This window comes from Arthrobacter sp. SLBN-100 (assembly GCF_006715305.1).
Taxonomy (GTDB): Bacteria; Actinomycetota; Actinomycetes; order Actinomycetales; family Micrococcaceae; genus Arthrobacter.
In genome coordinates this window covers 115,344-325,900 of record NZ_VFMY01000002.1, presented here as the reverse complement: position 1 = coordinate 325,900, position 210,557 = coordinate 115,344, and the positions used below count along the sequence as shown (strand labels likewise).

183 protein-coding genes and 19 pseudogenes are annotated in these 210,557 nt (G+C 61.4%); 102 read left to right on the top strand and 100 right to left on the bottom strand.

All coding sequences use genetic code 11. The annotated features are described in order from the left end of the window. The 3 genes from FBY31_RS22725 to FBY31_RS22715 all read right to left on the bottom strand — a co-directional run. Positions 1-1,962, bottom strand: a 1,962-nt coding sequence (locus tag FBY31_RS22725; RefSeq protein WP_142046129.1) for a 3-hydroxyacyl-CoA dehydrogenase NAD-binding domain-containing protein, incomplete at its 3' end; no start/stop codon positions are given. Positions 1,963-1,969: 7 nt separating this feature from the next. Further along, complete coding sequence (locus FBY31_RS22720; protein WP_142046128.1) at positions 1,970-3,178, bottom strand: acetyl-CoA C-acetyltransferase; 1,209 nt, start codon at positions 3,176-3,178, stop codon at positions 1,970-1,972. 153 nt (positions 3,179-3,331) lie between these two features. Then, entirely contained in the window at positions 3,332-3,619 is a 288-nt protein-coding gene (locus FBY31_RS22715) for a 2Fe-2S iron-sulfur cluster-binding protein (RefSeq protein ID WP_142046125.1), read from the bottom strand. A 995-nt stretch (positions 3,620-4,614) separates the two neighbouring features. Here FBY31_RS22715 and FBY31_RS22710 point away from each other — a divergent pair. Next, the gene (locus FBY31_RS22710; RefSeq protein ID WP_142046123.1) at positions 4,615-5,007 is read left to right on the top strand and encodes a nuclear transport factor 2 family protein; all 393 of its coding nucleotides are present in this window, start codon (positions 4,615-4,617) and stop codon (positions 5,005-5,007) included. Positions 5,008-5,272: 265 nt separating this feature from the next. After that, positions 5,273-5,868, top strand: a pseudogene (locus tag FBY31_RS23910) (hypothetical protein). A 40-nt stretch (positions 5,869-5,908) separates the two neighbouring features. On the opposite strand, the gene FBY31_RS22700 reads toward FBY31_RS23910, so the two are convergent. Then, positions 5,909-7,597 (bottom strand): hypothetical protein, encoded by a 1,689-nt coding sequence (locus FBY31_RS22700; protein ID WP_235013256.1) that lies wholly within the window; start codon positions 7,595-7,597, stop codon positions 5,909-5,911. 107 nt (positions 7,598-7,704) lie between these two features. Here FBY31_RS22700 and FBY31_RS22695 point away from each other — a divergent pair. Beyond that, positions 7,705-7,902 (top strand): annotated as a pseudogene (locus FBY31_RS22695) (IS5/IS1182 family transposase); the annotation flags it as partial. 37 nt (positions 7,903-7,939) lie between these two features. Further along, positions 7,940-8,137, top strand: a complete 198-nt coding sequence (locus FBY31_RS22690) for a DUF1330 domain-containing protein (RefSeq protein WP_160142527.1) — start codon at positions 7,940-7,942, stop codon at positions 8,135-8,137. A 197-nt stretch (positions 8,138-8,334) separates the two neighbouring features. Here the strand turns inward: FBY31_RS22690 and FBY31_RS22685 are convergent, their stop codons facing one another. Together FBY31_RS22685 and FBY31_RS22680 are read right to left on the bottom strand one after the other, a co-directional pair. After that, positions 8,335-9,384 carry a zinc-dependent alcohol dehydrogenase gene (locus FBY31_RS22685; RefSeq protein ID WP_142046117.1) on the bottom strand — a complete coding sequence of 350 codons (1,050 nt, stop codon included), beginning with the start codon at positions 9,382-9,384 and terminating at the stop codon, positions 8,335-8,337. A 73-nt stretch (positions 9,385-9,457) separates the two neighbouring features. Next, positions 9,458-10,420, bottom strand: a complete 963-nt coding sequence (locus FBY31_RS22680; protein WP_160142526.1) for an alpha/beta fold hydrolase — start codon at positions 10,418-10,420, stop codon at positions 9,458-9,460. Positions 10,421-10,617: 197 nt separating this feature from the next. Between FBY31_RS22680 and FBY31_RS22675 the strand changes: the two genes are divergently transcribed. The 3 genes from FBY31_RS22675 (at position 10,618) to FBY31_RS22665 (ending at position 12,942) form a co-directional block, all read left to right on the top strand. Beyond that, the gene (locus FBY31_RS22675) at positions 10,618-11,151 is read left to right on the top strand and encodes a VOC family protein (RefSeq protein WP_160142525.1); all 534 of its coding nucleotides are present in this window, start codon (positions 10,618-10,620) and stop codon (positions 11,149-11,151) included. 87 nt (positions 11,152-11,238) lie between these two features. Further along, positions 11,239-11,601, top strand: a complete 363-nt coding sequence (locus FBY31_RS22670; RefSeq protein ID WP_200833506.1) for an oxidoreductase — start codon at positions 11,239-11,241, stop codon at positions 11,599-11,601. A gap of 573 nt (positions 11,602-12,174) precedes the next feature. Continuing rightward, complete coding sequence (locus FBY31_RS22665) at positions 12,175-12,942, top strand: hypothetical protein (protein WP_142046109.1); 768 nt, start codon at positions 12,175-12,177, stop codon at positions 12,940-12,942. Positions 12,943-12,995: 53 nt separating this feature from the next. On the opposite strand, the pseudogene FBY31_RS22660 reads toward FBY31_RS22665, so the two are convergent. Next, a pseudogene (locus FBY31_RS22660) lies at positions 12,996-13,247 on the bottom strand (transposase); the annotation flags it as partial. A 67-nt stretch (positions 13,248-13,314) separates the two neighbouring features. Between FBY31_RS22660 and FBY31_RS22655 the strand changes: the two are divergent. After that, on the top strand, positions 13,315-13,860 hold the full coding sequence (locus FBY31_RS22655) for a MarR family winged helix-turn-helix transcriptional regulator (RefSeq protein ID WP_160142524.1): 546 nt from the start codon (positions 13,315-13,317) through the stop codon (positions 13,858-13,860). Between the two features lie 225 nt (positions 13,861-14,085). Beyond that, on the top strand, positions 14,086-15,126 hold the full coding sequence (locus FBY31_RS22650) for a PucR family transcriptional regulator (protein ID WP_142046105.1): 1,041 nt from the start codon (positions 14,086-14,088) through the stop codon (positions 15,124-15,126). On the opposite strand, the gene FBY31_RS22645 is transcribed toward FBY31_RS22650, so the two are convergent. Continuing rightward, the gene (locus tag FBY31_RS22645; protein ID WP_142046103.1) at positions 15,098-15,388 is read right to left on the bottom strand and encodes a hypothetical protein; all 291 of its coding nucleotides are present in this window, start codon (positions 15,386-15,388) and stop codon (positions 15,098-15,100) included. The two genes, FBY31_RS22650 and FBY31_RS22645, sit on opposite strands and share 29 nt — an antisense overlap. Before the next feature lie 1,039 nt (positions 15,389-16,427). On the opposite strand from FBY31_RS22645, the gene FBY31_RS22640 reads away from it, so the two are divergent. The 13 genes from FBY31_RS22640 (at position 16,428) to FBY31_RS23630 (ending at position 30,107) form a co-directional block, all read left to right on the top strand. Then, a complete protein-coding gene (locus tag FBY31_RS22640) occupies positions 16,428-17,204 on the top strand; it encodes an SDR family NAD(P)-dependent oxidoreductase (protein ID WP_142046101.1) in 777 nt (258 codons plus the stop codon). After that, on the top strand, positions 17,173-17,565 hold the full coding sequence (locus tag FBY31_RS23905; protein WP_142046099.1) for a 2Fe-2S iron-sulfur cluster-binding protein: 393 nt from the start codon (positions 17,173-17,175) through the stop codon (positions 17,563-17,565). Before FBY31_RS22640 ends, FBY31_RS23905 begins: the two co-directional genes overlap by 32 nt. Positions 17,566-17,579: 14 nt before the next feature. Continuing rightward, the gene (locus FBY31_RS22630; protein ID WP_142046097.1) at positions 17,580-18,506 is read left to right on the top strand and encodes a VOC family protein; all 927 of its coding nucleotides are present in this window, start codon (positions 17,580-17,582) and stop codon (positions 18,504-18,506) included. Between the two features lie 12 nt (positions 18,507-18,518). Then, positions 18,519-19,475, top strand: coding sequence for a VOC family protein (locus FBY31_RS22625; RefSeq protein ID WP_142046095.1), 957 nt, complete (start codon positions 18,519-18,521; stop codon positions 19,473-19,475). A 36-nt stretch (positions 19,476-19,511) separates the two neighbouring features. Continuing rightward, a complete protein-coding gene (locus FBY31_RS22620; RefSeq protein WP_200833505.1) occupies positions 19,512-20,633 on the top strand; it encodes a thiamine pyrophosphate-dependent enzyme in 1,122 nt (373 codons plus the stop codon). Beyond that, positions 20,630-21,610, top strand: a complete 981-nt coding sequence (locus FBY31_RS22615) for an alpha-ketoacid dehydrogenase subunit beta (RefSeq protein WP_142046093.1) — start codon at positions 20,630-20,632, stop codon at positions 21,608-21,610. Before FBY31_RS22620 ends, FBY31_RS22615 begins: the two co-directional genes overlap by 4 nt. After that, positions 21,607-22,959: a dihydrolipoamide acetyltransferase family protein gene (locus FBY31_RS22610; protein ID WP_142046091.1), complete on the top strand. Its 1,353-nt coding sequence runs from the start codon at positions 21,607-21,609 to the stop codon at positions 22,957-22,959. The genes FBY31_RS22615 and FBY31_RS22610 overlap by 4 nt, the downstream gene beginning before the upstream one ends. Then, the gene (lpdA, locus tag FBY31_RS22605; protein ID WP_142046089.1) at positions 22,946-24,328 is read left to right on the top strand and encodes a dihydrolipoyl dehydrogenase; all 1,383 of its coding nucleotides are present in this window, start codon (positions 22,946-22,948) and stop codon (positions 24,326-24,328) included. The genes FBY31_RS22610 and lpdA overlap by 14 nt, the downstream gene beginning before the upstream one ends. Before the next feature lie 34 nt (positions 24,329-24,362). Then, positions 24,363-25,172: a serine hydrolase domain-containing protein gene (locus FBY31_RS22600; RefSeq protein WP_142046087.1), complete on the top strand. Its 810-nt coding sequence runs from the start codon at positions 24,363-24,365 to the stop codon at positions 25,170-25,172. 76 nt (positions 25,173-25,248) lie between these two features. Beyond that, on the top strand, positions 25,249-25,914 hold the full coding sequence (locus FBY31_RS22595; RefSeq protein WP_142046085.1) for a fumarylacetoacetate hydrolase family protein: 666 nt from the start codon (positions 25,249-25,251) through the stop codon (positions 25,912-25,914). Between the two features lie 124 nt (positions 25,915-26,038). Continuing rightward, the gene (locus tag FBY31_RS22590) at positions 26,039-26,473 is read left to right on the top strand and encodes a hypothetical protein (RefSeq protein ID WP_142046083.1); all 435 of its coding nucleotides are present in this window, start codon (positions 26,039-26,041) and stop codon (positions 26,471-26,473) included. Between the two features lie 791 nt (positions 26,474-27,264). Further along, complete coding sequence (locus tag FBY31_RS22585) at positions 27,265-28,917, top strand: FAD-dependent oxidoreductase (protein ID WP_142046081.1); 1,653 nt, start codon at positions 27,265-27,267, stop codon at positions 28,915-28,917. 1,061 nt (positions 28,918-29,978) lie between these two features. Continuing rightward, positions 29,979-30,107: a hypothetical protein gene (locus tag FBY31_RS23630; protein ID WP_268815666.1), complete on the top strand. Its 129-nt coding sequence runs from the start codon at positions 29,979-29,981 to the stop codon at positions 30,105-30,107. A 69-nt stretch (positions 30,108-30,176) separates the two neighbouring features. Here FBY31_RS23630 and FBY31_RS22580 read toward each other — a convergent pair whose 3' ends face one another. After that, positions 30,177-30,692 carry a MarR family winged helix-turn-helix transcriptional regulator gene (locus tag FBY31_RS22580; protein ID WP_142046079.1) on the bottom strand — a complete coding sequence of 172 codons (516 nt, stop codon included), beginning with the start codon at positions 30,690-30,692 and terminating at the stop codon, positions 30,177-30,179. A gap of 475 nt (positions 30,693-31,167) precedes the next feature. After that, complete coding sequence (locus FBY31_RS22575; RefSeq protein ID WP_235013255.1) at positions 31,168-31,533, bottom strand: zinc-binding dehydrogenase; 366 nt, start codon at positions 31,531-31,533, stop codon at positions 31,168-31,170. Between the two features lies 1 nt (position 31,534). Between FBY31_RS22575 and FBY31_RS22930 the strand changes: the two genes are divergently transcribed. Continuing rightward, entirely contained in the window at positions 31,535-31,981 is a 447-nt protein-coding gene (locus tag FBY31_RS22930; protein ID WP_160142521.1) for a hypothetical protein, read from the top strand. 484 nt (positions 31,982-32,465) lie between these two features. On the opposite strand, the gene FBY31_RS22570 is transcribed toward FBY31_RS22930, so the two are convergent. From FBY31_RS22570 to FBY31_RS23515, 3 genes and pseudogenes are all read right to left on the bottom strand, one after another. Next, complete coding sequence (locus FBY31_RS22570; protein WP_142046075.1) at positions 32,466-32,666, bottom strand: hypothetical protein; 201 nt, start codon at positions 32,664-32,666, stop codon at positions 32,466-32,468. A 139-nt stretch (positions 32,667-32,805) separates the two neighbouring features. Beyond that, complete coding sequence (locus tag FBY31_RS22565; RefSeq protein WP_142046072.1) at positions 32,806-33,846, bottom strand: LLM class flavin-dependent oxidoreductase; 1,041 nt, start codon at positions 33,844-33,846, stop codon at positions 32,806-32,808. A 214-nt stretch (positions 33,847-34,060) separates the two neighbouring features. Then, positions 34,061-34,141, bottom strand: a pseudogene (locus FBY31_RS23515) (hypothetical protein); the annotation flags it as partial. Between the two features lie 143 nt (positions 34,142-34,284). On the opposite strand from FBY31_RS23515, the gene FBY31_RS22555 reads away from it, so the two are divergent. Both FBY31_RS22555 and FBY31_RS22550 read left to right on the top strand, forming a co-directional pair. Beyond that, a complete protein-coding gene (locus tag FBY31_RS22555; protein ID WP_142046068.1) occupies positions 34,285-34,791 on the top strand; it encodes a MarR family winged helix-turn-helix transcriptional regulator in 507 nt (168 codons plus the stop codon). Between the two features lie 461 nt (positions 34,792-35,252). After that, positions 35,253-35,756 carry a MarR family winged helix-turn-helix transcriptional regulator gene (locus FBY31_RS22550; protein ID WP_142046154.1) on the top strand — a complete coding sequence of 168 codons (504 nt, stop codon included), beginning with the start codon at positions 35,253-35,255 and terminating at the stop codon, positions 35,754-35,756. Here FBY31_RS22550 and FBY31_RS22545 read toward each other — a convergent pair whose 3' ends face one another. The 17 genes and pseudogenes from FBY31_RS22545 to FBY31_RS22465 form a co-directional block, all read right to left on the bottom strand. Next, positions 35,757-36,566, bottom strand: a complete 810-nt coding sequence (locus FBY31_RS22545; RefSeq protein WP_200833504.1) for an enoyl-CoA hydratase/isomerase family protein — start codon at positions 36,564-36,566, stop codon at positions 35,757-35,759. Then, entirely contained in the window at positions 36,563-37,810 is a 1,248-nt protein-coding gene (locus FBY31_RS22540; RefSeq protein ID WP_142046066.1) for a CaiB/BaiF CoA transferase family protein, read from the bottom strand. The genes FBY31_RS22545 and FBY31_RS22540 overlap by 4 nt, the downstream gene beginning before the upstream one ends. Positions 37,811-37,812: 2 nt before the next feature. After that, a complete protein-coding gene (locus FBY31_RS22535; RefSeq protein ID WP_142046065.1) occupies positions 37,813-39,312 on the bottom strand; it encodes an aldehyde dehydrogenase family protein in 1,500 nt (499 codons plus the stop codon). A 73-nt stretch (positions 39,313-39,385) separates the two neighbouring features. Further along, entirely contained in the window at positions 39,386-40,162 is a 777-nt protein-coding gene (locus FBY31_RS22530; RefSeq protein WP_142046063.1) for an enoyl-CoA hydratase, read from the bottom strand. After that, positions 40,159-41,070 carry a 3-hydroxyisobutyrate dehydrogenase gene (mmsB, locus tag FBY31_RS22525; protein ID WP_142046061.1) on the bottom strand — a complete coding sequence of 304 codons (912 nt, stop codon included), beginning with the start codon at positions 41,068-41,070 and terminating at the stop codon, positions 40,159-40,161. The genes FBY31_RS22530 and mmsB (FBY31_RS22525) overlap by 4 nt, the downstream gene beginning before the upstream one ends. Before the next feature lie 51 nt (positions 41,071-41,121). Then, the gene (locus FBY31_RS22520; RefSeq protein ID WP_142046059.1) at positions 41,122-42,183 is read right to left on the bottom strand and encodes an enoyl-CoA hydratase/isomerase family protein; all 1,062 of its coding nucleotides are present in this window, start codon (positions 42,181-42,183) and stop codon (positions 41,122-41,124) included. Between the two features lie 2 nt (positions 42,184-42,185). Next, positions 42,186-43,322 (bottom strand): acyl-CoA dehydrogenase family protein, encoded by a 1,137-nt coding sequence (locus tag FBY31_RS22515; protein ID WP_142046057.1) that lies wholly within the window; start codon positions 43,320-43,322, stop codon positions 42,186-42,188. Positions 43,323-43,425: 103 nt separating this feature from the next. Then, positions 43,426-44,361, bottom strand: a complete 936-nt coding sequence (locus FBY31_RS22510) for a cytochrome b/b6 domain-containing protein (RefSeq protein WP_142046055.1) — start codon at positions 44,359-44,361, stop codon at positions 43,426-43,428. A gap of 33 nt (positions 44,362-44,394) precedes the next feature. Next, the gene (locus FBY31_RS22505; RefSeq protein ID WP_142046053.1) at positions 44,395-45,372 is read right to left on the bottom strand and encodes an electron transfer flavoprotein subunit alpha/FixB family protein; all 978 of its coding nucleotides are present in this window, start codon (positions 45,370-45,372) and stop codon (positions 44,395-44,397) included. Between the two features lie 13 nt (positions 45,373-45,385). After that, positions 45,386-46,159 (bottom strand): electron transfer flavoprotein subunit beta/FixA family protein, encoded by a 774-nt coding sequence (locus FBY31_RS22500; protein WP_142046051.1) that lies wholly within the window; start codon positions 46,157-46,159, stop codon positions 45,386-45,388. 561 nt (positions 46,160-46,720) lie between these two features. After that, positions 46,721-47,316: pseudogene (locus tag FBY31_RS22495) on the bottom strand (NAD(P)(+) transhydrogenase (Re/Si-specific) subunit beta); the annotation flags it as partial. Between the two features lie 437 nt (positions 47,317-47,753). Further along, entirely contained in the window at positions 47,754-48,179 is a 426-nt protein-coding gene (panD, locus tag FBY31_RS22490; protein WP_200833503.1) for an aspartate 1-decarboxylase, read from the bottom strand. A gap of 135 nt (positions 48,180-48,314) precedes the next feature. After that, entirely contained in the window at positions 48,315-48,536 is a 222-nt protein-coding gene (locus tag FBY31_RS22485; RefSeq protein WP_142046049.1) for a hypothetical protein, read from the bottom strand. Positions 48,537-48,685: 149 nt separating this feature from the next. Beyond that, a complete protein-coding gene (locus FBY31_RS22480; RefSeq protein ID WP_142046047.1) occupies positions 48,686-49,822 on the bottom strand; it encodes a bifunctional 2-methylcitrate synthase/citrate synthase in 1,137 nt (378 codons plus the stop codon). Between the two features lie 28 nt (positions 49,823-49,850). After that, positions 49,851-50,756, bottom strand: a complete 906-nt coding sequence (gene prpB / locus FBY31_RS22475; protein ID WP_142046045.1) for a methylisocitrate lyase — start codon at positions 50,754-50,756, stop codon at positions 49,851-49,853. Positions 50,757-50,784: 28 nt separating this feature from the next. Continuing rightward, positions 50,785-52,305 carry an MmgE/PrpD family protein gene (locus tag FBY31_RS22470; RefSeq protein WP_142046043.1) on the bottom strand — a complete coding sequence of 507 codons (1,521 nt, stop codon included), beginning with the start codon at positions 52,303-52,305 and terminating at the stop codon, positions 50,785-50,787. Between the two features lie 15 nt (positions 52,306-52,320). Next, positions 52,321-52,962: a GntR family transcriptional regulator gene (locus tag FBY31_RS22465; RefSeq protein WP_142046041.1), complete on the bottom strand. Its 642-nt coding sequence runs from the start codon at positions 52,960-52,962 to the stop codon at positions 52,321-52,323. Between the two features lie 458 nt (positions 52,963-53,420). Between FBY31_RS22465 and panB the strand changes: the two are divergent. After that, a pseudogene (panB, locus tag FBY31_RS22460) lies at positions 53,421-54,268 on the top strand (3-methyl-2-oxobutanoate hydroxymethyltransferase). Positions 54,269-54,474: 206 nt separating this feature from the next. Here the strand turns inward: panB and FBY31_RS22455 are convergent. Further along, positions 54,475-54,745 (bottom strand): annotated as a pseudogene (locus FBY31_RS22455) (recombinase family protein); the annotation flags it as partial. Here FBY31_RS22455 and FBY31_RS22450 point away from each other — a divergent pair. Both FBY31_RS22450 and FBY31_RS23900 read left to right on the top strand, forming a co-directional pair. After that, positions 54,736-55,923, top strand: a pseudogene (locus tag FBY31_RS22450) (AMP-binding protein); the annotation flags it as partial. The pseudogenes FBY31_RS22455 and FBY31_RS22450 overlap by 10 nt on opposite strands. Before the next feature lie 25 nt (positions 55,924-55,948). Beyond that, positions 55,949-56,514 (top strand): annotated as a pseudogene (locus FBY31_RS23900) (transposase). Positions 56,515-56,632: 118 nt separating this feature from the next. Here FBY31_RS23900 and mftG (FBY31_RS22440) read toward each other — a convergent pair. Continuing rightward, positions 56,633-58,228, bottom strand: coding sequence for a mycofactocin dehydrogenase MftG (gene mftG, locus FBY31_RS22440; protein ID WP_142046039.1), 1,596 nt, complete (start codon positions 58,226-58,228; stop codon positions 56,633-56,635). Positions 58,229-58,373: 145 nt separating this feature from the next. Next, positions 58,374-59,348, bottom strand: coding sequence for a mycofactocin biosynthesis glycosyltransferase MftF (gene mftF, locus FBY31_RS23895; RefSeq protein ID WP_142046037.1), 975 nt, complete (start codon positions 59,346-59,348; stop codon positions 58,374-58,376). A 482-nt stretch (positions 59,349-59,830) separates the two neighbouring features. Between mftF and FBY31_RS22430 the strand changes: the two genes are divergently transcribed. Together FBY31_RS22430 and FBY31_RS22425 are read left to right on the top strand one after the other, a co-directional pair. Next, positions 59,831-60,790, top strand: coding sequence for a VOC family protein (locus tag FBY31_RS22430; protein ID WP_142046035.1), 960 nt, complete (start codon positions 59,831-59,833; stop codon positions 60,788-60,790). 291 nt (positions 60,791-61,081) lie between these two features. After that, a pseudogene (locus FBY31_RS22425) lies at positions 61,082-61,900 on the top strand (mycofactocin-coupled SDR family oxidoreductase); the annotation flags it as partial. Between the two features lie 248 nt (positions 61,901-62,148). Here FBY31_RS22425 and FBY31_RS22925 read toward each other — a convergent pair. Then, the gene (locus tag FBY31_RS22925; protein ID WP_160142520.1) at positions 62,149-62,292 is read right to left on the bottom strand and encodes a hypothetical protein; all 144 of its coding nucleotides are present in this window, start codon (positions 62,290-62,292) and stop codon (positions 62,149-62,151) included. A 294-nt stretch (positions 62,293-62,586) separates the two neighbouring features. Here FBY31_RS22925 and FBY31_RS23510 point away from each other — a divergent pair, with 294 nt between their 5' ends. Both FBY31_RS23510 and FBY31_RS22415 read left to right on the top strand, forming a co-directional pair. After that, positions 62,587-62,922 (top strand): plasmid pRiA4b ORF-3 family protein, encoded by a 336-nt coding sequence (locus tag FBY31_RS23510; protein WP_327436944.1) that lies wholly within the window; start codon positions 62,587-62,589, stop codon positions 62,920-62,922. Between the two features lie 357 nt (positions 62,923-63,279). Further along, positions 63,280-64,164 carry a ParB family protein gene (locus FBY31_RS22415; RefSeq protein ID WP_142046033.1) on the top strand — a complete coding sequence of 295 codons (885 nt, stop codon included), beginning with the start codon at positions 63,280-63,282 and terminating at the stop codon, positions 64,162-64,164. Between the two features lie 84 nt (positions 64,165-64,248). Here FBY31_RS22415 and FBY31_RS22410 read toward each other — a convergent pair whose 3' ends face one another. Continuing rightward, complete coding sequence (locus FBY31_RS22410) at positions 64,249-64,551, bottom strand: DUF4193 domain-containing protein (RefSeq protein WP_142046031.1); 303 nt, start codon at positions 64,549-64,551, stop codon at positions 64,249-64,251. Between the two features lie 358 nt (positions 64,552-64,909). On the opposite strand from FBY31_RS22410, the gene FBY31_RS22920 reads away from it, so the two are divergent. After that, positions 64,910-65,050 carry a hypothetical protein gene (locus tag FBY31_RS22920; RefSeq protein ID WP_160142519.1) on the top strand — a complete coding sequence of 47 codons (141 nt, stop codon included), beginning with the start codon at positions 64,910-64,912 and terminating at the stop codon, positions 65,048-65,050. 738 nt (positions 65,051-65,788) lie between these two features. Here FBY31_RS22920 and cspE read toward each other — a convergent pair. After that, positions 65,789-65,992 (bottom strand): transcription antiterminator/RNA stability regulator CspE, encoded by a 204-nt coding sequence (gene cspE, locus FBY31_RS22400; RefSeq protein ID WP_104046164.1) that lies wholly within the window; start codon positions 65,990-65,992, stop codon positions 65,789-65,791. Between the two features lie 578 nt (positions 65,993-66,570). Here cspE and FBY31_RS22395 point away from each other — a divergent pair. Next, the gene (locus FBY31_RS22395) at positions 66,571-67,914 is read left to right on the top strand and encodes a plasmid pRiA4b ORF-3 family protein (protein ID WP_235013254.1); all 1,344 of its coding nucleotides are present in this window, start codon (positions 66,571-66,573) and stop codon (positions 67,912-67,914) included. 145 nt (positions 67,915-68,059) lie between these two features. On the opposite strand, the gene FBY31_RS22390 is transcribed toward FBY31_RS22395, so the two are convergent. Next, positions 68,060-68,401: a YegP family protein gene (locus FBY31_RS22390; RefSeq protein WP_142046025.1), complete on the bottom strand. Its 342-nt coding sequence runs from the start codon at positions 68,399-68,401 to the stop codon at positions 68,060-68,062. A 385-nt stretch (positions 68,402-68,786) separates the two neighbouring features. On the opposite strand from FBY31_RS22390, the gene FBY31_RS22385 reads away from it, so the two are divergent. The 4 genes and pseudogenes from FBY31_RS22385 to FBY31_RS22370 all read left to right on the top strand — a co-directional run. Continuing rightward, on the top strand, positions 68,787-69,836 hold the full coding sequence (locus FBY31_RS22385; RefSeq protein ID WP_142046023.1) for a DUF4238 domain-containing protein: 1,050 nt from the start codon (positions 68,787-68,789) through the stop codon (positions 69,834-69,836). Between the two features lie 361 nt (positions 69,837-70,197). Then, a complete protein-coding gene (locus tag FBY31_RS22380; protein WP_142046021.1) occupies positions 70,198-70,800 on the top strand; it encodes a recombinase family protein in 603 nt (200 codons plus the stop codon). Between the two features lie 456 nt (positions 70,801-71,256). Next, positions 71,257-71,571 (top strand): hypothetical protein, encoded by a 315-nt coding sequence (locus FBY31_RS22375; RefSeq protein ID WP_142046019.1) that lies wholly within the window; start codon positions 71,257-71,259, stop codon positions 71,569-71,571. A 235-nt stretch (positions 71,572-71,806) separates the two neighbouring features. After that, positions 71,807-72,291, top strand: a pseudogene (locus tag FBY31_RS22370) (recombinase family protein); the annotation flags it as partial. A 538-nt stretch (positions 72,292-72,829) separates the two neighbouring features. On the opposite strand, the gene FBY31_RS22365 reads toward FBY31_RS22370, so the two are convergent. Both FBY31_RS22365 and FBY31_RS22360 read right to left on the bottom strand, forming a co-directional pair. Beyond that, positions 72,830-73,015 (bottom strand): hypothetical protein, encoded by a 186-nt coding sequence (locus tag FBY31_RS22365; protein WP_142046017.1) that lies wholly within the window; start codon positions 73,013-73,015, stop codon positions 72,830-72,832. 292 nt (positions 73,016-73,307) lie between these two features. After that, positions 73,308-74,376: pseudogene (locus tag FBY31_RS22360) on the bottom strand (IS110 family transposase). Between the two features lie 376 nt (positions 74,377-74,752). On the opposite strand from FBY31_RS22360, the gene FBY31_RS23620 reads away from it, so the two are divergent. Together FBY31_RS23620 and FBY31_RS22355 are read left to right on the top strand one after the other, a co-directional pair. Further along, positions 74,753-74,881 (top strand): hypothetical protein, encoded by a 129-nt coding sequence (locus tag FBY31_RS23620; RefSeq protein ID WP_268815665.1) that lies wholly within the window; start codon positions 74,753-74,755, stop codon positions 74,879-74,881. A gap of 15 nt (positions 74,882-74,896) precedes the next feature. Then, a complete protein-coding gene (locus tag FBY31_RS22355; RefSeq protein WP_235013261.1) occupies positions 74,897-75,103 on the top strand; it encodes an aldehyde dehydrogenase family protein in 207 nt (68 codons plus the stop codon). A 158-nt stretch (positions 75,104-75,261) separates the two neighbouring features. On the opposite strand, the gene FBY31_RS22350 is transcribed toward FBY31_RS22355, so the two are convergent. The 5 genes from FBY31_RS22350 to FBY31_RS22330 all read right to left on the bottom strand — a co-directional run bounded on the left by FBY31_RS22350 (position 75,262) and on the right by FBY31_RS22330 (position 84,949). Next, positions 75,262-78,003, bottom strand: a complete 2,742-nt coding sequence (locus FBY31_RS22350) for a branched-chain amino acid ABC transporter permease/ATP-binding protein (RefSeq protein ID WP_142046015.1) — start codon at positions 78,001-78,003, stop codon at positions 75,262-75,264. Positions 78,004-78,063: 60 nt separating this feature from the next. Further along, positions 78,064-78,798, bottom strand: a complete 735-nt coding sequence (locus tag FBY31_RS22345) for an ABC transporter ATP-binding protein (RefSeq protein WP_200833502.1) — start codon at positions 78,796-78,798, stop codon at positions 78,064-78,066. Positions 78,799-78,853: 55 nt separating this feature from the next. Then, complete coding sequence (locus FBY31_RS22340) at positions 78,854-80,131, bottom strand: ABC transporter substrate-binding protein (RefSeq protein WP_142046013.1); 1,278 nt, start codon at positions 80,129-80,131, stop codon at positions 78,854-78,856. Positions 80,132-80,486: 355 nt separating this feature from the next. Continuing rightward, on the bottom strand, positions 80,487-82,253 hold the full coding sequence (locus FBY31_RS22335) for an AMP-binding protein (RefSeq protein ID WP_142046011.1): 1,767 nt from the start codon (positions 82,251-82,253) through the stop codon (positions 80,487-80,489). Between the two features lie 590 nt (positions 82,254-82,843). Then, a complete protein-coding gene (locus FBY31_RS22330; protein ID WP_142045961.1) occupies positions 82,844-84,949 on the bottom strand; it encodes a thiamine pyrophosphate-binding protein in 2,106 nt (701 codons plus the stop codon). A 440-nt stretch (positions 84,950-85,389) separates the two neighbouring features. Here FBY31_RS22330 and mftG (FBY31_RS22325) point away from each other — a divergent pair, with 440 nt between their 5' ends. Further along, positions 85,390-86,955: a mycofactocin dehydrogenase MftG gene (gene mftG / locus FBY31_RS22325; RefSeq protein ID WP_160142518.1), complete on the top strand. Its 1,566-nt coding sequence runs from the start codon at positions 85,390-85,392 to the stop codon at positions 86,953-86,955. 135 nt (positions 86,956-87,090) lie between these two features. Then, positions 87,091-87,867 (top strand): SDR family NAD(P)-dependent oxidoreductase, encoded by a 777-nt coding sequence (locus FBY31_RS22320; RefSeq protein ID WP_142046007.1) that lies wholly within the window; start codon positions 87,091-87,093, stop codon positions 87,865-87,867. A gap of 516 nt (positions 87,868-88,383) precedes the next feature. Here the strand turns inward: FBY31_RS22320 and FBY31_RS23890 are convergent. Both FBY31_RS23890 and FBY31_RS22305 read right to left on the bottom strand, forming a co-directional pair. Beyond that, positions 88,384-88,632: a Mu transposase domain-containing protein gene (locus FBY31_RS23890; protein ID WP_442858225.1), complete on the bottom strand. Its 249-nt coding sequence runs from the start codon at positions 88,630-88,632 to the stop codon at positions 88,384-88,386. A 1,147-nt stretch (positions 88,633-89,779) separates the two neighbouring features. Further along, positions 89,780-90,430: a TetR/AcrR family transcriptional regulator gene (locus FBY31_RS22305; protein ID WP_142046002.1), complete on the bottom strand. Its 651-nt coding sequence runs from the start codon at positions 90,428-90,430 to the stop codon at positions 89,780-89,782. 1,154 nt (positions 90,431-91,584) lie between these two features. Between FBY31_RS22305 and FBY31_RS22300 the strand changes: the two genes are divergently transcribed. The 12 genes from FBY31_RS22300 to FBY31_RS22240 all read left to right on the top strand — a co-directional run bounded on the left by FBY31_RS22300 (position 91,585) and on the right by FBY31_RS22240 (position 105,565). Continuing rightward, entirely contained in the window at positions 91,585-93,375 is a 1,791-nt protein-coding gene (locus tag FBY31_RS22300; protein ID WP_142046000.1) for a thiamine pyrophosphate-binding protein, read from the top strand. A gap of 170 nt (positions 93,376-93,545) precedes the next feature. Then, positions 93,546-94,352, top strand: coding sequence for a sugar phosphate isomerase/epimerase family protein (locus FBY31_RS22295; protein ID WP_160142517.1), 807 nt, complete (start codon positions 93,546-93,548; stop codon positions 94,350-94,352). 294 nt (positions 94,353-94,646) lie between these two features. Beyond that, complete coding sequence (locus tag FBY31_RS22290) at positions 94,647-95,411, top strand: SDR family NAD(P)-dependent oxidoreductase (protein WP_142045996.1); 765 nt, start codon at positions 94,647-94,649, stop codon at positions 95,409-95,411. A gap of 225 nt (positions 95,412-95,636) precedes the next feature. Then, positions 95,637-95,831: a ferredoxin gene (locus tag FBY31_RS22285; RefSeq protein WP_142045994.1), complete on the top strand. Its 195-nt coding sequence runs from the start codon at positions 95,637-95,639 to the stop codon at positions 95,829-95,831. Next, a complete protein-coding gene (locus FBY31_RS22280) occupies positions 95,831-97,042 on the top strand; it encodes an NAD(P)/FAD-dependent oxidoreductase (protein WP_160142516.1) in 1,212 nt (403 codons plus the stop codon). The genes FBY31_RS22285 and FBY31_RS22280 overlap by 1 nt, the downstream gene beginning before the upstream one ends. A gap of 32 nt (positions 97,043-97,074) precedes the next feature. Beyond that, positions 97,075-98,442, top strand: a complete 1,368-nt coding sequence (locus tag FBY31_RS22275; protein ID WP_142045990.1) for an aromatic ring-hydroxylating oxygenase subunit alpha — start codon at positions 97,075-97,077, stop codon at positions 98,440-98,442. 16 nt (positions 98,443-98,458) lie between these two features. Continuing rightward, a complete protein-coding gene (locus FBY31_RS22270; protein ID WP_142045988.1) occupies positions 98,459-98,983 on the top strand; it encodes an aromatic-ring-hydroxylating dioxygenase subunit beta in 525 nt (174 codons plus the stop codon). After that, a complete protein-coding gene (locus FBY31_RS22265) occupies positions 98,980-99,228 on the top strand; it encodes a dihydrodiol dehydrogenase (RefSeq protein WP_200833501.1) in 249 nt (82 codons plus the stop codon). Before FBY31_RS22270 ends, FBY31_RS22265 begins: the two co-directional genes overlap by 4 nt. A gap of 1,648 nt (positions 99,229-100,876) precedes the next feature. Then, positions 100,877-101,788, top strand: a complete 912-nt coding sequence (locus tag FBY31_RS22255) for a LysR family transcriptional regulator (RefSeq protein ID WP_142045986.1) — start codon at positions 100,877-100,879, stop codon at positions 101,786-101,788. Between the two features lie 369 nt (positions 101,789-102,157). Beyond that, complete coding sequence (locus tag FBY31_RS22250) at positions 102,158-103,045, top strand: fumarylacetoacetate hydrolase family protein (RefSeq protein ID WP_142045984.1); 888 nt, start codon at positions 102,158-102,160, stop codon at positions 103,043-103,045. Between the two features lie 218 nt (positions 103,046-103,263). After that, entirely contained in the window at positions 103,264-104,397 is a 1,134-nt protein-coding gene (locus tag FBY31_RS22245) for a cupin domain-containing protein (protein WP_142045982.1), read from the top strand. A gap of 127 nt (positions 104,398-104,524) precedes the next feature. Next, entirely contained in the window at positions 104,525-105,565 is a 1,041-nt protein-coding gene (locus FBY31_RS22240; RefSeq protein WP_142045980.1) for an NAD(P)-dependent alcohol dehydrogenase, read from the top strand. A 915-nt stretch (positions 105,566-106,480) separates the two neighbouring features. Here the strand turns inward: FBY31_RS22240 and FBY31_RS22235 are convergent. From FBY31_RS22235 to FBY31_RS22185, 10 genes are all read right to left on the bottom strand, one after another. Further along, entirely contained in the window at positions 106,481-107,239 is a 759-nt protein-coding gene (locus tag FBY31_RS22235; RefSeq protein WP_142045978.1) for a maleylpyruvate isomerase family mycothiol-dependent enzyme, read from the bottom strand. 130 nt (positions 107,240-107,369) lie between these two features. Then, positions 107,370-108,206, bottom strand: coding sequence for a fumarylacetoacetate hydrolase family protein (locus FBY31_RS22230; protein ID WP_142045976.1), 837 nt, complete (start codon positions 108,204-108,206; stop codon positions 107,370-107,372). Between the two features lie 255 nt (positions 108,207-108,461). After that, positions 108,462-109,337 (bottom strand): alpha/beta fold hydrolase, encoded by an 876-nt coding sequence (locus tag FBY31_RS22225; protein ID WP_142045975.1) that lies wholly within the window; start codon positions 109,335-109,337, stop codon positions 108,462-108,464. Continuing rightward, on the bottom strand, positions 109,334-111,316 hold the full coding sequence (locus FBY31_RS22220; protein ID WP_142045973.1) for a flavin-containing monooxygenase: 1,983 nt from the start codon (positions 111,314-111,316) through the stop codon (positions 109,334-109,336). The genes FBY31_RS22225 and FBY31_RS22220 overlap by 4 nt, the downstream gene beginning before the upstream one ends. Before the next feature lie 232 nt (positions 111,317-111,548). Further along, positions 111,549-112,460 carry a LysR family transcriptional regulator gene (locus tag FBY31_RS22215; RefSeq protein ID WP_142045971.1) on the bottom strand — a complete coding sequence of 304 codons (912 nt, stop codon included), beginning with the start codon at positions 112,458-112,460 and terminating at the stop codon, positions 111,549-111,551. 937 nt (positions 112,461-113,397) lie between these two features. Then, positions 113,398-114,456: an MFS transporter gene (locus FBY31_RS22210; RefSeq protein ID WP_142045969.1), complete on the bottom strand. Its 1,059-nt coding sequence runs from the start codon at positions 114,454-114,456 to the stop codon at positions 113,398-113,400. Further along, the gene (locus FBY31_RS23615; RefSeq protein ID WP_160142515.1) at positions 114,456-114,740 is read right to left on the bottom strand and encodes an MFS transporter; all 285 of its coding nucleotides are present in this window, start codon (positions 114,738-114,740) and stop codon (positions 114,456-114,458) included. The genes FBY31_RS22210 and FBY31_RS23615 overlap by 1 nt, the downstream gene beginning before the upstream one ends. A 603-nt stretch (positions 114,741-115,343) precedes the next feature. After that, positions 115,344-115,556, bottom strand: coding sequence for a hypothetical protein (locus FBY31_RS22200; protein WP_235013253.1), 213 nt, complete (start codon positions 115,554-115,556; stop codon positions 115,344-115,346). Between the two features lie 712 nt (positions 115,557-116,268). Further along, complete coding sequence (locus FBY31_RS22190) at positions 116,269-117,027, bottom strand: SDR family NAD(P)-dependent oxidoreductase (RefSeq protein WP_142045963.1); 759 nt, start codon at positions 117,025-117,027, stop codon at positions 116,269-116,271. A 475-nt stretch (positions 117,028-117,502) separates the two neighbouring features. Next, on the bottom strand, positions 117,503-119,608 hold the full coding sequence (locus FBY31_RS22185) for a thiamine pyrophosphate-binding protein (protein WP_142045961.1): 2,106 nt from the start codon (positions 119,606-119,608) through the stop codon (positions 117,503-117,505). 559 nt (positions 119,609-120,167) lie between these two features. On the opposite strand from FBY31_RS22185, the gene FBY31_RS22180 reads away from it, so the two are divergent. The 6 genes from FBY31_RS22180 to FBY31_RS22155 all read left to right on the top strand — a co-directional run bounded on the left by FBY31_RS22180 (position 120,168) and on the right by FBY31_RS22155 (position 125,886). Then, on the top strand, positions 120,168-121,118 hold the full coding sequence (locus FBY31_RS22180; protein ID WP_142045959.1) for an oxygenase MpaB family protein: 951 nt from the start codon (positions 120,168-120,170) through the stop codon (positions 121,116-121,118). 177 nt (positions 121,119-121,295) lie between these two features. Then, a complete protein-coding gene (locus FBY31_RS22175) occupies positions 121,296-121,862 on the top strand; it encodes a recombinase family protein (protein ID WP_142045957.1) in 567 nt (188 codons plus the stop codon). Positions 121,863-122,431: 569 nt separating this feature from the next. Continuing rightward, complete coding sequence (locus FBY31_RS23885; protein WP_142045955.1) at positions 122,432-123,247, top strand: IclR family transcriptional regulator; 816 nt, start codon at positions 122,432-122,434, stop codon at positions 123,245-123,247. Between the two features lie 310 nt (positions 123,248-123,557). Further along, the gene (locus tag FBY31_RS22165) at positions 123,558-123,872 is read left to right on the top strand and encodes an MFS transporter (protein ID WP_142045953.1); all 315 of its coding nucleotides are present in this window, start codon (positions 123,558-123,560) and stop codon (positions 123,870-123,872) included. Then, positions 123,872-125,389 carry a linalool dehydratase/isomerase domain-containing protein gene (locus FBY31_RS22160; protein ID WP_142045951.1) on the top strand — a complete coding sequence of 506 codons (1,518 nt, stop codon included), beginning with the start codon at positions 123,872-123,874 and terminating at the stop codon, positions 125,387-125,389. The genes FBY31_RS22165 and FBY31_RS22160 overlap by 1 nt, the downstream gene beginning before the upstream one ends. After that, on the top strand, positions 125,386-125,886 hold the full coding sequence (locus FBY31_RS22155) for an SCO family protein (protein ID WP_142045949.1): 501 nt from the start codon (positions 125,386-125,388) through the stop codon (positions 125,884-125,886). Before FBY31_RS22160 ends, FBY31_RS22155 begins: the two co-directional genes overlap by 4 nt. Positions 125,887-126,732: 846 nt before the next feature. Here FBY31_RS22155 and FBY31_RS22150 read toward each other — a convergent pair. From FBY31_RS22150 to FBY31_RS23880, 8 genes and pseudogenes are all read right to left on the bottom strand, one after another. Beyond that, on the bottom strand, positions 126,733-127,233 hold the full coding sequence (locus FBY31_RS22150; protein WP_142045947.1) for a hypothetical protein: 501 nt from the start codon (positions 127,231-127,233) through the stop codon (positions 126,733-126,735). A 55-nt stretch (positions 127,234-127,288) separates the two neighbouring features. Continuing rightward, entirely contained in the window at positions 127,289-127,549 is a 261-nt protein-coding gene (locus tag FBY31_RS23610) for an aldo/keto reductase (protein WP_268815664.1), read from the bottom strand. After that, positions 127,546-127,794 carry an aldo/keto reductase gene (locus FBY31_RS23605; protein ID WP_268815663.1) on the bottom strand — a complete coding sequence of 83 codons (249 nt, stop codon included), beginning with the start codon at positions 127,792-127,794 and terminating at the stop codon, positions 127,546-127,548. Before FBY31_RS23605 ends, FBY31_RS23610 begins: the two co-directional genes overlap by 4 nt. Further along, positions 127,781-128,206 (bottom strand): aldo/keto reductase, encoded by a 426-nt coding sequence (locus tag FBY31_RS23600; protein WP_268815662.1) that lies wholly within the window; start codon positions 128,204-128,206, stop codon positions 127,781-127,783. The genes FBY31_RS23605 and FBY31_RS23600 overlap by 14 nt, the downstream gene beginning before the upstream one ends. Continuing rightward, positions 128,206-129,396 (bottom strand): annotated as a pseudogene (locus tag FBY31_RS22140) (IS256 family transposase). Before FBY31_RS22140 ends, FBY31_RS23600 begins: the two are co-directional and overlap by 1 nt. 335 nt (positions 129,397-129,731) lie before the next feature. Then, positions 129,732-130,922, bottom strand: a complete 1,191-nt coding sequence (locus FBY31_RS22135; RefSeq protein ID WP_142045945.1) for a 4-hydroxybenzoate 3-monooxygenase — start codon at positions 130,920-130,922, stop codon at positions 129,732-129,734. 116 nt (positions 130,923-131,038) lie between these two features. Beyond that, on the bottom strand, positions 131,039-131,782 hold the full coding sequence (locus FBY31_RS22130) for an IclR family transcriptional regulator (RefSeq protein WP_142045944.1): 744 nt from the start codon (positions 131,780-131,782) through the stop codon (positions 131,039-131,041). Positions 131,783-131,858: 76 nt separating this feature from the next. Beyond that, entirely contained in the window at positions 131,859-132,593 is a 735-nt protein-coding gene (locus tag FBY31_RS23880; protein ID WP_442858224.1) for an IclR family transcriptional regulator, read from the bottom strand. A 178-nt stretch (positions 132,594-132,771) separates the two neighbouring features. Between FBY31_RS23880 and FBY31_RS22120 the strand changes: the two genes are divergently transcribed. The 10 genes from FBY31_RS22120 (at position 132,772) to FBY31_RS22075 (ending at position 142,784) form a co-directional block, all read left to right on the top strand. Continuing rightward, positions 132,772-133,761: a zinc-dependent alcohol dehydrogenase gene (locus tag FBY31_RS22120; RefSeq protein WP_160142513.1), complete on the top strand. Its 990-nt coding sequence runs from the start codon at positions 132,772-132,774 to the stop codon at positions 133,759-133,761. Then, the gene (locus FBY31_RS22115; RefSeq protein ID WP_142045938.1) at positions 133,758-135,476 is read left to right on the top strand and encodes a thiamine pyrophosphate-binding protein; all 1,719 of its coding nucleotides are present in this window, start codon (positions 133,758-133,760) and stop codon (positions 135,474-135,476) included. Before FBY31_RS22120 ends, FBY31_RS22115 begins: the two co-directional genes overlap by 4 nt. A gap of 2 nt (positions 135,477-135,478) precedes the next feature. After that, on the top strand, positions 135,479-136,258 hold the full coding sequence (locus FBY31_RS22110) for an SDR family NAD(P)-dependent oxidoreductase (protein ID WP_142045936.1): 780 nt from the start codon (positions 135,479-135,481) through the stop codon (positions 136,256-136,258). Between the two features lie 167 nt (positions 136,259-136,425). Next, complete coding sequence (locus FBY31_RS22105; RefSeq protein WP_160142512.1) at positions 136,426-137,295, top strand: ABC transporter substrate-binding protein; 870 nt, start codon at positions 136,426-136,428, stop codon at positions 137,293-137,295. Positions 137,296-137,427: 132 nt separating this feature from the next. Continuing rightward, complete coding sequence (locus FBY31_RS22100) at positions 137,428-138,165, top strand: ABC transporter permease (protein ID WP_160142511.1); 738 nt, start codon at positions 137,428-137,430, stop codon at positions 138,163-138,165. Further along, a complete protein-coding gene (locus FBY31_RS22095) occupies positions 138,162-139,013 on the top strand; it encodes an ABC transporter permease (protein ID WP_142045930.1) in 852 nt (283 codons plus the stop codon). The genes FBY31_RS22100 and FBY31_RS22095 overlap by 4 nt, the downstream gene beginning before the upstream one ends. A gap of 55 nt (positions 139,014-139,068) precedes the next feature. Beyond that, entirely contained in the window at positions 139,069-139,869 is an 801-nt protein-coding gene (locus FBY31_RS22090; RefSeq protein WP_142045928.1) for an ABC transporter ATP-binding protein, read from the top strand. Between the two features lie 1,083 nt (positions 139,870-140,952). Continuing rightward, positions 140,953-141,567: a helix-turn-helix domain-containing protein gene (locus FBY31_RS22085; protein ID WP_142045926.1), complete on the top strand. Its 615-nt coding sequence runs from the start codon at positions 140,953-140,955 to the stop codon at positions 141,565-141,567. Continuing rightward, complete coding sequence (locus FBY31_RS22080) at positions 141,564-142,112, top strand: DUF6036 family nucleotidyltransferase (RefSeq protein WP_142045924.1); 549 nt, start codon at positions 141,564-141,566, stop codon at positions 142,110-142,112. Before FBY31_RS22085 ends, FBY31_RS22080 begins: the two co-directional genes overlap by 4 nt. Before the next feature lie 81 nt (positions 142,113-142,193). Further along, entirely contained in the window at positions 142,194-142,784 is a 591-nt protein-coding gene (locus FBY31_RS22075) for a recombinase family protein (RefSeq protein WP_142045922.1), read from the top strand. 233 nt (positions 142,785-143,017) lie between these two features. Here FBY31_RS22075 and FBY31_RS22070 read toward each other — a convergent pair whose 3' ends face one another. From FBY31_RS22070 to FBY31_RS22055, 4 genes are all read right to left on the bottom strand, one after another. Continuing rightward, positions 143,018-143,242 (bottom strand): plasmid pRiA4b ORF-3 family protein, encoded by a 225-nt coding sequence (locus FBY31_RS22070; RefSeq protein WP_235013252.1) that lies wholly within the window; start codon positions 143,240-143,242, stop codon positions 143,018-143,020. A 220-nt stretch (positions 143,243-143,462) separates the two neighbouring features. Continuing rightward, complete coding sequence (locus tag FBY31_RS22065) at positions 143,463-144,104, bottom strand: plasmid pRiA4b ORF-3 family protein (RefSeq protein WP_235013251.1); 642 nt, start codon at positions 144,102-144,104, stop codon at positions 143,463-143,465. A 600-nt stretch (positions 144,105-144,704) separates the two neighbouring features. Continuing rightward, entirely contained in the window at positions 144,705-146,129 is a 1,425-nt protein-coding gene (gene pntB / locus FBY31_RS22060; protein WP_142045916.1) for a Re/Si-specific NAD(P)(+) transhydrogenase subunit beta, read from the bottom strand. A gap of 44 nt (positions 146,130-146,173) precedes the next feature. Continuing rightward, the gene (locus FBY31_RS22055) at positions 146,174-147,727 is read right to left on the bottom strand and encodes a Re/Si-specific NAD(P)(+) transhydrogenase subunit alpha (RefSeq protein ID WP_142045914.1); all 1,554 of its coding nucleotides are present in this window, start codon (positions 147,725-147,727) and stop codon (positions 146,174-146,176) included. A gap of 486 nt (positions 147,728-148,213) precedes the next feature. Between FBY31_RS22055 and FBY31_RS22050 the strand changes: the two genes are divergently transcribed. The 6 genes from FBY31_RS22050 (at position 148,214) to FBY31_RS22025 (ending at position 153,576) form a co-directional block, all read left to right on the top strand. Then, the gene (locus FBY31_RS22050) at positions 148,214-148,873 is read left to right on the top strand and encodes a GntR family transcriptional regulator (RefSeq protein WP_142045912.1); all 660 of its coding nucleotides are present in this window, start codon (positions 148,214-148,216) and stop codon (positions 148,871-148,873) included. Next, positions 148,866-150,386 carry an MmgE/PrpD family protein gene (locus FBY31_RS22045; RefSeq protein ID WP_142045910.1) on the top strand — a complete coding sequence of 507 codons (1,521 nt, stop codon included), beginning with the start codon at positions 148,866-148,868 and terminating at the stop codon, positions 150,384-150,386. The genes FBY31_RS22050 and FBY31_RS22045 overlap by 8 nt, the downstream gene beginning before the upstream one ends. Next, the gene (gene prpB / locus FBY31_RS22040; RefSeq protein WP_142045908.1) at positions 150,386-151,291 is read left to right on the top strand and encodes a methylisocitrate lyase; all 906 of its coding nucleotides are present in this window, start codon (positions 150,386-150,388) and stop codon (positions 151,289-151,291) included. The genes FBY31_RS22045 and prpB (FBY31_RS22040) overlap by 1 nt, the downstream gene beginning before the upstream one ends. A 27-nt stretch (positions 151,292-151,318) precedes the next feature. Continuing rightward, positions 151,319-152,455: a bifunctional 2-methylcitrate synthase/citrate synthase gene (locus FBY31_RS22035; RefSeq protein ID WP_142045906.1), complete on the top strand. Its 1,137-nt coding sequence runs from the start codon at positions 151,319-151,321 to the stop codon at positions 152,453-152,455. Positions 152,456-152,573: 118 nt separating this feature from the next. Continuing rightward, the gene (locus FBY31_RS22030; RefSeq protein ID WP_142045904.1) at positions 152,574-152,831 is read left to right on the top strand and encodes a hypothetical protein; all 258 of its coding nucleotides are present in this window, start codon (positions 152,574-152,576) and stop codon (positions 152,829-152,831) included. Between the two features lie 211 nt (positions 152,832-153,042). After that, the gene (locus FBY31_RS22025; RefSeq protein ID WP_235013250.1) at positions 153,043-153,576 is read left to right on the top strand and encodes a MarR family winged helix-turn-helix transcriptional regulator; all 534 of its coding nucleotides are present in this window, start codon (positions 153,043-153,045) and stop codon (positions 153,574-153,576) included. Between the two features lie 39 nt (positions 153,577-153,615). Here FBY31_RS22025 and FBY31_RS22020 read toward each other — a convergent pair. The 20 genes and pseudogenes from FBY31_RS22020 to FBY31_RS21930 all read right to left on the bottom strand — a co-directional run bounded on the left by FBY31_RS22020 (position 153,616) and on the right by FBY31_RS21930 (position 171,820). Then, positions 153,616-154,446, bottom strand: a pseudogene (locus FBY31_RS22020) (enoyl-CoA hydratase/isomerase family protein). Positions 154,447-154,779: 333 nt separating this feature from the next. Next, a complete protein-coding gene (locus tag FBY31_RS22010) occupies positions 154,780-155,832 on the bottom strand; it encodes an MBL fold metallo-hydrolase (RefSeq protein ID WP_235013249.1) in 1,053 nt (350 codons plus the stop codon). A 253-nt stretch (positions 155,833-156,085) separates the two neighbouring features. Further along, positions 156,086-156,454, bottom strand: a complete 369-nt coding sequence (locus tag FBY31_RS22005) for a hypothetical protein (RefSeq protein ID WP_142045898.1) — start codon at positions 156,452-156,454, stop codon at positions 156,086-156,088. A gap of 273 nt (positions 156,455-156,727) precedes the next feature. Next, complete coding sequence (locus FBY31_RS22000; RefSeq protein ID WP_200833500.1) at positions 156,728-157,549, bottom strand: enoyl-CoA hydratase/isomerase family protein; 822 nt, start codon at positions 157,547-157,549, stop codon at positions 156,728-156,730. Next, positions 157,546-158,808, bottom strand: a complete 1,263-nt coding sequence (locus FBY31_RS21995) for a CaiB/BaiF CoA transferase family protein (protein WP_142045896.1) — start codon at positions 158,806-158,808, stop codon at positions 157,546-157,548. Before FBY31_RS21995 ends, FBY31_RS22000 begins: the two co-directional genes overlap by 4 nt. Positions 158,809-158,810: 2 nt before the next feature. Beyond that, the gene (locus tag FBY31_RS21990; protein ID WP_142045894.1) at positions 158,811-160,310 is read right to left on the bottom strand and encodes an aldehyde dehydrogenase family protein; all 1,500 of its coding nucleotides are present in this window, start codon (positions 160,308-160,310) and stop codon (positions 158,811-158,813) included. A 67-nt stretch (positions 160,311-160,377) separates the two neighbouring features. Then, a complete protein-coding gene (locus FBY31_RS21985) occupies positions 160,378-161,154 on the bottom strand; it encodes an enoyl-CoA hydratase (protein WP_142045892.1) in 777 nt (258 codons plus the stop codon). Continuing rightward, the gene (gene mmsB, locus FBY31_RS21980) at positions 161,151-162,062 is read right to left on the bottom strand and encodes a 3-hydroxyisobutyrate dehydrogenase (RefSeq protein WP_142045890.1); all 912 of its coding nucleotides are present in this window, start codon (positions 162,060-162,062) and stop codon (positions 161,151-161,153) included. The genes FBY31_RS21985 and mmsB (FBY31_RS21980) overlap by 4 nt, the downstream gene beginning before the upstream one ends. A gap of 60 nt (positions 162,063-162,122) precedes the next feature. Then, a complete protein-coding gene (locus tag FBY31_RS21975; protein WP_142045888.1) occupies positions 162,123-163,187 on the bottom strand; it encodes an enoyl-CoA hydratase/isomerase family protein in 1,065 nt (354 codons plus the stop codon). 2 nt (positions 163,188-163,189) lie between these two features. Continuing rightward, positions 163,190-164,326: an acyl-CoA dehydrogenase family protein gene (locus FBY31_RS21970; protein WP_142045886.1), complete on the bottom strand. Its 1,137-nt coding sequence runs from the start codon at positions 164,324-164,326 to the stop codon at positions 163,190-163,192. Between the two features lie 116 nt (positions 164,327-164,442). Further along, on the bottom strand, positions 164,443-165,378 hold the full coding sequence (locus FBY31_RS21965; protein WP_142045884.1) for a cytochrome b/b6 domain-containing protein: 936 nt from the start codon (positions 165,376-165,378) through the stop codon (positions 164,443-164,445). A gap of 76 nt (positions 165,379-165,454) precedes the next feature. Continuing rightward, positions 165,455-166,426, bottom strand: a complete 972-nt coding sequence (locus tag FBY31_RS21960; protein ID WP_142045882.1) for an electron transfer flavoprotein subunit alpha/FixB family protein — start codon at positions 166,424-166,426, stop codon at positions 165,455-165,457. Positions 166,427-166,441: 15 nt separating this feature from the next. Next, positions 166,442-167,215 (bottom strand): electron transfer flavoprotein subunit beta/FixA family protein, encoded by a 774-nt coding sequence (locus FBY31_RS21955; protein ID WP_142045880.1) that lies wholly within the window; start codon positions 167,213-167,215, stop codon positions 166,442-166,444. A gap of 186 nt (positions 167,216-167,401) precedes the next feature. Further along, on the bottom strand, positions 167,402-168,184 hold the full coding sequence (locus FBY31_RS21950) for an enoyl-CoA hydratase/isomerase family protein (RefSeq protein WP_142045878.1): 783 nt from the start codon (positions 168,182-168,184) through the stop codon (positions 167,402-167,404). Between the two features lie 27 nt (positions 168,185-168,211). Beyond that, positions 168,212-168,973 (bottom strand): 3-hydroxyacyl-CoA dehydrogenase, encoded by a 762-nt coding sequence (locus tag FBY31_RS21945; RefSeq protein ID WP_142045876.1) that lies wholly within the window; start codon positions 168,971-168,973, stop codon positions 168,212-168,214. Positions 168,974-169,108: 135 nt separating this feature from the next. Beyond that, positions 169,109-169,492 (bottom strand): annotated as a pseudogene (locus FBY31_RS23505) (hypothetical protein). Between the two features lie 51 nt (positions 169,493-169,543). After that, entirely contained in the window at positions 169,544-169,723 is a 180-nt protein-coding gene (locus FBY31_RS23595) for a hypothetical protein (protein ID WP_268815667.1), read from the bottom strand. A 127-nt stretch (positions 169,724-169,850) separates the two neighbouring features. Beyond that, positions 169,851-170,414, bottom strand: a pseudogene (locus FBY31_RS23590) (beta-ketoacyl synthase N-terminal-like domain-containing protein); the annotation flags it as partial. 160 nt (positions 170,415-170,574) lie between these two features. Then, entirely contained in the window at positions 170,575-170,916 is a 342-nt protein-coding gene (locus FBY31_RS21935; protein ID WP_142045874.1) for a DUF4913 domain-containing protein, read from the bottom strand. A gap of 214 nt (positions 170,917-171,130) precedes the next feature. Further along, positions 171,131-171,820, bottom strand: a complete 690-nt coding sequence (locus FBY31_RS21930) for a GntR family transcriptional regulator (protein WP_160142510.1) — start codon at positions 171,818-171,820, stop codon at positions 171,131-171,133. A gap of 132 nt (positions 171,821-171,952) precedes the next feature. Here FBY31_RS21930 and FBY31_RS23875 point away from each other — a divergent pair, with 132 nt between their 5' ends. The 5 genes from FBY31_RS23875 to FBY31_RS21910 all read left to right on the top strand — a co-directional run bounded on the left by FBY31_RS23875 (position 171,953) and on the right by FBY31_RS21910 (position 176,148). Next, complete coding sequence (locus FBY31_RS23875) at positions 171,953-172,054, top strand: FAD-dependent monooxygenase (RefSeq protein ID WP_200833499.1); 102 nt, start codon at positions 171,953-171,955, stop codon at positions 172,052-172,054. Between the two features lie 103 nt (positions 172,055-172,157). Beyond that, a complete protein-coding gene (locus FBY31_RS22915) occupies positions 172,158-172,319 on the top strand; it encodes an aromatic-ring hydroxylase C-terminal domain-containing protein (protein WP_160142509.1) in 162 nt (53 codons plus the stop codon). A gap of 54 nt (positions 172,320-172,373) precedes the next feature. After that, on the top strand, positions 172,374-173,093 hold the full coding sequence (locus tag FBY31_RS21920; protein WP_142045833.1) for a VOC family protein: 720 nt from the start codon (positions 172,374-172,376) through the stop codon (positions 173,091-173,093). A gap of 86 nt (positions 173,094-173,179) precedes the next feature. Continuing rightward, a complete protein-coding gene (locus FBY31_RS21915; RefSeq protein WP_142045831.1) occupies positions 173,180-174,037 on the top strand; it encodes a fumarylacetoacetate hydrolase family protein in 858 nt (285 codons plus the stop codon). Positions 174,038-174,090: 53 nt separating this feature from the next. Then, entirely contained in the window at positions 174,091-176,148 is a 2,058-nt protein-coding gene (locus FBY31_RS21910; protein WP_142046145.1) for an acetoacetate--CoA ligase, read from the top strand. Between the two features lie 663 nt (positions 176,149-176,811). Here FBY31_RS21910 and FBY31_RS21905 read toward each other — a convergent pair. Together FBY31_RS21905 and FBY31_RS21900 are read right to left on the bottom strand one after the other, a co-directional pair. Continuing rightward, a complete protein-coding gene (locus tag FBY31_RS21905) occupies positions 176,812-177,282 on the bottom strand; it encodes a nuclear transport factor 2 family protein (protein ID WP_142045869.1) in 471 nt (156 codons plus the stop codon). 90 nt (positions 177,283-177,372) lie between these two features. Next, positions 177,373-178,035 carry a GntR family transcriptional regulator gene (locus FBY31_RS21900; RefSeq protein ID WP_200833498.1) on the bottom strand — a complete coding sequence of 221 codons (663 nt, stop codon included), beginning with the start codon at positions 178,033-178,035 and terminating at the stop codon, positions 177,373-177,375. A gap of 126 nt (positions 178,036-178,161) precedes the next feature. Between FBY31_RS21900 and FBY31_RS21895 the strand changes: the two genes are divergently transcribed. The 6 genes from FBY31_RS21895 to cofC all read left to right on the top strand — a co-directional run bounded on the left by FBY31_RS21895 (position 178,162) and on the right by cofC (position 183,727). Then, positions 178,162-179,202, top strand: coding sequence for an LLM class flavin-dependent oxidoreductase (locus FBY31_RS21895; protein WP_142045865.1), 1,041 nt, complete (start codon positions 178,162-178,164; stop codon positions 179,200-179,202). A 40-nt stretch (positions 179,203-179,242) separates the two neighbouring features. Next, positions 179,243-179,641, top strand: a complete 399-nt coding sequence (locus FBY31_RS21890; protein WP_142045863.1) for a nuclear transport factor 2 family protein — start codon at positions 179,243-179,245, stop codon at positions 179,639-179,641. Between the two features lie 392 nt (positions 179,642-180,033). Further along, a complete protein-coding gene (locus FBY31_RS21885; RefSeq protein ID WP_142045861.1) occupies positions 180,034-181,842 on the top strand; it encodes an FAD-dependent monooxygenase in 1,809 nt (602 codons plus the stop codon). Continuing rightward, positions 181,820-182,959 carry a fumarylacetoacetate hydrolase family protein gene (locus FBY31_RS21880; protein WP_268815661.1) on the top strand — a complete coding sequence of 380 codons (1,140 nt, stop codon included), beginning with the start codon at positions 181,820-181,822 and terminating at the stop codon, positions 182,957-182,959. Before FBY31_RS21885 ends, FBY31_RS21880 begins: the two co-directional genes overlap by 23 nt. A 34-nt stretch (positions 182,960-182,993) precedes the next feature. Continuing rightward, positions 182,994-183,143, top strand: coding sequence for a hypothetical protein (locus FBY31_RS22910; RefSeq protein WP_160142508.1), 150 nt, complete (start codon positions 182,994-182,996; stop codon positions 183,141-183,143). Further along, a complete protein-coding gene (cofC, locus tag FBY31_RS21875) occupies positions 183,140-183,727 on the top strand; it encodes a 2-phospho-L-lactate guanylyltransferase (RefSeq protein WP_142045859.1) in 588 nt (195 codons plus the stop codon). Before FBY31_RS22910 ends, cofC begins: the two co-directional genes overlap by 4 nt. On the opposite strand, the gene FBY31_RS21870 is transcribed toward cofC, so the two are convergent. From FBY31_RS21870 to npdG, 5 genes are read right to left on the bottom strand one after another with little or no spacing between them, the layout of a single operon-like run. Continuing rightward, positions 183,708-185,264, bottom strand: a complete 1,557-nt coding sequence (locus FBY31_RS21870; protein WP_235013247.1) for a flavin-containing monooxygenase — start codon at positions 185,262-185,264, stop codon at positions 183,708-183,710. The genes cofC and FBY31_RS21870 overlap by 20 nt on opposite strands. Continuing rightward, a complete protein-coding gene (locus FBY31_RS21865) occupies positions 185,261-185,746 on the bottom strand; it encodes a hypothetical protein (RefSeq protein ID WP_142045856.1) in 486 nt (161 codons plus the stop codon). The genes FBY31_RS21870 and FBY31_RS21865 overlap by 4 nt, the downstream gene beginning before the upstream one ends. Next, a complete protein-coding gene (gene cofG / locus FBY31_RS21860; RefSeq protein WP_142045853.1) occupies positions 185,743-188,121 on the bottom strand; it encodes a 7,8-didemethyl-8-hydroxy-5-deazariboflavin synthase CofG in 2,379 nt (792 codons plus the stop codon). Before cofG ends, FBY31_RS21865 begins: the two co-directional genes overlap by 4 nt. Further along, on the bottom strand, positions 188,114-188,377 hold the full coding sequence (locus FBY31_RS21855; protein WP_142045851.1) for a hypothetical protein: 264 nt from the start codon (positions 188,375-188,377) through the stop codon (positions 188,114-188,116). Before FBY31_RS21855 ends, cofG begins: the two co-directional genes overlap by 8 nt. A 10-nt stretch (positions 188,378-188,387) precedes the next feature. After that, positions 188,388-189,065: an NADPH-dependent F420 reductase gene (npdG, locus tag FBY31_RS21850; protein WP_142045849.1), complete on the bottom strand. Its 678-nt coding sequence runs from the start codon at positions 189,063-189,065 to the stop codon at positions 188,388-188,390. Positions 189,066-190,082: 1,017 nt separating this feature from the next. On the opposite strand from npdG, the gene FBY31_RS23140 reads away from it, so the two are divergent. After that, positions 190,083-190,589: a hypothetical protein gene (locus tag FBY31_RS23140; protein ID WP_200833496.1), complete on the top strand. Its 507-nt coding sequence runs from the start codon at positions 190,083-190,085 to the stop codon at positions 190,587-190,589. Positions 190,590-191,231: 642 nt separating this feature from the next. Here FBY31_RS23140 and cofD read toward each other — a convergent pair. The 4 genes from cofD to FBY31_RS21825 all read right to left on the bottom strand — a co-directional run bounded on the left by cofD (position 191,232) and on the right by FBY31_RS21825 (position 195,520). Then, on the bottom strand, positions 191,232-192,248 hold the full coding sequence (cofD, locus tag FBY31_RS21840; protein WP_142045847.1) for a 2-phospho-L-lactate transferase: 1,017 nt from the start codon (positions 192,246-192,248) through the stop codon (positions 191,232-191,234). Then, entirely contained in the window at positions 192,245-193,105 is an 861-nt protein-coding gene (gene cofE / locus FBY31_RS21835; RefSeq protein WP_142045845.1) for a coenzyme F420-0:L-glutamate ligase, read from the bottom strand. The genes cofD and cofE overlap by 4 nt, the downstream gene beginning before the upstream one ends. A gap of 56 nt (positions 193,106-193,161) precedes the next feature. Continuing rightward, on the bottom strand, positions 193,162-194,310 hold the full coding sequence (locus FBY31_RS21830; RefSeq protein WP_142045843.1) for an acetyl-CoA C-acetyltransferase: 1,149 nt from the start codon (positions 194,308-194,310) through the stop codon (positions 193,162-193,164). Between the two features lie 244 nt (positions 194,311-194,554). Next, on the bottom strand, positions 194,555-195,520 hold the full coding sequence (locus FBY31_RS21825) for a helix-turn-helix domain-containing protein (protein ID WP_160142507.1): 966 nt from the start codon (positions 195,518-195,520) through the stop codon (positions 194,555-194,557). Between the two features lie 178 nt (positions 195,521-195,698). Between FBY31_RS21825 and FBY31_RS21820 the strand changes: the two genes are divergently transcribed. The 13 genes and pseudogenes from FBY31_RS21820 to FBY31_RS21760 all read left to right on the top strand — a co-directional run. Continuing rightward, positions 195,699-196,904, top strand: a complete 1,206-nt coding sequence (locus FBY31_RS21820) for an acyl-CoA dehydrogenase family protein (RefSeq protein WP_142045839.1) — start codon at positions 195,699-195,701, stop codon at positions 196,902-196,904. Then, positions 196,901-197,461, top strand: coding sequence for a flavin reductase family protein (locus FBY31_RS21815; RefSeq protein ID WP_235013246.1), 561 nt, complete (start codon positions 196,901-196,903; stop codon positions 197,459-197,461). Before FBY31_RS21820 ends, FBY31_RS21815 begins: the two co-directional genes overlap by 4 nt. A 10-nt stretch (positions 197,462-197,471) precedes the next feature. Continuing rightward, complete coding sequence (locus tag FBY31_RS21810; RefSeq protein ID WP_142045837.1) at positions 197,472-198,461, top strand: alpha/beta hydrolase; 990 nt, start codon at positions 197,472-197,474, stop codon at positions 198,459-198,461. Positions 198,462-198,487: 26 nt separating this feature from the next. After that, positions 198,488-200,260 (top strand): FAD-dependent monooxygenase, encoded by a 1,773-nt coding sequence (locus FBY31_RS21805; protein WP_142045835.1) that lies wholly within the window; start codon positions 198,488-198,490, stop codon positions 200,258-200,260. Between the two features lie 54 nt (positions 200,261-200,314). After that, on the top strand, positions 200,315-201,034 hold the full coding sequence (locus FBY31_RS21800; RefSeq protein WP_142045833.1) for a VOC family protein: 720 nt from the start codon (positions 200,315-200,317) through the stop codon (positions 201,032-201,034). An 86-nt stretch (positions 201,035-201,120) separates the two neighbouring features. Beyond that, entirely contained in the window at positions 201,121-201,978 is an 858-nt protein-coding gene (locus tag FBY31_RS21795) for a fumarylacetoacetate hydrolase family protein (RefSeq protein ID WP_142045831.1), read from the top strand. 373 nt (positions 201,979-202,351) lie between these two features. Next, on the top strand, positions 202,352-203,719 hold the full coding sequence (locus FBY31_RS21790) for an MFS transporter (protein ID WP_142045829.1): 1,368 nt from the start codon (positions 202,352-202,354) through the stop codon (positions 203,717-203,719). A 724-nt stretch (positions 203,720-204,443) separates the two neighbouring features. Continuing rightward, positions 204,444-205,442: an acyl-CoA dehydrogenase family protein gene (locus FBY31_RS21785; RefSeq protein WP_327436943.1), complete on the top strand. Its 999-nt coding sequence runs from the start codon at positions 204,444-204,446 to the stop codon at positions 205,440-205,442. Continuing rightward, positions 205,439-206,530: a phosphotransferase family protein gene (locus FBY31_RS21780; RefSeq protein WP_142045825.1), complete on the top strand. Its 1,092-nt coding sequence runs from the start codon at positions 205,439-205,441 to the stop codon at positions 206,528-206,530. Before FBY31_RS21785 ends, FBY31_RS21780 begins: the two co-directional genes overlap by 4 nt. Then, on the top strand, positions 206,523-207,050 hold the full coding sequence (locus tag FBY31_RS21775) for an AMP-binding protein (RefSeq protein WP_160142506.1): 528 nt from the start codon (positions 206,523-206,525) through the stop codon (positions 207,048-207,050). The genes FBY31_RS21780 and FBY31_RS21775 overlap by 8 nt, the downstream gene beginning before the upstream one ends. Further along, positions 207,047-208,066, top strand: coding sequence for an NADP-dependent oxidoreductase (locus FBY31_RS21770; protein WP_142045821.1), 1,020 nt, complete (start codon positions 207,047-207,049; stop codon positions 208,064-208,066). Before FBY31_RS21775 ends, FBY31_RS21770 begins: the two co-directional genes overlap by 4 nt. A gap of 270 nt (positions 208,067-208,336) precedes the next feature. Further along, positions 208,337-208,527: pseudogene (locus tag FBY31_RS21765) on the top strand (citrate/2-methylcitrate synthase); the annotation flags it as partial. A gap of 473 nt (positions 208,528-209,000) precedes the next feature. Beyond that, positions 209,001-209,117 (top strand): annotated as a pseudogene (locus tag FBY31_RS21760) (aspartate 1-decarboxylase); the annotation flags it as partial. Between the two features lie 182 nt (positions 209,118-209,299). On the opposite strand, the gene FBY31_RS21755 reads toward FBY31_RS21760, so the two are convergent. Beyond that, on the bottom strand, positions 209,300-209,845 hold the full coding sequence (locus tag FBY31_RS21755) for a YceI family protein (protein ID WP_142045819.1): 546 nt from the start codon (positions 209,843-209,845) through the stop codon (positions 209,300-209,302). Between the two features lie 314 nt (positions 209,846-210,159). Between FBY31_RS21755 and FBY31_RS21750 the strand changes: the two are divergent. Then, a pseudogene (locus tag FBY31_RS21750) lies at positions 210,160-210,276 on the top strand (helix-turn-helix domain-containing protein); the annotation flags it as partial. Positions 210,277-210,557 lie beyond the last annotated feature (281 nt).

Genomic DNA, 210,557 nt, shown 5'->3' with positions numbered 1-210,557 from the left:
CGTCGCGGTGGAGCGCAGGAGACCGCTTTCGAGGCATCGCGCTGTGTCCAGTGCCTCGGAGAACAGCAGGCGTTCGCGCAACTCGCCCAGATCTTCTGGCGGAGCAGAGGGGCCGAACGCATCTTCGAGTCCTGCCCAGAGTCCGTGGCGTCGACCGTCGTGGTACTCATAAAAGCCGCTTCCAGCGGAGCGACTTGGGCGGTTCTTGTCCTCAATCATGGTGGCGAGAACAGCCGCTCCTGGATGAACGGGCATGCCCTTCCCCGTCGATCGCGCTTCCTCACGGAACTGCTCGTATATGCCGTAGGGCAGCGTGAGCGTCAGCTCGTCTAGAAGTGCAAGGGTGCCCAGTGGGTAGCCTGCTTGCACCGAAGCCTGTTCGATGGATGCGGGGGAGATGCCCTCTCCGACCATTGCCGCCGCCTCAAGCAGTCGGTTGAGGATCACGCGGCTTGTGAAGAAACCCCGTCCATCGCCGACGACGATGGGTGTCTTACCGAATTGCCGGACGAGGTCGAAGGCTCGCGCGAGGCTGGCCTCGCTGGTCTGCTCGCCGACGATGATTTCCACGAGCTCCATGCGCTCCACGGGAGAGAAGAAATGCAGGCCGATGAAGTCTTCGGGCCTGTCGACGGCGTGAGCGAGGCCGCTGATCGGAAGAGTCGAGGTGTTGGTGCAGACGAGCGTGTCTGCAGTCAGCACGCGTGCCACGTCACTGAATACGGCCTTTTTCAGGTCCGGGTTCTCGAATACCGCCTCGATCAGGACATCGACGGCAGCCAGATCATCGATTTTTTCGGTGACTCGGATTCTCGTGAGGACGGCTTGTGCTTGGTCCTCGGTCCGCTTGCCGCGGGCGACTTCTTTGGCGAGGTAGCGTTCCGCGTAATTTTTCCCACGTATTGCCGATGCCAGGTCGACATCTTTGAGTATGACGTCGATATCTGCCAGCGCGGCGGACAGTGCGATGCCGGCCCCCATCAGGCCTGCGCCGATTACCGCGATTGAACTGGTCGTGCGGGTGGGGTAACCGGCGGGTCGACTTGCACCGGTTGCAACTGTGCGACGGTCGAAATAGGTGCCCTGAATGATGTTCTTTGAGACTTGACCGGTGGCGAGTTCGACAAAATACCGAGTTTCGATCGCGGAAGCGCTCTCGAAATCGACTTGGGTCCCCTCCACGGCCGCGGAAAGGATCGCCGCCGGCGCCGGCATGGGGGCACCTTTGTGCTGGGCCCGCAGAGCCGCTGTGCGTATGGCGAGGGTTGCCTCGACGGCCGGATCATAGGCGGTACCACCGGGAATGGGGGAACCGTCATCCCAGGGCTGTCGAGAGCCGGGGTGAGTGATGATCCAGGTCTTGGCGTGGACGGCCAACTCTTCGGGGGTGTTTACCAGCTCATGCACGAGCCCGAGTTCTTGTGCCTGCCCGGGCGTATATGTCTTGCCGGTAAGCAGGAGTTTATCGAGTGCGGTGTCGAGTCCGAGGAGTCTGACGGAGCGCACGACACCGCCACCACCGGGTAGAAGGCCAAGCGTCACCTCAGGGAGCCCCAATCGAACGCGGGGATCGTTGAGGCAAATGCGGTGGTGTGCCGCTAACGCAAGTTCAAGCCCGCCGCCTAATGCACTGCCGTTGATTGCCGCGACCACGGGAATCCCGAGCGTCTCCAGCCGACGCAGCTGTGACTTGGCGTGCGCCGTGAAATCAGTTAGCACCTCCGCTTCTTCGATGCGCGCGGCGAAGAGTTCCCGGAGATCGCCGCCCGCGAAGAACGATTTCTTGGCGGAGGTCAGTATTACGCCGACCAACTGTTCACGCTCTGTTTCCAGGCGATTGAGGACCGCGTTCATCGACGCGAGGTAGTTCTCGCTCATCGTGTTGACGGACTGCGTGGGATCGTTAAAGCAGAGGGTGACGATGCCGCCGTCCTCAGACCACGTGATGGTGTTTTCGCTCATGCTGTCCTCAAATCCGTTCGATGATTGTTGCGATGCCCATACCGCCGCCCACACAAAGGGTTACCAAACCACGGTGCAGATCACGACGCTCGAGTTCGTCGAGGATTGTCCCGACGAGCATCGCCCCGGTGGCGCCCAATGGATGGCCGAGCGCGATAGCGCCCCCGTTGACGTTGACCTGCTCATGGGAGATATCCATGTCTTGCATGAACCTAAGTGCAACCGATGCAAAGGCCTCGTTGATCTCCCACAGGTCGATGTCCTCCGGACGAAGAGCTGCCGCGGCGAGGGCCTTGCGGCTGGCGGGTGCGGGACCGGTTAGCATGAGCGTGGGATCCGACCCGGTAACGGCGGTGGAGACGATCCGGCCGCGCGGGCGCAAACCTAGCTCTCGAGCGATGGAGTCGTTGCCCAATACCACGAGTGCAGCACCGTCGACGATGCCCGACGAGTTGCCGCCTGTGTGCATGTGGTCGATATTTTCGAGCCAGTGGTACTTCTGAAGGGCCACGGCATCGAATCCGGCCGCGCCCATATTGGCGAAGGCAGGTTTGAGACGTGCGAGATCGTCTATCGTCGTGTCCGGTCGCATGTGCTCGTCCTTGTCGAGAATGACGACCCCGTTGCGGTCGCGCACAGGGACGATGCTCTTGTTGAACGCGCTGTCGGCCCACGCCTTGGCGGCTCTCGTCTGTGATTCGACGGCGAATGCGTCGACATCATGCCTGCCCCATCCGGCGAGGGTGGCGATGAGGTCGGCGCCGATTCCCTGCGGGACGAATCCGGTGGCCAGATTGGTCTCGGGATCGTTGGCCCATGCGCCTCCGTCCGAGCTCATCGGGACGCGGGTCATGCTCTCTACGCCGCCCGCCAGCACCAGAGACTCCCATCCTGAGGCGATTTTCTGTGCCGCGGTGTTGACAGCTTCGAGGCCTGATGCGCAGAAGCGGTTCATCTGTACCCCGGCAATCGTCTCCGGCAGACCTGCAGCCAGTACTGCAGTTCGAGCGATGTCGGCGCCTTGATCCCTCAGCGGGCTGACGCACCCCAGGATCAGATCGTCGATGCGGGTCGGGTCGAGTTGCGGGTTCCGACTCAATGTCGCATCCAGCAGGCCAGTGGTCAGTGTTACCGGCTTGACCGAATGGAGTGAGCCGTTGCGGGCGCGACCACGTGGTGTGCGCAAGGCGTCGAAAATGAGGACATCGTGAGGCATAGTATGACTTTCTTCATGTCGTGGGCACCGGAGTCGGGGCCGAACGCGGGTGCAGCCGTCTGATTCAGGAGCGTCGGTGGGGCTGGGTTCGGTGCACTAACGCACTTAGCAGTCGAGGACCAGGCGGTCGGAAACTGTGCGCGACGCAAATCATCAGGATGTCGCCGCTCTCTTGTTCTTCGGGGTCAGGGAATCGTTGTCATGGGGGGTACCTGAGAGGGCCCGCGTTTTACAGCTTCCGCAGATGCCCTCATTGCAGGCGAACAGGAGCGCGAGGCCCGCGTCGTGGAGAGTGCGAGGATCGATTTGTCGGCCGGAACGGCGACGGTGTCGCCGCCTCGGATGAAGGAGTCGTCGCCCGACCAGCCGCACAGCGTCGTCGAAACTCTGCTGGTCGAGGTCCGATTTCTTCGCGTTGTGTACTTCGATATCGGTAGACATGTGTATTGATCCTTACTGTGGCCAGACTGCACCCAGATGTTGATGTCACGACGGCGTGGGCCACATCGCCCTGTCGTTGCTCGGAGGGTCGAAAACCGCTGTTGCACAGTAGGTTAGGCCGGGAAGGCCCGGACTCGGCGAATTCCGAGTTCGGGCTCATCGTGCGGCGAAACCGCTGGATCTATCGTGACTCGATTAGAGGGCAATCGCTATGGGCTGTGACCTAATACCTGCCCTGCGGACTGTGCTGACGTACCAGCTCCGCCCATGAGGGCTGGCACCCCAATGGTTCTACTGGTCCGATCAGTCGATGATCGTGAGTGCCGCCTGAATGTGCAGCGTGGGAGCTGTCGCGTTCTGCGCGAGCGAGTCGAAAGGCCTGTTGGACTCGGTATGTCTCCGTATTCCGCGAAATATTGCTCCTCCGCCGCTTGGGTCACACTGCGCTCATGGGTGAGGTAGCTACGCAGAGTGCCGCGCAGGAGCGCCATCCGCGCTTCGGCGGATGCGAACTCTCCGAGGTGTCGCTGGGCAAAGCCGCGGGGAGATTTGATCAGCCAACAAGAGGGTTGCCAGATTGGAGGTCTTCGTGTACTGCTATTCCAGGGCGTGCGACGGGCCGTCTACTCATCAGCGCCCCCACGGCTGCGAAAGTACCTTTCGATGACCGAGGAGAGTCCGTCCACATAGGGCCACTTGATTGAGAAGCATAATGTCCCCAGTGGTTTTCGGCGGTTCAAATTCGGCCCGCAGAGTTTGCTCAGCGTGATGCACCGCCTTGAGTGCCGTCAAGACGGTTGACATTAATAACGAAGCCGGCGATGCTTCATTTGCGGCCTGTTGCGTAGCTCACACTCCATCTGGAGCGGGGTGGGTGGAGTGTGTTTCGCGTAAGGTGCGGCCATCCGACAGGTGAGCGGCGACATGCCTATTGTCCTCCCGCCCGGTCTGGCGCCGCATGCCCTCTGGTTCTATCAAAGCCCAAATCAGGAGTAATGATGTTCTCTACCACAACGAATTTCGAAGAGCTGACCAGTGCGTTCTACCGCGACGTCGACGCGGGCGCCGACGATGTGTTCGATCGAATGTTAGCGTCGACGGCGTCTTTTGCGTTCAACGACTTTCCTCCTGTCTCTACACCCGCCGGTATTGCCGAAATGGTCAAAGGGTGGAAGTCCGGGTTCCGGTCGGTCGAGCACCGACTGGACAACATTCTTGTCGATGGGGACAAGCGGACGACCGTCAGCGAGGTCACCGTCGTGTACACCTTCCATGACGGCACTCGCCTGGAAACGAAGGGATGCTCGATCTCCGAATACGCAAACGACGGCCTCATGGTCTCCTGGCGCGTCTATGTAGACACCAGCAAGTCTTCACCCGCAGCGTAATTACTGCCAACTGGGTCAGTTCGTTCAGGATTCGAATGTGCCGGCCAAAAGCAAGTTTTCGAGTGACGAATGAAATGGCTGATAAGTGGGACGAGGTCTTCGACGTCGTCATCGCCGGCACGGGTGCAGGCGGCCTCAGCCCCGCGGTGATCTGTGCAAACCGCGGGGCTCGAGTGCTAGGAGCGTCGGTCAGTAGTCGGCCCGGGTTTTTAAAACACCGGTCGATTGACTGGGATGCGGGACCGGTGGCTGGAAGAATCGGGAGATGAACGCGGATTTCCAGGATGGATTGTTTGATGAGGCACTCGTGGAGCGTGTGGAGCGTCCTGAGGACGGCATCGTGGAGACCGGCGCCGGGCTGAACAAGCGGTTCAAGGCCTTTGAACCCGACGCGGTGATGTTGGTTCCGCCATCGCTGGACGAGTGGCTGCCGCAGAAACCATCTCAGAGCCACCGAAGGTCTCCTCGAACGATTCGGCGCCGAACGGGTGGTGATACACCGATCGCAGAGGCCTCGATCATTGGATCCTCTGTGGGTCTGGCCGCATCCGGAATGGTGCCGGTCGCCGAGCTGCAGTTCCTCGGGTTCGGCCATCTCGCCTTCCACCAAGTGGCCCACCAGCGGGCCCGCCTCCGCTTCCGGTCCCAAGGCAGGCTCACCGCACCGGTCACGATACGTGCGCCGTTCGGGGTGGCGTGCGTGCGCTGGAGATCCACAGCGATGCCTACGAGTCGATGTATGCAAACGTCCCCGGGCTCAAGGTCGTCGCTCCAGCTACGGCGCACGACGCCAAGGGCATGCTTCTCGCTGCCATCCGGGACGAGGACCCCGTGCTCTTCCTCGAGCCGCTACGCGGCTAGCGTTCCTTGGTGGTCAGAACTTTGATCTTTGTCTTGAGTTTCAGGCAGTGTTTTTCATCCGGGCGTTGTCGATGTAGCCGTTGACGTGGTGGTCGATGGCTGCCAGGGCTTGGCGCAGTGGTGCTGGTGCGGGGGCTTTGTCGGCTGCGAGGAGGGGGCGCAGGAGCCGGTTGTGGACCTTGGTATAGAACAGTGCGACACGTAGTCCGTCAGCGGTGAGGGTGTATGTGTTGGTGTGTGGGCGTCGTTCTATGAGTCCGTTGCGGCGCAGCCTCGCAAGGTCGTAGCTCATTTGATTGGTGCTGTATCCGATGCCCAGCAGATGGTTCACCCGGGCACGCAGGCTCCGATGGGTGAATCCGAGGGCGGTAAGGCTGACACATAAGGCGCCGAGCAGGGCCATGACCCGGGGGTCACCGAACCGCAAGGCCGGAGCCCTCTTCCCGTCCGCTGTAAGTGTGGGGAGCGCGACCCGCTCAAAGGCTGGGCTCGCAAGGACACAACCCTGCCCGACACGTTCAGTATCGAGCAGTCTGCGGTTGATGTCACGGGCTTTGGTCTGCAATTCACCGAGGTGTTCCAGGCGGCGGTGGCAGCGTAGGTCATCGGGCGAGTTCACGACGGTTTCGATCCGCAACGCACGGCCGTCCTTGAGGTATTGCTTGATCCGGGAGTGCTTGTAGAACGCGTTGACGGTGACATCGGTATCCCGGGTGACAATTTTTGTCTTGCAGAGTCCGGGGTCGGGCGGGCGGCCGGGACGGCTGTGGGGCGCATGGCCAGTGAAGATCAGTTCGACGCTGTCGGGCCGGCCGATATCGAGATTGTCCGCCACGAGTGCCTCAAAGAAGCCGCGGGCGCGGCGGGGCGCGTCAAAGACCAAGGTCCGGGAGATTTCGACTTGGCGCATGGACAGCTCCCACCAGTAACCGGCGTCCGCGTCGTGATCGGTCAGCGGCAAGGGCAGCACGGCGAGCCAGCGTTGGAAGAAAACCTCGATGGTGCCCGGGCCGAGCCGGTCACAGATCTCCTGCAGCGACCGGGGATCCTCGCAGGCCGCGAATCCGTTGGAGAGTTCGGTGAAAGCGATTCCCGCGTGTGTGGCCTGGCGCTTGGCCCACTCGTGGCCGTTGATCCAGACCTTGATCGGGTACGGGAAGTACGCGCAGATCTTGATGAACGCAGGACCGAAGTCGGTATCCCAGAGATAGAAGTAGAAACACGTCACCCGCCGGTCTGCCTTATGGAAGCCAAAGCACGGGATTCCGTTGGTGCCCTGGCGTTGGGTGGAGGCGAAGACATTCTGGTACTCCTGGGCTACCCCGATCGCGACGACTCCGGACCGGCCAACCCTTTCCTGCACCCGCATATAGCGTCGCATCACGTCAATCTTACGGTCGTCCTTGGCGAAGCGGATCAACGGAATGTGGTTGGCCTCGGCGAAGGAATTCACCGAACGCCGAAAGGCGGTTCCGATCTTTTCCAGGATCGCAGGGGAAGGGATCCGATAGCCCAGATGCCTGGTCATGAACGAAACGACCTGACCGCCGACCTGCAGGGTCGGGACGTAGCCGTTGAGATAGATCCGGTCCAGGCACTGAACATCCAGGGCGACGTGGCCTTCGAGGACGTCATTGACATTAAGCACCACAATCACGCATTCCCTCAACAAGCCTCCGATACCTTCAGAATGCACCGCACCGGACGGGGCGTCATCAGCGGCAGCCAACCACCCACCTCGGCGGTCAGAGGCGAAGCCTCACTGGGAGACTGCTGAATTAATCGCAGGTGGGCGCGTCGGCTGGACTCGTGCGGCTGGTGGTTAAGACTGGATTTATGCAGGGACGCGAGGACGCGCAACGCGGGTATTTGGATGTGGAGGCGCTGGCCGGGGATTTATTGGCTTCGGGCAGCGTCTTCGCTTTTCTGGCCAGGCATCGGGGACGATTATTTCCGGATTCGATGATGGAGGACCTCTTCCCGTCGCGGCGGGGCCGGCCTTCAGGTCCGGCGCCGGTGATCGGCTCGGTGCTGGTGTATGCCGGTGAGCTACTACGCCATCGTCAATCACATGCTTGAGGATCCCGCCCGCTACGGCCAGGACTACATCCCCGGAGCCATGGAGGTCATTGCCAGACACGGAGGTGAGGTCGCTGCGGCAGCCGACGCCGCGGCCATCGAGGGGACACCCCCGGGCCCGGCGGCCGTGATCCTCACGTTTCCGTCGGAAGAGGCGTTCAGGAGCTTCTGCGATGACCCGGACTACTAGTCGCTGAAGGAGCTTCGTCGCGGCACCCTCACGTCGGGCGGCAGCATGATCGGTGTGCCTTCGTTCGAGGTCTGACCTGGCGCCCGAGTCCTGTCCACGACATCACCGACGACCCTCTGTGGTCGTCGGTGATGTCGTCTGTAGACATCCTTGTGTCTGCTGCGGCAGTCACCTTGGGCTTGGGTAGACGACCAGAGTCACGGATGGACGTCGACGACGACCTTGATGGTCTGGTCCTTGTTCTTGGCGGCGGTCTCGAGTGCCTTGGCTGCGTCTTCCTGGGCGAAGTGGTGCGTGATGACGGGGGTCGGGTCGTACGTGCCCGTGGCGATGTAGTCGATGACCTCCTTGATGTCGGTCGGGGTGAAGGCCATTGAGCCGAGAATGTTCAGCTCTGACATCACGAACGCCGACTGCGGGATCTCGACGGTGTTCGTGGCGGCGGAAACTGCGATGACCACCATGCGCGAGTCCGGCTTGCCGCCACGGATGTAGTCCTGCAGCGCGTGCGGGGCGCCGGCGGCGTCGAAGAACATGTCGACGTCCGGCTTGGGGTTGGCGAGCATGTCCTCGACCGAGCCGAAACGATCGAGCACGAACTCGAGCGGCTGGATCTCGTTGGCGTCGACGGGGATCCCGCCCATCTTCGCGACCACGTCCAACCGCTTCTGGACGACGTCGCAGACGACGACGTCCTCGATGCCCTTGGCGCGAAGGTTGGCCAGAACGCCGAGTCCGATGGCACCGGCGCCGTAGATCAGGGCTCGTTCCCCGGGCTTGGGCCGGGCGATGTTGACGCCGTGGTTGGCGACGGAGAACGGCTCGACGATGACGCCTTGGTCCCACGAGACGGCATCGGGCAGCGGGAAGAGGTTGTAGTCGATGGCAGCATCATGGATCGAGATGTACTGCGACATCCCGCCGGCCGAGGTGGAGATCTCAAGGCGGGGCCGGCCCTCGCCGAGACGCTTCGACTTCAGTGGCTCCACCCAGACCCGCAGGCCGGGTGTGATCCGTTCGTCGTCGACCTCGGCGCCGACCTCGACGACCTCGGACACGAACTCGTGCCCGATCTCATTGCCGGGGAAGATCGAGAGGTCATCGCCGCCACGCATGTAGGCACTGGTGTCGGTGCCGCAGATGCCCGTGCGCATGTTCTTCACGAGGACGTCCTTGGGGCCGATCGTCGGCATCGGCCGCTCCTCGAGCACGATGTCTTGGGGGCCCTTGTAGATGACTGCACGCATGAAAACGCTCCTTTGGTCCGCTGTTCGGGACCGTCTAGTGGTGTGTGGAAGATGGGTGATGGACGACCGTCGGTCAGGACTGCAGGAGGTCCCGGCAGAAGGCGCGTAGTGCGTGGTTGAAGACCTCGGCGGTCTCCCACGGCACGAAGTGGCCAGCGCCCTGGAGGAGGAACGGACCGACCGGCCGGCGACAGGCAAGCGCCATCTCTTGGGGCCAGTAGTCGCCGATGATCTCGTCCTCGATGCCGTAGAGGATCATCGTCTCGACCTCGATCGGTCGATCCAGCATCGGCGGTTCGAAGGGCTCGCCGGCCCCGAGGAATGCCTCGTAGATGCCGAGCGAGGCGCGCATGACCGCGGGATCACGGAAGGGCTCAGCCTGGAACGCAGCCTGCTCCGGCGAGAAGCCGTCCGTCGCTGCGAGCTGTCGCACCGGGTCCCCGTCCTTCCAGACGTGACCGGTGAAAAAGCTCGCGACGTAATCTAGGCGCTCGTCCTCGGTGTCCAGCGAGGCGCACAGCTCGTCGGCCTGGAGGCCGTGCAGGGACATGTGCTCGGAGACCTTGCCGATCTCCTCGAACATGTTGGCCGGCAGGCCCGCGGCCTCGTAGACGTCGGGGAGGACGGGCACGGCCGTGTTGTAGAGAACCATGCGGGAGACCAGTTCAGGGAATCTCAAGGACATGTCCATCGCCACGACCCCGCCCTGATCGCCTGCGCACACGATCGCCTGCTCGTGGCCGAGGCCCTGCAGGAGCGCTGCCATGTCGCGCGAGCTGGCGACCGGATCGAGCCTGCCTGCCTCGGCCGGACCTGAGTCGCCGAACCCGCGCTGGTCGGGCACGATCACCTCAAACCCCATCTCGGCGAGAGGCGCGATGTTGTGCCAGAACAAGCGCTTGCTGCCGGGCCAGCCGTGCAGCAGGAGCAAGGGCACGCCGCCCAGTCCTTCGCGCACGAAGGCGAGGGTGACCCCGTCGCGAACCTCCAGGCGGTGGGTGTCGAAGAGCGTCGGGCTGAGTTCGTCTGTCGTCATCGAGTCAGTGTGACTGCGGTCATGCATGATCGTCAAGGGGGTTGACAAGGCGGCGGTTCTCGATCAGTATGAGACGAGGCGCGTGACGTACGTCACCCATCCCGTCTGACTCGATCGCAGCTCGCGATCGATTCGAGGTCCTGGTCTTCGAGGGGATGTCGCCACACACAGCACAATTCGACAGAACGGAATCGGACATGGCATTGCTGACGCCCGAACAGGTCAATGGTCAAAAGATCGTCCAAGTCGCCTTTGTCGTCGAGGACATGGAGCGGGCCGCGGTGCACTGGGCCGAGACCGTGGGCGCTGGCCCCTTCTTCTACCTGGACGAGGTTCCCCTGACCGACGTTCGTGGGCCCGACGGTGAGCCGGGTGTGTTCGAGCAGGGTCTGGCCGTCGGGCAGTGGGGCCCGGTGATGATCGAGCTCAACCGGCAGGACCGCGTGGAACCGGCCGCGGCATCGGAGGCGCTCACAAAGCCAGGGTTCGGCCACATCGCCTACTTCTCGACCGACTCCGAGGCTGAGGAGGAGCGACTTGTCGCCGCTGGCGCACCACTGCTGGCGAGCATGAACTTCGGCGAGACGCGCGTGCGGTTCCACGACGCGCGTAGCACCACCGGCTTCATCATCGAGCACTACGCGTGTGCCGGGGCGGTCGAAGAGGTCTATCGCAAGGTGGCCGAGGCGGCGGACGGCTGGGACGGCTCCAATCCGTTCCGCCCCCTCTGAGCATGCCGACGATCAACGACGGAAGGTCGAACCTGTGACGAACGACGACACGGACGTCAGCACCTCGCCGCTGTTCCAACCCTCAGGTTGCGCTCAGTCGAGATCCCCAATCGCCTCATAGTTTCGCCGATGTGCCAGTACTCGGCCGACGATGACGGAGTGGCCACGGACTATCACCTGGTCCAGCTCGGGCGCTTTGCTCTCGGCGGTTTTGGCATGGCCGTCGTCGAGGCAACCGTCGTGACGCGCGAGGGATGGATCACGCACGGAGACCTCGGCCTGTGGTCCGACGACCAGGTTCCGGGTCTGCGCAAGTTGGCGGACTTCCTCGCCCGGCACGGAACGCTGCCTGGCATCCAGATCGGTCACGCTGGCCCCAAGTCGAGCAGCCAGAGGCTGGGAATGTCAATCCGGTCGTTCCCATCAAGGATGTTCCAGTTCCTCAGTTAGGGGACACAGGCTTGACGGCACATTGAGGCCGTATTCCCGCCGATACAGCCCGCTTCATGAACACACAATCGCCTACGGACCCACGAGTCGCTTGACTTGCGTTTAGCCGAATACTGCGTAGTCTTCGGCGTGTCAGCGGAACACCATTTCCAGGGGGAAAAATGAGCGTGAAAACGTCTGTACGAAAAAATAGCGACCAGCATTGGTGTAGCGGTCTGTTTACTCACTGGGGGCCTTGTCGCGGCAGCTCCTGCGCATGCCAACAGTTGGCTGCCTTATGAAGTCAACTGGTTTTACAGCTACGAAACATGCGCAGCAAGAGGCAAGTCGTTAGTCCAGTCCCAACCCGATGTAAATGACTGGTTGTGTCAGCGTGGCACCCAGGCGGGTAAGTGGACTCTATTCCTTGAGTTCATCGACGATTTCGGCTGCCGGGTAGGTACCACGGCGACGACGGAAAACGCTCGCGAAACAGCGGCCCTGGCTCCCGACGGCTGCTAGGCCAACATTGGCCGGGTGTTTGCAGCAACTGTTGCAGACACCCGGCCAATCACCACTGCACCAAGGATGACCATGACTCAACGCCCTTTGCACCTAGACGACAACGTGACAGCTGTAGGGCACCTGGACCTGAGCGATCCTCGACGCACGCTCTTCGCTCTACCGCCGCACAGTGTCCCCCATGAGGCGGACATTAACAGGAACTACCCCAGCATTGTGCTGGACGATCCGAGGGATGCGCTGGCGCCATTCACTCACGGAGAGATCTTGAGCGTCCGTGGACTGTGGGGGAAGACCGCGCTCCAGGTCAAGCACGCCGATACAGCAGAGCGTCCAGCGGAACGAAGCACATCCTTGCGGGGCCTGATCCACGCGAACGAACCATCCAACGGCTGGTTACTCACCACGGAGACTCAGGACGAACGTGTTGAAGTTCAGGTACAAGAACTCTTTGATGACGGCACCATCCTCAGGCGCACCGACATCCCTGTCAGAACTGCTGAGAACTTACCCACGATCTGCACGTACGTTCTGGCAACTAATCCCGTACGAGCACAGGAAATCCTAGAACCTCTCTTCAAGCACTCCCTGCTGGTCCGACCAAGCGCATATACCAAACCTCAAGTCAGCCGCACCCACAACGAACTCGCCGGCTCCCCCTTTAGCTTTTACGCTGCTGGTGAGAGCCTCGGTCCTACCGGAGACATCCAGATCAATATCTTCGTTCCCTACTTGACACCCGATCTGCTCGAATGGGCAGAAAGCACACCCTCTGGGTTGGTGTCGATCACGCCATGGCTAAAACACGCTTCGGAACCGCTCACCCCCACCCCCAGATGACTAGTCGATTGGGGACTGTCCGATAAACGGTGTGTGGGTCCGGCCGGTTTTCATTAGTGAATGGTTCTTTCGAACCGTCCGGCGAAGGTAATCGCGAACGCGTTCAGCGCAGGCTTCCACCTCATTACCCAGCGTGCCCGACCGCCGCCGGTCGGATCAAGAGACCTGGTGACCAAATACAGGCATTTCAGGGCAGCGGCCTCGTTTGGAAAGTGCCCGCGCGCCCTCACGGCCCTTCGGTAGCGGGCATTGATCGACTCGATCGCGTTCGTCGTGCAGATCACCCGCCGGATCTCCACGTCGTGAGTGCTGTGAGACTCGATATAGTCAGGTTACTTGACAGTCTGCATGGCGGGGCGTATCCTCTCAGGAATGATTACACAGAATCCGTCGCGCGGGTCGTTTCGCTTGCTTGCCCAGCTGCCTACTGGTGATTGGCGAACGGACATGGAGCGCCCGCCGCTGGGCACTTTGGCAGGCGTTCTGAATCGAGCGCTGGTCGATCGCGTCAGTCAAAAAATTGATGAGGCCGGCGGCGAGGTGTCTCGACCCTCCCACCTGTACGTTCTCAGGGCGCTGGGCGCGGGAGAAGCGTCTGTCACCAGGCTGGCCGACCTCTGCGAAGTTACCAAGCAAGCCATCAGTCAGGTCTTGGATGCGTTCGAGAGCGATCGGCTTGTAAGTCGCAAGCCTGATCCTCGAGACGGCCGAAGCAAGATCGTTGTCCTGACCAAGCGCGGCGAACGCGCCCTCGCTGAGGCGGTTCTGGCCTGGAGCGAGGTCGAACGAGAATGGGCCGACCTATTGGGGGGTCAAGAAGAAATGCATCGAGTCCGCGAGGCGATGTTCGCGTTCGCGGCAAGATATGGCGACTACCACCTCGGCGACCAGCAACCACGCATGAGGCCCGTGTGGTGACGAGTGGCTAGCTGGGTGCGCCTGCTTCACGGCCAGCGGGACCACGGACCCGAGCTTGAGTGGGTGGGGAGCGATGGTGACCGCGTCCGTCATGCCTTGGGCGAAGGCCCGTTGTCCTGGGCGGTGGAGGCGGGTCACGATGTAGCACTTGAGGTCACAAGAGTACTTCCCGCGCATGGGGAAGGGGCACACTTCTATACGCTCCGGCGCGCGACCACGTCCAGCGTGCTGCGCACATTGCTGTTGGTCTCGGGCAGCGAGCCGACCATCGATCTGGTGGGCAATACGATCACAGAGGTCGCACGCGACTTTGCCCGACGAAGCATTACGTACGACGACCTGTTGCACGGTATTCGTATCGGGTACGCGCGCATGGCGGCACTTATCCTCGATGCTGCCGACGAATTGGTCGAGCCCGATGACCGCCAAGAAGTCAAGCGGATTTCCCTGGTGCTGTTCCAGCAGATCGATCAGTTCATGGGCATGGCCTCGGCACAGTACATGCAGGAGCGAGACGACAAGGTGACAGCCGAGTCCGCCGCCCGAGTGGATCTGATCAGTGAAGTCTGCTCTGGCACAGACAGAATAGATGAGAAACTCGGGCACAGGTTGGGATACCGCATTGATGCTCCCGCGCATCTGGCGGTGATCGCTTGGGTGGAGAATCCCACCGAGTGGGGCTCGCATTCGTTGCGTTTGGTGATCGAAGACTACTTTGCCGAGATCGGCGCGACTGGTGATACGTTGATCGTCCCCACTGGAGCTTACGCCGCTTGGGGTTGGAAAGCGTTGCCGAGCAAAACCACCAATGCCGCGACACCCAAGATTGCAGCGGGGCATTACATAGCGGTGGGCAGAGTGAGCGAGGGACGCGAAGGCTTTCGAGTAAGCCACCGCCAAGCGCGAGCAGTCGAAGAACTATTGCGAAACGGACCGGCGCCTAAGCAAGTAATTACGACACACGCAGATGTCGATTTGGCGATCTTGCTGATGTCGGACATCGATCGCGCCCGCGCCTTCGCTCAGCTGCATCTGGGCGAATTGGCGGCAGAGGACCAGCGGACATCAGTCCTGCGCGACACACTGCGTAGCTACCTCAAGCATCAAAGAAGTGTCATCCAGGTGGCCAAAGAACAGCACATCTCGCGCAATACCGTGACGTACCGAGTTCAACAAGCCTTCCGGCTTGCCAACGTCGAACCTGAAGGTTCAGTGATCCGACTCGAAGCCGCCCTCGTCATCGCCGACTGGTTGGCAGATCAATAGAGCCACGATGGCGTCCGGTTTCGTGTAGACGCAATCGAATTCCTAAAGCCCGGCCGCTTCCCGATGTCCGTGGCCGTCGAAGTCGGGTCCCATTGCCGGCATTCCCGCCGGCAGGCAGGTCGGCGTCGTTGGTGCGGTACTCGTTGGCCGCGCCTTCGAGCAGCAGCAGGTGGCTGGTGATCCTTTCGGTGCCCCGGTAGGCCTGCATCTCCCGATCGGTGATCCGCAGATCCACGGTGGTGCCGACATTGGCAAAGGGCACCCACTAGTAGTTCCTCTCCCAGACCAGGTGCCCGTTCCGGCCCACTCGGCGCCCGTATGCCACTTGCTGATCCCGTAGGCCGCCACCGGCAAACCCCGTCAGCAACAGCTGCTCCTGGGCCGCGACCACGCTGGCCCTGGACCCCGGCACGCTTCTGGAACGGCTCCATATTATACGCCGCCACCCGCTCGATGTTGGCGGCCCGGAGCTCCGGCAACGAGGTGAATTCACGTTGGCGAAGCCCGGCAATGATCCAGGTAGCCACGTGGGCGACCGTGTTTTCCACGCTGGCCTAATCCTTGCGCGCTCGGACACGTCCGGGGCAGCGCCGCCTCCTGCAGAACCGGTCATAACCATCATCGGCTCCCCGGCAGCGGCACATGAATCGGCGTACTCGCCATGCAACAGCTTCAGCCTCGCGGTCCGTGCTGTCGGCGATATCACCCCACGCCACACCGGCCGCGTCGGCAGCTTCCAGCACGGCCGTGATGCTCTTCCGGGACATTCCCTGAGTGCCGCGACCGCCCGGCCTGCCCACCGGCTCAAACAAACGACAAATGGAACCGAAAGCGCGAATATTCCATGCTTCACGTTGGAGGCGATTCCATTGCGGCAGCGCCGTTTATCTGTTCGTCGGTCAAGAGTGCCATTTATGAAATTCTGTCCCGGTACGGTCGATTCATTCGTAAGTGTCCGGCATCCGGAGTAGCAGTGGAATTCTGATCAATGCAGTCGCCCTCTGCCGGGCAGCCGAAGCCCAGAAGGGGTGCTTGTGGGCGGCGTCACTGCCGGACCTGAGGCCAAAATGTCATCCGCGCGCCTTGATGAATCATGGGTCGGCGTCGGTTTTGGGTCGCAGCCCTATCCGCGCTGTCAATCTTGGCTGCAGGCCTATGGTGATGGCCCTCACAATGTCAGAGGATGGTTCTGTTGCTTGACGATCTCGGCCTGAGGGCCCCGGCGCGGTACGTCCTCGCCGGAGGCCGAGGACATCGGGCGCCACTTCATTGTGACGAGAACCAACGACGAAGGAGTCGGTATGAGCAGTACATTGGAGGGCCGCACCGCGCTTGTCACGGGAAGTTCCCGGGGCGTCGGTCGGGCGATCGCCTTGCGCCTGGCGGCCCAGGGTGCTGCAGTTGCAGTCAATTATCGCAAGGACGAATCCGCGGCTCAGCAAGTTGTGAAGGAGATCCACGCGGCCGGCGGCTCGGCGGTGGCTTACCAGGCATCGATTGGCGATCTCGCTGCGGTGGAAGCTATGGTCGACGCCGTTCGCTCGGATCTCGGCCCGGTGTCGATCGTAGTAAGCAACGCGGGGACTGCCAGCAGAGGATCCACCGTGGCGGATACCGATCCTGCTGAGTACGCCTCACAGATGCAGGTGCACGCCTTCGGTCCGATCGGCCTCATTCGCGCCGTGCTTCCGGACCTCAGAGCGGGTTCGCGCGGTGACATTGTCATGGTCTCGAGCAACACCGCGGCATCCGCGCCTGCCAACGCCGCCCCCTACACGATGGCAAAGGCTGCGATGGAAACGTGCGTGCGCACTATTGCCCGCGAGGAACGGGCCAACGGTGTCCACGCGAACATCGTGGCTCCAGGACTTGTCGCCACTGACATGGGCCGCCGCTTGGTCAAGGCGTCCACGGACAACTCCATCGACGATCTAGATGCAAGCGCACCGTTCGGGCGGGTCTGCCGCCCGGAGGATGTTGCAGGTGCAGTGGCCTATCTGGTGTCTGCTGACGCGAGTTACCTGACCGGGCAGACGTTATACATCGATGGAGGGGGTCCCGATGCGTCGATCTTCTGAACCCGTGACTGTGACGCTGGAGTGCGCCGACGGAGAATCGGTTAGCTTCCCCTGCGAGCCTGGCCAAGATATTCCTACGGCTGCCACAGGAGTCGGGTGCCGCCCGCGGGTGGTGTGCGGCGGAGGCGGCTGTGGTGCCTGTCGAGCAGTTGTCGTCGAGGGCAGTGTCGAGCATCAGGGCGGCGTATCGCAGGCCAAACTGGAAGCGCCGGAACCTGGGCACCCAGGATTCGTCCTCATGTGCCGCGCTCATCCGCTGGAGGATGTCGTGCTCCGTCCCGTTCACCGCTGGATGCGACGACCGGTCAATCGGATGAGTGAGGCGCTCAAAACTCCTGCTAGCCAAACCAAAACAGATTGAAAGGAGGCAGTCACATGGCTGCCATCAAAATCGGGCACGTAGTCCTAACCGTTACAGACCTGGAAGAATCGGTCCGCCACTACACACAGGTGATCGGACTCGTATTAACCAGACGAGACAAGACATCGGCTTATCTGCGGGCCCCCGGCGATCAGGACAGTTACTGTCTTTCGCTGCAGCAGTCCAATTCGGCAGGCCTCGAGACCATCGGGCTCAAGATGAGTGCAATCGACGATCTAGCCGAGCTTGAGAATGCTGCTGCGCACGCCGGCGCGACGATTCGACGCGTAGCGACCGGTGAACAGATCGGAATCGGACAGGCAGTGGAATTCGGGCTGCCCTCGGGCCACACGATTCGTGCGTATCACGAAGCCGAGCACATCGGGTGGCTCGAAGGAATGGTGAATCCCGACCCGGTCGCCTCCGACCTCACCATCGGGTCAATGCGGGCAATGCGCCTGGACCACATCGCGCTCGGCGCCCCGGATACCGCGGACGTGCACAAGTTCCTGACCGAAGTACTCGACTTCCAGTCCTCCGAAATCCTCTACGGGCCTGACGACAAACCCCTGGGCGCCTGGATGACCTGCGGCGGCACGCTCCACGACATCGCCATCACCCCCGGAGCGCCGGGGGCGTTTCACCACGCCGCGTTCGCCGCGACGAGCCAGGGCTCGCTCATAGACGGTGTCGACCTGCTCCGGCACCGCCAGGTGCCCACCGTCGACTACGGACTGACCCGGCACGGCATCGGCGGCGTCAACACCGTGTACTTCCACGACCCATCGGGGCACCGCAACGAGCTCTTCGCCGACCCGTACGTCGCCATCGGTGCGCCAGGCAAGGTACCCGAAGTCTCATGGAACATGGAGACATTCACCCGCGGTGCCTTCTATTTCGAAAACGAACTCGACATGGCCTTCATGGGCGAGACAACCTAGAAGGACGCTGACATGACACTCAAGCATCGCGGAATCCTACGACTGGGATACGTCCGATTGGCCGTCGACGATCTCGACGCAGCGCGCGCTTTCGCGCGTGACGACCTCGGACTCGTCGAGCACAGGACAGGCATCGATCCCGATGGTGTCGAACGGAGCTATCTGCGCACCTGGCGCGAGGGGTACGCGTTCAGCTATGTGCTCGAGCGTGGCACTCCCGGCCTCGTGGAAATCGGGCTCCAGGTTCGTGAGCAAGATGATCTCCATGAAGCGGCAGATAGGGTTGAGCAGACTGGCGTCACCGTGGACTGGGCGGGACAAGACAAAGTGCTCCTCGACCTGGGCGCGTCCATTTCCTTCACCGTGCCGGCTGGTCCGCAGCTCCGGTTGTACTCCGAGGCCCTGGTCACAGGGCCCGTCGTGGGCTATAACTCCCCACATTGGAATGTCCCCAAGCAACTGCGCGCCACCTCGGCGCCGATGAACCTCGGCCACGTCGGATTCACCACCCCGGACACGGAGGCTGTCGTCAACTTCCTCACCGTCGTCCTCGATTTCGGTGTCAGCGAGCTCATCACCACCGACGACGGCGAGCAAACATTGTCAGCGCTGCTCTTCCGCAGCAACTACGGTCAGGACCTCGCAATATTCCCCGGCAGCGAGCCGCGACTGCACCATGTCGCGTTCCTGCAGTACGACGACGCCACGATCCTGCGCGATGTGACCTGGATGCGCGAGGCGGGAGCCGAAATCGATCTCTGGGGCCCGACACGGCAGTCGTACGGGCGCACGATGTCCGTGCACTTCAAAGACCCGTGCGGTATTCGGTATGAGCTGTTCGCCGGCGGTCGCTTCAGCGAACTGCACCCGGCGTTCCAGCCTGTGCGTTGGACGGAATCAAACCTCGACAAAGCGCTTTCGTTCTACGACAGCATCGACAACCCGGATTTCCTCAAGCCCTGCCTCTGACACATCCCCGGACCTGATAGAAAGCTTAGAGAAATCGTGGAAACAATTAAAACCGAATCTCCGCCAGACACGCTGGCCGATAAGCAGCGGTTTGGTGGTCACGGCGAGAACATCGTCGCGCCGATCCTGCAGGCCGACGGCACTCTGGCTGCCGGAGCTGAATGCCCCATGGACGACGACCAGGTCCAAGAGGTGCTGTCTCTGATGATCCGCTCCCGCCTCATCGACGAGCGCGGCGTCAGTTACCAACGGCAAGGCCGGATCGGCACGTTCTCCGAGAACCGCGGGCAGGAGGGCGCCTCGGCCGGGTCCGCGATGGCCCTGAACGCCGAAACCGACTGGGTTGTACAAAGTTACCGCGAACTGCCCGTGCTGCTGCGCCAAGGGATGCCGCTCGAGCAGTACTGGACCTTGTTCATCGGGCACCCCGACGGGTGGGGCTTTCCCGAGGGTGTCAACGTGTGGCCGCTGCAGATCGAGCTGGGCGCTCAAATGCCCCACGCGGTCGGGATGGCGTGGGGATTCAAGAGGCAGCAGCGTCCCGGTGTGGTAGTCGGCTACATTGGTGACGGCGCGACGTCGGAGGGCGACTTCTACGAAGCCGGAAACCTGGCCGGCGTCACCAAAGCTCCGGTTGTTTTCTTTGTTCAGAACAACGGCTGGGCGATTTCCACTCCTCGGGAGCGGCAGACCGCCGCCAGCAGCATCGCAGCCAAGGCTGCCGGGTGGGGTATGCCGAGCTACATCGTTGACGGTAACGATGTCTTCGCCGTCTATTCGGTGATGCGCGAGGCCGTTGCCCGGGCCCGCAACGGAGAAGGCGCCACCCTCATCGAGGCACAGACCTATCGTGTCGGTGCACACAATACTTCCGACGCGCCGAGTCGCTACCGCACCGAGGATGGAGCGGACGCCATAGCGCGGACGGATCCTTTGGTGCGCCTGCGCACTTACGCGACCAGCCTCGGGCTGTGGGATGCCGACCGCGATGCCGCACTGACCGAGAGCACCTACATCGAAATTGACGAGGCGTTCAAGGTCGCCCACGAGAGGGCAAAGGTGCGCACGCCCTCCATGCTGTTCGACCACGTCTACGCCGATCCTCCGGCACGGACCATTCGCCAGCGAGAGACGATCGAGAAGGAGTTCGACCAGTGACAACGCTGACGATGGTCGAGGCGGTACGGTCCGCATTGATGACCGAGATGGAACGCGACGACCGTGTCATGGTGCTCGGCGAGGACGTCGGAAAGTTGGGCGGGGTCTACCGTGCGACCGAAGGGCTCATCGAACGGTTCGGACCGGATCGAGTCTTCGATACCCCGATCGCCGAGGCCTCGATCATCGGGGCGTCGGTCGGCCTGGCAGCCTCGGGAGTCATTCCAGTCGCTGAATTGCAGTTTCTCGGATTCGGCCACCTCGCCTTTCACCAAGTTGCCCACCAACTCGCCCGACTCCGGTACCGATCCCGCGGCAAGCTGACGGCTCCGGTGACCATCCGAGCCCCCTTCGGGGGTGGGGTACGTGCATTGGAGATCCACAGCGACGCTTACGAATCCATGTATGCGAACGTCCCCGGACTCAAAGTCGTCGCGCCCGCCACCGCACACGACGCCAAAGGCATGCTGCTTGCATCCATCCGCGACGAGGACCCGGTGTTGTTCCTAGAACCCCTCCGCGGATATCGCCTGATCAAGGACGAAGTCCCCGACGGGGACTACACGGTCGAACTCGGTAAGGCACGAATTGCCCGCGAGGGCAACGACATCACCTTAATTGCGTGGTCGGGCATGGTCCCACAAGCTGAACGTGCCGCTGACACGCTCGCCTCAGAAGGAATTAGCGCCGAGGTCATCGACCTTCGTTCGATCACACCACTCGATGTGGATACTCTTGCCACTTCCGTGGCCAAGACCGGACGGGCAGTGATCATCCAGGAAGGTCCACTCAGCTCAGGTTTTGCCGCCGAGGTCGCCACGACCATTGCTGAGGAAGTGTTCTATTCGCTTGAAGCGCCGGTCCAACGGGTAGCGGGCCCGGACACCCCGTATCCATTCGCCGCGGCTCTCGAGGACTTCTATCTTCCGGGACAGTCGCGCATACTTGGTGCCGCACGAAAGGCGTTGTCCGCATGAGTATCTTCGAGTTCAAACTTCCCGAACTAGGTGATGGCATCGCCGAGGCAGAGATCATGACCTGGCTCGTAGGCGAAGGCGAGCAGGTCTCCGAGCACCAAGGCCTCGTCGAGGTCCAGACAGACAAAGCGATCATCGAACTCACGGCCCCTGTCACAGGAATTCTCAAAAAGCACGGCACCCCCGTCGGTCAGATCATCACACTCGACGAAGTCCTCGCGACCTTCGTATTGGATAGTGCCGACACCTCCTCGGTGCAGATCGCACCACCTCCAGAGCCTGCATCTGCCGATGCGGCTGCCCCACCCACCATTGGTGAGACGCAGACCCCGCAAGCAAGGGAGGCAGCAACAACAGAGGCTGGCATGGGACGGCGCCCCCTTGCCGCACCGGTCGTTCGAAAACTCGCACGGGAACTGGACGTCGACTTGACCCAGGTCAGTGGTAGCGGGCCGGGTGGAAGGATTCTGCGAGGGGACGTGGAGTCCTTCACAGGAGGCGTCGAACCTGCGCAAGGTGAGACCATCTTGGCTAACGGCAGCAGTGGGCCGGTGAGCACCACGCCGCATGCTATCGACGTACGCGGCGAGGCAGAAGGCTCGGTGCCCGCCGCCTCCGAGCCCACCCCGGGTGGTGGTACTCGGCGCATTCCGCTGCGCGGTTTGCGTCGGGCGATCGCTAGGAGGATGACCGAGACTCTGCATACAGTCCCGCATGTCACCGGACTCATCGAAATCGATGTAACTGATCTGCAGGACGTTCTCCGCGAGCTCCGGCCTGCAGCGGAAGCCGAAGGGGTCCGACTTACCTGGACCGCCTTCTTTGCACTGGCGACGATTCAGGCTCTGAGACAGTTCCCTGACCTGAATGCATCTCTCGATTCTGAACACGAAGAGATCGTGTTGCATGACCGGGTGCATCTCGGCGTCGCCACCGCGACCGAACACGGCCTTTTGGTGCCTGTTGTGCGCAATGCCGACCAGATGTCTCTGCTGGAGCTGGCTTCCGAGATCGGACGGGTCAGTGCGGCCGCGAGGGACCGCAGCGCAACTCCGTCTGAGCTTGCCGGAAGCACTTTCACAATCACTAACTACGGCGCGGTTGGGGGTTGGCATGGGACGCCCATGGTCAATGTGCCCGAGATCGGCATCGTCGGTTTCGGCAGCGTCGCACCCCGCCCCGCCGTCGTCGACGGAGCACTCGCCGTGCGGACCATGGTTGCCCTTTCGCACACGGTGGACCACCGGTTGATCGATGGGGCGGTCAACGCTCAGTTTGGCGCCGCGATCCGCCGCCGCCTCGAACAGCCACAACTTCTAATGCTAGGAGCCATTCATGGTCATGGGTGAATCTGCCGAACCTGTCGACCTCCTGGTTATCGGCGGCGGTCCCGGGGGGTACACGGCAGCGCTCCGCGCCGCCGAACTCGGCCGCGAGGTTGTACTCGTCGAAAAGGAATTTATTGGAGGGGTCTGCCTCAACGTCGGATGTATTCCGTCGAAGACCCTGATTGAGACCGCAGACGCGCACAGGACAGTCCAGCGCCTCTTACCTCATGCGACGGATGAGCTTCCTGACCTCGCTGTATGGCAAGATCACAAGGCCGAGGTTGTGCAGGGGCTGGCAAACGGGGTCGCAGGTCTCCTAAAGAAAGCCGGCGTTCGAGTGCTCTCCGGGGCTGCGAGGTTCACCAGTCGCAGCAGGGTAGCGGTCCAGCAGACTAACGACGTGACGACCTTCCTCGAGTTCAAGCAGGCGATCATCGCCACCGGGTCAAGGCCCGTCGCGATACCTGTAGCCCCGCTCAACGGGACCCGGGTCGTCGACTCTACCGGTGCTCTGTCGCTCGAGACCATGCCCAAACGCCTCGTGGTGGTGGGGGCAGGTTACATCGGCATCGAACTGGCCACGGCCTACGCCAAACTAGGCTCCGAGGTCACCATCGTCGAACTCCAGGACCGCGTCCTCCCGGAAATGCCGCTGCAGTTCGCCCGCCCGGTGGCGACGCGGCTCACTGAACTCGGAGTCACCGTCCACACTTCGGCACTGCTGACCGGCGTCGACGCCGAGGGCGCGGTCTGCGAACGCGCCGGCACGCGGCTGGCCCTGCCCGCCGACGTGGTTCTTATCGCGGTAGGCCGGAGGCCAAACACCGACGACCTCGGACTCGAGGCTGCCTGGATCAAAACAGACAGCGGCGGTCGTATTGCCGTTGGGCCTGACCGAGTGATCCCGGGAACAGGGATCGCCGCGATAGGCGACGTGACCGAGGGCCCGATGCTTGCGCACAAAGCGACAGCGGAGGCCGTCGTTGCGGCGGAGGCGCTCTGCGGCAGGAAGGTCGCTTTCGACCCCGCGGCGATCCCCCTGGTCGTCTTCTCCGACCCCGAGGTCGCCAGCGCCGGGTATACCGAGGATGGTGCCCGCGAGGCCGGACTCAACGTCCGGGCCGTGACCATTCCGCTAAGCGCCCTCGGGCGGGCAGCGACGATGGGTGCCCGGAACGGGTTCACCCAGCTGGTCGTCGACACCGAGGCCGACGCTGTCGTCGGGGTCCACATGGCAGGTCCGCACGTCTCCGAGCTCATCGCCGAGGGTGTTCTCGCTATCGAGATGGCGGCGTCCCCGTCCGACCTGGCCGCCACCGTCCACGCGCATCCGACCTTGGCCGAGGGCATGTTCGAGGCGGCCAGCCGCTACGTGCACGCTACGCGATGAGCAGCGGAAACGTCGTCACGGCAGGGCCCCTGACGTGACGAATCCCCTTGGCCAGGTCCTCGACTGGCCCGCTTCCGATGTCGCTGTCGCCGTCGTGGGAGCCGACGGGCTGCGCGGCCATATCGGACCCAACCGCCCATTCCCCTGGTCCTCGGTCACCAAACTGATCACCAGTCTGGCGGTGGTCGACGCTGCCCACAGCGGGTTCATCGATCTCGATGAACCCGCAGGACCGACCGGATCCACGGTCCGGCACCTTCTAGCGCACGCCTCCGGACTGGCCCCCGATTCCGACGATGTGATCAGCGCACCGGGCAGCCGCCGCAATTACTCCAACCGAGGCATCGAGGTAGCCGCCGACCTCGTCGCGTCCCGTATGAACACCCCGTTCCAGCAGGTCCTCTCCGACCGAATCACCGAACCGCTCGCGATGCACGACACACGGTTGCACGGGTCGCCCGCCCACGCCGCCAGTGGCACGATCCATGACCTGGCACTGCTCGGCCGTCACCTGCTGACGCAGGGGAGCCTGGCTCCTCATCTGGTGGCTCAAGTCACCGATGTCGCGTTCCCGGGAATCAGCGGAGTGCTTCCGGGCTTCGGATTGCAGGAGCACAACGAATGGGGGCTGGGTTTCGAAATTCGGGGAAGCAAGACGCCGCATTGGACTGGTAAACAGAACTCGCCGCGCACCTTCGGTCATTTCGGCCAGTCAGGCTCGTTCTTATGGGTCGATCCTGATGCTGGACTGGCCTGCGCATGTCTGACCGACCGGCCCTTCGGGTCGTGGGCGATCTCCGCGTGGCCCGCGTTGACTGATGATGTGCTAACAGCGTTCGGGTGAACTGCCCACATACCTATCCGCAGGAACAGCGCCGCACGCCGTTGATATAGGGTCCTAACCGAGAGAGAACAATTAGATGCAACTGATCGGATCTGTTGACAACGGGCACCGACACATCGGGGCCGTCGAAGTCGAGGTCGTCCGCGATCTAGGCTATGCAACCGACTTTTACGCCGATTGGCATGCCACCATGCGCAGGTGCGGTGACACCTTCCGACTCGACAAGATCGAAGCGGTGCCGGCCGTTTCGGACTCCGCCCGAGTCTTCTTCGTAGGAATCAATTACCACAGCCACGCCGGCGAAGGGAAGGAGCACAGCCGACTCGACGTTCCGAACCCGCTGATTTTCGGGCGCTGGCAGCAATCACTGATCACGGAAGCTGTTACGGTGCCGGCGCCGCCGAATGACCGCGGTTTCGATGGGGAAGTCGAACTCGCCGCCGTCGTCGGAGAACGCGTCTGGGCTGGGACCGAAAAAACCGCAATCGATGGCGTGCTCGGCTACGCAGCTAACGACCTCAGCGCCCGCCGAAAACAACTAGGAACATCACAGGTCACCTGGGGCAAGAACTCGGACAAGAACAGCCCCAATTTTGCAATCACCACCGCCGACACTCGGCGACATCCCGGCCAACCTACAGGTAACGACGCTTGGCAACGGCACACCCATGCAGAAGGGGCAACACCAGCGGCCTCAGCCACAGTGTCGAGAAGATCGTCAACCACATCACCGACATGTTGACACTCGAATCCAGCAACGTTATCGCGACCGCCGGCTTCCGTTTTTGGGCCGGGCGCCCATGGAGCGTCGCAGAGTGATTCCGCAAAAATGTCCAGTTCATACGCCAGCGCCCACAATGGTCTGGATGAACGTGGGGAAAAACGTCGATCTCTGGCATGGGGCAATCCGGGCAGGGTCTACGGCATCGGCGTTTGAACGTATCAACCACCGCGACACTTTTGCCGCTCGCGAATGGCTCCGGGCAGTGACACAAGAGGCGCGGTTGGAGTACGTCGACGTGCCGGCACCCCCAGCATTGCGGGCGCTCGTTGCCGTCGTGGATTACAACCCGGAGGAAATCTGGTCCCTTACGGTCATGCTGGGGCAGTTGATGGAGTTGGAGCCTTCGGTGGAAGTCGAAGTGGTGGTTGTCGCGGAAGGGCGGCGCTGGGCTTTGCCAGTGCTGGTGGCGGACTTCCCTCGCCTGACGATGGTTCCTCCCGGGCCGACGGGGCAGGAGGCGCTCAGTGGAATTCTCCAGAGGATGGTTCGAGAGCATGCAGCGCCGAACTTGCCATGAGTTACTCCAGGTTGCTCACTTTTCTTGACCCAGCGAGTAATCGACGCGGTCTAACCGTGCGGTGATGCGTAAGGAGTGCGAGAAAGCCAGAACCGTCTGAATATCGTCAGTTGCGGCCGCAGGAAGATGTGTCGTCTCCAGATGGAACCGGCTTTGTTGATGGCCGCGTCGCGTTCTCTGTACACAAGACGATGGAGCCTATACCGGTCTGAGATTTCTCCCCTGGTACCAGGGACAGCCTCGCATTGCCGGCACGAGGCAGTTCCGCGGCACGGACGATCCATTCCAGTCGGGCGCACTGATGCATGCTCTTTCGTTTAGCCCGTTGACAGCCTATCCTTAGGGCGATCAAACGCCCCCAAGCTCCAAGGCTCCTGGGCCACCGCCTATCGGGGTCACCGAGCGGCGGGAATGGCCGGAGGTAGTGGGAGATTCACGGCATCGGCCTCGATTTCATCAGACCGTGCATCAGGAAAAACGTCAAGCCTGTTGACTTCTTCCCATTCATAGGACAGTATCGCTACTGGCGGCGTGACGTCCGTCACGACGAGCGCAGCAGACAGAATCGTGACTTGCCGCGATACCAGCAAGGCGGGACCCCTGTCGCAGTGCGGGGCTGCTCCATCTCCGCCTATGACGGCGAAGGGCTGATGACCGGCTGGCGGGTGTACGTCGACACGAGCCGTTCGAACCCATCGAGCTGAACCACCACCGGTCCGCACATTGGACCACACCCAGTAAGTACCAACAGACAAACGACATGACACCCGTCATCAAAGAGGAGACAGGTTATGCAGTCAGTACCCGAAAAGTGGGACGAAATCTACGACGTAGTCGTCGCGGGCACCGGAGCCGGTGGCCTTGCGGCAGCGGTGATCGCAGCGTCGCGCGGCGCGAAGGTCCTGATCGTCGAGAAGGCCCCCCAGGTCGGCGGCACCACAAAGAAGTCGTTCGGCTTCATGTGGGTGCCGAACAACCACTTCATGCAGGAGCTAGGCATCGCTGATCCCCGCGACGCTGCCCTGCGCTACATGGCTCGGCTCAGCAGGCCGTCTCTCTACGATCCGACGCATGAAACATTGGGCCTGCCGCAATGGGAGTTTGACGGACTCGCGGCCCATTACGACAATGCTGCGGACGCGGTCAGCACCCTGGTCTCGCTCGGAGCGATCGACGTATCGCACGCGGCGGAGTTCCCCGACTTCTACGGACATCTCGAGGAAGACGAATCCCCGGTCGGGCGGACGCTGTTCCCCACCAACGGTAATCTCAGTCCGATCGGCGGCCTGGTTCTGGTCCAGGAACTCCACGAGGCCACACAGCGAGCGAACATCGAGATCCGCTTCGACACCAAGCTCGCAGATCTCGTGACCGATGATGAGGGCTCGGTGGTAGGCGCCGTTCTCGGCGGACATCATGACGGACTCCGAGTGCAGGCCAGGCGTGGTGTCATCGGAGCGACCGGCAGCTTCGCGCAGAACGCCGAGCTTCGCCAACGTTACCTCGACCGCCCCTACATCGGGACGTGCGCTGCTCCGACCAACACCGGTGATTTCCTGGACCTCACCCGCAGCGTCGGCGCGGACTTCGCCAGTATGAACCTAGCGATGCAGACCCCCATTCTGGTCGAGCGCATTGAACGCGAAGGCGACGACTTCCGCGGAAGCTTCGTTCTTCCGGGAGATGCCCTGATTGTGGTCAACCGGTACGGCAACAGGGTGTGCAGCGAGACCGCCTCGTATCACGACCTCGGCCGGGCGTTCTTCGAGGGGAGCGAAAGCAAGTCCACATACCCCAACCTCCCGCTGATCGCCATCTGGGACGAGGATGTCCACAACCGATACGGCGCCGATGCGCTGGGCAACCCGGTCCCGGCTGCCGGAGCAGACCCATACTGGGTGATCACTGCCGACACGCTGGAGGACCTCGAGACCGAGATCGCGAAGCGACTCGTGGCGCTGCCGCGGGCACTGGGCGGTAGCGAGCTTGACAGCGACTTCGGCGCCTCACTGCAGACCACCCTGACTCGTTACGCCGGATTCGCCGCGTCCGGGATCGACGAGGACTTCGGTCGTGGCTCGACGCCAGCCCAGCTCGCCCTCGGTGGCTTCTTCGCGCAGGGCTCCGGCGTGAATCCGACGATGCGCGCCTTGTCGGCCGAGGGCCCTTATCACGCCGCGATTCTCGGCCCGGGCCTGTTCGAAACAGTCGGTGGCGCGATCACCGATCCGCATGGCCGTGTGGTGCGTGCTGACGGAACCGTGGTCAAAGGACTGTACGGCGTCGGCACCTGCGTGGCCGGCCCGTGGGGCGAGGCGGCCTGGTCGGGGGGGCACAACGTCGCCTATGCGCTGGTCTCGGCCTACCGCGCTGCCCTCCACGCGTCCGGCGGCAAGGACGACGAGTCGGCGATGGTCGAAGCGCCAGCTGTTGCCGGCCGCTAACCCTGGTCGACGGAGCTGACGCGCTACTCGCGCCGGCTTCCCGAGCCGCTTTACGGCGAAGAATAGCTCGATCATTGAACCCCACCGAGTGGAGCCAAAACGAGAACAAATCCTGAAGGGCCGCGTCGCCCTGTCACCGGGGGATCCGCGGCGTCGGCCTTGCCGTCTCGTTGCGGTTGGCTGCTGACGGCGCCGCGGTCGCGGTCATTACTGCCGCGATCGCGACGCCGCCGATCAAGTCGTCAAGGAGATTCGGCGAGCGGCGGCACCACGTCCGCGTACCAGGCCTCGATCGACGATCTGGGGCCGTCGCCACTATGGTCAACACCGTGCGTAGGCGACACCGTGATCATCTCGAGCAACACGGTGGACACCACACCCCTAGGCGCGGCCGTTACACCATGGCGAAGGCGGGAGGTCTGTAGTAGGGCCAGGCCTCCCGGGCGTTGCGGCGGCGCAGCACGTCATATGCCTTGCCCGGGGGAGTGAATAGCATCTTGTGACCACCACGTCTGCCTGTTCCGGTGTGACGTGACAACAGAAACCCTGGAGAGCAGGCGTTGACCCCTTCGGTACGATAGAGGCAGTCCGCTTCCTTTGGGGGGGGCGAAAGAACCATCCCCGGGTGGGTGTTATATAAGGTTTAGATCTGTCCTGCCGAGAACTGGGTCTGAACCGCATACTCCTTGAAGGCCCGCCTAGTGCGGGCCTTCAGTCTTTAACGGGCCTCGGCGATAGGCATTCCCAAACCTCTCGACCAGTGATTGTGTCAAGGTCATGGTTTGCAGGTAGTTATGGACAGCGCGTCCAATGAGGCCACCCCGGTCTTCGCCGGTCGCGTTCGCTACAGCCTTCAACTCCTCGGCGGCCGCCACTTGAAGCGTGGTAGGAACGTCGCACGATCCCTTCATGTGGCATCTGCCTGGGTCCTCTTTTCCTAGGTCGAATCATTCCCTAGCTGGCTAAAGGGTGGCCCAAGGCTAACCGGAACAGGGTTCCCTTAGACGGTGGACTCACGGCGTGCCTTATGCATCTCAATCTCCTGCCGTGTATCTAACGCGGTGAAGGACGGGCACAACAGGGAGATCTGCCTGCGGACCATCGCCTATCTGGTCTCCACCGACGCACGGTACATCACCGGCCAGACACTGAACGTTGACGGCGGGGGAACCGCGACCACGGTTTTCTGACGCGGATCGGGTAGATGTATCTGAACGACACCATCGACTTCCTCCGGCCCGGGGCCGGCTGGAACGCGGCTACCAGATGGGGCGGATCCGGGGGTGTCGGTCGCCGCGCCGGTAGTCGCCGTGACGTTCCACGAACGACAGCATTGCCTCCCGCACACGTTGCATCTCGGACTGGCCGCCGATCAGGTCGGCCCACTCGCGCTCGACGTCACCCCACGCCCGCACGGCCACCGCCAGCGCCTCCCGCCCCTCCGGTGTCAGCTCCACCAGCTTGCCCCGGCCGTCTTGGGGGTCTCGCACGCGCCGGGTCAGGTTCAGGCGATCGAGCACGTCGAGAACCTGGCTGATCGCTTGCTTCGAGGCATCGCACCGCTCCGCGAGCTCGGTCACACTGGCACTGTCGGGGCTCAGCGCCCGCAGCACATAGAGGTGCGCGGGACGGGTGACCGATCCCCCGATATCCTCGATTCGCTGGGCGACGTGATGGGTAAGTGCACGGTGCAGAACTCCCGCGAGGGTGCCTAGGGGAGGGCGGTCCAGTTCGGAGGTAACGTCATCGGGAGCAGCTGTCTCAGCGGAGTCCATTCCAGCACTCTATTCGATGCGGAGCGCGGAGCGCGGGGCAGTTGCAGGCACACGGCCCGGTCAGCGTGGTCGACGACTGTCCGGAGCTGTCACGCGACCCGTCACGACGGAGTCACGCCGCGGGCTGGTGACCTTCCGGTTGCCCGCACTTTTGTGACCGTTGTCTTGGAGCGGGAGGACGGGGGCCGAAACGGAACGACGCAGTCGTTTCAATGAGCACGGCGCAAAGCATCCCCTTGATTACTGGTCATGGCGACCATGCCGGCTGGGCGCAGGCCGCCCGCGTACCTCCGCCGGGGAACTGTCCCAGTCAGCCCAGCTGCGCCGCTACCCGAAACGCCCTGCCGTGGTGCTGCCGTCCGCGCGGGGGCCGCCATTAACCTGCTGGCCGCTAAGTCCGGGAGCGTCCGCGCCGCCTACGCCCCCGGTGTGCTGGGTGCTAAGTGAAGCTGGTACACCTCCTTGTCCACCGGCATCACGGGTGGACGTCGATGACGACCTTGATGGCCTCGTCTTTGTGCTCCACCGCGGTCTCGAACGCCTTTGCCGCGTCCTCCTGCGCGAAGTGGTGCGTGACGACCGGCGTCGGGTCGTACCGCCCCTCCGCGATGTACTCGATGACCTGCTTGTTGTCCTCTGCATTAAACGCCATCGAGCCAAGGATGCTCAGCTCGGAGAGCACGAACGCCGATTGCGGGATCTCTACCGTATTGGTGTTGGCGGACACTGCGATGACCACCATGCGCGAGCCCGGCTTGCCGCTGCGGATGTAGTCCTGGAGCGCGTTCGGAGCGCCGGCCGCGTCGAAGAATATATCGACGTCCGGCTTCAGGTTGCCCATCATGTCCTCGACGGAGCCGAAGCGGTCGAGCACAAACTGGATCGCGTCCGTCCTTGCCAGGGACCGGGATGCCGCCCATCTCCGCGACCACGTCCAGGCGGTTCTGGACGATGTCGATAACCACGATCTCCTCAATGCCTTTTGCCCGGAGGTTCGCCAGCACGCCAAGACCGATGGCACCGGCACCGTAGATCAGGGCACGCTCCCCCGGCTTAGGCTGGGCGGTGTTCACGCCGTGGTTCGCTACCGAGAAAGGCTCGATCATTCAAGATGCCGGCCACTTCGTAGCATGGGAGTCAGCTGCCATCCTGAATCAAGCACTGCGAACTTTCTGTCGGAGACCTTCTCGATCCCTGAAACAACCGGATTCGTTGTGGACAGGCGTCGAGAAGTCCGGCAGGACGGGCTTCTCGACGCGCAGTTTCAGGACGGCGATATGATCACGTAAACGTTGACAGCGACTGAACACCCAGTGATATACGTCAGCAGCTTGGGCAAGCCCACCGTAGGGATAGACGCCTCGGCCCCGCACCACCGTTCCGTCCGCCAAGGGCAGATCACCATAGCTGCACCCCTATCCATCTGGACGGGACACTCACCGCCCAGGAGGTGCTCATCGCGAACGACGTAGGTTAGCGGCTGTGCACCATGCGCGTCACCAACCTGTTGATGGACAAGAGAAAATAGCCCTTCTCCACCCTTGACTGGTCACATTGCGTCCCCGGATCGCTGGTGAGGCCTACCCTGGCGCAATAGTCGTTCAAGCCAGCGCAAGCCGCGGGCCTGACCGGACCGTGAGCAGACCGTCGGCGGCCACGGAGGTCAAATTGCGAACAGGGGCTTGACAGCCGAAGGGCACATAATTCTCGATGCCCGATACTTATACCTCGCGCCCTGCCAATTCAGGCAGGCAATACCAGCCTTTCGTCAGGTTAGGCCGGAAAGAGCAGGGAAGCCGCCCAGTCGTTTTTCCAACTCAGGCCGAGCACCGGGAAGGTGTATTTGATGGCGTCACTGCCGTGGTGGAGTTCCTTAGGCCTGCAGTGTCGAAGGTTTTGACGGACCACTCTGTCGCTTGGTCGTTCGAAGATGGCCCACAGGTACGGGTGAATCGCCGTGACGGGAATCATCATGGATGAAGCTTGTGGGGTACAGCGAGGGAGTTGTGCGAGAACTGCTGCTCGGGTCGGTTCTCCACCCAGCCCTCATCCACAAGGTGGTCAGCAAGTTGCAGCCGTTACCCGGCGCTTAGTGCGCTGGGCACTAAGTGGTTTAACGCGGGGCGGGTGTAGCGGTGGCGGTCTCCCGTTTGAGGACGGGGAGCACCTCGGTTATGAACAGTTCGAGGGATTCGTTGATCATGGCCGGGGGCAGGTTTCCCACGTCGATCTGGCCGAGGAACCGGTCGATGCCGAGCAGTTCGACGCGTTTGAGGATCTCTTCGGTGACTTGTTGCGGGCTGCCTACGGGTAGTCCTCGCTGGATCCACTGCTCGTAAGCCTGGCGGGGGAACGTACCGCAAACGGTTATGCCCATCTGGCGGAGGTACTCGGCGTAGTAGGGGTAGAAGGCGTCTCGGGCGCCCTGGGAAGTCTTGCCAATGAACATGTGGCCGCTGGCGCCCAGGCGCAGCCCCGCGGCGTCGTGCCCGGCTTGTTCAGCGGCGCGTAGGTACAGCTCCACACGAGGGATGAATTCTTCGGTGCCGGTGAAGAAGCCCATCACCATCGGTAAGCCCAAGGCACCGGCGCGCATGGCCGAGGACGGAGTGCCGCCGATTCCCACCCACACCGGCAGGGGGTTCTGTAGGGCGCGCGGGGCGATGTGTGCGTGGTCGAGTCTGGGGCGGTGCCGCCCGTGCCAGGTGAGGGTTTCCTGCTCGCGGATTTGCAGGAGCATTCTGAGCTTTTCGTCGAAGAGTTCGTCGTAGTCGGCCAGATCGTAGCCGAAGAGGGGAAATGATTCGGTGAAGGCACCCCGTCCGGCAATGATTTCGGCCCGGCCGTGGGAGAGGTGGTCAAGGGTAGCGTATTGCTGGTACACGCGCACCGGGTCCTGGCTGGACAGGACGGTGACGCCGCTGGTCAGCCGGATCCGTTTAGTCACCGCGGCCATGGCAGCCAGGACAACTTCGGGGGCCGAAAGCGCGAAGTCGGGGCGGTGATGCTCGCCTAGGGCGATCACGTCCAGCCCGCCTTGGTCAGCGTTGCGGGCCAGCTCCACCAACTGGTCCAGGCGCTTGGTCACGTCTGTGGTTGCGTTACCGTCCGGGTGCTGGTTGATTTCCCCGAAGGTATAGATGCCGAGTTCCATGGGATTTCCTTAATCGTTCTTCGTCGTGGTGTGTAGTCGTAGCGGGTTGGGGTTCATTTGGCGGCAAGGAAGCGTTCGACGCGGGGTTTGGCCTCGGTCGCCAGCAGGGTAAGGGATTCGATGAAGAGTTCATGGGGCAAACCGCCGATGTCCATTTGCAGGAAGTGCGGTGCGGGCTTGGCGGTAGCGATCTCACCTCATAGCCGGCTTTGAGGGCCTGGCGGGCGACGGCAGTACCGACGCGGCCGGCGCCAAGAATTCCCACAGTTTTGATGCTCTGTGCCTGCGTGCTCATGCTGCGATTCCTTCGCGGGTGGGTTCGGCGGCCAAGCTGCTTTGGTTCCCATGGTTACTCAAAATCGCGGACTATGTTGCTTTACAGACTATATGCATAACAGAACATCTTTGCAAGCGCCTACATTCCGGTAGGATGAGGGCATGACTGAGAGCACGCAAGCCATTCGGAAGAGCCCCGTCGCCGCAGCGCCCGGTGACCTGGGCTGGCATTTGGGCATGGTGCTGCGCGGCTACCAGTCCCGCTTCGAAGAGGCAGTAGAGGGCATGCCGGCAGGAATCCGCGGTTACCAGATACTCTCCACTGTCATTCACCGTGACCCACCCAACCAGCAATCCCTCGGCTCCCATCTAGCCATCGATCGTACGGTCCTGACCTACCTGCTGGACTCCCTCGTGGACGCCGGAATGGTCGACCGCGTCCCGGCCCCTTCGGACCGCAGAGCACGCAAAATCGTGGCCACCGAGATGGGCCTTGAAATCCTGGCTCAATATGAGGAGCGGGTGGCAACGGCCGAATCCGGGCTGCTGTCCGGACTCAAGGACTCTGAAGCAGAGACCTTGGTCGCATTGATCGCCCGCCTGGCCATGAACGTCCACCGATCACAGCCCGGGTCCAGCCCCTGCGAAGCCATGGACCACCTGCCCTAGAGAGCCTGTTACATCCCCGGACTTCCCGGCACACGGCAATGGCCGACACATCCGCGGCCCAGTGCCGTGATCATGGCCAGTACTGTAAAGAAGGTCCAGAAGCATGAACCAGAACATGCCCACTTAACTATCTCCACGCACCCTAGTCCAGTCAGGCCTTTGATGCGCCGGTGAAGCCAGCAGACATGTGAGCAATAGAGGAACGCCCTGTACGCCGACGCTCATGCTGGCCTGGGAACACGTCAGGCCCCTGAACCTGTAGGCGCTCCGACATGGACTTAGACTTTCGGTCTGCCTCCGGCTGGGACTCCGGCAAAAGCGAGTAGAACGGCTCTTTGAAAAACCAAGTAGCGAGACCCGGTCGACTCCACTAGGACGTCCAACCTTTTCGTGTGAAAATTGGATGTTCGGTCAGTCGAGACATTGAGGAGCGAAACGTGACGGATTCTGTTCCCCTCCGAATGGACCCAATCGCCGAAGCGAGGCGTCATTGGCAGGAACACGGCTGGTCCGAGGCGGCCGACGGAATGGCAGCTGTTACCTCGATCATGAGGACGCAGCAAATTCTGTTGGCGCGGATTGACGCGGTCCTGAAGGCCCACGGCCTTACGTTCGCCCGCTTTGAGTTGTTGGCACTGCTTAGTTTCACCAAAGACGGTTCTTTGCCGATGGCGAAGGCCAGCGCGCGCTTGCAAGTGCATCCTACAAGCGTCACCAATACGGTTGACCGATTGGAACGCGCCGGCCTTGTCCGACGCGCGGCGCACCCCGCAGACGGCCGTACCAAGCTAGTTGAAATCACCCCGGAAGGACGGGAGGCAGTGAAGGGGGCAACCCTTGATTTGAATGCTGAGGTGTTTACAAAGCCCGGATTCAACGCGCTTGAAATAGACGGCTTGAACCAGGTCCTGGGCCGCTTCCGTCATGATGCGGGCGATTTCGTGGAGACGGGCTTCCCCATCTAGTTATGGTTTGATCCAATTGAACGCCGGCGTCTCCTTGTCGAGGAAGGCACGGATGCCGATTTCAGCTTCCCCGCTTATGGCCATCTGATCTTGCCAATAGTCGCTTATTTCAGGGACTCCGGGATCATTCACTGCGATGGCTTCGACAATCTGCTTTGTGGCCTGGATGGACAGCTGCGAACGCTTGGCAAGTTCGTCAGTAAACTTCTGGATCTCGTCCCAGAACCCGGCCTGCGGGATTAAGCGGGAAACTAGTCCGAAATTCAGCGCTTCAGGAGCTGAGATAAAATCGCCGGTAAACAACAAGTACTTTGCGACCGCTGGCCCAGCGAGGCGAACGAGGCGTTCTATGCCCGAGAGCGGGTAGATGATGCCGACTTTGGCGGGAGTGATGCCAAAGGTTGCACTCTCGGATGCCAGACGGATGTCGCATGCGCCGGCAATTTGCCAGGCACCCCCGATACAATAGCCATCAATTGCGGCGATAGTGGGTTTGGGAAAGTTGGCCAGAGCGTTCTCGCCCGCTGACACATGACCACCGTCGTGCGCACCGCTTTCCGGGTCGTGCAGGATGGCCAAGAGGTCGCTGATGTCGGCTCCGGCGGAAAAGTTGCTTCCGGCGCCGCGGACCACCACAACCTTGACAGTGGGATCCCCATCCAACTGATCCAGTATTGGTTTGAACTGCTGCCACATGTCTTGGTTCAGTGCGTTGCGGCGTCTGGGGTTGTCAATCACAATTGTCGCTACGGCGCCTAAGCGTTCGACGCGCAGGGAAGCCGTCATTTTTTCCTCCGTTGCCACCATCATGCATGCACCGTGCCCAGAGCTGTCGTTTCACGGACAATGCCGGACGCTACGAGCTTCTCAATCTGCCCGGGTGTCAAAGCAAGATCCTGAAGGACTCGGCGGGTATCCTCGCCCAGTGCCGGCGGGGCCTTGGTTACCGGGGTGGGCTCGCCATTGACGGAGAGCGGGCCGCGCAGCAGAGGCAGTTCGGTACCGTCGTAGCGGCTAACCGTGCGGACCATGTCAACCGCCTGCACCTGCGGGTCGGCAAAGACCTCGGCGTAGTTGTAGATCGGGCCGCAAGGGATTTTCGCGGCGCGGAAGGCTTCCAGCCATTCCAGCCCCGGGCGCTTTTTGAGGAGGTCCTCGAGCCGCCCCGCCAGCGCCTGGCGGTTAATTGACCGGTCCCGTCCGGTCATGTAGCTCGGGTCCTGGGCCAGGGCCGGATCGCCGACGAGGGCGCAGAGTTGGAGCCATTGCTTGTCGTTGCCGACAGAAATAATGACAGGGATGTCGGCGGTTTTGAAGACCCCGTAGGGGGCAAGCACCGGGTGGTCGTTGCCCTGCGGCACGGGAACCTCGCCGTTGCTGAGGTAGCGCTGCCCCTGGAACGCCGACAGTGCCAGGGCCGTTTCCAGCAGCGATGTGGAGATGTCCAGCCCCTCCCCGGTTCGGGCACGACCGGTGAGGGCGGAGGCGATGCCGTAGGCGGTGAAGATCCCGGCGCACATGTCAACGATAGGCACGCCGAACCGGTACATGTTCCCTGCGTCGCCGCCGGTCACGGACATGAGTCCGGACATTCCTTGGGCGACCTGGTCCAGGCCCGCGGTCCGGGCGAGAGGTCCGGTGGTGCCGAATCCGGTGACAGAGGCGATTATCAGTCCTGGTTTAATTGCCCGTAGCGCCTCGGGATCCAGGCCCATGGTCGTCAGGACCCCGGGCCGAAAGTTTTCGATCAGCACGTCCGCCTCCAGTGCCAGCTTTCGAAGCAGGTCCTTACCCTCCGGGCTGTAGAAATCGATGGCAACGGAGGATTTTCCGCGATTGACCGAGTCGAAGTAGAGGCTGTGCTCGTTTTCAAACGGGGGCCATGAGCGGGACGAGTCTCCGCCTTTGATCGACTCGACCTTGATAACGCTTGCGCCCATGTCCGCGAGCAGCGCGGTGGCATAGGGACCGGCGAGGGCGCGGCTGAGGTCCAGCACGGTGATTCCGTCCAGTGGCCCGGCTGTTTCCACTGTTGCGGTCGTCGTGGTTTCCATGGTCAGCCCCTGAGCTTGACGTTGATCTGCTTGGTCTGGGTGAACCCGGCCAGCATGCCCTCCAGGGAAACCTCGCGGCCGATGCCGGACTGCTTGTAGCCGCCGTAGGACTGGCCCACCAGCTGCCCGCCGCCCTGGTTGACCTGCACCCAGCCGGCTTGGACCCGGTGCGCGGTGTTCAGGGCATTGTCCAGGTTATGGCTCCACACGTAGGCGGCAAGACCGAAGTGCGAGTCGTTCGCCATGGCCACCACCTCATCGATGTCCTTCCAGCGGATCGCGGCCAAGACCGGGCCGAAAATCTCTTCCTGCGCGAGGCGGAAGTCATTCCGGACCCCTGAAAAGACGGTCGGCAGGTGGTAGTAGCCCTCGGTCAGTGGACCCTCGGTGGGCACGTTGCCGCCGAGTGCGACCGTAAGGTCCTTGTGGTTCCTGCCCTCTTCCAAATAGCTGCTGATCTGGTTGAACTGGTTGTTGTTGATGACGGCGCCCATGTCAGTTGCTTCATCTAGGGGATTTCCCACCTTGAGCGCGCCGAGCTTGGCCACAAGGCGTTCTAGCACCTCGTCGTAGATGTCCTCGTGCAGGAACAGCCGGGATCCGGCGGTGCAACTTTGGCCTTGGCGTGTGAACCGGGAGGCTGATAGCAGTCCGTCGATCAGCTCGTCATCGACGGCGTCGGGGAACACGATGGAGGGATTTTTGCCGCCCAATTCCAGAGACACGTGGGCGAGCCGTCCACCTGCCTGGCGGGCGACGCCGCGGCCGACTTCCGTGGATCCAGTGAAGGAAACTTTGTCAACTCCGGGATGGGTTGACAGTGCCTCGCCGATCACTCCGCCGCGGCCGGTCAATGCGTTGACAACGCCTGCGGGCAGGTGCCGGTTGCAGATTTCGGCCAGCAGCAGGATCGTTAGGGGTGCGTCGTCGGCGGCCTTCAGGATGACGGTGTTGCCGGCGGCAAGTGCCGCGGGGATCTTGAACCCGGCGATCATCAGCGGAGAATTCCAAGGCAGGATGGCAGCGACGACGCCGAGGGGTTCCAGCCTGGTGTACTGCAGCTGCTTGTCCCCGGCCGGCAGCGTGGTGCCCTTGACCTCCCCGGCCACGCCGGCGAAGTAGCGGAAGAGCGCCACCAGCGTGGCAACCTCGGGGCGGGCCTGGGTGCGCAGGGCGTTGCCGGTGTCCAGTGCGGTCAGCCGAGCAAACTCCTCTGCCCGAGCTTCGATGTCGTCGGCGATCCTCGCCAGCACCCGGGCACGTTCGGTGAAGTGCACCGAACGCCATCCCGGAAACGCCCGGCGTGCGGCGGTGACCGCGCGCTCGACGTCCTCGACCCCGGCGGAGGGCACCCGGGCGATCACCTGACCGCGGACGGCGGGGTTCTTCACCTCGCGCCACTGACCGGTCGTGGCCTCGGTCCGTTCGCCGTCGATCCACATGAGATGGTCGGTAAACTCCAGGATGGAGCCTGTTCGGGGGTCAACACTTACTTCGGTCATGGTTCCTCGTCTTCAAAATAGTGGGGCCACGGGCCGGGGCGGCTGCTGCCGGCGCCTGTCTCAGCGGCGGGTGTCAGCGGTGGGTGAATTCCGGGGCGCGCTTGTCGATGAAGGCACCCATGCCTTCCTTCTGGTCGTCGGTGGCCCAGCAGGAATGGTTCAGGCGGCGCTCGAAATGCACGCCGTCGGCCAGTGACATCTCGTGCGCGGCGTTGACGGCTTCCTTGGCCAGCAGCGCGATCGGTTTGGACATGGAGGCGATCGTCGCGGCCGTGGCCAGCGCGTCCTCTATCAGCCCCGCGGCGGGCACAACCCGGGCGACGAGGCCGGCGCGTTCGGCCTCCTCGGCACTCATGGTCCGGCCCGTGAGCACCATTTCCATGGCTTTGGCCTTACCGATCGCCCGGGTCAACCGCTGGGATCCGCCCATGCCCGGGATCACCCCGAGCCTGATCTCGGGCTGTCCGAACTTGGCGTTGTCCGCGGCGATGATGAAGTCGCAGATCATCGCCAGCTCGCAGCCTCCGCCGAGGGCATGCCCGGCGACGGCGGCGATCAGCGGGGTCCGGACCCTCGCCAGCTCGTCCCAGGCGGCGAACCAGTTCTGGGTATACATGTCGATGTAGGACCGCGGCGCCATTTCCTTGATGTCCGCCCCGGCGGCGAAGGCCCGGTCCGAGCCGGTGATGATAATGGCTCCGATGCCGGGATCGCGGTCGAAGGCCTGTGCGGCAGCCAGGACCTCGGTCGCGAGCTCCTGGTTCAGGGCGTTCAGCGCCTCGGGCCGGTTCAGCGTGATGGTCCCGACCCGTCCGTCCTGCTTGATGAGGATGGTCTGGTACTCGCTCATACTGTTTCCTTTGTCTTGGAGGTGGACCGGATCTGGTTGATGATGCCGGAGAAGTCCCGGCCCGCCCCCTCGCCGGCGGCGAAGTCCCGGTAGATCTCCTCGGCCAGCGAACCGAGCCGGGCCTGGACCCCGGTCGATTGAAGGGCCTGGACGGCAAGGCCGAGGTCCTTGGCCATCAGCGCCCCGGCGAAGCCGGGCCGATAGTCCCGGTTCGCGGGGCTGGCCGGTACCGGTCCTGGGACGGGGCAGTTGGTGGTCAGGGCCCAGCACTGGCCGGAAGCATTAGAGGCGACGTCGAACAATGCCTCGTGGGACAGGCCCAGCTTCTCGCCCAGGACGAAGGCCTCGGACACGGCGATCATTGACACCCCCAGGATCATGTTGTTGCAGATTTTCGCGGCCTGCCCGGCGCCGGATCCGCCACAAAGCACAACCCTCTGGCCCATCGCCTGCAGAATTGGCTCGGCATCTGCGAAGTCTTCGGTGTTGCCCCCGACCATGAAGGTCAAGGTACCGTTGGTTGCCCCTCCGACGCCCCCCGAGACCGGGGCGTCCATGTTCCGATGCCCGGCTGCAGCGGCCAGATTGTGCGCGGACTGTGCGTCTTCAACTGCAATCGTCGAGCATTCCAAAAACAGGGTTCCGGGTCTGGCCGCGGCCAGAAGCCCGTCCTCGCCTTGGTAGGCGCTAATCACGTGGCGGCCGGCGGGGAGCATGGTGATGACTACATCGGCATTCACGGCGGCACCGCGGGCAGATTCTGACACGGCTACACCCAGTGCCCGCGCTTCCTCCAGTGCCTGCGCTGAGAGGTCAAAGCCGGACACCTGGTAACCAGCTTTGACCAGGTTGGCGGCCATAGGGCCACCCATGTGGCCCAGCCCAATGAAGGCGATCTTCTTACTCATCGAATTTCCTTTTCTTTTGCGCTCTTCCCGCGCAGTTGTCGGTCGTAATACTCAGGCAGTCGCGTGTGAAGCATTGGTAAGGCCCAGCTCTCGGGCGCCCAAAGGAGCGAAATGAGCTGACACATCGGCCTCCGAGACTGCCTCCAACTCAGCGGGTGACCACTGTGGCCGGCGGTCCTTGCCGATCACTTGGGCCCTGATGCCTTCGGGGAGATCGCGACCTGCAAGGCAGCGAAGTGATACCCGATATTCCCTTTCAAGGGTTTCCTCAAGGTTTCCGGAGGCACGCGCTCTGCGCAGTGATTCCAGTGTCAGCTTCAATGCCGTGGGGGACTTCTTCAGGATCTTGTCAGCAGCGGCGTGCGCTGCGGATACGGGGGAGGCGCGCAGTGCCTGAAGGATCTCCTCTACGGAATCGAAGGCGTAACAGGCGTCAATCCACGTGCGTTCAGCAACCAGTCCCGCAGGCGGCAAGGACGTGAGAGCGAGGGAAAGCACAGCTTCCTCCGCGGTGGCTACGGCGAGCTTCCTGAACAGAGCAGGCAGCGCCTCACTGTTCACGAGGTGATCGGCAAAGCCAAGTGCGATTGCGTCCGCACCGGACATGTTCGCTGCAGTCATTGCAACATGTGTTCCGAGTTCACCGGGGGCCCTCGAGAGCAGGTGGGTTCCGCCGACATCGGGGACGAACCCTATGCCGGTCTCCGGCATACCTACCTTGGTGCGCTCGGTCACCACGCGCAGAGAACCGTGGGCCGAAACCCCTACGCCGCCGCCGAGTACAAGCCCGTCCATGATCGCGACATAGGGCTTGGGATAGGTGGCGATGCGGGCGTTGAGGCGGTACTCGTCAGCCCAGAACCGCTCGGTGCCAGTGCCCTTGTTCACAGCGTCCCGATGGATCGCTAGAAGGTCACCGCCCGCGCACAGGCCCCGTTCTCCCTCGCCACTCAGCAACACCGTGGCCACTGAGTCGTCGTTTTCCCAGTCGTCCAGGGCAGCGGCGATCCGGGTGACCATTGCGTGGGTTAAGGCGTTGATCGCTTGAGGTCGGTTCAGAATGATGTGTCCCAGGTGGCCGTCGTGGCGGAACAGGACTTCGTCGTTTTCCATCTCTAGGCCCCGGCCACGATTCGCCCAACGACCAGGCGCATGATCTCGTTGCTTCCTTCGAGGATCTGGTGCACTCGCAGGTCCCGGGCGATTTTTTCCAGGCCGTATTCGGACAGGTAACCGTATCCGCCGTGGAGCTGGATAGCCCGGTCGGCGACGCTGAAGCCAGCGTCGGTTGCCACCTGCTTGGCCATGGCGCAGAGTTTGACTGCGTCCGGCGCCCCACGGTCCAGTGCGTCCGCTGCCCGCCAAAGCAGGGTGCGGGCGGAGACGAGCTGCGTTTCCATGTCAGCCAGCTGGAACAGCAGCGACTGCTGGTTTATCAGCGGACCTCCGAACGCCTGGCGTTCCTTCAGATATGCCACTGATTTATTGAGGGCAGTCTGACCGCCGCCAAGGGAGCATGCCCCCATATTGATTCGGCCTCCGTTGAGTCCCTTCATCGCTATCCCGAAGCCGCCGCCTTCCTCGCCCAGCCGGTTGGCCACGGGAACCCTGACATTGTCCAGGATTACCTGCCGCGTCGGCTGGGCGTTCCATCCCATCTTTTTCTCGTTCGCACCATAGGACAGGCCGGGTGTGTCCGCTGGTACGACAATCGCGGTGATGCCCCGGTTTCCTGTGTCAGCCGTACGTGCCATGACGATGTAGTAGCTTGACGCTCCTGCGCCGGAGATGAACTGCTTGACGCCGTTCAGCACGTAGTCGTCGCCGTCACGCACCGCTTTGGTGCTTAGCGCAGCAGCGTCGGATCCTGCTCCGGGTTCGGTGAGACAGTAACTTCCGAGTGCCTGCATGGATGCCAGCTCAGGGACCCACGCTGCGCGTTGTTCGTCATTCCCGAATGAGTCGATCATCCAGACCACCATGTTGTGGATGGAGATGTAGGCCGCGATCGTGGGATCGGCCTTCGCCAGTTCCTCGAAAATCAGGACTGCGTCGCTGCGTGTCAGCCCGGAGCCGCCGAACTCCTCCTGAACATAGATGCCGCCCATGCCCAAGGCGCCGGCCTCGCGCAACTCGTCCACCGGGAAATGCTTTGCCTCATCCCATTTTGCGGCGTTCGGGGCGAGGACTTCGGCGGCGAAGTCCCGGACCATTTCAACCAGCGCCTGCTGGTCTTCGTTGAGTTCAAACATGCCAGGTCCCATCAAAAAGTAGAGTTCAATCAAATATAGTAGGAAGCCAAAGTATTTACTAGGACTTCCTAGTAGTTGTGGTGGAGCGCAATGGTTTTCCCGTTTATCTGGTGACTTTGCCGAATATGGAAGCCACCGGACGCAGGAACAGGGGTCTGGCGAGGAACCACGCCGCGACTATCACGGCCACGGAGGCGGCGAATATCCAAAACCCGGTCCACCCGGCGCCATCGTTGGAGGCGTACATGTGATTGAGGTTGTGCAGGACGCCAGTGGCAAAGACGAGCGCGACGTGAACTACTACGAACCCGACGAAGTACAGCATGACCGGGAAGTGGATTGCCCGCGCCACCTCGATCGGGTACATCTTGTTCAGGACGTGGGCGTTCTTCGGCCAAGCACCGCTCATCCGCAGTCCCGTCACGAGTGCAAGCGGGGCGGTGATGAAGACGATCGAGAAATAGGCCAGCACCTGTAGCGAGTTGTAGTTCACCCATCCGTTTTCTGTTGGCCAGTTCAATGAGGCGTACTGGATGGCCGTTGACAGGGCGTTGGGGAATACATCCCAGCTGGTCGGAACGATCCGCATCCACTGACCGGTGACCACCAGAAGGATGATGAAGACAACTCCGTTGGTTACCCACAAGGCGTCCAGAGTCAGATGGAACCACAGGTTCAGGCTGATCTTGGCCGGCTTTCCTCTCGTCCTGATCGGTCCTGAATTGTTCCGGGTCCAGTGTTCCTTGGGCCTGGCGGTAGTGCGCACCAGCCAGCCGGACCGGATGATGAGCACCAGGAAAAACGCGTTTAGGTAGTGCTGCCAGCCCAGCCAGGGCGGCAAGCCAAGGGGTGCACCCTCGGGCAGGTCCACTGTTCCGGGATATGTCGTCAGGAAGTTCTGGACGGGAGGGAGTGTCCGCATCCACTGTGCTATGAGCACAATGGCAGCAAGGGCTGCTACGGCTAGGGTTATCGCCATGGCCAGTTTGGCCCACCTGTTGCCGGGCTTCGTTGGGGTTTTGTTGGTGGTCGTTGCCATGGCTCGGGGTCCTTTCCTGCCGGCCAGCGGGTGTTAGTTGGCGCGGTCCTGAATGGCTTCTATCAGCTGCGGCACCACAGTGAAGACGTCGCCGACGATACCGAAGTCGGCCACGTCGAAGATGGGGGCATCCTCGTCCTTGTTGATGGCCACGATGGTCTTGGCGGTCTGCATGCCGGCGCGGTGCTGGATGGCACCGGAAATCCCGAGTGCTACGTACAGCTGGGGTGACACGGTGACGCCGGTCTGGCCCACTTGCAACCCCTGGTCGACGTAACCGGCGTCCACGGCCGCGCGGGATGCGCCGATGGCGCCGCCAAGAATGTCCGCAAGCCGCTCAACCAGCTCAAAGTTCTCTTTGGACCCCAGGCCTCTTCCGCCTGATACCACCGTGGCCGCACTGCCCAGCGAGGGCCTGCTGGAATCGGAGCTTATAGCGTGCACCGTGTCGATGCTGGTGAAGCTTTCAGCCTGGCCATCCAGCTGCACGGTCGTGACCACGGGGTTTGCAGCGGCAGCACGCTCTTCGTCCAGCGCGCCCCGTCGCACAGTGATGACGGCAGGGCCTGACTGCACGGTTGCTTCAACTGTGTAGGCCCCACCGAAAACAGAGTGAATACCGATGGCCGACCCGTCATCTGAGGGTCGGACGTCCACGACATCGACCAGGAGCCCGCCACCTGAGCGGACCGCAAACCGAGCCGCGATCTGTCGGCTTGCGACGGAGTTGGCCGCGACGACAGCGGACGGATCAAGGGCCCAGGCAGCAGACATCAACGCCTCCACCTGGGCGGACGCAAGCACGCTCCCCACTTGGGAGCTCTCGGCGAGATAGACATGCTGCGCTCCGAAGGTCCCAAGCTGCGCAATCAGGGCCGCGCCCTCCTGGGGCCGCGTTGCCACAACCGCCACGGGAGTGCCGAGCTTGGCGGCTGCAGCAATCACCCCCTGCGCGCTGGCGGCGATCTCGCCGGCGTGCGTGGTTTCAATCAGTGCCAATACATTCTTCATTTCAGCTCCGTAGTCAGATCAGGCGCTCGGCGGCCAGGAAGTCTGCAAGTTCGCGGGCCGCAGTCCCGTCATCGATAACCTTCTTGCCCGCCGCCCTGGCGGGCCGCTCGGAAACGCCAAGTACGACCGACCCGCCACCGACCATGTCGGGCTCCATTTCGAGCTCGGCAAGGGACAGCGTCGTTAGCGGCTTGCGCTTGGCAGTCATAATGCCCTTGAAGTTCGGGAACCTGGCTTCGGCAACCCATTCAGTCACGGAGACTACCGCCGGCAGGGCCGCACTGACGCTAATACGCTCGGATTCCAGTACCACCTCGCCGGAAACGCGGTCCGCGGCCAGCTCCACGGTGGTAAGTGAAGGCAGCAACGGCAATTTAAGATGCTCGGCGACCATGGCCGGCACAATTCCGCCGCGGCCATCGGTCGATTCGTTCCCTGCGATGAGTAGATCAAAACCGGCACGTTTCGCGGCGGCAGCCAGGACGGCAGCGGTCATGGCAATGTCAGCACCCGCCAAACGGTCGTCGACGACATGCACCGCAGAATCGGCACCCATCGACAGTGCCTTGCGCAGCGCCTGCGTCGCCGAGCTGGGCCCCGCGGTCAGTACTATTACCTCGGACCCTTTGTTCGCGTCTTTGTGGCGAAGTGCGACCTCAAGGCCGCGCTCGGTGATTTCATCGGCCACACTTTCATTGGCCTCGCGATCAAGCCGGCCAGTCGCAGGATTGAGATGGCGTTCCTCTGCGGTGTCGGGCACCTGCTTGATAAGAACGATGATTTTCATGGGTTTCCTTTTGCTCCAACTTCATCGATCAACAACAAAAACAATCTTACTAGGACGTCCAAGTAATTACTAGGTGTTCCTAGTAAAGCCTGTGTCTACGGGCTGGGTCGATGGACTGTGGTCTGCTTCTCCTGCCGTTCCTCCCACGGATGGCGGGATGGAGAAGGGGGCGGTGGGGCGGCTTGGCGTTGCGAAGTACGGCGACCCCGGTGGTCGCCCGGGCCGCCCAAACAGCTTGAGTGGCAGTGCTGCGCGTCAGCGGTACTGCTTGGGCGGCATGGTTTGCCGCCCCGGTCACGAGGGCGGGTGCTCCAGCAGCTCGTGCCGGTGGTGGAGCAGGAACTCGTGCCTGTAGTGGAGCCCGATCCAGGCGGCTGCCGCAAATCCGTCGATGTCGAACGGCTGAGGGTGAGGTGGTGCTTCCCCTGCGCAGCTGTTTACATCCGGTATGACTGATTGTTTTTCGTGTTTTCGGCCTGTCCTGGGGGAGGTAGTTCGCCTCTGAGCGTAATCACTTCCTACCTGGTGGTTTTGTCGAGTTCAAAAGGCCTGGAGTATGTCTTAGACGCGGGCTTTGGCGTCGCCGAAGAGCATGTGTGAGTTCTCGCGGTAGAAGAGGGGGTTTTGGACACCGGCGTAGCCTGCGGCCATGGACCGTTTGAAGACGATGACGTTGTCTGCTTCCCAGACTTTGAGGACCGGCATACCGGCGATGGGGCTGGAGGGGTCCTCGGCGGCGGCGGGGTTGACGGTGTCGTTCGCCCCGATCTCTAGGACCACGGAGGTCCCGTCGAGGTCGTCGTTGATTTCGTCCATTTCCAGAACGATGTCGTACGGGACTTTAGCTTCGGCGAGGAGCACGTTCATGTGCCCGGGCAGTCGGGCGGCGACGGGTGCTCGCCCCGGTCAGCGTCTCCCCCGGTAGTGGGGGCTGAGATACCGAAGCCGCCGGCGATTACGGAGATGAAGGACCGGTTCATGGCTTTGCACATGATGTAGGACAGGTACGCACCCGAAGAACCGACCAGGGCGCCGGTGATGATGAGCAGGTCGTTGTTCAGCAGGAAGCCCGCCGCGGCGGCGGCCCAACCAGAGTAGCTGTTGAGCATGGAGACGACCAAGGGCATGTCGCCGCCGCCGATCGAGGCCACCAGGTGTCCGGGGGTTGTCATCGCCGGAGACCATGGAAGCGGGTCGTACATGGTCCTGGCTTCGCGGAATCCAGCCACTGTTTGCACCATGATCCGACTACCATCTCCTCCGAGGTGAGCGAACTGGGGTCTGGGAACGCCGCAGGACATGAAGGGTTTTCACCAGACAGCAAATGAGCTTTTGAGGTAACAACGTGTGGCAACAGCCCGACGCCAATCGCATGCGTAGCGACTCACAAAACCTCCTTGCTTCCGGGACGCCAAATCCGGCTGATCCTTTCACTCATGATGACTCAGCCGGCAAGAGTGACGTTGTCCCGATCTGGGACGCGTATGAAGGGTTTGGCGAGCGTGGGCACCGCCAAGGTGTGCGACGGGCCGCCGGAGCGGTGGTGGCGGGGGAGGGAGTACGCGTGCGCCGGGTTTGGCCCTTGCGGTCCGGTTCAGAGTGTGGCGTTGTTCAGGGCGTATGGCGGACGGAGGAGTCCTGGTGTGAGGCCTTCGGCTGGATCATTGCCGAGCTGGACTATCTTGTTGTTTTCATCAACGTGGACCACCTTGGGCTCGTATACCCTGGCTTCCTCGATGGTCATTTGGGCGTAGGTAATCACGATGACAACGTCGTTTTCCTGCACCAGATGGGCCGCTGGGCCGTTGATGCCAATGACTCCGGAACCGCGTTCCCCGGCGATGGTGTACGTTTCCAGCCGGGCGCCGTTGGTTACGTCCACGATGGCCACCAACTCGCCGGGAAGGATGTCCGCAGCATCGAGCAGGTCCAGGTCAACTGTGACGGAGCCGACGTAGTGCAGATCAGCGTGCGTGACGGTCGCGCGGTGGATCTTTGATTTGAAGATTGTTCGATTCAAAGGAGGCTCCAGTAGTGGGCTTTCGTGCCACACCGCCGCTCCTCATCCGAGCTGGCCTGAGACGCTATCTCGTGCCGGAGCGGTGGGGCGGGCTATGTGGATTCCAGGTGTGCATCCCGCGAAGGATTTAGGCCCTCATGCTGATGGACGTTCAGGCACGAAGTGCGCAAAAACCTGGTATTTGTCGCATCTGAGAAGCATTTGTCGTGAAGAGGCGCCTTCCGCCGAAATCCAGAGCACTGATTCGTCGGGCATGACGGCCTCGACCGTTCCTTTACGGACAAATTTCCCGTCTTTCCAGATTTCGACCCACTGCCCTAGAGCGCGTTGCCAATCTGGTTGCAGGTGAAGGTCCATTCTTGTTCCTCAATGGCGCGAGTTGATGTTGCAGCTCTGCCGAGCTGTTTCGGTGAGCCGGCGGTGAGGCGTCGTAGCCGTTGCGAAAAGTTGATGATCCGGGTGATCATCCGACGCCCCACCGCAGGAATTGGGGCTGGGACTGCCAGCTATAGGGAACGCTGCTCGTGGCCGTTGTATGCACTGAGCGGGCGGATCAGGGAGTTTGCGGCCGCCTGTTCGATGATGTGTGCCGTCCAGCCCGTGATGCGGCTCGCGACAAAGATGGGTGTGAAAGTCGGGGTGTCAAAGCCCATGAGGTGGTAGGTCGGTCCGGCAGGGTAGTCGAGGTTTGGTTTGATATCCTTGGCCTGGTCCATGGCCTGCTCAAGGCCGTTGTACAGGCCCTGGAGTTCGGGCCGTCTGTAGTGCGCGATCATCTTGTCCAGGGCTTCCTTCATCGTGGGTACCCGGGAATCACCGTTCTTGTAGACACGGTGGCCAAAGCCCATCACCTTTTTCTTCTGCCTCAGAGCGTCTTCCATCCAGGTCCTGGCCCGCGCCGCAGCTTCCTCCATGGACTCTTCGCTGCGGATCCCGATCTCATTGAAGGTGTGCATCACAGCTTCGTTGGCACCCCCGTGCAGGGGACCTTTCAGGGCACCGATGGCAGCAGTCACGGCGGAGTGGAGGTCCGAGAGGGTGGAGGTCACCACCCGGGCGGTGAAGGTTGAGGCGTTGAAAGAGTGCTCCGCGTACAGGATCATCGAGACGTCGAAAGCCTGGACAACCTCGTCGACGGGATCTTCGCCGAAGGTCATCCATAGGAAGTTCGCCGAATAGCCCAGGTCCTCGCGGGGTTCCACGATGTCCTGGCCCCGGCGGCGGCGCTGGTCGTAGGCCACGACTGCCGGCATTGCAGCCCACAGGTCGATGGCCTTCGTCATGTTGGCTTCCGGAGAAGAGTCCTCGGCTAGCGGGTGCCGGGCACCGAGTACTGAGGCTGCCGTGCGGCAGACGTCCATCGGGTGGGCCTGGACGGGCAGGGCATCAATAATGGTCTTCAGTGCAGGGTCGAGCGCCCGGCCTGCCCGTTCGCGGGAGCTGAACTCGGCAAGTTGATCCTGACTGGGCAGTTCGCAGTTCCAGAGCAGGTAGGCAACCTCTTCGAAATTGCATGTGGCGGCGAGTTCCTGAACCGGGTACCCCCGGTAAAGCAGCGAGTTGGTTTCCGCGTTGACCTTTGAGACGGCGGTGTAGTCCACCACGACGCCGGCTAGTCCCTTTTTGATCTCTGTATCAGCCATGCTGAACTCCTTCGTTGCAGTCCTTGTATCAGTGGGTGTCGGGGATTTGGAAGTTGAAAATGCCGGAATCGAATTTGTTGTAGGCTTCGTAGTCCACGAGGTCGTAGAGGCGGGCCCGGGTGAACATTTCAGGCACGCGTACTTCCTGGCTGCCCAGACTCTTGAGCGTGTCCAGCACCCGTTCGGCTGCGCCCATCGCACTACGGAGCAGGGTGACGGGGTAGATAACCATGTTCACTCCGACTGCCTGAAGCTGCTTCACGGTGAAGAGGTCGCTCTTCCCGAACTCAGTCATGTTGGCCAGGATCGGTACGTCCACGGCATCACGGATGGCACGGAACTCGTGCAGGTCCCGCATAGCCTCCGGGAAGATCGCGTCGGCGCCGGCATCCACCAGCGCCTTCGCCCGGTCCTTCGCGGCCTGGAGCCCGTCCACTGCCCGGATGTCGGTGCGGGCCATGATGAGGAAGTTCGGGTCCCGTCGAGCGTCGGCGGCCGCCCGGATGCGTTTGGTCGCTGTCTCCAGATCCACAACGTTTTTGCCGTCCAGGTGCCCGCAGCGCTTTGGGTTGAACTGGTCCTCGATGTGGAGGCCTGCCAGACCGGCGTTCTCGATCTCCTGAACGGTCCGAGCGACGTTCATGGGTTCACCGAACCCGGTGTCGGCGTCCACCAGGGAGGGCAGATCGGTCATCCGGGCTATCTGGCCGGCACGGGTGACCACCTCGGTGAGGGTAGTCAGGCCAACGTCCGGCAGGCCGAGGTCGTTGGCCAGCACGGCGCCGGAGATATACACGCCGGCGAAGCCCTTCTCCTCGATCAGGCGTGCGGAGAGCGGGTTGAACGCGCCCGGGAACTGCTGGATGGTTCCGGAGGCGAGCATCTCACGCAGTGCGACGCGCTTCTGCTCCGGGGTTGTCTTTGAGTACAGCATGGTCTCCCTATCGAAAAGTGGAAAGAGCTTAGAAAAGGCCGGCGGGCGCGTCGCTAAGGTTGATCACGCCGGGGGCGGCTGTGATGTTCAGCTGGTCCAGCTCGCCAGGGCCAAGGTCCGGAAGAGCTTCGGCGGCAGCGAGGAAACGCTCGATTTCGGCCTCCTCCACAAGTCCGGCGGCGAGGGTGCGAAACTTGTTGACGTACTGCTGGCGGGCGAACGGCCGGGCGCCCAGCGGGTGGGCATCAGCCACAGCGATCTCATCTGTGATGACAGTGCCGTTTCTCAAGGTGATTTCAACTGATCCGCCGAATGCTTTTTCGCCGATGTCCAGGGAGTGGTATCGGCGGGTCCAGTCCGGGTCTTCCTCCGTGGTCACCTTGTTCCACAGCTCCACGGTGTCGGGCCGGGCGGCGCGTTCGGGGGAGTAAGAATCCACATGATGCCATGCCCCGTCCTGCAACGCGACGGTGAATATGTAAGGAATGGAGTGGTCCAGGGTCTCCCGTGAGGCGGTCGGGTCATACTTCTGTGGATCCTTGGCGCCGGACCCGATGACGTAGTGGGTGTGGTGGCTGGTCCGGATGAGGACCGATTCCATGTTGGCGGGGTCGGTGGCCTCCGGGTGCTCCTTGTGCAGCTTTCGAGCGAGGTCGATCCAGGCCTGGGCCTGGTACTCGGCGGAGTGTTCCTTGGTGTAGGTGTCCAAGATGGCGCGCTTTGCCTCACCGGCTTCGGGCAGCGGGACCTCGTAGGCGGCCTCCGGGCCATCCAGCATCCACGCAATGATGCCGTCCTCGCCCTCGTAGATCGGAACCGGTGAGGTCTGGCCGCGCATGGCCCGGTCTACCGCTTCAACGGCCATCTTCCCGGCGAACGCCGGAGCATGGGCCTTCCATGTGGAGATCTCGCCCTTGCGGGACTGGCGGGTTGCGGTGGTGGTGTGCAGTGCCTGGCCGACGGATTGGAAGATCGTTTCGACATCAAGGCCCAGCAGCGTGCCAATGCCGGCAGCGGCGGAGGGGCCGAGGTGGGCCACGTGGTCGATCTTGTGTTTGTGCAGGCAGATGGCCTTGACCAGGTTGACCTGGATTTCGTAACCGGTAGCGATGCCGCGGATCAGGTCGCTGCCGCTGGCTCCGACGTGCTGCGCGACGGCTAGGATTGGCGGGATGTTATCCCCAGGGTGGGAATACTCCGCAGCCAGGAAAGTGTCGTGGTAGTCGAGCTCGCGGACCGCTACGCCGTTCGCCCAAGCTGCCCACTCGGGGGAGACTCGATCCGTGATGCCAAAGACGCCGGCGCCTTTGCCGTTAGTGGTGGGTGCGTGGGTCAGGGCCTGGGCGCGGGCGGCGACGATGGGCCCGCGGTTCAGGGAAGCGATGGCAACCGAGGCATTGTCGATGACCCGGTTGATGACCATCTCGGTGACATCCGGGGATACTTCGACAGCGTCGGCGGCGACGACTGCAATCTTGTGGGCCAGCTGGTCTTCACGGGCGAGGTTCTCTTCGCTCTTGTAGACACGGACGGGGTTGAGCTTAACCATGGTGCTGGTGCTCCTTCAGTGGGGCTGGTGGGTGGCTTTGATGTGGGAAAGACTGCGATGCAAATGAACAGTGGTGGCAGCCTCGGCCAGCCGGGGGTTACCCTCGGCAATGGCCTCGGCAATGGCAGCGTGTTCCGCGGCGGCGGCTGTGAGCCTGCCATCGTCGTTGGCTGCCAGCCGCCGGACCCGGACAAGGTGAACCCGTAGGCTGCGCATGGCCTGAGCAAGGTAGGAGTTGGCTATAGCGGCGTCGATGGCCTCATCCAACCGGCCCACCAGCGCGTAATAGCTGTGTCGGGCAGGGTCAGCCGCGCCTAGGAGGAATGGAGCGTCACTTAGTTCCGTGTAGAGCGCGGCGAAGACGCTAACCTCTCCCCGTTGCGCAGCCAGAGCTGCTGCCCTGCACTCTAGGATTTCGCGCAACTCGAAGAGCTCGTCAACGTCCTCCAAAGAGATATCGCTGACGACGACACCGCGCCCGGGGGCAGTTTGCGTGAGACCTTCAGCGCTTAGCCTGCCAAGGGCTTCCCGGAGGGGTGTCCGGGAGAGGCCAAGCCGTTCGGATTGTTCGACCTCGGCCAGAACAGTCCCCGGCAAAAGACGCCACTCGACGATGTCTTCACGCAGGGTTTTGTAAGCCCGTTCACTAGCACGCATGAGTGCAGTGTATACAAAATGTACCCAAAAACGCAACGGAGCCGAATATATGGGCGGATTTGTATACATAGCCAGCTTCCGGACCTTAGAATTGTTGCCATGAGCAGTCGCCTCGATACTCAGTCGGACTGGCCGCGTAAATGCTGACAGCGGAGACTTCGAACCAGAGACCTCGACAAGCCATGAACATCGACGACCTTCCGCATTCGAATTGGTATCCTCTACCACCACGAGTTTTGCTCCGCTACAGGAACGATCTGTTGGTGCAGCATCTCCAGGACTGATACTCCTGAAGAGTGGCCGCCCACTGATTCTCGTTCCTGCGCCGTCACCCAAGCGGGGCGCTCGAGTAGGGCCACCCCAGACTGCTTGGATGAAGCTTTCCACTCACTTGCCAGCCCCAGTCGTATATCACCACGGTATTCAGCCGCGGACCAAACCTGCCCAAGGAGAACACCATGACCTCAAGCAACAGCGCTGATTCAAGGATGTCCGCCGACGTCCGTGACCCATACGGCAGCGGGCCTGGGCAGTCTGCCGACCCCGGTTCAGGACCCAAACGGGAAAGGGTGCGCCTTCACCACCTGCAAGCCGCTAAGAAGGACGGCAAAAAGTTTGCGATGCTTACCGCCTACGAACAGTACACGGCCGAAATTTTCGACGCGGCCGGCATCGAGGTGCTTCTCGTGGGCGACTCGGCATCGAACAACGTGTTCGGCAACGAGACCAGCCTTCCTGTGACGGTAGATGAGTTGCTGCCGCTGTGCCGTGCTGTCGCCAGGACAGCCAAGCGCGCCCTGATCGTGGCGGACCTGCCTTTCGGTAGCTACGAGGTTTCCCCGGAACAGGCCGTCTCCGCCGGCGTCCGGTTCCTCAAAGAAGGCCTGGCCCACGCCGTCAAGATCGAGGGCGGGCAACACTATGCGCCCACTGTCCGCGCCATGGTGCAAGCCGGAATCCCGGTCATGGCCCACGTCGGGTTCACCCCCCAGAGCGAGCATGCGCTGGGGGTTACCGGGTGCAGGGCCGCGGCGACGACGCGCAGCGCCTGATCGATGATGCAGTTGCCCTCGCCGACGCAGGGGCCTTCTGCGTGCTCAGTGTTCCCACCGTGGGCATCGGCGCGGGAAAGGAAACCACCGGCCAGGTGCTCGTGTGGCAGGACATGACCGGCCTGCGCGGCGGACGAATGGCGAAATTCGTCAAACAGTACGCAGACCTTCGCAGCACGCTATTTGATGCTGCCAAGGCTTACGGGCACGATGTCCGCTCCGGCCAATTCCCGGGCCCAGAACACTCTTTCTGACCCCACCGGCCGTTCTCAGGCAAGTCGAACACGCCGGAACGACTCCCGGGTCCGCCCGGATCCGTGCCTGGCACGTCCCGGCGTGGACAGAAATTGAAAGACCACCCGGGGACTAACGGCAAGCGGGGACTCCTAGGACCCAAATACCGCACGCGGGCCGAACCACAGCATCCTGAACACATCGCTGACCTGCGTCCACTTAAGAGTCATGCAACGGGAGTCCTCGCAACTACTTCTCCTCCCGTGCTTCTTAACGCGGTTTGCCTGCTGATTCCGTAGTCACGGGCAAGTAAGGCTTTCGGGGCACCGCTGCCGGCGCTGGACCAGTTTGGTTGCCCTCTCCGGCGCGAGGGTCTTATTGCGTCCTTTGTAGACGCCGCGCCGTTTGGCCAGGACAATGCCTTCCTTTTGGCGTTCTCTCATGAGGGAGCGTTCAAATTCGGCGAAGAAACCCATGACGGAGAGCATACGCCCAGCTCACTGAAGAAGTGAAAAAGGCCGCCAACGCCTTCGAGTCCCCTAGCGTGGCCAGGGTGACCGTGTCGCCGTCTACCTGCCGATGATCCAGGAAGCCGTAATCACCCTGCTAGCCTTCGCGCCATCTCGCCGTGCACTCGGTGTTGTTCGGCGGGCACTCCTCCGACGCCCTCCGCTCCCATATCGACGAGGCCGAAGCCAAACTCGTGATCACCACCGACGGTACCTACCGGCGCGGCAAAGACCAGCGCCCTGAACATTCGTAGTGGACGAGGCCCTATCGCACGAGGGTGAGCACACCGTCCAGAACGTTGTAGTGGTCAAGCGCAACTGCCTGGACGTGGACTGGCACGAAGGCCGCGATCACTGGTGGGCCGACACCGTCGAGGTCGCCCCACCGAGCACACCGCCGTCGGGCATGACTCCGAGCACCCGCTCTTTATCCTCTACACCTCTGGGACAACCGGAAAACGCAGGGGCATCCTGCACACCACCGGCGACTGCCTCATCCAAGCAAATACACGCACAACGTCGTGTTCGACCTGCACCCCGAGACCGAGGTGTGCTGTTGCACGGCCGACGTCGGGTGGGTCACCGGCCACTCCTACGTCGCCTACGCCCCGCTCATCACGGCGCCACCCAGGTCATGCACGAAGGCACCCCGACTCCCCGCACAAGGGCCGCTGGTGGGAGATGGTGGAGAGAAGTGCAAGGTGTCTACACCGCCCCTACCGCCTCCGCACCTTCATGAAATGGGGCGCGGAGTTCCCTGCGAAGTACGACCTCTCCTCCCTGCGGGGGCTTGGTTGGGTGGGGCGAACCCGTCAACCCCGAGGCGTGGATGTGGTACCGGTACGTCATCCCGCCAACGCCGGCAAGAACGGCGAAAGGAAAGACCACCCGGCGCCCATCATTGACACCTAGTGGCAGACCGAAACCGGCGCCAGATGATCGCTCCGCTGTCTGCCGCCACGTCCACCAAGCTCGGCTCCGCATAGGTCCGGCTGCCCGGCATCGCCATGGACGTCGTGGACGAGATGGGCCAGTATGTGCCCAACGGTCACGGCGGTTTGCTGGTGATCCCAGAACCTCGGCCCCGCCCGCGATGCTCCGCGGCATCTGGGGAGACTCCGAATCGCACCGAGAAAGACGAAGACGGCGACATCTGGCTCCTGGGCCTTTTCGCCACGGGGAACTGGCCGAATGGTGGCCCGGCCTTGGACCCGATCTATCCGGTGCTGTTCGTTGACACGGTCCTGGTCAAGGTCTGTGACCCGCAGGTTGCGCAAAACCTCGTTCTATGTCGTCATGGGGGTCACCACAAGTGGGGAGCGAGAGATCCTGGGTATCTGGGCCGGCGACGGCGCCGAGGGTGCCCGTTTGTGGCTCCAAGTGTTCTCGGAGTTAAAGAACCGCGACGTGGAGGACGTTCATCGCTGTCTGCGATGGGCTCAAGGGTCTGCCGGAGGCGATCACGACCACGTGGGAGCGAACGGTCGGCAGCAGTGCATCGTGCATCTGATTCGTAACGCTTCCGTTACGCCGGACGCCAGCACCGTGACGGTATCGTCAAGGCCCTTAAGTCGGTCTTCACGGCCCCGTGCGAGCAAGCGGCGAAGGACCGGTTCGCCGAGTTCACGGCCGAATGGGGCCAGCTATATCCGGCGATCGCGCGGCTCTGGGAGTCCTCCTGCGCTGAGTTCGTGCCGTTCCTGGAGGTACGACGTGGAGGAGATCAGGCGGGTGATCTGCCCGACGAACGCGAATGAGTCGATCAATGCCCGCTACGGGCGGGCGCGAGGGCCCAAACGCAGAAATGGCTCGCATGTCGCGGGTGGTTGGAGAAGGCTGACTGCAGCGCTGCCTCGTCTCCCAAATGACGAGGAGCTAATGGCCGCCCGCGTCGCCCTGGCCTCGGATGAATTCGGCCATCCGCTCTCCAATGAGTACTGCTGTGGCCGCGGGGCCAGGGGTGGGTGCTGTCGGCAGAATGGACGTGTCCGCCACGCGGAGGCCCTTCACGCCGTGGACCCGGCCGTGTTGATCAACTACTGATTCAGCGTCGTTCGGGGATCCGAACTTCGCGCTGCCGCAAAGATGGATGGCCGTTCCTAAACGGGAGCGCATCCAATGATTGAGCAGCCTGTCGTTCTGAAGGATCGGCTCTGTTAACTCTGTAAGCTCTTGGAAAATCGGACTGAAGGCATTGGACCGCAGCATACGGACGCCGGTGCGAACCCCTTCGCGCATCCCTTTGAGGTCGGACTCGGTGGCGAAATAGTTGAAGTCGATTCGGGGCTGAACTGCCGGGTCTGCGGATTCCAGCGTTATTTGACCGCGCGATGTTGCTGCTTGTAATGATACGAGGAAGGCAAGGTCACCGTGGTGAAGGGCCTTTGAAGGATTTTGGGATCCATTCCGTACACCTGGGTGGCTTCCTGTCAACAGGTAGTCCATTGGTTTGAGAAGTGGGAGTATCTCCAGATCGCCTGACCGGGGCGAACCGCTGCCGGTGAAATTGAGAACGGTTGCCATGGATTGTGTCGTGCCATAGTCGATCAGCGGAACTTTGGTTCTCCAACCAATGGCGCGGTTGGGATGGTCGCTGAAGTTCTTTCCGACGCCAGGAAGGTGTTTGATCACCGGAATGAGGAATCTGTCCAGCTCGGTCTCCGGGCCCAGGCCGGACAGAAGGAGGATGTGGGGCGTCTTCACGGCGCCGGCGCAGAGAACAATTTCGTTTGCTTCGATGGTTATAATTTGACCGTCCCGGAGAACTTCTACGGCTACTGCCCGAGTGCCTTCGAACAATACCCGGCGTACATAGGAGCTTCCCTCTACTGTCAGGTTGGGGCGGTCTCGAACAGGATTTATGTAAGCCATGCCGGTGTTGATTCTTAATCCCCCGATGCTGTTCGAGGGCATTGGTCCGTAGCCGGGCTCATCTTCTTCGCTGTTCTTGTCCGGTTCCATTGGGAAGCCGAGTTCTTTGGCGGCCTGGGCGAAGGCTTTTGTTACGGGATGGTCTTGCGGCGGGAGGGAAACTGTCATTGGTCCAGTCCTTCCATGGCCGCCGCTCTCACCGTAGTGCAGGTCATTCTCCAGTTTTTTGTAAAAGGGCAGGACTTTGTCCCACGTCCACTCCACATTGCCTTCAGCGGACCAGCGGTCAAAGTCTTGCTTCGGCGCTCGGATAAAGTATGTCCCGCTGATCGCGGTTGACCCGCCCAGAATGCGGCCTCGGGCTATGGTGTAAGGCAGGTCCGGGGTGAGGTGACCCATGAGTGACCAGTTGTGAGGGTGGCCTGGAATGGCGCCTTGCACGGTGCCTGAGTTGAGCAACTCTGACGGGTAGGCCTCCGTGCTCGATGGGACTGGACCGGCTTCAAGCAGCAGTACGATTCGTCGCGGGTCTTCGCTTAGTCGGGCCGCCAGGGGGGCCCCTGAGGCGCCGGCGCCCACGACGATGCAGTCGTATCTCATATGTCCTTGTGCTCCAAGATCTCCTCGCTCATCCTTTTGACTCTGGCGGTCATCTCCCTGGGCGTTTTTGGCCGTCCTATTTGAGCTCAGCCGGAATCTCCGTTATGCCGCATACGTGATCGGCCAGCGATGTAGATCGCGGTTGTCAGTTCGGGTTCTTCCGGACGTCGGGCAGCAGGCACCGGAGGGATCGGCCTCTCAGAGCGCTGGACCAGACTCCAGTTCCGTACGCGAGATCGTCGAGACGACGGGCAATGGCAAACCGAAAAGAGCCGAGTTGAGGACGCGTGCGGTGGTATTCCCACACCGCGTCCACTACACAAGCCATTGCAAGGGCGCGTCGCAGTCTCCGGGAGAAGAGGCTCCCGGTAATCGCCAGAGGCCACCAGTGGCGGACAAGGAGGGCCATGGTTTGCGTTTGTGCTGCGAGTGCTCCGCGCGCAGTCAGACTGGCAGCAATTTGGACTGGATGCGTGCTTCTGCCGAGTTTCTTGGAGATCCCCCATGCGGCACAGGCAGCTATCGCTCCTGCTGCCGGTAGCGACCATTTGCGCTGGCACAGGAGGACGGCGACGACGGCGACGGACCAGGGTGCGAAGACCGCTGGCGCGATTGCCTCCGGGTGCCTAAGAGAAAGGGCGTGGGCCGACGTTCCATAGAACGCCTTCCGGGACAGCCATTCTCTGATGCTTTGCCGATGTTCGTGCCAAACTTTTGCCTGCGGTTCGAAGCGTACCCGCCATCCCTGTTCAACCATGCGCCAAACGAGGTCCACGTCCTCTCCGACCCGGCTGCCAGCGGCGAATCCGTCACCCAGCGCTTCGGTTCTGGCAAGCAGAAATGCACCTGGCAGCCCCGACACAGGGGATCGAGGCCTGACCGTTGCAGGGAAAATCCCCAGATCCAGGGAGGATCTTGCCTCTTCGTACCGTTCGATCCAGTTCATGCCTTTTCCGTGGTCCCAGCCAAGGACGCGGGGTCCCGCCAGAGCCACGCTCCGGTCGTTAAAGTGCTTCAAAAGGAGCGGAATCGTATCTGGATGGAGCACTATGTCGGAATCGGCGAAGGCTACGTATGGTGTCGTTACGTGTTTGATGCCTTCGTTGCCTCGAAACCGCACTGATCATCGATGAGTGGTTCAACAAGGTTGAGACGTCGGAGCGATTCCTCAGCCCTCACGACAGAGGTAGCGATATTCGTCAAGGGGCTTGACAGGATGATCCGCGTCCGACATGCTGGCACCACGGTAGTGTTGTAACTCACAGCATTTCCGACACGTTGGATGAGCTGCGGTTACGGGCTCTGGGATGGGCGAACGCAGGGCACGTGCTGCGCAGGATCCGCTGAATACGCTGTGACGGCTCCATGCGACACATCGGGCGGAGCGATGGCCTCATGGCGGGTGTACGTCGATACCGGCACATCCGCTCCCTCAACCCAGTTTCTGCCGTCTGGTGAATGGCGCGATCGTCAACCGGTGGTGCGCCCGGTCCCCAAAGCTCTGTTCGAGAGGAAGTTACAAATGTCCGACAACTGGAATGAAGTCTACGACGTCGTCATCGCCGGCAGTGGCGTCGGCAGACTCACTCGTAACGAGGAGTAATGATGCTGATCAACCAAATCGCTTTAAGTGGCCGTGCCAGCCTGGCGGATGTATCACGTTGGTACGTTGAAGGACTCGGTTTCGTCGATGCGGGTGGAACATCCTTCGCCGGACCGGAGATCGCCCAGTTGCAAGGGATCGACCTGCCGACGGTTGCGCTGGATATGCGCTGGGCCATCGACCGGAACGACTTCATGCAGTTGGAGCTGTTCTCGTATACGCAGCCGACTCCGCGGCCCCGTGCGGCGGACTGGGCCCCCGACGTCGTTGGCTACAACGTGCTAATGGTTCACGTACTGGACTTCGATGGCACGCTGACCAGGCTCGCCGCCCTCGGCACACACCCGAAGATAGACCCCATCGGCTCGCCCGGACGCAGGCGCGCGTGCGTCGCTGACCCCAACGGCACGCTGGTGGAGATTATGGAGGACGATCCGGCGGTGAGTTCGGGCGTTCCGGTGCGGCCGGACACCAACGCAGCGGTGCGAGGCGTGCGGGTGACCGTGCCGGACGTCGAGCAGGCGCGCCGCTTCTTCGTCGATGCGATCGGCCTGCGCCCGACAGATCCGCTGAATGCCTCGGAGCACGAAGCCCTTTGGGGGCTTGCTGACAGCGCACCGGAGGTCATGGCGCTGACCGATGGTCGAAGCGTCATCGAACTGGTGCTTTATCCGCACACTCGCCCCCGACCCGACGACTACCGAATCTGCGACGAGGGGATACTCAACATCGCGCTCGGCAGCACTGAGAAAGAGCCCTACCTTCAGACACGTGCTCGCGTGGCCGAGGGTGGTCACACCCTGCACCGCGAGCTGATCCTGAGTCCTGACGTCGAGGTCAACTACGTCAGCGAGGCTGAGGGCACATTCAACGTCGAGCTGATGTATATGGGCACGGCAGCCCATGCCTCCTTCGGGTTCGTGGTGCCAGAGGACGCCCCGGCGCCCACTAAATCTTGAGGAGCTCACAGGGTGAACCTGCGACCGCAAGCGAGCAGCGAGCATCTATTGAGTGGGTAGATTCAATCTGCAGAATGCTGCAATGGCCGTTCTATGCATGCGTTGAATGCGAAAATGCATAGGCGAAGATTTGTGGGCTGCTGGCAGATATCGGCGATCGACGAAGACCAGGGGCTCTCGAAAATCCGCTCTACTTGAGGCCGAAGACCGGTGAAGAGTCCCCAGAGCGGGTCGCAGACAAAAACAACAACACAACGAAGGAGATGCACAATGTGAAGAGTTGCCGGAAAAGTTGCACTGGTTACCGGAGCAGCGCGTGGACAGGGCCGCAGCCACGCCCTCCGCCTGGCCGAGGAAGGGTCCGACATCATCGCCATCGATATTTGTGATCACATTGACACCGCTGCACACACGATGGCCACCCAGCAGGATCTCAAGGAGACCGTACGCCTCGTGGAGAGTGCCGGCCGGCGCATTGTCAGCGGCATTGGAGACGTCCGCGACATCGAAGCGCTACGTACGATCATCGATGACGGCGTCAAACAGCTTGGGCGGCTGGACATCGTCTCGGCCAACGCTGGCATCTGCTCCCTCGGACGAGTCCTCGACCTGACCGGAGATCAGTGGCGCGACATGATCGATGTGAACCTGACGGGCGTGTTCAACACCGTCCAGGCCAGCGTTCCGCACATCGTCGCTGGCGGGCGTGGAGGCTCGATCATATTGACCTCGTCTGGAGCCGGTCTGGTGGGATACGAGAACATCGGTCATTACGTTGCGGCCAAACACGGCGTTATCGGCCTGATGAAAACCCTCGCCCTAGAACTCGGCCCCCAGTACATCCGCGTCAATGCGATCTGCCCCGGGCAGGTCCACACCGACATGATGAATAGCGAGCCTATGATCAAGCTCTTCATGCCGGACGCGGTGAACCCCTCCTTGGAGGAGCGAACAGCTCCCGACTCGCCCTACCGGGCGGTTAATGCAATCCCCATTCCTTGGCTGGAGCCGATCGATATCAGCAATACGTTGCTGTTTTTGGCCTCGGACGAGTCTCGGTACATAACCGGCGTACCTCTGCCAGTGGATGGCGGATTCCTTGTCAGGTGAGCAAGAAACACGCCACGGAGTCTTCGGTCACGCATCATGAAGTGGCCAAATGTCGACCGTCGCGTAATTCCCCAGGGGTAGCCGTCACGTAATTCCTTTTCGGCCGCGCCCCGCGCCGCTGGGTGCAGGTGGCGATGTCGGTTGGATTGTTCGGCGCGGGGTGCGGCCGACACCGCGTTTTCGCGGTGATTTCTGATCGGTCCCACGGTCCGGGGCGGTGGTGTCCGTCCCGGACCGTGGGGTGTCGGTCAATCGAGGTCGAAGACCTGATCGGCGATTCGCCCTCTGACCATGACTTCCTCGATCGGGGTCAGCTGATGCCCCAGTCCCTCGAGGAATTCCAGGTACGCCAGCGCACCCCGGGGTGTGGTCCGCCACCCGTCCTTGACCATGGGCGATTCCTGAGCACGAGAGCACGATGCTTCGCTGTTCCTTCATCGGTGGCGTGTCGATGACTACAGCGTCGTACTTGCCTGTCGCGATACCCAGGAGCTGCTTGTGCAAGTTCGGGTACATCAGGTCCCACAGGCAGCATTTGGCTGGGAGGACGCGCACCTCCATAGGTTTATAACCAGCGACCCGTTCGCGCCGCTGCGGCCCGTCGACGGCGAAATTCCGGAAGTCCCGCAGTGGGTTCCACAGCAGGGGTGTGAAGAACCAGGCGACAAGCTGACGAGGATTGCTCCCTGGATCAGCTACTCGCGCTGGGCCACGGCGAAGCGTTCTACGAATATGACTTCGGTGACAGCTGGCTTCACCGGCTCGAACTGGTGTCCCGACGGTCCGTGGAGGAAGGCGCGTCGCCGGCCCGGTTGATCGACGGCGCCCGACGCGGTCCGCTCGAAGATTCTGGAGGATTGCCCGGTTACGAGGAGATCATGGACGCCCTGGACGACCCGGGCCATCCTGACCACACCGAACACTCTACCTGGGTGGCCGATATGACAGGCTCCGATGAGCCTTTTGACCCTGCGTTCCTAGACATCGCCGACGTGAACCGCACGCTGGCTAAGCTGTTCTGACTTACCGGACTTCGGGGAAAAATGCTCCGAGCGACAGCAGGAATCAGCCCCTTTTGCGGGTACTCCCCCGCCCATTTTGAAGAGCCGATAGTGGATATTATGTAAGGCTGGAGGGAGAAGGGGCCCCTTGGAGCAAAAATCAAGGCCTCGGTATCAATCGATGCGATTGCCTTCCAGATGCCGTTGAGAAGCCCGGGGACAAATTCGCGAGGAGCCTCGTGCGCATGGGGTTGACCGAGCTCGAGGAGCATTATGCCCAGCTATACCGGCATCAGCACGGAGGGCTATTTCACGTCCGGAAGAAACACGCCGCATCAGAACCCTCGGCAGCGGCAGTCCTAATAGTACTATTAGGGAATGATGTCGAAAGCAGATACTCTTGAGGCCGGCGGGGCGCGCCAGCTTCAGTACCGGCGCAAGACCAGCTTTTATCAGGAGCAAGGCGCTGCGGACCGCATGCGCGCGGCGTTCCTTAACACCCAGCAGGCCACCGGCTTTAGCTCGTTGAGTGAATTCATCAACGCCGCCGTCGACGAGAAAGTTGCCGGCCTGGAGCAGGAGCATAACGACGGTCATACCTGGTCACCGCTCGGCGCGGGCGAAATTCCGCAGGGCAAGCCTGTTGGGCTGCAGCCAAAGTTCAGCATGGCAACGGCCCGCAGGGAAGCGCTGCGGGAACGGCGCAGCCTGGCCCTGAGGGGCCTCATTGAGAGCGCCATCCCGGAGATTGAGTCCGGGCACCCGGCCGACCGCGGAAAGGTGCGCGCGTTCTATCGCGAGGACGGCCAGGAGGCGCTCATCGAAACCTACGGCGCCAACGACGGGGTGCCCATTTTTCGCCGCTACGACACTGAGACCTCCGGCGGGGAAGTTTGGATGCACACCAGCAGCGGAAATGGCTGGGAGGACGGAGACGGGCTTTTGGCCAGGGAGTCCACGACACGGACCGGGCACCTGCCCCACGCCGGTGGCCAGGCCGCCGAAACGCCCACGCCTGACCTCCCCAGGACCGTGGAGAATGCCCGGCGGGAACTGGAGCAGCAGTTCTCACAGCGGCAGGTTGAGATCAAAGTGTTCTATAGCCCAGATGGTTCGCAGGCACTTGTCGAGTCATACAACTACAGCACCGAGATCTCGGCTTTCATCCACTACGCCTACGACGCCGGCGCTGGCCTCATCGACGCGCGAAACAGCACCGGGCACAACTGGCAGGAGTGGCGGACCGCGCCGTTCGAGGCGTAGTCGACCCCAAGGCCGCAGCTACCGTTAGCGGAGGGTCTGTCCGCTGACCGCGTGCTGCCGGATGCTGCCGCTGCCGCAGTGGGCCTAGCCTTCGCACTCGATACAGTACGAGTGGCCGTTGCTTTCGCGGGCGAGCTGGGACCTGTGTCTGACGAGGAAGCAGGAATAGCAGGTGAACTCGTCAGCGCCTTGGGGAATCACCTGCACGATGAGCTCGTCGGAGATGATTTCGCCGCCAGGTGTCAGCCCTTCGTCGAGGGCGTCGGCCTCGTCCAGCTCGGTGACGACGCTGCGGGCATCCGGGGCGTTCGCGGACTGTAGGTCCTCCAGCGAACGATCCTGGGATTCCTTGACGTCGGAGCGGACTTCATCATAGTCGGCTGCCACGTAAGTGCTTCTTCCTTCTCTTGTCTCTCTCGTGCTCACTTCGAACGAGACTGTAACGTACACGGTTACACGGTTGTTCCTCAAAACGTGCGCGAGCGATGTCGGGGAGCTTGAAGTGTGCGTGCCAACACTTCGACCCGCACGTCAATAAATACGTCAAGACGTAATAGGCGCTCGACGCGTTAGAAACACGCTGCGATGAGCAATGGCGAAGCTCCGGTCAAATAGCGGTTGACCGGAGCTTCGGTTCATTATGACCCCTGCAACCTGAGAAACTGCTGGGAGTTGGCAACCCGCACGCTCACCACCGCCGCCCCGGCACGCTAAAGGGCAGGGGCTTGCGCCAGAATGGGCGCTAGTGGACAGGTTCGATACCGGCGACAACATGTCTACCCTCCAGACCTATGGATTCAATCCGGCTGTCCGCAGCACCGAGGTCCGGACTTCGGAAGGCTCTACTTGGCAGGACGCCACGGATATCCCTCTCGGCGCTGTATAGAAAGGCAGAAGGGTGAAGCAATCAAGGGTGACCCGTCGGCTGATAGCGGACGTATGGGCGGTGGCGGCGAGCACAAGTTCAAGTGCCCTGCTCTGGGGGCCTCGAGCACACGGAAAAGCCCCGGACGTACAGTCCGGGGCTTACGTTGGCGCGTCTGCTACCTCTGGATACTGACTGTTAGATCCAAATGAATGTCTTTGTCCGTGACAAGGCGGTCCTTAAGGTACCGGGCAAGGCTCGCGTCGCTGGCGGTGTGAACGCTTTTCGGAACCGCCCCCCGCAGCAGAGCCTGAGTGTTGGTGGACTTGACGACGTCAAGCGGGGCCCAACCACGATGGCCGGAGGCGAGCCGTTCTATGTCTGTCCGGAAGGAGGGCTTGTGGCCTTCGCGGACAGTAGCGCGCATAGTGAACGGAATAAAGGCAATGGGCAAGGAGGTCCTTTCGCGAGGGCGGCCGGTCGTCGACGCCCCATTTAGAACAAGTCTCATGCAGCCCGTGCTATTCCGCTGAAGCAGGCAAGGAGTCCGAAGTCACGGAGCTCGGACAGTGGTTCTGGATCTCTGGATGCCCAGACCAGCCGCTGCTGCTGTTAGGGAATGGTTGGACATTCAGAACGATCACCTTTTGACTGGCGGACCCTTCATTGTGGTCTTGCCACTATGCGTCCGGCAACGGGGCCGGGGTAAAAACAGAAAAGCTGGCCGGTTCGCAGCCGGCCAGCTTCCCGAGAACCACGTTAGAGCGGCTGGATGTTCTCCGCCTGCGGACCCTTCGGGCCCTGGGTAACGTCGAACTGAACCTTCTGATTCTCGTCCAGGGAGCGGTAACCGCTGGATGCGATTGCCGAAAAGTGTGCGAACACGTCAGCGCTTCCGTCGTCGGGGGCGATGAATCCGAAGCCCTTTTCGGCGTTGAACCACTTGACCGTACCTGTTGCCATGCTTATTTCCTTCACGGGTCGCGAGCCGGATCCGCTTCTCAGATTGCCGTCCCCGCCACTCACATGTTGAGCCTACGTGCCAGCCCCGGTGCGGGCAACAGATTAGTCAAAAAGCGGAACCCGGATGAAGCGGTCTGCCCCACTTCCCACGGGGCCCGGTGCTCCGGCGGTTCTGGAACCACGGCCTCATGGGAGATGACCGCAGCGACCAGCAATCCTCCAAAACGTCCAATCCGGCAATGCATCGACTAGACAGCAAACTTGCGGCTCAGGCTTTGTGCCAGGGCCTCTCCACATTCGCCGGAATCGTGAAACCGCCCATGGTCTTCCTAAGAGGACGAGCGGCAGACAAGCGATCCTCTGCCCAGCGGCTTTTGAAACGAAGCCTCTGCACGCTCTCAGGGACTCGCCCCAGTCTGTTTGGATTGCTAATGCTCAGGTAACACCTAGGCCTCAACCAGCGGTAGCACAGCGGACGCCTCGAGCCAGGGCAAATGTCTCCCCCACGCTGGGACTGGCAGGATAGTGCCGTGACGATACGCGCTGCAGACGAAGATCCCGGGTCGATGTTGCTACAGATGAATGTCACGATTGTGGGCAGTGACCCGGCTATCTGGCGGCTCCTCGAGATCGACCCTTCCCTAACCATGGACAGGGTGCATGAGGTCCTGCAAACGGCCCTTGGCTGGCGGGATTCGCATCTGCATTCCTTCACGGACACCGATCCCTACGTTCGTCTGCGCGCCGTCAACGGGATCGTGCGCGAACCACGGCGCTGGGTCCCCCAGGACCTGCTCGAGGACAGTGACGATGACCTCCCGGAGACGGCTTGGACCCTGGGCCAGATCCTTACCGCGGAGTCCGGTCCCCTTTTCTATGAATATGACTTCGGAGACGGCTGGATCCACCGCCTCGAACTCACCGGAAACCTCCCCATACCGGCCAACACCCCGAGGGCGCGGCTCGTGGACGGGGAGAGGCGGGCGCCGCTGGAAGATTCCGGAGGCATCGGTGGCTACCACGACCTCCTCGACGCCCTCGCGGACCCCGCCCACGACGAGCACGAGGACCTGAAGGCATGGGTCACCTGGACAGCCGGGCCATGGCAGGAATTCGACCCGGAACAACTGGACATTAATGCGGTGAACAACGAGCTCGACCTGCTGTTCCCTGCCCCCAACGAACCCGGCCCCGGAAGCGAGTCACTGACCCGGGAACTCACGAACCGGATGCCTCCCGGTCTGCGACGCGAATTCCGTTCATACCTGCACGCGGCCGGCCTCGACGGCCCCGCAACGGTCGAAGTAGACGTCGCCGAGGCGATGACCGCCCCCTATCTCTGGCTCACCCGCCGCATCGGGCCTGACGGTCTGTCCCTCACCGCTGCCGGCTGGCTGCCGCCGGCCGTGGTCCGCGAGGCCATGACCGAGCTCGGCTGGGCCAAGGACTGGATCGGCAAAGCCAACCGCGAGGACCAGACCCTGCCCGTCCTTCAGCTGCGCGAAAGCGCTCAGCGGCTCGGTCTGATCCGCAAAATCAAAGGCAGGCTCGTCCTCACAACCGCCGCCAAGCGGCTGCTCGATGATCCCGCAGGCCTGTGGCTCTTCCTGGCCCGATCCATCGCCCACCGGCACCGTCACGACTCCGAGCGCGACGCGACGCTGTTACTCCTCCTCGAGGTCGCGGCAGGAAAGCGAACCGGCTGGGTTGACTACGTTGAAGCTGTCTGCTTCGGTCTTGGTGCGCTCGGTTGGAGGACCCGCACCGGAGCCGAACTGGAACCGAACACCGTCCAAGGACTCCTCGTGGACGCCCGAGAAGTCCTGCTGAACCTCGGCATCTTCGACGACCGCCTCGGGCTCGAAGCAAACACCGTCAAGGGGCCAGGGCAAGCCTTCGCCCGCGCAGCACTTAGTGCATAACCACTCACAACCAGCAATCACCGACCCGGGGCGACCCACCTCCTCGCAGGCCAAGTCGAGCAATTGAAGCAGTATTCCGCAGGTTCCGAATACGCCGGCTCACCAACCGGCCGAAAAGTGGAGGCAGGGAAGCTCTTACCGTCGCTCAGGAAAGGTTGTGTATTGCCCCGGCCCAGTGGGGGCCGGAGACGGCTCTGCGAACCGCCCTGGCGCGTACATGGAAGTCGATCTTTGGCATGCACGGGGAATCGTCAGTTTGGCCAGCAGCATCACTCCAGGCTGCTGGCTGCGCGGCATTTGTGGACGTTGTGCAGTGGTCGGTGATCAGTCCCATGCCTGCGTACTCGCGCACGGCGGCGATGCCGGCAACGGCGTCCGCCTTGGTATCGAAGGGCTTGGAAACTGCCATGATGGTGCCGTCCGGTGCTGTCAGCCGGAACCTAAACGCTGATTCCGCATCGACAAATAGTTCGAATATTCCTGCCATTGCGATCCTTTCGGTCTGCGGGATCTTGAGGCCGCATCTTTGCCGCCAGACAGGCAAGAGGCATCATTGCCTCCTTCTTCCCTGATTTCCCGCCATCCAAATTTCCATCAAATTCAGCATGCGTTCCCCGAGTCTTCCGCAGGGACGCTTGCCGGCGCAAGGCTTTGCCCGGCATCCAACCGAAGTGATCCCCCGCTCTCAAGTTCAGCCCAAGGGCAATAGCGCGCGCGGAAACGTCGCTGGCTGATAGCCGACGTTATGTAAGGCTACCGGGAAGAGGGGATCCCCTGGAGGGTCCCGGCGAGGTGATTCGCGTCAGTTTCAGTAGACCCGCGACTCTGCAGGATGACCAATTGCGCTGCGGCCTGAGTGGCATGATGTCGACATGACGAGCAAAGACAGTAGCGGGAAGCTGCACCACTACGTGCCCCGAGGCTATCTTCGCGGATTCGCAACGGAGAAGGAACGCATCACCGTCTTGCCTCTCGACTCGGGTCGGCAGCCATATACATCCTCGGTGAAGAACGTGGCGGCCCAGACACACTTTTACAGAGTGGAGGAACTAGACGAGCCTGGTGCGTTTGAAGCGGCGCTAAGCAGTATTGAGGGGGAAGGACTGGCAATTATCCGTAGGGTAATACAAGGAGAGTTCCCACTCCCCGAAGTGGACCGCTGGAAGCTCTCCTACTATGCCGCTCTCCAGCACGTGCGAGGCCCCGACACTCGTCGAACAATAGAGCACTTACAGGCGAGTATGGTTCGCCTCGAAATGGGAGCGGGCGGTCGCCCCCACGCGAAGTCTTGGATCAAGAGAAACCTTGGGTTTGAGGCCACAGATCAGGAAGCGAACCGGCTATGGGATCAAGCGACGCAACCTGGAGGGCCTCCAATTAGGTTCTCAAACCTAAAGCACATCCAGCATCTGCTGGATACTGCCGAGCAAATCACGCCCTACCTAGCCGCTCGCCCGTGGTCGCTCATCCGCTTCAAAACTCGCTCGCTTATCACCTCCGATGCCCCGGTGAGCCTTGTTCGCAACCTCTCGGACGATGCCTGGCAGGGAGTCGGCTTTGCGACCGCCTGGGGTATCACTTTCCCCCTCACACGAAAGATCGGCCTCTTGATGAGTGATCCCATGGTGATGGTCGAGCAGTACGACATCGACGATCCGCGCGTGCAGGAAATGAGAGCCGCGATTCTGAGAGGAGATGCGGACCGAATACAGGCTGGCACAGCGGCTACGGAGAAGCTATTTAACGAACACACCGCGGAGCACGCACGAGAGTACCTCTACCACCATCCCGATGATGGAAGCTACGTCCCCAAAAACCTTCACGAACCGACCCTCATAAACGCGAAGGTGGGAGGAATCGCTGATGCAGATTTCGATGGTCAGCCCTGGTTTGGCAAGAAGTCTCCCGAGAGACATGAATAGGCCCTTGGAGCGCAAGGACGCTATGAGACTCCGTCCTCAAGACCGAAACTTCGTCAGTAGCGCGGAGACATCAGGAATTCAAGGTTGATTCAGGGAAGCCGAGGTGCCGGTTCTTCCCGCCCACCGGTAGCTTGGTTGGCCTCGTATCGCGCTCTTGCGGCCCAACTAGTGAGCAGGGTGAGCCGTGTCCGTGCCGGGTTCGGCGCTGTTGCGATGAAGGTGAGGCCTTCGTCGTCAAGATGCGTTTTTGCAAATCTGTCCTGCAAGTACACCCCGTCCTGGCGATCCCGCGCGGTAGTCTTGACTTTCTTCTGGCACAGGCCTAGAACTCAACCTGACAGGACGAGGGTTGGAGGCGCCGGTGGCCGGACAGCGGATCGGGTACGTGCGGGTCAGCACGCTGGACCAAAACGAGAAGCGCCAGCTCGAAGGCCAGGTTCTGGACCGGGTCTTCACTGACAAGGCTTCCGGCCGGGACACTGCCAGACCTGAGCTGACGGAGCTGTTGCGGTTCGCCCGTGACGGGGACACCGTCGTCGTTCACAGCATGGACCGGCTCGCCCGTAACCTCGATGACCTGCGCGCCCTCGTCCAGAACCTCACCCGCAAAGGTGTGCGGGTGGAGTTCGTCAAGGAGAGCTTGGTCTTCACAGGCGAGGACTCCCCCATGGCCAACCTTATGCTCTCCGTCATGGGGGCATTCGCTGAATTCGAACGTTCCCTCATCAGGGAACGCCAGCGGGAAGGGATCGCCCTGGCCAAGCAGCGCGGCGCGTACAAAGGGCGAAAAAAGACCCTCACCCCGGAGCAGGCGGACGAGCTGGTCAAGCGGGCTGGCGGCGGCATTTCAAAAGTCGTTCTTGCCCATGATTACGGGATCAGCAGGGAGACGGTCTACCAGTACCTGCGCCAGGCCAGGCTCGCGGGATCCTCCTCCCCCGCCGAGCCGCCCTTCTTGCCGTAGCTTTACGGAATATCAGCTATCGGCCTCGCCCCAGCCTCCCAAAACGCGGGGCAACGAGAACTCGTGGTGTTTGCTCCCGTTCATGATTCAGAGCGATTGAATGGGAGTCGCTATGATGACGTGTCTCGTCGTTCTAAATGGGGAAAAATGAATACTTCTCGCGCCATCGCCGGAGCCCTTTTTCTGGGCCTTGCTCTCAGTTCCTGCTCGTCTCCGGCTCCGCAGGCGGCGCCAGCTGCTTCGATACCGCCAGCTGGCACGCCGACCGCCACCCCGACACCCACTCCAACACCTAGCCGCAACGTGAACGCTCGCGGCCAAATAATCAAGGCAGCCGGTGAGACCGCGGCATGGAAGGGGAATAAGGCGACGGACACTCCCACTTTGACCTTCAAGGTGACGTCGATTCAGCCCATTACATGCGACGCGCCTTACGCGACTCCTCCGACAGGGACCATGATCGCGATCAACGTAGAGATCTCAACTACGAGCGATTTCATCGGTCCCTTGGTTAGTAGCGGTCAGGATTTCATTAGCTTTGACCCTTACCACTGGAAAGGCTACGCCGCTAATGGCACGCGAATGAACACCGTCGATTCGGGTAGCAGCCAAAACTGTCTCGCCGACAGGTCCCGGCTCCTACCCACAGAGATCAGCAAGGGTGAACAACTGAACGGCCTGGTCCTCCTCGACGTAACTTCACCTTCTGGCGAAGTGTCCTTCGACCCATTCAGCGCCGGTGGCTGGGTATGGTCGTACCCTGCGCCGTAAACTCCGTCGTTTGGGAAGGCTAAGGCAACCCTGCTGGCCGTCCATCGACAGGCCCGGAAAGAGCCCCTTTATCTCTCTTCTGACCGCAGCTTTATAGAATCTTTATTATCGGCTCTTTAAAATGGCCGGGGGCCTGCAAAAGGGGCCGTTTTCTGCCGTCATTCGTGGCATCTTCGCTTGGAACCCCTTGACTCAAGATAGCTCAGCCAGCATCCTACCGGGGCCGGGGTGCGGAGACCGGGTCTTCACGGACAAAGCCTCCGGCCGGGAAATCGCCAGGCCGCAGCTCACGGAGCTTGTGGTGTTCGCCCGAGACGGTGACACCGTCATAATCCACAGCGTGGACCGGCTCGCCCGCAACCTCGATGACTTACATGGTCTCGTACAGGGCCTGACCCGCAAGGGCGTGCGGGGGGAGTTCGTCAAAGAGAGCCTGGTCTTCACCGGCTAAGACTCCCCCATGGCTAACCTCATGCTCTCCGTCATGGGCGCCTTCGCCGAATTCGAACGCTCCCTCATCAGGGAAAGCCAACGGGAAGGCATCGCCCTGGCCAAGCAGCGCGGCGCCTACAAAGGACGCAAAAAGACCCTTACACCGGAAAGGGCCGCCCAACTGGTCCAGCGCGCCCGCAGCGGTGTCCCGAAAGCCCTGCTTGCCCATGACTGCGGAATCAGCAGGAGACCGTCTACGAGTACCTGCGCCACGCCAAACTGCAGTGAACCGCTCCCCTGCCGGCGCCGCCGTTGTGCCGTAGCCCCCGCGGCCCTAGCTTGATGGAAGGTCCATTAACGGCTCGGAGTAGGTGTGAGACGGGCCTACGGAAAGGTTGATCGAAGGGGAGCCGTGAACGTAGCTGGCAGGCCGCGTTATTCTCTCACTCCCTAAGCTGGTTAGGTCAAGGCCTGATATCGTCCTGTCGGCGCCGCCGAGTCGCGCAAGCCGATCAACCCCCTGGCTCGAGCTCGCTTTCTGGCAAGAGAGCAGCGACGCGAATCAGCTCATGAGACGTAGGGACTCACAGTCACGAAAGTGGAAAAGTCTCCTCTCGTTTAAGCCGTCTCTGGTCCAAATAATGAGTCCGTCGTTGGTACTGGACTCAACTGTTCCGACGTAATCCCCGATCCCCGGCACTTGAAGTGACACGACGTCCCCTGGCTTGATGCTTGTCCAGGCCAAGAGGGGGTGCTTCTCCACCTCTTCAAGATGATCTTCTTCTAATAGGTACGGATCACTTGGTGTACGCATGCCCGCTCTCCTTCATAGCAAATCGCGTTCCATGGTGAATCCGAACGGGATATCGGGGGTGAGGGCGATCGAGAATGTTGTGAAGTCCATCCTGGTCACGAGAATGCCGCAATCCGTGGCCTTCTCGCGCAGCAGTGAACTCACGTGCTCCAGCTGTCGGTCCCTTGACGAGGCGTCCTCGACTTTGACAGTGAGCATTGAAGTTAGTGCCGGCAGAGCTTTCTCTCCTTCTTTCAACTAAAGCGTGCGGTTCGTTGCGGCATTATTGCGGCCGTTCGCTTGGGGGAAAATGAATTCCTGGCAGGTTGGCCATCTGGTGCAAGGCGCCGCTGCTGGTGAGTTCACTGTCCAAGACCGGCAGCTTCCATGAAGCAGCTGGTACAGCTCAGGGAATCAATCTGCTAGTTCAGGTCAGCCTGCCGGTTCCCGAGAAAAGTTGCCTCAGGCAATAAGCTTCACAAAAGGCCGGTTATCGACTCTTCTATGGTTGTCAACGGAGCGATGGCATCAGGCTGTTGGCATTGAGTGTGCGGTAGATCCGCCGGGCGAGGTAGCGTTTCACGCACCGTCTGATCTCTTTCTTGGTTCGCCCTTCTGCCTGCCGTTTTGCTGCATATGCGATGGTTTCCGGATCGAACGCCATCCTGGTCAGAGCGACCATGTGCAGCGCTTTATTGAGGGTCCTGTCGCCGCCGCGGTTGAGCCTATGGCGGATGGTATTTCCGGATGACGCGGGAATGGGGTTGACTCCGGCCAAGGCGGCGAAAGCTGCCTCGGAACGTACCCGGCCCTGATGAGACCAAGCGGTGAGACAAATGGCTGCCGTGACTGGCCCGAAGCCGGATTCCTGCAGCAGTGGCGCGGCTTCGCTGACCTGAACCAGTTCGCTGATCCGGGAGCCGTTTGCTTTGATTTCACCATCAAGGTCGCCGATGCGCTTGGCGAGCCTAACGGCTTCGGAGCGGGCTACCGATACCGCAAGCGGTTCTTCACGGGCCCGCCACCTGGACACCTCCAGTATCTGGCTCCCGGTCAACGAGCTCCGCGCATCCAAACCCAAATCATTGGTCCGGAGCAGTGCGGTCAACGCATTGACTGTCCTGGTCCGGTCGGTTGTCATCGACTGACGTGCACAGACCAGGACCCGCAAGGCTGCGCGGACCCCTTCGTTCAACCGCGGCCGGCGCAACTTATTCTCTTCCAAGGCAAGGACGGCAGAAGCGATCCGGTGCGCGTCCAGCGGATCCGACTTTCCAACCCCACGACGGGGCATGGCATCCATGCGAGTGGCCTCGGCGACCTGGTAGCCAGCAGCTGCGACAGCGCCGGCCAGCACGGCACCATAAGAAGCCGCGCCCTCAATTACCCACAGGGTGGCCAGATCCGCTTCGGTGCGACGGGCAACCCAAGCAATGGCACGTGATGCCGGCCCCCGTCGCCGGGAAATCCCGGCTATCAATCCGTTCACCGCTGGGCACGGCGATGATGGCGAAGACGTGCTTCCGGGCGTGGGTGTCGACACCCACGACAAACGGGTGGGAATGCGCAACGATTGTCATAGCGGTTCTGGCACCTACCTCTTTAGCGGACATGGTCAGGGCCGTTACGGGCCGGTACCAGTCCGGGTAGAGGTCACTTCGGAACAGCACTGTGACGAGCCACGCCCCCGCGCGGAGGCGGACAATCTTCTGATCAAGTCACCGAGGTGGGCCGGGCAGGTGCCGGCCGCCCAACCCAGCAGACGGACATGTCGATAACAGGACACCCGAACAGGAGCCGGGGCCAAGCGTTTAATGAGTCACGACCGCCGGGTGGAACGGCCTGCACTTACTCTGCCAGCCAATCCCAGACCAGCCACTCCAATCCTCACAGGCGTTAAAAAAGGGGCTGGGCGAGTGGCCATCAGAGGTCATCGACGACTTTCTGGACAACGGAATGCGGCAATCTCCGATGATCGCCTCACGCATCGCCGAGACGTTTGCCCGCTACCGGCAAGAAGCCCAGCGACAGCCGGACGCCAAAGCGGCGCACGACGCCCAGGTGCGCTTTAGGGCTGAACGCTGACATCCCTTTCGGGAAATCTTTGGATGGGTCACTTCCGTCACGACCTTCGCCACTGAGGATGAGGCGGTCCGTCTAGCCAATGCCAGTGCATATGGCCTCGCCCCTTCCTCTGCAGCCGACACTTCAACCGCTTCTGCGCATGGTGGAACAGATCGAGTTCGGAATGGTGGGCTTCAACGACGCCCCCTTCTGTGGCATCAAGCAATCAGGCCTCGGCCGTGAAGGCGGCTCCCAGGCATCACCTAATACACCACCACCAAATACATCGGCATGGCCGACCCATATACAACCTAAACCGGACACCCAAGGAGAACTATCTAGCGATGGATTGGGAAGTCCGATCAGCCCGGCCGTTCAGACTCGCCAGCCGCGTGCAGACGCTAGCTCGATGATTCGAAAATCGCGGTCTCATCGGCTTCAGTAGCTTCATCGCCTAAATAGGCGGCAATCGCTGCCTTATTGTTCAGCACTTCCTCCGCCGCGCCTTCAGCGATCTTTGTTCCGAAGTCCATGACCACGATTTGGTCACAGATACCCATGACAAAATTCATATCGTGCTCAATCACGAGGATGCTGATACCTCGGTCGCGAGCCAACTTCTGCAATACGACCGCGAACTCCGCCGACTCGGCATCGTCTAGGCCTGCCACAGGTTCGTCAAGCAGCAGGACCGACGGGCGTGCGGCCACAGCCCGGGCAATGGCCAACAAACGTCGTTGTCCGTAAGATATTTCCTCTGGTAGCAGGTCCAGTGAGCCCACCAGCCCGAAATCATCTAGCACCTCTTGCATATGATCGTCGAGCCTCGAGCCGCATGCAGAGATAACGTTCTTGATGAGGCCCCGAGCGTCGTGTCGGTCAGCAGCGGTAAGCACGTTCTCGCGGACTGTCAGATCCGGGTACAATTCCAGACTTTGGAAGGATCGAACCAATCCCGCACGCGCCCGCTTATATGCGGGCCAACGTGTTAGGTCCACGTCACTCATCCTGATTGTGCCACCACCAATTCGAGTGAAGCCAGTCACTGCGTCCATGAAAGATGTCTTGCCCGCACCATTTGGGCCGATAAGCCCGACGATCTTTCCAGGAGACACAGCGAGCCCAACCGCATTGACGGCAATGTTTCCACCGTAGCGAACCGTGATGTCGCCCACGCTCAGACCCTTTGGCAGTGGTCGAGAAGTATCAGAAGTCGCATCGGTGGCATTGACCTTCACGCCAGTGTCGCGATCCGTCCGGCCCAGCTTTGCCAACCCGACCGACACATGAAAATCCCACCATCGCGCAACTGCACTAAACGGCTTAAGCGCATCATGTACCCAGCCATGGGGGCTTATCAGGATCGTCAGCAGGAGAGCGACAGCGCCGATAATCGGCAGCCACGAGGTGGTCTCCGGGTAGTTCAGGGAGATGATCGCCCCCAGCGAGCCTGGGGACAACGTAGCCCCGAAGAGTGGCCCGAATAGATATCCCACGCCCCCAAGTACCGAGTAGGCCATCATGCTGATCGAACTTAAGGGATCGTAGCCACCGAAGGCGATCGCCTGCGACTGGAAAGAAAGCACGATGCCGCCCACTCCCGCTATCGCGCCTGCAATGCCGAAGCCGACCAGTTTTCCACCCAGGATGTTCACACCGTTGGACGCAGCAGCCTGCTCGTTGTCCCTAATGGCGAGAAGCATTCGTCCTACGCTGCTGCGGCGAAGTCTTGCGACACCCAGTGCCAGCAAGACGAACATCACGAACGCGAACACGGCATAGCGCTGGGGATATAGGACAGGGTCAATACTAAAGCCAAGAATCGTAGGGGACTCGACTAGGATCCCTCCGACGCCACCGGCGAAGCTCGTGCTGGTGAAAATAAGGCTATACGCTGCCACAGCAAGTCCCAGCGTTACAATCGCCAAATTGACGCCTCGAGTTCTCAGCGCTGGTACCGCGAATACGAGTCCGACGATGGCAGCGCCGACGGCTCCGATAAGCAGCGCTAGAACGAAGGGCGTGCCGGCTTTAGATAGTTGAGCGGCAATTAGCGCGCCGAATCCCGCGATGGCGTACTGCGCCAAGGAGACCTGCCCCGTGTAACCAATCAGCACAATGAATGACAGCAAGATCGTTGCGACTGCGATTGTGCTGGTGAGTGCAGCGAGCCAGTCGAGTGAGTTCACAGCGGTTAGCAATGCGATAACGCCGGCGCTCACGATAAGCAAAGGTATCCACCGTACCCGGCCCGAACCCACTCGAGGCAACCTATCCGACGAGTGGCCCCGAAGAGGCAGAGCGGAACCCTTCACCATCAGGCCAATCACGATGACGAGGAACGGCAAGGCATCCGGGGCGCCAGGGACATTCACAAACTGCGCGGTCTCAGATTGCGCAATTCCGATGCCAACGGCGCCGATCAACGTGATCGGGAATGATCTGAAGCCACCGATCAGCGCTGCGGCCAATGCAGGCACAACGAGAAGGGGGAGCGTTCGAGTGTCCAGCTGTGAGATGGGCGCAATCAGGATACCTGCTAGCCCTGCTAGCCCTGCACCAATAGTCCAGGTCATTCCGGATACCAACTCCGGCGACCACCCCAACGTCGAAGCCAGGCGCTGATTCTCGGATGCCCCTTCGGCAATCCAGCCCAGACGAGTGAACCGCCAAACAACGGCAATGATCGTCGTGACAACAATTGCGATGAGCAGCAACCACAACCTGTCCGACGAGAAAGACACGCCACCGAGGTGTATCGCACTGGACGGAAGAATCGATTCGACCGTCTTCGGAACAACTCCCCAGATCTTTGCGCTAACTGACTGGAGAAGCAGGAGCACTCCCATGGTGGCGATCAGCCGAGTGAGCGCAGAGGAGTTGCGCAGCCTACGCAGAAGCAGCTGGTCGGTCGCCAGACCAATGAGCGCGGCGATCACTACTGCCAAGATGAGACTCGCCGCGACCGGCAGATCGCTACCGCGAAGATGCGCGTACACATAGCCACTGAACATGGCGCACGCACCATGCGACAGGTTGACTACCCCGGCGCCTCGGAAAATCATCACCAGGCCCACGGCTAGTAGCCCAATGATGGCCCCGGGACCCAGACCGATGATGGCAAACTGAAGTACTTCACCCATCTGAGGCTACCCATCCCTGGCCGTTGAAGAGGACGTGCCAATGGGCACGAGTCAGTGTCGTCATGCGTTTTCCTTACTCATTCCGCTATCGGGTGATACGAGGTACTGGGCCTGAATTTCCGCGATGTTCTTACGTGCAGTTGCCCCGTCCATGGACAGCGTCACCCGGCCGCGCTGCATGACATACACGCGATCGGCAATATCCAAAATCCGATGCACATGCTGCTCGACAATGAGTGCACCCAAACCTTTGTCGGCGGCCTGTCGAATCGCCCGCAGAAGCACCCCAACAGTCATGGGTGCCAATCCGAGGGAGAGCTCATCGGCAATCATCAGTTCGGTATGCGAACTAAGCGCACGGCCGACTGATAACATGCGTTGTTCTCCGCCCGAAAGCAGGCCGGCACGTCGATCAAGCATGCGACGCAATTCAGGAAAGGTGTTTAACGCGCTGTCGCGGTCATCGTGCCGAGACAGAGCAAGGTTCTGACGCGTCGTTAGCCCGCGGAAAACACCGCCGTCATCGGGAACGAAGCAAAGTCCCTTTCGGGCCAGTCGATGCAATGGAAGCTGTGCTTTCGCGCCCTGCCAGAGAACGTCGCCCTTGGCCGGCTTCAATTCCCCAACCATCGTCAGTAGCGTCGTGGTTTTGCCGGCGCCGTTGGCCCCCAACACCGCTACAACTTCGCCGCGCCTTACCTCCAGGCTGACGTCGCGGATTGCCAATCCTGATCCATAACCAGACGAAACCTTCACCGCTTCCATCAGGGGAGTGCTTGAGTCAGTCGTAGTCACCTGATCGTCCTGTCACTAGGTCCGCCGTTGGTCCGGAAAAACATATGCGCCCACATCATCGACCCGATGTCAGTTCAAGCGTGTCCGCGACTTCACCGGCAAGCGTGTAGTCATTGTTGCTGGCATCCCACTTCCACAGGTAGGCGTCGGAGTTGAACACACGTTCGTATTCACCCGCGCTCGTCAGTTTCGTAAAATCGATGTCGGGGATAATCCCCCCCATGCTCACCTTTGCGGTGGGAAGCGCTCCGATAACGCTAGTCGGAGTGACGTCGCCTTCGATTGTTCGCGCTACCTGAGCAAGAGCTTGCACTCCAAGCCATGCCGCCACCCCTTGGGCTTGCATGTCCGCAGGATTAGTAGAGGAGTATGCAGCGTAGTCGCTACTGGAAGCCTGGAGGTCCGCGTAAGAATTAACCAAGCGCTCCAACATCGGCACAGTTGTGCTCTCGCTCAACGGCCTGAACGTCGCGCCAACGTAAAGGTTTTCCTCTGCGCTTCCAAGACCGTCCCATCCACCCGCGCCCGAGAGGCCCAGTGCAGTACAGATTGCAAAGTCGGCCTCAACAGCGCTGGCCGCCTTCACGAACGCCTGCGGCCCTGAGCCAAGCTGCATAATCACTACAATGTCGGCACCCGAGGCCTGTGCCCTTGCAACATACGGCGAAAAGTCTGAAACAGTAGGCGGATTAAATATAGGGTCGTTCCACTTCAACCCCGAGGCTTCAGCGCTCCGTTGCATCAGTTTGGCGAACTGCTCGGAAGCAGGATCTTGGAAAGCAACCAACTGTACGACCTTGCCACCAGTTGCTTCCGCAATCGGGGAACTCGCGCACGGGATGAAGCTACCTGTTTCCCAAGTCAGCGGAAACGTATTCGTCCCCTGATATGCCTCGACGAGCGGACCAGTATTCGCTATGTCGGCGATGTCAGCATCGGCGAAGATCTTTTCCACCGCTGCACCCTGGAAGACGTTGTTCATACCAGCGACGGCGACGACCCCATCCTTAACGAGCTGGCGAGCACAGGCAAGTTCTTGGTTCGACCCGTACTGAGTGTTGCACGTGACTATCCGCACGTTGCGACCGTTGATGCCCCCGTTCTTGTTGACATCGGCAGCGGCGGCCTCGAGTGCCGCCGGTATTCCACCGAGATCGGCCTGAGGCGTTCCGATTGGTGCCATGGTCCCGATAAGGATGTCGTCTGACGATCCAGCAGTGCCATCGGGTGATTCGCTTGCATCGGTTGAGCAGCCTGAAACTACACCGCCAACAAGCAGGAGGGTGAGAATCGTGCTTATGTGAGTGTGGCGGGACGCGAAAATTTTGGTCATGTCTCCCTCATTGCAGACGTGGATTTATCGGATTAAAGACGTGGATTTATCGGGTAATACGTCGAGGTGCCGGCACCAACTGGTGAACTGAGGCTGGCCAAGAAAATGTGGCCGCGAGCACGTTCCCAGATGCTATGCCGTAGTTGACTTGAAGTCAATCAACCATGTCGGCTCACAAGAAGCTTCCGCTTAGCTGTGCGTTAAACAACGGCTTTAGAGGCCGTCCGAGGAGTGCGTTGCGTAGCGCTTGAAGTCTCTGGTCCTGTTGAGGAAAAGCAGCTTGGGGCGCCTGGCTTCGATGGGAGCACACGCAACACGCCGAGGCCAAAGATTCCCCATGCATGAGCCTCCGCCCTCAGTTGTCGACCTCCTGTCTCTGCCGCAGTAGTTCGTCGCTGTACTCGACCCCGAGGTCTTGACTATCTGGCTTGGCCGTTACGATCCCGCCATGTGTATGAATCTGTTCTTCCCGTCGGCGCAGTTCGACGCGGCGAATCTTGCCGGAGATTGTTTTCGGCAGCTCGTGGAACTCTAGGCGCCGGATCCGCTTGTATGCGGCGAGCCTGTCCCGGCAGTGCTGGAGGATGGAACGGGCGGTTTCCTCGTTGGGTTCCCAGCCTTCCGCGAGCCGGACATAGGCCTTGGGGACTGCCAACCGGATGGGATCGGGAGAAGGAACCACGGCCACCTCGGCGACGGCCGGATGTTCCATCACAGCGGACTCGAGTTCGAAGGGGGAAAGGCGGTAATCGGAGGCCTTGAACACGTCGTCATTGCGCCCCACGTAGGTGATGATGCCGTCCGCATCGCGGGACACCAAGTCACCCGTGTGATAGATGCCGTCCCTGAAGGCGTCGGCCGTCCGCTCCGGATCGCCCCAGTAGCCCACCGTCAACCCGACCGGCCGGGGATCCAGGCGCAGGCACAGTTCACCGGCTTGTGCGGACTCCTCGCCCGTGTCCGGGTCGATCAGCACGACGTCGTAGCCCGGCAACGGGCGGCCCATAGCCCCCGGGCGCACCGGTTGTCCCGGGGTGTTGGCAACTTGCAGGGTAGACTCCGTCTGCCCGAAGCCGTCCCGAATTTGGTTGCCCCAAGCCTTCTCCACCTGGGCGATGACCTCGGGGTTGAGGGGTTCGCCGGCCGCCACGATCTTGGTTGGCGGGTTTTCCAACTGGGACAGGTCGGCCTGGATCAGCATACGCCAGACGGTGGGCGGTGCGCAGAAGCTCGTGACGCCCTCCCGGTCCATCTGGTTCATCAGGGACTTTGCATCGAAACGGCGGTAGTTGTAAATGAAAACAGTCGCCTCAGCGATAAACGGAGCAAAGAAGTTGGACCAAGCGTGCTTGGCCCATCCGGGGGAGGCGACGTTCAGGTGCACGTCCCCGGGCTCGAGACCGATCCAATACATAGTGGAGAGGTGGCCCACGGGATAAGACGTATGGGTGTGTTCCACGAGCTTCGCCATGGAGGTCGTCCCCGAGGTGAAGTACAGCAGCATCGTCTCATCTGCACGTGTCGGCTCCTCGATGCGGAAGTCGTGGGGGGCGGCGAAGGAGTCCTGCCAGTCGTGCACCGCCCGGTCAGTGGTGCCGCCTTCTATTCGGGCGCCGATCTGCACGATATGAAAGTCGCCGGGGACGTCATCGAACTTGGCAGCCTCAGAACCGGCGGTGACGACCCAGGATGCTTGGCCGCGTTCGACCCTGTCGGCAAGGTCAACTGGGCTGAGCATCACGGTGGACGGGATAACGGGCGCACCGATGCGGATGCAGGCCAGCATGGTCTCCCAGAGTTCGACCTGGTTACCCAGCATGACGATGACGTGGTCTCCGCGCTGCATACCAAGGCCGGCAAGCCAAGCGGCCACCTGATGAGAGCGTCGGGCTAATTCCCGGTAACTGCGCCGTTCCGCAGAGCCATCCTCCTCAACGATTACCAAGGCGGGCTGCCCCGCGCGGGCCCCGGATGCGATGTCATCGATCCAGTCCGAGGCGAAGTTGAAGTGCTCGAACCGGGGCCAGGAAAAGGTGCGGTGGGCGGTCTCCGGCTCGGTCCGGCAAGCCAGGAGCTGGTCGCGGGCCTGGCGTAGGATCTCGGCGGGGGACTGGTCAGACATGGGAACCTCTCCGGAGGCCGACGGGAACGTTACAACGCAACCTTCAAGTTGCGTTGGACCGTTAACGTCGACTGCCAAAATTGCGTAGGGGCCTTACAGGAATTTCACATCGAATTTTTCGTGTAGACGGCGAGAGTCTTGTTCGAGTTGAAGACGGTCGGAAAATGAGATCTGCAAGCCAGCGCCCGCCCCAGTTGTGGGCGTTAGCCGAGGGCCCGCCACGTCACAAGTGCCCTCATAGCGGAGCCCCGGCCCTAAGCCGGCGAGCGTCAGGGCGGGGGCCGTCGAAAAGTAGAGTTTCCTCCCACCATGAGTCCGTTGAGAAGGGGTTGATGTTAACGCGTCTCATGGATATCAGGTTGGTGTCCTCGGCGGGTTTACTTTTTGGTCAAGGGGATTGCCGCCGGGTTGGGCATCGCGGCAGGCGTGAGCCAGTGAGGGTGCGTCAAGGTGGATGAGGATTGGCCTCGATGCCGCTGCTGGTGAACGGGCGGGCCTCCTCGGCGCCTTGCAGGACGCCGGGGAAGCCAGGGGCCTCAATCGTTGCTCGTTCTGGTACGTGGTCATCGGTTGGGCTTTGGTGCTGGTTTTTAGTTCGGCCAGGAGCCTTCGACGGATCGATCGCCATGACCGAATTTGCGCGGCGCGTTCGGACCAGCCCATGAGCTCAGAATGAGGTGCAGTGTGCTTCCTCCTGCTGCGACTTCGATGAAGTATGGGCCGTCCGCCTCGACGCCCCGGCGAATTGCCGCGTTCAGCTCATCTGCCTTTTCGACACGCTCAGCGGCTACGCCCATTGCCCTGGCAACGCCGGCGTAATCCACGTCGGCGTAGTTTGTCCAGTGATCGTGTGGGACAGCGGCGGTGCCTCCTTGGGCACGACCGGTCTTACCGCCGTACAGACCACCGTTGTTGAACTTGATACAAATGACCTTCAGGTTGTTCTCGGCAAGCACTGCCAGATCGCTGAGGTCGTAGAAAAAGCCACCGTCACCGCCGACACTGACGACCAGATGGTCGGGCGCGGCGAGTGCTGCGCCGATTGCCACCGGCAGTGTCGATCCCAGCGAATCGTAGTGGAACCCAAGCGGAGAGGCGAACCCTGCTGGATATTTGTCTTCGGTGAAGACCATACCTGGGGCCATGAAGCCCTCGTCGTTGACGATGATGGTCTCGGGAGGAAGTTCCGCCGCGAGGGCTTGACCAACGGCAGCGGGCATTATTGGGTCTGCCCCGACGAAGGAGCGCAGCATTTCAAAGTGGGCGCTCTTGGCCTGAGCGATCTTTGCGAGCGTGTCCGCGTCGCCTTCCGCAGGTCGATTCAGGCCCGAAACCTGCGTAGCGCGGTGTAGTTGGCCAAGGAACATCTTAGCGTCCGAGACAATGCTGACCGTCGGTTGGAAAATCCGGCCTAGCTGCGTCGGATCGACGTCCACGTGGATGACCTGATCGGGCTTTTTGACGGTCCAGGACATTGTCGCTGTCTGCGAGAAGGAGAATCCGACGGCAATCCAGAGGTCGGCCTCTTCAGCAAACTCCGTTCCGGTCTCGAAATAGCCCCACTGGCCCATATCCCCGGCGTAAAGTGGGTGGTCATCCGGAAGGACGCCGCGCCCGCCAGGGCCGCTTGACACGACCGGGATGCCCGTGGCCTCGACAAAGCGGCGCAACTCGGCGGTCGCGTCCGACAGGTGCACGCCTGCACCGGCCAGGATCACCGGCCTTTTTGCGGACTTGATTAGGTCTACGGCGCGCTGCAGTGAGTCCTCGTCAGCGGCCGGCGGTGAGGGCCACGAAAGCGCCTCTGTCTTAACGGTCGTCCGCTGGTACATCGCCTCCTGCGTCAGGTCGAGCACCGCCGGCCCGAACTTGCCGGTGCCGGCCGCGAGGACCGCCTGGCGAACGACCAGGGGAATGTCCTCACCATCGACAACCCGCCTGATGTACTTGGACAACGGCTTGAACGCTGGATAAAGGTCGGTGCCGTCCTGCAAGACATCACGGGCATCCCAAGCTGCCGCGCTCTCCATGAACATCATCAGCAGCGGTGTCGTGTCGAGCTTCGCCGCGTGCACCACGGGGGATGCGTGCAGAGCTCCCACGACCCAAGTGAGCACGGCCGAGGCAGGCCGCCGCTTCACACGGTTATAGCCATAGGACATCCATGCCGCCGACAGCTCGGTACGGGCGTTCAAGTCTTTAAGGCCGCTTCCGGCGAAGCTCCGTTCCAGTGCTGTCGACACCCCTCCGGTGAAGCCGAACACGTACTCGACGCCGCTCGAAACCAGCGTCTCGACGAGCGCATCTGAACCCTCCCGCGACTTAATCCGGGCTTCAGAACCACTACGGACACCCTCCAGACTCCAGGTCATCTTGGAGACACCCATCTCGACCGTCATGTCGCCAAGCAACACATCACCATCGACGTCGGCGCGGAACCGCGACGGCCCCGGCAAGCCCTCAAGGGTCACCGTCCAAGAGACGTCACGGTCAGAGGCAATGCCTTGACCCACGGCGCGGCCGAAAGGACCTTCCATCTCCGCAGAGACCGAGCTGCCGTCACTGGAAAAGTTCACCACAAGCTTCTGCGCGGGAGCCGCCGCGGGGCGAATCGTGAGATCCCACGCACCATCAATGGCGGCCGGGGTCTCTTCTTTTCGTGCCGTCGGCTGCGTGGTTGGCGTAGCACTTACCATAATAAAAAGTCTCCTTGGCTCGTCCCGGCACACGCGGCGCAATCCGGCCACAAAATTCCAGATGCCGGGCCGCCTTTGGCCGCGGAACACTTCGGCAGAAAACGTAACGCGTGTACGAGGTGGACGGTCGTGATCTACGTCCTAGAACTATTCAAGGTGAGGACACCTGGGGAAACAAGCATTCTCGCGTGACAAGCGGTGATGCCAGACATCACCCTCACGAATGCAACCACAGCGGCTCCCCGAACTGGCCATGAAAACCAAAAAACCGACAACAGTGGGCCCATATCAACTTGTGATGCCCCGAGGCGGCGTCAGCCCCCCGTCCAGTCCCCACCGCTTAAGCGACCGTTAGTATCCAGTCCACAAAGCCGCTATTGACTTCAAGTCAGAACTAGGGTTCTATCTGAACCACTATCCATATATCAATGAGGATTAACATGGTTGAGTACGACGTAATCGTGGTTGGCTCAGGTTCAAGCGGCTCGGTTCTGGCCGCCCGATTGAGTGAACGCACCACAAGGTCAGTCCTGCTGTTGGAGGCAGGTGACGTATATGACGGTGACCTTAGTAAATTTCCGGAGGCTGTTCTCGATCCGTCAAGCTTGAACGGAATCATCCCGGGTGGCCCTCACAACTATCAAGTAGGAGGGACCCTGATGCCGGGCCGGGAAGCGATGGTGGCGCGTGGCAGCGGCATCGGAGGTTCCGGCGCTGTGAACCTGGCATACTTCCAGCGGGGTACAAAGAATGACTTTGACCGGTGGGCCTCGTGGGGGAATAGCGCCTGGTCGTATGAGGAGGTCCTCCCGTACTTCAAAAAGCTCGAGAATGATCTTGATTTCGGAGGAGACGCCCATGGAAAGCAGGGGCCTGTCACGGTGCGTCGCGAGCCCGCTGATAGAGCGCCTGAATTCACTCAGGCGTTTTCCGCGGCCTGTCAAGACTTAGGCCACGCGGATGTGCCCGATAAGAACGAAGTAGGCGCGGATGGCGTTGGACCCGTCCCGCTGAATATCGACGGCAAAAATCGTGCGAGTGCAGGCTACTCATACGTTCTACCAGCGATGCAACGGCAGAATCTCACAGTCCAAGGCAATGCCCGCGTACTCAGGCTTCTCTTCGAGGGGAAGGTATGTGTTGGTGTTGAAGCTGACGTCGCCGGTGAGCGTCGTGAGTTCCGAGCAGCGGAGACCGTGATATCTGCTGGCGCACTCCGCTCCCCGCAGATTCTCTTGCTTTCCGGTGTCGGTCCGGCGGATCAACTCCGGGAGCTGGGTATTGAAGTGGTTCAGGATCTGCCAGGCGTCGGGATGAACCTCACAGACCACCCACAGCTGGCCCTGCAGTACGAATTTGATGGCAGGTCTCCGTATATTCCGGGTAGCGGCGTCATGACGAGCGCCCTGAACTGGACGTCGTATGGGTCCAGCAGAGAAGGAGATCTTGAGCTGCTGCCGTTTGTTTCCTCGGTTGGCGACATGATGGGGCTGCCTCGGGATGTTCAGGATGCAACAATCGGTAATCCCATGATCGTGATCATCCTCCAACAGCAAGACAGCCGAGGAAAGCTTTCGCTGAAGTCCGCCGATCCGTACGAACAGCCAGACCTGAACTGGAACCTGCTCGCCGAGGAAAGCGATCTTCGTCGTCTTCGAGAAGCCGTGAGGACCGCGGCTGAGCTGTTTGACGGGAAAGCGATGAAGGAAATTGGGGGGCGCATGCTGAACCTCGCCAAGTCCGATATCGAAGGTGACCAAGCCGCAGACACCTGGATTCGGTCGAATCTATTTGGGGTGGGTCACCCATCGTGCACGTGTCGCATGGGTCCCGAGTCTGACCGCACCGCAGTGGTCGACCAATTCGGGCGGGTGCACGGCCTCCAAGGCGTACGAGTCGCCGACACTTCGATCTACCCTGAGATCACCTCGCGCGGGCCGAACGCGACCGCCTTCATGGTGGGCGAGCGGATTAGCGCGTTCTTTGATGACAACCAGGCACGATAGAGCGACTGCCGAAGTGATGTTCGATGAGGAGAACGAAACGACCGACAGTCGCACCCGGAATTTCCGGCGCTTAGTCGACTTAGGTGAAGGGAAGCCGCAGTGACCACGGCTCACCACAATTCCGATCCAGCGCGAATGTTCGACGTGGCCGGTCGAGGCGCCTTGGTTACAGGGGCAGCGTCTGGGCTCGGTCTGGCATTCGCCCGCGTGCTGGCCCGAAACGGCGCGCGGGTGGTGCTGGCTGACCTAGACTCAGAAGCCCTTGACGGGGCCGTGGAAGCTCTAGCAAACGAAGGATGCTCCGTACGGGGAGTGACGGCCGACATCCGTGATCGCTCTGCGGTCGAAGCGGCAGTTCAGGCAGCGGCAGAATGGAGCGACGGACTCGACATAGTGTTTGCGAATGCGGGAATATCCGCCGGCCTCGGGCGTGAATTCGGGGTCGGCACCCTAGAGAACGTTGACGACGAACGCTGGCAGCGGGTAATTGAGACGAATTTGACGGGCACCATGCACACGATCCGCGCAGGAGCCGCGCGGATGAATGACGGAGGCCGCATCGTAGTCACCTCCTCCATCGCAGGACACCGCGCGGATCCGCTTGTGGGCTACGCGTACTCAGCGTCGAAGGCTGCCGTTTCTCACTTAGTGCGCAATGCAGCGGCAGAATTGGCGGCGCGGCGGATAAACGTCAACGCCATCGCACCTGGGTCGTTCTTGACGGCAATTGGGCGCAACAATCCTGGGAACGATGACATGCTCGCCGAACTCCGCCGGGCAACGGCATTGGGTCGACTGGCCCAGCCGGAAGAAATCGAGGGGCTCGCACTCCTGCTATCTTCCCCTGCGTCCTCCTTTATCACAGGCGCTGTTTTTGTTGTCGATGGTGGAGTTCTAGTCCGGCACAACTGACCCTGGATGTCAGTTCGGATTGGCATGGGCAACGTAGGACACGGGGGCCTCCGGGCGTCGATGAGTGTGGTAGCCCAAAATTGATACCGGAGGCCCCGCCCTTTACTTACGCCACGCTGTTCCAGACGTACTAGCTGGGAGGTGCGTGAGTTCAGGCCGGGGCCAGGTGCGCGTGGCGTCACTTTTAAGGCCGGGCTGGTGATCGAAGTTGAAGTCCTCGAGTGACTTCCAGGCCGGGAACCCGGCGGCCCGGGGCCGGACAGGACACCGGCGAGGTATTGCTCGCGGGTCCAGCAGCCTTCACGGGCAAGGTAAGCGAGCCGGTTGCTGCTTCACGGATCCGAGGTGCTTCTATCGCCCGGGAGTAGTACTGGTCCGGCCATTGGTTTTCTTAGCCTCGGCCAATAAGCGACCTGCCATCGTCTAACATGACGCCGAATGCCCGGTCGTAGTCGGCCAGGTCGGGCAGCCCGGTTGGTTCACCCACCGGGATTTTGAAGGCCATCCGCAGTGACTTTACCGCCTCAACGTGGTCTGGGTCGATGGTGAGTCCGGTTCCTCAGAACCGGGGGTGGGTGCCGACGGGCCTGGCGTCCAGGGTGATCGTGACGGTTCCGAGGTCGACGGTGACGTCGACGAAGAGGCGATGGCTTCTGGGTGAACGGAGAAGTAGTCGTTGGATCCCATCCGGACGTAGTAGTCCTCAGGGAGCCGGACCCGTGAAGTGAACCCAATAACCGGTGGAACGGGAGGCAGCGCCAGCATTGCCGCTTTGTCCGCAGCCAGCAGGTCCAAGCGGGTGCCAGTAAGCTTGTGGAGCCGGGCGTTGGCCGTCGGCGGCCACTGCGCGAGCTGGAGGTTGAAGTCCTCTGGTGAGCTGAAGACCCGCCCGGCAGGAACGGCGTTTCCATGACTGGTTGGTCCGCTCGACCACGCCCTGCTTTCCGGGTCGTAGGGTTTTACCTGCACGATCCGGGTGGCCAAGACCCCGGCGAACACCCGCGACTCTCAGTGGCGTAGGTGTTCCGGCGGCCGATGGAGGTTTCGTTATCCCAGATCAGGCGCTGCGGAACAGCGCCCTGGAGGACCGTCAGAAGTGGCTGCCTTCGCGACCGTATCCCTGGAGATCCCCAACCGCGGCACCATCGACCTCATACGATTCACCCTCGGCCACAGGGAACCGCCGAATAAGCGCACAATCCTCCACTGTGATCACCCACCCAATCGTTTGGAACGGGTAGCCCAGTTTTCAACCGTCACCAATGGCTCACTTTTCGATCGTCACCGACAATCCATAGGTCCACTCTCCTACCGGTGCACCGAAGTGTTGGCGGACAGCCACAGTTCATGAACGCCTGTCCAGCCATACCCGCCGAAAAAGGACGCCTTGACGCAATGAGAACTCGGAGATCCGGTGCCGGGAACGCTGTAGGGTTCCGCGGACGTCTTCGCGGGAGCGGAATAGTTACGGGCTGCTTCCTGATTTACTGAGGGAATTCTTACCCCGACCTCACCCAGCTTCGGCAGCCGGGCCAGCTGCAGCGCATTTTTTGACAACGCTTTTTTCACCCGTTATCCGGACGGGCGCCGCGACCACTGGGGCGATCCCTGAGCGCAGCAGGAAAAGGGCCCGGCCGAAGCCGTTGTGCCTGCCTGGTCAACGACTTTGAGGACGGTGGCAGGAGGCAGACCTTCCGGACCACACTTCGTCGGCCTTCTGACAGAGCGCCATCAGCATCGGAATCAGTCCGGCGACAATGGGCCTTTTGAAGGACCAGACCGCCGGAGCGGTCACTTCCTGCTACATATCGTCTAGCGGCCTTTCCCTCAAAAAGTTCCGTACGCAGAAATGGTCAGCCAAGGTCCGGTTCAATGAAGCCTCCGCTTCCGTGTCGACGCTAATCAGATCGAGCTACGCGATTCTTGCGACCTGGCGCAAAGTCTGCTCTTCTGTCATTTCTCCGTCGCGATCGCCGATCGCAACCCCAACGGCTGCCATGAGTGTTTCCCTGCAGATTTCGGTAACTTCTTCAATGGGGCACGTCTCATGGGCCACCCAATCTAGCGTTGCGCTGTCCAGGAACCCAGCCCACCCCTTTATCGCCAGTCGTAGTCTCGGCGGTGGACTGACGGGGCAGCCGATGCTGGTCATGAGCTGCGCCACGGCGGTGTCCCGGGCGGCGTGCGCGATCTCGCGAATCCTTGAGTCACCGCTGTCACTGTGCATGAGGATTGTGAAGCGCTTCGGATTGCCGTGCACGTACTCGAAGTGGCGGCGAATGTAGCCATTGATTTTATCCGTAGCGGTGACTTCGCCCTCATGCGGCTTTTCATATTCGAGCATTTCCTGCCAGGCCTTCTCGACGGCGGCAGTGAACAACCCGCGTTTTCCGCCAAAGTAGTACGACACAAGTCCGTGTGCGATTCCCGCCTCACGACATACGTCGTCTATGAAGACTTCTTCGTATCGGCGCTCAGAAAACTGCGCCATCGCGACCTCGACGATGGCCTCTCTGCGGGCTTGCGCTCTCGTTGCAATACGGGGACTATCCTGACTGCGCATGAACCCACTCTACGTGTTCGACGTGTCGGCCGGGTTAACCGGGACTGGGGTCATAGTAATCAAAGATGCCCGCGTAGCGGCATGGCCGCCGGGACGGCGCCCTGCCGCGTCGGCACTGTGAGCCATGGCGCTTTCGATGAGTCAACGCGCTTGCCCACTCATTCAAACACCCTTGGGAAGTTCTGCTTCACCCTTTGATATCACCGACATCGCGACCGATTGGACGGAAGCCGCTCGGCAGGAACAAGGCCCAGAAATGGGTGTTCGCCGCCATCAAAGATGCCACCGCTTTGTGCCCCTTTTCCGGTCCTGGGCATCGACTCGGACACCTGCTCAGAGTTCATCAACTAGGAGCTTTTACGCTGGTGGGAACAGGAGGCACTCGCGTTCACCCGGTCCCGGTCCGGGAACAAGAACGACGGTGCCCACGTGGAGCAGAAGAACTGGCACATCATCCGCCAGACCGCCGGCTACCACTGCTGCAAAGACTGCTGACCAACAAACTTGTGCCGCAGCAAAAACTCGTCGCGAACGTCCGGCCAGCGCCAAAGTCAGCAAGAATACGATCCGCCAGCCACCTCCAGCGCACCGGGGCCGTCACCGGGCACCGTCAGCACCGCCAAACAAGGCCTCAAAACACGGCCGGCCATCCGGGCAAAAATCAAACGACTCCACGAAGCAACCGAGGCGGGCATCTTGACATGATTCCTCGGGCACACCGCTCGCTAACCAGTATGGCGCCTCAGTTAGAACTCCCGCGGAACAGTCGGCGATCCCCAATACGACTGATCATCACGTCACCCAGGATGTCCCAGCTCTGTAAACTCCTTTCGCGAACATCCCAAAGTGAACTTGATCACCTATTGACTTGGAGTCAAAGTTCGCTAAGCTTTTTCTCAACCCCCATCACAACAACTTCTTTTCAACCACCCCGCACGAAGACGAGCGGGGTTCTGAATCTGAGCGAGCGGAGCAACAGAGCGGTGCTGCTCCTCCAAGCTGGTGACACATAAGGCGGGGCCACTGGACTTCGGTTCGCCGACACCTCCATCGTCCCTTTCATTCCCTCGCGGAAACCAAGCGCGACCGGCCCGCTATGGCCGGCGATCGGCTCAGCGATCCCTTCGACTGATAACCAACAAGCAGGAGTGCACATGACTATTGAGACAACTAGCCCGGTGGACGCGGATGTCCCCTCCCCAACCTCTGACGTAGTCGTCCGACAAGGCTCCGAGGCAATCGCTGATGCACTCGTCGCCTCCGGAGTGGAAATTGTATTTGGTTACACGGGTGGGTCGGTCCCTTCACTCACGCAGAGTCTGTTTTCGCGGGGATTGGCTGATTTCGGGGGCCGGACTGAAATCACCGCTGCCTGGATGTCTTACGGATATAACCGGGTAAAGCGGCGGGCGGCATCGGCCGTGGTGAGCTGGGTCGTCGGTGCCCTGCACACTGCTCCCGTCGTTTACGCCGCGAAGCAGGACGGCACTCCATTGCTGCTTATGGCTATGAACAACCCACCTGCCCTCGAAGCTCGCGACATGTTGCAGGATGCAGTGGAGCTCTATCCAGCGTTGAAGCCGCTCTCGAAGTACATCAAAAAGGTTACCGACGCGGCTGATCTTCCCGTCATCGTCCGTCAGGCGGTAAAAGAAGCCAGCACGGGACGGTTCGGCCCGGCGGTTCTCGATCTTGCTCAGACAGCGATGTTCCAGACCACCACCATGAAGGTCGAGAAGCTGGAGTTCCCGAGTCCCTCTGCCGCGCAGGAGGAGGATGTAGTACGTATCTGGAAGCTTCTGCAGAACGCAGAGCGCCCGGTAATTTACATTGGGGCGGGTGTGCACGTATCCGATGCCGCTGACGAGCTGAGGGAATTGGCCGAACTTCTTGGAGTGCCGGTTGTATCCACCTCCTGGGGTGGCCGCGGGGTTCTCCCGGACGACCACGAGCTCTATGCCGGGGCATCGGGCAACTTCGGTTGGCGCTCCGGAAACGACGCGCTACAGCACTCCGACTTGTGGCTCGCCATCGGCACTTCCTTCACTCAGATGAGCACCGGATCCTGGACCCTCGAGAAGCCGACCGACGTCATCCACGTCGACTCCGACCCACGCGAAATCGCTAAGATTTTTCAGCCCACTGTCGGCGTGGTCGCCGATGCGAAGGTCTTCATCAAGCAGTTGCTGACCTATGCCCGGCAGCAGGCCAACGACGAACTGTCGTCTAGCCTGATCCCGTGGAGGGCCCAGGTAACTGCGTCTAAGAGCGAATGGCTAACGGAGATGGACGCTTGGTTCGACGGCACCGAGGTGCCCATCAACCAGTACTTCCTCATCCGCACACTATCTGAGCAGCTGCCTGAGGATACCTTGGTCGTGGCGGACTCCGGCGGCAACGCGTTCGCCATGTACCGAGCGTTCCAGTACAAAACCGTGACCCCGCTGGCGACCGGCGGGCGCTACATGTCCCTTGGGGCGAGTCTTCCAGTCGCCATCGGCGCGAAGCTCGCCGCCCCCGAGCGAACCGTCGTTAGCTACCACGGCGACGGGGGCTTTTACTACGACCTCGTGGAGCTCTCGAACTTGGCCGAGCACGGCCTCAAGGTCATCGTCATAATCGACAATAACGGATGCCTGCTGGCCAACCGCGCCTCAGCGAAGGCAATGGGCATCGACAACCCATGGGTCGACCTGCCAGACACCGACTTTGTAACCGTGGCCCGTGGCCTCGGAGTCGAAGGAGAGCGGGTCGATACGCCGGATCAACTGATCCCCGCTATCCAGAGGGCGCTTGCATCCGAAGGCAGCTACGTCCTCGACGTGCGCACGGAGCCCGGTCTACGCATCGTCCGTGCGCTGACCAACGTTATCCCGATCGTCGGCGACAGGACGCCCAAGTCTGGCCACCTGGCCGAGGTGATCGAAGGATCCTGGCCCAGTTAATCCCGGCAGCCGGCGCTGGCTGCGGACGTTCGTAGATCCGCAGCCAGCCCGTCCCTCTACCGAATCGAGAATTATCCATGACCTGGTCAATGTCATACACCACCCATCTCGGATATTTACCGCCCGATTTTCGGCCGCAGTTCTCGGCCACTACCGGATCGACTGCTCTGGTGCCAAACATCGAGTACGCCGCCCGGCTCGGCCTGTCTGGCGTGCTCTACCCTTGGGCGGCAGAACGACCCCCCGAAGAAGTTCGAGAGGTCCGACAAGCACTTTCCTCCAATGACCTCGCTTGCAGCTGCATCGTCGCGGTTCCCCTTCAGTCGACATTCGGGGGGCCCTGGACCAGCGGAACTGCCGACGGAAAGGCGGCACTCGGACGCCATGTCGCCAAGGCCGCGAACGTGGCGGCCTCGCTCGGTTCGACGGTTCTCGCGGCCTTGATCACCGCGGATCCCGAACGGGATTCCGAGTCCCAACTCGACGACACCGCGTCAAACCTCAACGCCATGGCGAGCATCGCCGCCGACCACGGGATGACCCTCGCTATTGAGCCGATGGTCGCCCTGCCCGGCATGCTGACAACGACCACAGGGGACACCGTTCGGCTGATTGAACGAGCTGACCACCCTGCGCTTGGGCTCATCTTCGACACCGCACACGTCGCCGCTATGGACGGAGACATCCTTCGAGCCTACGCAGCCTGTGCCGAGCATGTCGCCCTCCTCCAACTCGTAGATGCCCCGGGACGCATCGAGCCCGGCGCAGGGACTCTACCCTTGGTCGAGCTGGCGGCCAACGCCATCGCCCGCGGCTATACAGGTCTAGTTGACTTCGAACATGAGTGGTTGGCTCCGGACGAGACTGGGGAGGTAGCTGGGCTGGCCCGCCTGCGCGCATTCGACGAGAAAGTCCGGCACACCGCATCGAAGCTCCCCACCGAGAGAGCCAGCACTACCTCACTATCAACACCGTGAGGATCAAGGCCGATCGGGACAGGTGCTTGGATCCTGGCACTCGAGGCGTGTCTGCAGAGAAGATTGGTGCACTTATCGCTAGCCCACCTCTGGAAGGTTCAACCCTGAGCGTAAAGCTCAGAACGTGTTCCACATAACGGAGATGGTGATTCCCTCAAATAACCACTGAATACTTGACCCTCTCCCCTTGCAGGTCGCCCGGCACCCAGAGCCAAGCATCTAAGAGGTGAAGTAGTAGTGCAAGTAGTCCGGTGAGCAACCCCTATTCCCCCAAGAAACAAAGGTTGAACATACATGCATGGTTTACAGGACAAGGTCATCGTCGTCGCCGGTGGCGCCAACGGGCTCGGTGCAGCAACCGCCGAACGCCTTGGTAAAGAGGGGGCACGCGTCCTCGTTGGCGACCTTGACGGCGACGGCGCCGCCAGGACAACGAAATCTATCATCGACGCGGGCGGTATCGCCGAGGCGTTTGCCTTCGACATCGCCGACGAGGAGTCATGCAGGGATCTCATGACGGCTGCCACGGACCGCTGGGATCGTATTGACGGCCTTTACAACGTTGCCGCCGATCTCTCACCGGGGAATCTTGGACGGGACAGTGACGTCGTGTCGCTACCACTTGACGTCCTAAAACACACGATCGAGGTGAATCTGTTTGGCTACTTCAACACGAGCCGACATGCAATCCCAGCCATGCTCGATTCGGGTGGTGGCAGCATCGTTCACATGACCTCCGGGGTCGTCCTAGGTCTTCCAATGTTTGCCGCCTACGGTGCTTCCAAGGGCGGAATTATCGCGCTGAGTCGACACATCGCAGCACGATGGGGAAAGGACGGAATCCGCTCCAATGCCGTCGATCCTGGAATCACTCTCACGGAAAACCAGATGGCTTCCGTACCAGAGGAACTGCGAGATTCGATATTACCGACGGTACGCGCACCGCGATACGGCGAGCCGGCCGAGATCGCGGCCATGGTCGCTTTCCTCTTTTCCGACGAAACTCAGTGGATCAACGGCCAGACCTACGCCGTCAGCAGCATGGCTGGCGCCCACTGACCTGCTTCCCATCCCCTAACACCACGCCATCCGACCCGGAGAAGCACCGCATTGGGCCGTTCCTATTTAGGGAAACCGATCCAGACAGCCGGTGGAGTCTTCTTCGCCGGGACTCGCGATACCGACCAGCGCCAGGTCGTCGACCGTAGGCCTCCGGAGTTGGAGGTCAATGAGGGTGTCCAACGCTGTCACACGAAAGATTCTCCCCCAACTTGAGATGAGGAAATGATGAAAGTAGTCGTCGATTATGAAAAGTGCAACGGGTATGGCACGTGCAGTTTTGTAGCACCGGCGGTCTTTGACCTAGATGCCAAAGGAAAAATACTTCTTCTACAAGAAGAAATCAGTGACACCTTGCAGTCGGACGTCGCGCAGGCCGTACGTGAGTGTCCTGAGCAGGCCCTTTCCCTGGAGGCATGATGGCTTCGCCCGATCGCATTGTCGTCGTGGGTGCCTCGATTGCAGGCGCTAGAACGGTACAGGGACTGCGCGACAAGGGATTCGATGGCAAGTTAATTTTAGTCGGAGCCGAACCACATCTGCCGTACAACCGGCCGCCTTTGTCGAAGGGGTTGCTGGGCGGAACCGTGGCTGCAGCCGACCTGATGGTGCTCACCACTGAGCGGTTCGAAGGACTCGATGTCGATCTACGACTGGGGCAACGCGCCGAGTCACTCGATCCGTCCCTCAAGGAAATCGCCCTCGAAGACGGCTCCACCATCGCTTACGACAAACTGGTGATCGCAACGGGCGTGGCTCCGCGTCTACCCGAGGAGTGGCGTGGTCTCCGTGGTGTCCACACACTCCGAACCCTGGACGACAGTTTGGCGTTGAGGCGAGACCTGTCGAGTTCTGCGCGAGTCGTCATCGTCGGGGGCGGGTTCATCGGCTGCGAAGTCGCCGCCACTGCCCGCAGTATGGGCTGCGACGTATCCATAGTCGAGCCACTCGAGGCACCGATGGCCCGTGCGCTAGGACCGAACATTTCCTCGGAGTTGGCCTCTATACACCTTGACGCCGGAGTCCGCCTCTATTGTAACCAGAGCGTCGAGAGCATCGACGGAGCCCAGCGAGTCGAGCGAGTAAGGCTGCGCGGTGGCGAGACGATCGATGCTGATGTCGTCGTCGTGGGCATCGGGACGCGTCCGGAGACGGGATGGCTTGTCGGCTCGGGGATGGACCTCCACGATGGAATCGTGTGTGATCAGCGGGGCCGTACCTCCGTGCCTGATGTTTTCGCTGCAGGCGACGTTGCGCGCTGGTTTGACCCGGTGTCGGGTAGTCACACGCGTGTCGAACATTGGACGAGTGCCTCAGAGCAAGCCGATTTTGTGGCAGGAGCGCTTCTTGACACGCCCTCTAGCGGCGCCTTCGCTTCGGTGCCTTACGTCTGGTCCGAGCAGCACGGCGTCAAGATCGAAATCGTCGGCCGGGTGCAACCAGATGACAATGTCCGCGTCGTCGAAGGAAGCATCGCTGACCGGAAGTATCTTGCACATTTCGAGCGCGACGGCATCGTGAGCGGGGCGCTGGCCGTAAACGCTTCGCGAAGCCTTCTCCAGGTGAGACGGCTTCTCGCCGACAGGGCGCGCTCAGTCATCCTCAAGGAAGCAAACCAGTTCGCCAACTGAATCAGTCGCCATAGAAATCCAGGAGAAATCCCATGCCAACCTTGAATAATCTGTCCGAGAACGAGAAAAGCGCACCAGCTACGAAACCGTTGGCGCAACTTCTCGCCACCGTCAATAACGATCTGGCAGCCGGGATGCTCTCGCCGCAGGTGATGAACGACCCGGACGTCCACGCAGCTGAACTTGATAGAATCTTCACCCGTTGCTGGGTTTACGTCGGTCACGTATCAGAAATACCTGAGCCGGGTGATTACCTGCTGCGTTACGTCGGCGAAGACCAGTTCATCCTCGCTCGCGACGAGAACGGCGAGTTCCAGCTGATGCTCAACCACTGCGCTCACCGCGGCGCACCGGTATGCCGCGCTGAGAAGGGCAACGCTTCGCACTTCCGATGCCCTTATCACGGTTGGATCTACAAGAATACCGGTCAATGGAACGGTGCGCCGGCGCGTGCGCGCGCCTATCGCAAACTCGAACCGGAGAAGTGGGGACTTCAGAAGGCACCACATATTGACACGTACCACGGACTGATCTTCGCCTGTCTCGATCCTGATGCCGTCTCGTTGCGAGAGTACCTCGGCGACATGGCTTGGTACCTCGATATGACATTCGGTCTGCACGAGCGAGGCATGGAAGTCGCAGGTGAGGTGCAACGGTGGATTGTGCCCGGAAACTGGAAGTCCGGTGGCGACAATTTCTCGGGCGATGGTTACCACATCACGACCGCCCATGCCTCGACTCAAGAGATCGGTGTCGCCGGCGATCTGCAAGCCGCTGTCGCCGGCGTCAAGCTCGTTGAGCTGGAGAACGGCCACGGGGTGTTGGTGGGAGAGGCGACAGGGCTTCCCGGCCTCGGCGCCCTTGACTACCCGCTTGAGGTAGCAGAGACGTTTGACCTGGACCGGCTCACCGACGACCAACGCAAATTCGCCGAACAGTACAGCATGATCGGATTCAACGTCTTCCCAAATCTTTCCATGGTGCAGACGCTCGCCCCAGGGGAGCGCGACGGTGAGTTTATCCGTTACATGTCGCTCCGACAGTGGCAGCCACAGGGACCGGCAGAGTTCGAGGTGTGGTCGTGGCCGATGGTCGTTGCTGCAGCGCACCAGTCGGACAAAGACGCTTCGCAGGGGGCATCCGTTCAGAATTTTGGTGCCGCCGGGTTATTCGAGCAAGACGACACTGTGGCGTGGAGCGGTGGCCCGGGGGTCGGCAGTTCCCCGTTCGCTCGACGCTTCATGAAACTCAACTACCAGATGGGGCTTAATGGAATGAGTGACCATGAGGTCGTTTCTGACTGGCCTGGCCCTGGCCTGGCGCGCACGACGGGATACGGGGAATTCAACCAGCGCGCGTTCTGGCAGCACTGGCGCGACGTACTGGCCGACGAACACTGAAACGACGGGATCAATCATGAACATCGAGACAGTGGAAAACTCTACTGACCTTCACAAGGAGTTTTCCTGTGCACAATTCCTCTTCTTAGAGGCCGAACTCCTGGACAATAACGATTATTCGGGCTGGTTCGAGCGCTGCATATCAACCGACATTGAATATGTCATCCCAATTCGCCTCACTAGGCAGCGCGGCGTATCAGAATTCAGTACAAACGGTTTCCACGTGAATGATCGTTACAGAGGTATCAAATTGCGCGTGGACCGCATGCGTACGGAGCATGCTTGGGCCGAGGATCCCCCTTCCCGTACAAAACGATTCGTTACCAACATCCGTGTGGCCGAAATCGATGGGAACGAGGTGACCGTGAAGAGCAATTTGCTGGTTCACAGGTCGCAATGGGATACGCACAAGTACGATCTCCTGGCCGCCGGCCGTGAGGACCGACTTCGCCTCGAGAGCGGTCAATGGCGACTGGTGCAACGTACGGTCTATCTCAACCATACGATTTTGCCGACCGCTAATCTCGGGATTATCCTGTGACAGCAACAGACGCCCCGGGGGACGACTGTGCGGAGCAGTCGATCGTCATATCGAACGAGTTCGCCGAAATTCTGGTCCGGAAGGTGCACACCCGCAACGGCGAAAGGCTCAAGATCGAGAGCCGCCGCCGCGGCCACGAGATACTCCTTGACTCCTTGCAGTTGGAGGGACTCACTTGGCAGCCCAAAGAAGTCTTTTCCGGATTTCTTCGCTCCTCAGTAGGACGCGGCGATGATGACGGATAGGTAGAGCACCGGGGTTGACCCAGCCGGGGATCTGAAGTCACGGTGGACGTCAAACGCGCGATCGTGAGTGGCCGTGCAGACGAAACGGCGGAATGGGCAACTCTTTCGCCCCGCATATGGCGACGTCGACACCAACTTGCGGGCTCCAAACGAGGTCCGGACCGATGGATAGAGGGATGTGCCGACCGATGTCTGAATCTGAATTCGCTCCTACCCAGCTGCGGCTTTCATGCCGAGTGGTCCGGCCTGGTGGCACGACTGAGTATGTCGAGCTCGGCCGACGCGTCCAAGGCGTCATCCCTGGTTGTCCACTAATTCCACGAGAACCTGTATAAACACATCGATGACCTCGGCGATTTGTAGTTCGTCCTCTTCGGGATATTCCCGCGTGACCGTATCGATGTAGCCAGCCCAACCCTAAGCGCCGTGCGCATCCGAGTCGGGGATCTGTCGAACAATCTAAGCCCGCGGCGAATCAAATAGCGCCTCACGCCGCGCTTCGTGTCACAGCGTCATCCCCTCGCGTCGGTATTTGATTCCCGCGTGACCGTATCGATGTAGCCAGCCCAACCCTAAGCGCCGTGCGCATCCGAGTCGGGGATCTGTCGAACAATCTAAGCCCGCGGCGAATCAAATAGCGCCTCACGCCGCGCTTCGTGTCACAGGGTCATCCCCTCGGCGTCGGTATTTCAGGCATCCGCATCGGGCCGCAACCGCTGCGGATGCCTGCGCACGTACTCGAAATGCCTCGACAGATACCCCGCACCCGTCCCCATGGCGCCACCACCGTGTTCCAGGGGGAACCAAACGCTGCGAGCTCAGTCCGCGCCTGCTGGATCGCCGCAACGAACAGTCCCCTCCTGCCACCAAAATGGTACGAAAGGAGCATTTTCATATGGCTTGACCGAAAACCAGTCCAGGGTCGCCTCCATCAGCGCACGCGGCGGGTCCACATGTGGCTTGTACCGGGCTTTCAGGAGACGGCTTCCCAGCTGTGGTGTGAACAGAAGTGGACTTCGCCGTGCCCACAGCCCAGCCGGACCAAATCCTGTGCCCGCCAAGCCTGAACCGTCAAATTGATGGAGGCCGCCACACCCACTGGATGGCCAAGACCTCCACTCTGCTGCACCGGGGCCTACCTGCTCAAGGAAGTAATCCGGTTGGTCTTCCTGCTCCGACCCATCGAAGCACCCAAGTTGCAACGCTGCGTCATGCGATACCAGGAAATCGATTCTTGCTCCCATCGAACACGGCTGTCCAACCGACGCATCGACTTCTGCGCGGAGCGGACAAGATCACGGTCTGCTTCCTGATCTGCTGAGGGAATTCTTACCCCGGTGACCTCACCCAGCTTCAGCAGCCGAGCCGGATGGCTGCATATTCCGCGTCGGTTCAACCCGGTCGCCGGACAGGCGCTGCGCCGTGAAGCAGGACGGCACTCCATTGCTGCTCATGGCTATGAACAACCCACCTGCCCTAGCACAATCGCATTTCCTTGCTGGACCCAGTACGTTGGACTCAGTCATTCATTGGAACGCTAGGCCTTACGCTTCGCGGAATCCCCGTCGGGGCGATCTCTGGCTGTGCAAATGTTTTCGCTGACCATAGCTGCGGATCGCATTCGATTGTTGCTTGAACGGAGAGCACCGTGAGGAACCTATACGGGGTTGATCTTAACCTGCTCGTAGCTTTGGAGGCGCTGCTGAACGAGCGCAACGTGACACGTGCGGGTGAACAGTTGGGCGTGAGCCAATCCGCGATGAGCAACACGCTCGGACGGTTGCGGCGTTTGCTTGATGACGACATTCTTATCAGGGTCGGACGAGAGTGGCAGGTGACTCCTCGGGCAGCTTCCCTGCAGGAGCCGCTGTCTCGTATGCTCGCTATCACCCGGGAGGAAGTCCTCGGTCATCTTCCTTTCGATGCGGCCTCCTCGCGGAGACGTTTCCGTATCGCCACGGCTAACGCAGCCGCAGTATTGCTTGTCGCTCCCCTGGTAACTCGCCTGATGCGCGAAGCGCCAGGGGTAGTCATTCAGATTGAACCCATCGGGCAACCCCGAAACGAGCTCGTGGAGCGCCAAGGCATTGATTTGGTTTTGCTTCCTGACACGTTTGGCATCACCCACCCCAACCAGCAGGTCCTTTCACTGGAATGGACGTGCGTTGTTGACCGCGACCACCCATTCGTGGGCTATCGGTTTGACGCTGACTCATTCAAGAAGTTTCCGCACGTGGTGTATGAGCATCATGGGATGGCAACTAATGCCCATTCCTCCATCATTGCCGCAGGCCTTGGGAATGATCAGGTCATTGTCGACGATTTCGTTGTGATTCCCTTTTTGATTCGAAGAAACAGCCTGGTGGGCCTGCTCCAGGACAAGCTCGCTGAAGAGTTCACTCGTGACGGCAATTTCAGGACTGTCGCTCCACCTCTTGAATTGCCCTCCGTGCGCATGCACATGTACTGGCATGCCCGCAACGACAAGGACCCAGGCAATCGATGGTTGAGATCGCGGTTCCTTGAGATCGGCAATGAAATCATGAACCCTTCCGCCTAAAAGGCGCCCGACAGGGTGAGGCTGAGTCTGGGAGGGGTTATCAGAGAGCACTTGGTATCTGTTCCAGCCATGGTTGGCATTCACACAAACCGTTGGTGCTGCTGGTCCTCTTTGAAATAGTTTAAAGATATCGAAGTGGAGTGCCGTCTTCTGGCGACGCCGGTATATCGATGTCCCGACGATCCAAACGCTGATAAGCGCATTAACCGGATATTGTCCGGAGGAGCCAACTATGCCATTTTCTACCAAGGCTGGTATTTTCACAGCCACCGATGAACAACTGATTGCTGCCCTAGAGGACGCGGACTTGCCTTCGTTGATTCCTGCTCTGGCACATCTCACCGGGGACCTAAGCTTAGGAGCACCGCTATGAAACTGGCTGTACTTGACGGTGACCGTGCCGTCGTGGTGATTGACTCGGTCGTGTACGACGTCACCGATCAGCTGCCCACTCGCGCAGGCCGGCACGGCGGGCCTTGGCTTCCCTGGCTGGAGGAGGGCGGAACCGTGGAGCAACTGCAGCAGCTCGATCTTTCGTCCTGCCCCCAGCAACCCCTGGATGACGTCCAGCTCAAGGCACCGCTGTCGCGGCCGGGGAAGATCGTAGCCGCCCCGGTGAACTACCTTGATCACAAGGTAGAGATGTCCGAGCAGAAGACCATTGCCGAGTACGGTGTCTTCCTCAAAGCTAATACCTCCGTCATCGGCCCCGGGGAACAGATCAAGCTGCCCTACACCGACAAGCGCACCGACCAAGAGGGAGAGCTGGCCATCGTGATCGGGCGCAAGGCCCGACACATCGGAGTGGACGAAGCCTTGGACTACGTCTTTGGCTACACCGGAGTTCTGGACATCACCGTGCGATCCACCGAGGACCGCTCCACCCGCAAATCCTTCGACACCTTTACCCCGTTAGGGCCTTGGATTGTCACCTCGGACGAAGTCGGTAACGCCGACTGCCTCTCGTTGCAATGCTGGGTGGACGGGGATCTCCGGCAGGACACAAACACGTCAGAGTTGATCTTCGACGTCGCCGCCCTAGTGGCCTACGCCAGCTCCGTTATGACCCTACACCCAGGCGACGTCATCGCCACGGGCACGCCTGCTGGAGTAGGCCCGCTCCAGGACGGCTCCCCCGTACGGCTCACAATCGAGAACATCGGCACGCTTGAGGTGACGGCAACCGCAGACAAAGCTATCGCCTACGCCGACAGGCCAGGCGCGCGCCAGGAGGTACGAATTCTTCAGGACGGCTAAAAGCAGGAACCGTAGACCTCCAGTGGCCCAAAGAAGCAGCAGCATATGGGCCTGTAGTTAGTCTTCTTGGCCTTTGCTCCTTTGCGCGGCAGTTGTCCTGGTGCTGCCCCTTTGCGGGACGGCAACGCTGACCATTGCTCCTGGCGGGTGACCATTCCTCGCGCTTATGGCCGGAAGAGAGTCCCGGCGCCCATCCCCTTCTGAAAGGACGACAATCCATGACACAGCACGACGTGACCGAAGCGCCCCTTGACGCCACCGAAGGCCAGCCCGAGCCCAGCGAAGCCCTGGATCAGCTCTATGCCGACTTCACTCGCAATTCCATGGCACCCCTGTGGACTCAGACCAATGACCTGATGCCCCTGGCCCCGCAGCCGTCAGCGGTGCCGTTCGTGTGGAAGTGGTCCGAACTGCTCAGCGTCGCCCAGCGCGCCGGGGACCTTGTGCCCGTCGGACGCGGCGGAGAACGACGGGCGATCGGACTAGCCAACCCCGGGCTTGCTCCCACCGCCTACGCCACTCCCACCTTATGGTGCGCCATCCAGTGGCTCGGGCCGCACGAGACCGCTCCCGAACATCGCCATGCCCAGAACGCCTTCCGCTTCGTCGTCGAAGGCGAAGGTGTTTGGACCGTGGTTAACGGCGATCCCGTGGCTATGCGTCGAGGCGACCTGCTCTTGACCCCCGGGTGGAACTTTCACGGCCACCACAATGACACCGACCGGCCAATGGCGTGGATCGACGGACTCGACGTTCCTTTCGCCCACGACATGGACCTAGGATTCTTTGAGTTCGGCTCTGAGCGGGTCACCGATGAGGCCTCCCCGGAAATCTCCCGCTCAGAACGACTGTGGGCCCACCCGGGGCTGACCCCGCTGGTGTCCCAGCAAGAACACGTCTCGACGCCGATCGCCGCCTACAGGTGGGAGCACACCGACCGCGCTCTGACCGAGCAGTTGACGCTCGAGGACGAAGGCCACCCAGCCACTGTTGAGCCGGGCCATGCCGCGGTTAAATACACCAATCCCACCAATGGCGGAGACGTGTTGCCCACCATCCGCTGCGAGTTCCACCGTTTGCGTGCAAGAACCGCCACGGCCACCCGTCAAGAGGTGGGATCCTCCATCTGGCAGGTCTTCGACGGCGAGGGAACGGTCGTTCTCAACGGTAAACCGCGCCAGATCGTCCGGGGCGATGTTTTTGTGGTTCCCTCTTGGGTGTCGTGGTCCCTCCAGGCCGAAGGCCAGTTGGACTTATTCCGCTACTCCGACGCGCCCATCGTGGAGCGGCTGCATTTCCAGCGCACGTACCTCCCGGAGGCCGGGCGCTTCCTGCACGGCAGCCGCGGCTGAAGGACCTGGTCACGGTCTCCCCGCGGTCAAGAGACCAGCGTGCTGATCGTCATGTAAGCCGCTGACCCGACAATCGTAAGTACAGCCAGAGAAGGCTGAACGCAATCTCATTGAGAGCAGAAAACTGATGAAAGCTGCACGACTGCATACTGCGAATTCCGATTTTGTGCTGGACGACGTTCCGGTACCTGAACCCGGCCCTGGGCAGGTCCGTATTCGGATCGCGGGCGCAGGGGCATGCCATTCCGATCTGCATATCAAAACGGGTGAGGTGCAAGGGGTTGCGCTGCCGCACACTCTTGGCCATGAAAATGCCGGGTGGGTCGATGCCTTCGGCCCGGGCACCGAAGGCCAGGGCTTTGAGCTCGGTGACGCCGTGGTGGTCTTCGGCGGGTGGGGCTGCGGGCACTGCCGCGTCTGTCTCGGCGGCCAGGAACAGCTCTGCGATACCTTCCTCTGGGGCGGCATGGGCCCGGAAGGGGGATATGCGGAGTACATGGTCGTGCCCTCTATTCGCCAACTGCTGCCGTCGGGTGGCTTGGACCCTGTGGACGCGGCGACGCTGACCGACGCGGCGCTCACGCCGTATTCCGCGGTCAAGAAGACACTTCCCTATCTCGTACCCGGTACGAGCGCGGTTCTGATCGGTGCTGGCGGGCTGGGCCAGTACGGCGTGCAATTCCTTAAGCTCCTGTCCCCGGCAACGGTGATCGTGGTCGAGACTGACGCCAGGAAACGGGACCTTGCCCTGCAACTCGGTGCGGATGTCGTCGTAGACCCGAGCAGTGATGATGCGGTCGGAAAGATCATGGATGCGACGGCGGGACAGGGCGCGGCAGCAGTGCTGGACTTTGTCGGGATCGACGCGACGATGACCATGGGTACTGCAGTGGTCGGGAGACTGGGTCTCTTCGTCCTCGTGGGGCTGGCCGGAGGTTCCGTCCCCTTCTCCTTCTTTGGGATCGCTCCAGGGGCGACACTCACGAAGAGCAACTGGGGATCACGGAATGAACTCGAGGAGGTGCTGTCGATGGCGGCTCGGGGAGCGCTGGTCTCGCATATTGAGCGCTTCCCGTTAGAGGAGATCAATGACGTCTTCGCACGCCTAGAGGCCGGCAAGATCCTCGGCCGAGCGGTGCTGGTCCCTGGTGGGAATGCTCCCGGGTGATCCCTTGCCACGTCAGCAGTAGCGCCGGTGATAAGGCCGGGATTCGTCATTTTCGTCAAGGGGCTGGTCATCTATCGTAATGCCGGCTGGAAGTCCTCGGGCATCGCGTGTCACGGACTCCTTTACACGGAGCTTCATTGAATTCAGACGCGTGGAACTCGAACGCGCTGTCCAGTTCGGCCCCTTCCTCGATGACCACCAAACTAACTTGGCGCGCGACCAAGCTATCGCGCAGACCAATATGACATCGACCTCGACCGACGACCGTGCGAGGTCGGTATCAGCTGCAGTGGCATACTTTTCGACTTCCTCGAGCGCCGCAATGGCCGCTGAGGAGCAGTGCGCCGCTACGCGGTCTACGGGATGGACAGCATCTTAATACGCCTGATGCATCTGGGCGGGTCAGAGCCGCTGAGGCGCCTACCTATTGCTGTCGCGGTACGCATCCGGTTCGGTTATGCATCACAAGTGTGCGGTGCCTTCATCGCACACGTCGCTGACTGAGGGGGCCTGCTGGAATACCGCTCCACGTCCAAAGCGCCTACCGGTTCCGGTTCAAATGCGTGCGTGAAAAGGGATTTGTGGAGGCGGGGCCGGTCGCATCCCAGGAACAAGTGGGATGCTCCCTTGCGCCTAAAATTGCTTCGCAAGTGACGGACTCGTGTCGATAAGGGTCCCAAGATGCGCATCATTGCCTGGCACTGGCGAGAGGAATTGAGCCTAAAGTGCCAAGGGAAACCTGACTCCCGTGCGGACCTATTTGAGAAAATACCCAGCGATCACGCCCAAGTTATCAGCAGGAGTGGGTTGGCTTGTGTCCTGGCTTGGCCTAAGACGCAAAGGAGCTTGGGATTTAATTAGGCAGGGCAGGCCCTAATCAGACTCGGAAAATTCACTTGGCAAGAGGTTTCTGCTTCAAATCCAGCGCGGAGCAACCGGATGATCGCGCCGGCTGGAGCTTATGCCGTCGCGGCTGCGTCCTAGGGCCCAGCCGGTAAGTGCCGGCAGGGTGCCTGAGACGATTTCAGGGTCAACGGCGTCAAAGTCGCCCCATTCCGAAGTGTTCGGCCTCGTGGTGCTAGGGGTTCCGGTGATTATCAAGCGCAAGCCTCTATCCTGGCCGCGGGCCCTCCAGGTCGCGGCGACGTCGGTCAGAAGCCGCTCGTTGACGTGGACCGGGAAGTCGGCGAATGAGGCGCCGCTATCCAGGTCCACGGTGTGAACCAAGATTTCGCGGGTGCGCATCCAGACCGTTTCCGAGGCCGTAACGGCGCGCCCATGGGCAGTTTTGACCTCGCGGGCCCAAACCGGGGGCGGAGTGTCGCGCCAGGTGACGTCAAGTGTTATAGCCGCGTGTTCGTGCAGGTGGCGCAGGGCGTGCACAGGCAGCGTGGCCCCGGCCTCGATCTCCTCGTCCCGAGCCTCGGGCGATGAATACATCGGGGTTTCCACGCCCGTGTTGGCCCACTCGACAAGCCGAGTGAGCGCCCGGGCGTTATAGCCGACGTGGGCCACGATGTGCCTGCGACTCCAGCCGGGCAACAATGAGGGGCCGTCAAGCTCAGAGTCAGCGAGGATGGCCAAGTGGCGGCTGAAGAATGCGGTCCCACGGCGGACCGTAAGCAGTTCAGTCAACAGGGTATGGTCGTCGGTCAGGTCTTGGCGCGCAGCCATAAAGGGTCTCCTAGGATAAGTTGAGGCGCGGCCCAACCGTTGGGGCTAGACAGGGCCGTGCGGTAGGCGCGGCCCGAGCTCTGGGGAAAAGGCCGGAGCGCGCGGACTTACTGCAAAGTAGTGCAAGTATCTAAACGGCCGAGCTTACGGTGTCGACGGCCCGGTTGACCAAGGTACCGATGCCCTCGATGCTGGTTTCCAAAGTCTGCCCCTCGGTGATGTACATCTCGGGGGTCCGAGCGCGTCCCACCCCGCCCGGGGTGCCGGTGATGATGACATCGCCCGGGTTCAATGTGATCATTGTGGAGATGTATGAGATGAGGAACTCCGGTCGGAAGAGCAGGTCCCCGGTAGAGGCCTCCTGCATAACCTCCCCATCTAGGACGGTGCGGATAGTGCCGCCAGGGGCCCACTCATCCGTGGTGACCAGCACCGGACCCAGCGGGGTAGATTTTTCCCAGTTCTTGCCCTGCAGCCACTCCTTCGTACGGAACTGCCAGGTCCGCATGGATATGTCATTGCAGATGGAATAGCCGGCGATGTGCCTGGGCGCCTCCTCCTGGGGGATGCGGCGGCCGGCTTTGCCGATGATGACGGCCAGCTCTGCCTCCCAATCGATCGCTTTGTCCTCGGCCGGCAGTTCGAGCTGGTCGTTTGGGCCGATCAGCGTCTCCGGGTACTTGGAAAACAGCGTTGGGTACTGCGGCAGGTCCCGGCCCATTTCTAATATGTGCTTGCGGTAATTAAGTCCTACGCAAATGATCTTGCCCGGGGTGGTGACCACAGGGGCCAGGTCTGCGCCGACAACCGGGTGCACGGGTCCGGCCGCCGCATTAGCAACCGCTTTCCAGTTGGGGTCGCGGAGCAGCTCTGCGACGTCGGCGAAGCCGAGGATTTCGGTGTAAGTGTTCCCATCTTGGCGGACGGCGACGTTTCCTGTGGGGGTGCGTAGTGTGGTGAGGCGCATTAGTCGGTGCTTCCCTGGGTCTAGGTCTGGTTGAAGTTCAGGAACTCCTTGACCGGTCGCCTGCAGAACTGGAAGAGACCAATCCAGTCCAGCCCTCGGCGATGATCAAGTCAGCCATCTCCACAGCGCGGTATTGCCGTGAGCGGTCGAGGTGGGACGCATCGCGTCTCTTTTTTCCTGGAGCGCCGATCAGAGAGTCCTGTGGCCGCGGACATCAGACTGTGAGCTTGACCCGAGGCAAATAAAAATTTCGCGTTATCGGATGAGCTGCGAGTTCGTTTGCTGGCTTAGGAAAGGAGTAATCACCGCCATCAGTTCATCGACGTGGTCAATGTTAGGAGCGTGCTTGCAGTCCAGTTCGCTAGACTCACAGTTCGGTACAGCTGATTTTATTTTCTGCATCCATTCCGGTTTAAGGAGAGGATCGCGGGAACCTCCTATAAGCAGGATCGGAGTCGTGCTGTTGCTTAGAGCACTCGGCCACTCCTCATCGGACCGTGGAACTCGCAAAGTTTCCGGCAACGGAATCGTTGCTGCTTTAACTGCTCGATAGTGCCCGTTCTTTTGTGCTTCAGCAACTCTGAGGTCAACTTGAGCGGCGAAGTGCGGGCCGTCGTCGATTAGGAGACTGACAATCCTGGACAGGTCATTTTTGGTGCCATCCCAGCGGCCCAACTCACTTAGTGCCAGGTCGGTGCGCCAGGGTCCACCTGACCCGTTAACGCTTACAACAGACCGTATTTGGAAAATTTCTGCGTTCGACTGAGATTGTTGGGCTGCCGCACGCAGGGCTAGCGAGCCTCCAAAGGAGTTGCCCATCAGATGAATTGGTCCTTTTACATCTAGGGCTTTGAGGAGATCGAAGATGTGCCGGATCCGGAAATCGTAGGGTGATTCGCTTAAGAACACAGCCTTATCAGTGCCCCCGAAGCCAAGAAGATCGGGGGCTATCACGCGGTAGTCCTGCGTCAAGAGCGGAGCCAGGGCTCCCCAAGTTACAGGAGCGCTTCCTCCCCAAGCGCCATCGTGCAGTAGCACGAGTACAGGAGCGTCGTACCGACCGCCCTCAAAGTAGCGTGTACGAAAGGACCCGGCGAAGGCCCACTTTTCTTCCAGCGGCGGAGCCGTCACGCCACGACCTCCTTACAAGCATCGGATGCTTCTTGTCCGCTCCCGTCGGGAGTGGCATAGACATAGTCCTCTTCTCGGAAGTCCTTTGTGAGGCGCCAGTATTCGACGGTACTAAAGGGCCAGTTCTGTGATACCCGCCCCGATGAACTTTTGTACCAGTTGTTCACGCCTTCTATTCCCCACGCCATCTGCTCGTTGCCGCGGTCGATCCTCATGTTGTACTCGAGGAACGATTCGGATTTGGGCTCCAGGCTTCCCCGCTCCCTCGACGCCAGCGATGCGATGCATTTCATCACATGGTTCATCGCCAGTTCGGAAAACATGATGATGCTCCCGTTCAACACCAGGTTCGTATTCGGCCCATATAGGCAGAAAAAATTGGGGAAACCGGGAACCGTGATGCCTAAGAAAGCCCTAGGATCTTCACCCCACCACTCGCGAAGGTCCACTCCGTCGCGACCAACGATCTGCATTGGAGATAAGAATTTCGAGGCCTTGAAGCCGGTGCCGTAAATGATTACATTGACGTCAAGTTCGTCTCCGTTTTCAGTGATGATTCCCTTTTCCGTAATGCCTAGGATCTTGTCGCCTATGAGCGACACATTGTCCTTCTGCAGAGTCCGCGCCCAGCCGCCGTTATCACGCAGCATGCGCTTTGAATAAGGAGGATAATCCGGAATTACCTTTTGCAACAAGTCGGGCCGGTCAACGTACTGGGACGAAATGTGCTTTTCCAAGGCGTTTCGCAAATCGTAATTCTTCTGGGAAACTGAATCCTGCCGGCTCCACGCGGGGTCGACAACTGCGAACCGCCGCATCCCATCAACCGCGATCCAAAACTGATTGAAACGGAACCATCGATGGTAGTCAGGAATATTCTCAAAAAGCCATTTCAGTCCCGGACGCAATTCTTCATGATATGCAGGGGCCGGCAGGGCCCAGGGGGCAGTGCGTTGCATAACATAAAGGTGTTCTGTTCGCTCCGCGATTTCCGGGATGACCTGGTAGGAGCTCGCCCCAGTGCCTATGACCGCGACTCGTTTTCCGCTCAGGTCGACACTGTGATCCCAGCGTGCCGTGTGAAAAGAAGCTCCGCCGAATGTGTTCTTGCCAGAAAAGTTCGGGATAGACGGCTGGTTCAGTTGACCGACTGCGCTAATGACAGCGTTGGTTTCATAAGTCTGCTCCCCGCCGTCTTCAGAACGGGTCGTTACAGTCCAGCGGCAACGGGTTTCATCGTACTTCGCCGACACCACTTCAGTTCCAAAGAGGATTTTGTCATATAGCCCGAAGCGATCGGCAGCATTTTGGAAATAAGCATATATTGAATCGCGCGTGGAATATTGATGAGTCCAGTCGCTCTTCTGAGCGAAGGAGTAACTATAGGCAAAGTTATTTGTGTCAAGCCTGCATCCCGGGTAATTGTTCTCCAACCATACGCCCCCGACGTCAGTGTTTCGCTCGACAATGATAGTCGGAATACCACTTGCATGCAGGCGATGAGCTGCGAGTAGACCGGACATGCCCGCTCCAATGATCATCACGGAGAAGTCTTCTGGAATGTCGACTGGTACAGGGGAAGCGGGGGGAGCAGTGCTCTCTCCCAGTCCAAGTTCATGCAGCAGCAGGGACTCGTAGTCTTCTGCGACTTCACCCGTGATGAACCGGATAAGCTGACGCAACTGATCGATTTCATCGGTGCGTTCGCTAGCACTTTCCGAATTCCTGTGCATTTTGATGGACTGGGCCGCAAGTTCCCTGGCGAGTTGCTGCTCCTCGATTGAGAGACCACCCTGGGGTGCAAGGGCAGCTCCTTCCACATGAATTTTGGGACGCAGTTCCTCCCGGTGTATCAAGCTCATGTCCCCGGTGAGATGTGCCAGAGCAGGAATCAACGAAGGCAAGTCCGCGTCCTCTAGGGCAGCAATCAGTTGTTCATCGGTGGCTGTGAAAATACCAGCCTTGGTAGAAAATGGCATAGTTGGCTCCTCCGGACAATATCCGGTTAATGCGCTTATCAGCGTTTGGATCGTCGGGACATCGATATACCGGCGTCGCCAGAAGACGGCACTCCACTTCGATATCTTTAAACTATTTCAAAGAGGACCAGCAGCACCAACGGTTTGTGTGAATGCCAACCATGGCTGGAACAGATACCAAGTGCTCTCTGATAACCCCTCCCAGACTCAGCCTCACCCTGTCGGGCGCCTTTTAGGCGGAAGGGTTCATGATTTCATTGCCGATCTCAAGGAACCGCGATCTCAACCATCGATTGCCTGGGTCCTTGTCGTTGCGGGCATGCCAGTACATGTGCATGCGCACGGAGGGCAATTCAAGAGGTGGAGCGACAGTCCTGAAATTGCCGTCACGAGTGAACTCTTCAGCGAGCTTGTCCTGGAGCAGGCCCACCAGGCTGTTTCTTCGAATCAAAAAGGGAATCACAACGAAATCGTCGACAATGACCTGATCATTCCCAAGGCCTGCGGCAATGATGGAGGAATGGGCATTAGTTGCCATCCCATGATGCTCATACACCACGTGCGGAAACTTCTTGAATGAGTCAGCGTCAAACCGATAGCCCACGAATGGGTGGTCGCGGTCAACAACGCACGTCCATTCCAGTGAAAGGACCTGCTGGTTGGGGTGGGTGATGCCGTACGTGTCAGGAAGCAAAACCAAATCAATGCCTTGGCGCTCCACGAGCTCGTTTCGGGGTTGCCCGATGGGTTCAATCTGAATGACTACCCCTGGCGCTTCGCGCATCAGGCGAGTTACCAGGGGAGCGACAAGCAATACTGCGGCTGCGTTAGCCGTGGCGATACGGAAACGTCTCCGCGAGGAGGCCGCATCGAAAGGAAGATGACCGAGGACTTCCTCCCGGGTGATAGCGAGCATACGAGACAGCGGCTCCTGCAGGGAAGCTGCCCGAGGAGTCACCTGCCACTCTCGTCCGACCCTGATAAGAATGTCGTCATCAAGCAAACGCCGCAACCGTCCGAGCGTGTTGCTCATCGCGGATTGGCTCACGCCCAACTGTTCACCCGCACGTGTCACGTTGCGCTCGTTCAGCAGCGCCTCCAAAGCTACGAGCAGGTTAAGATCAACCCCGTATAGGTTCCTCACGGTGCTCTCCGTTCAAGCAACATCTGGGACTAGGTTCCAACAATTGAGCCGCACGTGCCGGATCTGATCATGCACTGCCGAAGGCCGCGTATATCCCAACACAACTCGGCAATAGCTATCCCACCTTCCGCTTACGCAAACGCCAGCAGCCGCGCTGACGAACGCCGTTTCTCATTGCCGTCGAGTTCACTTCATCCTTGCCGTTTCCGGTAGCTGTGCTGCCGCAGCCAGCCTGCACGCATTGGCAGCGGTTAATCCGCGAGGTTTGTCCGGGCCACACGGGTTATGAGCGGGCGACCGGATGTCCGAGCTGGAGCACCACGAATGCTTTCCTGCCCAATTTCTAGTTCCCTGCGCCTAGCCTTGCCTCAGGCGAGAAAGCCTCGGATTCGCAACGACAAGCCGGCCTACCAGTGCCCGCGGGTGTATCGACTCTCCTGGAAGTCGAGGAGTCACCTTTGTCGGTCTGAAAAGCGTCCTCAACAGATAATCGGATGACGGCGATCCCGCCCCTGGACGCACCCGCGGATGTGCGAGTTAAACATGGTGTCTTCTGCGCTTCCGGCAGATTGCAGCTGAGAACCAGAAACACACAATCGAACTTCCCGTCCTTTGCCCCGAGGTGCCTAAACACGACTCCCCACGTGGTCGGCCGATGCCACGGCATCAGACGCGTCAGAACGGAACCGCCGGGCGGTCAATTGAATCCACAACCGCCCGACGGGTGCACTTTTCCGTGCCCTAACTTATTCGCCTCTGGCCAGGACCTTTGGTAAATCGGGACCGCGAGGATAGTGGGAAGTACCCGATCACGGAACATTAATACGAGGACGGCTCCAGAACCAATCGCACACCCACCAAGCGAACATCACCGCACTCACAAGTCGTGGCCCGAATCCGGTCGGAACGCCGACATGCAGAAATGAAATGACTGTAACTAGGCGTTCCCGTGCTCAGGCTTGGGACTCGCCAAGACTATGTCTTCTCGGGCGTCACCCACCTCTGTAGCGTACGAAATCTTAGACAGAATCAGCACGCTGAACGCAGACACGATCACCATGACAGCCAAGTAGATCGCAATACCTTGGGAGGAGCCCGTCGCCGCGTAAATAGCAGTCGCGATCATAGGCGTCAGACCGCCGCCGAGAACAGAACCCATTTGAAATGACAGGGAAGAGCCTGTGTATCGTAAACGCACAGGGAATGACCCAGAAATGATCACCGCTTGCACACCCGCGGATAGGCCCATCGGTACCGTGAGAATCAAGAACGCCATGAAGGCGCCAGCAATTGTCACTGTGTCGAACAGCCAGAAGCATGCGAAGACCGCAACGGTGGAGAGAATCATAGAAATCGTAAATATACGAACGGCCCCGACCTTGTCCGCAATCTTTCCAGAAATGCCCACAAATAAGAGATAGAAAACGGACGCGATGATCAACAAAATGAGAAGTACTTGACGATCTAACCCGAGTTGTGCCCCATAGGAAAGAAGATACACAGAGAACAAGTAACCTAGCGCTGACGGGGCCAGTGAGACGCCCATGCCACAGAGCACACTCTTCCACCCTGTCTGCAAGACCTCCAAAACCGGCAGACGACGCGTTGTGGAAGCATTGCTTGGCTTTTCAAACTCCGGGCTTTCCTCAAGGTTCATACGAATGAACAAGGCAACAATTACCATAAGCGCGCTAAACAAGAACGGGATCCGCCAACCCCAGGCCGCGAAGTGTTCTGGTGCGAGAACGGAGCTAATAACCAGAAAAACCAGGTTTGCCAAGATGATGCCAGCTGGCATCCCCATCTGTGGGAACGAGGAATAGAAGCCGCGTTTGCCAGGCGGGGCATGCTCAGCCGCCATCAGGACGGCACCGCCCCACTCACCCCCCACACCGAGTCCCTGAATAAGCCGCAGCGTAACCAGCAGCACTGGCGCCGCGATCCCAATCTGGTCGAAGTTCGGCAATAGGGCAATCAAGAAGGTCCCGATGCCCATCAATAGGAGGGAGAAACGAGAGTCTGCTTGCGTCCTAGCCTGTCGCCGAAGTGCCCGAATAAAAGCCCGCCCACAGGGCGGGCAATAAATCCTGCTGCAAAGGTTCCGAAGGAGGCTATAAGTGCAGTTGTGGGAGATAGAGCGGGAAAAAATTGAGGACCGAATACAAAAGCTGCGGCAACTCCATAAATAAAGAAGTCGTACCACTCAATTGTTGTGCCCACGAATGTAGCAACGGCTACTTTTCGTGCGGTCGGTGACGCGGTTGGCGTAGTTCTTGCCATATCAAAAAGTCTCCTTGGTTCTTCCCGGCACACGTGGCGCATCCGGCCAAACAATTCGAGATGCCGGGCCGCCTTTAGCCACGGAATAACTTGGGCAGAAAACGTAACGCTTGTGCGGGGTGGACGGGTGTGATCTACGTCCTATATCTATTGAAGGTGAGTGCGCCTCGGGATACAAGCATTCTCGTGTGACAAGCGATGATGGCAGACATCACCCTCACGAATACAATTACACAGCGGCTCCCCGAACTGGCAATGAAGACCAAAAAACCGACAACAGCGCTTGCAGCGGCCAAAAACCTGAAGAATCGCGTCCGGCAGCACCCGAAAGGGGTCACGTTATCGATGACACCCGGACTTGCCGGCCACGTTGAACGGTTCGGCCACCGAGGGATTGGTGCACGAAGCCGGGATGATCGCCCGAGGAGAAGCACTTACGCTCGCCGAAGGACTCGTCGAGGCGCATATCGTTGACCCGCAGCTGACCTGCGCCGCGCGCCTCGTGAATGCGCAGAGATGTACCGGAAAGCGCCTAGGGAGTGTCTCCAATAAGTAACTTTGGGTCCGAGTGGATGGAAGGGCGTGAACAGTTCCGGCATTCAGTCAGGCGGTTTGGCGTCGGAAATCTAGTTGTTCCGTGTAGCCAAATGAGACTGTATCACTGAGGCTGACGACGAAGTGCCCGTCTCCGAGACGGCTCACCAGGATGCCGCGCGTCCGTTGCCGTTTGGCGCTCTCGATCATGCGGTCGACCGCCGCAGTAATGCAGTAGTCCATCGAGGATCTGTCGCGGACCTTGATTTCGATGGGTTCCACATGCTGCATGTTCATGACTTGCTTGCCTCCCTGGGTGGCACGGGTAGGGCCGTATAGCCCTGCGTTTTTTCGTACAGGGTTCGAGGTTCGACACCGTAGACTTCCAGCCAGAGAGCGTCCCCAGTAACGGCTACGTCCTTGACATACCCGGTGCGGATAATTTCGTCTCCTATCTGAACCTGGACCTGCCGTCCGGCCAAATCCTTCCAATCTGCATGGTCTCTCATGGAACCGCCTTTCGCATCGCCGTTCACTGTTTTGCTTGAGTCTGGGGCTCATGGCCCGGAAATTCCCTACTACCGGCCGGCCCGGCATTTGTGGTTCGAGCCAGGAACTCTCGTTGTCATTGTTGGGCAAGTCGCGCTCCATAGGCACAATCTAGCCAACGCCGAATTGGGATACAGCCGTAGGCCCAGCGAAGCCTTCCTCGACTTGGAACCGGCCCTGCGACTTCGGGAGAAGTTAGCGGTGCGCTGGCTACCCTTTCATGCGTTGCATGGCTCGAGGTCGAGCAGGAGGTTGCCGCCGTGCCGCCAAACCTTCATTCCATCCTCGCCCCGCTCCGGTCTGGCTTCGTCGGCGCGACCCTATGGGTTTGGCTCCGCTCCACACCGCCGGTGCTCTCTTTCAACGTCCAAGATCCTTTCGTCCGCGCCGCCGGTAGGCCTAGGCTGTGACGCCGGTCCTTTCGGCCGGGAATGCATTGGGACAATCAGAAGGTGACGTAGGGGGCATGGGCGAACAGCCCGCCGTCCACACACAGGTTCTGTCCCGTAATGTAGCGCGCGTCTTCTGATGCTAGGAATGCCACTGTCGCGGCTACGTCCTCGGGAGCACCAAGGTAATCAGTCAGAAGAGTGGGGCCCATGGTCGCGCCCAGCTCAGGCGCCATCTTGCGGATGGGTGGTGTCATGATTATGCCTGGGGAGATCGAGTTGGCGCGTATGTTTTGCCGACCATACTGCGTAGCGATGTATTGGGTCAGCGCGATGATCCCCGCTTTCGAGCTACCGTATGCAGTCTGGGCCATCTGTCCGGCCAGTGCCGAGCTGGACGCCGTGTTTATGATCACGCCGCCACCACTCAAGATCATGTGGGGAATCGCGTGCTTGGCGCCGGCGAAGTACGCACGGGAGTTCAGCGCCATCGCGGCGTCCCACGTCTCCAGCGAGGTGTCCAGGACGTTCGTGTCGCCCGGGCTTAACGCCCCGGCGTTATTGTGCAAGATGTCCAGTCTGCCGAAGTGCGCAACCACGGCCGCCACAAGGTCTGCGATCGAAGCCTCGTCCCTCGCATCATATGCAAACGCTGTTTCACTCCCGATCTCGTTGGCGACCTCACGCGCCCCGTTGACATTGATGTCAGCGACCGCAACGAGGGCACCTTCCTCCGTCAGCCGCCTCGCCGTGGCGGCACCGATTCCGGAGGCGCCACCGGTTACGATCGCTACCTTGTTTTTTAACCCACGCATGCTGAGCTCCTTTTTCAGTGAAATTATGTGACAACTAGGTCACTGCACGAGAGTGATTGTTCCCGTCGAACACCCATCGACACGGAGTCGCTTCGCGGGATAGGACTTCTATTTCGCCGACTCCCCCACCCTGACGCTCGCGAAACTGAAGCTCAGGCGCCACTATGAGCTACTGGCGCGACAGCCGTCGGCACCATGAGTCCGTTGAGAAGGGGTTGATGTTAACGCGTCTCATGGATATCAGGTTGGTGTCCTCGGCGGGTTTCCTTTTTGGTCAAGGGGATTGCCGCCGGGTTGGGCATCGCGGCAGGCGTGAGCCAGTGAGGTGCGTCAAGGTGGATGAGGATTGGCCTCGATGCCGCTGCTGGTGAACGGGCGGGCCTCCTCGGCGCCTTGCAGGACGCCGGGGAAGCCAGGGGCCTCAATCGTTGCTCGTTCTGGTACGTGGTCATCGGTTGGGCTTTGGTGCTGGTTTTTAGTTCGGCCAGGAGCCTTCGACGGATCGATCGCCATGACCGAATTTGCGCGGCGCGTTCGGACCAGCCCATGAGCTCAGAATGAGGTGCAGTGTGCTTCCTCCTGCTGCGACTTCGATGAAGTATGGGCCGTCCGCCTCGACGCCCCGGCGAATTGCCGCGTTCAGCTCATCTGCCTTTTCGACACGCTCAGCGGCTACGCCCATTGCCCTGGCAACGCCGGCGTAATCCACGTCGGCGTAGTTTGTCCAGTGATCGTGTGGGACAGCGGCGGTGCCTCCTTGGGCACGACCGGTCTTACCGCCGTACAGACCACCGTTGTTGAACTTGATACAAATGACCTTCAGGTTGTTCTCGGCAAGCACTGCCAGATCGCTGAGGTCGTAGAAAAAGCCACCGTCACCGCCGACACTGACGACCAGATGGTCGGGCGCGGCGAGTGCTGCGCCGATTGCCACCGGCAGTGTCGATCCCAGCGAATCGTAGTGGAACCCAAGCGGAGAGGCGAACCCTGCTGGATATTTGTCTTCGGTGAAGACCATACCTGGGGCCATGAAGCCCTCGTCGTTGACGATGATGGTCTCGGGAGGAAGTTCCGCCGCGAGGGCTTGACCAACGGCAGCGGGCATTATTGGGTCTGCCCCGACGAAGGAGCGCAGCATTTCAAAGTGGGCGCTCTTGGCCTGAGCGATCTTTGCGAGCGTGTCCGCGTCGCCTTCCGCAGGTCGATTCAGGCCCGAAACCTGCGTAGCGCGGTGTAGTTGGCCAAGGAACATCTTAGCGTCCGAGACAATGCTGACCGTCGGTTGGAAAATCCGGCCTAGCTGCGTCGGATCGACGTCCACGTGGATGACCTGATCGGGCTTTTTGACGGTCCAGGACATTGTCGCTGTCTGCGAGAAGGAGAATCCGACGGCAATCCAGAGGTCGGCCTCTTCAGCAAACTCCGTTCCGGTCTCGAAATAGCCCCACTGGCCCATATCCCCGGCGTAAAGTGGGTGGTCATCCGGAAGGACGCCGCGCCCGCCAGGGCCGCTTGACACGACCGGGATGCCCGTGGCCTCGACAAAGCGGCGCAACTCGGCGGTCGCGTCCGACAGGTGCACGCCTGCACCGGCCAGGATCACCGGCCTTTTTGCGGACTTGATTAGGTCTACGGCGCGCTGCAGTGAGTCCTCGTCAGCGGCCGGCGGTGAGGGCCACGAAAGCGCCTCTGTCTTAACGGTCGTCCGCTGGTACATCGCCTCCTGCGTCAGGTCGAGCACCGCCGGCCCGAACTTGCCGGTGCCGGCCGCGAGGACCGCCTGGCGAACGACCAGGGGAATGTCCTCACCATCGACAACCCGCCTGATGTACTTGGACAACGGCTTGAACGCTGGATAAAGGTCGGTGCCGTCCTGCAAGACATCACGGGCATCCCAAGCTGCCGCGCTCTCCATGAACATCATCAGCAGCGGTGTCGTGTCGAGCTTCGCCGCGTGCACCACGGGGGATGCGTGCAGAGCTCCCACGACCCAAGTGAGCACGGCCGAGGCAGGCCGCCGCTTCACACGGTTATAGCCATAGGACATCCATGCCGCCGACAGCTCGGTACGGGCGTTCAAGTCTTTAAGGCCGCTTCCGGCGAAGCTCCGTTCCAGTGCTGTCGACACCCCTCCGGTGAAGCCGAACACGTACTCGACGCCGCTCGAAACCAGCGTCTCGACGAGCGCATCTGAACCCTCCCGCGACTTAATCCGGGCTTCAGAACCACTACGGACACCCTCCAGACTCCAGGTCATCTTGGAGACACCCATCTCGACCGTCATGTCGCCAAGCAACACATCACCATCGACGTCGGCGCGGAACCGCGACGGCCCCGGCAAGCCCTCAAGGGTCACCGTCCAAGAGACGTCACGGTCAGAGGCAATGCCTTGACCCACGGCGCGGCCGAAAGGACCTTCCATCTCCGCAGAGACCGAGCTGCCGTCACTGGAAAAGTTCACCACAAGCTTCTGCGCGGGAGCCGCCGCGGGGCGAATCGTGAGATCCCACGCACCATCAATGGCGGCCGGGGTCTCTTCTTTTCGTGCCGTCGGCTGCGTGGTTGGCGTAGCACTTACCATAATAAAAAGTCTCCTTGGCTCGTCCCGGCACACGCGGCGCAATCCGGCCACAAAATTCCAGATGCCGGGCCGCCTTTGGCCGCGGAACACTTCGGCAGAAAACGTAACGCGTGTACGAGGTGGACGGTCGTGATCTACGTCCTAGAACTATTCAAGGTGAGGACACCTGGGGAAACAAGCATTCTCGCGTGACAAGCGGTGATGCCAGACATCACCCTCACGAATGCAACCACAGCGGCTCCCCGAACTGGCCATGAAGACCAAAAAACCGACAACAGCGCTTGCACCGGTCGAAACCGCTGCCGTTGCCCCAATCCCACCGCCAAGGGTCACGGCGAATGGAGCTTCCCGTCTCTTCGGCTGGATGTGAGCCACCTCGAGCGATTCGTCATCGGCGAGGGCGGCGCCGCGCGCCCAGCTGCTCGCGAGGGTCATGAGGAGAGGAGATCCCGTGCGCGAACACCGAGGCGCGGTTCCCTCTTGTCGCGCCAGATCCGTTCCCTGACCGACAGCCCGTACACATAAGAGATAATACGAGCGGGCTGGAAAGGATGGGGGCATGTACAACTTCCTTGGGAAATGGCAGGGAGAGCTGAAACGGACCTTCACGGGGACGCCGGATGCTGTCCCAGACTGGGTAACTCGCCTAGCGGATGGTGATGACGCGGGCTATTTTCTGCCGGGTTCGGCCGTTTGGGCGGTGCACGGTGGTATGCCAACGATCGTTGCTGGAATTCGGGCATTGCTAATGCAAGCGCTTCACCCTGGGGCTTTAGCGGGAGTGCATGATCACTCCCGCTTCAGGGAAGACCCGCTGGGCCGCCTGGCTGGGACTATCCAATGGGTCTTCACTGTCTCCTATGGCTCGACGGACGCGGCGCAAGCAGCTTCCGACTGGGTACGGGGTCTCCATGAACACGTACGCGGCGAATACTTGGATGGCTCCGGCAGATCCCGCTCCTATGCGGCAAATGATCCTGAATTGCTCCGCTGGGTCCACATCGCTTTCGCCGATGCCTTCCTGACCGCTCACAAATTATGGGGAGGCCGCATTCCTGGAGGACCGGATGCTTATGTGCGGGAGTGGTCCCGCGCCGGTTTGCTGATGGGCGTAGAGTCCCCGCCGCTCAGTGAGAAGGACATGCGTCAGCAATTGGACCGGTGGTATGACAACGGCGAGCTCTGTTCTGATGAAAGGGTCGCAGAAACCGTAGCGTTTATTCGTAATCCACCTCTACACCCGGTGCTCAGGGTCGGCTACCGGATGCTTTTTGCCGCTGCAGTGACCAGCCTTGAGCCGAAGTACCGGTCCTTGCTAGGCCTGAAGAGTCCCCAGCTCGGACCCATTCCCCTCCCCATAAATTTTGCCACCCGGGTCACTCTCGGCGTCGTACATCTTGCCTTAGGACGAATGGCACCAAGTGAGCAGGCTGCGCGTGAGCGGCTTCGCCGCTTGGCGAACACTGAACCCCGAGGTTCGAGCCAAGATGAAACGCGGAGTATCAAATAGCCAGCCGGCCGTTCTGCAGGGTGCTCCTACGGGCAGAGGTGGACGACAATTTCGGGACGCTATAGGCCTATCAAGATTGAGGCACACGCTAACCTGACGATCCTGCGCAGTAGGCCTTGACTTTCTTCTGGTACGAGCCTAGAACTCAACCTGACAGTAGAAGGGTTGGAGGCACGGGTGAGCGGACAGCGGATCGGGTACGTGCGCGTGAGCACGTTAGATCAAAACGAGAAACGCCAACTCGAAGGCCAAGTCCTTGACAGGGTTTTCACGGACAAGGCCTCCGGCAGGGACACAGCCAGGCCGGAGCTCACAGAACTGCTGCGGTTCGCCCGCGACGGGGACATTGTCGTGGTGCACAGCATGGACCGGCTCGCCCGCAACCTCGACGACTTACGCGCGCTCGTCCAGGGCCTGACACGCAAGGGGGTGCGGGTGGAGTTCGTCAAGGAGAGCCTGGTCTTCACCGGTGAGGACTCCCCCATGGCCAACCTCATGCTCTCCGTCATGGGTGCTTTCGCTGAATTCGAACGCTCCCTCATCAGGGAGCGGCAGCGGGAAGGCATCGCCCTGGCCAAGCAGCGGGGCGCCTACAAAGGACGGAAAAAGATCCTCACACCGGAACAAGCGGCCGAACTGGCCCAGCGCGCCGGCAGCGGTGTTCCGAAAGCCGACCTGGCCCGGGACTACGGAATCAGCAGGGAAACGGTCTACCAATACCTGCGCCACGCCAAGCTGGACTAGACACTCCCCCGCCGCCAAGGCTGACATGCCATATATGGAACCGCGGCAGGTTGACGGAAGGTCAATTATCGGCCTTTGGAAATAGGCAGGGGAGTGCTTGGCATAGGGGGCCGGCCGCTGCCATCATTTGCCACATTTTTCCTCGGTTTCCTACCGCCACCCTAGATTGGCCATTATCGAGGCGGATATTGCAGCGGAAGTAGGGACGGCGCAGGCACTCCAGACCCGTTTAGGAAATTTGTCCGAAGGAACACGCGACCGGATCGTGCTCCAGCACTTTGATCCCCAGCGACGGAGCAATCTCCATCGGCTAGTAATGGCGGAAGGCAGCCCCTTTCTGTCAGACATCGGCCTTCCTTGGAATCAAAGACATGCGTTTGCAGTCGAAGGACCTCACAGTTCCCGGCCAGCTGGAACTGTGAGGGGATACTGATTGTGGGAGAACGGGTAACAGCGGCGGCAATGCACCGACTCGGTATTTTACCGCCGTCTGTCCCTTCGTGGGCTAGTCTGAATCGGCCCAGTTTCAGGACTAAGTACTCGCACGGAGCAGGGGAGGTGCCAGAAATATGCGGTCTCATTCTCAAGACCCTCTACCGAGCTTCGGGAGTGATAGCGTCGGAGATTCATCCCTCCTATCGCGCGCCTTCAAAGTGCTCAGGTCTTTCGAAGGGACTCCCGTCCAATCGCTTACCCAGATAGCCCGCAAGACGGGCCTGCCGAAGTCGACAGCCCACAGGCTCATAGCAACCCTGATTGCCGAGGGCGCGCTAGAGAAACACCGTTCGGGCTACAAGATCGGTGTTGAGATGCTTCGCATTGGATCGTTTGCGCCGATCAGTCTGGTAAGAAACCTAGCCCTCGGACACATGATGGAACTAAGCGCGGTTACGGGCGCATCGGTTCATTTCGCTGTCCTTCGGCACCTAGATGTCCGTTACGTTGAGGTTCTTACTCCCACCAATTGTTCTTGGCCGACAGTTGCGATCGGACAAAAACTCCCTGCCCATCTGACCGCAGCCGGTAAGGCAATCATGTCGCGGAGCGACCTCGCAGAGCTCCGGAGGAGCCTGCCCGCAACCTTGCCGGGTGCCCTCGGTGACGGACAGATCTCGACTGACGATTTAATCTCCGAGCTTCGACAAGTGCGACGACGCGGGATTATCGTCTCGGCGAACGAGGCTTACGACGGTCTAACGTGCGTAGGCGCGGCGATCGTCGCCACAGGGTTTCCGGTCGCGGCCATCTCCCTCGGAATTGCCTCATCCCGTCAAATCGATGCGGGACTCGTAGCGGCTCTGACAACGGCCATCGAGCGCATCACCGCCGATTACTCTGCTCGCCTGGATAGTTATCCCGAGATCATCTTCCCCCAAGACAGGTAGCGTTGCAGCGCCACTCCCCCTTGGGACTTAGGAAGCGTCCCGTTGAGCGGTCTCGCTGCTCCTCGCTGGCAATTGCACCAGGCGGCCAGCGGTCTCTTCCTCCTCCGTGCAACCTTCCATCTTCGCCCGGCAGAATTGGAAGCCATGGGCGGTTCCACTAGACGGAACATGTGGTCTGGAACACTTTCGAATCCGCTAACTTTTTCGAAGATCTAGATTCACCCTCGCGAATCCTGTAATTGGTGCAGGTACGCCCCCACACGCTAACCGCTGACAGTGCTGTCAGCGCACGCATACGAATGGATATTTGATGGCCATTGCAAGAATCACAAGAAGCCCTTGGTGGGTCGGTGGCGGAAGCATGCTCGCCTTGACCGTAGCCGTGGGACCGCTGATTATGACGACGATGGGCTTCTTCATGGGCCCGATTTCCAAGGACTTTGGATGGACACGCGGGCAGATCTCTGCGGCGTTGACCACTTGCTCCATCGCCGCAGCGATTACGTCTCCCTTCCTGGGAAGGTTCATCGACCGGATTGGGCTGCGGAAAGTCGTCACCCGCCTCAGCGACGGTCCAGTCGGTTCGCTAAAGCCACAAGACTCGATCTCAGGAAGAAGAAAGTAATGGCACCGTCCACATCAGCCCACCTAGACGGCCTGGATGAAGCCCAGCTCGGGCATCTAAAGCACATTCAGGCACTGGCCAAGCAGCTCCCGAATGACTGGTCCGGGATGCAACAAAGATCTACGGGACAGGAAGACTTTGGTGGCTACCGCTTCCAAATCGCCTACGCGTCTTATGCACTCGCGCTGGCCCACCGCCATCGACTTCCCAACGCCCCAGTAGTATTCAAAGACACCTTCGATCGTCTCATCCGTAAGATCCTGCTGCCTCAAGTCTGGCTGTATTGGCGCGACGTCAGTCGTGGCGGGTCTGTGTTCAATGCGCACCTAAGCGACCAGCTCCAAGAACGCTGGGATCCCATCGCCGAGGACAACATCATGTACAGCGCGTATGTGCAATCCATGGTCGCGATGTACAACGTCTTGTTTCAAGACGACAAGTACGCCAAACCAGAGGCCCTATCGCTTAATTACTGGTCGTTCTTTTGGGGAGGAGAACCCAAGCAATTTTCCTACGATCAAGACTCTCTCACTGATCTTCTGTACTGGAACATGGTCAAAAGCGGTTATATCGGGATCGCCTGCGAACCTAACTGCATTTTTCAAATTTGCAACCAGCCAGCGATCATAGGGTTCCGAATGCACGACATTCTCACCGGCGGTAGTCTGGCAGAGGACGTGGTGGCCGGCTATGAGCGCGCGTGGCGTGATTATGGTCGCTTGGACAAGAACGGCCACTACCAAGTGATGCTCTTCCAGGACAGCAAGGTAGTACGCCCCAATGAAATGGGATCGCCCTGGGTGGATGCTTGGTGCGGCACCCTTATGAACTCATGGAACCGCGAGTTCGTCCATAGCAACTATCCGAGTCAACGCGACCGTTTGATTACCCGGGGCGATGACGGGGAAGTATCTGTCATTTTTCCTCCCGCCAGGCAGGTGATGGGGCAGGAAGTTGTCAATGACACAAATGACTTCGGCTGGGTTGCTGCGTGGGCCTCCGAAATGGGCGACCACGAAACCCTCGAAGGGCTCCTAAAGCACGCGGACCGCTACATGAACCCCACCTGGCACCACGGGGCGCTCCACTACCCGCGGAACGATACAGCTACCGACGCTGCCGGCAACCGCACGCTCGTGGAACCGCTGACAGGCAACACGCTACTGGCCTACGCACGACTGAACATCCCTGACGGGCTGTGGTCGCTCTACAACGAACCGTGGGACGAAACCCACTTCCAGGAGCCCCTCGTGGTTTCTGCTACTTCAGGGATCGACATCACTACCGCATGGTTTGACAGGGAAAGCCGCCAACTTCACTTGACAGCTCAGGCGGCGGGAGACGGGGACCCCAGCCTGGCGATTTCCAACGTTCCCGGCGACTTCATAGTCACTCGAGCAGAGCAGCCGCTCGAGCAGGACCGACTGGCGCACAAGGACGGACTATTGCGCATTCACCTCCGACCCGGAACCCTCGAGGAACTGACCATCCACACACCCACCTGGAAGGCCTCATGAAACCCACTACCCTTCCCGTGTTCGACCTCGTAGACCACCACGGCAAGAAAACCTCACAGGAGGACTTCCGTGGCAAGTGGCTGCTGATGTTCTTCGGGTTCACGAACTGCCAAGTGGTCTGTCCCCGGGCTCTCGGAAAACTCAGCCAGGTCCTTGAAGAACTCGGCCCGAACGCCGAAGAATTCGTCCCCCTTTACGTCACCGTTGACCCTGACCGGGATACTCCGGAAGTACTTCGGGACTTCCTGGCATCAGCGGCACCCAGATTCACAGGCCTCACCGGCGCACCGGACATGATAGAGGACCTCCGGGCCGCCTTCAACGTCTCTGTAAAGAGAACGGAGGACTCGTCAATGCCTGACGGATACACCCTTCCCCATACGGCATTCACTTACGTGATTGGCCCCGACGGCTCCTACTGTACACATCTGGTAGATGCGCTGGAGGTTTCAACAATGGCTCAGCGGATCCGCGCAGTGCTTTCCAATTCGCCTTAGCCCACACAGCCCGCCCGCCCCTTAAGACGGAAATGACCGGAGGTAAGTATGTATTCCTTCCTGTGCATGCTGATGGTCTTAAGCTCCGTCCTCGTCGTCATTTGTGTGCTCCCGACGGCAAGGGACATTCCCGCCCTTGCTGGTGCACTAGCCATGGCTGCCATGTCTTGCGCCATGATTGATCTGGCTCAAACACAGTGGGACATCCTCGCAAGCCCTGCTTGGGGTGCGATATTAATCCTCTGCGCACCGATCTTGACACTTGTTGGCCGCCTGAAACCGGCGCTGGAGAGTCCGTTCTCCGGAGACGACTTGATAGGGCTGCACCGGTCTTTCTCAATGATTGCCATGGGAGCGATTTTGATAATGATGAGCTCCGCCTGTTCAACTCCCTCTCAGGCCACCCATGGCCATACATCAGGGGCCGGGTCTGGCGCCACGATCCTCATATGCAGCGCCTATGCCTTTTTTTCAGCTGTCATCATGGCGAAGTGTGCTACCACTCGGACCTCCGCTAAAACGCTCCTCATGTGTGAGGCCACATTCAGCGTGGTCACAGTCACAAGCATGGGAATGATGAATGTAGGAGGTCTCGCCTGAAAATTGACTTGCATACGAGACGAACGTACAGCGAACAACCAGTCCGAAACGCGACGACCCAACTTTGCCCGTAACCTTGCTTCAAGGCAAGGCAGTTGGATACCGGCTTTCCGATTTCAGAGGGCCGGCCAGTGCACCGGTGGCTGTTCCCTGGCCGCGGAAGAAGTAGCCTTTGGGCCTCCTGCACAGAGGACCCGCAAAAGGTACGCAGCGCAGGCGTCAAAGCCCACGAATTTTGACCGAGCATTAGATGTACAAAGTAAAGAGCGAGAAGTATGGCCCCGCGCCGTTGCTTCGCCCGCAACCTCCGAAACAAACCGGAGGTCCATCCCCACTGGGTTCAAGCAGCTCTATCAGTCTTCTGACCCCGGTCCCGGCAACATCCATAACCAGCCCTCCGGCCGGGACGCGATCCTTCTGCACGATCGCCACATCCACAAAAGAACCATTCGGGAAGAGTGCCGCGAGCTGCCTTTTCGTTGCCGGTGTGCCAGTGTTCAGATCCGCATAGAGCGCATCCTCCCTGTGTAGGGAAACAACACGTTGCGCGATTCTTGATGGCCCCGTGGAAGAATCCATGGCGAGAATCACGTCAGCACCTGACACAGCTTCCTCAAGGCTTCCGGCGGGAGACTTGGACGCGGGATCAATTCTGATGAGACTGGCGCCGGCCCTAATGAGTCGATCAGCAATCTGAGACTCGGTTTCATTTTGACCAATGATGACCATCTTGGGGTTCGCGGTCACGACCCTAATTCGCACGGTGGTCTTTGAGACGATTCTCCCGGTCGAAGAGCTTCATCTAGGCGGAAGTGTGGTGGTCACCCACAGGTTGCGTGACGTTGTCGAGGGCCGCGACTTGTTCCGGCGTGAGTTTCACGTCCACGGCGAGCAGATCTTCTTCGAAGTGGGAAATACGGATGGTGCCAGGAATCGGCGACCCGTCATCGCCTTTACTGAGCAGCCAGGCCAACGCGACTTGGGAAAGCGTAGCTCCTGCTTCTTGAGCGACAGCTTCCACTTCCTCCAGCACCAGGAGGTTCTTCTCCAATGCACCGTTCATGAACGGGGGTTACTCAGGCGCCAGTCATCCTTATCCAGCTGGTCAAGGTATAGAACCGTCCCGGTGAGGAGGCCTCGCCCGAGCGGCGAGTATGCCACGAAACCGATGCCGAGTTCTTTGAGCAGCTCTAAGGCGCCGTCGTCACCGTCACGTGTCCACAGGGAGTATTCCGACTGAAGCGCTGTGATCGGGTGACCAGCGTTCGCCCGGCGAATAGTGTCCGGGCCCGCTTCAGAGAGCCCCAATATGGCGGATCTTGCCTTCAGCGATGAGTTCTTTCAGTGTACCGATGACCTCTTCGATGGGCACGGTTTTGTCGACGCGGTGCTCGCAATAGAGGTCAATGTAGTCGGTATCAAGACGCCTAAGGGAGCCCTCCACCGCAGACCGGATGTTGGCTGCCGAACTGTCCAACGGACCAGCGTTCCCCACATGCGAAACCATGCCGAACTTTGACGTAATAACGACCTGGTCACGTCGACCCTTCAGAGCTTTACCCAGAAGCACTTCATTCTTGTAGGGACCGTAATTCTCCGCGCTGTCGAAATGGGTCACTCCCAGCTCCAGCGTGCGATTGATAGTACGGATTGAATCTTGGTCGGGCTGCTTGTGGGGGGGCTGTCCGGTAAACGGTGTGTGGGTCCGGCCGGTTTTCATTAGCGAGTGGTTCTTTCGAACCGTCCGGCGAAGGTAATCGCGAACGCGTTTAGCGTAGGCTTCCACCTCATTACCCCTCGCGCCCGACCGCCGCCGGTCGGATCAAGAGACCTGGTGACCAATACAGGCATTTCAGGGCAGCGGCCTCGTTTGGAAAGTGCCCCCGGGCCCTGACAGCCCGTCGGTAGCGGGCATTGAACGACTCGATCGCGTTCGTCGTGCGGATCACCCGCCTGATCTCCACGTCGTACTCCAGGAACGGCACGAACTCCGCCCAGGAGGACTCCCAGAGCCGCACGATTGCCGGATATCGCTGCCCCCACTCGGCCGTGAACTCGCCGAACCGGTCCTTCGCCGCCTGCTCGGACGGAGCGGTGTAGACCGGCTTGAGGGCCTTGACGATCCCGTCGCGGTGCTGCCGGCCGGCGTAGCGGAAGCTGTTGCGGATCAGATGCACGATGCACTGCTGCACCACCGTTCGCTCCCACGTAGTCGTAATCGCCTCCGGCAGACCCTTCAGCCCATCGCAAACAGCGATGAATACGTCTTCCACGCCCCGGTTCTTCAACTCCGAGAACACCTGGAGCCAGAACCGGGCACCCTCGGCACCGTCACCGGCCCAGATCCCCAGAATCTCCCGCTCCCCGTTCACGGTGACGCCCATGACGACATAAAACGGGGTGTTGCGCACCTGCCCGTCCCGGACCTTGACTACGATCGCGTCCACGAACAGCACCGGATAGACCGAATCCAGTGGACGGGCAGACCACTCGGCGAGTTCGCCAACAACCTTCTCCGTAATGCGGCTGATGGTGTCTTTGGAGACCTTGACCCCGTAGACCTCCTCGAAGTGCGCGGCGATTTCCCCCGTGGTCAATCCCCGGGCGGACAGCGAGAGGACGATCTGGTCGATCCCGTCCAAACGTCGTTTTCGCTTTGGCACAATCACCGGCTCGAAAGACCCGTCCCGATCCCGGGGCACCTCAATCTCGACCGGGCCGATCTCGGTCAGCACGGTCTTCGACCTGGTGCCGTTGCGCATATTGGCTCCGATCGGCGTCCGGCCATGCTCATGGCCTAGGTGCTCGGTCAGTTCCGCTTCCAGCGCGGTCTCCAGCACATTCCTCGTGAGCTGGTTCAGCAGCCCGCCCGGGCCTACGAGGCTCACGCCCTGTTCCTTGGCCTGCCATGAGCAACCGCTCCGCAAGCTCCTCCTGATCGATGATCTCTCCCGTCACAGGATCGATCATCACCCCTGTCATCTCGGTCGTGAACTCTGACACGGCCGTCGCCTTTCGGATCAGGCCGGACCCTCACACACCGTTTTTCTTACAGTCCCGCTTGTGGCCGGTGTAGATATGAGACATACCCATGCAACCCAGTCCAATAGCGGAAACGGTCGGGTCACGGAGCTTGGTGTACTGCACAGGATCTCTTCCAGTTCGTTTCGGTTCGCGGTGAAAAGCGAGGTGCTATTGCTGGAGGGATAAGTTACAGGCGACTCTTGTGCCCGCCTTCGGGATACCTATCGCGTGCCTGGCCAGCCGGTGTAGGCCTCGGCGAGGTAGGCCATGCCGTGCCGGGACGAGACCACTGAGTGCAGTTCGCCGAGCTGGCGGGCGCGGGAGAAATCGTCCGCGTCGGCCGGGGTGTGCAGCATGGTGGTCATCCAGTAGGAGAACTGCTGGGCTTTCCAGACCCGCTCCAGGGCGTTGTCGCTGTAGGTTTCCAGCAGGCGGTCCGAGCCGGAGTTGTAGTGGCTGTCCAGCCCTTCGAAGAGGACCTTGACGTCATGGATGGCCAGGTTCAGACCCTTGGCGCCGGTGGGCGGCACGGTGTGCGCGGCGTCGCCGGCCAGGAAGAGGTTGCCGTGACGCATGGGGGTGTGGACGAAGCTGCGGAACGGCAGGACCATCTTTTCGATGACCGGGCCTTCCTTGAGCTCAAAGCCGTTGCCGTTGACCCGGCTGCGGAACTCGGCCCAGATCCGCTCATCGTCCCACTCCGCCACATTTTCCTTGGGATCGCACTGGAAGTACATCCGCTGGACCGTCTCGGTGCGCTGGCTGATCAGGGCAAATCCGTTGGCCGAGTTGGCGTAGATCAGCTCATCGGAGCTGCGCGGGGCCTCGGCCAGGATGCCGAACCAGGCGAAGGGGTACTCGTGGAAGTACCACTTGCGGTGCGCCTCGGGGATCTGGAACCGGCAGTGGCTGCGGGAACCGTCCGCCCCCACCACGAAGTCAGCCTGGATCTCATACTCCACGCCGTCGGCGTCGGTGAACCAGACCCTGGGCTTTCCCTCGAGATCGTGGATGGAGGTGTCCGTGACGCTGTAGCGGACGTCGCCGCCGTCGGCCTTCCTGCGTGCGGCGAGGTCCAGGAACACGTCCGTCTGCGGGTAGAGCCACACGGACTCCCCCACCAGTTCCTTGAAGTCGACGCGGTGGCTCTCCCCGTTGAAGCGCAGTTCGATGCCGTCGTGCCGGTCGCCGTCGCGCAGTACCCGGTCCGAAACGCCGCTGTCCACCAGCATGTTCACGGTTCCGTGCTCCAGGATGCCGGCGCGGACAGTTTCGGAGATGTCCTTGTGGCTCCGGACTTCGATGACAGTGGATTCGATGCCCGATTTTGCCAGCAGGTGGGAGAGCATCAGCCCGGCGGGCCCGGCTCCCATGATGGCCACCTGGGTGGTGATGGTCTTGCGTGTTGCCATTGGATGTCTCGCTTCGTTGCGGGGCTCCGCAGGGGCGGTGCCGGGTGGGTGTGTCTGGCAATCAGTGTGCGCCACTGGTGGTGAGAGCTGACACGGCAATTCCGTTGAATGGTGTTTCAGGAATCGGAGAGACGCCGGGCGATGCCCCGGGCCGCAGTTTGCAGCGCGGGCACGAGTGCCTGCAGGCGCATCTCGCGCAAGGGAACCACGACGCCGAGCGACGCCACAGCGCGTTGCTTCCTGTTGAGCACGGGGACGGCGATCCCCCAGGTGTTCGGATCCACCACGCCCTTCAGCTGCGCGAAGCCTTGGCGGCCCGTTTCGGCCAGCAGGGTGCGGACGTCGTCCCTGCTGATCTTCCCGTCAGGGTCCGTGAACTGGTCCAGGTACTCACCCTGGAGCGCCTTGTCCTGGTGCGCTATCAAAGCCAGCCCGGCCGACGAGATGTGGATGGGCATCCGCCCGGCCACCTGGGCGCGGTTGGCCACGGAACCCCGCCGGGACAGCCGCTCGACAAAAAGCGCCTCCCAGCCATCAAGGACCGCCAGGTTCACGTTCTGGTTGAGGACGTGCTGGATGTCCTCCATAAACGGCATCGCCGCCTGCCGCAGCACCAGTGCAGGGGACGTGCGGTTAACGAGCTCCCACAGGCGGAGCCCCGGCCGCACGGTACCCCCGGGACCGGTGTCCAGCAGCGCATGACCCACGAGCTGCCTGACAAGGCGATGTGTAGTGGTTAATGGCAAGTCAGCGCGGTGAGCAAGCTCGGACAGTTGTAGGCTGCTCGTACCCTCTGGAAATGCGGAAATAAGGCTAACTATCCGATCCACCACCGAATCGCCGGACTTTGAGTTGGCCACATCACACCGCTTTCGCTCATTTCGTTCAACTCCCCAATCAGCCTGTTCCCGGCAGGATAAAGGGCAGCCTGAAAACTCACCTTGCGGATACCGCCAATGATTTGCTGATACGCGTTGCGCTGGCTCGTAGCGTTTTGCCAACCTCGTCAAGGCTCAGTGTGTCTTTGGGAAAGAGAACACCCAAGCATGCGTTCGCATCCTGTCCAGGAGGTGCGATGGGGCTGGCTACCCATTGAATGCCCGCTGTCCTTTCCCCGGAGCTGGTTGCATATCCTCGCGCTCTTGCTGCTTTCACCTCGTCAGGATCTTCCGCCGAAGCTGCGCGTCCGGAGAGGATGGCGATTGCGGGCGCTCCCACGTCCATGGGACCCCATGTGCCGGGCCTGAGGGTGACATGAGGGGACATCCGGTCAGGTTCCACCGTTTGGAGGCATACGGACCGGCCGCCATCGTCAATGGTGACGAACGACGTAACACCAAAGTGGGCGGTCAGCTTTGTCAGCTCAGAGATAGCTACATCGCGTAGGTCGTTAGGTACGGCGTTGGCCAGGACCAAAAGTAGTTCTCCCAGCCTGTACCCCCCATTCGAGCTGTGAACCAGCCGGCGGTCCGTGAGCGTACGTAAAACGCGATAGACAACGGAGCGGTGCACTCCAAGCGATGCGGCAACGTCAGCAAGGCTCACCGGGGTGGACTGGCTCGCCAACAATTCAAGGATGTCCACAACGCGCTCCGTTGCTTGCGACGACGGGAGGCCTTTCCCTGACCTCGCTCCGGTAGGGAATTGGGGAGGCTCTTCTGCGTGGGACATCATCGTGGTCCTTCCGTTTTATCTGTGCCAGACGGCTTTGTCGCGACCACTTAGGTGCCAACCATCTTTACATGTGACCCGCATCATGCAACGATCATCTAAGCCGTTTCTCTCAAAGATAACGCATTTCCCTGAGAGAAACAACACAAGGTCGTGATTGCGACAGATCGGAGTTGCTGTGCAAGCGCTCGTTTATGAAGAGGGCAGGGTGCGTCCGCGTACCGTTGCTGCACCTGCGGCAGCTCCAGGCCATACCGAAATCCGGGTTCTACGCACCGGCTTGTGCGGAACTGACATAGGAGCAGTCCGGAAGGGCCGCCCGGCAGTAACTGACAACACGACCATGGGCCACGAAATCGTGGGAGTCCGCGTCTCCGATGGTCGGCGTGTGGTGGTTAACCCGCTAGTTTCTTGCGGTATCTGCTCCTTCTGCCGTTCTGGCGTCACGAACCTGTGTACTGCCTTGCAGATCATCGGCGTCCACATGGATGGCGGTTTCGCAGAATACGTGTCAGTGCCGGACAACCAGGTCATTGAAGTCCCATCGGAGTGCACTGACGAACAGGCAGGGATTGCCGAGCCGGTTGCTACTGCCCTACACGCCTGGAATCGTGCCGGATTTGGACCAGGATCCCGGGTGGGCATTGTGGGAGCTGGTGCAATCGGGCTATGCGTTCTCTCAGTAGCGACAGAAAAAGGAGCTACAAACATCGGCGTTACTGACGTTGACCCGCTCAAGCGCGACCATGCGTTGAAGAACGGCGCAACAGCAGTCTCAGCTTCACTTGAAGAAGAGTATGACGTTGTATTCGAATGCGTCGGTCTTGAAGCTACCCGGAAGGACGCCCTGAATGCCGTTCGGTCCGGAGGAACCCTCATCCTGGTCGGCTTGGCAGACGCGACGGCAGCATTCGATGGACGCTCCATCGTCACCTTCGAACGCAGCGTGATTGGAAGCTTCGGCTACTTGCACCAGGACTTCGTAGAGGCACTGCCGATCACCGCAAAGATGTCAACGGACTGGGTGACTTTGGTCCCGCTTCAGGACGGGCCTGGTCTGCTGGACGGTACCGCGACTCCTCCTGCCGGCTCGGCGAAGGTCCATCTGAATTTCGCGCCCCCTTCCAGCGGCGACGCCCTAACTTTAGAAACAAGGAGCACTCAATGAAGAGAATTAACGGCGGGGAAGTACTCGTCCGGGCCCTACAGTCGCTGGACGTCAGCACCGTGTTCACCCTTCACGGCGGCCACCTGGACCCCGCCTATACCGCCGCTGACGCTGCCGGTATACGGCTGGTCGATACACGCCACGAGCAGGCAGCAGGAATTGCGGCCACCGGCTACGCACGCAGCACCGGACAGGTGGGTGTTGCTCTTGCCACCGCCGGCGGCGGTGTCACCAACTTAGTGACTGCCATCACCAACGCATACGCGGACGGCGTGCCGAGTGTCTTCATTGGGGGCGCGCCGCCGCTGATGGATGCGGACGCGTTGCCCGTCAACAGCGGATACGAACAAATGTCGGTGATGCGGGGCATTACGAAGTGGTCCCGGCAGGTCACGGATATCAGGCTTTTGTCCGAGACGGTAACGCGCGCCTTCCACTGGGCGACACAGGGTCGTCCCGGTCCTGTCTACATCGATATACCCAGTGACGTCATGTTTGCGCACATCGACTCCGAAGATCCAAGCCTGGCGTTCAAACCGTTTCCCGTCTCCAGGCCAGCCCCTAGCCCCAGCTCAATCGAGTCGGTCCTCAAGATTCTTTCATCCGCTGAGCGTCCGGTGATCCTCGCCGGTGGTGGTGTGGCTTATGCCCAGGCGGGAGCCTTGCTCACTCGTTTCGCCGATACGACCGGCGTTCCAATCCTGACAAACAATAAAGCCAGGGGCGAGATCTCGACCGACCACCCCCTGTCAGGTCGTGGATTTAGCGCTCTTGCGGGTGCCGCCAAGGCAGGAACTCCCGCCGACGTAGTAGTCCTGCTCGGAGCTCGACGGGGAATCTACACGGGGGGTCGGCGGACGCCTCTCATTTCAACCAGCGCCACCGTCATCCAGGTAGACGTACTTGCGGAGGAAATCGGCCGGCTGGGTCAGGTACATCTTGGAGTAGTAGCCGATGCATCCGAATTCCTTCGCGCCGCACTGGAATCGGCATCAACGGTGAACTGGCCGGACTTTTCTACATGGGCACAGGCTCTGCGGCCGAAGGCCGCCCAGGCCGAAGTGTCCGGCAACGGGGCCATCAGCCCGGAGGCTCTCGCCACGGTGGTGTCGGAGCTCGTCCCGGAGGACACGATCTACGTTCTCGACGGCGGGGAGACACCTGCCTGGATGGACCCTCGGGCCTCAGTGACAGGGCCTGGGAGCTGGCTGGCGCACGGGTACCTGGGCATCATGGGCGAAGGGCTTCCTCTCGCTGTTGGCGCAAAAACAGGCAACCCGGAGCGTCCAGTAGTCTGCTTCACAGGAGACGGCGCAGTAGGATTCAACATCAGCGAGTTCGACACCATGGTCCGCCACGAACTGCCGATTGTTGTAATCGTCAACAATGACGCTCAGTGGGCCATGTCCTCACACGGCCAGGACCTTCTCTACGGCCCGGGAAACCGGGTGGTAACCGAGCTCCGCCACACAAGATATGACCTCGTCGCTGAAGGCTTCGGCGCCCACGGCGAGCTTGTCGAATCACTGGACCAACTCCCCGAAGCGATTGAAAGGTCCTTTGCGTCAGGGCTGCCTGCGTGCATCAATGTGATAACCAACGGACAAGACATCGCTACCGTAACGAAGCGAATGATCGGTGCTGCAGCAGATGGGCTGGTCTCCCCCGCCGGCGGCAGCCGCGTACCGTATGCCGACATCCTGGAAGTGGTCTGATCATGGCTCGGTTCGAAAACAAAACTTACATGGTCGTCGGCGGCGGATCCGGCATGGGCCAGGCAACAGTCAACAGGCTTGCCTCCGAAGGCGCCCGCGTTGCCGTCGTTGACCGGGACCTGGCCGCAGCCCAAGCCACCGCGGGCGCTCTCGGCCATACCGCCATCGCCATACAGGCGGACATAACCGACAGCGACGCTGTCGAGGGAGCTCTTGGGAAGATCGTGGAATGGTCCGGCAGGCTCGACGGCGCGGTAAATACCGCAGGACTTGGATTCAGCGCCTTGATCCGTGACCAGACTGCAGAAGAATTTCAGCGGGTGTTTTCGGTCAATGTATTCGGAATGTACAACCTGGTCAGGGCTCAGGCAGTCTTCCTCGCAGACCAGGGGGCGGGGGGTGCAATCGTGAACTTCACGTCCACGAATGTGGAGCAGCCAGCTGAACTCCTCTCCGCGTACAGTGCTTCCAAAGCCGCTGTCGACGTCCTCACCAAGGTCGCGGCAATGGAGTTCGCGGCATCCGGCGTCAGGATTCTCGGACTCGGCCCGGCCCTGGCCAATACGCCGATGGTAGCCAAGTTCTTATCGAACGAACGCATCAGAACCGCGTTTGTTGAGAACATCCTTCTGGGCAGGCCGGCGGAACCGGAGGAAGTAGCAGCTGTTTGTGCCTTCATGCTCTCTGATGACGCCAGCTACCTCACTGGTCAGACCATCTACGCGGACGGAGGGAGTCTGCTCATGAGATATCCGACATCCAGCGAACGCGTCATCAACTAATTCATCAGAACTAAACGAGGAAGGCAGTAACAAAGATGTTCACTTCAAAAATCGCACGCAAGCCGCTCAAGGCGGCCACCGCCCTAACAGCAACGGCCGCCCTGGCCCTGACTATGAGCGGATGCTCCGGGGACAGCCCCTCCTCCGAGGCAGGATCGGGTTCTACTGTGTCGACCGTCAAAGTCGGAATGGTCGCCCTCGGGCAGCTCCCCGTTGACCAAGCCGTCGCCAAGGACTACTTCAGTCAAGAAGGACTCCCCAATGTAAAGATCGAGTACCAGACTTACCCGAGCGGCGCCGCGGCTATTCCTGCCATGCTCGCAGGCGACATCGACTTCGTGTACACCAACAACGTTTCCGCCGGTCTCGCCATTTCCGAAGGCCTGGACCTGAAGCTGGCGGTGGGTGCCGACAGCGTGTCAGCCGGCAATCAGCAGGTATTCGTCCCAACAGGCAGCGCTGTCAAGTCTGTAAAAGATCTGCAAGGCAAGACGGTGTCGGTAAACGGCCTCCAAGGACTCGGTACCCTCGGTGTCAACGTCGGTTTGGAGGCAGAGGGCGTGGACCCAGCGTCAGTGAAGTTCACCGAAGTGGCGTTCCCTGAAGCCGTCTCGGTGATGCAGCGCGGGGACACGGCTGCTACATACATCGTGCAGCCTTTTGCCCAGAGTGCCATCGCGGCAGGAACTGCGGTTAAACTTTTCGATTTCAATGACTATGAGGAACTGAAAAACCTGCCCATCGGTAACTTCTATACGACAGGTTCCTACGCCAGCGAACACCCCGATGTAGTGAAGTCGTTCGCAGCAGCGGTGAACCTTGCCTTGGCAGACCTTAAGGCGGACAAGAAGCGAGTTGCTGAGCTCACTGTTACAGCGGCCAAAGTTAGTCCTGAAACCGCTGACACCATCGCCGCCAGCATCCAGTACATCCCGAACCAGAAGCCGTCCGAAACTCAACGCGTTTTTGATCTGATGACAAAGTACAAGTTCATCGAGAACTCGATCAACATCAATGACGTGGCTGTTGCTGAATAGGCAGCAGGATCAAGAAAAGGCCTCATCATCATGGTAAGTACACCCACTACGACTGCTCCCAGCGGCACGCTCGGCAGCAGGCTGGGTCCGCCTAGATGGTTACGTCACGCACTGCCTGGCGTAATCGGAACTTTGGCTATCCTCCTGATTCTTGAAATAGCAATACGTTTTAATGTCATTGATAACAGCTATTTTCCGCCACCCTCACTGGTTATCGGCCGCTGCGCTGAGCTGCTGACGGATGCACTCTTCCTGAGGGATGTGGGCACGACGGCATGGGCAACCGTGGTGGGTTTGGCCGTGGCAATGCTGATCTCAATTCCTCTGGGAATCATCATGGGATCATCGAGAATCGCTTACGCCGCGTCACGCGGAATCGTTGAGCTCCTCAGGCCTATCCCATCAGTCGCGCTCATCCCGCTTGCAATTCTCCTTTACGGCGGGGGACTGAATATGAAGGTCTCGCTCATTGTCTACGCCTCTGTGTGGCCTATCCTCTTCAACGCCATCTATGGGGCGCACGATGTTGAGCCGCTGGCCAAGGACACTGCCCGAAGCTTCGGCGTTAACCGGCTAGGCACCTTGTGGAAGGTAACCCTCCCACACGCTGCACCGTTCATCGCCACCGGAGTCCGTGTCTCCGCGGCAATCGCCCTGGTGCTCGCCATCAGCGCAGAGTTCCTTGCCGGAGGCAGCGGCGGTTTAGGCTCCTGGATGCTCAAGGTAAGTTCCGTCAGTGGCGAGACCGGCCTTATTTTTGCAGGCATCACCATAGCCGGACTAATGGGCCTGGCACTTAACGGACTGCTCGCCTTAGTCGAGCGACGGCTGTTTCCCTGGCACCATCTCATGCAGGAGAAGAACAAATGACGCTCATCTCTACAAAAATTGGCCGCAAAGGCGGGTCGAACAACCGCAAACGCGGCAGCTTCAAAAGTTCAGAAACACTCATCGGGATTGCTGCGGTGCTGCTCTTCATCCTTGCCTGGCAACTCGTAACTACTGCCGTGCGGTTCCCCTACTTCCCGCCGCCTTCTAGGATCATCGCAAATGCCGTCTCCCGATGGTTCGACGGGCCGTGGTACATGCTCTGGGTCGGACCCAACGCCGCAACCCAATTGCTTCCCAGCATCGAGCGGCTCCTTGCCGGCTGGGCAATCGCGGTCATCGTCGGTATTGCGGTCGGTTTTGCAATCGGTCTGCTGCCGCGTTTCGCGCGGTATGTGGAGCCGCCGATGACCTTCGTCAGGAACCTCCCGCCGACTGCGCTGATCCCGGTTTTCCTTCTGATCCTGGGGGTCGGAGATTCGATGAAGATCATCTTCATCTCCTCTACCGTCGTCTGGCCGATCCTGCTGAACACTATTGACGGCGTCCAATCAGTAGATCAGACCCAGCTCTCAACGGCGCGCTCATACGGCATACGACGCAGTCGGGTGCTGTCACACATCATCCTTCCGTCAGCGCTACCCAAGATTTTCGCTGCGCTGAGGATAAGCCTCTCCCTGGCCCTCATATTGATGGTGATATCAGAAATGGTTGCAGCTACAAATGGCATCGGTTTTGAAATTCTCAAGGGCCAGCGCACCTTCAGAATTGTTGACATGTGGTCAGGCATCATCGTGTTGAGCGTGCTCGGCTTCCTACTCAACCAGATCGTGCAACTCATAGAACACCGCGCACTACGCTGGCACAGAGGAGCAAGAAACAATGGCTAATCCCCTGCTTCGACCGAATCAACGAAACACCCCCAAATCCAACCAAGGACCCGTCATGACAGACACGACCGCCCTTCTAGAAGTCAATGATCTCGGCCACACGTACGGCTCTGGTCCGACAGCGCACGTCGCCTTGAAGAATATGAACTTTTCGATTGCCCGCGGCGAACTTGTGGCCATTGTGGGTCCTTCAGGAGCGGGAAAAACGACATTGCTTAAGGCAGTGTCCGGACTTATGCCTTCGACTGAAGGCCAGGTGAAGATGCTCGGTAAAGTCGTGACCTCAGTTCCTAAGGAACTGGCGATCGTGTTCCAAGACTACAGCCGGTCACTCTACCCCTGGATGTCAGTAGCCAAGAACGTTATGTTTCCGCTCAAAGAGCTGAAGCTGGACAAAGCGGAGCGCGAATCGAGGGTGGAAAAGAGCCTGACCCAGGTGGGACTCAAGGGATTCGCAGACCGTTACCCGTGGCAGCTTTCAGGAGGCATGCAGCAACGCGTCGCCATCGCCCGGGCTTTGGCCTACCAGCCTGAAGTTCTTCTAATGGATGAGCCCTTTGCCTCCGTGGACGCTCAAACCCGTTCAGATCTCGAAGATCTCGTCCTGAAGCTCAAAACCGATCTTGGAATGACAATCCTGTTCGTCACTCACGACGTGGACGAAAGCGTGTATCTCTCGGACCGAGTCCTCGTCCTGTCATCGAACCCGGCCAGCGTAATCGCGAACCTCCCAGTCGCCCTCCCGTGGCCTCGTGACCAGATATCAACGAAGGAACGTCCCGAATTCGTATCCACCCGCGGCGAGGTAGCCCGAATGATCCGTGCTTCCAGCGATGAAATGAAATCTCGACGCTGAGGTCCCTCAGGCCGAGCGGCTTAACAGCTGAGGCGGCAGTCGTTCCTTCGGGTGAGCGCGAATGCGACCTGATCAGTGCGAGCTTCGAGCCGAAGTGTTTGCAAATCCTGTTGCTAATTCATAAGGCGCACGTCTAAGCACGCCTACCATTTCGAACTATTCGTGCCTTTTGAACACCGCTGTTGGAGCGGGCCTGCTCCAAGTCAGGGGACGTGTGTGACCGGGGACCTAGACTCAGAAAGTCCGGAGAGTCTGGCTAACAGGCGCAGTTCGTCCAGTTGGGGCACACCCAAACCTGACGTCAAAACCTCCTGATAAGGGAGGACTTGGCCTGTGGAGCGGAGCTCCATTTGCTCTCCGACGCCTGATTCAGTCGCAACATGTGACAGTCCACCCATTGCCTCAAGGGAACTTCGTCGAGTCCAGATTTTTTGGAGTATTTTTCGACTGCTCTCGAGCTTCCCCACCCCCGGTTTCCGTCCCTCCGACTGTAAGGGTGGGAGCTGAGAACATCATGAGGCCCTGTCAATAAAATGGAACTTCGCACTATTCTGACGCCGGCGGACGAAAGCGGCGGCTGCTGTTCGAGTGATGAGAGTCAGACAGTTCCCGGATGTTCTCGCCTGGGCAGCACGGGTTCCGGAACCTGTTGACTATCCCAGAGAATCAGCAAGAGGGTTATCCGAGGAGTAAGTCAAGCGTCCGCTAGGCGGAGCAGTAGTTCAGCATCGTGGCATAGCACGAAGTCCAGACCCTCGTTGACCACTTGACGGCGCGATGCTGTGGAGTCCCTGCGGCGAGGATCTCCATCGCCTTGCTGCCGGTCCCGAGTTTGAGCTGTGTGGTTCCGCCCGTCGTGGGGATCGGTGTGTTTGGCGGCCATGCCCTATTTTATCCGGGTTGGATGGGCGGCGACCCTCACAGCCGTTGCTTCACCAAACCTCGTTCCAGTCACTGAACGGTCCATCCGGAACACCTCGTATACGTAGCGGTCACCCGGGCAGTGGTCTGCCTTTGGCCCCCTCCTCGCACGAACCCATCCGCACACTATGATGGATATATCCGACAGAAGGGCGCAGTGACATGAAGTCGATTCAGGATGCGCGGGAACTCGGCGAGCAGGTTAAACGCCATCGCGTCCATGCCGGCCTGTCCCAGGAGGCTCTGGCCCGCACTACAGGAGTCAGCCGTTCAACCATCATTGATCTTGAACAGGGCCGGAATGTCTCCATCAGCACCGCGCTGAAGGTCCTTTCGCAACTGGGTACCGGTCTAAGCATCCCGGGGACCCTTCCGGAAGCGGACCTGTACTGGACTGCGGAATCGGCGGCCCGTGAAATTAGACGGGAACTGCGGAACGGCGATCCGGACTTTGCCATGCGGGTGCTTTCCATGGCGGCCAACTACTTTGACGATCTGACACCGGACGGCCGCAGGCAATTCCTGAGTCTGCGGCCTTCGTCCACGGGCCGCAAGCGGTGGGATGCCCTGCTGGCCAGGACCTTCGCGTACAAGTGCCACCAGCACGGGATGGAAGAGCCGGACTGGACCAGCACGCCGCCCTTGGAGTCGAAATGGTATGCGACCCCACGCAAGCATGCTTCCCATGCCTGGAAGCTACGCATGGCGCAGCGGACGCCCGTTGAATTCGCCGAAGCAAACATCGTCTTCGATCCAGCCAACCTGGCCGCGGCATGAGACCGGGCCGCCGGGCATCCTACGGACCAGACGACATTCGAGAGCTGCTGTTGGAGCTGTCCCGCCGGCTTCAGGCCTGGGGTGGGGCCGCTGATATCTATCTCGTCGGCGGAGCCGCCATCGCTGTCGAGTTCGACTCCCGACGCTCCACCACAGACATCGACGCGGTGTACTTGCCGGAGCAGACAGTGCAGGAGATCGCCACGGAAATGGCTTCCGACGTCGGCCTTGATCCGCGGTGGCTGAACAACGCCGCACGGGCGTACATACCTGACGGCGAGGACTCAGAGGCAGCGGAAGTGGCAATCGCCGACAACCTCATGTTGCGCGTCGCATCACCGAGGTTCCTGCTGGCCATGAAGCTGGCAGCCGGCCGTGACCGGGACATCCCGGATATTGCAGTGCTCTGTCGGACGCTGAACATCAAGACCGCCGAAGCCGCCGTCGACGTAGCGATCGAGCTGTACGGCGAGGATTCAATGCAGCTCAGTGACCGGGACGATCTGCTTCTCGTCGCCCAGGAGGCCCTGGACAGTTTTCGATGATGACATGACCGCCGACCTCTTGACGCTTTACCGGGCAGGCCTGAAGCTCTAAATCTGACGTGCGAAGAGTCGGGAGGCACCATGGTCGGTCAGCGCATTGGATACGTCCGCGTGAGCACACTAGACCAAAACGAGAAACGACAACTCGAGGGCCAAGTTCTCGACCGTGTCTACACGGACAAAGCCTCGGGCAGGGACACGGCAAGACCACAACTCGCAGAGCTTCTGAGGTTCGCCCGCGACGGGGATGCCGTGGTCGTGCACAGCATGGACCGGCTCGCCCGCAACCTCGATGACCTGCGCGCGCTGGTCCAATGCCTGACAGGCAGAGGCGTGCGAGTGGAGTTCGTCAAAGAAAACCTGGTCTTCACCGGCGAGGACTCGCCCATGGCCAACCTCATGCTCTCCGTCATGGGCGCCTTCGCAGAATTCGAACGCGCCCTCATCAGAGAACGCCAGCGCGAAGGCATTGCCCTTGCCCGGCAACGGGGCGCCTACAAGGGGCGCAAGAAGACCCTCACTCCGGAACGGGCTGCCGAACTGGTCAAGCGCGCCGGCAGCGGAGTCCCGAAAGTCGTCCTCGCCCGCGATTACGGAATCAGCCGAGAAACGGTTTACCAATACATTCGGCTCGCAAACGGAGTAAATCCAAAACCCCTTCCAACCACATAGCTCCTATAGCCGCGATACTCCACCTGACTGGACGCCGGTTATCGGCCTTCGATCTGCGAGGTCACTAGATGAAAGAAACGCGCATCTGTTTGCTGCCAAGCGGGCTTTGGTACTGCCTGGGATGCCCCCAAGGATGCCGCATTGCGGCATAACGGTGAGGGCTCTTCGGTCGCTAATCGAGTGCTTGGACTTGGGTGATTCGGTTCAAGGCCGGGGTGTCCAAGAACGCGGGGTCAAAAGGTTCGAAGCCATTGGATAGTCTCCGGAATGTCACCAACCGCCGACCGCAGCGGCGCGCAGGGGTCATCGGCTGTAAACCGGTGCAGGTGCATGTGATCCCAGCCAAAGGCAGCCTGCAGGGCCTGGTGGACCTGGTCCAGGGTCAGGGAGTTGCGGACCTCCGACTGACGCCAGATCTTTGGCTCGGTTTCGACCAGTTCCGTGCGAACCTCCAGCACGGACTCTAGTTTCCCGCCTCCTCCGCCAGAAGCGCTCTCCATGCAGGCCCCATTCTTTCAGGCGCCACACTCGTGCTCGGAGACTTGAGCCTCTCCCCCCATCGAAACTCTAGCTTTACAGAATCAAATTATCGGCTCTTCAAAATGGGCGGGGGAGTACCCGCAAAAGGGGCTGATTCCTGCTGTCGCTCGGAGCATTTTTTTCTCGAAGTCCGGTAAGTCACAACAGCTGAGCCAGCGTCCGGTTCACATCAGCGATGTCCAAGAACGCAGGGTCAAAAGGCTCATCGGAGCCAGTCATATCGGCCACCCAGGTAGCGTGTTCGGCGTGGTCAGGATGGCCTGGGTCGTCCAGGGCGTCCATGATCTCCTCGTAACCGGGCAACCCTCCAGAATCCTCGAGCGGGCCCCGTCGGGCGCCGTCGATCAAGCGGGCCGGCGACGTGCCTTCCTCCACGGACCGTCGGGACACCAGCTCGAGCCGGTGAAGCCAGCTGTCACCGAAGTCATATTCGTAGAACGCTTCTCCGTGGCCCAGCGCGAGTAGCTGATCCAGGGAGCAATCCTCCTCAGGCTTGTCGCCTGGTTCTTCACACCCCTGCTGTGGAAGCCACTGCGGGACTTCCGGAATTTCGCCGTCGACGGGCCGCAGCGGCGCGAACGGGTCGCTGGTTACAAACCTATGGAGGTGCGCGTCCTCCCAGCCAAAAGCTGCCTGCAGGACCTGATGTACCTGACTCAAAGCCAGCGAGCCCCGGAGCTCGAATCGACGCCAAATCTCAGGCTCGCTGTCGACCAGCTTCACCCGAACCTCCAGGATCGAGTCCTGTCCAACGCCGGTCACGGCTTCAAGTTTGTCCATGCCACCCATTTTTACAGGTGTGACGTACCTACCAATAAGACAGAGTGGCCTCTCCCCCGGTAGCTGCCTCCAGCTTGACGAAAGGCCGGTTATCGGCTCTTTGAAATGGGCGGGGGAGTGACTGCAGAATGGCGGTTTCCGGCCGGGAATAGCGACTATGCCACGACTTGAAATGACCGGACACCTATGCGATTCAGTAGCAATTACCGCAGCCTCTGACCTGCTTGTCTGGCGCACTTAACTTGTCTCTCTCGATCCGAAACATCTGGCTAATCCTTCGGATGCTGCTCCAATAACTCGTGCCTGTGATGGAGCAAGAATTCGTGCCTGTAGTGAAGACCAATCCAGGGGGATGCACTGATTTCATCGATGTTGATGGCCTGCCGGGTACTGGTGTTTCTTCTGGGCGGAGTCCGGTCCGGCACACAGTACCGGAAGGTCTTCTGAAGAGCGTACTTACGAGGAACCCGGCGTCTGGGCATGGTTTCGTCTCTTTTCTCTCTTCTGTCGTCTGCCTCGGTAAACGGGTTTGGTTGTGTAACTCGGACCAGCGCCACCTGGGTGTTTTATTGGCCAGCAAGGCCACGCGGGCGCTATCGGTTAGAACGCTTTGAGGATGTCTTCGACGCGTTGCTTGGCGTCGCCGAAGAGCATTTGGGAATTGTCCCGGTAGAACAGGGGGTTTTGGACACCGGCGTAGCCGGCTGCCATGGAGCGTTTGAACACGATGACGTTGTCTGCTTCCCAGACGCGGAGGACGGGCATTCCGGCGATGGGGCTGCCGGGGTCTTCGGCGGCGGCGGGGTTGACGGTGTCGTTCGCGCCGATGACGAGGACGACGGAGGTGTCGCCGAGGTCTTCGTTGATTTCGTCCATTTCCAGGACGATGTCGTATGGGACTTTGGCTTCGGCGAGGAGGACGTTCATGTGCCCGGGCAGGCGGCCGGCGACGGGGTGGATGCCGAACCTGACGTTCACGCCGCGTTCACGGAGTTGGTGGGCGAGTTCGGCGACGGGGTATTGGGCCTGGGCGACGGCCAGGCCGTAGCCGGGGGTGATGACCACGCTGGAGGCGTTGGTCAGCATTTCCGCGGTGGCCTGGGCGGTGATTTCGCGGTGCTCGCCGTACTCTTTGTCCGCGCCGGTGGGGGCGGCGATGCCGAAGCCGCCGGCGATCACGGAGATGAAGGATCGGTTCATGGCCTTGCACATGATGTAGGACAAGTACGCGCCCGAGGAGCCGACCAGGGCGCCGGTGATGATCAGCAGGTCATTGTTCAGCAGGAAACCCGCTGCAGCGGCGGCCCAGCCCGAGTAGCTGTTGAGCATGGACACGACCACGGGCATGTCGCCGCCACCGATGGAGGCCACCAGGTGCCAGCCCAGTCCCAGAGCCAGGAGGGTGACGACGATAAGAAGCCAGAGCTGGGAGTCGTTGACGTACCAGACGGTCAAGGCGATGAACGCGGCCAGGGCGCCGAGGTTGATCGCGTTCTTGCCCGGCAGCATCAGCGGCGAGGACTTCATCCGGGCGGACAGTTTCAGGAACGCCACGATCGAGCCGGTGAAGGTCACTGCGCCGATGAACACGCCGATGAACACCTCCGCGTGGTGGATCGCCATCAGGTCCGGGGACAGGTCCGGAGCTTCAAGGTGCCCGTTCCAGCCGACAAGGACCGCGGCGAGGCCCACGAAGCTGTGCAGCAAGGCGATGAGCTCGGGCATGCCGGTCATTTCCACGACCCTGGCCCGCCAGAGCCCAATGGCCCCGCCAACCAGGACTGCGGCCAGGAGCAGGACCAGGCCGGTCAGGCCCGCGCCGATGCCCCAAGCGTCCTGGAGGGTCAACCAGATGGTCGCGGCGAGGGCGATGACCATGCCGGTGATGCCGTAGACCACCCCGGCGCGGGCCTTCTCGTGCTTGCTCAGCCCGGCGAGGCTGAGGATGAACAGCAGGGCAGCGACGATGTAGGCCGCCCCTGCAATGGAGTCGGCGGTCAACGGACCGGAGACGGCGTCAGTCATGGTAGAGCTCCTCGTCAGTGTTACTGCTGTTCCGGTGGCGGCGCTCATGAACGCGCCTTCCCGGCCGAGAACATGGCAAGCATGCGCCGGGTGACAGCGAAGCCGCCGAAAATGTTAATGCTGGCCAGCAGCACCGCGACGGCGGCGAGGACCTGCATCACAATGTTTTCGGAGGTGACCTGCAGCAGAGCGCCGACGACGATGATCCCCGAGATCGCGTTCGTGACGGACATCAGCGGGGTGTGCAGGGCGTGATGGACCTTCCCGATGACGTAAAAGCCGACCACGATGGAGAGCATCAGCACCGTGAAGTGCTGCGGCAGCGGCGCCGGAGCGACCGCGTTAACCACAAACAAAGCAGCGATTCCCGCGGCGAAAAGCCCGGCCTTACCGCCCGCGCTGAGGCCTTCCTTCTGCTTCGGCGCCGTGCTTGCGGCGGCCGGGGCCTGAGTAGTGGCTGCGGGTGCGGCTGAGACCTGGACCGGGGGCGGCGGCCAGGTCTTCTCCCCCTCCCGGACCACCGTCACGGAGCGCTGCACCACGTCATCAAAGTCGATCCGCAGCTGCCCGTCCTTGTCCGGGGTCAGGAGCTTGAGCAGGTTCACCATGTTCGTCCCGTACAGCTGGGAAGCCTGCGCCGGCAAACGGGCCGGCAAATCCGTATAGCCCAGAATCACCACACCGTTGTCACTGACCACGCGTTCCCCGGCGACGGAGCCTTCGACGTTCCCGCCCTGACCCGCGGCCATGTCAACGATCACGCTGCCGGACTTCATCGCGGCCACGTCCTCGGCCGTGAGCAGCTTCGGCGCCGGACGCCCCGGGATCAGGGCCGTAGTGATGATAATGTCCACATCCGCTGCCTGCTCCGAATAAATCTCAGCAGCCCGGGCGTTATACGCCTCGGACGTGGCCTTCGCATACCCGTCGGAGGACTTCATCTCCTCCTCCACCTCAACCTTGAGGTAAGTACCACCGATCGACTTCACCTGATCCGCCACCTCAGGCCGGGGATCCGTCGCGCGCACGATTGCGCCCAGACTGGACGCGGCACCGATCGCCGCCAGCCCGGCAACTCCGGCGCCGGCGACCAGGACCTTCGCCGGCGGGACCTTGCCCGCCGCCGTGACCTGGCCGGTGAAGAACCTGCCGAACTCATGCGCGGCCTCGATGACAGCTCGGTACCCGGCGATGTTCGCCATCGAACTCAGGACGTCCATGGACTGCGCCCGCGAGATCCGCGGCACAGCATCCAGCGCCAAAGCCGTGATGGGACGGGCAGCCAGTGCCTCCACCAGGTCCGGGCGAAGGCCCGGGCTCAACGACCCGATCAGCGTCGCCCCCACGGCCAAACGGCCGATCTCATCCTCCGTGGGCGGGTTGATCCGCAACACCACCTCAGACCCCCACGCCTCATCCGCCCCCACGATTGTGGCGCCAGCCTCGGCATAGGCTTCATCACGGAACGATGCGGACTCGCCCGCGCCCTTCTCGACCACGACCTCGTAACCCAACCCCAACAACTGCTTCACGGTGGTGGGCGTCGCCGCCACCCGGTTCTCGCGACCCAACTCGGCCACAACGCCAATACGTGCCACGCTAACTCTCTTTCATCCAGCCGCGGCAAGCAGAAGTTTATTGCCCGCGGCGCGGTATCGATTGATTTCTCTTTTAGGGATCGTCAGCAAGGCTTGACGTCTCACTGACCCTCCCCCAATGTTGTGGAATGCCATTGGGCCCAAGCCGGACCGTGGAGCCTCTCCGTTACCCGGCACGGCTGCACGCTCATCTGTCGTGAATCCAGGACAGTAGAGTGATTGATAAGAGTGTATACATAGAGGCCAAGGCTCGTCCATAGACCTTCATTGAAAGGTCCCTCCGGTGTATACGTTATGCTGCGCGTAATCCTGCTTACGACCATTTGCTGACACCCGCCCGTAGCCAGGCAAAGCGAAAATCGCTAAACGAGCGCCCCTAGACGACCAGATCTTCGCCATCCCATCAGTACCCTCAGCAATTCAAATGTATACATAGCAAGCCATGCCATTGCCAGCGCTTGAGCGGTTTTGTATACACTGGTTCCTATGCGTGCTAGTGAACGGGCTTACCAAGTTCTTCGTGAAGACATTGTTGAATGGCGTCTTTTGCCTGGAACAGTTCTGGCTGAAGTCGAACAATCGGAACGGCTTGGCGTTTCCCGAACACCGTTAAGGGAGGCCCTTGGCCGACTAAGCGCTGAGGGTCTCACCCAGGCTGCGGGGGGTCGAGGTGTGGTCGTTACTGACATCTCGTTGGACGACGTCGCTGAACTTTTCGAGCTGCGCGAAATCCTGGAGTGCAGGGCGGCTGCTTTGGCTGCCCAACGGGGCAACCCCAGTGTCTTTGTTTCACTCCATCGGGAACTTCTGGATGCTCCAACGCTCCTCACCGCAGCTGACCCTGCCCGCCACACGTATTACGCCCTGGTTACCCGGTTGGATGAGGCCATCGACTCCTCCATCTCCAACTCCTACCTTGGCCAGGCAATGCGGAGCCTCCGTGTGCACCTCGTGCGGATCCGACGGCTGGCTGCGGAAGACGCCGATCGACTCACGGCCGCAGCGGCAGAGCACGCAGCCATAGCCGAGGCCATTGCCGATGGGAAGCCACGACTGGCCGAAGCGGCCACCACACTCCACTTGCACCGCAGTCTTGCTCATATCAAAGCTACTCACCCCTCACTTTCGAAGGAGCACCATGGTTAAGGAACATCACGTTCGTGTGTACAAGAGCGAGGAAAACCTTCCCCGCGAGGACCAGTTGGCGCACAAGATCGCCGTGGTGGCCGCCGACCCGGTTGACGTGGCGCCGGAGGTGACGGAGATGGTGATCAACCGGATCATCGACAACGCCTCGGTGGCCATCGCATCGCTGAACCGGGCACCGATCGTCGCCGCCCGTGCCCAGGCCCTCACCCATGGGCCTTCCACTGGCGGAAAGGGCGCGAAGGTCTTCGGGATTGGCGAACGGGTCTCCCCTGAGTGGGCGGCCTGGGCCAACGGCGTGGCCGTTCGTGAACTCGATTACCACGACACGTTCCTGGCAGCGGACTATTCTCATCCCGGGGACAACATCCCGCCCATCCTGGCCGTCGCCCAGCACACCGGGGCCAGCGGCAGAGACCTGATCCGCGGCATTGCCACGGGCTACGAGATCCAGGTCAACCTGGTCAAGGCGATCTGCCTACACAAGCACAAGATCGACCACGTCGCCCACCTCGGACCATCCGCCGCTGCCGGCATCGGCACACTGCTGGGCCTCGAAGTGGAAACAATTTTCCAGTCCGTCGGCCAGGCACTGCACACCACCACCGCAACCCGTCAGTCCCGTAAGGGTGAGATCTCCACCTGGAAGGCGCACGCCCCGGCGTTTGCCGGAAAGATGGCGGTGGAGGCCGCGGACCGGGCGATGCGCGGCCAGACTTCCCCGGTGCCGATCTATGAAGGCGAGGACGGCGTGATTGCCTGGCTGCTGGACGGCCCGGACGCCTCCTACGAGGTGCCGCTGCCCCTGCCCGGTGAGGCCAAGCGCGCCATCCTGGACACCTACACCAAAGAACACTCCGCCGAGTACCAGGCCCAGGCCTGGATCGACCTCGCCCGGAAACTCAACCGTGAGCACCCCGAAGCTACCGACCCGGGCAACGTGAAGTCCGTGCTGATCAAGACCAGCCACCACACACACAACGTGATCGGTTCCGGCGCCAACGATCCGCAGAAGTACAGCCCCACCGCCTCCCGGGAAACCCTTGACCACTCCATCCCCTACATCTTCACTGTCGCCCTGCAGGACGGGGCCTGGCACCACGTGGACTCCTACTCCCCCGCCCGCGCCGCGCGACCGGCCACCGTGGAGCTGTGGCAGAAAGTCACCACCGAGGAAGACCCGGAATGGACCCGCCGCTACCACTCACTGGACATCAGTGAGAAGGCCTTCGGCGGTTCCGTGGAAATCACCCTCACCGACGACACCGTGATCACGGATGAGATCGCCGTCGCTGACGCCCACCCCCTCGGTGCCCGCCCCTTCGGACGCGCTGAATACATCAACAAGTTCCGGACCCTCGCCGCCGGCCTCGTCGAGGAGGCCGAAATCGAAAGGTTCCTCGCCGCCGTCGAACGCCTCCCCGAACTCGCCGCGGGCGAGCTGGACCAGCTGAACATCACCGCCGCCCCCGGCGTCATCGACCTGGACGCCGCACCCAAGGGACTCTTCTAATGCTGTACTCGAAGGTCACGCCCGAGCAGAAGCGCATCGATTTCCACAACCTGCTTGCTTCGGGCACTATCGCCCAGTTCCCCGGCGCGTTCAATCCGCTGTCGGCAAGGCTGATCCAGGAGAAGGGCTTCGCCGGGGTCTATATCTCCGGCGCGGTCCTGGCCAACGATCTCGGCCTGCCGGACATAGGCTTGACCACCCTCACCGAGGTCTCCACCCGGGCCGGGCAGATAGCACGGATGACGGACTTGCCCGCGATCGTGGACGCCGACACCGGCTTCGGCGAACCCATGAACGTGGCCCGCATCGTCCAGGAGATCGAGAACGCGGGCCTGGCGGGACTGCACATAGAGGACCAGTTCAACCCCAAACGCTGCGGCCACCTCGACGGCAAAAACGTCGTGGACCTGGACACCGCCACCAAACGCATCCGCGCCGCGGCGGACGCCCGCCGCGACCCCAACTTCCTTATCATGGCCCGGACGGACATCCGCGCCGTTGACGGTCTCCTGGCCGCCAAAGACCGCGCCAAAGCCCTGGTAGATGCCGGGGCAGACGCGATCTTCCCTGAAGCCATGCGCGACCTCGCCGAATTCCAGGCCATCCGCGATGCTGTCGACGTACCCATCCTGGCCAACATGACCGAGTTCGGTAAAAGCGACCTCTTCTCCACGAGAGAACTGCAGGCGGTCGGGGTCAACATGGTCATTTACCCTGTCACCCTGCTTCGTAGTGCCATGGGGGCAGCTGAACGGGTCTTGGACACGCTTAAGAGCTTGGGAACCCAAGAAGTGCGCGTTCCTGAGATGCTCACCCGCTCTCGTCTCTATGACCTCGTGGACTACGAGGCTTACAACAAGTTCGATTCCGGCATCTTCAACTTCCAGATCCCCCACATTCGCTAGTCCGGAACTGCAACGAAGGAGTTCAGCATGGCTGACACAGAAATCAAAAAAGGGCTCGCAGGCGTTGTGGTGGACTACACCGCCGTCTCCAAAGTCAACGCGGAAACCAACTCGCTGCTCTACCGCGGGTACCCGGTCCAGGAACTCGCCGCCAAATGCAGCTTCGAGGAAGTGGCATACCTGCTCTGGAAGGGCCAACTGCCTACGCCGGAGCAACTTGCCGGGTTCACCGCCCGCGAAAGGGCTGGCCGAACACTCGACCCTGCACTCAAGGCAGTCATCGACACACTGCCCACCGACGCCCACCCCATGGACGTCTGCCGCACAGCCGCCTCCGTGATGGGCGCCCGCCACCCATTGGCCGAGGACTCTTCACCCGAGACCAACATGAGCAAGGCCATTGACCTATGGGCGGCGATGCCGGCAGTCGTGGCGTACGACCAGCGCCGCCGGCACGGCCAGGACCTCGTGGCGCCCCGCGGTGATCTGGGGTATTCGGCCAACTTCCTCTGGATGACCTTCGGAGAAGAACCTGTGGACGAGGTCGTGGCGGCCTTCAATGTCTCGATGATCCTGTACGCGGAACACTCCTTTAACGCCTCGACCTTCACCGCCCGGGTGGTCACCTCTACCCTCTCTGACCTGCACTCGGCAGTGACGGCAGCCATCGGCGCGCTTAAAGGCCCCCTACACGGCGGCGCGAACGAAGCCGTCATGCACACCTTTGACGAGATCGGCATCCGGCCCGAGGAATCCCTGGAGGAAGCAGCCACCCGCGCTAAAGCGTGGATGGAAGACGCACTGGCGCAAAAGAAGAAGATCATGGGCTTTGGGCACCGCGTCTACAAGCACGGCGACTCCCGCGTTCCCACCATGAAGGCCGCCCTGGACAAAATGATCGCCCATTACGGTCGGCCCGAACTCCTCGGGCTGTACAACGGGCTCGAGCAGGCCATGGACGAAGCCAAGGCGATTAAGCCCAACCTCGACTATCCAGCCGGACCCACCTACCACCTCATGGGCTTTGACACCCCAACCTTCACCCCGATTTTCGTCGCCAGCCGCATCACCGGCTGGACCGCACACATCATGGAACAGCTGGCATCCAACTCCCTGATCCGACCGCTCAGCGCTTACAAAGGTCCAGACCAGCGCTCCCTCTAACCGGCGGGAAACGGCCCCAATTCCTGCGGTGAGGTGTCGGATGATCACCGGGATCATCAACTATCGCAACGCTTGCGACACCTCACCGCGGGCTGCCGAGCGTATATAGGAGCAAGCAATGGACCTTCATCTTCAGTCAGATTGGCAACGCGCTCTCGGTCAACAGGTAGAAATATGGAAAAACGGAAAGTTCGTCCGCGAAGGAACTGTTGAGGCGGTAATGCCCGATAGCTCGATCCTGTGGATTTCTCTCGACGCAAACTCTCCAAGGCAGATGTTTTTCGAGTGTGACGGATACCAGCTTTTTGCGCATTTCTTGCCCCCAGCGGAAGCGACTCGAGTGCCTCAGGAAATCGAACCGGACGCCTTGCCTTGACCTCTGCCGGCGTTCATCAAGGAGTTATATTTGGATCAGGTCGTCGGCCCAGCAGTGTGTTCCGATTGTATTTCCGCTACTACGTGGCGGGCGATCCGAACTACATCCGCTTGACCGCTTGGATGTGGTCCGTCTCTAGCAGGGCTGTAGGGAATGAGAGAATCTTTCGAAGGACTACGCTCCCATATATTGCTCGAACAAAGGAGATGGTGTGTCGAGTTCCCTACCGCTGCTCAAGGATCCGATAGCTGAGGCACGGCGTCACTGGCAGGAGCATGGTTGGGGCGATGCCGCAGACGGTATGGCTGCTGTGACTGCTCTGATGCGGGCACAGCAGATCCTGCTCGCCCGTATCGAAGCCGTTCTCAAACCGCATGGGTTGTCGTTTGCCCGTTACGAACTGCTGGCGTTACTTAGCTTCACTAGGAGCGGGTCGCTGCCCATGGCCAAGGCAAGTGCACGTTTGCAGGTTCACCCCACGAGCGTGACAAGCGCGGTGAACCGCTTGGAACGTGCAGGTTTGGTGCGCAGGGTAGCTCATCCAACGGACGGCCGAGCTACCCTGGTGCAGATTTCCGCCAAAGGCCGGGAAGTCGTAAACGCAGCAACACAGGACCTGAACGCGGAGGTTTTCACCCGGACCGGATTTACCGGTAACGAGGTTGACGTTCTGATCGAAACCCTTGGTCGCTTCCGTCGCCAGGCGGGCGACTTCGACGAAAATAGCCGCCGGGACGAGTACTGACTTCCCGGCAGGCAGCTCCTGGACAGTACCGGGACGCTCCTAAAGATCAAGCAGTTTAGAATCGCGTCCCGTCCACTTAAATTCATGCGCCTGCTTTGAGAGGAAGGCCTCGATGCCTATCTCGGGCTCGCCGCTCACGGCCATCTCACGTTGCCACTCGGCGTTTGTCTCCCTCGAGCGGTAACCTCCGGCCGCAATGACGTCCACGATGTCCTTCATAGCCTGGATTGACAGCTGCGAACGGGCGGCCAGACGCCCAGCGAATACGATGATTTCCGGCCAGAAGCTTGCCTGAGGTACCACCCTGGCCAGCAGGCCTAAGCCCATGGCTTCCGCTGCGTCTATGAAGTCGCCGCTGAAGAGAAGGTATTTTGCCGTGGCTGGCCCGGCCAGCCTGACCGGCCGTTCGATGCCGGACAAGGGATAGACGATGCCGATCTTTGCCGGTGTGATCCCGAAGGTAGACCTGTCGGAAGCCATCCGGATGTCGCAGGCACCTGCGATTTGCCATCCACCCCCGATGCAGTATCCGTCAATCGCGGCAATGGTGGGTTTGTGGAAACTGGCCAAGCATTTTCGCCGACGGTGACATGGCCGCCGTCGTGCCGGCCGTTACCTGGATGATGCATGGATGTCTTTGAGGTCGCTGATCTCTGCCCCGGCGGAGAAATTCTCCCCAGCCCCGCGGACCACCAACACCTTGACCGATGCATCGGCGGCCAGACGGTCCAGTATTGGCTCGAACTGCTGCCACATGTTTTTCGTCATCGCATTGCGTCGGCGCTCGTTGTCCAGCACGATCGTCGCAACCGGACCGTCGTATTCGACCCGAAGCGTCCCGGTCGCAGTATCCTCCCTTGTGGTTTTCATCGGCTCGCCACCTCCGGAACAAGAGCTTCCCTCACCACGCCGGCCTCAAGGAGCCCCGCTATCTGCTCCTCGCTGAGCCCCCAGACCCTCCAACACGCGTCGGGCGTCGGCGGTGCCTTGCGGATAGGCGTGCCTTCGCCGTTGACGGACAACGGTCCGCGCAACAGCGGCAGGGATGACCCGTCACGCCGCGTAAGATGCCGGACCATGTCCAAAGCCTGGACTTGCGCATCCTGGAAAACTTCCCCGTAGTTATAAATGCGTCCGGTCGGCCGTATACCACCTCATCCGGCGGCTGGCCGCCCCGGTCCTGAGCTTGCTGGCAGGCTTCCGTCACCGGGATACAGCCGGGCGTGATTCTGTTATTGGCACGTCGATGTCGTGGCCTTGGGATCGCAGGTACACGAGGTGGCTGGCTGTTTCGGAGACCGCCAGGCGCAGCGAGAAGGTCTGCAGGGATTCCCAGCCGCGGGACCAGGTCAGGTGCCGGGCGATGTCCCAAACTGTTTCGGGCCGGTGCGCCTCCAGGACCCGGAGGACCTCGGCGGAACGTTCGCGGTTGTGTTCGACCAGCTGTGCGACCCTGCGCTGCATGCCGCGGAACCGGTACTCGTGGGCCGGGCAGACCTCCATCTGGTCCTCGAACGCGATTAGGTCCAGGGATTTGTAGTAGTCAGCCAGTGGGTTTGCCGGCCCGGGCAGTTCCAGGGCGATGTGCGGGGAGATGCGCGGCAGGACGTGGTCCCCGCTGAAGATCAGGCCGTGGGGCTCATCAACCAGGCAGATATGACCGGGTGAGTGCCCGGGGGTGGTGACCACCTGCAGGTTGAGTCCCTGGGCAGGCACGAGGCTGCCGTCGGTGAGCCGCAGGTCCGGATCGGCGAGGTTCTGCAGATGGGTGAGGTGGGGGCGGTCCAGGGCCGCTTCGGCCAGCCGGTCCGCCGGCACGCCCCAGAGCGTCAGCTCCTCGCGGTCGTTGTTCAGAACAACGTCAGGGTCCTCACCGGCGGTAAGCCGGCGCACTTCCCGGTCACCCAAAGCCACCCAGGCTCCTGTGGCCGTCCGAAGGCGGGAGGCCATGCCCAGATGGTCCGAGTGGAAGTGGGTGGCGACAATTCCTGTCAGGTCGGTCAAGCCAAGGTTGGCCTGCCGCAGTCCGGCATTCAGGTAGTCCAAGCCGGCCTCACTGTCCCAGCCTGGATCGATTAGGACGGCGTCCCCGTCGCCTAGGAGCAGGTAGCTGAGGGTGTATCGCATGGGATTGTCGGGGAACGGGACGGGGATGGACCAAACGTCCGCACTGAGCTGCTCAACGGGCGGCAGCACCTTGTTCCCCCATGCTTCCTTCTGGGCGTGGCCGGTGAGGGTAATCGGGGGCAGGGTCATCAGTTCCTCTCAAGGACAGTAAAAACATGGGTGCGGACGGACCCCGGCGCATCCCGGATGCTGTCCGTTCATTCTGGCATGCACGCAGGCTCAGACGGCCCGTACCCGAGGCCGGACCCGTAGGGCCTGTATGGTCATCAGGGCAGGCCCGTCGTGATCGTTTCCGTGTCGGTCGGTGATGATTGCATCTTTTCTTCGTCCGAGTGCATGCGAACACGCACGAGGAAAAGCGGCACAGACGTCACGCGACATCTCACGCCCTTGGCGCGATCTGTTCACGGACTTCGGCTTTCTTTGCCACCATCTCGGAGGCGGCCGTTCGGTCCCACCTCGAACGCGGATAGAGGCTGGTCCAAACCTCAAACCCGGAAGCGGCATCGATGAATTCCCGCTCAAATGCCCCCTCTGGAGCAATCCATAAGCCGGATGCGTCGGGCATGGCGTCCTCAACCAACCCTTGGCGATAGAACTCTCCGACGAGCCGGACCTGGACAATCTTGCCGACGAGGGACTGCCATTGGTCCGTGCGGTGCATGCTGGCGCGACTGACAATCTCAGACTCCATGGTGGCCTTCTTCCTCTTCTGATTGTCGGTACTTTGTAGGTAGGTCACTTCGGTCAACCCAGTAGCTTCCTGGATGGTGGAGTGTTCGGGACGGGGAACTGCCCGGAGCGCACGGGCTCGGCGTAGGTCTTCGCGGGGTCGCTAAGCGTGTCCCGAAGGTACGCCCTTGCTGCCCCGCGGGAGGCGTTCCGTTGCTTGTGATTCTGGTAGCTTCCGGCTAGCCTTCGCGGATCGGGCTCGACCTCTGGTCCAGCGGCCTGTGATGCGCAAATCCCCGCTGGGCAGGTTCCGCTATGACGCGGGCGACTTCGTGGAGACGCGTTTCCCGATCTAGTCCAACGTCTGGGGCTGAGTCCACTTGAATGCGGGGGTCTCCTTCGCCAAGAAGGCGCGGATCCCGATTTCTGGTTCCCCACTGGCAGCCATCTGGTCCTGCCAGTAGTTACTGATCCGCGGGAGTGCGGGATCGCTAACGGCGATAGCGTCGACTATCTGTTTCATGGCCTGGGTGGAGAGCTGGGAACGGTTGGCGATCCGGTCGGCGAATTGCTTGATCTCATTCCAGAACCCCTTCGCGGGGACCACCCTGCCGAGCAGGCCAAGATCATGTGCTTCGCGGGCGGTGATGAAATCCCCCGTCAGCAGCAGGTATTTCGCTGTGGCGGGGCCGGCTAGACGAACGAGGCGTTCGATGCCGGAGAGTGGGTAGACGATGCCGACCTTGGCCGGGGTGATGCCAAAGGTCGCGCTGTTCGCCGCGATACGGATATCGCAGGCCCCGGCGATCTGCCAGGCGCCGCCGATGCAGTAGCCCTCGATCGCCGCGATGGTGGGTTTGGGGAAGCTGGCCAGCGCATTCTCACCGGCGGTGACATGGCCGCCGTCGTGTGCCCCGCTCTCCGGATCGCGCAGGATGGCCTTCAGGTCGCTGATGTCGGCGCCGGCGGAGAAGTTCCCGCCGGCCCCGCGAACCACGACCACCTTGACGGACGCGTCCGCGCCGAGGCGTTCCAGCACGGGTGCGAACTGCTGCCACATGTCCTGGTTCAGCGCGTTGCGGCGCCGAGGATTGTCGATCACGATAGTCGCTACCGCACCGGATTGTTCGACCCGCAGGGAAGCTGTCATGGTTTCCTCCGCTGTGCTGGTCATGCCCGTACCTCTGCGAGGGCGGGTGTTTCGCGCACAATGCCGGAGGCAATGAGCTTGTTAATCTGTTCCGGGGTCAGTGCCATGTTTTCGAGGACCTTTCGGGTGTCTTCACCCAAGGCGGGAGGCGCCTTCCGGACCGGGGTGGGTTCGCGGTTGACGGACAGTGGGCCGCGGAGCAGTGGCAGTTCGGTGCCGTCGTAGCGGTTCACGGTTCTGACCATATCCACGGCTTCGACCTGGGGGTCGGCGAAGGCTTCTGCGTAGTTGTAGATCGGGCCGCAGGGGATTTTCGCGGCTCGGAAGGCATCGAGCCATTCCAGCCCCGGATGGGCGGTGAGGAGTTCCTCGAGCCGGACGGCCAGGGCGGCGCGGTTGGTTGAGCGGTCCCGTCCCGTTGTGTAGTCCGGGTCATGGGCCAGGGCGGGATCGCCGACAATAACGCAGAGTTGGAGCCATTGTTTGTCGTTGCCGACGGAAATGATGACGGGGATGTCTGCGGTTTTGAAGACCCCGTAGGGTGCCAGGACCGGGTGGTCGTTGCCCTGGGGCACCGGGACCTCGCCGTTGCTGAGATAGCGCTGCCCTTGGAATGCGGACAGGGCGAGTGCGGATTCCAGCAGCGAGGTGGAGATGTCCAGCCCCGCCCGGGTGTGGGCTCGGCCTGCGAGAGCTGCGGCGATGCCGTAAGCGGCGAAGATCCCCGTGCACATGTCCACGATCGGCACTCCGAAGCGGACCATGTGGTCCGCGTCCTGGCCGGTCACGGACATGAGCCCGGACATGCCCTGGGCGACCTGGTCCAAGCCTGCGGTAAGGGCCAGCGGTCCGGTGGTGCCGAACCCGGTCACCGAGGCGATGATCAGTCCGGGGTTGGCCGCCCGCAGCTCCTCGGGGTCCAGACCCAGGGTCGTCAGGACTCCGGGTCGGAAGTTCTCGATGAGTACGTCCGCTTCCAGTGCCAACTTCCGCAGCAGATCTTTGCCTTCGGGGGTGTAGAAGTCGACGGCGACGGAGGATTTGCCGCGGTTGATCGAGTCGAAGTAGAGGCTGTGCTCGTTCTCGAACGGAGGCCAGGACCGGGACGAATCGCCGCCCTTGATCGATTCAACCTTGATTACGGTCGCCCCCATGTCCGCGAGCAGCGCCGTGGCGTACGGACCGGCGAGGGCACGACTGAGGTCCAGCACGGTGACGCCTGCCAGCGGGCCTGCCGTCGTCGTTGTTGTGGTCGTGGTCGTGGTCGTTGTCGTTTTCGCCATGGTCAGCCCCTCAGCTTGACGTTGATTTGCTTGGTCTGGGTAAACCCGGCCAGCATGCCCTCCAGGGAGACCTCGCGGCCAATGCCGCTTTGCTTGTACCCGCCATAGGACTGGCCCACCAGCTGGCCCCCGCCCTGGTTCACCTGGACCCAGCCTGCTTCGACGCGGTGCGCAGTGTTCAGGGCGTTGTCCAGGTTGCGGCTCCACACGTAAGCGGCCAAACCGAAGTGCGAGTCGTTGGCCATGGCCACGACCTCGTCGACGTCTTTCCAGCGGATGGCTGCCAGAACCGGGCCGAAGATTTCTTCCTGCGCCAGCCGGAAGTCGTTCCGGACACCTCCAAAGACGGTCGGCAGGTGGTAGTAGCCATCCGTCAGCGGCCCTTCGGTAGGGGCGTGCCCGCCGAGGGCAATGGTCAGGTCCTTGTTGGACCTGCCTTCGTCCAGGTAGGCGCTGATCTGGCGGTGTTGGTTGGCGTTGATGATGGCGCCCATGTCGGTGGCCTCATCGAGGGGGTCGCCGACTTTGAGCGCGCCGAGCTTGGTGACGAGGCGTTCGAGTACTTCGTCGTAGATGTCCTCGTGCAGGAACAAACGGGATCCGGCGGTGCAGCTCTGGCCCTGCCGGGTGAACCGTGACGCGGCCAGCAGCCCGTCTATCAGGTCGTCATCCACGGCGTCGGGGAACACGATGGAGGGGTTCTTGCCACCGAGTTCGAGGGACACGTGGGCCAGCCGTTCACTGGCCTGGCGCGCTACGCCGCGGCCCACTTCGGTGGAGCCGGTGAAGGAGACTTTGTCGACTCCGGGGTGGGTGGACAGTGCCTGGCCGATCACGCTGCCGCGGCCGGTCAGTACGTTCAGGACGCCGGCGGGGAGATAGCGGTTGCAGATTTCGGCCAGCAGCAGGATGGTCAGCGGCGCATCATCGGCGGCCTTGAGGATGACGGTGTTGCCGGCGGCAAGCGCGGCAGGGACCTTGAATCCGGCGATCATCAAAGGTGAGTTCCAGGGCAGGATGCATGCGACGACGCCGAGCGGTTCCAGCCGGGTGTACTGCAGCTGGTTGTCCCCGGCCGGGAGCGTGGTGCCTTTGACTTCGCCGGCGACGCCGGCGAAGTAGCGGAACAGCGCCACCAGGGTGTTGACCTCGGGGCGGGCCTGGGTGCGCAGGGCGTTGCCCGTGTCCAGGGCGGTCAGCCTGGCGAAGTCCTCAGCCCGTTCCTCGATGTCGTCCGCGATTTTCGCCAGCGCCCGGGCGCGTTCGGTGAAGTGCACTGAGCGCCAGCCCGGGAAGGCGCGCCGTGCGGCGGCGACGGCGCGGTCGACGTCGTCTGCTCCGGCGGAGGGCACCCGGGCGATCACCTGTTCGCGGACGGCGGGGTTCTTCACCTCGCGCCACTCGCCAGTGCGCGCCTCCGTTCGTTCGCCGTCGATCCACATCAGTTGTTCAAATCCGCCCAGGATGGCACCGGTCCGGGGGTCAACACTTACTTCGGTCATGGCTTCTCGTCTTTCAGGATGGTGGGCCGCCGACCGGGGCCGGAGTGCGGAGTGTCAGCGGCAGGGGTCAGCGGTGGGTGAATTCCGGGGCGCGCTTCTCGATGAATGCTGCCATGCCTTCCTTCTGGTCCTCAGTGGCCCAGCAGGAGTGGTTCAGTCGGCGCTCGAACTGCACGCCGTCGGCCAATGACATTTCGTGGGCGGCGTTGACGGCTTCCTTGGCCAGCAGGGCGATGGGTTTGGACATGCCCGCGATGGTCGCAGCTGTGGCGAGTGCGTCCTCCATCAGCGAGGCGGCGGGGACGACCCGGGCGACCAGACCGGCGCGTTCTGCTTCATCTGCGCCCATGGTCCGGCCCGTGAGCACCATTTCCATGGCCTTGGACTTTCCGATGGCCCGGGTCAGCCGCTGAGAGCCGCCCATGCCCGGGATCACGCCGAGCTTGATTTCGGGCTGCCCGAATTTGGCGTTGTCCGCGGCGATGATGAAGTCACAAATCATGGCCAGCTCGCAGCCTCCGCCGAGGGCATGGCCGGCGACGGCGGCGATCATTGGTGTGCGGACCCTGGCCAGGTCATCCCAGCCGGCAAACCAGTTCTGGGTGTACATGTCCATGTAGCTTCGGGGTGCCATTTCCTTGATGTCCGCGCCGGCGGCGAAGGCCCGGTCAGAACCGGTGATGATGATGGCCCCGATCTCCGGGTCCGTATCGAAGTCGCGGGCTGCGGCGAGTACCTCGTTACAGAGCTGGACGTTGAGGGCGTTCAGCGCCTCGGGACGGTTGAGCGTGATGATGCCGACGCGTCCGTGCTGTTTGACCAGGATGGTCTGGTAGTCGCTCATGCCAGTGCCTCCACGCTTGAGTTGGCCCGGATTTCGTTGATGATGGCGGAGAAGTCCTGGACCGCACCCTCGCCCTCGGCGAATTGCCGGTAGATCTCCTCGGCCAGGGAACCGAGCCGGGCCTGGACGCCTGTTGATGCGAGGGCCTGCGCGGCCAGGCCCAGGTCCTTGGCCATCAGCGCCCCGGCGAAGCCGGGCTGGTAATCGCGGTTCGCGGGACTGGCCGGAACCGGTCCGGGGACCGGGCAGTTGGTGGTCAGGGCCCAGCATTGGCCTGAGGCGGCCGAGGCGACGTCGAACAGGGCTTCGTTGGAGAGGCCCAGCTTCTCGCCCAGGACGAAGGCCTCCGACACTGCGATCATCGACACGCCGAGGATCATGTTGTTGCAGACCTTCGCGGCTTGCCCGGCGCCGGGTCCACCGCAGTGCACGATCCGTTGGCCCATGGCGGCCAGGATCGGCTCGGCCTCCGCGAAGTCTTCGGCCCTGCCTCCTACCATGAAGGTCAGCGTGCCGTTCACGGCCCCGGTCACGCCGCCGGACACGGGGGCGTCCAGGGCACGGTGCCCGGCCCCGACCGCCAGTTCGTGGGCGGCGCGCGCGTCCTCGACCGCAATGGTGGAGCATTCCAGGAACATGGTTCCCGGTGCGGCAACGGCCAGCAGTCCATCCTCGCCCTGGTAGGCGCCAAGCACGTGGCGTCCCGCCGGGAGCATGGTGATGACGACGTCGGCGCCGGCAGCGGCCGCGGCGGCAGATTCGGCGACCTCGATGCCGGCGGTGCGGGCCTGGTCCAGAGCCTCGGGTGCCAGGTCGAATCCGGACACCTGGTGCCCGGCTTTGACCAGGTTCGCCGCCATCGGGCCGCCCATGTGGCCCAGGCCAATGAAAGCTATCTTCTTTCCCATGAAAAGCTCCTTCTCGTTGCGCGGTTTCGTTGCGCAGGTATGACTCGTGTGTGGTGGCGTTTAGGGGGTCTGGCCGGAAGCCGCGGTGGTAAGGCGCAGTTCCCGGGGTCCCAAGTCGGCGAAGTAGCGGGCGACGTCGGCGGCCGATAGGGCCTCCAGGGTGGCCGGAGACCATTGCGGGCGCCGGTCCTTGCCGATCACCTGGGCCCTGATTCCCTCGGCCAAATCGGGCGCGGCGAAACAGTGCAGCGAGACCCGGTACTCCTGCTCCAGGGTTCCCGCCAGGCTTCCCGAAGTCCGGGCGCGTCGAAGGGATTCGAGCGTCAGCTTCAGCGCTGTGGGTGACTTCGCCAGAATGCTGTCTGCGGCAGCCTGCGCAGCGGGAATCTTGGAGCCCTGCAGGGCTGACAGGATCTCCTCGACGGTGTCGAGGGCGTAGCAAGCGTCGATCCAGGACCGCTCGGAAGCCAGGGCCGCCGGCGGGAAGTAGTCCCGGGCGAAAGACCTGACAGCTTCCGCAGCGTCCTCCCAAGCCAACGCCTTAGTCAGATCAGGGAGTGCGCTGCTGTCCACAAAATGGTCGGCAAAACCCATCGCGATGGCATCGGCGCCGGAGAATGTGCCGGCCGTCAGGGCCACATGCGTGCCCAGTTCCCCCGGTGCCCTAGAGAGCAGGTGGGTGCCGCCGACGTCGGGGACGAAACCGATCCCGGTTTCCGGCATTCCTACCTTGGTCCGCTCGGTCACTACGCGCAGCGAGCCGTGGGCTGAGACCCCGACGCCGCCGCCGAGCACCAAACCATCCATCATGGCGACATATGGTTTAGGGTAGTTAGCGATTCGGGCGTTAAGCCTGTATTCGTCGGCCCAGAACCGCTCGGTGGCGGTCCCGTGGTTCACCGCGTCCCGGTGGATCGCCACAATGTCTCCGCCGGCGCATAGCCCGCGCTCCCCCGTGCCGGTCAGCAGGACCGTGGCGACACTGTCGTTGTGCTCCCACTCGTCCAGGGCTTCGGCAATTCGGGTGACCATGGCGTGCGTGAGGGCGTTGATCGCCTGGGGCCGGTTGAGGATGATGTGTCCCAGGTGGCCGTCCCGGCGCAGCAGAACCTCGTCGTTGTCCATGCCTAGGCCCCTGCCACTATCCGGCCAACGACCATGCGCATGATCTCATTGCTGCCTTCGAGGATCTGATGGACGCGCAAATCCCGGGCGATTTTCTCCACCCCGTATTCGGACAGGTAGCCGTAGCCGCCGTGGAGCTGAATGGCACTGTTGGCGACATTGAACCCCGCGTCCGTGGCAACTTGCTTGGCCATGGCGCAAAGCTTCACAGCATCAGGTGCCCCGCGGTCCAGCGCGTCCGCTGCCCGCCAGAGCAGCGTCCGCGCGGTCACGAGCTCAGTTTCCATGTCAGCGATTTGGAAGAGCAGTGATTGCTGGTTGATCAGTGGGCCGCCGAAGGCTCGGCGTTCCTTGAGGTAGGCCACGGATTTATCCAGCGCGGTCTGGCCGCCGCCCAGGGAGCACGCCCCCATGTTGATCCGGCCGCCATTGAGTCCTTTCATCGCGATACCAAAACCGCTGCCTTCCTCACCGAGACGGTTGGCCACCGGGACCCGCACGTTCTCGAGGACCACCTGCCGGGTTGGCTGTGCGTTCCACCCCATCTTTTTCTCGTTCGCGCCGAACGACAGGCCAGGCGCATCGGCGGGGACCACGATGGCGGTAATGCCGCGGTTGCCGGTATCGGCGGTGCGGGCCATCACGATGTAGTAGCTCGACGAGCCGGCGCCGGAGATGAACTGTTTGACACCGTTAAGCACGTAGTCGTCGCCGTCGCGCACCGCCTTGGTGCTCAAAGCAGCAGCGTCGGAGCCGGCGCCCGGCTCCGTGAGGCAGTAGCTGCCCAGCGCCTCCATGGAGGCCAGCTGCGGGACCCACTGTGCACGCTGCTCATCGTTGCCGAACGAGTCGATCATCCACACCACCATGTTGTGGATGGAGATGTAAGCGGCAATCGTCGGATCCGCCTTGGCCAGCTCCTCAAAGATCAGCACCGCATCACTGCGTGTAAGTCCGGAGCCGCCGAACTCCTCCCGGACGTAAATGCCGCCCATGCCCAGGGCGCCGGCCTCGGCCAGCACGTCCACCGGAAAGTGTTTGGTCTCGTCCCACTTTGAGGCGTTGGGTGCCAAGGCCTCGTTGGCAAAGTCCCGCACCATGTGGACCAGCAACTGCTGGTCCTCGTTAAGTTCAAACATTCCAGTCCCGTCGAAAATGTGGATTTAAACTTCAATATAGTAGGACATCCAAGTAATTACTAGGGGTCCCTAGTATATTTTTGATGTCATACTAAGAACCCGCCGCATTTCTGTGGTTACTTGCTGACTTTGCCCGTAAGGGAGGCCAGCGGCCGCAGGAACAGGGGCCGGGCCAGGAACCAGGCGGCGACCATGACTGCCAGTGACGCGGCAAAGATCCAGAACCCTGCCCAACCGCCGGCGTCGCTGGAGGCATACATGTGGTTTAGATTGTGCAGTGCGCCGGTGGTGAACACGAGCACCACATGCACAACAACGAAACCTACGAAATACAGCATGACCGGGAAGTGAATTGCCCGGGCCGCCTCGACCGGATAGATCCGGTTCAGCGTTGTGGCGTTCTTCGGCCATGCCCCACTCATCCGCAGGCCGGTGGCCAGGGCCAGCGGTGCGGCAAGGAAGACGATGGAGAAGTAGGCCAGCACCTGCAGCGAGTTGTAGTTGACCCAACCGTTTTCGGCGGGCCAGTTCAGCGAGGCGTACTGGAGGGCCGCGGACAGGGCGTTGGGTACTACGTTCCAGCTGGTCGGAGCGATCCGCATCCACTGCCCGGTGGCCAGCAGCAGGATGATAAAGATGATCCCGTTGAGCACCCACAGAGCGTCCAGGGTTAGGTGGAACCAGAGGTTCAGGCTGATCTTGGCCGGCTTCCCCTTGGTCTTGATCAGCCCGGTGTTGTTCCGGGTCCAGTGTTCCTTGGGCCTGGCAGTGGTGCGCACCAACCACCCGGAACGGATGATCAGCACGAGGAAGAAGGCGTTGAGGAAGTGCTGCCAGCCCAGCCAGGCCGGCAGGCCCACCGGCGCCGTCTCGGGCAGTTCGACCTGTCCCGGGTAGGTGGCCAGGAAGTCCTGGACGGCAGGGAGTGTTCGCATCCATTGGGCGAAGAGCACGACAACAGCCAACGCCACGACGGCTATGGTGATCGCCACGGCCAGCCGGGCCCACTTGTTCCCGGGACGCATTGACGTCTTGCTTGTAGTCGTCGACATGACGAGCGGTCCTTTCCTGAGGCGGTAAGCGGCCCCAACTGCTGTCCCGGCCGACGGGCAGACCGGCCCGCAACGGCTAGTTGGAGCGGGCCTGGATGGCTTCGATCAGCTGCGGAACTACGGTGAACACGTCGCCCACAATGCCGAAGTCGGCAACGTCGAAGATGGGGGCGTCCTCGTCCTTATTAATGGCCACAATGGTCTTGGCGGTCTGCATCCCGGCTCGGTGCTGGATGGCCCCGGAGATCCCCAGCGCGACGTACAGTTGCGGGGACACGGTGATGCCGGTCTGCCCGACCTGGGAGCTTTGTTCGATGTAGCCGGCGTCCACGGCGGCCCGGGAGGCGCCGACGGCGGCGCCGAGCGCGTCGGCGAGCTGTTCGACGAGGACGAAGTTCTCTTTGGAGCCCAGGCCGCGTCCGCCGGAGACCACAGTGACCGCCCCGCGCAGCGCCGGGCGCCCCGAGTCAGAACCGGCGGGGTGCATTGTGTTGATCCTGGCGGAGTTGCCGGATTGAATGTCCAGCGCGACCGTCGTGACCGACGGGGTTGCCGCGGCGGCGCGCTCATCCAAGGCACCCTGGCGCAGGGTAATGACTGCCGGGCCGGACTGCACCGTCGCTTCAACGGTGTAGGCGCCGCCGAAGACCGAGTGGACGCCGACTGCGGTCCCGTCCTCGGCGCGGACGTCCAGGACGTCGGCCAGCAGCCCGGCGCCGGTGCGGACCGCGAACCGGGCCGCGGCTTCGCGGCTTTCGACCGAGTTCGCCACGATGACGGCGGAGGGTTCCAGCGCCCGGGCCGCGGACGTGAGCGCCTCGACCTGGGCTACCGCCAGCAGCAGGCCCACCTGTGCACTCTCCGCGAGATATACCTGCTGCGCGCCGAGAGCCCCGAGCTGCTCCACCAAGGCGGCGCCCTCGCCTGGCTGTGTGGCCACGACGGCCACGGGGGTGCCGAGTTTCGCGGCCGCGGCAATCAGAGCCGGAGCGCTGGTGGCAATGGCGCCAGCGGGCGAGATTTCAATCAGTGCCAGTACGTTGGTCATGTCAGTCTCCTCGGATCAGACCAGGCGGCCGGCGACCAGGAACTCGGCGAGCTCCCCGGCTGCGGTTCCGTCGTCGACGATTTTCTTGCCGGCAGTGCGTGCCGGTCGCTCGGATATAGTGAGCACGGTTGACGTGCGGCCTGCCACGCTCAGGTCCAGGTCCAGGTCGGCTAGGGACAGGTTGGCCAGGGGCTTGCGCTTGGCGGTCATGATGCCCTTGAAGTTCGGGAAGCGGGCCTCGGCGGACCGCTCGGTCACCGACACGATGGCCGGCAGCGCGGCGCTCACCTCCAGCAAGCCGTCCTCGATGCCGACTTCGCCGGTGACGGAAGCCGGGCCGATCTCGACGGAGTTGAGCGACGAAAGCAGCGGCAGCCCGAGGTGCTCGGCCACCATGGCTGGCACCACGCCGCCGCGCCCGTCGGTCGATTCGTTACCCGCCACGACCAGGTCGAAGCCGGTCCGCCGCAAGGCCGCGGCCAAGACGGCCGCCGTCCTAGCGATGTCCGCGCCATCCAATCGGTCATCCTCCACGTGCACCGCCGAGTCTGCCCCCATGGACAGCGCCTTGCGCAGGGCCTGCGTTGCGGAGGCAGGACCCATGGTCAGCACTACGACCTCGCTGCCCTTGTTCGAATCCTTATGGCGCAGCGCCACCTCGAGGGCGCGCTCGTTAATCTCGTCCGCAACGCTCTCGCTCGCGGCGCGGTCAAGTCGGCCCGTGGAGGCGTCGAGTTTGCGCTCTTCCTCGGTGTCGGGCACCTGCTTCACCAGAACAATGATCTTCACGGGACTTTCCTCCTGCTGCGGCTACTTTCAATGGAACGTCGAGGACCACTTTAGTAGGAAGTCCTAGTAATTACTAGGGACTCCTAGTACTTCCGCGAATTAATCCCCGGGCACATGGAAATTTTGGGCCGGCCCCGTCGGTTGCCCAGCACAGTGCGGGGCGAAGCCCGGCCCATGCGGGCGGTTCTAGAGTCGGCTCTTGGCGCGTCCTCGTTCGGCGAAGGCGGCGATGCGCCGCATCGTGTCTGGGTCGGACCCGAGGGAGGAGATCGTGCCCAGCTCGTCCTCGAGATGGTCTGCGTAGGCCGACAGGCGTTCTGAGGTCAGCAACCGTCTGGTCGGGCCTAGTGTCTGCGTCGCTCCGGCCGCCAGGCTCTCCCCCAGTTCCCGGGCCCGCTCGCGCAGTTCGGACGTCTCGACCAGTTCGCCGGCCAGCCCCCACTCGACGGCTTCCCGGGCTGTAGCCACCCGGCCACCCAGGCACATCTGGGCGGCACGCCGTGGGCCAACCATCTGCGGGAGCAGGTACGAAACCCCGCAGTCCGGTGTCAGGCCCACCCCGGCGTAGGCGCTCAGGAAGATGGCTTCGGGAGTTGCCAGGACAAAGTCGGCATTGAGCACCAGCCCCAGTCCTGCGCCTGCGGCAGGTCCGTGGACTGCCGCGATTATCACCAGTCGGGACCGGGCCACTGCCAGGATCACCTCATGCATTGCCCCGGCGAGATCCAGCAGGTACCCGCCCTTGTCTTCAGAATCGGCCATCCCGGCCACATCGCCGCCGGCGCAGAAGTATCTGCCGGCACCCTGCAGGATAAGGACGTGGCAATCCGGCTCGGACTCGGCAAGGGCCAGCGCGGCTGCCAGTTCCCCGGCCAGCGGGATGCTGAGTGCATTGGCTTCGTCCGGCCGGTCCAATGTGAGCCACATGAGCGCACCGTCGCGCTGCACCCTGATGTTCTCGAAGTTCATTTGTCCTCTTTCGGTGCTGTGAAGGGGTTAGCGCGCCGCCATGCGGATTGCACCGTCGAGGCGGATCGTTTCACCGTTGAGCATGGGATTCTCGATGATGTGGACTGCCAATGCGGCGTATTCTTCCGGTGTTCCAAGCCGTGACGGATGGGGAGTCTGGGACCCCAGGGAAGAAATTGCCTCCGCCGGCAAAGAATCGAACATCGGAGTGTGGAACAAGCCCGGGGCAATGGTCATGACTCGGATTTTGTGTTGGGCTAGGTCGCGTGCGATCGGAAGTGTCATACCGGCGACGCCCGCCTTGGACGCCGAGTATGCTGCCTGCCCGACCTGGCCGTCAAAGGCGGCCACGGAGGCGGTGTTGATAATGACGCCGCGCTCCTCGGTATCTGTGGGTTCCTCTATCATCCGCGCTGCTGCCAGCCGGATGACATTGAACGTCCCGATCAGATTGATCTCAATCACCTTTCGGAAACCGGCCAGCGGATGCGGGCCCTTCCTGCCGACGACCCGAACTGCGCCGGCGATGCCGGCGCAGTTCACCACCACATGCAGGCCTCCGAGCCCCGACGCCGCATCCACGGCGGCCTGGACATCAGCCTCGTCGGTGACGTCCGCTGGCACAAACCGCACCCGTTCTCCGAGATCCTTGGCGATGATCTCTCCATCGGATGAAGGTAAATCCGCAATCACCGCGGATCCGCCCTGCTGTACGAAATGCCGTACCGTTGCCAGGCCCAGGCCCGAAGCCCCGCCAGTCACGAGAGCTGTCTTATTGGTAATGTCCATGATGACTCCTTCTTCTGACCACGGCGAGGCGATGCCCTGCTGGCAGCACCGCAGCCGGCTTCTGCTGAGGGTACCCAACCGCGGATTGGTTGTAATTGAGGTCAAACGTCGTCGGTTCGATTTTTAGAATGGGAATTAAAACCGGCTCGGCAAATCCGCCGCCACCGGCCGTGCGCCCTTGGGAAATGCATCAACGATCATCAGGGAGACGATGCCGTCTGACTGCGCAGCCCTCTTCATCAATGGCGGCCATAGCGTAAGGAGACCCGGTCGGAAGAGGGCGGCGAGGGCCTGGCCGCCGCCGATGCACGTTGTGACGATGCCCAGTTCCAGGTCCCGCCGAGCCAGGTCCTTGGCGACCCGCAGGCTCAGGATCGCTCCCGTGGCGCCCACGGGATGCCCGAGGGCGATGGCGCCCGCCGGTAGGGATTTGTTTTCCCGGGATCCAGTTTGGCGTCACGGATATCGGCGACAGCCTGAGGCGAAGGCCTCGTTCAGCTCGATCGTGTCAATGTCCACCGGGGTCGTGCCTGTCTGTTCGAAAAGCTTTCGCAGCGCCAGGACAGGGGCTTAGCCCATCAGCTCCGGCGTCATGGCCACAGTGGCTACCGATTCCAAGGTGACCAGCCCTGCCAGGCCCCGCTCGGCGGCGACGGTCTCCCGGGCCAGGACAAAGGCGGCGGCACCGTCGTGGATGCCCGAGGCGTTGCCGGCGGTAACAGTACTGCCGGCCTGGAAGGCCGGCCGCAGCCCGGCAAGTGTCTCCAGGGTGATGAATGGTTTGGGGTGTTCGTCGGTGTCGACAGTCAGTGGTTTGCGTCCGCCGATGCCCCGGTGTGATTTCCTCGGCGAAGGCTGCGCGGGCGGCGCCGGTGGCGGCCCGCCGCTGGGACTCGAGAGCGATTTCGTCCTGTTCTTCGCGCGGCACGTTGTAGTGCCGGGCCACGTTTTCCGCGGTCACACCCATATGTGCTCCGCTGAACGGATCCGTCAGGATGGCCACGGTGCCATCGACGAGCGCACGGTGGCCAAGCTTGTGGCCATTCCTGGCACCGAAGTCGGAGAACGGCATCCGGGTCATAGGCTCGCTGCCGCCTGCCACCGCGAAATCCACCCCGCCCCAACGCATCTGCGTGGCAGCGGACCGGATCGCCTGCAGCCCGGACCCACACAGGCGGATTACGGTGTAGGCTGGGGCGCTTTCAGGCAATCCCGCGGCCATTGCCACCCTGCGGGCATTGTAGGCATTCGGGCCGACCTGCCTGATGCATCCCATTACGACCTCGTCAATCTCCGAGGTCTCAACCCCTGACCGGTGCAGGGCAGACTTCACGGCCATGGCGCCCAGCTCGAACCCTGGCACGTCCTTGAAATCGCCGCCAAAGCTGCCAATTGGAGTGCGTGCCCCGTCGAGAAGGACGATCCTTTCGTTGCTGCTCATGGTTCACCGATCCAATTTCGTTAGCGCCAGGATGAGACTTTGAAGTGCCCCGCTATGCCAAATTACTAGGAAACCCAAGCAATTACTAGGGCTTCCTAGTAATTGCTTCGTTCAGGGCTGCGCTTCAAAAAATCACGGACCCATCACGCCAGTAGGCAGGCTAGGGCGTGTCCGGGAACCAGCCTGCGGATGCGCGCTTCGGCTCCAAGTAGTCGGGGTCGCGGTGTCTGGTTTTGTCACAGTTGCAGAAGGGGCCTTGGGGGTCGAAGCGGACGTGCATGTGGTGGTCGGCGTGGTCGCGCCACCACACGCTGATGCCGATGGCGCCATTCAGACGCAGGTGTTCCCACGTCCGCCACAGAGCTTCCACCCGGGACACGGTCTCGGGAGGGAAGTACCATCCCAACCACTTTGCGCTGCGGTCATCCACGTCGCGGACGTAGGTGGGCAGGGGCTGTTCCTGTAGGAACTCCTCGGCCGAGCCGAAGACCAGTTGCGGCATTCCACCAGGCTCAACTGCAGGTGATTCGTCCGTGTGGCAGGTTTCGGCGAACACCCCAATTTCCTCAGGCAAACCCTGAAAAAGCCGGGACAACGCCGTCAAAAGCCTCATTGCCCTCGGCTATAACGTCACCCAACACCCCTGGGGGCAGCCTGAGCCACCTTACTTTCGTACTAGCGCGGCAACGGCCTTGGGCCGGTCCTCACGCAACCTCTTACTTCGCTGCTGCTCCTACTTGCCGGTTCTGCGCATACTCGAGCAGGGCGTCGGTGGTGCGCTGAATATGCCGTTCCAATGCATCGCAGGCTTCGTCGGTCTTGCGGGCTACGGCGAGTTCCGCGAGCACGCGGTGTTCGCAGGCTAGGTCCCGGCCGGGGTCATTGCCCACATGCTGGGACCAGTATTGGTAGAGCTGGGAGCGGTCCCGAAGGGATGCGGCTATCGATTCCAGATGACTGTTGCCGCTTCCAGCCAGGAGCGCCACATGAAAGTCCCGGTGCATAGCGGCGAAGTCAGCGTTGATAGTGGTCTGATTCCTGTGCATAGGCGTTGCTGCCAATTGATGATGGGCCGCGACAACTTTCGCCTCCCAGGCTAGGCTTCCCCGCGCAATGGACTCGCGTAGCGCTCCGGTCTCTATCACGATCCGCGCGCGGGTTAGATTTAGGAGATCTTCAAGTGTTAGCGGCATCGTACTGAAGCCGCGATTCGGATACGCCTGCAAGAGACCCTGTTCTGCGAGTCGGCTCATAGCCTCTCGAACTACCGAGAGGCTCGCTCCGAACCGCTCGCTGTATTCAACGAGTTTCATTTTGGCCCCTGGTGGAACACGGGCCGCCAACACCTCGTCTCGTACGGCCTCGAACACGGCATCGGCGCTGGTCTGCTTGGCTGCTGTGCTCACTTGCACATTCTACGGCATCCCGCCGATCATGACGCAAATGAGATAAAATTTTGAAATTCTCTTGAAATATCAAAAAGACTAGGGAAGTCTGTGACCTACACGATTGTTCGACGCCTGAGAGGTTGAGTTTCGATGAACAACAGCACTGTTCGTGTTTTGATCGTGGGAGGTGGTGGGGCAGGGTTGTCAGCGTCGATGATCCTGTCCACCTATGGGCTCGAGTCCTCTTGGTAAGCGCACTTCCGACCACGTCCACTCTCCAAAGGCGGATGTTCTGGGACAGCGCACCATGGAGATATACACCGAGGTCGGTGCATCGTAGGAGATTTATCGCGCGATGTATAAGGAAGTGGGACATGAGGGTGCCCTCCTCGTTCGGCCTGACCGCTATATCGCCTGGCGGAGCATGAACCGGCCGGCCGACCCTACAGACGCGCTTCGCGTGGCCCTGTCCCAAGTACTGCGAGTCAACGCGCTGATTCCCGCCGCCCGCGTCTGACGCGGATCCAAGCCGACAACCTAAATCTCCGGCCAAACAACGCTAGGAACAACCATGCCAAGTGCAACCACGCCCGAAAAGTCGATCTACGCCAACGTACGCAAGCCGCGTCCGATCAAAGTCCCGATGCTGCACCATGCCACGTTCATGACGCTCGATGTGGACGCAATGGTCCACTGGTACGAACAGGTCTGCGGCCTGCAGCCGGTCTATTACGCCGAACATGCCGCGTGGATGACCAACGACGAGGCCAACCATCGGATTGCGCTGCTGCGCCTGCCCGGAACCAAAGTCCCGGTGGACAAGCCTCATACGGTAGGACTGCACCACACGGCCTTCGAATACGCCAGCTCCGATCAGTGGCTTGATAACTACGAGCGGTTGAGGGACGCCGGCATCCTCCCCGAAATCTGCCTCCACCACGGCATGACCATGTCGATGTACTACGTGGATCCGGACGGCAACGGCGTTGAGATCCAAGTGGACGTATTCGGTGCCTGGGACAAGTCAACGGAATGGATGTGGGCATCCCGGGAGTTCGCCGCAGACCAAATCGGGGCACAATTCGATCCCGAAAAGCTCCTTGCAGCCCGCAGGGACGGGCTGGACTTTGACAGCATCCAGCGCGGGGCCTATGCGGGTAACTACCTTCCTGCGAACCCGGGAAGCCCGACAAACTTCCCCGACGTATGGCCTGCCCGCCTGGCCGAGCATCCCGAATGGGCAGAACACCTTCCCGAAGGTGCAGGAACGCTCATGCCCGCCAACCGCTGATCCGCTGAGCTTCAGTGGGATATCCCCACGCCACTGAGTTGCTACGCGTTCATTGATTTCCAATACAAACAAGAAGGACCATAGTTATGCGCATCGCCAATCTCCGCAACCGGGCAGTCCTGCTGCACGACGGGCGCGCCCTTGACATCGAGACTGCATCGGGCGGTCTGTTCAGTTCGGACCCGCAGGCGGTCTACACGCGCTGGCAGGAGTTCCAGCAATGGGCCGGCAGCGCCGACTACGCCGCTGCCGAGCCGTTTGACGTGCAGGAACTCGGGGCCCCCGTTCCGGCCCCGGCACAGATCTTTGCCATCGGACTTAATTACACAGACCATGCCGACGAAGCAGAGCTGCCCTATCCGGAGGACTTGGTCGTATTCACGAAGTTCCGCTCCGCACTGGCTGGCCCCCATGCAACAGTCGAACTGCCTAGTGATGACGTCGATTACGAGACGGAGCTGGTTGTGGTGATGGGTCAGCAGGTCCACCGAGCGACCGAGGAAGAGGCGTGGAACGCCGTCGCAGGGCTTTGCGTCGGCCAGGACTACAGCGAACGCACCGTACAGCGCCGCGGGCCTGTACCCCAGTTCAGCCTGGGCAAGTCGTACCCCAATTTCGCCCCCTTTGGGCCGGCAGTCACGACGGTCGATGAACTGACCGACCCGGATGCCCTGTCCATCTCGGCGGTGCTCGAAGGCCCTGGGACCGAAGGGAAAGGAGACGGCGGGTGGATGGTCCAGGACGGCAACACCCGCGACATGATCTTCTCCGTGCCCAAGACCATTGCCAACCTGTCCCAGGTTGTAACGCTTTACCCCGGCGACCTCATCTTCACCGGAACGCCCGCCGGCGTGGGGGCGCCCCGCGGCGTGCTGATGCGCGCTGGAAATGTGCTCACCAGCACTGTGGAGGGCATCGGGTCGATCCGGAATGAATTCGTCTGAGGCACGCCATGATCCTTACCCAACGAGCCCTGCCGACGACGCCGGCGCACACGATGACACAACTCCGCGCCGGCGACACCACGTGGTCGCCCACACCCGAACAAATCGAGAGGTCACGCCTGTCGCACTTCCTCCGCTGGGTTGAGGCTCATCGAGGGGTGGCATTATCCACCTATCGGCAGGCATGGGAGTGGTCCGTGCAGGACCTATCCCGGTTCTGGGACGCGGTGCGGGAGTATTTCGGTGTAATCGGTGAAGGCTTCCACAGTCCGGCTTTGGCCACGGAACGCATGCCCGGGGCGGTCTGGTACCCGCAGGCCCGGCTGAACTTCGCCGAAAATGTTCTTAAGTATGCCCGGGAACCGCAAACAGCGGAAACTGTCGCGATCGTGGATATCGCAGAGGACGGGACTCGAACTGAACACACGTGGGTTCAGCTCGAGTCCCAGGTGGGAGCGTTGGCGCAGAGTTTACGCGAATTGGGAGTCAGGCCCGGTGACCGGGTTGCCGCGGTACTACCGAACCTGCCTGAAGCGGTCATCGGATTATTGGCAACGGCCTCGCTCGGGGCTGTGTGGACCATCAGCTCCCCTGACCTCTCACCGCAGGCGACGCTGGACCGGCTGGTCCAGCTGCGCCCGAAGATCCTCATTGGCGTGGACGGGTACCGGTTCAACGGCAAAACCCTGCGATGCCTGGACAATCTGGCCATCATAGAAGCCGGTTTGCCGAGCCTGCAGCACACCCTGCTCGTACGACTGTTGGAGCCGGCCGCAGATCTGGGCACCCTGCAGGGCGGGGCCGCTCGAGACGGCCGCGCCCGCGTGGACTTCCGCACGGTGGCCACCAAAGCGATGCAGAACGTTTCTGTTCCGCTACCCGGTACGGGCACCACCCCAGCCTTTGAGCGGGTTACCTTTGAGCACCCACTGTGGATACTTTTCTCTTCCGGCACCACAGGCGCTCCAAAAGGTATCGTCCACAGCCACGGGGGTATGACGCTCGAAGCACTCAAGAGCTGGGGGCTGAATCAGGACATGGGACCCGGGGATCTTTACTACGTTGGGGCCAACACCTCTTGGATGGTGTGGAACACACTGGTCAACAACCTCATGGTGGGAGCATCGATCGTCACCTATGCCGGCTCCCCGACGTTCGGCCGTAAGGACCGCCAGTTTCAGATTCTGGCGGCCACAGAGACGACTATGTTCGCCACTGGAGCCGCCTATCTTTCTGCCATGGAGAAGTCCGGGCTCGTTCCTGCACAGGACTGGGACCTGTCCCGGCTGCGCTCGATCCTCTCCACCGGCTCGCCGCTGCCCGAATCCACGTGGGCCTGGGTCCACACCAGCGTTAAGAACGATGTGCATCTAGGTTCGGATTCAGGTGGCACTGACATCTGTTCCGCGTTCATTGGCTCCAATCCGCTCGAGCCGGTAAAACTGGGCGAGCTGCAGGGACCCTCGCTCGGGGTCGCTGTCCAAGCCTGGTCCGAAACCGGGGAACACGTGGTCGACCAAGTCGGGGAAATGGTGATCACCCGGCCGATGCCGTCGATGCCGCTCATGTTCTGGGGTGATACTAACGGCTCAAAGTATAGGTCGTCCTACTTCGAGAAGTTTCCGGATGTGTGGACCCATGGGGACTGGATTACCGAGACTGAGGCCGGGGCTTTTGTTGTGCACGGTCGCTCCGACGCCACGTTGAATCGAGCCGGGGTACGGCTAGGCTCGGCCGACATTTACAACGCCCTCCAACACGTTCCCGAAGTCAGGGAATCCATGGTCATCGGTGTTGATCGTCCCGACGGAGGCTACTACATGCCGTTGTTTATTCAGCTGGACGACGGCACGGAGCTCGACGCGACACTTCGGGACAAGATCAATGTCACCATCCGGGAACAAACCAGCGCCAGGCACGTGCCTGATGAGATCCTTGCCGCTCCGGCCATCCCACTCACCCACGCAGGAAAAAGGATCGAGATCCCGGTTAAAAATCTCTTCTCAGGGCACCACCCCGATGCAGCCGTCAATCGCGGGTCACTGATGAACCCAGACGCCGTGGACTGGTTTATCGCACAAGCCCGAAGCTTCTTGGGGCAAGACGCATAAAGCTCTCCGGCCTGGCACCGTGGACGCGACATAAGGTCGCGGCTCACGCCGGTCAGGCCACCGCGCTGACCTAGAAAACGTCCGCGTAGCCCGATTCGTTGCACCCTTCAAGAACCACGCAGCAGAGTGGCTTCCGGAGGGGGCGCCGAACCGGGCTACGCCGTTTTAAGGAGCCAGGACAATTTAGCTACAACCTGAGCTAAAGCGTAAACCCCTGTCTACAAACTCCCCATCGTTGATCACTGAAGGATCCGATGACGAATGGTTGGCAGCACGGACCCTGTATCCGAGGGTCCGGGCAGCCCGCTAGAGGCGGCGTTCGCGCGCTCGGAGGCGCAGACGAGCGGCGGTGCTGATGTCTCCGGGCATCCAGGGCCACCGGCGTATCCCGGCAAGGCCTTTGCTCCGGGGATCGCCGGTGGCAGGTTGAGAAGGTCACAAACAAGGACAGGACACGAACGCCGCTGGACACCATCTTGTCGTTGGTGCCCAGCGGCGTTCAAGCATCGGCACTATGACCAGAGCCGTCAGGAATTGTGGATAGTCATAGATCCAGGATCAGCCGCGTGCTCTTCCCTCGCGACACATAGACCATCATCAGTTCCCCCCCCCACCGCGCGCTCGGACGGCGTGAGAACAGACTACCTCGATCAAGCGAAGAGGCTACCAATCGCGGTCGGGCGAGGAATCCCACCCATAACCGAGAGCGCTTTCGCTTGTGTAGTCGGGGTCAGTGTAGATGTACATTCGAGTAATAAGTGATTCTTTGATTTCAAACACACTGCAGAATCTGCCACCCGGGGTCTCGCCACCAGACCATGACTTTCCGTCGACTGCTTCGCCCCGTGTGGTGCCCTCCACGACTACGGTGTCGCCAGACACAACGCAGGAGAAGTCGTGGATGTTATGCGCAATCCCACCAACTTTCTTGAGAAATCCCTCAACGAACTCGTTGAAAGCGGCTTTTCCGCGTCTTATACCAAATACTGGGAAGTAGATTTCGACGTCGTCGTCGAACAGGTCCAGCGTCTCTGGTTTCCCTGCATCCGAGAATACGAAGTACTTCTCGACTATGTCTAGCATCCCGGCCCCATCCGGCTTACCGCCAGAGGTGGGCTTAGTCTTGAGTGTCATGAGAGTCCTTCCTTCGATTTACTGAGCAATGTCATGTAAGGGAGTCGCGGATTCGACGCAGTGGATCGGTAGTGATTCGGCTAACTTCACCTAGGATCCTTTCCCACTTGTCGTCGATTGTGCTCCCACACGCAGCAGAACTTCGGTCGTGTGTTCGATATGGCAAGTCAATTCGCTTACCGCGCGTTCCACATCTCGCGTCATAGTTGCTTCGAATATTCGAAGGTGCTCCGCAGGCACGTCGCGTTCCGGCTCATCCCCTAAACGACCCGACCAGCAGCGGTAGACCTCGGTCGAATCTCTGAGTGAGCTCGCGATAGACTGCAACCGCAGATTCGGCGAGCCCGCCAACAGTGCTCGGTGAAAATTGGAGTGCGCGTCAAGCCACTTTTCGCTCACCGTGCCATCTGCGGAGAGAGGTTCCGACCTCGCTAGCGTGTGGTGCGCGGCGGCCAGATTAGCCTCGAACTGAAGGTCGCCATGTTGGATCGACTGGCGCAACGTCTTCGCTTCGATGAGAATTCGTGTCTCAGTTAGTTGCCGCAAGTCATCGACCGACACCTCTGCCACTCGGTACCCGCGCTGCGGTTCAAACATCGCCAGACTCTCACCGGCAAGCCGGGCGAGAGCCTCCCTGAGAACCCCGCTACTGACGCCATAGTCCTCGCAGAGGGTGGCCGAACTCAACCTGGTCCCCGGCAGATGACGCCCGCTCAGGATGTCATTCCGGAGCTGCCTGTAGAGCTCGTCCACCCGCGATGTGTTAACTCGCCCTGCCATAGAGTTAATTTACCACAGAAATCGCACATCGAGAGAAATTGCGAGATTTGGTTGACTTCTCATTTCCTCGCACTACCATGAAGAGCGACACACTGATACATGGTGCGCCGTAGCGCAGACACGCAGAGTGACCAACTCCATGATTTGAGTTTCCTGTCACCTAACCCGACGAATGGAATCCTGCATCCATACCGGAAGGCGGCCGCCGGAGCGGTCGGCCTCAAGCACGTGATCGATTGCAAAGGAGCAAATGAAATGCGTTTCACACTTTGGAACACCGGGGCCGACGTCGACGAGTTTTTCACTCTCGCCGAGGCCGCCGACGCGACGGGATGGTCATCGATGTGCTTGAACGAAGCCGTGTTCCAGCCCATCGACGTCAACAGCAAGTACCCGTTTAGTGCCGACGGGAAACGGTTCTGGCCCACCGACAATCCATATCTTGAGCCGATGACCATTCTGCCGGCTATTGCGGCACGAACGAGCCTCACAGTCTATCCGTTCGTCACGAAACTGTCGTTGCGAGATCCCTTACTGTTTGCGAACCAGGTCAAGACCGCAAGCCTCATGGCCGATGGGAGGTTTTCATTAGGTGTCGGTATGAGTTGGATGCGTGAGGAGTATGAGTTCTGCGGTATCGACTGGGATAGCCGTCGCGAACGCTTTGTAGAGATGATCGAAATTATCCGGCTCGCCATATCTGGGGAGGTAGTCGAGTTTCACGGCGACGTTTTCGATTTGCCACCATTCCAGCAATCGCCGGGAGTCAAGGAGCAGGTCCCGATACTAATGGGTGGTCACAAGCCGTGGAGCTTGCGTACTGCGGCGACCATTGCTGATGGCTGGTGCGGTGTACCTAAAGAGATGTCCGAAATCGAGGCAACTGCGCGGGAGGTACTGGCGCAGGTGGAACTAGCAGGCAGGGACGTCTCGACGTTCCAGCTGCATGCTGGCGCGATTGATGCACGAACGACTGATGACTACAAGCGTCTCGCGGACGCGGGCATCACCGATGCAGTTGTGATGCCCTGGATGGCCGACGACATCGCCGATAGCGCTGGTTCTGGAATGGAATCGGCCACAGCAGCAAAGACCGAGTCACTCAAGCGGTTCGCCGATGAAGTAATTTCCCATTTCTGATTTTCCTGATCGCCAACCCACTATTTTGAGGAGACCCAACATGTACACCACTGCAACGATCGCACCCAATGCATTGGCTGATCGTCTTACCGCCGCTATTTCTGCCGCCGACATGGCGACCATGCGCGAGATCTATACACAAGACGCAGTAATCTGGCACTGCACGGACGCGATCGAGATGTCGGTCGATGACCTCGACAACCTGCTGTCTGCGATCGGATTGGTGTCGTCGTGCACCATTGATGTGCATTCGCGGCTTATCACGGATGTCGGCTTCGTTCAGACTCAGACCAACACCTACAAGCTAGAATCCGGGTCCGAGATAGTGCTGCGGTGCGCGCTCATTGTCACGGTTGAAGAAGGATTGATTGCTCGCATCGACGAGTACCTCGATGGCTCCGCTCTCGCACCTCTGATCGAAGCTCTGCCCACCGAATGAGGTCACGGTCCCATAGACTCTCAGCGGCTGGAGTCAGCGCTTAGGTTTTCATATTGGGCGAGTGCATGATGGTCGATGTCCCACATCCCCACAAACAGCGGAGCCTCAACTCGATGTTCGGGTCAGCACTTACCGATGTCGGACTCACACAACTGCTGTCAACTGCGCCCCAATCGGCTTGACCACGTGAACGCCGCGGTCGCCGTCGAGATCGTTTAGCCGAAAAGGGTGAGGCTTCTGTGTCTCCGCTCCTCCAGCACAATGCGGATCCTGGCGATTTTCCCTTGCCGCTCGACCGGGTCGAGAAGGGCGCGGTCTTAGTTCCCCTCACTCCATCGTTTCAGACTCCGCCCGCTTTTCGCGCAGTCGATTCAGAAAGGCATCACACCGCCATGATCACCAAGAACGTCCCAATCCTCATTGTGGGAGGAGGCGGAGCGGGACTGTCGTCCTCGCTCCTGTTAAGTAAACACGGTGTTGAGTCGCTCTTGGTGAGCGGCCTGCCTACCACGTCGACGTTGCCGAAGGCGCACGTGCTCGGCCAGCGCACGATGGAGATTTTCACAGAGGTCGGCGTTGCCGAGGAGGTTTACCGGCGGGGAACCCCGTTGGAGAACATGGCAGCAACCGGCTTTTACGCCGGGGTTCAGGGTTCCAATCCCAATTCTGGTCGGGAGATCGGCAAGCTCCAGCTTTGGGGAAATGGTTACACCGATCCGGAGTACATCGACGCTAGCCCGTGGGCGGTGGCCAACCTCCCGCAGCTTCGGCTCGAGCCGATCCTGAAGGCTCATGCGGAGGAGCTCAACCCCGGGGGTGTGCTGTTCAACCACGAGTTGATCACGATCGAGCAGGACGAAGACGGGGTTACCAGCACCATCCTGGACAAGGCGACCGGGGAGGAGTACCAGGTCCGTTCCCGGTACGTCATAGCCGCGGACGGCGGTAGGACGGTGGGGGGCCTGGTCGGGATCACGCTGGACGGGCAACGCAACATCCTCGACATGGTGACGGTGCATATGAGCGCTGACCTCTCCGGCGTGCTGGGTGACGAATCTGTGATGCTGCGGTGGCTGACGAATCCGGACTTCGGAGGCACCTTCACCGGAGGCGTACTCAATCCCATGGGCCCGGACCTGTGGGGCACCAGATCCACAGAGTGGGTGTTCAGCATCGGGTACCCGAACGGGGCACCCGATACGAACGACCGGGAGAAGGTCGTCGAGCAGATGAAGACCCTGTTGGGTATGCCCGACCTGCAGCCGGAGATCCATACCATCTCGGTGTGGACGATGGAGGCGGTCGTCGCCGATCGTTTCCGCTCAGGACGGGTGTTTGTGGTCGGCGATGCCGCCCACAAGCACCCGCCGACCAGTGGCTTGGGTCTGAACTCCGCGGTCCACGACGCCCAGAACCTGTGCTGGAAGCTCGCGCGGGTCCTCTCCGGCCATGCCGGTGAGACACTGCTGGACACCTACGAAGCCGAGCGCAAGCCCGTCGTTTTGAAGAACATCGCCAATTCGGTCCGGTGTACGGAGGACTCGTTCGCGCTGGACGCCGTTTTGGGACTGTCCCCGGAGAAGTCCCCCGAGGACAACTGGGCCGCGATCGAGGCCATCTGGGACCCGGAGCACCCGGATTTCGAGGAGCGCAACCGCCAGGTGAACAACGCGCTCGCCGCCAAGTCGCGGGAGTTCCGCCACCACGGTCTGGAGTACGGTTTCACTTACGATTCCGCCGCCGTGGTCGCAGACGGAAGCGCCGCGCCCGAGCCGATCGACGAAATACGTGTGTACGAGCCCAGTACGAGGCCCGGCCATCCGCTGCCTCACGCCTTCGTCTCCCGACGGGGTGAGGTCTTCCCCCTACACGATCTGACCTACGGTTGCCGATTCGTGCTTCTGGCCGGCGAGGACGGACACGACTGGGTCGAGGCCGCCAGGCAGATCGCGGACCAAACCGGTCTGCCGCTGGAGGCCTATACGGTGGGGGCCGACGACGCCGAGCTGGCCGATGTCCGGTTGGCCTGGCTCCGCAAGCGCGAGATCTCTCGGCGCGGCGCGGTGCTGGTGCGCCCAGATCGCTTCGTGGGTTATCGGTCGATCGGTGGCGTCGACTCCCCGAAGCAGTCCCTGACCGAGGCGCTCGGCGCCCTACTGTCCAGTGACCTGTCCTTCCATGGCGAAGCAGCCATGCTGTGAAGTTCGCCAACATCGAAGGACCAGCGGCCATCACCGACGGGGCGCGCGGTCTACGTCAGCGACGCCAGCTCAGGGCGGTTCCCCGACGTCTCCGACGGTGCGGCCGTCGACCCCGTGCGCTGGGCGCGCCGTCGCCTCAGCCCCGTCAGATCTTCGCGGTCGGACTGAACTATGCGGCACACACGGCCGAGAGCGGTATCGACGAGCCCCCGAACCCGCCGTCTTTACCAAGTTCCTGAGCTCGGTGACCGGTGCACACACGGTGCTCGACCTGCCGACCGAAACCGTGGACTTCGAGGCCGAACTGGTCGTGGTCATCGGCAAGGAGGCCTTCCGTGTCTCCGAGGCGGACGCCTGGGACCACGTGGCGGGTTTGACGGTCGGCAACGACATCTCCGAGCGCACCCGCCAACGCATCGGCCCGGCCCCGCAGTTCAGTCTGGGCAATTCCTTTCCGGGCTTCACCCCGATTGGCCCGTGGCTCGTCACCCCGGACGAGTTCGCCGACCGGGACGACCTCGGCGTGGGGTGCTCGATCAATGGGAAGGACATGCAGGACGGTCGAACGAACGACCTCATCTTCCCGATCCAGGGTCCGTTACTCGGTGTGGCTCTCGAATCTGGGGACGAGGACGGTGACCCTGTCCTCGGGCAGACCCGAGAAATGGTCGTCACCCGACCGATGCCGTCGATGCCGATCTGTTTCTGGAACGACGCGGGCACGTCGGAATATGCCGAGGCATACTTCGACCGGTATCCGGGGATCTGGCGACACGGGGACGGGATCACCATGACCGAGCACGGGGGCGTGGTGATCCACGGACGCTCGGACGCCACGATAAACCGTATGGGGGTACGGATCGGCAGCAGCGAAATTGGAGGACGAGGACTCCTTCGGTACCGAGCTCAAGAGGGTCATACGCTGGGAGGTCACCCCTCGGCACGTCCCGGACGACGTCATCATCGTCGAAGCCCTGCCTCACACCCGGACCGGAAAGAGGCTCGAAGTGCCTGTCAAACTGGTTCTCCAAGGCTCCGACCTCACCGACGTCGTGAACCCCGAAGCGATCGACGATCCCCAGCCACTCGCCCGATTCGCCAACTTCTCGCATTGTGAAGTGTGACCCGAACCAACTCGAAGGAATGACCAAGTGCGCATAGAGATTTTCCCCCTCGCAGACATTGGGGAGGTAGCGCCCGGCACCGACCTGGTCTCAGAGGTGATCGCTTCTGCAAATGGCTCCTTGCGCGAGGGAGACGTCCTTGCTGCGACCTCAAAGGTTGTGGGAGGCGGCGCATGACTGACGCCTGGACCGTCGTCGTGCCGGTCAAGGGCACCGCGGCCGCGAAGTCCCGCCTCGGGGGTGATCCCGGCTTGGCGCGTACGATCGCCCTCGACACGGTGGCTGCAGCGCTGCCGGTGGGACGCGTCGTTGTCGTCACCTCCGACGCCGCTGCGGCCGATTTCCGCGCTCTCGGCGCCGAGACCGTGCAGGATCCAGGCCGGGGGCTGTCCGCAGCCGTCCTTCACGGCATCAAAGCGGCGGGCCCTGGCCAGGTGGCCGTGCTCCAGGGCGACCTGCCGGCTCTCGCGTCGGCTGAACTCGAGGTCGCCCTGTGGCTCGCGTCAGCCGCGGAGCTGGCGTTCGTCGCAGACGCAGCCGGAACCGGCACGACGTTAATCACCGCCATCGACCCGGAGCGGCATCGCCCCGCGTTTGGCGAGGGTTCGCGTGCTGCGCACGGCGCCGCGGGTTACGTCGAGCTCGATCTCGACGAGACCTCGGGGCTGCGCTCGGACGTCGACACCTGGGCCGATCTCGAGCGGCTCGAGGGGCGGCTGGGCCGGCGGACGGCGGAGGCGCTCAGGCAGTCTGCGCGCTGAGCAGGTAGTCGGCCGGGTCGAACCGTGCGAGCCGCTCGCGGAACGCCGAGGCGGTGTCCGGCCACAGCAGGGTCAGCCGGCGGCTCCGCTCATCGACGTACCAGCTGCGACAGCCACCGGTGAGCCAGACGGTGGCCTCCGCCAAGCGGTCGATTTCGGCAACGTAGGCGGCCTGTCGCTCCGCCCGGACGTGAAAAACGGCTACCCCCCGGCGGCGCAGATACCCGAGGGCCTCGAGAACGAACGCAATCTGAGACTCAATCATGTGCACAGCAGAGTTGTGGCCGAGGCTGGCGTTGGGTCCGTCGATGACGAAGAGGTTCGGAAAGCCAGCGACGGTCGTGGAGTTGTGCGCCGCCATCCCCTTCGACCAGACGGCGTCGAGGGTGCGGCCGTCGCGGCCTCGAATCCTGCGCGCGATCGGCGGCCGGGCCGAGCGGAATCCGGTCGCCACGATGAGCACGTCGAGGTCATAGGCCGCTCCTGAGGCCGCCTCGACCCGGCTCCCCTCGACGCCAGCAACAGCCGACTGCTCGAGGCGCACCGACTCGCGCAACAGGGCAGGATAGTAGTCATCGGAGAGCACGACCCGCTTGCACCCGACCTCGTAGTCGGGCGTGAGGGCCCGACGGAGGGCGGGGTCGGGGATCTGCGCCTCGAGGTTCCGCCGCGCGCGGTCACGAAGCCCGGTGAGGTGGCCAGTGGCACCGAGCCTTGCTGCGAAACCGGCCTCGAAGTCCCAGAACATCCGGGCGCGGAGCTCGGCCAGGGACCCGGGGTCGTCTAGCCAGCCGGTCTTCTCAACCTCGGTATAGGCTCGGTCCTCACGGGGAACGACATACGGGGCGCTACGCTGGAAGAGAACGACCTCGTCGGCGACCGCGGCGATGCGCGGCAGGATCTGCACGGCCGACGCGCCGCTGCCGACGAGCCCGACACGCTTGCCGGCCAGGTCGAGATCGCGCGGCCATTCGGACGAGTGGACCAAGATGCCCGCGAACGAGCGGAGCCCCGGCACTGCGGGCATGCGCTTCTCGGAGAGCCGGCCCGTCGCCACGACCACCCAGCGGCAGCGATAGCTGTCGCGCGTGGTGACGACCGTCCAGGTCGCGGTGGTGTCGTCCCAGTCGAGCGCTAGCACGTCGGACGAGAAGCGGAGATGCGGGAGGATGCCCTCCTCGCGGGCGGCCTCCTGCAGGTAGTCGAGTATCTCGGCGCCGGGGGCGAAGAAGCGGCTCCAGTTGGCGCGCGGCCGGAAGGAGAACGAGTATAGCTGCGACGGGATGTCGCAGGCGACGCCCGGGTATACATTGTCGCGCCAGGTTCCGCCGACGTCGTCGCCGCGCTCCACCACGACGAACGACCGGTCACCGGATCGGGCGAGCCGGATCGCGGCGCCGAGGCCGGCAAAGCCGGCACCAATGATCACCGTGTCGATGAGGGCGGGAGCGGCGCCCGTGTCGGCGGTGTTCGTGGGGGCGGTCAGGGAGAATAACGCGTCGGCGGGTAGAGCCTGGGTGTCGTTGGCCTCCGTCACGGCCGGGCTCGCGGGATCGTGCTGCCGGCTGGGTACCGCCGCGGATCGCGCAGGAACGAGTCGATGAGATGCGCCTGCTCGGCGGGATGTCCAGCCTCGGCGAAGCACACATAGGCGGTGATTAGCTCAACCGTTGCTGACCCGGGCGGGGCGATGACGAGGACTGGGCAACGGACATCCGGCGCAACCGGGCCCAGCACGATAAGAGCTGAGACACGCATCTCAGCAGCGACCGCGGTCTCGCGGCCGGGCGCGACGAGGAGCGCAAAGCGGTCGGGCAGCTCGTCCGGTGAGACGTCCGCGCCCGTTATGAATACTTGCCGCCACCGCGTTAGCAGCGGCAGGGCAGCGACGAGGGTGGGATCCAGGCCGGCCGGGTCGGCGGCGATCACGACCGGCTCGAGGGACCTGCCGGGCAGACGCGCGACTCCCGTTTTGACCTCTCGCAGGCCGGTGCGAGTCTCGGCGTGGGCGAGCGTCACACAAATTCCCCCTTGACCAGTGTGTAGCTTGTGGTGCGTTCCCGCGCCTCGCGGCCGAGAGCGGCCGCGATCCGCTGGACGTCTCCCGGCGTTGCCTCGCGGTATCCCTCGCCGCCGGCCTCTGGCCAGATGGCGCCGTCGAGTAGCAGACCGCCGAAATCGTCTGCTCCACCGGCAAGTACGGCCCTGGCGCGGTGGAAGCCTAGCTTTGTCCAGGCCGCCTGCACGTGGTCGATCCTGCTGTGCAGCATCAGTCGCGCGACTGCGTGGAGTGCCCGCGAGGTTTCGAGGCTCGGCCCTTCACCAGCCGCCGCCCGCACCCCGGAGGGTACGTCGAACGGCACGTACGGCATCGCGATGAACTCCGAGAAGCCACCGGTTTCGTCCTGGATCCGGGTCAGTCGGCGCAGGTGCGCGACGATCTGGGCGGGCGTCTCGACATGACCGTAGACGATCGTCGCCGTCGATCGAAGGCCTGCCCGGTGAGCGGCCTTGATGGGCCGGATCCATTCGTCGACCGGCGGATCGGTGCCCTCGCTCAGAAGCGCGCGCACGCCGTCGTCCAAAATCCGCGCCCCGGTACCGGGAACGCTCGTCACACCTGCCTCCCGCAGTCCTTCGAGGAAGACCTCGACGCTGACGCCCATCCTATGTGCCCCGTCGAGCACCTCCGTGGGGCGGTAGGCGTGGAGTGAGAGGTCGGGCCCGGCTGTGCGGATGGCTCGAGCCAGGTCGAGGTAGGCCGTGCCCCGCAGCGCCCGGTCGATCGGGCCCTGGACGCAGATTTCGGTGGCACCGAGGGTGATGGCTTCCTCGACGAGTCGCCGGACCATGTCGTCGGTGAGGCCCTCGCTGTAGAGCGACGAGTCGAGGTTGCGGTTGACGACGTAGGTGAGTGTGTCACCGACCGCTGCCGACCGGACCTCGTCGGCCAGTGCCGTTACCGCGTCGAGGGCGTCGCCGCGGGCGGTAAGGAGGGAGACATATTCAGCGTCCGTCAGAGCGGCCGGGTCGGTCGAAGCTTTGGTGAGTGCGGCGGCCACGGCGCGGTCGGCGGGAGGAACGGTGGTGGCAGCAGCAGCAGCGACAGTGTCGGCAGGCCGGCAACGCGGCCCGCGCGCCGCCGGGGGCGCGGGCCTCACGCGTGTGCTCTCGGCGGCGAGTAGGGACACCGGCTCGGCCAGAGCGGTGACGGCGGGGGCGACGCGGGGATCCAGCCAGGTTTCTGGATCCGTCAGGTAGGCCGGGTGCGCCGTGAGTCGTTCGCGCAGAGTGAAGCCGGCGTGCGCCGTCAGCTTGGCGAGCGTCTCGATCTCGGGCCAGGGCCGTTCGGGGTTAACATGGTCGGGGGTGAGCGGGCTGACGCCGCCCCAGTCGTCGATGCCTGCGCGCACGAGCAGCAGGAGTTCGGTGAGGTCGGTGAGGTTCGGCGGCGCCTGGATGGTGTGGTCGGGCCCCATGACAATCCGGGCGACTGCGACGGCGGCGACATACTCCTCGAGAGCGAGGTCGGTCTCGTTCTGCATCGCGGTGCCCGGCTTCGCACGGAAGTTCTGGACGATGGTCTCCTGCACCTGGCCGTATCGCTCGTGCGACGCCCGGATGGCGAAGAGTGCCTCGGCGCGCTCAGCGTCGTTCTCGCCGATGCCGAGGAGGACCCCGGTGGTGAATGGGATCCGGGAGCGGCCGGCGTCGTCGATCACCCGCATCCGCAGAGCAGGATCCTTGTCCGGGGACCCGAAGTGCACTCCCTCGCGCTCGCTCCAGAGCCGTGTGGCCGTGGTCTCGAGCATCATGCCCATCGACGCGGCGACCGGGCGGAGGCGCTGCAGCTCGGCGAACGACATGACGCCGGGGTTGAGATGCGGCAGAAGGCCGGTCTCCGTGAGCACTAGATCGGCCATCGCGCCGATGTAGTCGAGGGTGGAGGTGTAGCCGTGGTCGTGGAGCCACTGCCGCGCGACCGGCCAGCGGTTCTCGGGGCGGTCGCCGAGTGTGAAGAGCGCCTCCTTGCAGCCGAGCGCTGCCCCCTCGCGAGCGATGCGAAGGATCTCTTCCGGCGGCAGGTAGGTGGGGATCCCTTTTTTCAGCAGGCCGCCTGGCGTCTCGACGAAGACGCAGTAGTGACAGCGGTCCTGGCAAAGCTGCGTAACGGGGAGGAACACCTTCTTCGAATACGTGATGATGCCCGCTCGAGAGGCGCGCGCAAGGCCCTCGTCGCGGAGTCGCGACGCAACGGTCAGCAACCGGTCGAGGTTGTCGCCTCGAGCTCCGAAGAGCACCGTGGCTCCGGCAAGGTCCGTCTCACCCGTGTCTTCAAGACGAGCGAGAGCATGAGTGAGGGGGGCAGGATTCAGAACGGCCGGCTTAGACATGAAGGTCCTTCAAAAAACGATAGCGGCGCGGGTCTCGCGACGTACCCGCGTATTGCCCGGTCTTGCCTGCCGCGCTCAAACCATTTTGCGCGTACTGGCCCGCCCGGGCGGCGCGTTCGGACGCCATTACCCCATGGGCGGTGGTGGGCTGGACCGGAGTCCGGCCGATCGCCCGGGTCATCGCTTCCACCTCGGACACCGTCCGTCCACGTGATCGGGGCATTACCATTGCCGCTTGCATGTCCGTCGCTGCCATGTCCTCACCCTTATTCAGTCAGGCCGCTGATACGCACGCCCGAGCGGATCTTGTACCGTTTGTTGATGCTGATCAGGACAGCTGTCAACGGTTCCAGCTGGCGGGCAAGCCGCAGGTCGCCGGCATCGATACCTGGGCGTCCGGTAACGGCAGCCGCCAGCTCGATGGCGACGGCTTTTGCCTCCGGGTCATCGCCACAGACGAGGACATCCTCATGATCAAGCAGGTCAGCCGACGCCCACAGATTGGGCGCGGACAGGTGGTGGAAGGCCCCTACGACAGTTGCATTGGGCGCCAGACGAGCTGCCTCCTCAGCTGCACTTTCCGCAACATCCAGCCCGTAGGGTCCCCGCTGATCGAAGCCCAAGGGATTGACACAGCTGATGAGGACCTTGCCGGCGAGATTGTCGGCGAGTGAGGCGACAAGCTCCGCGTGGCCCTTGTAAGGAACGGCCAGAAGAACGACGTCAGCGCCCTGCAGCGCAGCGTTATTCTCCGCGGCTCCGACGACGCCAACGCCAACGCCAACGCCCTGAAGTTTAGCGTTGACGGCGGCCGCCGCCTCCTCGGCGCGCCCGGCTGCCCGGGATCCGAGCACCACGGTGTGCCCTGCGTGGGCGAAGCGGTAGGCCAAGGCCTTGCCCTGCGGCCCGGATCCGCCAACTACTGCAATCTTGAACGTGCCCATGATGCTCCTAACAAAGTCACTAAGGGGTTTTACGTGAATGGAAAATGCAACCCGGAGACGGCCCTACTCGGGCGGCTGCCGGGTGGCGGCGGTCACAGGAACGAAAGGGGCATCAGTCCATGAGACGGTACATCAGCAGCTCGTGCCTGTGGTGGAGCAGGAACTCCTGCCGGTAGTGAAGACCGACCCAGGGGGATGCGCAAAGTTCATCGATGTTAATCGTTTGCCGGGGTGGTGCTTCCTCTGCACAGAGAGCCGCATCCGGCGACTTTGAGACCGGTGTCTTCTGTGCAAGGCTCTTGGGAAGAACGTAGCGTGGGCCCATGTCCCCTCTTTTCTCGTTTAGAAGGCTTGAATGCCTCCTATATCTCCTGTCCCCTCCGCCTGCCCGCCGCACCGGGGCACGGCTAAGAAGTCCGGATTCTGTTCAATTTACTAGGTATTCCTATTAAATACTAGGAGTACCTAGTATTTAATAGATTTATAACTAAGCGGGGACGATCAAAGTCGGTGACCGAGTAGGGCCGCCGCCGCCGCCGTGGTGCGCCTGGTCCTGGGGCCCGGGCGCGGATGCAGGCCCCGCCCAACCTCACGGAAGCCAACGAGCTCTCCCTTTTGGTCCGGGCCGGTATCGATGACTGGCCCGGCGTCAGCCCCTGACACCGGATCATGTCAACCCCGAACGCCCCTGGCCCCATGTTGAGGGCCTGGCCCGGCTCACCGCCGGCACCGGCTTTGCCCTGTGGGAACAGTTGACTGCACACCCGCATTTCGTCGGCGCCGAGGAACCCTGGCTCGATCCGCGGGTCCTTCCCCAGGTCCGTGCCCTCGCCGGGCCCGACGGACTGGCCGTCGAGGGCCGGCCGCCGTCCGGCCTGCCGTGGCAGGAACCGGATCCGGACTGGGCGGCGGCCGGGCCCGGACGGGTGAATCTGCACACGGAGATCGACACTGTGGGGCGCATCGGGGACGGGCGCAGCGATTTCGACGCGGTCTATGCGGACTGGGAGGCCTCGCGTGCAGAAGTCCGCGCGTCAGGATTGCCGGTGCAGCCGGTGGGGGCAGAGCCGGGAGGTCCGGGCCGCCCTTTCCCGGGCCGAGGAGAATCCCGCGGGTCTGCCGGACGCGGACTATCTGAGCCTGCTCTCCGCGGAGGGCACCGATCTGGACGCCCTCGCCGCGCAAGCCGAACGGGTCCGGAAAAACAGCGTCGGGGACGCCGTGGGCTACGTCGTGAACCGCAACATCAATATCACCAACGTCTGCTACACCTGCTGCCAGTTCTGCGCCTTCGCGCAGCGCGGCACGGATGAGGATGCCTTGACGCTCGCGATGCCGCAGGTCGGGGACCGGGTGGACGAGGCCTGGTTCATCGGTGCCACGGAGATCTGCCTGGGCGGCATCCACCCGGACCTGCCCGGAACCGCGTATTTCGACCTCGCCCGGGAGGTCAAACGGCGCCGGCCCGATATGCAAGACCCTGCGCTTGTTGCGCATGGCGACCTGACCGGCGGCCCGTCATGACCGGACCTAACCTGTGATCAAAGAAGCCGCCTGGCATGTCCTTATGCCCGTCCGCGGAACCACCGCCTCCACGACCCGGCTGTTGCCGGACAACGCGTACGGCGCACGGCGCCGTGAGCTGGGACTGATGCCGTCACGGCCGCCCTGGCCAGCAGTGCCGTGGCGGGGGTCAGCGTCATCACGGGGACTAGGAGGCCCAGGTGTTGTTCGACGGGCTGGGTGCGAGCGTAATGGCTGATACCCGGTCGTGGCTGAATGGCGCCGTCCGTCAGGGCCTCCCGCGCGTCCGCGCCGCCCTCCCTTGCGGTGGCGTGCCGTGCTGTGGCCGATCTGCCGGCGCTGGACAGCGCGGATGTTACAGCTGCCCGGCGGTGCCGTTCGGCAGTGGTGACCGATGCCGGCGGCAGCGGCACGATCATGCTGACCGCCGGTCCAGTCACCGAGCCGGAACCGCACTTCGGCCCGGGTTCTCATGCCGGACATCGCGCCGCCGGCATGAGAACCCTCGATCTGAGCCCGGCCTCCACCCTGCACCGTGACGTGGACACGCTGGCTGGCCTCGCCGTGGCCGGGGAGCTGGGTCTGGGCCGCGATACGCGTACAGCCCTGCGGGGCTTTGAGGGGGCTGCCGGGTTAGTACACCTAGGCCTCTGCCGTTGCCACTGCAGAAGCAGCTTCCAAGGCCGTTGCGGCAAGTTCCGCGCTGGTCTGGACGTCGTTCATCCACAGCGGAACAACAACCGGCCGGACCCCTGCACCGGCGATAAGATCGGCTAGCCCCGCATCGGCGCTGTCAATCAACCAGGCATCCAGGATCCCGCCCGCGGAACGGGCACCATAGTGCAGGGCCACCGCATCGGCGCCGGTCCTGACGCCGATCGCGGCCAGGCAGGCGTCTGCCATGCCCCGGACGGCAGCACCGGAAATAATGGGGGAGATTCCCACGACCGGGGCCGGTGTCGCTTGGATGGCCTCCCGTATGCCGGGGACATTCAAAATCGTGCCGATGGACACCACCGGATTCGACGGGGCCAACATGACGGCGTCGGCACCGAAAATCGCCGCCAGCACCCCCGGCGCCGGGGCTGCCTCTGAGAGTCCGGCCTGGATGAACTCCCGGGCCGGGCGCCGGGCGCGGTGCCGGACCCACCATTCCTCGAAGTGCACAATGTCCTGGGGTGCATCGGGTGTGGAACCTTCCAGCGCCACATGGGTTTCCACTTCCTCGTCGCTCATGGGCAGTAGCTCCACGCCTATGTCCCAGCGTGCCGCCAGCCGCCCGGTGACCTGGCTCAACGGCAGCCCGGCGCGTAGCAGATGCGAGCGGGTGATGTGGGTGCCCAGGTCTAGATCACCGAGGGTGAACCATGGCCAGCCAACGCCGTAGGCGGCCAGTTCGGCGCTGACGCGCTCCGTTTCGCCGGCCCGGCCCCAGCCCCGCGATTCGTCGTTGACGCCCGCGAGGGCATACATCACCGAGTCCAGATCGGGGCAGACCCGCAGGCCCGTCAGCCACATGTCATCCCCCGTGTTGACGACGGCGGTGATCTCGGCCGTTGTTCCGCCGGCACCATCCGGCATCACCCGACGCAGATGGTGGCGCAGCCCCCGCAGGAAACGCGCCCCGCCCACACCACCTGCCAGCACGGTTATCCTCATGCGGTAGCACTGCCCTCTGCGGTAACTACGGATTCAACGGTTGACCTTTGTCCTGCCGCGAAACCTTCATGGAATCCTTCCAGATGCGCTTCTGCCGATCCGAGACGGAACAGGTCCTCGTCTGCAGGGCGGATCAGGGTCCGCGCCCCGGGTTCCTCCAGGGGCCGAATCAGGTGATCCATGCCGTGGACCACGGCGACCGGCCGGCGAGAGGTCTTGCCCAGCACAAGGTTCGCCGCACCTGCTATTTCATCCGCCACCGCTGTGATGGTGACATCCATGCGCCTGTCGAAATCATCCCGCGTCCCGCGCAAATCATGGGTTACCGCCATTCCCGCGGCCCCGATAGCCAGATCGGTCTGCCCCAGGCGCCAAGGGCGGCCCAGCGTGTCGGTGATAATCACCCCCAGGTCGAAACCGAACCGCTGGCGCAACCCCATGCACAGGGCCCTAGCTGACGCATCCGGGTTCTCCGGCAGGAGCAGCACCGTGCCGTCAGGGGTATTGCTCGCGTCGACGCCCGCGGCGGCGAGCACCAGTCCCAACCTGTTCTGGACGATCCGGGTCACACCCCCGGGGTGTGGTTTGCTGGCAACCAGCCGCACTGTTTCGGCCGTGATGGCATCTTCGCGGCTGTCTGCCTGCAGAGAACGTCCTTCGGCCTTAGAAACTATTTTGCTTGTCACCACGACGACGTCCCCGGCGGAAATTTCCGCTTCGACGGCGTTCCCTATCAGCACCAGGAGGTCATCGCCGGCGGCGACCTCACCAATTCCACTGATCCCAACGACTGTAAACTGCGGGGGCGCCTCTTCAGCCTCGCGCACTCGAAAGCCAGCCACCTTACTTTGATTCATCCCAAAATCCCGTCAGACATAGTCCGCTATCTTATCGACCTTGATCAGATCGGGTCCTAGAGCCGTTCGATAATGGTGACGTTGGCCTGTCCCCCACCCTCGCACATAGTCTGTAGCCCCCAACGGGCGTCCCGGCGTTCCAGCTCGTGGAGCATTGTGGTCATCAGGCGTGCCCCCGTAGCCCCGATAGGATGACCCAACGCGATGGCGCCTCCATTGACATTTACCTTGGCCATGTCAGCTCCGGTCTCGCGCTGCCAGGCCAGAACCACCGCCGCAAACGCCTCGTTGATCTCGATCAGATCCATCTCGTCTAGGGTCATCCCGGACCGGTGCAGTGCATGGCGGGTCGCGGCAATGGGGGCGGACAGCATCATGACGGGGTCATCCGCACGTGCCGAAACATGGTGAATGCGCGCCCGCGGTGTCAGCCCGTACCTGTCAACGGCGCGCTTTGACGCGATGAGTAACATAGCTGCACCATCGGACATCTGCGAGGCGGTGGCCGCAGTATGCAGACCACCCTCGGTGATAGACGACAGGGACCGGAGCTTCTCGGGGTCCGGGTTCCGGGGGCCCTCGTCGATAGTGAGGCCGGCGAGGGGCAGGATCTCACGGTCGAAGCGGCCGTCCCGTTGGGCATTAAGCGCGCGTTCATGGGATTCAAGAGCCAGTTCTTCCAGTTCGCTGCGGGAGAATCCCCACTTCCCTGCGATCATTTCCGCGCCCCGGAACTGGGAGATCTCCTGGTTGCCATAGCGGCGGGCCCAGGACTCCGATCCAGTGAACGGGTCAGGGAAGCCGAACTGGTCACCGGCGCGGTTGGCGTGAGCCAGCGGAATGCTGGACATCGACTGGACTCCTCCGGCGACGATCAGATCGCTGGTGCCACTCATTACCGCCTGGGCAGCGTATGAAATGGCCTGTTGGCCGGAACCGCATTGGCGCTCGATTGTTGTGCCTGGAACGGCCTCAGAGAGCCCGGCTGCCAGCCAAGCGTTGCGGGCAATGTCCATGGCATTGGGCCCAAGCTGGTCAATACATCCCAAGATCACTTCGTCGTATTGATCAGACTCGATGCCCTGCCGGGATACAAGCTCGCTAAGCGGCGCAGCAGCCAGGTCGAGCGGATGTACACCCGCGAGTCCCTTGCCTCTTCGGCCGACAGGAGTGCGGACGGCGTCGATAATGTATGCCTCGGTCATAAAAGTCCTCCAGATATCTAATGGAATGGGTCACCCGCGGCCATCGAAATGGCGCCGTCCCTGCGCACGGGGGGCAAGCGATCGCGACGGATCTTGCCGTGTTGCCGCCAGAAAGGGCTCAGGCTGCAGTTGCGGGAAACGCTCCCGAAAGGTTTCCATTAGTAGGATGTCCAACTATCTGGGCGTTGTCCAGTCCCAGCGTGAAGAATCTTTTTGAGAAGAGGGTGCCGGGCGAGTTGCTTGCCTACTGACGGAGCACTCGCTTCCGGTACTGGGAAGGCAGTTCGCCATAGGCCTGCAGGAAAATCTGGTTGAAATGAGATGGGCTGCGGATCCCCCATCGGTCCGCTATCGCAGCAACAGAAGTCCTGCCGAATTCGGCGAGTACCAGGTCTTCTCGACACCGCTCCAGCCGCCGCGCCCTCACCCATCCGCCCACCGTCGCTCCTTCGGACGCGAAGATCCGATGGATCAATCGTATGGAAACGAAGTGCGCCGCAGCCAAGGACCGTGGGCCCAAGTCCGGGTCGGCCAAGTTCCGGTCGATGAATTGGGCCAACTCAGCAAACGTCAGACGCCCCGAACCCTCTTCGACAGGGGCGCCTCCGAGCTCGTCGAGAAACAAGGCAGTCGCCAACCCAACAATTCCCACCAAAGCGCGAAGGCGGCTCTGCGGACGCAGATTCCCTAGGACGGACGCGGCCTCGGTCAAGGTGCTGGACAGCGCAGGCGCCAGAAATGAGTCTGATTTGATTGCCCGGGAGGTAAGGTCGAGCATCTGCGCCGGCGCGATGCCGGCCATCTCCCGCGGGAAAGCGATGAAACGAGATGAATTCCTCTCACGGCCGATAATTTCCAGGGGCAGCGTGCTGTCGTAAACTACGAACTCCCCCGGGCTGAGGAGGGCAGTTCTGCCGTTTTGCGTGAACTCCGCACGGCCGGCACGCAACTGGCACAGCACGTATGCACCCCGCCCGTCCTTGATGTCTGCCGGCCTGCGCCTTACGAGGTGTGCTGTGGCGTGGATTTCGGCAAAGTGAACACCGCCTTCCGCATTCGCGCGCACTGCGCCGGAGAAACCCTCGTCGCCGATGGCCTCGAAGTGAAGTCTCAGGATGCTCTGAGAGATTACTTCTCTCCACATGGTCGGCGAGCTCGCCTCTGCCTCGAATTTGTCGATAGCAGTAATGGATGGTGTCGCAGGTTGCATGGAACGTCCTCCTTGACGTCGTACCGCGCATGCATTCACCATGACGCGGGCGGTTGGGAATTACGGTGCACTCTCCCGCACGCACAGTGCACGCCAGCATATCAAATGTGCGCGGCATCACAATTAGGTTTGTGGACATCAGATCCAGTCACACCTACCCGCTTTTGGAGGATGACCTATGTCCCAGACCACGCTCGAGGCCCCGGCCCGTTTGCATGTCAGTAAGGAAGTGCCTGCGCTGCTTCAGCGTCTGGAGGCGATAACACCGCTCCTGATGGCCGCGGGCGACGAGAACGAAGAGCGGGGGACGCTCACCGACGAGGTCGTCGCAGCGCTCCACGCCTCCGGTGTCTTCCGTTTGGGAATACCACATGAGCTGGACGGATACGAAGCATCCCCCCGGCAGATCATCGAAGTCATAGAGAAACTGTCCTATGCGGATGCATCCACAGGCTGGGCGGTAATGGCCGTTCAGATGGTCACGGGCACCACCGCTGCCTACCAGGGAAAAGCTGCCACCGATGAACTGTTCGGAGACGGGCGCTACGAACTGATGGCCGGCCAGGGAAGTCGCCTGGGTACGGCAAAGAAAGTCGAAGGTGGCTACCTCCTTACGGGATCATGGCAGTTCGCATCAGGGCTTCCTTTGGCCAGCTACATCCACACCGCGGCACTTGTCGAAGAGACCGGAGCGCCGCTGATATTTACATTCCGCAAGGAGCAGGCGACCGTTGTGGACAACTGGGACGTCATGGGGCTTCGGGCGACCGGGAGCATCGACTACCACTGCACAGACCTGTTTGTTCCAGAGGAATACACGTATTCCCCTACGGCGACGAAGCCCGTCTACGGCGGGGCGATCTTCCACATGGGCTTGGCGAATGTTTCAGGGCTCGGTCATGCGGGCTGGGCCCTTGGGGTGGCCCGTCGTTTGCTCGACGAGATGAAATCCCTGGCGCAGAAGAAGTCAGGCACACCTGGCGCCGCAGTGGACACTGACCAGTTCCACGCTGACTACGCGCGGGCCGAGGCAACGCTGCGGGCGGCCCGCGCCTGGCTACTTGATGTGTGGGCGGACAACGAAGCCACACTCGCCTCAGGTACAGGCCTGACGGATGAGCAGGAAACGCTGACACGGCTGGCACTGAACAATGCCACGTGGTCCGCTCACGATGTTTGCATGACGGTCTACAAGTGGGCAGCCACTGCGGCGTTGCGCCACGGTGCACTGCAGCGGTTCTTCCGGGACATGCACGCCGGCACCCAGCACATCTCCTCCGGCCCCCTTGCCCTTCAAGGATGCGGCAAGAAATTGGCAGGACTCGGCACAGAGTCCCAGTGGCAGTTCTTCTCCCTGGTCGAGAAAAGGCAGGACGGAAAGTGAGCGCCCAGCCCCTGACACCCAGCGGTCGGGTGACAAATCTCAACCTCGAGAGGATGCTGTCTCCGGAGAAGTTCAAGGCGGCCTTCCGGAACCACCCCGCCGGAGTAGCCGTGATCACCGCCGAGGGCCCCGACGGCCCGGCAGGAATGACAGTCAGCTCCGTGATTTCCGTGTCGGCGGAGCCGCCTCTGCTCGTCTTTTCATTGTCCTCTGCCTCCGGAGCAACCCAGGCCTTATCCAAGGCCGGGACCGTAGTGATCCACCTCCTCGGCGCCGATCAGGTCGAACTGGCACGCACCTTCGCCACAAGCGGCATCGATCGGTTCGCCAACGTCAAGTGGACCCGGCTCCCCACGGGTGAACCGGTGCTCCCTGCCTCACCGGTGTGGATGCGCGGCTACATCGTCGAAAGCATGACGGCGGGTTCGTCCACTGTGGTGGCCGTTCAGGTGGTTGATGCCCAGATTCCTGACGCCAACGAACAGCCCGGAAACCCCCTCGTTTACCACAGCCGCGTCTGGCATCACTTGGGCGACCACTCCCGAATTGACTTCTGAAAGGTCCACCATGGCACTCGACAACGAAACCGCGGCATTCCTGCAGCACATGGCAGAAGCGAGACCCTCTAGTGCCCGGCCAATATGGGAAATGCAGCCGGCCGACGCCCGCGAAGCCGGAGCCGGTCTTCGCGACCTCTACGGCGCCGGCCCCGAAATGTACCGAATTGAGAATCATGAACTTGACGCGTTCGACGGCGGGACCTTCCGTGTTCGCGTGCTGGTTCCCTCAGAATCCCCCGCCGCGGTGCTGGTGTATCTGCACGGTGGCGGATGGGTGCTCGAAGACATCGATGGCTACGACACGCTCGGACGGACCCTGGCGGAGCGATCCGGCACGGCAGTCATCCTTGTGGAATACCGCAAGGCTCCTGAGTTTCCGTTTCCGACACCTGTGGAGGACAGCTGGACCGCTCTGCGTTGGGCTGCAGAGCAAAGGCTGGCCATCGCCGGAGACAATGTGCCGCTGTGGGTGGCGGGAGACAGTTCCGGGGGCAACCTTGCGGCTGTGCTGACCCAGCGCGCCCGCGACTTCGGCGGGCCGGATCTCGAGGGGCAAATCCTCATCTATCCGGTAACGGACGCCGATTTGACCAGGTCTTCCTACCTGGATCCGGCCAACCAGGTGGTGATCGATGCGGACACCATGCGGTGGTTCTGGAACCACTATGCCCCGGACGAGGACGCCCGCAAACTCCCCGAAGTCTCTCCGTTGCGTGCAGAGTCTCTGCAGGGGCTGCCGGATGCACTCATCATCACGGCTGAACACGACGTCCTCCGCGACGAGGGCGAGGCCTATGCGCACCGCCTGACAGACCACGGCGTGACGGTGCAGTACCACCGCTGGCCGGGTCAAATGCATCTGTTCTTCTCATTGGTGAACGTCCTTCCGGCCAGCTCTGAGGCGATCGAGCTTGTGGCCAGCCACCTTCGCGGCAGGGCGCGCTCCGAAGCTGATGGCCGGATGTCGACGGCTGTCCTCCGAAAGACCGCACAGTGACGAACACTTCAAGAAAGGCAACACCAATGAGCGTCATCGAGGAATACACGGATGTCCTGATCGTCGGGGCTGGTCCCGCCGGGCTGACGTCATCGCTGGCTTTGGCGCAGTACGGCGTGAACCACGTAATTCTGGAGCGTCAAGCCGGTCCGGCGCACACTCCGCGCGCCCATATCGTCAACCAGAACACTGCGGAGATCCTGCGGAACCTGGGTTTGAGCCGGGAGCTCCGGGGGGAATCCACCGCGTGGGAAGTGATGAGCAACAGCGTCTGGTACACCAAGCTCAACCAGCCCGAAATCGCGCGGCGTGAATCCTGGGGCACCGGATTGGATATGCACCACAAGTACCAGAAGGCAAGCCCAGAACCGATGCTGAGCTGCCCGCAGACCCGGTTTGAGCCGCTGCTGGTGGGCGCATTGGGAAAGGCCGGCTCTCAGGTCCGCTTCAACCACGAACTGACCTCGCTGGAATCCGATGGACGGCAGTGGCTTGGCACGGTGCTGAACCGGGAAACTCAGGAGTCCTACAAGATCAGGGCCAGGTTCGTGATCGGTGCGGACGGGGCCAAGAGCAAGGTCCTGGACGTGGCGGGTTTGACCGTCGAAGGTCCGTCGGGCCTGGCGAATGCCGCTAACATCTGGTTCCGTGCCGACCTGAGCAAGTATTTCGCCCATCGACCCGGCACACTGTATTGGAACGTCTATCCGGGTCCGCAGCCGCCCCTCGGGCTGGGAACCTTCATCTGCATGGAGCCCTTCACCGAGTTCCTGCTCGTCAAGTTCTACAACCCGGACACCACAGACCTGCGGGCGATGAGCGAAGACGAGGCCAGACGGCACATCGAGGAAGCCGTCGGTGAACCAGTGGACGACATCGAGATTCTCAACATCTCCGGCTGGCAGGTCAACGCGCAGACAGCCCCTTCGTTCAGCAGCAACGGGATTTTCATGATGGGGGATGCGGTGCACCGTCATCCGCCGACCAATGGACTTGGGCTGAACATGTCCGTCGCCGATGCCTTTAACCTGGCTTGGAAGCTCGCTCTGGTGCTCCAAGGGGGCGCCGGGGATGAACTTCTCGACACCTACAGCCTTGAGCGCCAGCCTGTCGACGCCGCTGGAGTCCAGCAGGCCATCACCAGCCTGGAGCACAGCCAGGGAGTGGACCGGGCCCTGGGGCTGCAGGACGGGCTCTCGGAAGAGGAAGGCTGGAAGCAGCTGAACCTTCTACGGGAGCCCTCGCCGGAAGGTGACGAACTGCGAAAGAACCTGCGGGAGCAGATCGCCAAAACGGATTCCCAGCTTAACGCCCTGGGCCTTGAACTCGGCTACCGCTACGTCGCCGGAGCCCTCGTCCCCGAGCCGGAGACGGACTCGGTTCCGATGTTTCCCATCCTGGAGTTCGAGTCCAGCACCCGCCCCGGCGCACGACTACCGCACGCAAGACTCGAGCGGGATCGGCAGCCCATCTCAAGTCTCGACCTCGTCAGCGGACTAAGCTTCTCGCTCATCGTGGGGCTCGACGACGCCGGATGGCGTGACGCCGCAGCAACCGTCACCGACGAGTTCGGCGTCGACGTGCGTGTCCAACAAATCGGCGGAAGCGACATTGCCGATCCCTACCACGACTGGGCCGATGTCAAGGAAGTGGGACATGAGGGTGCCCTCCTCGTTCGGCCTGACCGCTATATCGCCTGGCGGAGCATGAACCGGCCGGCCGACCCTACAGACGCGCTTCGCGTGGCCCTGTCCCAAGTACTGCGAGTCAACGCGCTGATTCCCGCCGCCCGCGTCTGACGCGGATCCAAGCCGACAACCTAAATCTCCGGCCAAACAACGCTAGGAACAACCATGCCAAGTGCAACCACGCCCGAAAAGTCGATCTACGCCAACGTACGCAAGCCGCGTCCGATCAAAGTCCCGATGCTGCACCATGCCACGTTCATGACGCTCGATGTGGACGCAATGGTCCACTGGTACGAACAGGTCTGCGGCCTGCAGCCGGTCTATTACGCCGAACATGCCGCGTGGATGACCAACGACGAGGCCAACCATCGGATTGCGCTGCTGCGCCTGCCCGGAACCAAAGTCCCGGTGGACAAGCCTCATACGGTAGGACTGCACCACACGGCCTTCGAATACGCCAGCTCCGATCAGTGGCTTGATAACTACGAGCGGTTGAGGGACGCCGGCATCCTCCCCGAAATCTGCCTCCACCACGGCATGACCATGTCGATGTACTACGTGGATCCGGACGGCAACGGCGTTGAGATCCAAGTGGACGTATTCGGTGCCTGGGACAAGTCAACGGAATGGATGTGGGCATCCCGGGAGTTCGCCGCAGACCAAATCGGGGCACAATTCGATCCCGAAAAGCTCCTTGCAGCCCGCAGGGACGGGCTGGACTTTGACAGCATCCAGCGCGGGGCCTATGCGGGTAACTACCTTCCTGCGAACCCGGGAAGCCCGACAAACTTCCCCGACGTATGGCCTGCCCGCCTGGCCGAGCATCCCGAATGGGCAGAACACCTTCCCGAAGGTGCAGGAACGCTCATGCCCGCCAACCGCTGATCCGCTGAGCTTCAGTGGGATATCCCCACGCCACTGAGTTGCTACGCGTTCATTGATTTCCAATACAAACAAGAAGGACCATAGTTATGCGCATCGCCAATCTCCGCAACCGGGCAGTCCTGCTGCACGACGGGCGCGCCCTTGACATCGAGACTGCATCGGGCGGTCTGTTCAGTTCGGACCCGCAGGCGGTCTACACGCGCTGGCAGGAGTTCCAGCAATGGGCCGGCAGCGCCGACTACGCCGCTGCCGAGCCGTTTGACGTGCAGGAACTCGGGGCCCCCGTTCCGGCCCCGGCACAGATCTTTGCCATCGGACTTAATTACACAGACCATGCCGACGAAGCAGAGCTGCCCTATCCGGAGGACTTGGTCGTATTCACGAAGTTCCGCTCCGCACTGGCTGGCCCCCATGCAACAGTCGAACTGCCTAGTGATGACGTCGATTACGAGACGGAGCTGGTTGTGGTGATGGGTCAGCAGGTCCACCGAGCGACCGAGGAAGAGGCGTGGAACGCCGTCGCAGGGCTTTGCGTCGGCCAGGACTACAGCGAACGCACCGTACAGCGCCGCGGGCCTGTACCCCAGTTCAGCCTGGGCAAGTCGTACCCCAATTTCGCCCCCTTTGGGCCGGCAGTCACGACGGTCGATGAACTGACCGACCCGGATGCCCTGTCCATCTCGGCGGTGCTCGAAGGCCCTGGGACCGAAGGGAAAGGAGACGGCGGGTGGATGGTCCAGGACGGCAACACCCGCGACATGATCTTCTCCGTGCCCAAGACCATTGCCAACCTGTCCCAGGTTGTAACGCTTTACCCCGGCGACCTCATCTTCACCGGAACGCCCGCCGGCGTGGGGGCGCCCCGCGGCGTGCTGATGCGCGCTGGAAATGTGCTCACCAGCACTGTGGAGGGCATCGGGTCGATCCGGAATGAATTCGTCTGAGGCACGCCATGATCCTTACCCAACGAGCCCTGCCGCCGACGCCGGCGCACACGATGACACAACTCCGCGCCGGCGACAGTATTTCGGTGTAATCGGAAGGCTTCCACAGTCCGGCTTTGGCCACGGAACGCATGCCGGGGGCGGTCTGGTACCCGCAGGCCCGGCTGAACTTCGCCGAAAGTGTTCTTAAGTATGCCCGGGAACCGCAAACGGCGGAAACTGTCGCGATCGTGGACATCGCAGAGGACGGGACTCGAACTGAACATACGTGGGCACAGCTTGAGTCCCAGATGGGAGCGTTGCGCAGACGACTCCCGCTTATCGTCACACTGCACGACCACGCTGATATACGAACTCGAAGGAGAGATCAGAAATGTCCTCACGAAATGAAAGGGCGCTGACGGGCCTGCAAGACCGACCCGCCCCTGCTGCCCCAGTACACCTTACCCGCGCCGAGCGCGTTGGCCTTCCCTCCGGCATGGCTTGGGGAATCCTGGCTGTTATTGTGTTTGTCGTCGGCGACGGGCTAGAAGTCGCTTGGATCTCCCAGTTCTTCACTACCGCCGTCCATATCCCTCTGAGCGAAGCCGCGTGGATAGTCACCGCCTTCGGGATCGTCGTTGGGGTCACATCGTATGCCGTCGGGCCCTTGTGCGCGCGATTTGGACCACGCCGCGTCATGGCGGCAGGGCTGATCTTCTGGGTGATCATTGACGCTGCGTTCATCGGACTAGCTCTACCGACGGGCAACTACTGGTTCATCCTGATCACGTATGCGCTGCGTGGGACAGGCACCCCACTTTACGTGTTCGCATTCCTTGTCTGGCTCGATGCAAGAGCGAAAGCGGGTCAGGAAGCGGGGACTCAAGCTTGGTTCTGGTTCGCCTACACCGCAGGCCAGATTATTTTTGGAAACGTCCTCGCCGGCTACCTTGTGCCGACCTTGGGCCCAATCGCCACACTTTGGATCGGATTGGGAGTCGCATTGGCTGGTGGACTCATTGGTGTGCTGCTTGTGCGTGACTCAACTGGTCAGGGCACGCAACGAACCTCGGAGAACCTGGGCAAAGCATTTGAAGAGGCACTCACAATTATCTGGCGTCAGCCGAAGGTGGGTATGGGCGGCTTAGTCAAGCTCATCAACCTCGGAGGAATTATTGCAATGGGGGTCTACTACGTGCCCTACATCACAGGCGTAATCCACTTGCCACTTGGGCTAGCGATCCTTTCCTTCACATTCTTGGGAATCGCCGCGGTTCCGGCCATGCTCTTCTTCGGTTGGCTCAGTGATCGAATCGGCTGGGCCAACACGGTGCAATGGATCGCGGCGCCAATCAGCGCGATCGCGATGGTCGCGCTCTTCTTAGTACCCCAGTGGGTAGGCCCGAATTTCCTGGTGATCGTCCTCCTAATGATTCTCCTCGGGCTCGGCAACGCTGCGTTCGTCCCAATTTCCGCGCTCGTCCCTTCGATCGCGTCCAACGAAAAGGTGGCCGGGCTCGGCGTTATCAACTTGAGCACCGGCATGGCTGCCCTGTTGGGGCCCGCAGCAGTGGCAGTCATCCTTCCCAGCTTCGGCTTTGCGGGTGTCGCCTGGGGCCTCGGCATTGCATACGTCGTGGCGTTCGCATTGATGTTCTACGTGCAACTGCCGGGTCGGGCCCGCACGGATGCGCACGTGACGTCAACTCTAGTCGCGGTTGTCCGTCCGGATGCGACTGTAAATACTGGTAGTAAGTAACACGGCAGGCGGGACGTACGACAACGCATTCGATGCGTCCCCTGACTCCAACTCCATTGGCGTGGACAAGCTGCCGGGAGGCGGGGACGGAACTAGTGCTGCGAGCAACAGCGGCAATGAACGGCTTGAAGTCACTGCGAGACGCGAGGCACACTTCAGAAGGATTTGACCTGCTTAACTTTCGTGCCGGCGCACGGAGGCTTCTCCGTAGCACACGGATTATCTTTACGGCCGGCCAGGATCAACCATGTCAAAACGTGGCCGTAAAGCGACCGTGCACTCCAGCACAGATTGAATGCACGGGGGCATGACGAAGTCGGCTCGAATTGCGCATAAGTTGATGAGCAGTCGAACATCATTTCAACCTTCGAAGCTTCACTTATGGACTCCTCGACCCGACGGGTCTGTACGACGAAAGGCAATTTCTATGGGCAACGTGCAGCTATCTCGTATTACGCAGCGGGTTGCGGACGCGTCGTTGGACCTTCGGCCTTCGGTGCGGGGGGCTGAGCTTCGTGGTGTGATGCAGGATTTTATGCAGGAGTTTGTGTTTCCGGCTGAGCGAGAGTATCACGCGTACCGGGTGGCGGCCGGGCCAGATGATCATACAGTGCCGCCAGTAGTGGAGGAGCTCAAAGTTCAAGCGCGGCACCGGGGGCTTTGGAATCTGTTTTTGCCGGAGGTCTCTGGGATCAGTCAGCTGGATTATTCTGCGGTGGCGGAGATGAGCGGCTGGAGCCTGGAGTTGGCACCGGAAGCTATTAATTCCCAGGCCCCGGACAGCGGGAACATGGAACTCCTGCACATGTTCGGGACCACGCAGCAGCGGCGGACCTGGCTGGAGCCCCTGTTGGAAGGCAGTATCCGGTCCGCGTTCGCAATGACGGAGCCGCAGGTGGCCAGCAGCGACGCGACGAACATTGAGACCCGGATCGAACGGGACGGGCAGGACTATGTCATCAACGGCCGGAAGTGGTGGACCAGCGGCGCGGCGGACCCCCGCTGCCAGGTGCTGATCGTAATGGGCAAGACCGATCCTGGCGCTCCCCGCCACCGCCAGCAATCAATGGTGCTGGTGCCGCGGGACGCCCCGGGTGTGGAAATCCTGCGCTCTGTCCCGGTCTTTGGCCGGCAGGATCAACACGGACACTGCGAGGTCGCCTTCCATAACGTGCGGGTCCCTGCCGCGAACCTGCTCGGTGGTGAAGGAGAAGGGTTCACCGCGGCCCAGGCCCGGCTTGGTCCGGGACGGATCCATCACTGCATGCGCGCCATCGGAGCAGCCGAACGGGCTCTGTCCCTGATGAGCAATAGAGCGCAGTCTCGGGTGGCGTTCGGAAAGCCGCTGGCGGACCAAGGTGTCATCCAACAACAAATCGCCGAGTCCCGGATCGCGGTAGACCAGGCCCGGCTGTTCTGCCAGCACGCCGCCGCCACGATCGATGAGCATGGAAACAAGGCCGCAGCACAGCTGGTCTCCATGGTAAAAGTCGCCGTTCCCCGCATGGCCGGCGAGATCATCGACAGGGCAATTCAGATCCATGGCGCGGCCGGAGTTAGCGACGATGTGCCGCTGGCGGCAATGTGGGGCTGGCACCGTGCCATGCGGATTTTCGACGGGCCCGACGAGGCACACCTGCGTTCCATCGCCACCAGAGAACTTCGCGCGCCGCACCGCTTCACGTTCCCAACCGGGGCCCCGACCTCTGGAGAAAAATCATGAGCACGCCCGCCAACCTTCACCCCACCGGGCCAAGTCCCGATGGCCTCGACCTCCAGGTCCTCGCGGCCTACCTTGCCGGCACCGGAATCCTGGGCCCGGATTCTGTCCTGCACGGCACGCTGATCAGCGGTGGCAAGTCCAACCTGACTTACCGAATAACGGACGGCACCTCACGATGGATCCTGCGCCGTCCGCCGCTGGGAAACATCCTACCCGGCGCGCACGACGTCACCCGGGAGCACCGAGTAATGCTGGCGCTGGGAGACACTAATATTCCGGTGCCTCGGATGGCCGCCCTTTGCGAAAATGGTGACGTTCTCGGCGCCCCCTTCTACCTGATGGAGGAAGTTTCCGGTCTCATACTGCGCGCCCCGGAGGACGTCAGCCAGATTCCTGAGGTAACCCGTGCGCGGCTGGGCGCGGCGCTGGTGGACGTGCTCGCTGATCTGCACGAAGTGGACTTTGCGCAAGTAGGACTGAACACTCTCGGCAACCCTGAGGGCTACCTCGAACGCCAGCTTGAACGCTGGGTGCGCCAGTACCACAAAATCAAGGTACGCGAGCTCGCCTACATCCAACCAATCGCAGATTCCCTGGCTAGCTACCTGCCGCGAGGGGGGAAACCCGCCATTGTGCACGGCGACTACCGGCTTGATAACCTGATCGTCTCCGAGGAAGACCCCGCACACATCACCGCGGTGCTGGACTGGGAGATGGCAACTTTGGGTGACCCTCTGGCGGACTTGGGCATTTTGATCATGTTCTGGGACGAGCCTGACAGGCCGTTTAACCCGATCACTAACGGCTTGATGGCGGCACCAGGGTTCATGTCCTCCGACGCGGTCACGAACCGGTACATCAACCGCAGAAACCTCCAGATAGATAGCATGGATTGGTATCTGGTCTTCGCAAAATTTAAACTCGCCATCATTTTGGAGCAGATCCACGTGCGGCACTTGCGGGGAGAAACCAGGGGCGAAGGCTTCGCCGGTGTCGGTGACATGGTCACCGCACTGCTGAACTCGGCAATGGACAATGTTTCGAAGTCCCCTTCCCTTGGCACGGCCAAGGGGCGGTTCCATGGCTGACTACTTCTCCACGACGGTCCCGCCATGCCGCTCAGTAGACGGAGGACGTTCTGTTAGCCTCGCAGCACTGAACGGGCTCGGAAATCTCCACCGGCGGACCCAGCTCGGCAAGCGGATGGCTGCACGCCGAAACCACCGGCAGGAAGCCTACGCCGAGGGCGGCCTCGCCTACGCGCAAAAACTCGCCCGATGGGCGAAACACGGCGTTCATGATGCCAGCGTGCGCATCGTCGATACAGAGAGTGTCGAAGAACTGCCTTCTGGTCAAATCGGTGAAACCGCAATCGCAAGACCTACGGTACCACCCGGCTACAGGTACGCCCCCGAGGAGTCCTCGCACGCCCTGCGCATCGGCTACGTCTTCGCCGGCGACTTCGGGCTCATGGACGACCAGACGGGCTCGCTATGGGCGGCTGATAGGAAGAAGGACCTAATCAACGCAGGCGGCTACAAAATCTGGCCGAGATTGCACCGCCCCTGCCAGAATTGTTTGTCCCAAGAATCAAAGGAGATTTTATGAGCTTGCTGACGAACCGGCGGATCCGCCTGGCAACCCGCCCCCACGGCGAACCGGTCGCGCAGAACTTCCAGCACGATGAGGTCCCTGTTGCCTCACCGGAGACAGGCCAGGTGTTGTTGCGTACGAAGTACCTGTCCTTGGATCCCTACATGCGTGGTCGTCTGAGCGCGGCCAAATACTACGCGGAGCCGCTCAAGATCGGCGATGTCATCGTCGGCGGAACGGTCTCCGAAGTGGTTGAATCCAATGTGGACGGGTTCGCGGCAGGTGACATCGTGTTGTCCTATGGCGGCTGGCAGGAGTACAGCGTGGAGTCGGCTGAACATTTGCGTAGGCTCGATCCTGCGGCCGCGCCCGTCACCACGGCGCTCGGGGTGTTGGGCATGCCGGGGTTCACCGCCTATGCCGGTCTGCTGGCGATCGGAAAGCCCCAGCCGGGTGAGACGGTAGCCGTTGCCGCCGCCACGGGGCCAGTGGGTTCGGCCGTTGGCCAAATCGCCAAGATTTACGGCGCCCGGGCAATCGGAATCGCTGGCGGACAACGCAAAATCGACTACCTGCGCGAACTCGGCTTTGATGAGGTCCTCGACCATCGCGAGCCAAATTTGCGGGATAGGTTGGCGGCGGCCGCGCCCGAGGGCATCGACGTCTACTTCGAAAATGTCGGGGGAGCTGTATGGGATGCGGTACTGCCGCAGCTTAACAACTTTGCCCGGGTTCCGGTCTGCGGCCGGGCCGCGAACCTGAACAAAACCGAGCTGTCGGAAGGACCGGACCGGACTGCGGAGCTAATGCGCAGCATCATTTCCCGAAGCCTGCTGCTGCGCGGGTTCCTCCAAGCGGAGTTCGTCGACACGATGTTCGCCAGCTTCCTGGCTGACATGACCGACTGGGTGGCCTCGGGCAAGGTGAAGTACAAGGAGGACATCACTGCAGGGCTCGAGCGGGCGCCCGAGGTGTTCGTCGGCATGCTAAAGGGCACCAATTTCGGAAAGACCATCATCCAGGTGTCTTAAGCGGCGACGCAGTTCATCCTGCGCTCGTCCTGACCAAGCGATTCCGCTGGCGGATCACCTTACCCGAGAGCGTCACCCATTTGTTCGCAGTAGGCGAGTACTGGAACCGCTTCGCGGCCCGACCTAGGGCACCAAATCACTACCGGAGGTCTCTTCCTGCCAACCATGCAAGTCTCGGCGCCACTCCTGTCATGGTGCCGTTTCCTTGAGTCCGGACTGCCTTGTTGTCCAGACGGCAGGGGGCGGTGACGGTAGATTGCCCTGACCCCCGTCCAACCCAACCTCGGCTACCCTGCCGGACCCACCTACCATCTCATGGGCTTCGACACTCCAACCTTCACACCGATCTTCGTCGCCAGCCGCATCACCGGCTGGACCGCACACATCATGGAACAGGCGGCAGCAAACTCCCTCATCCGCCCGCTCAGCGCATACAAGGCCCAGACCAGCGCTCCCTCTAACCGGCAGTTCAACTGCCGCTAATCCAGCGGTGAGGTGTCGGATGATCACCCGGATCATCAACTATCGCAACGCATGTGACACCTCACCGTCGGCAGGCCGAACAACCCCATGCAGCTCTTCAAAAATCTAATCCGAGTGCACATAGGAGCAAACGATGGACCTTCACCTGCAACCAGATTGGCAACGTGCTCTCGGGCAACGGGTAGAAGTCTGGAGAGGCGGGAAATTGGTCCGGAAAGGAACAGTGGAGGCCGTCATGCCCGACGATTCGCTTCTATGGATTTCAGCGGCCGGAAACTCACTCAGACAAATGATTTTCCGTCAAGACGGATATCAGGTTTTCACGCATTTCCGGCCGGTCTCGTCCGAGAACGACCACTAGAACTTGGTCTAGTTCCTGCCAGAGGCTGCGTTCGTGCCGGATCTGATGGGACCGGCTGCCCGGCACAAAGTCCGCCTACTGGAGCTTCCTATGAATCGAACAGTGTTCAAGTCCAAAATTCACCGGGCCACCGTCACTCACGCTGACCTACACTATGTAGGTTCAGTCACCGTTGACCTGGACCTGCTTGATGCTGCTGACATTCTTGCCTAGACTTCGCCATCCCGGGCCTCCGCGAGTACCTCCGCAAAAATACGAGGCACGTAGCAGTCCCCCACCGAGCACAGTGTTCAATCTCGCCGCCCAATCCAACAGAATCTCCAGTATCGGCGTTTACAAAATGGGTGGAGGAATGCCTGCCAAAAAGGGCGAATTTTCGAGTGCGGGCGTCAGGACTGCTTGACCAGCGCCGCTTCGATATTGATCTTTACCTTGTCGCTGACCAGCACGCCGCCGGCTTCCAGTACTGCGTTCCACGTCAGGCCGAATTCTTTGCGGCTGATCTCGGCTTCTGCGGAGGCGCCTGCTCGGGTGGCGCCGAAGGGGTCCACGGCCACACCGCTGAACTCCACCTCCAGTTCCACCTGTTTGGTGACTCCCTTAATGGTGAGATCGCCGGTGAGCGTATAGTCCTCGCCCTCGCCCTCTATGGATGTGGCGCGGAACGTCATCTCCGGATATTTCTCCACATCAAAGAAGTCCGGGCCCTTCACGTGCGCATCCCGGTTAGCGTCTCCGGAATCGAAACTGGAAGTTTTGACCGTGGCATGCAGGGACGCGTCAGCCAAGGACTCCCCAATGCGTGCCTCAGCGGAAGCTTCAAGGAAACGTCCCCGTACCTTGCTGATGCCTGCGTGCCGGACTGTGAATGCAACCTCACTGTGCGACATATCCAGAACCCACACCCCTGACGTTATTCCGTGTGGCAGAGTCACTTTTGCATCTCCTTAGCAGTATGGAAACCGGTCAGGATGACCAATCCCCAGACTGCTTCACCGGCGGTTTTTTGTCCAGAGACCGACCCAGGCGGGGCTCCCCCGAACATGCCTGCCCCCAGGACCCATCCAAATGCGTTGGCCGCCTTTCCGGAGAACCCCTGCGGCTTCGCGGCGCTGGTCCATGGACTCAGACCCCAAGCAGCGCTGCCAGCTGCTGGAACGGTTTCAAGCACGTCAAGGATGAATGCGCGCGGCAGAGGCGGCCGATGGAGGTTGAGGAATTCCTCCCCGACCTTCGGTCTGGTGGAGCAGCGGACGAGGTCGTCCGGCGCGCCGGCAGCGGTAGTGCGAAAGCTGTCCTTGCCTGTGATTACGGGATCAGCCGGGAGACGGTCTACCAGTACCTGCGCCACGCCAAGCTGGACTAAAACACTCCCCTCCCGCCAAGGCCGGGATGCATGTATGGAACCGCAGCAGGTTGACAGAAGGTCCATTATCGGCGTTCAAAAATGGACAGGGGAGTGGCTCCAGAAGGGGCTGCTCTTGGCGTAATTTGGTGGCGCTTCCTCCACAAGTGAAAACCTCCTTTCCCTCTCCATCAGACGGGCCTCAGCCGATGGCTGCACTGCGGCCCGCACGACTCATAAAACACTGATCATCAGATACGCTATCGGCGTGCAGTTCTTGGGAAATTGCGGCAGAATCTTGC

Bases quoted from the DNA above. Each gene is read 5' to 3' on its own strand.
- FBY31_RS21800 (WP_142045833.1), top strand. From the start codon at position 200,315: ATGCCAAGTGCAACCACGCCCGAAAAGTCGATCTACGCCAACGTACGC.
- mmsB (WP_142045890.1), bottom strand. From the start codon at position 162,062: ATGGGAAAGAAGATAGCTTTCATTGGCCTGGGCCACATGGGCGGCCCG.
- FBY31_RS22270 (WP_142045988.1), top strand. From the start codon at position 98,459: ATGAACATCGAGACAGTGGAAAACTCTACTGACCTTCACAAGGAGTTT.
- FBY31_RS21945 (WP_142045876.1), bottom strand. From the start codon at position 168,973: ATGGACATTACCAATAAGACAGCTCTCGTGACTGGCGGGGCTTCGGGC.
- FBY31_RS22095 (WP_142045930.1), top strand. From the start codon at position 138,162: ATGACGCTCATCTCTACAAAAATTGGCCGCAAAGGCGGGTCGAACAAC.
- FBY31_RS22185 (WP_142045961.1), bottom strand. From the start codon at position 119,608: ATGGTAAGTGCTACGCCAACCACGCAGCCGACGGCACGAAAAGAAGAG.
- FBY31_RS21820 (WP_142045839.1), top strand. From the start codon at position 195,699: ATGTCCCAGACCACGCTCGAGGCCCCGGCCCGTTTGCATGTCAGTAAG.
- FBY31_RS22925 (WP_160142520.1), bottom strand. From the start codon at position 62,292: ATGGTCAAGGACGGGTGGCGGACCACACCCCGGGGTGCGCTGGCGTAC.
- FBY31_RS22350 (WP_142046015.1), bottom strand. From the start codon at position 78,003: ATGGGTGAAGTACTTCAGTTTGCCATCATCGGTCTGGGTCCCGGGGCC.
- FBY31_RS21975 (WP_142045888.1), bottom strand. From the start codon at position 163,187: ATGGACAACGACGAGGTTCTGCTGCGCCGGGACGGCCACCTGGGACAC.
- FBY31_RS22030 (WP_142045904.1), top strand. From the start codon at position 152,574: ATGGACCTTCATCTTCAGTCAGATTGGCAACGCGCTCTCGGTCAACAG.
- FBY31_RS22235 (WP_142045978.1), bottom strand. From the start codon at position 107,239: ATGGCTGCGCGCCAAGACCTGACCGACGACCATACCCTGTTGACTGAA.
- FBY31_RS22930 (WP_160142521.1), top strand. From the start codon at position 31,535: ATGTCCTCGACGGAGCCGAAGCGGTCGAGCACAAACTGGATCGCGTCC.
- FBY31_RS22035 (WP_142045906.1), top strand. From the start codon at position 151,319: ATGGCTGACACAGAAATCAAAAAAGGGCTCGCAGGCGTTGTGGTGGAC.
- FBY31_RS22565 (WP_142046072.1), bottom strand. From the start codon at position 33,846: ATGGAACTCGGCATCTATACCTTCGGGGAAATCAACCAGCACCCGGAC.
- cofE (WP_142045845.1), bottom strand. From the start codon at position 193,105: ATGAATCAAAGTAAGGTGGCTGGCTTTCGAGTGCGCGAGGCTGAAGAG.
- FBY31_RS22075 (WP_142045922.1), top strand. From the start codon at position 142,194: ATGGTCGGTCAGCGCATTGGATACGTCCGCGTGAGCACACTAGACCAA.
- FBY31_RS22305 (WP_142046002.1), bottom strand. From the start codon at position 90,430: ATGCGCAGTCAGGATAGTCCCCGTATTGCAACGAGAGCGCAAGCCCGC.
- FBY31_RS22280 (WP_160142516.1), top strand. From the start codon at position 95,831: ATGGCTTCGCCCGATCGCATTGTCGTCGTGGGTGCCTCGATTGCAGGC.
- FBY31_RS22675 (WP_160142525.1), top strand. From the start codon at position 10,618: ATGGCATTGCTGACGCCCGAACAGGTCAATGGTCAAAAGATCGTCCAA.
- FBY31_RS21810 (WP_142045837.1), top strand. From the start codon at position 197,472: ATGGCACTCGACAACGAAACCGCGGCATTCCTGCAGCACATGGCAGAA.
- FBY31_RS21995 (WP_142045896.1), bottom strand. From the start codon at position 158,808: ATGGCGAAAACGACAACGACCACGACCACGACCACAACAACGACGACG.
- FBY31_RS22625 (WP_142046095.1), top strand. From the start codon at position 18,519: ATGACACTCAAGCATCGCGGAATCCTACGACTGGGATACGTCCGATTG.
- FBY31_RS21775 (WP_160142506.1), top strand. From the start codon at position 206,523: ATGGCTGACTACTTCTCCACGACGGTCCCGCCATGCCGCTCAGTAGAC.
- FBY31_RS22045 (WP_142045910.1), top strand. From the start codon at position 148,866: ATGGTTAAGGAACATCACGTTCGTGTGTACAAGAGCGAGGAAAACCTT.
- FBY31_RS22630 (WP_142046097.1), top strand. From the start codon at position 17,580: ATGGCTGCCATCAAAATCGGGCACGTAGTCCTAACCGTTACAGACCTG.
- FBY31_RS22115 (WP_142045938.1), top strand. From the start codon at position 133,758: ATGAAGAGAATTAACGGCGGGGAAGTACTCGTCCGGGCCCTACAGTCG.
- FBY31_RS22530 (WP_142046063.1), bottom strand. From the start codon at position 40,162: ATGAGCGAGTACCAGACCATCCTCATCAAGCAGGACGGACGGGTCGGG.
- FBY31_RS22595 (WP_142046085.1), top strand. From the start codon at position 25,249: ATGCAACTGATCGGATCTGTTGACAACGGGCACCGACACATCGGGGCC.
- FBY31_RS22010 (WP_235013249.1), bottom strand. From the start codon at position 155,832: ATGACCCTGCCCCCGATTACCCTCACCGGCCACGCCCAGAAGGAAGCA.
- FBY31_RS22655 (WP_160142524.1), top strand. From the start codon at position 13,315: ATGATTACACAGAATCCGTCGCGCGGGTCGTTTCGCTTGCTTGCCCAG.
- FBY31_RS22210 (WP_142045969.1), bottom strand. From the start codon at position 114,456: ATGGGCATCGGGACCTTCTTGATTGCCCTATTGCCGAACTTCGACCAG.
- FBY31_RS22335 (WP_142046011.1), bottom strand. From the start codon at position 82,253: ATGTCTGACCAGTCCCCCGCCGAGATCCTACGCCAGGCCCGCGACCAG.
- cofD (WP_142045847.1), bottom strand. From the start codon at position 192,248: ATGAGGATAACCGTGCTGGCAGGTGGTGTGGGCGGGGCGCGTTTCCTG.
- FBY31_RS22550 (WP_142046154.1), top strand. From the start codon at position 35,253: ATGGACCCAATCGCCGAAGCGAGGCGTCATTGGCAGGAACACGGCTGG.
- FBY31_RS22915 (WP_160142509.1), top strand. From the start codon at position 172,158: ATGTATAAGGAAGTGGGACATGAGGGTGCCCTCCTCGTTCGGCCTGAC.
- FBY31_RS22465 (WP_142046041.1), bottom strand. From the start codon at position 52,962: ATGCGTGCTAGTGAACGGGCTTACAAAACCCTGCGTGAAGACATCGTC.
- FBY31_RS21895 (WP_142045865.1), top strand. From the start codon at position 178,162: ATGGTGCGCCGTAGCGCAGACACGCAGAGTGACCAACTCCATGATTTG.
- FBY31_RS22535 (WP_142046065.1), bottom strand. From the start codon at position 39,312: ATGACCGAAGTAAGTGTTGACCCCCGAACAGGCTCCATCCTGGAGTTT.
- FBY31_RS21770 (WP_142045821.1), top strand. From the start codon at position 207,047: ATGAGCTTGCTGACGAACCGGCGGATCCGCCTGGCAACCCGCCCCCAC.
- FBY31_RS23885 (WP_142045955.1), top strand. From the start codon at position 122,432: ATGCGGTCTCATTCTCAAGACCCTCTACCGAGCTTCGGGAGTGATAGC.
- FBY31_RS22715 (WP_142046125.1), bottom strand. From the start codon at position 3,619: ATGTCTACCGATATCGAAGTACACAACGCGAAGAAATCGGACCTCGAC.
- FBY31_RS21805 (WP_142045835.1), top strand. From the start codon at position 198,488: ATGAGCGTCATCGAGGAATACACGGATGTCCTGATCGTCGGGGCTGGT.
- FBY31_RS21890 (WP_142045863.1), top strand. From the start codon at position 179,243: ATGTACACCACTGCAACGATCGCACCCAATGCATTGGCTGATCGTCTT.
- FBY31_RS21825 (WP_160142507.1), bottom strand. From the start codon at position 195,520: ATGCAACCTGCGACACCATCCATTACTGCTATCGACAAATTCGAGGCA.
- cofC (WP_142045859.1), top strand. From the start codon at position 183,140: ATGACTGACGCCTGGACCGTCGTCGTGCCGGTCAAGGGCACCGCGGCC.
- FBY31_RS21905 (WP_142045869.1), bottom strand. From the start codon at position 177,282: ATGACACTCAAGACTAAGCCCACCTCTGGCGGTAAGCCGGATGGGGCC.
- FBY31_RS21880 (WP_268815661.1), top strand. From the start codon at position 181,820: ATGGCGAAGCAGCCATGCTGTGAAGTTCGCCAACATCGAAGGACCAGC.
- prpB (WP_142046045.1), bottom strand. From the start codon at position 50,756: ATGCTGTACTCAAAGACAACCCCGGAGCAGAAGCGCGTCGCACTGCGT.
- FBY31_RS21965 (WP_142045884.1), bottom strand. From the start codon at position 165,378: ATGTCGACGACTACAAGCAAGACGTCAATGCGTCCCGGGAACAAGTGG.
- FBY31_RS22155 (WP_142045949.1), top strand. From the start codon at position 125,386: ATGAAACCCACTACCCTTCCCGTGTTCGACCTCGTAGACCACCACGGC.
- FBY31_RS22285 (WP_142045994.1), top strand. From the start codon at position 95,637: ATGATGAAAGTAGTCGTCGATTATGAAAAGTGCAACGGGTATGGCACG.
- FBY31_RS23890 (WP_442858225.1), bottom strand. From the start codon at position 88,632: ATGCTGGCGCTGCCTCCCGTTCCACCGGTTATTGGGTTCACTTCACGG.
- FBY31_RS22050 (WP_142045912.1), top strand. From the start codon at position 148,214: ATGCGTGCTAGTGAACGGGCTTACCAAGTTCTTCGTGAAGACATTGTT.
- FBY31_RS22610 (WP_142046091.1), top strand. From the start codon at position 21,607: ATGAGTATCTTCGAGTTCAAACTTCCCGAACTAGGTGATGGCATCGCC.
- mmsB (WP_142046061.1), bottom strand. From the start codon at position 41,070: ATGAGTAAGAAGATCGCCTTCATTGGGCTGGGCCACATGGGTGGCCCT.
- FBY31_RS22480 (WP_142046047.1), bottom strand. From the start codon at position 49,822: ATGGCTGATACAGAGATCAAAAAGGGACTAGCCGGCGTCGTGGTGGAC.
- FBY31_RS22290 (WP_142045996.1), top strand. From the start codon at position 94,647: ATGCATGGTTTACAGGACAAGGTCATCGTCGTCGCCGGTGGCGCCAAC.
- FBY31_RS22555 (WP_142046068.1), top strand. From the start codon at position 34,285: ATGACTGAGAGCACGCAAGCCATTCGGAAGAGCCCCGTCGCCGCAGCG.
- FBY31_RS22220 (WP_142045973.1), bottom strand. From the start codon at position 111,316: ATGCCATTTTCTACCAAGGCTGGTATTTTCACAGCCACCGATGAACAA.
- FBY31_RS22505 (WP_142046053.1), bottom strand. From the start codon at position 45,372: ATGAAGAATGTATTGGCACTGATTGAAACCACGCACGCCGGCGAGATC.
- mftG (WP_142046039.1), bottom strand. From the start codon at position 58,228: ATGAGATACGACTGCATCGTCGTGGGCGCCGGCGCCTCAGGGGCCCCC.
- FBY31_RS22570 (WP_142046075.1), bottom strand. From the start codon at position 32,666: ATGATGATTCCCGTCACGGCGATTCACCCGTACCTGTGGGCCATCTTC.
- FBY31_RS22430 (WP_142046035.1), top strand. From the start codon at position 59,831: ATGATGCTGATCAACCAAATCGCTTTAAGTGGCCGTGCCAGCCTGGCG.
- cofG (WP_142045853.1), bottom strand. From the start codon at position 188,121: ATGTCTAAGCCGGCCGTTCTGAATCCTGCCCCCCTCACTCATGCTCTC.
- FBY31_RS22090 (WP_142045928.1), top strand. From the start codon at position 139,069: ATGACAGACACGACCGCCCTTCTAGAAGTCAATGATCTCGGCCACACG.
- pntB (WP_142045916.1), bottom strand. From the start codon at position 146,129: ATGACTGACGCCGTCTCCGGTCCGTTGACCGCCGACTCCATTGCAGGG.
- FBY31_RS21960 (WP_142045882.1), bottom strand. From the start codon at position 166,426: ATGACCAACGTACTGGCACTGATTGAAATCTCGCCCGCTGGCGCCATT.
- FBY31_RS22340 (WP_142046013.1), bottom strand. From the start codon at position 80,131: ATGACCAAAATTTTCGCGTCCCGCCACACTCACATAAGCACGATTCTC.
- FBY31_RS22640 (WP_142046101.1), top strand. From the start codon at position 16,428: ATGAGCAGTACATTGGAGGGCCGCACCGCGCTTGTCACGGGAAGTTCC.
- FBY31_RS21830 (WP_142045843.1), bottom strand. From the start codon at position 194,310: ATGACCGAGGCATACATTATCGACGCCGTCCGCACTCCTGTCGGCCGA.
- FBY31_RS22710 (WP_142046123.1), top strand. From the start codon at position 4,615: ATGATGTTCTCTACCACAACGAATTTCGAAGAGCTGACCAGTGCGTTC.
- FBY31_RS22680 (WP_160142526.1), bottom strand. From the start codon at position 10,420: ATGACGACAGACGAACTCAGCCCGACGCTCTTCGACACCCACCGCCTG.
- prpB (WP_142045908.1), top strand. From the start codon at position 150,386: ATGCTGTACTCGAAGGTCACGCCCGAGCAGAAGCGCATCGATTTCCAC.
- FBY31_RS22665 (WP_142046109.1), top strand. From the start codon at position 12,175: ATGACTCAACGCCCTTTGCACCTAGACGACAACGTGACAGCTGTAGGG.
- FBY31_RS21950 (WP_142045878.1), bottom strand. From the start codon at position 168,184: ATGAACTTCGAGAACATCAGGGTGCAGCGCGACGGTGCGCTCATGTGG.
- FBY31_RS22365 (WP_142046017.1), bottom strand. From the start codon at position 73,015: ATGCTCACTGTCAAAGTCGAGGACGCCTCGTCAAGGGACCGACAGCTG.
- FBY31_RS22300 (WP_142046000.1), top strand. From the start codon at position 91,585: ATGACTATTGAGACAACTAGCCCGGTGGACGCGGATGTCCCCTCCCCA.
- FBY31_RS22180 (WP_142045959.1), top strand. From the start codon at position 120,168: ATGTACAACTTCCTTGGGAAATGGCAGGGAGAGCTGAAACGGACCTTC.
- FBY31_RS22385 (WP_142046023.1), top strand. From the start codon at position 68,787: ATGACGAGCAAAGACAGTAGCGGGAAGCTGCACCACTACGTGCCCCGA.
- FBY31_RS22135 (WP_142045945.1), bottom strand. From the start codon at position 130,922: ATGGCAACACGCAAGACCATCACCACCCAGGTGGCCATCATGGGAGCC.
- FBY31_RS22540 (WP_142046066.1), bottom strand. From the start codon at position 37,810: ATGGAAACCACGACGACCGCAACAGTGGAAACAGCCGGGCCACTGGAC.
- FBY31_RS22545 (WP_200833504.1), bottom strand. From the start codon at position 36,566: ATGATGGTGGCAACGGAGGAAAAAATGACGGCTTCCCTGCGCGTCGAA.
- FBY31_RS23600 (WP_268815662.1), bottom strand. From the start codon at position 128,206: ATGAAAACCGGCCGGACCCACACACCGTTTACCGGACAGCCCCCCCAC.
- FBY31_RS21990 (WP_142045894.1), bottom strand. From the start codon at position 160,310: ATGACCGAAGTAAGTGTTGACCCCCGGACCGGTGCCATCCTGGGCGGA.
- FBY31_RS21785 (WP_327436943.1), top strand. From the start codon at position 204,444: ATGAGCGGCTGGAGCCTGGAGTTGGCACCGGAAGCTATTAATTCCCAG.
- FBY31_RS21855 (WP_142045851.1), bottom strand. From the start codon at position 188,377: ATGGCAGCGACGGACATGCAAGCGGCAATGGTAATGCCCCGATCACGT.
- FBY31_RS22190 (WP_142045963.1), bottom strand. From the start codon at position 117,027: ATGCGTGGGTTAAAAAACAAGGTAGCGATCGTAACCGGTGGCGCCTCC.
- FBY31_RS22415 (WP_142046033.1), top strand. From the start codon at position 63,280: ATGATGTCGAAAGCAGATACTCTTGAGGCCGGCGGGGCGCGCCAGCTT.
- FBY31_RS21885 (WP_142045861.1), top strand. From the start codon at position 180,034: ATGATCACCAAGAACGTCCCAATCCTCATTGTGGGAGGAGGCGGAGCG.
- FBY31_RS23620 (WP_268815665.1), top strand. From the start codon at position 74,753: ATGCGGCAATCTCCGATGATCGCCTCACGCATCGCCGAGACGTTTGCC.
- FBY31_RS22685 (WP_142046117.1), bottom strand. From the start codon at position 9,384: ATGCGTGCAGTCATCTACAAGGGCCCCCAAGACATCGTGCTCGAGGAG.
- FBY31_RS22500 (WP_142046051.1), bottom strand. From the start codon at position 46,159: ATGAAAATCATCGTTCTTATCAAGCAGGTGCCCGACACCGCAGAGGAA.
- FBY31_RS21920 (WP_142045833.1), top strand. From the start codon at position 172,374: ATGCCAAGTGCAACCACGCCCGAAAAGTCGATCTACGCCAACGTACGC.
- FBY31_RS22165 (WP_142045953.1), top strand. From the start codon at position 123,558: ATGGCCATTGCAAGAATCACAAGAAGCCCTTGGTGGGTCGGTGGCGGA.
- FBY31_RS22590 (WP_142046083.1), top strand. From the start codon at position 26,039: ATGAACGTGGGGAAAAACGTCGATCTCTGGCATGGGGCAATCCGGGCA.
- FBY31_RS22575 (WP_235013255.1), bottom strand. From the start codon at position 31,533: ATGGGCAACCTGAAGCCGGACGTCGATATATTCTTCGACGCGGCCGGC.
- FBY31_RS22485 (WP_142046049.1), bottom strand. From the start codon at position 48,536: ATGGACCTTCACCTGCAACCAGATTGGCAACGCGCTCTAGGGCAGTGG.
- FBY31_RS23615 (WP_160142515.1), bottom strand. From the start codon at position 114,740: ATGGCAAGAACTACGCCAACCGCGTCACCGACCGCACGAAAAGTAGCC.
- FBY31_RS22320 (WP_142046007.1), top strand. From the start codon at position 87,091: ATGTTCGACGTGGCCGGTCGAGGCGCCTTGGTTACAGGGGCAGCGTCT.
- FBY31_RS21935 (WP_142045874.1), bottom strand. From the start codon at position 170,916: ATGCCGCAACTGGTCTTCGGCTCGGCCGAGGAGTTCCTACAGGAACAG.
- FBY31_RS22720 (WP_142046128.1), bottom strand. From the start codon at position 3,178: ATGCCTCACGATGTCCTCATTTTCGACGCCTTGCGCACACCACGTGGT.
- FBY31_RS21910 (WP_142046145.1), top strand. From the start codon at position 174,091: ATGACACAACTCCGCGCCGGCGACACCACGTGGTCGCCCACACCCGAA.
- FBY31_RS23880 (WP_442858224.1), bottom strand. From the start codon at position 132,593: ATGTCCCACGCAGAAGAGCCTCCCCAATTCCCTACCGGAGCGAGGTCA.
- cspE (WP_104046164.1), bottom strand. From the start codon at position 65,992: ATGGCAACAGGTACGGTCAAGTGGTTCAACGCCGAAAAGGGCTTCGGA.
- FBY31_RS22080 (WP_142045924.1), top strand. From the start codon at position 141,564: ATGAGACCGGGCCGCCGGGCATCCTACGGACCAGACGACATTCGAGAG.
- FBY31_RS21780 (WP_142045825.1), top strand. From the start codon at position 205,439: ATGAGCACGCCCGCCAACCTTCACCCCACCGGGCCAAGTCCCGATGGC.
- FBY31_RS22250 (WP_142045984.1), top strand. From the start codon at position 102,158: ATGAAACTGGCTGTACTTGACGGTGACCGTGCCGTCGTGGTGATTGAC.
- FBY31_RS21915 (WP_142045831.1), top strand. From the start codon at position 173,180: ATGCGCATCGCCAATCTCCGCAACCGGGCAGTCCTGCTGCACGACGGG.
- FBY31_RS23905 (WP_142046099.1), top strand. From the start codon at position 17,173: ATGGAGGGGGTCCCGATGCGTCGATCTTCTGAACCCGTGACTGTGACG.
- FBY31_RS22330 (WP_142045961.1), bottom strand. From the start codon at position 84,949: ATGGTAAGTGCTACGCCAACCACGCAGCCGACGGCACGAAAAGAAGAG.
- FBY31_RS22585 (WP_142046081.1), top strand. From the start codon at position 27,265: ATGCAGTCAGTACCCGAAAAGTGGGACGAAATCTACGACGTAGTCGTC.
- npdG (WP_142045849.1), bottom strand. From the start codon at position 189,065: ATGGGCACGTTCAAGATTGCAGTAGTTGGCGGATCCGGGCCGCAGGGC.
- FBY31_RS21795 (WP_142045831.1), top strand. From the start codon at position 201,121: ATGCGCATCGCCAATCTCCGCAACCGGGCAGTCCTGCTGCACGACGGG.
- FBY31_RS22390 (WP_142046025.1), bottom strand. From the start codon at position 68,401: ATGGCAGGAATATTCGAACTATTTGTCGATGCGGAATCAGCGTTTAGG.
- FBY31_RS22470 (WP_142046043.1), bottom strand. From the start codon at position 52,305: ATGGTTAAGCTCAACCCCGTCCGTGTCTACAAGAGCGAAGAGAACCTC.
- FBY31_RS22085 (WP_142045926.1), top strand. From the start codon at position 140,953: ATGAAGTCGATTCAGGATGCGCGGGAACTCGGCGAGCAGGTTAAACGC.
- FBY31_RS22515 (WP_142046057.1), bottom strand. From the start codon at position 43,322: ATGTTTGAACTCAACGAAGACCAGCAGGCGCTGGTTGAAATGGTCCGG.
- FBY31_RS22245 (WP_142045982.1), top strand. From the start codon at position 103,264: ATGACACAGCACGACGTGACCGAAGCGCCCCTTGACGCCACCGAAGGC.
- FBY31_RS22395 (WP_235013254.1), top strand. From the start codon at position 66,571: ATGAATGTCACGATTGTGGGCAGTGACCCGGCTATCTGGCGGCTCCTC.
- FBY31_RS22065 (WP_235013251.1), bottom strand. From the start codon at position 144,104: ATGGACAAACTTGAAGCCGTGACCGGCGTTGGACAGGACTCGATCCTG.
- FBY31_RS22110 (WP_142045936.1), top strand. From the start codon at position 135,479: ATGGCTCGGTTCGAAAACAAAACTTACATGGTCGTCGGCGGCGGATCC.
- FBY31_RS22160 (WP_142045951.1), top strand. From the start codon at position 123,872: ATGGCACCGTCCACATCAGCCCACCTAGACGGCCTGGATGAAGCCCAG.
- FBY31_RS22375 (WP_142046019.1), top strand. From the start codon at position 71,257: ATGATCGCGATCAACGTAGAGATCTCAACTACGAGCGATTTCATCGGT.
- FBY31_RS21970 (WP_142045886.1), bottom strand. From the start codon at position 164,326: ATGTTTGAACTTAACGAGGACCAGCAGTTGCTGGTCCACATGGTGCGG.
- FBY31_RS23610 (WP_268815664.1), bottom strand. From the start codon at position 127,549: ATGAACGGTGCATTGGAGAAGAACCTCCTGGTGCTGGAGGAAGTGGAA.
- FBY31_RS21985 (WP_142045892.1), bottom strand. From the start codon at position 161,154: ATGAGCGACTACCAGACCATCCTGGTCAAACAGCACGGACGCGTCGGC.
- lpdA (WP_142046089.1), top strand. From the start codon at position 22,946: ATGGTCATGGGTGAATCTGCCGAACCTGTCGACCTCCTGGTTATCGGC.
- FBY31_RS22230 (WP_142045976.1), bottom strand. From the start codon at position 108,206: ATGCGCCTCACCACACTACGCACCCCCACAGGAAACGTCGCCGTCCGC.
- FBY31_RS22580 (WP_142046079.1), bottom strand. From the start codon at position 30,692: ATGGACTCCGCTGAGACAGCTGCTCCCGATGACGTTACCTCCGAACTG.
- FBY31_RS22000 (WP_200833500.1), bottom strand. From the start codon at position 157,549: ATGACCAGCACAGCGGAGGAAACCATGACAGCTTCCCTGCGGGTCGAA.
- FBY31_RS23875 (WP_200833499.1), top strand. From the start codon at position 171,953: ATGAACAACAGCACTGTTCGTGTTTTGATCGTGGGAGGTGGTGGGGCA.
- FBY31_RS22510 (WP_142046055.1), bottom strand. From the start codon at position 44,361: ATGGCAACGACCACCAACAAAACCCCAACGAAGCCCGGCAACAGGTGG.
- FBY31_RS22275 (WP_142045990.1), top strand. From the start codon at position 97,075: ATGCCAACCTTGAATAATCTGTCCGAGAACGAGAAAAGCGCACCAGCT.
- mftG (WP_160142518.1), top strand. From the start codon at position 85,390: ATGGTTGAGTACGACGTAATCGTGGTTGGCTCAGGTTCAAGCGGCTCG.
- FBY31_RS21790 (WP_142045829.1), top strand. From the start codon at position 202,352: ATGTCCTCACGAAATGAAAGGGCGCTGACGGGCCTGCAAGACCGACCC.
- FBY31_RS22240 (WP_142045980.1), top strand. From the start codon at position 104,525: ATGAAAGCTGCACGACTGCATACTGCGAATTCCGATTTTGTGCTGGAC.
- FBY31_RS22690 (WP_160142527.1), top strand. From the start codon at position 7,940: ATGCTTGAGGATCCCGCCCGCTACGGCCAGGACTACATCCCCGGAGCC.
- FBY31_RS22520 (WP_142046059.1), bottom strand. From the start codon at position 42,183: ATGGAAAACGACGAAGTCCTGTTCCGCCACGACGGCCACCTGGGACAC.